191 protein-coding genes and 1 tRNA gene (1 of these 192 running past the window's edge) are annotated in these 230,686 nt (G+C 39.9%); 77 read left to right on the forward strand and 115 right to left on the reverse strand.

Features of this window, described 5'->3' with window-relative positions; all coding sequences use genetic code 11:
- The 6 genes from ACOQO5_RS00740 to ACOQO5_RS00765 all read right to left on the reverse strand — a co-directional run.
- Window positions 1–8,968, reverse strand: partial view of a LamG-like jellyroll fold domain-containing protein gene (locus ACOQO5_RS00740; RefSeq protein WP_420579759.1) — the 5' portion only. 6,638 nt of this gene lie to the left of the window's left edge; 8,968 of the gene's 15,606 nt are visible here — the first part of the coding sequence; the start codon lies at window positions 8,966–8,968; its stop codon lies off the left edge, out of view.
- Between the two features lie 234 nt (window positions 8,969–9,202).
- On the reverse strand, window positions 9,203–10,531 hold the full coding sequence (locus ACOQO5_RS00745) for a hypothetical protein (protein WP_420579760.1): 1,329 nt from the start codon (window positions 10,529–10,531) through the stop codon (window positions 9,203–9,205).
- Window positions 10,524–11,660: an outer membrane beta-barrel protein gene (locus ACOQO5_RS00750; protein ID WP_420579761.1), complete on the reverse strand. Its 1,137-nt coding sequence runs from the start codon at window positions 11,658–11,660 to the stop codon at window positions 10,524–10,526. Before ACOQO5_RS00750 ends, ACOQO5_RS00745 begins: the two co-directional genes overlap by 8 nt.
- Window positions 11,661–11,662: 2 nt before the next feature.
- Window positions 11,663–14,845, reverse strand: coding sequence for a High-affnity carbon uptake protein Hat/HatR (locus ACOQO5_RS00755; protein WP_420579762.1), 3,183 nt, complete (start codon window positions 14,843–14,845; stop codon window positions 11,663–11,665).
- Window positions 14,845–16,341 (reverse strand): hypothetical protein, encoded by a 1,497-nt coding sequence (locus tag ACOQO5_RS00760; protein ID WP_420579763.1) that lies wholly within the window; start codon window positions 16,339–16,341, stop codon window positions 14,845–14,847. Before ACOQO5_RS00760 ends, ACOQO5_RS00755 begins: the two co-directional genes overlap by 1 nt.
- Window positions 16,342–16,366: 25 nt before the next feature.
- Window positions 16,367–19,624: a HEAT repeat domain-containing protein gene (locus ACOQO5_RS00765; protein ID WP_420579764.1), complete on the reverse strand. Its 3,258-nt coding sequence runs from the start codon at window positions 19,622–19,624 to the stop codon at window positions 16,367–16,369.
- A 420-nt stretch (window positions 19,625–20,044) separates the two neighbouring features.
- Between ACOQO5_RS00765 and pckA the strand changes: the two genes are divergently transcribed.
- Complete coding sequence (pckA, locus tag ACOQO5_RS00770) at window positions 20,045–21,664, forward strand: phosphoenolpyruvate carboxykinase (ATP) (RefSeq protein ID WP_420579765.1); 1,620 nt, start codon at window positions 20,045–20,047, stop codon at window positions 21,662–21,664.
- A 65-nt stretch (window positions 21,665–21,729) separates the two neighbouring features.
- Here the strand turns inward: pckA and ACOQO5_RS00775 are convergent, their stop codons facing one another.
- From ACOQO5_RS00775 to ACOQO5_RS00790, 4 genes are all read right to left on the reverse strand, one after another.
- Window positions 21,730–23,229, reverse strand: coding sequence for a NupC/NupG family nucleoside CNT transporter (locus tag ACOQO5_RS00775; RefSeq protein WP_420579766.1), 1,500 nt, complete (start codon window positions 23,227–23,229; stop codon window positions 21,730–21,732).
- Between the two features lie 77 nt (window positions 23,230–23,306).
- Window positions 23,307–24,293 carry a FecR family protein gene (locus ACOQO5_RS00780; RefSeq protein ID WP_420579767.1) on the reverse strand — a complete coding sequence of 329 codons (987 nt, stop codon included), beginning with the start codon at window positions 24,291–24,293 and terminating at the stop codon, window positions 23,307–23,309.
- A 75-nt stretch (window positions 24,294–24,368) separates the two neighbouring features.
- Entirely contained in the window at window positions 24,369–25,802 is a 1,434-nt protein-coding gene (locus ACOQO5_RS00785; protein WP_420579768.1) for a carboxypeptidase-like regulatory domain-containing protein, read from the reverse strand.
- A 15-nt stretch (window positions 25,803–25,817) separates the two neighbouring features.
- Window positions 25,818–26,366: an RNA polymerase sigma-70 factor gene (locus ACOQO5_RS00790; RefSeq protein WP_420579769.1), complete on the reverse strand. Its 549-nt coding sequence runs from the start codon at window positions 26,364–26,366 to the stop codon at window positions 25,818–25,820.
- Window positions 26,367–26,515: 149 nt separating this feature from the next.
- On the opposite strand from ACOQO5_RS00790, the gene ACOQO5_RS00795 reads away from it, so the two are divergent.
- Window positions 26,516–27,574 (forward strand): AMP-binding protein, encoded by a 1,059-nt coding sequence (locus ACOQO5_RS00795; protein ID WP_420579770.1) that lies wholly within the window; start codon window positions 26,516–26,518, stop codon window positions 27,572–27,574.
- Here ACOQO5_RS00795 and ACOQO5_RS00800 read toward each other — a convergent pair.
- Both ACOQO5_RS00800 and ACOQO5_RS00805 read right to left on the reverse strand, forming a co-directional pair.
- Window positions 27,566–28,327, reverse strand: a complete 762-nt coding sequence (locus ACOQO5_RS00800) for a type III pantothenate kinase (protein WP_420579771.1) — start codon at window positions 28,325–28,327, stop codon at window positions 27,566–27,568. The two genes, ACOQO5_RS00795 and ACOQO5_RS00800, sit on opposite strands and share 9 nt — an antisense overlap.
- On the reverse strand, window positions 28,324–29,346 hold the full coding sequence (locus tag ACOQO5_RS00805) for a zinc-binding dehydrogenase (protein ID WP_420579772.1): 1,023 nt from the start codon (window positions 29,344–29,346) through the stop codon (window positions 28,324–28,326). The genes ACOQO5_RS00800 and ACOQO5_RS00805 overlap by 4 nt, the downstream gene beginning before the upstream one ends.
- Before the next feature lie 94 nt (window positions 29,347–29,440).
- On the opposite strand from ACOQO5_RS00805, the gene ACOQO5_RS00810 reads away from it, so the two are divergent.
- Window positions 29,441–29,944: a GNAT family N-acetyltransferase gene (locus tag ACOQO5_RS00810; RefSeq protein ID WP_420579773.1), complete on the forward strand. Its 504-nt coding sequence runs from the start codon at window positions 29,441–29,443 to the stop codon at window positions 29,942–29,944.
- Here ACOQO5_RS00810 and ACOQO5_RS00815 read toward each other — a convergent pair.
- The 5 genes from ACOQO5_RS00815 to ACOQO5_RS00835 form a co-directional block, all read right to left on the reverse strand.
- Window positions 29,934–30,806: a DUF5777 family beta-barrel protein gene (locus tag ACOQO5_RS00815; protein ID WP_420579774.1), complete on the reverse strand. Its 873-nt coding sequence runs from the start codon at window positions 30,804–30,806 to the stop codon at window positions 29,934–29,936. The genes ACOQO5_RS00810 and ACOQO5_RS00815 overlap by 11 nt on opposite strands.
- A 4-nt stretch (window positions 30,807–30,810) precedes the next feature.
- Complete coding sequence (locus tag ACOQO5_RS00820) at window positions 30,811–31,350, reverse strand: YceI family protein (RefSeq protein ID WP_420579775.1); 540 nt, start codon at window positions 31,348–31,350, stop codon at window positions 30,811–30,813.
- Between the two features lie 3 nt (window positions 31,351–31,353).
- Window positions 31,354–32,127: a hypothetical protein gene (locus tag ACOQO5_RS00825; RefSeq protein ID WP_420579776.1), complete on the reverse strand. Its 774-nt coding sequence runs from the start codon at window positions 32,125–32,127 to the stop codon at window positions 31,354–31,356.
- A 73-nt stretch (window positions 32,128–32,200) separates the two neighbouring features.
- Window positions 32,201–33,451, reverse strand: a complete 1,251-nt coding sequence (locus ACOQO5_RS00830; RefSeq protein ID WP_420579777.1) for a DUF819 domain-containing protein — start codon at window positions 33,449–33,451, stop codon at window positions 32,201–32,203.
- Window positions 33,448–34,104, reverse strand: coding sequence for an NUDIX hydrolase (locus tag ACOQO5_RS00835; RefSeq protein ID WP_420579778.1), 657 nt, complete (start codon window positions 34,102–34,104; stop codon window positions 33,448–33,450). Before ACOQO5_RS00835 ends, ACOQO5_RS00830 begins: the two co-directional genes overlap by 4 nt.
- A gap of 92 nt (window positions 34,105–34,196) precedes the next feature.
- Here ACOQO5_RS00835 and ACOQO5_RS00840 point away from each other — a divergent pair, with 92 nt between their 5' ends.
- The 5 genes from ACOQO5_RS00840 (at window position 34,197) to ACOQO5_RS00860 (ending at window position 42,755) form a co-directional block, all read left to right on the forward strand.
- Window positions 34,197–34,910 carry a hypothetical protein gene (locus ACOQO5_RS00840; protein ID WP_420579779.1) on the forward strand — a complete coding sequence of 238 codons (714 nt, stop codon included), beginning with the start codon at window positions 34,197–34,199 and terminating at the stop codon, window positions 34,908–34,910.
- A 74-nt stretch (window positions 34,911–34,984) separates the two neighbouring features.
- Window positions 34,985–36,478 carry a helix-turn-helix domain-containing protein gene (locus ACOQO5_RS00845; RefSeq protein WP_420579780.1) on the forward strand — a complete coding sequence of 498 codons (1,494 nt, stop codon included), beginning with the start codon at window positions 34,985–34,987 and terminating at the stop codon, window positions 36,476–36,478.
- A 158-nt stretch (window positions 36,479–36,636) separates the two neighbouring features.
- The gene (locus ACOQO5_RS00850; RefSeq protein WP_420579781.1) at window positions 36,637–37,863 is read left to right on the forward strand and encodes an MFS transporter; all 1,227 of its coding nucleotides are present in this window, start codon (window positions 36,637–36,639) and stop codon (window positions 37,861–37,863) included.
- A gap of 240 nt (window positions 37,864–38,103) precedes the next feature.
- A complete protein-coding gene (locus ACOQO5_RS00855) occupies window positions 38,104–39,819 on the forward strand; it encodes a hypothetical protein (protein ID WP_420579782.1) in 1,716 nt (571 codons plus the stop codon).
- Between the two features lie 140 nt (window positions 39,820–39,959).
- Window positions 39,960–42,755: a CHAT domain-containing protein gene (locus ACOQO5_RS00860; protein ID WP_420579783.1), complete on the forward strand. Its 2,796-nt coding sequence runs from the start codon at window positions 39,960–39,962 to the stop codon at window positions 42,753–42,755.
- Between the two features lie 25 nt (window positions 42,756–42,780).
- Here the strand turns inward: ACOQO5_RS00860 and ACOQO5_RS00865 are convergent, their stop codons facing one another.
- Together ACOQO5_RS00865 and ACOQO5_RS00870 are read right to left on the reverse strand one after the other, a co-directional pair.
- Entirely contained in the window at window positions 42,781–43,575 is a 795-nt protein-coding gene (locus ACOQO5_RS00865; protein ID WP_420579784.1) for an alpha/beta fold hydrolase, read from the reverse strand.
- Window positions 43,576–43,750: 175 nt separating this feature from the next.
- Window positions 43,751–45,397, reverse strand: coding sequence for a dipeptidyl-peptidase 3 family protein (locus ACOQO5_RS00870; protein WP_420579785.1), 1,647 nt, complete (start codon window positions 45,395–45,397; stop codon window positions 43,751–43,753).
- A 262-nt stretch (window positions 45,398–45,659) separates the two neighbouring features.
- Between ACOQO5_RS00870 and ACOQO5_RS00875 the strand changes: the two genes are divergently transcribed.
- Window positions 45,660–45,902 carry a hypothetical protein gene (locus ACOQO5_RS00875; protein WP_420579786.1) on the forward strand — a complete coding sequence of 81 codons (243 nt, stop codon included), beginning with the start codon at window positions 45,660–45,662 and terminating at the stop codon, window positions 45,900–45,902.
- 9 nt (window positions 45,903–45,911) lie between these two features.
- On the opposite strand, the gene ACOQO5_RS00880 is transcribed toward ACOQO5_RS00875, so the two are convergent.
- Window positions 45,912–46,505, reverse strand: a complete 594-nt coding sequence (locus ACOQO5_RS00880; protein ID WP_420579787.1) for an HAD family hydrolase — start codon at window positions 46,503–46,505, stop codon at window positions 45,912–45,914.
- A 90-nt stretch (window positions 46,506–46,595) separates the two neighbouring features.
- On the opposite strand from ACOQO5_RS00880, the gene ACOQO5_RS00885 reads away from it, so the two are divergent.
- Window positions 46,596–46,832, forward strand: coding sequence for a hypothetical protein (locus ACOQO5_RS00885; protein ID WP_420579788.1), 237 nt, complete (start codon window positions 46,596–46,598; stop codon window positions 46,830–46,832).
- Here ACOQO5_RS00885 and ACOQO5_RS00890 read toward each other — a convergent pair.
- Window positions 46,829–47,755, reverse strand: a complete 927-nt coding sequence (locus ACOQO5_RS00890; protein ID WP_420579789.1) for an MBL fold metallo-hydrolase — start codon at window positions 47,753–47,755, stop codon at window positions 46,829–46,831. The genes ACOQO5_RS00885 and ACOQO5_RS00890 overlap by 4 nt on opposite strands.
- A gap of 45 nt (window positions 47,756–47,800) precedes the next feature.
- Window positions 47,801–48,466 (reverse strand): sulfotransferase domain-containing protein, encoded by a 666-nt coding sequence (locus ACOQO5_RS00895; protein WP_420579790.1) that lies wholly within the window; start codon window positions 48,464–48,466, stop codon window positions 47,801–47,803.
- Window positions 48,467–48,585: 119 nt separating this feature from the next.
- Between ACOQO5_RS00895 and ACOQO5_RS00900 the strand changes: the two genes are divergently transcribed.
- Window positions 48,586–49,926: a serine hydrolase domain-containing protein gene (locus ACOQO5_RS00900; protein ID WP_420579791.1), complete on the forward strand. Its 1,341-nt coding sequence runs from the start codon at window positions 48,586–48,588 to the stop codon at window positions 49,924–49,926.
- On the opposite strand, the gene ACOQO5_RS00905 is transcribed toward ACOQO5_RS00900, so the two are convergent.
- Entirely contained in the window at window positions 49,923–52,544 is a 2,622-nt protein-coding gene (locus ACOQO5_RS00905) for a hypothetical protein (protein ID WP_420579792.1), read from the reverse strand. The genes ACOQO5_RS00900 and ACOQO5_RS00905 overlap by 4 nt on opposite strands.
- Window positions 52,545–52,687: 143 nt before the next feature.
- On the opposite strand from ACOQO5_RS00905, the gene ACOQO5_RS00910 reads away from it, so the two are divergent.
- The 5 genes from ACOQO5_RS00910 (at window position 52,688) to ACOQO5_RS00930 (ending at window position 55,921) form a co-directional block, all read left to right on the forward strand.
- A complete protein-coding gene (locus ACOQO5_RS00910; protein WP_420579793.1) occupies window positions 52,688–53,299 on the forward strand; it encodes a class I SAM-dependent methyltransferase in 612 nt (203 codons plus the stop codon).
- Between the two features lie 89 nt (window positions 53,300–53,388).
- Complete coding sequence (locus ACOQO5_RS00915) at window positions 53,389–54,291, forward strand: DUF6089 family protein (protein WP_420579794.1); 903 nt, start codon at window positions 53,389–53,391, stop codon at window positions 54,289–54,291.
- A 49-nt stretch (window positions 54,292–54,340) separates the two neighbouring features.
- On the forward strand, window positions 54,341–54,769 hold the full coding sequence (locus tag ACOQO5_RS00920) for an antitoxin Xre/MbcA/ParS toxin-binding domain-containing protein (RefSeq protein ID WP_420579795.1): 429 nt from the start codon (window positions 54,341–54,343) through the stop codon (window positions 54,767–54,769).
- A complete protein-coding gene (locus ACOQO5_RS00925; RefSeq protein ID WP_420579796.1) occupies window positions 54,766–55,221 on the forward strand; it encodes an RES family NAD+ phosphorylase in 456 nt (151 codons plus the stop codon). Before ACOQO5_RS00920 ends, ACOQO5_RS00925 begins: the two co-directional genes overlap by 4 nt.
- 40 nt (window positions 55,222–55,261) lie before the next feature.
- On the forward strand, window positions 55,262–55,921 hold the full coding sequence (locus ACOQO5_RS00930) for a DUF4159 domain-containing protein (protein WP_420579797.1): 660 nt from the start codon (window positions 55,262–55,264) through the stop codon (window positions 55,919–55,921).
- Window positions 55,922–55,939: 18 nt separating this feature from the next.
- Here ACOQO5_RS00930 and ACOQO5_RS00935 read toward each other — a convergent pair whose 3' ends face one another.
- The 9 genes from ACOQO5_RS00935 to ACOQO5_RS00975 all read right to left on the reverse strand — a co-directional run bounded on the left by ACOQO5_RS00935 (window position 55,940) and on the right by ACOQO5_RS00975 (window position 60,903).
- The gene (locus ACOQO5_RS00935; RefSeq protein WP_420579798.1) at window positions 55,940–56,230 is read right to left on the reverse strand and encodes a HigA family addiction module antitoxin; all 291 of its coding nucleotides are present in this window, start codon (window positions 56,228–56,230) and stop codon (window positions 55,940–55,942) included.
- Entirely contained in the window at window positions 56,224–56,511 is a 288-nt protein-coding gene (locus ACOQO5_RS00940) for a type II toxin-antitoxin system RelE/ParE family toxin (RefSeq protein WP_420579799.1), read from the reverse strand. The genes ACOQO5_RS00935 and ACOQO5_RS00940 overlap by 7 nt, the downstream gene beginning before the upstream one ends.
- Before the next feature lie 38 nt (window positions 56,512–56,549).
- Entirely contained in the window at window positions 56,550–57,116 is a 567-nt protein-coding gene (locus tag ACOQO5_RS00945) for a pentapeptide repeat-containing protein (RefSeq protein WP_420579800.1), read from the reverse strand.
- A 5-nt stretch (window positions 57,117–57,121) separates the two neighbouring features.
- The gene (locus ACOQO5_RS00950) at window positions 57,122–57,730 is read right to left on the reverse strand and encodes a MarR family winged helix-turn-helix transcriptional regulator (RefSeq protein ID WP_420579801.1); all 609 of its coding nucleotides are present in this window, start codon (window positions 57,728–57,730) and stop codon (window positions 57,122–57,124) included.
- A 65-nt stretch (window positions 57,731–57,795) separates the two neighbouring features.
- Window positions 57,796–58,296 (reverse strand): DUF2024 family protein, encoded by a 501-nt coding sequence (locus ACOQO5_RS00955; RefSeq protein ID WP_420579802.1) that lies wholly within the window; start codon window positions 58,294–58,296, stop codon window positions 57,796–57,798.
- 43 nt (window positions 58,297–58,339) lie between these two features.
- A complete protein-coding gene (locus tag ACOQO5_RS00960; protein WP_420579803.1) occupies window positions 58,340–58,573 on the reverse strand; it encodes a thioredoxin family protein in 234 nt (77 codons plus the stop codon).
- 99 nt (window positions 58,574–58,672) lie between these two features.
- Window positions 58,673–59,518, reverse strand: a complete 846-nt coding sequence (locus tag ACOQO5_RS00965) for a TolB family protein (protein WP_420579804.1) — start codon at window positions 59,516–59,518, stop codon at window positions 58,673–58,675.
- Entirely contained in the window at window positions 59,515–60,171 is a 657-nt protein-coding gene (locus ACOQO5_RS00970) for a hypothetical protein (protein WP_420579805.1), read from the reverse strand. The genes ACOQO5_RS00965 and ACOQO5_RS00970 overlap by 4 nt, the downstream gene beginning before the upstream one ends.
- Window positions 60,172–60,246: 75 nt before the next feature.
- Entirely contained in the window at window positions 60,247–60,903 is a 657-nt protein-coding gene (locus ACOQO5_RS00975; protein ID WP_420579806.1) for a LysE family translocator, read from the reverse strand.
- Between the two features lie 218 nt (window positions 60,904–61,121).
- Between ACOQO5_RS00975 and ACOQO5_RS00980 the strand changes: the two genes are divergently transcribed.
- On the forward strand, window positions 61,122–62,768 hold the full coding sequence (locus tag ACOQO5_RS00980) for an NADH-ubiquinone oxidoreductase-F iron-sulfur binding region domain-containing protein (protein ID WP_420579807.1): 1,647 nt from the start codon (window positions 61,122–61,124) through the stop codon (window positions 62,766–62,768).
- A gap of 12 nt (window positions 62,769–62,780) precedes the next feature.
- Window positions 62,781–65,507 (forward strand): formate dehydrogenase subunit alpha, encoded by a 2,727-nt coding sequence (fdhF, locus tag ACOQO5_RS00985; RefSeq protein WP_420579808.1) that lies wholly within the window; start codon window positions 62,781–62,783, stop codon window positions 65,505–65,507.
- A 51-nt stretch (window positions 65,508–65,558) separates the two neighbouring features.
- Here the strand turns inward: fdhF and ACOQO5_RS00990 are convergent, their stop codons facing one another.
- On the reverse strand, window positions 65,559–66,440 hold the full coding sequence (locus tag ACOQO5_RS00990; protein WP_420579809.1) for an arsenite methyltransferase: 882 nt from the start codon (window positions 66,438–66,440) through the stop codon (window positions 65,559–65,561).
- Between the two features lie 395 nt (window positions 66,441–66,835).
- Here ACOQO5_RS00990 and ACOQO5_RS00995 point away from each other — a divergent pair, with 395 nt between their 5' ends.
- Window positions 66,836–69,001, forward strand: a complete 2,166-nt coding sequence (locus ACOQO5_RS00995; protein ID WP_420579810.1) for a transglycosylase domain-containing protein — start codon at window positions 66,836–66,838, stop codon at window positions 68,999–69,001.
- A gap of 110 nt (window positions 69,002–69,111) precedes the next feature.
- Here the strand turns inward: ACOQO5_RS00995 and ACOQO5_RS01000 are convergent, their stop codons facing one another.
- The gene (locus tag ACOQO5_RS01000) at window positions 69,112–69,702 is read right to left on the reverse strand and encodes a hypothetical protein (RefSeq protein WP_420579811.1); all 591 of its coding nucleotides are present in this window, start codon (window positions 69,700–69,702) and stop codon (window positions 69,112–69,114) included.
- Window positions 69,703–69,774: 72 nt separating this feature from the next.
- The gene (locus ACOQO5_RS01005; RefSeq protein WP_420579812.1) at window positions 69,775–70,305 is read right to left on the reverse strand and encodes a PH domain-containing protein; all 531 of its coding nucleotides are present in this window, start codon (window positions 70,303–70,305) and stop codon (window positions 69,775–69,777) included.
- A gap of 125 nt (window positions 70,306–70,430) precedes the next feature.
- Between ACOQO5_RS01005 and ACOQO5_RS01010 the strand changes: the two genes are divergently transcribed.
- From ACOQO5_RS01010 to ACOQO5_RS01020, 3 genes are all read left to right on the forward strand, one after another.
- Window positions 70,431–72,152, forward strand: a complete 1,722-nt coding sequence (locus tag ACOQO5_RS01010; protein ID WP_420579813.1) for an ATP-binding protein — start codon at window positions 70,431–70,433, stop codon at window positions 72,150–72,152.
- A complete protein-coding gene (locus ACOQO5_RS01015) occupies window positions 72,149–72,778 on the forward strand; it encodes a response regulator (RefSeq protein WP_420579814.1) in 630 nt (209 codons plus the stop codon). The genes ACOQO5_RS01010 and ACOQO5_RS01015 overlap by 4 nt, the downstream gene beginning before the upstream one ends.
- 121 nt (window positions 72,779–72,899) lie before the next feature.
- Window positions 72,900–74,159, forward strand: coding sequence for a cation:proton antiporter (locus ACOQO5_RS01020; protein ID WP_420579815.1), 1,260 nt, complete (start codon window positions 72,900–72,902; stop codon window positions 74,157–74,159).
- A 4-nt stretch (window positions 74,160–74,163) separates the two neighbouring features.
- Here ACOQO5_RS01020 and manA read toward each other — a convergent pair whose 3' ends face one another.
- Together manA and ACOQO5_RS01030 are read right to left on the reverse strand one after the other, a co-directional pair.
- Window positions 74,164–75,357 carry a mannose-6-phosphate isomerase, class I gene (manA, locus tag ACOQO5_RS01025; RefSeq protein ID WP_420579816.1) on the reverse strand — a complete coding sequence of 398 codons (1,194 nt, stop codon included), beginning with the start codon at window positions 75,355–75,357 and terminating at the stop codon, window positions 74,164–74,166.
- 188 nt (window positions 75,358–75,545) lie between these two features.
- A tRNA-Arg gene (locus ACOQO5_RS01030) sits at window positions 75,546–75,617 on the reverse strand.
- Between the two features lie 166 nt (window positions 75,618–75,783).
- On the opposite strand from ACOQO5_RS01030, the gene ACOQO5_RS01035 reads away from it, so the two are divergent.
- A complete protein-coding gene (locus tag ACOQO5_RS01035) occupies window positions 75,784–77,067 on the forward strand; it encodes a hypothetical protein (RefSeq protein ID WP_420579817.1) in 1,284 nt (427 codons plus the stop codon).
- Window positions 77,068–77,079: 12 nt separating this feature from the next.
- Here the strand turns inward: ACOQO5_RS01035 and ACOQO5_RS01040 are convergent, their stop codons facing one another.
- The 3 genes from ACOQO5_RS01040 to ACOQO5_RS01050 all read right to left on the reverse strand — a co-directional run bounded on the left by ACOQO5_RS01040 (window position 77,080) and on the right by ACOQO5_RS01050 (window position 78,613).
- The gene (locus ACOQO5_RS01040; protein ID WP_420579818.1) at window positions 77,080–77,571 is read right to left on the reverse strand and encodes a rhodanese-like domain-containing protein; all 492 of its coding nucleotides are present in this window, start codon (window positions 77,569–77,571) and stop codon (window positions 77,080–77,082) included.
- On the reverse strand, window positions 77,568–77,864 hold the full coding sequence (gene trxA, locus ACOQO5_RS01045) for a thioredoxin (protein WP_420579819.1): 297 nt from the start codon (window positions 77,862–77,864) through the stop codon (window positions 77,568–77,570). Before trxA ends, ACOQO5_RS01040 begins: the two co-directional genes overlap by 4 nt.
- 155 nt (window positions 77,865–78,019) lie before the next feature.
- A complete protein-coding gene (locus ACOQO5_RS01050) occupies window positions 78,020–78,613 on the reverse strand; it encodes a LemA family protein (RefSeq protein ID WP_420579820.1) in 594 nt (197 codons plus the stop codon).
- A 42-nt stretch (window positions 78,614–78,655) separates the two neighbouring features.
- Between ACOQO5_RS01050 and ACOQO5_RS01055 the strand changes: the two genes are divergently transcribed.
- Window positions 78,656–79,537 carry a TPM domain-containing protein gene (locus tag ACOQO5_RS01055; RefSeq protein WP_420579821.1) on the forward strand — a complete coding sequence of 294 codons (882 nt, stop codon included), beginning with the start codon at window positions 78,656–78,658 and terminating at the stop codon, window positions 79,535–79,537.
- A gap of 70 nt (window positions 79,538–79,607) precedes the next feature.
- Window positions 79,608–80,261, forward strand: coding sequence for a TPM domain-containing protein (locus ACOQO5_RS01060; protein ID WP_420579822.1), 654 nt, complete (start codon window positions 79,608–79,610; stop codon window positions 80,259–80,261).
- Window positions 80,262–80,330: 69 nt separating this feature from the next.
- Here the strand turns inward: ACOQO5_RS01060 and ACOQO5_RS01065 are convergent, their stop codons facing one another.
- The 5 genes from ACOQO5_RS01065 to polX all read right to left on the reverse strand — a co-directional run bounded on the left by ACOQO5_RS01065 (window position 80,331) and on the right by polX (window position 85,648).
- Window positions 80,331–81,224: a 3-hydroxyacyl-CoA dehydrogenase gene (locus ACOQO5_RS01065; RefSeq protein WP_420579823.1), complete on the reverse strand. Its 894-nt coding sequence runs from the start codon at window positions 81,222–81,224 to the stop codon at window positions 80,331–80,333.
- A 3-nt stretch (window positions 81,225–81,227) separates the two neighbouring features.
- The gene (locus ACOQO5_RS01070; protein WP_420579824.1) at window positions 81,228–82,058 is read right to left on the reverse strand and encodes an alpha/beta fold hydrolase; all 831 of its coding nucleotides are present in this window, start codon (window positions 82,056–82,058) and stop codon (window positions 81,228–81,230) included.
- 218 nt (window positions 82,059–82,276) lie between these two features.
- Window positions 82,277–83,272: an L-glyceraldehyde 3-phosphate reductase gene (gene mgrA / locus ACOQO5_RS01075; protein WP_420579825.1), complete on the reverse strand. Its 996-nt coding sequence runs from the start codon at window positions 83,270–83,272 to the stop codon at window positions 82,277–82,279.
- Window positions 83,273–83,385: 113 nt separating this feature from the next.
- A complete protein-coding gene (locus ACOQO5_RS01080; protein ID WP_420579826.1) occupies window positions 83,386–83,892 on the reverse strand; it encodes a SixA phosphatase family protein in 507 nt (168 codons plus the stop codon).
- A 49-nt stretch (window positions 83,893–83,941) separates the two neighbouring features.
- Window positions 83,942–85,648, reverse strand: coding sequence for a DNA polymerase/3'-5' exonuclease PolX (gene polX / locus ACOQO5_RS01085; protein WP_420579827.1), 1,707 nt, complete (start codon window positions 85,646–85,648; stop codon window positions 83,942–83,944).
- 100 nt (window positions 85,649–85,748) lie between these two features.
- On the opposite strand from polX, the gene ACOQO5_RS01090 reads away from it, so the two are divergent.
- A complete protein-coding gene (locus tag ACOQO5_RS01090) occupies window positions 85,749–87,233 on the forward strand; it encodes a lipopolysaccharide biosynthesis protein (protein WP_420579828.1) in 1,485 nt (494 codons plus the stop codon).
- 50 nt (window positions 87,234–87,283) lie between these two features.
- Here the strand turns inward: ACOQO5_RS01090 and ACOQO5_RS01095 are convergent, their stop codons facing one another.
- Window positions 87,284–88,168: a DMT family transporter gene (locus ACOQO5_RS01095; RefSeq protein WP_420579829.1), complete on the reverse strand. Its 885-nt coding sequence runs from the start codon at window positions 88,166–88,168 to the stop codon at window positions 87,284–87,286.
- A gap of 167 nt (window positions 88,169–88,335) precedes the next feature.
- Here ACOQO5_RS01095 and ACOQO5_RS01100 point away from each other — a divergent pair, with 167 nt between their 5' ends.
- From ACOQO5_RS01100 to ACOQO5_RS01115, 4 genes are all read left to right on the forward strand, one after another.
- Complete coding sequence (locus ACOQO5_RS01100; RefSeq protein WP_420579830.1) at window positions 88,336–91,095, forward strand: PAS domain S-box protein; 2,760 nt, start codon at window positions 88,336–88,338, stop codon at window positions 91,093–91,095.
- A 49-nt stretch (window positions 91,096–91,144) separates the two neighbouring features.
- On the forward strand, window positions 91,145–91,429 hold the full coding sequence (locus ACOQO5_RS01105; protein WP_420579831.1) for a DUF1801 domain-containing protein: 285 nt from the start codon (window positions 91,145–91,147) through the stop codon (window positions 91,427–91,429).
- Window positions 91,430–91,512: 83 nt separating this feature from the next.
- Window positions 91,513–92,265, forward strand: a complete 753-nt coding sequence (locus tag ACOQO5_RS01110) for a formylglycine-generating enzyme family protein (RefSeq protein ID WP_420579832.1) — start codon at window positions 91,513–91,515, stop codon at window positions 92,263–92,265.
- A 135-nt stretch (window positions 92,266–92,400) separates the two neighbouring features.
- Window positions 92,401–93,651 carry a tetratricopeptide repeat protein gene (locus ACOQO5_RS01115; protein ID WP_420579833.1) on the forward strand — a complete coding sequence of 417 codons (1,251 nt, stop codon included), beginning with the start codon at window positions 92,401–92,403 and terminating at the stop codon, window positions 93,649–93,651.
- A 693-nt stretch (window positions 93,652–94,344) separates the two neighbouring features.
- On the opposite strand, the gene ACOQO5_RS01120 is transcribed toward ACOQO5_RS01115, so the two are convergent.
- Window positions 94,345–94,893: an REP-associated tyrosine transposase gene (locus ACOQO5_RS01120; protein ID WP_420579834.1), complete on the reverse strand. Its 549-nt coding sequence runs from the start codon at window positions 94,891–94,893 to the stop codon at window positions 94,345–94,347.
- Between the two features lie 228 nt (window positions 94,894–95,121).
- Complete coding sequence (locus ACOQO5_RS01125) at window positions 95,122–95,871, reverse strand: SDR family oxidoreductase (RefSeq protein ID WP_420579835.1); 750 nt, start codon at window positions 95,869–95,871, stop codon at window positions 95,122–95,124.
- 115 nt (window positions 95,872–95,986) lie between these two features.
- On the opposite strand from ACOQO5_RS01125, the gene ACOQO5_RS01130 reads away from it, so the two are divergent.
- Window positions 95,987–96,892, forward strand: coding sequence for a LysR family transcriptional regulator (locus ACOQO5_RS01130; RefSeq protein ID WP_420579836.1), 906 nt, complete (start codon window positions 95,987–95,989; stop codon window positions 96,890–96,892).
- 16 nt (window positions 96,893–96,908) lie between these two features.
- On the opposite strand, the gene ACOQO5_RS01135 is transcribed toward ACOQO5_RS01130, so the two are convergent.
- Entirely contained in the window at window positions 96,909–97,385 is a 477-nt protein-coding gene (locus ACOQO5_RS01135) for a hypothetical protein (protein WP_420579837.1), read from the reverse strand.
- A gap of 227 nt (window positions 97,386–97,612) precedes the next feature.
- Here ACOQO5_RS01135 and queD point away from each other — a divergent pair, with 227 nt between their 5' ends.
- From queD to ACOQO5_RS01160, 5 genes are all read left to right on the forward strand, one after another.
- Window positions 97,613–97,969, forward strand: coding sequence for a 6-carboxytetrahydropterin synthase QueD (gene queD, locus ACOQO5_RS01140; RefSeq protein ID WP_420579838.1), 357 nt, complete (start codon window positions 97,613–97,615; stop codon window positions 97,967–97,969).
- 7 nt (window positions 97,970–97,976) lie between these two features.
- Window positions 97,977–99,218 (forward strand): peptidase U32 family protein, encoded by a 1,242-nt coding sequence (locus tag ACOQO5_RS01145; protein WP_420579839.1) that lies wholly within the window; start codon window positions 97,977–97,979, stop codon window positions 99,216–99,218.
- A gap of 1 nt (window position 99,219) precedes the next feature.
- Window positions 99,220–99,447 carry a ferredoxin gene (locus tag ACOQO5_RS01150; protein WP_420579840.1) on the forward strand — a complete coding sequence of 76 codons (228 nt, stop codon included), beginning with the start codon at window positions 99,220–99,222 and terminating at the stop codon, window positions 99,445–99,447.
- A gap of 120 nt (window positions 99,448–99,567) precedes the next feature.
- The gene (locus ACOQO5_RS01155) at window positions 99,568–100,275 is read left to right on the forward strand and encodes a Crp/Fnr family transcriptional regulator (protein ID WP_420579841.1); all 708 of its coding nucleotides are present in this window, start codon (window positions 99,568–99,570) and stop codon (window positions 100,273–100,275) included.
- Window positions 100,276–100,490: 215 nt separating this feature from the next.
- A complete protein-coding gene (locus ACOQO5_RS01160) occupies window positions 100,491–101,768 on the forward strand; it encodes an alginate export family protein (protein WP_420579842.1) in 1,278 nt (425 codons plus the stop codon).
- 58 nt (window positions 101,769–101,826) lie between these two features.
- On the opposite strand, the gene ACOQO5_RS01165 is transcribed toward ACOQO5_RS01160, so the two are convergent.
- From ACOQO5_RS01165 to ACOQO5_RS01215, 11 genes are all read right to left on the reverse strand, one after another.
- Entirely contained in the window at window positions 101,827–102,150 is a 324-nt protein-coding gene (locus ACOQO5_RS01165) for a hypothetical protein (protein ID WP_420579843.1), read from the reverse strand.
- 163 nt (window positions 102,151–102,313) lie between these two features.
- Entirely contained in the window at window positions 102,314–106,528 is a 4,215-nt protein-coding gene (locus ACOQO5_RS01170; protein ID WP_420579844.1) for a CHAT domain-containing protein, read from the reverse strand.
- A 183-nt stretch (window positions 106,529–106,711) separates the two neighbouring features.
- Window positions 106,712–109,072: a replication restart helicase PriA gene (gene priA, locus ACOQO5_RS01175; protein WP_420579845.1), complete on the reverse strand. Its 2,361-nt coding sequence runs from the start codon at window positions 109,070–109,072 to the stop codon at window positions 106,712–106,714.
- A complete protein-coding gene (locus ACOQO5_RS01180; protein WP_420579846.1) occupies window positions 109,038–109,238 on the reverse strand; it encodes a hypothetical protein in 201 nt (66 codons plus the stop codon). Before ACOQO5_RS01180 ends, priA begins: the two co-directional genes overlap by 35 nt.
- Window positions 109,239–110,534 (reverse strand): glutamate-1-semialdehyde 2,1-aminomutase, encoded by a 1,296-nt coding sequence (hemL, locus tag ACOQO5_RS01185; RefSeq protein ID WP_420579847.1) that lies wholly within the window; start codon window positions 110,532–110,534, stop codon window positions 109,239–109,241.
- The gene (locus tag ACOQO5_RS01190) at window positions 110,518–112,347 is read right to left on the reverse strand and encodes a hypothetical protein (protein WP_420579848.1); all 1,830 of its coding nucleotides are present in this window, start codon (window positions 112,345–112,347) and stop codon (window positions 110,518–110,520) included. Before ACOQO5_RS01190 ends, hemL begins: the two co-directional genes overlap by 17 nt.
- 83 nt (window positions 112,348–112,430) lie before the next feature.
- Window positions 112,431–113,852: a pyruvate kinase gene (pyk, locus tag ACOQO5_RS01195; RefSeq protein WP_420579849.1), complete on the reverse strand. Its 1,422-nt coding sequence runs from the start codon at window positions 113,850–113,852 to the stop codon at window positions 112,431–112,433.
- A gap of 16 nt (window positions 113,853–113,868) precedes the next feature.
- Entirely contained in the window at window positions 113,869–114,309 is a 441-nt protein-coding gene (locus ACOQO5_RS01200) for an IPExxxVDY family protein (protein ID WP_420579850.1), read from the reverse strand.
- Between the two features lie 59 nt (window positions 114,310–114,368).
- Complete coding sequence (locus ACOQO5_RS01205) at window positions 114,369–115,433, reverse strand: DUF4421 family protein (protein WP_420579851.1); 1,065 nt, start codon at window positions 115,431–115,433, stop codon at window positions 114,369–114,371.
- A gap of 36 nt (window positions 115,434–115,469) precedes the next feature.
- A complete protein-coding gene (locus ACOQO5_RS01210; RefSeq protein WP_420579852.1) occupies window positions 115,470–116,192 on the reverse strand; it encodes a LytR/AlgR family response regulator transcription factor in 723 nt (240 codons plus the stop codon).
- On the reverse strand, window positions 116,179–117,216 hold the full coding sequence (locus ACOQO5_RS01215) for a sensor histidine kinase (protein ID WP_420579853.1): 1,038 nt from the start codon (window positions 117,214–117,216) through the stop codon (window positions 116,179–116,181). Before ACOQO5_RS01215 ends, ACOQO5_RS01210 begins: the two co-directional genes overlap by 14 nt.
- A gap of 65 nt (window positions 117,217–117,281) precedes the next feature.
- On the opposite strand from ACOQO5_RS01215, the gene ACOQO5_RS01220 reads away from it, so the two are divergent.
- Window positions 117,282–118,517: a DUF2911 domain-containing protein gene (locus ACOQO5_RS01220; RefSeq protein WP_420579854.1), complete on the forward strand. Its 1,236-nt coding sequence runs from the start codon at window positions 117,282–117,284 to the stop codon at window positions 118,515–118,517.
- Window positions 118,518–118,578: 61 nt separating this feature from the next.
- Here the strand turns inward: ACOQO5_RS01220 and ACOQO5_RS01225 are convergent, their stop codons facing one another.
- Together ACOQO5_RS01225 and ACOQO5_RS01230 are read right to left on the reverse strand one after the other, a co-directional pair.
- Window positions 118,579–119,262: a hypothetical protein gene (locus tag ACOQO5_RS01225; RefSeq protein WP_420579855.1), complete on the reverse strand. Its 684-nt coding sequence runs from the start codon at window positions 119,260–119,262 to the stop codon at window positions 118,579–118,581.
- Window positions 119,263–119,337: 75 nt separating this feature from the next.
- The gene (locus ACOQO5_RS01230) at window positions 119,338–119,838 is read right to left on the reverse strand and encodes a paraquat-inducible protein A (RefSeq protein WP_420579856.1); all 501 of its coding nucleotides are present in this window, start codon (window positions 119,836–119,838) and stop codon (window positions 119,338–119,340) included.
- Between the two features lie 213 nt (window positions 119,839–120,051).
- Here ACOQO5_RS01230 and ACOQO5_RS01235 point away from each other — a divergent pair, with 213 nt between their 5' ends.
- Window positions 120,052–121,536, forward strand: a complete 1,485-nt coding sequence (locus ACOQO5_RS01235) for a dihydrolipoyl dehydrogenase family protein (RefSeq protein WP_420579857.1) — start codon at window positions 120,052–120,054, stop codon at window positions 121,534–121,536.
- On the opposite strand, the gene ACOQO5_RS01240 is transcribed toward ACOQO5_RS01235, so the two are convergent.
- The 6 genes from ACOQO5_RS01240 to ACOQO5_RS01265 all read right to left on the reverse strand — a co-directional run bounded on the left by ACOQO5_RS01240 (window position 121,533) and on the right by ACOQO5_RS01265 (window position 126,932).
- Entirely contained in the window at window positions 121,533–122,807 is a 1,275-nt protein-coding gene (locus ACOQO5_RS01240; RefSeq protein WP_420579858.1) for a cryptochrome/photolyase family protein, read from the reverse strand. The genes ACOQO5_RS01235 and ACOQO5_RS01240 overlap by 4 nt on opposite strands.
- Window position 122,808: 1 nt before the next feature.
- A complete protein-coding gene (locus ACOQO5_RS01245; RefSeq protein ID WP_420579859.1) occupies window positions 122,809–124,224 on the reverse strand; it encodes an SDR family oxidoreductase in 1,416 nt (471 codons plus the stop codon).
- 18 nt (window positions 124,225–124,242) lie between these two features.
- The gene (locus tag ACOQO5_RS01250) at window positions 124,243–124,731 is read right to left on the reverse strand and encodes an SRPBCC family protein (RefSeq protein ID WP_420579860.1); all 489 of its coding nucleotides are present in this window, start codon (window positions 124,729–124,731) and stop codon (window positions 124,243–124,245) included.
- 2 nt (window positions 124,732–124,733) lie between these two features.
- Window positions 124,734–124,913, reverse strand: a complete 180-nt coding sequence (locus tag ACOQO5_RS01255; RefSeq protein ID WP_420579861.1) for a hypothetical protein — start codon at window positions 124,911–124,913, stop codon at window positions 124,734–124,736.
- A 10-nt stretch (window positions 124,914–124,923) separates the two neighbouring features.
- Window positions 124,924–125,082: a Lacal_2735 family protein gene (locus ACOQO5_RS01260; RefSeq protein WP_420579862.1), complete on the reverse strand. Its 159-nt coding sequence runs from the start codon at window positions 125,080–125,082 to the stop codon at window positions 124,924–124,926.
- 74 nt (window positions 125,083–125,156) lie between these two features.
- Window positions 125,157–126,932: a fasciclin domain-containing protein gene (locus tag ACOQO5_RS01265; protein ID WP_420579863.1), complete on the reverse strand. Its 1,776-nt coding sequence runs from the start codon at window positions 126,930–126,932 to the stop codon at window positions 125,157–125,159.
- Between the two features lie 168 nt (window positions 126,933–127,100).
- Here ACOQO5_RS01265 and ACOQO5_RS01270 point away from each other — a divergent pair, with 168 nt between their 5' ends.
- Both ACOQO5_RS01270 and ACOQO5_RS01275 read left to right on the forward strand, forming a co-directional pair.
- The gene (locus tag ACOQO5_RS01270; RefSeq protein WP_420579864.1) at window positions 127,101–127,982 is read left to right on the forward strand and encodes a MerR family transcriptional regulator; all 882 of its coding nucleotides are present in this window, start codon (window positions 127,101–127,103) and stop codon (window positions 127,980–127,982) included.
- 54 nt (window positions 127,983–128,036) lie between these two features.
- Window positions 128,037–128,459: an OsmC family protein gene (locus ACOQO5_RS01275; protein ID WP_420579865.1), complete on the forward strand. Its 423-nt coding sequence runs from the start codon at window positions 128,037–128,039 to the stop codon at window positions 128,457–128,459.
- A 53-nt stretch (window positions 128,460–128,512) separates the two neighbouring features.
- Here ACOQO5_RS01275 and ACOQO5_RS01280 read toward each other — a convergent pair whose 3' ends face one another.
- The gene (locus tag ACOQO5_RS01280) at window positions 128,513–129,190 is read right to left on the reverse strand and encodes a SiaB family protein kinase (RefSeq protein WP_420579866.1); all 678 of its coding nucleotides are present in this window, start codon (window positions 129,188–129,190) and stop codon (window positions 128,513–128,515) included.
- A gap of 183 nt (window positions 129,191–129,373) precedes the next feature.
- Between ACOQO5_RS01280 and ACOQO5_RS01285 the strand changes: the two genes are divergently transcribed.
- Window positions 129,374–131,161 carry an ATP-binding protein gene (locus ACOQO5_RS01285; protein WP_420579867.1) on the forward strand — a complete coding sequence of 596 codons (1,788 nt, stop codon included), beginning with the start codon at window positions 129,374–129,376 and terminating at the stop codon, window positions 131,159–131,161.
- Between the two features lie 47 nt (window positions 131,162–131,208).
- Here the strand turns inward: ACOQO5_RS01285 and ACOQO5_RS01290 are convergent, their stop codons facing one another.
- The 5 genes from ACOQO5_RS01290 to ACOQO5_RS01310 all read right to left on the reverse strand — a co-directional run bounded on the left by ACOQO5_RS01290 (window position 131,209) and on the right by ACOQO5_RS01310 (window position 141,944).
- On the reverse strand, window positions 131,209–132,831 hold the full coding sequence (locus ACOQO5_RS01290; protein ID WP_420579868.1) for an alpha-amylase family glycosyl hydrolase: 1,623 nt from the start codon (window positions 132,829–132,831) through the stop codon (window positions 131,209–131,211).
- 10 nt (window positions 132,832–132,841) lie between these two features.
- Window positions 132,842–134,470 (reverse strand): RagB/SusD family nutrient uptake outer membrane protein, encoded by a 1,629-nt coding sequence (locus tag ACOQO5_RS01295; RefSeq protein WP_420579869.1) that lies wholly within the window; start codon window positions 134,468–134,470, stop codon window positions 132,842–132,844.
- 12 nt (window positions 134,471–134,482) lie between these two features.
- Window positions 134,483–137,491 carry a SusC/RagA family TonB-linked outer membrane protein gene (locus tag ACOQO5_RS01300; RefSeq protein WP_420579870.1) on the reverse strand — a complete coding sequence of 1,003 codons (3,009 nt, stop codon included), beginning with the start codon at window positions 137,489–137,491 and terminating at the stop codon, window positions 134,483–134,485.
- 77 nt (window positions 137,492–137,568) lie between these two features.
- Window positions 137,569–140,310, reverse strand: coding sequence for an alpha-amylase family glycosyl hydrolase (locus ACOQO5_RS01305; protein ID WP_420579871.1), 2,742 nt, complete (start codon window positions 140,308–140,310; stop codon window positions 137,569–137,571).
- A gap of 83 nt (window positions 140,311–140,393) precedes the next feature.
- Window positions 140,394–141,944, reverse strand: a complete 1,551-nt coding sequence (locus tag ACOQO5_RS01310; RefSeq protein WP_420579872.1) for a hypothetical protein — start codon at window positions 141,942–141,944, stop codon at window positions 140,394–140,396.
- A 634-nt stretch (window positions 141,945–142,578) separates the two neighbouring features.
- On the opposite strand from ACOQO5_RS01310, the gene ACOQO5_RS01315 reads away from it, so the two are divergent.
- The 7 genes from ACOQO5_RS01315 (at window position 142,579) to ACOQO5_RS01345 (ending at window position 151,447) form a co-directional block, all read left to right on the forward strand.
- Window positions 142,579–143,601: a LacI family DNA-binding transcriptional regulator gene (locus ACOQO5_RS01315; RefSeq protein WP_420579873.1), complete on the forward strand. Its 1,023-nt coding sequence runs from the start codon at window positions 142,579–142,581 to the stop codon at window positions 143,599–143,601.
- A 199-nt stretch (window positions 143,602–143,800) separates the two neighbouring features.
- Window positions 143,801–146,218 (forward strand): TIM-barrel domain-containing protein, encoded by a 2,418-nt coding sequence (locus ACOQO5_RS01320; RefSeq protein WP_420579874.1) that lies wholly within the window; start codon window positions 143,801–143,803, stop codon window positions 146,216–146,218.
- Window positions 146,219–146,234: 16 nt separating this feature from the next.
- Entirely contained in the window at window positions 146,235–148,235 is a 2,001-nt protein-coding gene (locus ACOQO5_RS01325) for a glycoside hydrolase family 97 protein (RefSeq protein WP_420579875.1), read from the forward strand.
- Window positions 148,235–148,993, forward strand: a complete 759-nt coding sequence (locus tag ACOQO5_RS01330) for an alpha-amylase family glycosyl hydrolase (RefSeq protein ID WP_420579876.1) — start codon at window positions 148,235–148,237, stop codon at window positions 148,991–148,993. Before ACOQO5_RS01325 ends, ACOQO5_RS01330 begins: the two co-directional genes overlap by 1 nt.
- A 96-nt stretch (window positions 148,994–149,089) precedes the next feature.
- Window positions 149,090–149,602, forward strand: coding sequence for a hypothetical protein (locus ACOQO5_RS01335; RefSeq protein ID WP_420579877.1), 513 nt, complete (start codon window positions 149,090–149,092; stop codon window positions 149,600–149,602).
- Between the two features lie 285 nt (window positions 149,603–149,887).
- On the forward strand, window positions 149,888–150,922 hold the full coding sequence (locus tag ACOQO5_RS01340) for an MFS transporter (protein WP_420579878.1): 1,035 nt from the start codon (window positions 149,888–149,890) through the stop codon (window positions 150,920–150,922).
- A 321-nt stretch (window positions 150,923–151,243) separates the two neighbouring features.
- Window positions 151,244–151,447, forward strand: coding sequence for a hypothetical protein (locus tag ACOQO5_RS01345; protein ID WP_420579879.1), 204 nt, complete (start codon window positions 151,244–151,246; stop codon window positions 151,445–151,447).
- Window positions 151,448–151,513: 66 nt separating this feature from the next.
- Here ACOQO5_RS01345 and ACOQO5_RS01350 read toward each other — a convergent pair whose 3' ends face one another.
- The 4 genes from ACOQO5_RS01350 to ACOQO5_RS01365 form a co-directional block, all read right to left on the reverse strand.
- Complete coding sequence (locus ACOQO5_RS01350) at window positions 151,514–152,242, reverse strand: DUF6090 family protein (protein WP_420579880.1); 729 nt, start codon at window positions 152,240–152,242, stop codon at window positions 151,514–151,516.
- Window positions 152,243–152,546: 304 nt separating this feature from the next.
- On the reverse strand, window positions 152,547–153,386 hold the full coding sequence (locus tag ACOQO5_RS01355) for an NAD(P)H-binding protein (RefSeq protein ID WP_420579881.1): 840 nt from the start codon (window positions 153,384–153,386) through the stop codon (window positions 152,547–152,549).
- 4 nt (window positions 153,387–153,390) lie between these two features.
- Entirely contained in the window at window positions 153,391–153,786 is a 396-nt protein-coding gene (locus ACOQO5_RS01360) for a DUF5367 family protein (RefSeq protein ID WP_420579882.1), read from the reverse strand.
- A gap of 88 nt (window positions 153,787–153,874) precedes the next feature.
- Entirely contained in the window at window positions 153,875–154,732 is an 858-nt protein-coding gene (locus ACOQO5_RS01365) for a helix-turn-helix domain-containing protein (RefSeq protein WP_420579883.1), read from the reverse strand.
- Window positions 154,733–155,008: 276 nt separating this feature from the next.
- On the opposite strand from ACOQO5_RS01365, the gene ACOQO5_RS01370 reads away from it, so the two are divergent.
- Window positions 155,009–155,581 carry a hypothetical protein gene (locus ACOQO5_RS01370; protein WP_420579884.1) on the forward strand — a complete coding sequence of 191 codons (573 nt, stop codon included), beginning with the start codon at window positions 155,009–155,011 and terminating at the stop codon, window positions 155,579–155,581.
- Between the two features lie 736 nt (window positions 155,582–156,317).
- Here the strand turns inward: ACOQO5_RS01370 and ACOQO5_RS01375 are convergent.
- Window positions 156,318–156,635, reverse strand: a complete 318-nt coding sequence (locus ACOQO5_RS01375) for a hypothetical protein (protein WP_420579885.1) — start codon at window positions 156,633–156,635, stop codon at window positions 156,318–156,320.
- 14 nt (window positions 156,636–156,649) lie between these two features.
- Complete coding sequence (locus tag ACOQO5_RS01380; protein ID WP_420579886.1) at window positions 156,650–156,925, reverse strand: hypothetical protein; 276 nt, start codon at window positions 156,923–156,925, stop codon at window positions 156,650–156,652.
- Window positions 156,926–157,167: 242 nt separating this feature from the next.
- On the opposite strand from ACOQO5_RS01380, the gene ACOQO5_RS01385 reads away from it, so the two are divergent.
- The 5 genes from ACOQO5_RS01385 (at window position 157,168) to ACOQO5_RS01405 (ending at window position 164,235) form a co-directional block, all read left to right on the forward strand.
- Window positions 157,168–157,683, forward strand: coding sequence for a DinB family protein (locus tag ACOQO5_RS01385; protein WP_420579887.1), 516 nt, complete (start codon window positions 157,168–157,170; stop codon window positions 157,681–157,683).
- Between the two features lie 21 nt (window positions 157,684–157,704).
- A complete protein-coding gene (locus ACOQO5_RS01390) occupies window positions 157,705–160,647 on the forward strand; it encodes a protein O-mannosyl-transferase family (protein WP_420579888.1) in 2,943 nt (980 codons plus the stop codon).
- A gap of 237 nt (window positions 160,648–160,884) precedes the next feature.
- Window positions 160,885–161,445, forward strand: a complete 561-nt coding sequence (locus ACOQO5_RS01395; RefSeq protein WP_420579889.1) for a TetR/AcrR family transcriptional regulator — start codon at window positions 160,885–160,887, stop codon at window positions 161,443–161,445.
- 53 nt (window positions 161,446–161,498) lie between these two features.
- Complete coding sequence (locus ACOQO5_RS01400) at window positions 161,499–162,377, forward strand: alpha/beta fold hydrolase (RefSeq protein WP_420579890.1); 879 nt, start codon at window positions 161,499–161,501, stop codon at window positions 162,375–162,377.
- Between the two features lie 154 nt (window positions 162,378–162,531).
- Complete coding sequence (locus tag ACOQO5_RS01405) at window positions 162,532–164,235, forward strand: hypothetical protein (RefSeq protein WP_420579891.1); 1,704 nt, start codon at window positions 162,532–162,534, stop codon at window positions 164,233–164,235.
- Between the two features lie 41 nt (window positions 164,236–164,276).
- On the opposite strand, the gene ACOQO5_RS01410 is transcribed toward ACOQO5_RS01405, so the two are convergent.
- On the reverse strand, window positions 164,277–165,245 hold the full coding sequence (locus ACOQO5_RS01410; RefSeq protein WP_420579892.1) for a zinc dependent phospholipase C family protein: 969 nt from the start codon (window positions 165,243–165,245) through the stop codon (window positions 164,277–164,279).
- A gap of 99 nt (window positions 165,246–165,344) precedes the next feature.
- On the opposite strand from ACOQO5_RS01410, the gene ACOQO5_RS01415 reads away from it, so the two are divergent.
- Window positions 165,345–166,667, forward strand: a complete 1,323-nt coding sequence (locus ACOQO5_RS01415) for a D-alanyl-D-alanine carboxypeptidase/D-alanyl-D-alanine-endopeptidase (protein ID WP_420579893.1) — start codon at window positions 165,345–165,347, stop codon at window positions 166,665–166,667.
- Between the two features lie 3 nt (window positions 166,668–166,670).
- Window positions 166,671–167,099 carry a DUF3995 domain-containing protein gene (locus ACOQO5_RS01420; RefSeq protein WP_420579894.1) on the forward strand — a complete coding sequence of 143 codons (429 nt, stop codon included), beginning with the start codon at window positions 166,671–166,673 and terminating at the stop codon, window positions 167,097–167,099.
- Here ACOQO5_RS01420 and ACOQO5_RS01425 read toward each other — a convergent pair.
- From ACOQO5_RS01425 to ACOQO5_RS01435, 3 genes are all read right to left on the reverse strand, one after another.
- Entirely contained in the window at window positions 167,096–168,445 is a 1,350-nt protein-coding gene (locus ACOQO5_RS01425) for a TolC family protein (protein ID WP_420579895.1), read from the reverse strand. The genes ACOQO5_RS01420 and ACOQO5_RS01425 overlap by 4 nt on opposite strands.
- Before the next feature lie 143 nt (window positions 168,446–168,588).
- The gene (locus tag ACOQO5_RS01430) at window positions 168,589–171,804 is read right to left on the reverse strand and encodes an efflux RND transporter permease subunit (protein ID WP_420579896.1); all 3,216 of its coding nucleotides are present in this window, start codon (window positions 171,802–171,804) and stop codon (window positions 168,589–168,591) included.
- Window positions 171,805–171,807: 3 nt separating this feature from the next.
- A complete protein-coding gene (locus tag ACOQO5_RS01435) occupies window positions 171,808–172,941 on the reverse strand; it encodes an efflux RND transporter periplasmic adaptor subunit (RefSeq protein WP_420579897.1) in 1,134 nt (377 codons plus the stop codon).
- Window positions 172,942–173,165: 224 nt separating this feature from the next.
- On the opposite strand from ACOQO5_RS01435, the gene ACOQO5_RS01440 reads away from it, so the two are divergent.
- A complete protein-coding gene (locus ACOQO5_RS01440; protein ID WP_420579898.1) occupies window positions 173,166–174,392 on the forward strand; it encodes an MFS transporter in 1,227 nt (408 codons plus the stop codon).
- Here ACOQO5_RS01440 and ACOQO5_RS01445 read toward each other — a convergent pair.
- Both ACOQO5_RS01445 and ACOQO5_RS01450 read right to left on the reverse strand, forming a co-directional pair.
- Complete coding sequence (locus tag ACOQO5_RS01445; RefSeq protein WP_420579899.1) at window positions 174,382–175,824, reverse strand: aldehyde dehydrogenase; 1,443 nt, start codon at window positions 175,822–175,824, stop codon at window positions 174,382–174,384. The two genes, ACOQO5_RS01440 and ACOQO5_RS01445, sit on opposite strands and share 11 nt — an antisense overlap.
- Before the next feature lie 28 nt (window positions 175,825–175,852).
- Window positions 175,853–176,641, reverse strand: a complete 789-nt coding sequence (locus ACOQO5_RS01450; protein ID WP_420579900.1) for an SDR family oxidoreductase — start codon at window positions 176,639–176,641, stop codon at window positions 175,853–175,855.
- An 85-nt stretch (window positions 176,642–176,726) separates the two neighbouring features.
- Between ACOQO5_RS01450 and ACOQO5_RS01455 the strand changes: the two genes are divergently transcribed.
- Together ACOQO5_RS01455 and ACOQO5_RS01460 are read left to right on the forward strand one after the other, a co-directional pair.
- Window positions 176,727–177,143, forward strand: a complete 417-nt coding sequence (locus tag ACOQO5_RS01455; protein ID WP_420579901.1) for a hypothetical protein — start codon at window positions 176,727–176,729, stop codon at window positions 177,141–177,143.
- Window positions 177,144–177,217: 74 nt separating this feature from the next.
- Window positions 177,218–177,730: a hypothetical protein gene (locus ACOQO5_RS01460; protein WP_420579902.1), complete on the forward strand. Its 513-nt coding sequence runs from the start codon at window positions 177,218–177,220 to the stop codon at window positions 177,728–177,730.
- Here the strand turns inward: ACOQO5_RS01460 and ACOQO5_RS01465 are convergent, their stop codons facing one another.
- Together ACOQO5_RS01465 and ACOQO5_RS01470 are read right to left on the reverse strand one after the other, a co-directional pair.
- Window positions 177,731–178,504 (reverse strand): helix-turn-helix transcriptional regulator, encoded by a 774-nt coding sequence (locus ACOQO5_RS01465; protein WP_420579903.1) that lies wholly within the window; start codon window positions 178,502–178,504, stop codon window positions 177,731–177,733. It abuts the gene before it with no gap.
- A 2-nt stretch (window positions 178,505–178,506) separates the two neighbouring features.
- Window positions 178,507–179,103, reverse strand: coding sequence for a GNAT family N-acetyltransferase (locus ACOQO5_RS01470; RefSeq protein WP_420579904.1), 597 nt, complete (start codon window positions 179,101–179,103; stop codon window positions 178,507–178,509).
- Between the two features lie 274 nt (window positions 179,104–179,377).
- Between ACOQO5_RS01470 and ACOQO5_RS01475 the strand changes: the two genes are divergently transcribed.
- Window positions 179,378–180,961 (forward strand): Ig-like domain-containing protein, encoded by a 1,584-nt coding sequence (locus tag ACOQO5_RS01475; RefSeq protein WP_420579905.1) that lies wholly within the window; start codon window positions 179,378–179,380, stop codon window positions 180,959–180,961.
- A gap of 137 nt (window positions 180,962–181,098) precedes the next feature.
- Here ACOQO5_RS01475 and ACOQO5_RS01480 read toward each other — a convergent pair whose 3' ends face one another.
- The 12 genes from ACOQO5_RS01480 to ACOQO5_RS01535 all read right to left on the reverse strand — a co-directional run bounded on the left by ACOQO5_RS01480 (window position 181,099) and on the right by ACOQO5_RS01535 (window position 195,801).
- Window positions 181,099–182,061 (reverse strand): helix-turn-helix transcriptional regulator, encoded by a 963-nt coding sequence (locus ACOQO5_RS01480; protein WP_420579906.1) that lies wholly within the window; start codon window positions 182,059–182,061, stop codon window positions 181,099–181,101.
- A 3-nt stretch (window positions 182,062–182,064) separates the two neighbouring features.
- Entirely contained in the window at window positions 182,065–182,403 is a 339-nt protein-coding gene (locus ACOQO5_RS01485) for a hypothetical protein (RefSeq protein ID WP_420579907.1), read from the reverse strand.
- A gap of 309 nt (window positions 182,404–182,712) precedes the next feature.
- Complete coding sequence (locus ACOQO5_RS01490) at window positions 182,713–183,006, reverse strand: GIY-YIG nuclease family protein (protein WP_420579908.1); 294 nt, start codon at window positions 183,004–183,006, stop codon at window positions 182,713–182,715.
- A 160-nt stretch (window positions 183,007–183,166) separates the two neighbouring features.
- Entirely contained in the window at window positions 183,167–186,022 is a 2,856-nt protein-coding gene (locus tag ACOQO5_RS01495) for a M16 family metallopeptidase (protein ID WP_420579909.1), read from the reverse strand.
- 76 nt (window positions 186,023–186,098) lie between these two features.
- Window positions 186,099–186,983 carry an SMP-30/gluconolactonase/LRE family protein gene (locus ACOQO5_RS01500; protein WP_420579910.1) on the reverse strand — a complete coding sequence of 295 codons (885 nt, stop codon included), beginning with the start codon at window positions 186,981–186,983 and terminating at the stop codon, window positions 186,099–186,101.
- A gap of 95 nt (window positions 186,984–187,078) precedes the next feature.
- Window positions 187,079–189,313, reverse strand: a complete 2,235-nt coding sequence (locus ACOQO5_RS01505) for a methyl-accepting chemotaxis protein (protein WP_420579911.1) — start codon at window positions 189,311–189,313, stop codon at window positions 187,079–187,081.
- 72 nt (window positions 189,314–189,385) lie between these two features.
- On the reverse strand, window positions 189,386–189,832 hold the full coding sequence (locus ACOQO5_RS01510) for a hypothetical protein (protein WP_420579912.1): 447 nt from the start codon (window positions 189,830–189,832) through the stop codon (window positions 189,386–189,388).
- Between the two features lie 19 nt (window positions 189,833–189,851).
- On the reverse strand, window positions 189,852–190,928 hold the full coding sequence (locus ACOQO5_RS01515) for a hypothetical protein (RefSeq protein ID WP_420579913.1): 1,077 nt from the start codon (window positions 190,926–190,928) through the stop codon (window positions 189,852–189,854).
- A 28-nt stretch (window positions 190,929–190,956) separates the two neighbouring features.
- Entirely contained in the window at window positions 190,957–192,819 is a 1,863-nt protein-coding gene (locus ACOQO5_RS01520; RefSeq protein WP_420579914.1) for a choice-of-anchor I family protein, read from the reverse strand.
- Between the two features lie 176 nt (window positions 192,820–192,995).
- Window positions 192,996–194,369: an NAD(P)(+) transhydrogenase (Re/Si-specific) subunit beta gene (locus ACOQO5_RS01525; protein WP_420579915.1), complete on the reverse strand. Its 1,374-nt coding sequence runs from the start codon at window positions 194,367–194,369 to the stop codon at window positions 192,996–192,998.
- Between the two features lies 1 nt (window position 194,370).
- Window positions 194,371–194,676, reverse strand: coding sequence for an NAD(P) transhydrogenase subunit alpha (locus ACOQO5_RS01530; protein WP_420579916.1), 306 nt, complete (start codon window positions 194,674–194,676; stop codon window positions 194,371–194,373).
- 24 nt (window positions 194,677–194,700) lie between these two features.
- On the reverse strand, window positions 194,701–195,801 hold the full coding sequence (locus tag ACOQO5_RS01535) for an NAD(P) transhydrogenase subunit alpha (RefSeq protein ID WP_420579917.1): 1,101 nt from the start codon (window positions 195,799–195,801) through the stop codon (window positions 194,701–194,703).
- A 308-nt stretch (window positions 195,802–196,109) separates the two neighbouring features.
- Between ACOQO5_RS01535 and ACOQO5_RS01540 the strand changes: the two genes are divergently transcribed.
- From ACOQO5_RS01540 to ACOQO5_RS01575, 8 genes are all read left to right on the forward strand, one after another.
- Entirely contained in the window at window positions 196,110–196,583 is a 474-nt protein-coding gene (locus tag ACOQO5_RS01540; protein ID WP_420579918.1) for a c-type cytochrome, read from the forward strand.
- 26 nt (window positions 196,584–196,609) lie between these two features.
- Window positions 196,610–197,182 carry a fasciclin domain-containing protein gene (locus tag ACOQO5_RS01545; protein WP_420579919.1) on the forward strand — a complete coding sequence of 191 codons (573 nt, stop codon included), beginning with the start codon at window positions 196,610–196,612 and terminating at the stop codon, window positions 197,180–197,182.
- 23 nt (window positions 197,183–197,205) lie between these two features.
- On the forward strand, window positions 197,206–199,164 hold the full coding sequence (nosZ, locus tag ACOQO5_RS01550; RefSeq protein WP_420579920.1) for a Sec-dependent nitrous-oxide reductase: 1,959 nt from the start codon (window positions 197,206–197,208) through the stop codon (window positions 199,162–199,164).
- Between the two features lie 82 nt (window positions 199,165–199,246).
- Window positions 199,247–199,843 (forward strand): hypothetical protein, encoded by a 597-nt coding sequence (locus tag ACOQO5_RS01555; protein WP_420579921.1) that lies wholly within the window; start codon window positions 199,247–199,249, stop codon window positions 199,841–199,843.
- A 9-nt stretch (window positions 199,844–199,852) separates the two neighbouring features.
- Window positions 199,853–200,287: a nitrous oxide reductase accessory protein NosL gene (locus ACOQO5_RS01560; RefSeq protein ID WP_420579922.1), complete on the forward strand. Its 435-nt coding sequence runs from the start codon at window positions 199,853–199,855 to the stop codon at window positions 200,285–200,287.
- Window positions 200,288–200,299: 12 nt separating this feature from the next.
- A complete protein-coding gene (locus tag ACOQO5_RS01565; protein WP_420579923.1) occupies window positions 200,300–201,529 on the forward strand; it encodes a nitrous oxide reductase family maturation protein NosD in 1,230 nt (409 codons plus the stop codon).
- Window positions 201,526–202,221, forward strand: coding sequence for an ABC transporter ATP-binding protein (locus ACOQO5_RS01570; protein WP_420579924.1), 696 nt, complete (start codon window positions 201,526–201,528; stop codon window positions 202,219–202,221). Before ACOQO5_RS01565 ends, ACOQO5_RS01570 begins: the two co-directional genes overlap by 4 nt.
- Window positions 202,218–203,000 (forward strand): ABC transporter permease, encoded by a 783-nt coding sequence (locus ACOQO5_RS01575; RefSeq protein ID WP_420579925.1) that lies wholly within the window; start codon window positions 202,218–202,220, stop codon window positions 202,998–203,000. The genes ACOQO5_RS01570 and ACOQO5_RS01575 overlap by 4 nt, the downstream gene beginning before the upstream one ends.
- Window positions 203,001–203,089: 89 nt before the next feature.
- Here the strand turns inward: ACOQO5_RS01575 and ACOQO5_RS01580 are convergent, their stop codons facing one another.
- A complete protein-coding gene (locus ACOQO5_RS01580) occupies window positions 203,090–203,650 on the reverse strand; it encodes a hypothetical protein (RefSeq protein WP_420579926.1) in 561 nt (186 codons plus the stop codon).
- A 523-nt stretch (window positions 203,651–204,173) separates the two neighbouring features.
- Between ACOQO5_RS01580 and ACOQO5_RS01585 the strand changes: the two genes are divergently transcribed.
- On the forward strand, window positions 204,174–205,250 hold the full coding sequence (locus ACOQO5_RS01585; protein WP_420579927.1) for a BamA/TamA family outer membrane protein: 1,077 nt from the start codon (window positions 204,174–204,176) through the stop codon (window positions 205,248–205,250).
- Between the two features lie 242 nt (window positions 205,251–205,492).
- Here ACOQO5_RS01585 and ACOQO5_RS01590 read toward each other — a convergent pair whose 3' ends face one another.
- The 3 genes from ACOQO5_RS01590 to ACOQO5_RS01600 all read right to left on the reverse strand — a co-directional run bounded on the left by ACOQO5_RS01590 (window position 205,493) and on the right by ACOQO5_RS01600 (window position 208,107).
- Complete coding sequence (locus ACOQO5_RS01590) at window positions 205,493–206,566, reverse strand: DUF1254 domain-containing protein (RefSeq protein WP_420579928.1); 1,074 nt, start codon at window positions 206,564–206,566, stop codon at window positions 205,493–205,495.
- Between the two features lie 237 nt (window positions 206,567–206,803).
- On the reverse strand, window positions 206,804–207,517 hold the full coding sequence (locus tag ACOQO5_RS01595) for a DNA alkylation repair protein (RefSeq protein ID WP_420579929.1): 714 nt from the start codon (window positions 207,515–207,517) through the stop codon (window positions 206,804–206,806).
- Between the two features lie 83 nt (window positions 207,518–207,600).
- Entirely contained in the window at window positions 207,601–208,107 is a 507-nt protein-coding gene (locus tag ACOQO5_RS01600; protein WP_420579930.1) for a hypothetical protein, read from the reverse strand.
- Window positions 208,108–208,404: 297 nt separating this feature from the next.
- On the opposite strand from ACOQO5_RS01600, the gene ACOQO5_RS01605 reads away from it, so the two are divergent.
- On the forward strand, window positions 208,405–208,818 hold the full coding sequence (locus ACOQO5_RS01605) for a hypothetical protein (protein WP_420579931.1): 414 nt from the start codon (window positions 208,405–208,407) through the stop codon (window positions 208,816–208,818).
- Here the strand turns inward: ACOQO5_RS01605 and ACOQO5_RS01610 are convergent.
- Both ACOQO5_RS01610 and ACOQO5_RS01615 read right to left on the reverse strand, forming a co-directional pair.
- On the reverse strand, window positions 208,815–209,765 hold the full coding sequence (locus ACOQO5_RS01610) for a proline iminopeptidase-family hydrolase (RefSeq protein WP_420579932.1): 951 nt from the start codon (window positions 209,763–209,765) through the stop codon (window positions 208,815–208,817). The genes ACOQO5_RS01605 and ACOQO5_RS01610 overlap by 4 nt on opposite strands.
- A gap of 33 nt (window positions 209,766–209,798) precedes the next feature.
- Entirely contained in the window at window positions 209,799–210,914 is a 1,116-nt protein-coding gene (locus ACOQO5_RS01615; RefSeq protein ID WP_420579933.1) for a DUF2914 domain-containing protein, read from the reverse strand.
- Window positions 210,915–211,069: 155 nt separating this feature from the next.
- Between ACOQO5_RS01615 and ACOQO5_RS01620 the strand changes: the two genes are divergently transcribed.
- Entirely contained in the window at window positions 211,070–212,854 is a 1,785-nt protein-coding gene (locus ACOQO5_RS01620; RefSeq protein WP_420579934.1) for an acyl-CoA dehydrogenase, read from the forward strand.
- Window positions 212,855–213,341: 487 nt separating this feature from the next.
- On the opposite strand, the gene ACOQO5_RS01625 is transcribed toward ACOQO5_RS01620, so the two are convergent.
- Window positions 213,342–213,998: a hypothetical protein gene (locus tag ACOQO5_RS01625; protein WP_420579935.1), complete on the reverse strand. Its 657-nt coding sequence runs from the start codon at window positions 213,996–213,998 to the stop codon at window positions 213,342–213,344.
- A gap of 333 nt (window positions 213,999–214,331) precedes the next feature.
- Here ACOQO5_RS01625 and ACOQO5_RS01630 point away from each other — a divergent pair, with 333 nt between their 5' ends.
- From ACOQO5_RS01630 to ACOQO5_RS01640, 3 genes are read left to right on the forward strand one after another with little or no spacing between them, the layout of a single operon-like run.
- Window positions 214,332–214,901: a hypothetical protein gene (locus tag ACOQO5_RS01630; protein ID WP_420579936.1), complete on the forward strand. Its 570-nt coding sequence runs from the start codon at window positions 214,332–214,334 to the stop codon at window positions 214,899–214,901.
- Window positions 214,898–215,185, forward strand: a complete 288-nt coding sequence (locus ACOQO5_RS01635; protein ID WP_420579937.1) for a winged helix-turn-helix domain-containing protein — start codon at window positions 214,898–214,900, stop codon at window positions 215,183–215,185. Before ACOQO5_RS01630 ends, ACOQO5_RS01635 begins: the two co-directional genes overlap by 4 nt.
- A gap of 17 nt (window positions 215,186–215,202) precedes the next feature.
- Window positions 215,203–215,733, forward strand: a complete 531-nt coding sequence (locus ACOQO5_RS01640; protein WP_420579938.1) for a hypothetical protein — start codon at window positions 215,203–215,205, stop codon at window positions 215,731–215,733.
- Between the two features lie 152 nt (window positions 215,734–215,885).
- Here the strand turns inward: ACOQO5_RS01640 and ACOQO5_RS01645 are convergent, their stop codons facing one another.
- From ACOQO5_RS01645 to ACOQO5_RS01680, 8 genes are all read right to left on the reverse strand, one after another.
- On the reverse strand, window positions 215,886–216,065 hold the full coding sequence (locus tag ACOQO5_RS01645; RefSeq protein WP_420579939.1) for a hypothetical protein: 180 nt from the start codon (window positions 216,063–216,065) through the stop codon (window positions 215,886–215,888).
- Window positions 216,062–217,003, reverse strand: a complete 942-nt coding sequence (locus ACOQO5_RS01650; RefSeq protein ID WP_420579940.1) for a type II CAAX prenyl endopeptidase Rce1 family protein — start codon at window positions 217,001–217,003, stop codon at window positions 216,062–216,064. Before ACOQO5_RS01650 ends, ACOQO5_RS01645 begins: the two co-directional genes overlap by 4 nt.
- 16 nt (window positions 217,004–217,019) lie before the next feature.
- A complete protein-coding gene (locus ACOQO5_RS01655) occupies window positions 217,020–220,157 on the reverse strand; it encodes a WD40/YVTN/BNR-like repeat-containing protein (protein WP_420580191.1) in 3,138 nt (1,045 codons plus the stop codon).
- Between the two features lie 165 nt (window positions 220,158–220,322).
- A complete protein-coding gene (locus ACOQO5_RS01660) occupies window positions 220,323–220,961 on the reverse strand; it encodes a hypothetical protein (RefSeq protein ID WP_420579941.1) in 639 nt (212 codons plus the stop codon).
- 10 nt (window positions 220,962–220,971) lie between these two features.
- Window positions 220,972–221,676, reverse strand: coding sequence for a hypothetical protein (locus ACOQO5_RS01665; RefSeq protein ID WP_420579942.1), 705 nt, complete (start codon window positions 221,674–221,676; stop codon window positions 220,972–220,974).
- A gap of 475 nt (window positions 221,677–222,151) precedes the next feature.
- Window positions 222,152–224,473 (reverse strand): DNA topoisomerase 3, encoded by a 2,322-nt coding sequence (locus tag ACOQO5_RS01670; RefSeq protein WP_420579943.1) that lies wholly within the window; start codon window positions 224,471–224,473, stop codon window positions 222,152–222,154.
- Window positions 224,474–224,551: 78 nt separating this feature from the next.
- Entirely contained in the window at window positions 224,552–225,037 is a 486-nt protein-coding gene (locus ACOQO5_RS01675) for a YchJ family protein (protein WP_420579944.1), read from the reverse strand.
- Window positions 225,038–225,054: 17 nt separating this feature from the next.
- Window positions 225,055–225,969 carry an alpha/beta hydrolase gene (locus ACOQO5_RS01680; protein WP_420579945.1) on the reverse strand — a complete coding sequence of 305 codons (915 nt, stop codon included), beginning with the start codon at window positions 225,967–225,969 and terminating at the stop codon, window positions 225,055–225,057.
- Between the two features lie 94 nt (window positions 225,970–226,063).
- On the opposite strand from ACOQO5_RS01680, the gene ACOQO5_RS01685 reads away from it, so the two are divergent.
- The 3 genes from ACOQO5_RS01685 to ACOQO5_RS01695 all read left to right on the forward strand — a co-directional run bounded on the left by ACOQO5_RS01685 (window position 226,064) and on the right by ACOQO5_RS01695 (window position 230,676).
- The gene (locus tag ACOQO5_RS01685; RefSeq protein WP_420579946.1) at window positions 226,064–226,777 is read left to right on the forward strand and encodes a DNA alkylation repair protein; all 714 of its coding nucleotides are present in this window, start codon (window positions 226,064–226,066) and stop codon (window positions 226,775–226,777) included.
- A 123-nt stretch (window positions 226,778–226,900) separates the two neighbouring features.
- Window positions 226,901–229,303 carry an ABC transporter permease gene (locus tag ACOQO5_RS01690; RefSeq protein ID WP_420579947.1) on the forward strand — a complete coding sequence of 801 codons (2,403 nt, stop codon included), beginning with the start codon at window positions 226,901–226,903 and terminating at the stop codon, window positions 229,301–229,303.
- 134 nt (window positions 229,304–229,437) lie between these two features.
- Window positions 229,438–230,676, forward strand: a complete 1,239-nt coding sequence (locus ACOQO5_RS01695) for a hypothetical protein (RefSeq protein WP_420579948.1) — start codon at window positions 229,438–229,440, stop codon at window positions 230,674–230,676.
- Window positions 230,677–230,686: the final 10 nt, after the last annotated feature.

Genomic DNA, 230,686 nt, shown 5'->3' on the forward strand with positions numbered 1-230,686 from the left:
AAATGGATAAATCTGCCAATCCATCATTTCTAATTGTAAATGTTTTGGTTTCGCCAACCAAACCAACATAGCCATAGTCTGTATCATTAGCGAGTAAAGGAGCTACATTGTCATCAATGTTTATCGCTCCTGCCGATTCTACTGTTATTTCTGGAACTGCAGATGTATTTACGGTTGAGGTGATATAATTTGAGGTAGCTCCATTTTTATCAAAAGTCATTAACGTACCATCAAATGTATTGGTAGTAATATCAGTCAATGTTGGTTCTCCCAATCCTGTGTTATTTCCTCCTGCGATTCCAACATTAAAATCATAAGATGCCAACAGACCAGTCTCACTATCAACTCCAAAATTGGTCATATTCGCAGAAATCTGTGATTGATCACGCTGCGCATTCCAGATACGCAACTCATCCATTGAGCCATTCCAGAATCGTCCTGCTGACGGGCCTGAAACGCCATCCAATGCCGTACCTATCACAAAATCATTAAGATTGGCAGGCCAAGAAGCCACATTTGAAACATTAAAAGATTCAACACCATTCACATAACCCACTAAATTGGATGTTCCAGTATTCCAAGTAATAGCAATATGATACCAAGTACTTGTTGACATAGCACTACTGAACAGTTGTTCAATTTGCGAAGCATCGTCATCCGCAACAATTTGCAAACCAGGCAATCCGGTTTCAACCTCTAGCCTCAGTCCATTGCCATTGATGTCCGTATCAAAAATTCCTTTATTAGTTGTTAAATCGGATGCATTTACCCATAACTCAATAGTACCTTCTGCCGGAAAAGCACCCAAGCTTCCAATACTTACGTAATCATCTGTACCACCAAAATTCAGCGCATTGTTGTCTACCCCTTCACCAGTAACTTCAAATGTATAGGTAGTATTATAGTCATTCGTAATATTGACTGTTTCATTGTAAGTAGCAACTGCTGTCGGCGCAAATACTACTGAAAAAGTAGTTGATTCATTCGGTAAAAATGAAGTGACCGCTGCATTGATCACAGAATAATTTGTTCCTGTGGTAAGCGTAGGCTGGCTAATGTTCAATGTACCTACTCCATCATTTCTAACTTCAAATACTTTGGTTTTGGTATCGCTTGGCTGACCTACGTTTCCAAAGTTTCTTCCATCTGTTGCAGTCCCTGGACTACTGGCACCGGAAGGAATATCTTCATCGATGATAATCTCTGTAATTTTCATCACTGGTTGTGGATTGTCCGTCGCATCTGAAGTTAACCAGCTTGTGGAAGGATTAGCAGGATATCCATTCAATGTAGCATCATTGGCTCCATCTTGTCCACCTCCTGAAGCACGATCGGCCACGGTGCTGGTATTACCTGTTTCAGTCATTGTATAGTAGACTATTAAATTGGTCTCACCAGTAGGTGAAGCAATCAGCTGTGTCGCTCTGGTTCTTATCGATGCATCAGCCTGTTTATCATTCCAAATTCTTACTTCATCAATTTGTCCTTGAAAATATCCTCCAACTCCGGACAAACGATTTGTCGCCCCTATTGTGAATTCTCCAGATGGTGGCGTTCCCGTAAACCCTACCGCGTTGAACGTTTCTGACTCACCATTGACAAAGAAAGTCACATCATCATTTTCCTTGACAACAGCTATATGAGTCCAAGTTCCATCAAAAGGAACTGTTAAAGTAGATGTCACTCCTTCAAGTGATCCATCACTTTCTTCATAAGTCAATGCTCCTCCAACTTCTAAAGACAATTCGGTACCATTGTCTGTGCCTGTGTTCCCTCTCCAATAGATAGTTTGATTTACATCGGTCGTATGAGACACCCACATCTCTATGGTGGAAGTTGACAAATCGGTTCCTCCTTCAGAAGCAACAATATAGTCGTTTCCATCAAACGCCAATTTACTACCTTGATCGTCATAGGTCAAGGTCACAGCGTTGGCACTGTATTCCAAATTCCAATTGGCTGGTATATTGGTTACCGAGAACATTCCGGATATACCTACTGTGGCCGTGATAATATCAACTGAATGTCCATTGACTGGAGTATACCCTCCAAAATAAGCGACATTCAATGTGCCGCTCAAAGTAGCCGTACCTGTAACTTGTAATTGATCAAAGTCTGTACATGGAGTAGTTGCTCCCGCGATTTCTATATCAAGAGTTCCTCCTCCATCATTGTAGCCGGATCCAAAAGTCATACATCCTGGTGAAAATCCAGGACGAAGTGTACCACCCGCCTGATTAGTAAATGGAGTGATTGTATTAAAAGTCCCACTTAATACGCCGTTGTTGATAAAGTTGGTACCTGAAACATCATTTAAAGTAGTATTGGCAGACGTAAATCTTACCGTACCATTGTTAGTAAAAATAGCTCCATTAGTCAATTGTAATTGATCGTTACCTAGGTTCAAATCCAATTGAGTGCCTCCCTGAACAACCACATTATTCCCATTGAAAACCACGTTTTGAACTTCAGTCAGAGACACATTAGTTGTTATGTCTAAATCAAAAGTTATATTTCCAATTGGAGGCACGTCTCCACACCAGTTAGCAGGATCGTTCCAATCTCCATCTACAGCACCTGTAAATTCACCTTCTGGCAAACAGGTAGGAAGATTCGCATTGACCCAATTCGATGCAGTACCATTTAATAAGAATCCTGATGCATTTCCATCCATTTCTGGATCTAGATACCCATCATGATTGTTTCCTGTGACATCTTCTAAGTGATCTTCAGGATTACCTGTATAATTATCGGCACCTGGGTTACCTGAGTTAAAGTCATAAGCAGCAACTAAGCCTGTTCCGCTCTTTACACTGGCCAACATATTGGCTTGAATATCTCCAATAGATCTTTCCAAACTCCAGATTCTGAGTTCATCAAGTTGTCCAACAAATCCAGTAGCACCTCCTCTACTTCCTATATGAATATTGGCTGCACTATATGAAGGGGCGGTCACTCCAATAGTCGGGTCAGTATCATCTACTCCATCAACATATATAGAACCGTCACTAGCTCCGCGATAAACGATCGCTACATGGTGCCAAGCACCATCATTGTAAGTGCCTTGAGTTTGGAGAATTCCTCCAATGTTAATTCCAATTTTGTCACCGCTAAACTGCTGAACAGAGAACTGATCATTACTAGTTCCTTTTTCAAAAATAATCCTATTGCCCGAGGCCGATGTCTTGTACATAAACTCAATGGTAAATGGACCTACCAACTCAAAATCGGTATGATCTTGAATTTCTACATAGTCGTCTCCATCGAAGGCCAATGCATTTTCCACAATTGTACCAGTAAACTGATAAGTATTGGTATCGAAATTATCACCGTCACTGACGTTCGTAAAATCAAAAGTTCCGGATGCTGGGGCAGTACCAGTAATATCAATTTTAAATCTGTCAGAAATTAGGTCTTGGTATGTAATCAAAACTGGGAAAGGGTAAGAAGCAGAACCTATATCTTCAGAACCGTCGACCTCTCTCATTCCGTCATCGTTGGCATCGTAGTACAAATACGCTACGCCAGACAAATTAACCGCTGTAATTTCAAATGAATTAATCACATCAGCTACGTCATCATCCGTAAATACAAAGAACTTAGCATCGAAAGATTGAGTAAGACCTGTCCCTGTATTTCCACCAAAGTTTGCAGATAAAGGAGTGGCATCTGTATTGCCACCATAATCCATAAGATCATTGATGTCATATACTGCATTACCATCTAACCATTTGTTATGATCATTCAAAGAATAGCCCATAGAAGCAAGGGAGCCACTCGACCCTGATCCAGCGAAATCATACACATAGTTGTTCGATATGGTTCCAACTTCTCCCACATTCAATGCGATCGCATTAATACCATCTGTAAGGGCAGAAGGCAGGTCACTTTCATTGTTATTAGGTGTCGAACTATACCATCCGTTAGGGTTTGTATTAATGGCAGCCAGCCATTGGGTTACAGAAATGAGATTGGCCCCTGGAATACTTCCCTGAAAAGCAAAAATTTGATCACCAGGGTCGCCAGTAATGGCCCAGCTCACATCAGATTCCCAGGCAGTTCCTGCGACAGAACCGTCACTTTTGAGTGTTGCCGTAACATTTGTATTGGAGTTGGTCGCATCGGTATTTATAATCACTTGGTCACCAGCATTTATTTGTTTTGAGGCTATGAAAGTAATCGCCCCTTCTGAGGTTACCTTATTGCCAGCGGCATCCATACTATGGTCTGTGAAATGAATTTCTGTGCCTGCATCGATTGTCACTTTTAACAAAAAGGCAAATTCTTCATCTCCATCAGCATTCATCATTGTAAATGCTATATCACCTGGGCTAAGAGATGTCGGGTTGGCAGTTGAACCATTCTGTAGCTGAGGTGATGATAAGTTTCCTGTTAAATCTTCACCAACAAAATACACATCATATGTGGTGCCTAATGCCAATCCACTTACTGTTGCAGAGCTACCTGCTCCAAGGTCATCCAATCTTCCAAAGGCCAATTGACCTGATCCACCACTACCCGTTCCTGCTCTGACTTCGGATGAAGTAGGTGCAGATGCTCCATTGGCTAATACCACATAATAGGTAGCCCCATTTTCTGTTAGATCTGCAGATACATCGAAGCCATCATTAGTCGGATTATCCACTAATGGGCTGCCCATTTCAAATCCAGGAGCTACGCCATCTAAAGGTTGTCCAGTGATCAATGAAGGTCCTGTCCCAAAAGAAGGTGAGCCCTGTACTACCCCATCAAAACTATTGGATGAGTTATCTGTTCCGTCTCCGGCATTAAAAGAGTAATATGCATATAAACCAGGACTGCTCGAATTGATTTCCTGATCGTGAAACGCAAGAATTTGCGCATCGGTAAGTGCTCTATTCCAAAATCGTATTTCATCGATGTCACCTACGAAAAAGTGAGACACAATATCATTATCTGCTATATTGATCAGGTCTTGGTCTGCGCCTTGATCATATTGAAAACTAGCTCCGGCTGGTACCCCGTCTACATAAAACTGTGATCCATTTGGAACTCCATTTTGGTAAACAAAAGCTACGTGGTGCCAGTTGCCATCCGCTACTGAAGTTCCTGAAGAAATATTTCCAGGAGTACCTCCCCATTGATACGTAATTAAATCTCCTCCTACCACAAACATGGCAGCTAATCCTCCAATAGAAACTATGGGATTGTACTGACCGTCTACATCAGTGGTTCTCATCCACCCTTCCAACGTTCCACTTGTTGTCTTGAAATTAGTGGCGTCAAACGCTGCAGTATTGGTCAATCCAGCACCTGAAGTATTACCCGCATCCAATATCACTACTCTTTGTCCATTCGAAGCAGTTGACATCGATGAAGTTGCTACCGGTATCGGTGCTGGTTGCGAAGAAGGTACAAAGTTGGAGGTAGAACCATTCAGGGTAAAACCAGCCAAATCACCAGGATAAATCCCTTTTTCATCGATTAGTTCTGTAATCGTGGTATTATCGGCATCAGCCAATCCTTGATTGAATTTGTAATAAGAGATTAAGTTGCCTTCTGCTCCAGGAGAAGCTATTCCATTTTCTGCATCAGATCTTATTTCAGCAGGTGTTCTTGCTGAATCCCAGATCATTACTTCATCCATTCGTCCGTTGTAATACTCTGATACGCTAACGCCTTGATTAGATGTAACACCACTCAAAACATTATTCCCTTGCATGCTATTTCTTACGTTAAGGTTGCCTGCTAAAGAAGCAGTTCCTTCTAACTCACCATTAACATATAGAAGTACATTGTTTGAAGTCAAGGTCCCATCATATACTGCAGCGATATGATTCCATTCTCCAACAAAAACAGAAGGGTCGGCAATCGTCAAAGTTGCAGTGGCGGTAGTTCCTCCAGAATTTCTAACGTAAAATCGTAAAGCTGTTGCATTGCTTTGAAAAGCAATGAAGTAGTCATAATCTCCAATGGAGGTATTTGTTTGTCTGATCAAATCAGAATGAGTGGTAGTAGTTATATCCGTAGCATTGACCCACATTTCTATGGTCATTTGCTGTGTACCACCAAAATCAGGGATTGAGACGAAATCAGAACTGCCATTGAAATCTAATGCATTCTCCTCAGTGCCATCATCATATCTTAAGGTTACTTCATAGTTGTCCACGTCATATTCCACAAACCAGTTGGCAGGTACACCCGATATATTGTTATACTCTCCAATGAGGCCTGTGCCTCCACTCAGGATAACAAAAGTGTCACCATTTGAAGGCGTATATCCGGCTCCAATCGTGACTTGTAATGTGGAAGAACCAGAGCTAAGGTCAATATCGCCAGTGGCAATGATTTGATCAAATCCATCAGCTGCGTCACAAACGGTATTCAACCCTTCAATTTCTATTAGGTCTATGCCCGCATTGATATAGTCTCCACCTACGTTCATACAAGAAGGTGAAAATCCCGGTGAAACAATTCCAGAGTTGGTGAAGTTACCAGTGAAGTTTATGCCACCTTGGATGGTTCCATTGTTTATGAAATTAGGAGCATTGCTAATATTCGTTGTATTTGAGAAGGTAACCACCCCGTTATTGGTGAATGTACCTCCCGTTAGATCAAGATTATTTCCTCCCAAATCGAAGTTAACATCTGATCCACCATCGACGGTGATGTTGCCACCATTCAATATAATGTCGGCAGTCTCAGAGATGTTAGTATCAGTCGAAAAATTCACATCACTTGTAAGGTTGCCAAAATCTGGATTATCTACAGCAAATAAATTGGAAGCTGCAAGACCTGCATCGCTGCGATTATGCTCACCATCGATTCCAAAATTATTGTCGATTGCAGGAAGTTCAATTGAAAACGTGTTCATATTAGAAGCAGTAGCAGATACGTCTGCAGTAATGTACCAGTACACCGTCTCATCTGTATATGTACTTGTAAACAACACGATTAGATCATTTTCTATGCTATTGTCTCCTTCAAATGCGATACTTTCTGTTGCAGTCACCGGTCCTCGACTTTCAATCAGAGTTGCGTTCTCATAACCTACATCGCCCACGGTAGATTCATAATAGTTGAATTGGTCAAAGTCATCCAGAATATTAGGTGTATTTGGTGACAATAAAATTCCTTCTGTGGTCACTGTTCCATCGGAGACAATGACTTCCATTTTGTAGATAAGGTTATCAGTTGAACCAGCTACTAAACTTGCTCCAGGAACAGCTATAGTTTCAATTGAAACATTTGGAATCGAAGCTGTTGTCACACTAAAATTCTGAATTCCGGATATATTGTCTGAGTAGTCCTTAGCAATAATATATACATCGTACGGTGTTACAGCCATTAAACCACCAACTTCAAGAGTTTGAAATCCATCTACGGTTTCTATTTGAAACTCCTCAGCTTGACCATCAGAACCATCTGTACCTGCTAAAATTTGAGTACTATTAGGTGCATCAGAGCCACTAGCTAGAATTACATAAAACAATTCGCACTCCTCATTAACCGTAATATCGAAGCTAAATCCTCCTGGAGTAGGCACAGGTCCTCCATCCACACTAAGTGTAGGTGACGAAACATCAAGTACAGCAGTTGTGATAGCGAATGTCTCAATATTCGATTCGTTAAGATTACTTGATCGATCTTGCGCAACTACATAAACATCATAAGAAGTTGAGACCATGAGGCCTGTAACTAATTCGTTTGAAGATTCCCCCATGCCATTGTATCCTATACCAACACTGCCTGGAAAAATAGCTCCATTATCGTCACCATCTGTGCCCGCGATTATTTGAGCAGCCGAAGGCGCGTTTGCACCCATTGGAAGTACAACATAATACACATCAACCTCTTCATCTACGGTAATGTCAAAGTCGAATCGAGTAGAGAAAGGAGTAGATACACCATCAATAGATAAAGTCGGATTAATTATATCTTCTATTGCAGATGTAACAGTAAAGGTTTCAACATTAGAATGATTTCCTAAATAATCTTCATTAAATGTATAGATATAATACTGTGTGGCAGGTGTTAGTCCAGTAACACTAACATTATTGTGTCCATTTACAGGAGAGCTAAACTGAGCTGCAGCTAGATTATCTCCTCCATCTGTACCAGCTAATATTTGAGTGCTTGTTGGTGTGATGTCAGCAGTAAGGGCTACTGTATGTAATGTACCTTCTTTATTCACCTCCATAGTGAAATCAAACCTATCATCATATAAATAACCCACGGTACCTATACTCAATGTAGGCAGAGTGAAATCTAGACCACCAGTATACAACACTGATCCTACCTCCAATCCGTTATCAGCGGTGCCAGCAATATCATAGGAATTATCTGCATTAAAATTGTAATAAACATCAAGGTTGGCCTCGTTTCCAACTAATTCAGAACGGAAATTATCAGCAATCTCTGTGGCAGTTCTTGCATCGCTCCAAATCCTAAAATCATCAAAAACAGCGTCAGCATTAGTAGCATTATCCGCTCTATTCCCTATTCGGATAGGGTTAGTCGAATTAGTAGGAGATACAGTACCCAATACATTCAAGGTATTATCAAGTTGTCCATTGATATAAAGTAATGCCTCAGCTCCCGAATTGCTTGGGTCATAAACAAAAGCTATATGATACCATTGATATGTATTAAAAACAATAGAAGAACCTTGACTTGCAAATGTGCCACCATTACCTACTAAATAGTTCAAATGATTGGTAGAATTGTTTACATACAAATCAAAAGGTTGAGGTATGTTTACATTTGTTTCTGCAAAAATTCCTGCCCCATTCGTGAGATCATTAAAGTACACCCAAGTCTCAACAGTAAAACCACTTAGATTCAAATCATAAGTGATATCTACACTATTGCCAGTGCCTGATAAATCAAGCGCTCGGTCCTGAGCTGCCAGTTTACCCGATCCGAAGACAAAAACAATAAGACATAAGAATAGCGTACGCAGTCCACGTGAAGGTAAATTCTTAAACATAGCTTGTGGTGTTAACATTACAAAAATCCAATTTCCAATCAGTAAATTAAGGCTGTAATTAATACTACAACGGTTTGAACTATTCAAATAACACTTTCTTTTTATTGCACTTTCCCAATTTGCAATAGCATTAATGACATAATTTTTAACCATTATACCCTAATTCAATTTTTAATTTATACAAATACCTAGTACCACTCAAATAATAAAACAGATTATTAGAATAGTTATATTTTAATTCTTAAGAAATTCTCCGTTACGATTAGTTTTCAACAGAGATAGCATAGTTGCGCTTCCACCAAAATGGACAGTCGCGGCAATCACCAAAGTGCCATCTGCACGGCGAATAATAGCATTGCCAGCGTCATTCTGAACACTTCCATATTCCTGGACAGCCTCTTCATATACTTCTCCTACTCCATTGGTTGGAATCAAAAGAATTTCGTTTTCTCTTGGGTCTGCTGCGGCATCGCTAAATGACTTGACATTTCCAACAATGAAATAGTCCCCACTTGATGTTTGTGCTACATCAGCACCTTCAGTATTCCAATTCTCTGAAGAAGATCGAGGATATGTTAGTGGTTTGATTTCAGCATCGCCTAGACCTCTAGTGGTATTTACTATAAATGCATATTGAGTACTTCCTGAACCTGTTGTTCCTACAATAACAATTCCTGGATCAGTATATATCATATTGGCCCCTTCATCATTGTCTGGAGTTCCATATTCCCATTTGTGATCTTCGTTTCCACTTACCACGTCAAACTCTTCAACTATTACATCTACCAAACCATGGCCAATACCAAGGTTTGCTGTATTGACGGCCCCCATGTAAAAATATCTACCCCCTGCTTCAAGCAGAGTCCTTCCAAAATCATCACCATCAAAACCTTTTACTCTTTCCCAATCTGTGGTTGTAAAATCTCTGGTTATTTTCATAAGTAGGATGCTATTATCTTCTGAGCTCGGGTCATTAGACCCTGCCTCCACAGAACCTAAAACAATCAGGTCATCTCCAGAAACCAATATGTCTGCTCCGCTTGTTTCTTTGAAAGCTGGTACATAACTAGGATCAGAAGAGCTTCTTGAATCAAAATATCTATAAACCATAGAATTCGCAATCGTGAAGCCTGTCGCAGATAAATCTAAATCAACTAAAAACAAATGGTCAACTGGGATTTGCTCCAAATTATCATCTCCTCTATCGAATGTGGAGGTTCCGATAATGTATAACTTTTGATTCACATCATCAAAGTACATTTTGGAAGGTATATCCACAGTACCAATAGTATCGTTATTAATCACCCCTTCCCACAATCGATTGCCTGCAGTATCAGTTCGGACCAAATAGTAATCTGAATTGTCAACATCAGTCCTGGATCCTAATAAAAGGAAACCATCACTGAGCTCCAATAAATCAACGGCTACCTCTTCAGACTCTGAACCATAATATTTTATAAATATTTCTGATGGATCAAGACTATTAGAATCCTCACTGATGCAACCAAATAGGCACCCAATAGATAAAATACAAAGAAGCGGTAAATGGAATCTTCTATTCATCAGCTTTATTTTTCTTCTTACCAAATTTCTTTTCCAATTTCTTATTTGAGTATTTCTTCGGTTTATATATAGACAGGATGTAACCAAAAGAAACACTTAAGTTGTTCATTATTTTATCATCGTCCACATGCGCCATATCAAATAAGAGTTTCTGATTATTGTAGCGATATTTAGTCCTAACCGTATTACCACCCGCCATATTGTATCTCAGTTCAAATAAGAAAAAATTAGTTTTACTCTTTAATTTGACTCCTAGACCAGCAAAGTATGCCCAATTCCATTCTTTTCGCATCTGGTTATCTAACAAGGACAAACTTGTTAATTGTCTTGTAGCCGTACCAGCTCTACTACCTGAAATTGTACTATTCAATAAATAATCAATGGATAGACCTAATGTAGCATAAGGGATAAGATTACCCACAGGGTAACCATACCTTATCATAATTGGCACTTTAAACTGATTTTGTGTTTCCGTCAGTGAAACGACAAAATTCGTTGAAGTTGGATATACATCTGCTAACGAGGTAATGCTATTGTATCCAATGTCATATTTCGATTGAGCCCAACCTAATCCTCCAAGCACCTCAAGGTTTCCAACAATCGTGTATTCAAATGTTAACTCTGCTTGAAATCCAAGCCCCGACTTAAACTCCTTTGAAACTTCATTTACATTTGAATACGATCCGAATTCTCCAATAGAGCGTATAAACGTTTGATTAGCTCCAACTTTTGCTCCGATTCTAAAAATGGGTTCAGAACGATACTTATCAAATAAGTACTTTAATTCAATTGGATCATCCGGACTCAACGGGTGTTCAGGATCTGCTATCAGTAAATTAATTACAGCATCTTCTGCTTCTGGACCATTATCATTAAAAAGATGTACCAAAGCCAAAAGTCTATAAGCTCTGATTCTTTCTTCTTTTGAGAATCCACCTTTGTTAAAACATTTAACCCTTTTACCATTTAGTAATTCAGGAATTCCACTCAAACTACCAGCATCAAACATGTCCTCTGCCTGGTTAAGCTTTTGAGTACAATTCAATTCCCGCTGTTGAGCCTGAAGACCATCCTTGCTCCAGAAAAATAAAATTCCAAAAATGAAAACTGCCGATGTTAATCTTGTCATTATCATTGATTATCCTCTCGTTTAGGTTTGCCTTCGCAGGTTTCTTCATAATCAATACCCGCACCTACGTAAGCTCTCCATGAATTATCACTCAGATTATGTGCTACTTTTGGATCTTCACAAATCTTTTCTGCCATTTCATCCGGACGTGTAGGCCAGTATCTTATGATACCATCACCTGCACCCGTCATAAGCGTTTTTCCATCAGGAGAGAAGGTGGCCGACCACACCCACTTCTGACTTCCTCTTCCTGTCCCATGATCATCTAAGATGAGTGGCAAATCATTAAGATATTCCATCACCCAAACTCTCGCTGTACCGTCGAAACTCGTAGATGCCAACAATGAATTGTCGTCGCTAAACTCTAAATCTGTGATTTTTGCTGAGTGACCTGTTAACCTTCTGATTTGTTTTCCTTCTTTCATATCCCAAAGGATGACATCCCCTTCTTCGTCTCCAATGGCGATAATATTTCCATCCTGATTGAAAGAAATCGCATGCACAGGAGCTCCGTCCTTGATATAAAGAGATTTTTCTTCATTATCATTCTCCAAATCCCATAGATAGACGCTTCCAGATTCACTGCCTCCGGCCAAGAATCTTCCATCAGGACTTAGAGCCAAAGCTTTGACTCTTGATGCCACTCTTGATATTTCAGTATTGGTTTTAAAATTATTCATTCGAATAACCTTGTCCCCTGAAGAGGAAATGAATCCTTTACCTTCCTTCAAAAAAGCTAAATCAAACACAGTTCCTGAGTGTCCCGTCAATGATTTAGGCTCACTTCCTTTTTTCTTTAAGTCATAGAGCAATATCTGATCGTCATCACTACCTACAGCTAACCATCGTTCTTCTGGATCTAAATCGACCACTCTGTTGACAAAATTATTGTCTATCAAAACCTCGCTTCTTTTCTTGTCATTGGTCATATCCCAAAACAATAGCTTACCATCACTACCCGCTGAGAATAGGTGTTGACCATCGTTTGCAAATGTTACAGAACGAACGGCATTACCAGCGATATGTCCTTTGTAGTGATTGAAGATATCTGTGGAGTCAGTAAACAATAGCTCCTTATATGCATAATAAACACCTGAATAAACATCCGCATTATAGTCTTTCACACCATGTGACTTATCAAATATCCAGGCTTGTCTTGCGATTAGAGCTTTTTGCTCAATATCATCATCGATACCTTTCGACTTAATCGCCATCGAGTTGGCAATGGCTTGATAACGAAGTGCCAGAGCTGCTAATCTTTGCGTCTCAGCTGTTTGTGCATTTTTCTCTGCCAACAATGTGGCCTTTCTTGCTTCTTCAGCACTAGCTTCCGCTAATTTTTGCTGTTCTACAGCACGAGCCTGAGCTTTTACAGCAAGGATTCTTTGCTCCTCAGCCTTTTGTTTTTCTAGCTCGGCTTGTGCTCTCGCTGCATCAGCAGCAGCTTTTTCATCTTCCGCTTTTCGTTGGGCAATTCGAGCTTCAGCAGCTGCTTTTGTTGCTCTTTCGCTTTCAGCTTCAGCTTTTGCTTCATTTTCCTTAGCCAATTCCAGATTAATCTGCGCTTGAATCGTTTGCTTCTCTGCTTCTCCCGCTTTAATATTCGCAAAAACCACAAAGAAAATACATACCAACATCGCAAAACCAAGTACCATGGCTACAATCCTTGAACGCTGTAATGCTCTCTTTTGGAGTAGCTCCTTATTTCTTTGTTCCGTCTCGTAAGCTTTCTTACTGGTTTCTAAGAATACTATGGTTCTCTCAAAAGCTGGGTCATATCTTTGTCCCCAAACCAAAGTCGGTTTGTTTTCTTCTTGCCAGTTGAGCGCCAACTGCAAATCCGGCATCTTCCAAAGCCCCGCTCTTCCCAATTGGAACCTTTCTGCAGACTCTGCCAATTTGAGATACATCTCAGCTGAACGCGATTCCTCATCCAACCAGGACTTCAGTCTTGTCCATATCCTCATCAATGATTCGTGAGAAATATCAATTACTGTATCTGAATCCAATTTGATACCATGTGGTGGCATCAAAAGCGTTCTACCAGGCTCTCGAAACTTATCAACTACTCGAGTTACTTCTTCTTCGTTTACCCCAGAAATTGCTGCAATTGTGGCCAGTTTAGTAGGACGTCTTATCCCAGAAGTTTCAGTACCTCGTTCTGTCAATGCCTTAAACATCGATTCACAAATTTGCTGCTCACGTTTGGACAGTGAATCGAATGCTTCATTCGCGTGTTGCGAAAGTGCTTCTCTCAATGTACCTATCGCATTGTAATGCTTTAGGTCCATGGGTTCGCCTTCTTTCTTATATTCCTTCCAGAATTGCCAAGTACGCATCAATGCATGCTGCAAAATCGGCAACTGATCCGGATTATCCCCTACATCGTTGAGTAACTGCTGTGTCAAACGAGGCGCAATTTTTCCACCTCCAACGGCCACAGGCCCTTCAATTGCCAGTCTCTTTTGATCCCGTGTCATTTGTGGAATCAAATAGTGACTGTCATTAATCATCTGAGTCAGGTCAGGGAAAGCTGCACAATCACCAATAAAATCCGATCGCATGGTCAGTGCTACATAAATGGGCGCATCGTATTGATGAACTGCTTCCAACAAGAGATTCACGAAAGCTGAAGATTCGTCCAAATCTGAGGACAACGTTTCTAATTTTTTATATCTAAATAGCTCTTCAAACTGATCGACCAGAACCAATACATTTTCTTGATCAGAAGATTTGAGCTGCTTTACGGCCTCAATCAAACCTAAAGAACTACTTCGAAGTACAGTAGAAGTAATAGTCTTTCTAATGAGCTGTTCTTCATCATCCAGATCATTATAAACCTGATCCTTTTTTAATAATGCTTCAGCTAAATTGTCAATCGGACCACCGCCTGGGCGAGTGACCACAATCCGCCAATTGGACCCAGCTTGCGTCATGAATCCACCATAAAGTGTAGGAATCAATCCACAATACATCAATGAAGATTTTCCACTACCAGATGCACCAAGAATTCCTACAAATTTGTTCTCAGAAAGTTTCATTAGCACTTCATCACTCTGACCTTCACGGCCAAAGAATAAATGACTCTCTTCAATCCCAAATGGCCTTAACCCGGGAAATGGATCAACAAACTGAGTAATGTCAGCTTGTTGTTCTTGTCCGACTTCTAATTCTTTTTCGCTCATTAGTCTTGTAGTTTAGCTAAAAAGGGTTCAATTTTTTTAGGTTCAAAAGATCCATCACCCAATACCAAGGTACCAGAATTATTGACCAAATTATCAACCTTACTATTATCTTCCGTGAAAATTGCAGTGGCTTTCATTGGCTTCGTTCTTCCGAATCCCGGAGCCTTTAACAAATCCTGCATTTTTGTCCTTATCCATTCTGGAGAAGATTTTCCAAAATAAATCAATGAAGCATCACAACGTCTTAAATTTTCTTGATGCAAATATCTTAAGTCCATTAAATCTCCTTCAAACATTGAAGTAACTACACTGAAACCTTTGTCTTTCAAACAATCCATCACAGGCTTCACTGCTTCTGTATCCATCTGGTCACAAATCAAATAAATCAGATTTCCATCCTCAGGAAGCTGCTCATCAACTTCGATCTCTTTTGCTTTGAATCGTCCTCCTGTAACCAACTCCTCTCTAATAATAGATTTTAATTCTTGCAATGGAATTTGAAGCACCTCCGCTTCATCTAAAGAAGCTGCATCACTCTTTAAATCCTCAATAAATATCTTTTGACGTTCACTTACATTTTTCAAATCTGGAGAAAGCCATATCAACCTACTGAATTTTTCTCCACCTCCATGCTTGACATTGTAATCATGAATATCGTGTGTATGTTTGGATGCAATTTGATTTTGAATATCAACTACTGATAATTCAGAGCCCGCTGGTTTATAACCATAATCTTCTCCAACAAGGTGAATGGAAAGACAACACCTGTCCAGGTCTTGCTTAATAATTGGTTCTAAAGCATGTACATCCTTTGGTAAGGATTGGTCTGGTAAGACACGGTATCCATGCCTAATCAGTTCTCTTTTGACAGTATCTCTTTGAATGATCATGTCAACACCAGAATTTGCCAGATAAATAGTCTTCTCTTTGCCTACTTCTTTTTCTTCTTTCTTCTTCGTGCCTAGCTCTTCAAGCTTGGTTTGAATTTGGTAAATATCATAAGACATATCTACCATTTTCATCCAGTAACTTCTTTCCGCTTCATTACCGAAAAAACGCTTGAACTCTTGCGGCTCACCGGTTAAAGGATCAATATGAAAAAAGTCGTAAGACAAAATATCAGAATATTCCGGAAGGAAGTTATCCACATCGATTGGGAACTTGATCACCTTAAACAATCTGGACAATCCTCCCATTGAAAGCGTACTATTTTCCTTAGATGAGCTTGCAAAAAGATTCACACCATTTATTAACGTAGGGTTGTTTAGGAAATCTTTGGATAGAATAGATACTAAAACACCGCTGGACGAATACAAATCTACATGACTATCATTTTCAGATACCATCTTTATATTCGGTTGCTTTCCAGACACTTGCTCCAAAAGCGTGGTAAGGAACTTGTAAAAGTTCGTCACCCAACCTTTACTAGATCCTCCTCCAATAGGCTGGTCATCCGCAGTATGATAGGCAAGCAATATTTCTTGTTCGATATTCATTGGCTCAATATTTTGTTAGCTGGTTTTAATGGAATATTGATTCTAATTCTTCTTCTTCTTCGATCTCAGCCTCATTAACTATGGTCAAAATTCCATCAACCATTTCTATATTTCTTGATACAGCATCATACAACTCACCTTTCTCTATAGTAAGAAGTAAACATTCTGTATCTGAGACCAGAGAATAAGGACAGGCATCCGATGCAAGTATAAGTTTATGGCCTATAATATCCTTTTTCTCTAATTTTTTAACATCTCCATTTTCATAGGTTGCCGTCAATTTACCTTTAATTACTATAAAGACGGGAGCATCCCCTGAATCCCCTACTTCCATGATAGTAGTATTTGGCTCTACCATGATTTCTTCAAATCGTTTGGCTAAGTCTAACAGAATTACTCCAGGAATATCCATAAAGGAAGGAATTTGCTTCAAAAGAACAGCTCTTTCAATAATTAATAGTTTTTGATGAAATTTCTCTTCTGTTGATTTGAATACAGGTGGGACGATGGCTTTATCAAGTTTCTTTTTAGCTGAACTTTTCAAGCGCTTAGTATGGTATTGGTATTGCTCTGAATCTAGTTTGTATATTACTGCAGCCGCAGTCTGAACCATCGTTTCATCCGGATTAAACAAATTCGCAATCAAATCGTCAGAAACTTTTTGACCTTTCATATGTATCAGCTTATACATAGCCAGACACTTGGTCCATTTATTTATATTGTTATAATCTCGGTTAACAATTTGAAGCAACAAATCTGAGTAATCTTCAAAACTCTCTGGCGGGTAAAAGTCATGTAGCTTCACCAGTTTATCCTTTGGCTCGTCATCGTCTAAAACCGCTGTCAGTTTCGGTCTCAGGATCTCATCTACGAATATTCCAAGCATTTCAATACCAAAAGACACACTATCAGTTGTACCCACTTCTATATTATCACGCACCAATTTTATACTCTGCGCATCATATATCATGGCTAGCAACATGAATAGATGCTCGTAGTTCTTTTTGTTTTCTTCTTCGAAAGCCTGAACAACAAGTTTATCAAAAAAATCATCACGAGGGATTTCCTGTAATGCTTTTATATTCCAGGTTAAATCACTAATCGTACTATCAATGGCTAACTTTATTCTTGCAGCGTGAAAATCTTTCGCCTCGAAGCCAATAAAACTCAGAGAAAGTAATAATTCAGAAATAATATTTTTATCAGGGAAGTCAATTTTCTTCCAAAGCATTTCTATAGCCTGCTTCCCTCCAACTTTCCCAAATATTTGCATAATTCGGATCATGGCATCCAACTCCTGACCTGTTTTGTAAAAAGCAGAATCTATCGCATGAAACATAGTTTCCCCTGAGGAAATAAGTGCAGAATCAGCAACGTTACTATAGGCAGGCAAATGAAGATTTTCGATCAATATGGACCAAAACTCTGGTCTTTTCAGTTTTCCGGAACTCACCATTGCAGCTTTTCGAACAGCTGGGTTTATATCTCTCAATAGCTCCACTAAGAAAGGAACAAACTTATCATCCTCCAATTTGGCTAATGCACGAGCCGCATAAATTCTATCTTGAGTGTCGGTAGAACGAACAAGTTTTTTGATCCCAACTTCGGTAAGCTCGTAATCCACCATTTCTTTTAGAGCTTTGATCGTCTCTATTCCAATTTTCTTTACCTCCTCATCATCTTCTTTCCTAATCTCGCGAGCCAATATTTCTATAGTATTAAAGCTCTTCAACTCACGCAAGCGATCATAGGCATATATTCTAATATGCTTATGCTCTGACCGAATAAAATCTAATAGAGAAAAATCCAACATTATTGGTTCCATTCGCTCTAGCAACTTTAGTGCGTTTAGGATTCGATCAGGATTTCTTTTTCGCAATTCACTTTTAATCACATTGACTGTATTGTGATCGTTTCGAGTACCTGAACCTTTCAGCTTAGACTTCTGATCTTCTAATGTCTTTTTCAATTCTTTCTTATATTCTACATAGAGTTTACCCGCATAGAAAATAATAAGAGCTGCCAACACCATAATAAAATAAGCATAGTGAATCAACTTAAAGAAAGTCAATGTACCCAATGCAATTTGTAAAGCCCCAGCGCCAAGTACTGCAATTTCATTCACTACACCTTCTACTCTGGATTGGATATCAAAACGAATTTTTACATCGAATGGCAGGAAGAACAGCTTGAAGGCTGGATTTTCTAACGCATCTTTCAAAGAGGATGTAAAAACTTTACCCACCACCAAAAAGATAAAGAAGTAGAGAAAATCATCTGTTTTGATGTCATATACAAACAAATGTCCTGAGAAAATTGCCCCTAATGTAAAGAGTGCGAGAATTAAGGGCATTACCATCAATGAAACTCGAAGGCCATACCTACCAATAATGATATCATTAATGAAACTCTGAATAATAAAACTAAGCAACATCACAATACCATTGGTAAATGATAAAAACGTTCTTAGCTCTGTTTCATCTGGGTACATTATTTCTGTAGCAGATAAATAAACGAAATTGGCAAATACTGCAGAAGCCATTGAAAAAATCATAAACACACAGAGCATTCTCAGGTATTTATCTTTGACTAAATCCAGATAAGTAACTTTTCTTACTTTGACATCGCTTCTTCTTACTTTAGTTGCTGAATCCAAATTGAAGTCTTTAACTATCCAAATAGCAAAAACTAAAATCCCAAATGCTGCTATCGTCGACATAAGCAGCAAATCGTGGGTCTCGTTTATCAATCCCAAAGCAGATAAAATAGGAATAGAAAAGAAGGCAATCATTGTAGCTACCAATTGCCCCGTATCAATACCACCAATAATTCTTTTGGCTTGCTTCAAATCCCAAATTCTACCAAACACTCCCCAAAAGGCAAGTACAGTAATTGAAATTAATGGACCCATCATTACAAAAAGGATGAATGGTAGGTAATGAAATCCTAAATGATCTGTTCTATAGTCCGTGTACCAGAATGCAAATCGTATGCCTGCAATGAATAGGAACACTAGAAAGCATATAGAAATAAGAAGTGTTGAAAAATTTATTTTCTTCTGAAACTGCACATATAAACCGGCACTTAATATACCCATAGCACCAGAAAGGAAAAATGCTTCGGCCAAGTAGTGCTCGCCCACAGTAGATACAAAGAGGGCTTCTGCCCCTACCGTTAAGCTGGCTATAAAAACACCCATGAAAAATCCTTTACCAAGCAGGAGAAGCATTGGCTTTTCTTCTCCGGGTTCACCGCCAAGAAACGCTAGAAATGATTGTAGCAAAGTTCCGAGTTTAATTAAGTTTATTTAATTTTTTAATATAATTTGAATTACAGCTTATTCCAAGTAAAATTAGATTTTTCCAAGAATTCACTGGTGTCAAATATAACTTTTTAAAGTTTCAACAAGATGCCCTTCTCGCTTCTGTAAAAACCCAACCTTGATCCTGAGCTACCAAATTAAAAACCAAACATAAATAAAATAAACCGTACTATGCAAGGGGAACTAAGTGTATCAAGTAAAAGAATTCCCCTATTCAATAGGTATTTTTACCTACCCTACGATACGTTCAATTTTTCCCTCTAATTGTCCTATTTTGAATTTGGATTATACTTCGTACAAATATCTTTTCTAAATCATTTTTTGGCTGTCATAAATCTGTTAATTTCGCGCCTAGATAGTTTAACCCAAAACTGATTAAACATGCAGCAATATGGATTGATACCAACAACAAATGGTATCGAAACTTCAGGCATCAATAAAGCCGAAAGCATTCACTGGAATCTCACTCCTGCCGAACTAGTTGAGGAGGCCATCAAAAACAATGAAGGACGAATCACTGATACGGGCGCACTGATGTGCGATACTGGTAAATTTACAGGTCGCTCCCCGAAAGATCGATTTATTGTAGAAGACGCCAAGACCAAGGATACCGTCTGGTGGGGAAACGTAAACATTCCTTTTTCTGAAGATCAATTTGATAAGCTTCATCAAAAAATGATCTCCTTCCTGGAGGATAAGAAGCTCTATGTCAGAGATGCTTATGCAGGTGCTGATAAGACATACAGACTCAATTTGAGAGTCATCAACACATTGGCTTGGCAGAACTTGTTTTGCAACAACATGTTCCTCAGACCTGAGCAATACAAGCTAAAAGAATTCGACCCGAATTTCACAATCATTTGTGCGCCTGAGTTTGAGGCCGACCCTGAGGTCGATGGTACACGGCAAAGCAACTTTGCTGTGATTAATCTTACGAAAAGAATAATTCTAATAGGTGGTACAGCTTATGCTGGAGAGATGAAAAAAGGAATCTTTTCAGTATTGAATTACATTCTACCAGAAGAAAGAGGTGTATTATCCATGCACTGCTCTGCTAATATTGGGAAAAAACATCATGACACATCCATTTTCTTTGGTCTATCAGGTACAGGTAAAACCACTTTGTCTGCTGATCCAAATAGGGGCTTGATTGGTGACGATGAACATGGATGGACTGAAGATAACGTTTTCAACTTCGAAGGAGGTTGTTATGCGAAGGTGATTGATCTTACAAGAGAGAAAGAACCTGAAATCTATGATGCCATTAAATTCGGAGCCATCGTTGAAAATACGAGATTTCACGAAAATACAAGTACTGTAGATTATGCCAATGTTTCAGTAACAGAAAACACTAGAACTGCATACCCGATTAACCACATATCCAATGCTGTTGTACCGTCAATTGGCGGAATTCCGAAGAATATTTTCTTCTTAACCTGTGATGCTTTTGGTGTGATTCCTCCTGTTTCAAAAATGACAAAAGGACAGGCCATGTATCATTTCATATCTGGATATACGGCAAAGGTAGCTGGTACAGAAGCTGGTATTACAGAGCCTCAAACGGCATTTAGCGCCTGTTTTGGAGCACCATTCCTTCCACTCCATCCTACGAAATACGCAGAAATGCTGGGAGAAAAGATGGAAAAATACGATGTGAATGTTTGGTTGATCAATACTGGGTGGACTGGAGGCCCTTATGGGGTAGGTTCAAGAATGAAATTGAAATATACCCGAGCCATGATCACCGCGGCATTAAACGGAACGCTTGACAATGTAGGGTTTAGAACTCATTCTATTTTCGGTGTTCAAATTCCATTGACTTGTCCTGATGTTCCTTCGGAAGTATTGAGTCCTAGAGAGACTTGGAAGAATGACCAAGGTTACTACAAAAAAGCTAACGATCTAGCTAGACAGTTTGTAGAAAACTTCAAAAAGTTCAGCGATTTTGCCAATGACGAAATCATGGGTGGTGAGCCGGTTCCGAATCCAAAATATGACTAATAAGAAGTATCAGATATGATATACCAAAGCCCTTTCAGAAATGAAGGGGCTTTTTTGTTTCACAATCAAAGCAACATCCCTACAATGGTAGCCGAGAGCAAGGAAGCTAATGTACCACCCAATAAGGCACGCAAACCTAATTCAGATAAAAGTACTCTCTTGGATGGAGCAAGTCCCCCTATGCCTCCAATTTGAATCCCTATGGATGCGAAATTGGCAAACCCACAAAGCATGTAGGTTGACATGATAATAGATCTACTGCTGGCAAATGCTCCTTCGCTTTTTAATCGAGCCAAACTCTCATAGCCTACAAATTCGCTCGCTATTAATTTTTCACCCAACAGACGACCCACAAGTGTAATATCTTCCGATGCCACGCCAATTAACCACATAATAGGCGCAAATGTGTAACCAAATAAAAACTCGAAGCTCAACGATGAATAATTTCCATTGGTAGCACTTGCTATCAACTCATTTAAGCCCAATAAACTACCTATTTCTCCTAGACCAAAATTAATCATGGCCAGAAAAGCAAAAAATACTAAGAGCATCGCACCAATATTCAACGCTAGCTTAAGCCCCTCAGTGGTTCCGTTAGACATCGCATCAAGCAGATTACTTCCCACATTCACATTACTAACTTCCACTTTTTCATTGATATCCTCAGTTTGTGGAATCAGTACTTTTGCGATAACCACAGCACCAGGGGCTGCCATAATTGAAGCTGCCAACAAGTGTTTTGCAAATATGAGTCGTTGTGCAGGATCATCTCCACCGAGAAAACCTATGTAGGCCGCTAAAACTCCTCCGGCGACAGTTGCCATACCTCCAGTCATCACCAAAAGCATTTCAGATTTGTTCATACGATCGAGATAGGCTTTGATCATCAGAGGTGCCTCTGTCTGACCTAAAAATATATTTCCAGCTACACTCAAACTCTCGGCCCCACTCAGCTTCATAGCTTTAGTCATTAGCCAAGCCAAGGCATGCACCACGCGTTGAATGATCCCTAGATAAAACAAAACACTGGTTATCGCTGAAAAGAAAATCACTGTAGGTAGAATTTGTAAGGCAAAAACAAATCCATAGGACTCAATATCCATAAAACCTCTAAACAAGAACTCACTTCCTATTTTAGTAAAATCTAAAATCTTAGTGAAAATTCTTCCTACAATTTCAAATAAACCACGGACTAAAGGAATGTGCAATATAGACAGAGCAAGACCAAGCTGAATAATCAAACCTGCCCCGACGACCTTCCAAGATATTGCCTTTCTGTCCGTACTGAAAACCCAGGCAATAAAAATCAGGACTGCCATACCAAAAACGCCTCTTAGTACAGTCCAAACGCTTCTCGACTCTTCATCAGCACCTTCCAAAGTTAGTAAATTAGCTTTATTGCTTTCCGGCTTCTTTTCTTGAATTGTTGGTTGCTGAGCCTCTAGACTAACACTAGAAACAGAGTCACTGAACTGAATAGTAGAATCTGCTGGTTTATCGATTTGAGCATTTGCGTTACCGCAAAGGGCTATTACCAGACTCAATAATGCAAAAATTTTCTTCATTGTAGGCACAAAAAAATTCCAGTCGAAATGACTGGAATTGCAATATAGTAATTTCTTAGGCTTATCGATTGAATTATCTATTGAACCATTATACATCCCTCTCCTGAAAGAGAGAATTCATTTGCACCCGATTTGGTGAATTCTAGATTAAAAGTTCTACTCAAAATCTCCAATACAGATTCGATCGGTTGATTGTCAAATTTTGCAGACACTTTACAGTTATATATTTTCTCATTAGTTACAGCTATTGAGACTCCATATACATCTTCCAAAGTACCCAAAACGCTCTTCAGGCTTTGTCCCTCAAATTCAACAAGTTTAGTTTTCCAAGCCAGGTAATTATAGTCTTCAATAGTTGATTTTTCAAATCCAACAGCATCTCCAACCAGACGGCCAACTTCTCCTGCAACGAGTTGAACGGTATGCTCAACTTTGCTTTTCTTTTTGCTTACAGCCACCTTACCTGTCTTAACTATAACTTCAGTACTAGCATTCGTACCCAATGTATTCACAAGGAATGATGTCCCCAACACCTCAATTTTAGACTGGTCTGTATTTACGATAAAAGGCTTAGTTTCATCTCTTCTGATATCAAAAAATGCTTTACCTTTTAAACTAACGTTTCTTGTATTCCCTTCAAATTCTTCATCATAAGTCAATAGAGAGTTTTGACTCAATGTAACAACAGAGCCGTCAGGTAACGTTATAATCTCAAGATTTTCTGATGCTTCAACAGCAACCAGATTATTTGATTCCAAAATAGAATTCTTGCCAAGGAAAATAAGACCTATACCCAATAATGCCATCGCTGCATATTTGAGGTATACCTTATAGCCAGTAGGCTGAATTCTTTCATTCACACCTTCAATAGCCTCAATTCTGCTCATAACAGCATTCAATGCAGCAGATTTATCTACCTCTTGATTACTACTAATCTTCCATGCAGAATGATACTCTAGAAATTCAGAAGCATTCTTATCATTCTCACTTCTCCACTCTTCTATTTTTCTAGCCTCATCTTTTGAGAGGTTTCCGGAAAAATATTTAACTAACTGCTCTTCCATAATTACGGTTTATATCGCCTAGATAACAAGTGCAAAAATAAGTACCCCTATAACAGACAACGACAAATTTATACATCACGGCGTATATTCAAAAGGCATATATTCGGCTACACGCTCCCAAGACCAATATCCGTACGTAGTAACGGCCAATGGTTCGTTAAAAAAGCCCTTTGAGTTGATTGTAACCACCGGTAAATTTAATTTAATAAATGACATCTGGCCGACATTTCGACCAGCAGTTGATATGCTACCATTCAAAACCGAAGCATTATTATTATTCATTTGCAATTGATCAAAAACATAGGCTGCACTTTCATATTCTTTGGTATAAATTACTAACAAGTATTTTGTGAATTTTAGTGTATTGTCGAATGCAAATTGTTCACGATCAGCGTGCAATTTGGCCGGTAATTCAAAATAAGAATTATTGATACTTGAAGGTAGTTGATCTACCTCATCAATAACAAACCCTTCTTTCTTCAGACGACCACTAGTCAACGCTCTTAAAAAATGAGTCATAGAGCCTCCATAACTTTTCTGTCGATTTCTAATGATTCGTTTGCGTTCAACATTACTATTTACAGGAAGTTCTTCAAAATTAGAAATACCAAGTAGTCTCGTTACGGTTGGCGTATGTTCAAAAAGTTCGAGGATATAATTGATACGATACCCTAAGGCAATATTCTCAATCACTAATGGTTCCTCAGCCGTAGCCTTCAATTCACCAGTAGCCCTGTTATAATCAATATCTAATACATCTGGATTGACAATTGTACATTTAGTGGCGTTTTGAGTATTTCCTAAAAATTCTTCTTTAAAAATCTTAAACCCACGATCCCAGTTCTTTTGAGCATCACTATTTGCCCTTATCTCTATGTTTTTTAGCTGGGTGGTCTTTGGGTCTAATTTGATAGGAATATGAATAAACTGTTGATCTCCTTCAACAGTAACCATAGTATGAGCCAAAGTATAGACAATATGTGAAAAAACAATTTCATATTTCCCCGGGGTAAATCCCTTGATTAAGAAGTTGCCATTCACATCAGTTGAACTTCCTTTCAATGTTCCTGCCACATAGACATTGACACCAGGTATGGGCTCACCCGTTACAGCATCTCTCACATTCCCTCTAATGTTGATTTTCTCAAAGAAGTATTGAGTAGTAGTGGATCCACTTGATTTAAATAAAATGACTTGGCCATTGATGGTAGTATACTCTACGTCAGTTCCCAGCAACAATTGATTCAATACATTCTCTAGACTAGCTTCCTCATAGGAAATAGTGAATCGCTGTCGTGCATCAACAATGTCTGAACTATAGGAAAAAAACACATTGGTTTTATAACTGATATAATTGAGGGCACTATCAATAGTAACCTCTCTTAGGGAAACTTGTAGTTTTTTACCCATCAAAGCTCTTTTTTGAGCCAGGCAGTCATTAGAAGAAAATACCAGACCAACCACCATAGGCAGTACAAAGCTCAACACATATGCCAGGCGTTTGGTCATTTATTTTTGGGGTAATTAACGTCTAAATTCTTTCAGGTTTTCTCTAAGAACACGTAAGGCTTTACCCATCTGAACTTCAATAGTTTTGATGGACAACCCCATGTGATCAGCGATTTCCTGATACTTTAATCCCTCAAATCTACTGAGTTTAAATATTTTTTGACATTGTGGAGGCAGTTCATCTATTGCTTTGTGTATTTCCGCCTGCACATTCAATTCTTCATCAGCCTCATATTTCACCTCCTCAGCATGTTCCATCTGATCAATGATATGCTGACGGTAAGAATCTCTAACCTTCAAATGCTTGAGATGATTGAGGCAAGTGTTGTGAACAGAGCGATATAGATAAGACTTCAATGATGAATCTTCCGCTATCGTATCGCATTTCTCCCAAAATTTCACGAAAACATCCTGAACGATCTCTTCCGCCTCTTCGTATTCGTCCAAGAACCTAAAAGCATAATTACATAGTGCTTTGTAGTATTCATTAAAAACAATTTCGAAGGCCGCCTTTTCTTTATTAATAATCCTCTTTACGAGTAAATTGACCTGATTATCTAACATTATCTAATTTTCCCAAACTGGATAAGCCCTGAGCTTATGTTGCAATTTCAAACATAATACATTCTTGACGCATATAAAATTATCAAGATTGGTAATGGTTTTTTTTTGATATTTGACGATATCAAAATTAATACTAATACTCTCAATTGATGGAAATAGTTTTCGAAGAGACCAACTACTCTCTAAAGACACTCAACGACCTAAGGGATGCTTATCCTGAAGCAAGCAAACTTGTACAATTCATCAAAGGCTGGATCGATGGGGATACAAGTTTTCAACTTCAAACCTCCGGCTCAACAGGAACTCCTAAAATAATTCATGTCTCCAGAGAACAAATAATTGCGAGCGTAGAGGCTACAAGCAAATTCTTAAGATTGAAATCTTCACACCAAGCATTGATCTGCCTTGATCCAAACTTTGTAGCATCCATTATGATGGCTGCTAGATGCCTGCTTAACGACATGGATTGTCTGGTGACAAAACCCAGTTCCAACCCCATAAAATCAATTGACAAAAGAATAGATTTTGCGTCTTTTGTACCCTTTCAGATTTATAAAATGATGGAAGAAAACACCATCCATGAGCTAAGTACAATTAAAAATATTCTTGTTGGTGGTGCACCTTTGACCCATTCCGGGTTCGAAACACTCGCTAATATTAACACTAATATTTTTGTCACTTACGGCATGACTGAAACTGTCAGCCACATAGCACTGATGAGAGTGAAAGGAATTTTTTCAGATGCATATTATGAAGTTTTGCCAGGTATTCAGATTGGGCAGGACACGGATGGTTGCCTACATATCACAGGTGCAGTCACCGAAGGCAAAAAAATACAGACCAATGACTCTGTGGAAATGTTGGACAAAAACAAATTCAGATGGCTGGGCCGAAGAGATCATGTGATCAACTCTGGAGGTATAAAGATTCACCCAGAGCAAATAGAAAAATCTATTGAAAGATATTTTTCATCTGACTTCATGATTAGTTGGAATCCAAGCGCGCAGTTAGGAAACGAGTGTATTCTCCTCACTGAGAATCAAGCCATTCCGCAAGAAAAGATAAATGCAATCGAAAAATTAATCCTTAAAGGTTTCTCAAAATTCCATGTACCCAAAAAGGTAATTGTTGTGAAGCAGTTTGAACGAACTAGTTCAGGAAAAGTCAAAAGAGAAGCAACAAGAATGAAGGCACTGGAATTACTTTAAGCGATCCAGCATTACCCGAAGACCGTCTAAGGTCAAATTGACGTCCATTTCGGCAAATAAATCATGAAGTGGTTTGAAAATAAATGACAATCCGCCTGTTGCAATAACTTTTGGATTTCCTCTCATTTCTATTTTCATCTGATTGACCATGTGTCGCACCATACCCACATACCCTTGCATAATACCAGACTGCATAGCCTCAACGGTATTATTGCCAAGGACTTTAGATGGAATCTCCAATGGAATCTCCGGTAAACGTGCCGTATTTGAGGACAACGATTTCATAGCTGTACGCACCCCAGGAGCTATTGCCACACCTAAAATTTCGCCAGATTGATTTACACTAGTAAAAGTCAAAGCCGTACCAAAATCCACAACAATCACCCCTTCCTTAAACCTCTCAAAAGCCCCAACAGCATTGGCAGCCAAGTCTGAACCCAACTCATAAGGATCAATATTCCCCAGGCTCAGTCGCTCCAGCAACTCACCGTCAACGATCTGTATGTTGCCTTCGTAAAAATTATTAAATACCTCTAAAACGATTGGCGTTAGATCTGGCACCACACTGCTTAGTATCACTCGTTTTATCGTAGGAACAGGCACATTCTCTTCCAACAAAAAAACTCTTAAACGTTTTTCGTATTCTGCAGCTTCCATTTCCAAGTTACTAGGAACACGAAAGATATGCTTCCACTCCTGAGCATAAAAGCCGACAACTACATCGGTATTACCTATATCAATAGCTATAGTCATGCGTTTGTTTTTACTACTACTTTGCCTGTTGACCTCCCACTTTGAAACAGCTTAATCGCCTCATGAAGCTGATCAAACTCAAAGACCTGCCCAACCATAGGTTTGCCCAAATCAAGCTTTGCCATGTCTTTCAATAAATCATCCATGACATCCACCTTTTCATATAGCCAAATCAAATTGAACCCCATCACCGATCGATTCTCCTGAATCATCTGCTGTGGGTCTATCTTTGGTCTTGTGAGGAATTTCCAAAGAAGTTTTAAGTAATTAGGTTTAGAACCAGGAGAGGCAAACTGAGAAGCCCCCACCACCACCATTCTACCTTGAGGGGCGAGTAAATTGTAGCCAGCCTTAAATATCTCTCCTCCGATAGTTTCTACAATAAGATTGAGTTCTCGACCATTCAGTGCTTCTTCCAGATCATTTCCAAACTTTTTGCTACGGACGATTTTGGCGTCAAAACCTTCCGCTTCCAGCACTTTCAATTTTTTATCACTGCCTATGGTACCAATTGTAAATGCATCATAGCATTTCGCAATTCGATTGGCCATGATACCAACTCCTCCAGCCCCACTATGAATCAGTACATTTTGATTCTTTTGCAAACCACCCAAAAACACCAAGGCATAGTACGCTGTCATGCCTTGCACGAGATAGGCTGCCCCTTCTTCATAAGTCCAATCATCTGCCAAGGGTACAATGTGTCTATCATCAATATTCAGATGACTGGCATAGCCGCCGAACCGGGTCACTCCCATGACCCGATCACCTTTTTTGAAGCCAGAGACCTCAGCTCCTGCTTTTGTAATCACCCCGGCAAATTCTAGTCCGGGCACAAAGCTTCCCTTAGGGGTAGCACTGTATAATCCATGGATGGCAAAGACATCGGCAAAATTCAACCCGATGGCATGTACTTCTACCTGCACCTCATTGGCTTGAGGTTCGTCTAATGATTCGGTGACTAATTTCAGATTTGAGGTAGAGCCGACTTTGTCGATTCGATAGGCTTGTCTTTCCATTATTGGCTTTTAATTATGTGAGGTTCAAAGATTAAGAATTTCTACCTAAAGATTTCTTACAGCCTAATATTTCTATTGTTAATAACTTTATATCATGCAATTGACCACCCAGAGACTACAACTATGCCCTATAACCAAAGATGACAGTGAATGGTTTTACATTCTCAATATTGATCCACAGGTTCGTAAATATCTGTGGGACGATGAAGTCATTCCTCTATCCTTGTCAAACGATATCATCAATGAATCCATCGATTGTTTCAAACTCAAAAAATGGGGACTTTGGAAAATCTTAACTCAAGATGAAACGATTGTTGGGTACTGTGGCTTATGGAATTTCTTTGAGGAGCCTCAACCACAACTCCTCTATGTAATTGATCCCAACTACCATGGAAATGGATATGCCAGAGAGGCGAGTCAAGCCATTATCAAATATGCTTTTGAAACTCTACAATACGACTATCTGATAGCATCCATGGACAATCTTAATAGTCCGTCTATCCATGTTTGTGAAAGTCTCGGTTTGAATGAAGTAGAATCTCGAACTATAGAAGGAAATCCGACTGTATTCTATAAAATAGAAAATTCTATTTATTAGACGATAAATCAAACACCCTGGAGATATTAAATCCAATGTGAATATCTCCATCTCCCCAGCTACCTGTGGTTTCGGAAATGAATCCCTGTTCAATCATAGAACGCGAGTTTGTGAGGTGGATTTGGAAGACATGACCGCCAGTCTCAATATCTACACCAAATGACAGCGCATCTGTAACTTCTGGTCCTTTTTTAGTCACCTGAGGAAACCATTCTGCATTGATGGCCACTCTTTTGCTGATCTTATATCGCCCACCTACACCTAAAGCAATTACATCATTTGGATATTCTCCTGAAGGCACCAGATTTCTATGAACATAGGTCGGCATGAATTGTAACGACATGTTGGAATTCATCTTCCGAGAAACCAACAACTGGAAGGTGGAATACAGGCGATCACTAAAAGGGTGATCAACAGTTGGGTCAGTAAATGCCCCATCGCCCGTTTTAATAGCCAAACTTGTGAATGCTACCAATGAAATGGGTACAGATCTCTCCCCCGTCTGTTGAATCAATATTTTATACTTGAATGACCCATCTACAACTTTCTGAAAGGAAGAGCGACCAATCCCTACGTTCAATCGATCGGTAATGCCATAGTCCAAACCCAGGCGGATATACGCATCGTCCAAGCCATAAAATTGTTCGATACCTTGGTTGACCGTACCAAATCGGTGAGAAATCACAAAGTCTAGGATACCCGCGGAACGCATCTCAGTGGTCTGCCCGCTGATCAATCTTGTACTCTTAAAGGTGGCTTCTACTTTTTGATTTTTTTCTTCATCCTCCAACAATGACATGAGGTCATCCTGTGCGAACACGTGAATAGAACAGAATAGAAAAAAAACTGTTAAGCTTCTCATAAGTTTATTTGGTTAAAGGTTTGTACTCGAAGTGAACTGTTACTTCGACAGTATCAGCGATGTTGTAAAACAGCGCCTTGGGAATTTTAATTTTAAATTCAGCCAAAGCCACAGGAAAAACACTATCTACTATCAACTGATCTTGCTTAATATTGAGTTGTGCAGGAATATCTACAATTTTGGTCACTCCATGGATAGTCAAATCACCGGAGGCCACTACTTGTCGCTCTCCTTCAAACAACTCCCAGTCTTTCACCTTACCAGTGAATGTAGCTTTGGGGTACTTCTCTGATTCCATATAATTCTCATTGAAATGCTCTTGCATCAATGATTTTTTGAACTGAAATTGATTACTAGGAATGGAGAAAGCAAACCCTCCGTTGGACAAATCCAAGGCACTCTTAGATTGTTCATTCACAGCTTCAATATCCTCCACAGGTGCACTGGAATAGAAATGTACACGACTTTGATCACTCACATACTTTTGAGCAGATGCTAAAAATCCATAAATGAGGAAAACAAATACCAAAGCTGATTTTTTCATGGCTTAGTTGTTTAATGCCCCATCGTCAATCCAACAAACTATGGCCTCAATTTCAGCATCAGTGAGTTTGTCATCCTTAGGCATACTTCCATTTAGAACCCTCGTTTTAATTGATTCTGCATTTGATTGCACATTTTCAAACACAGTCAGATTTACCCTGCCAGTGCCACTCACATGACAACCTGTAGTAGCACAACTCCCGATGATGATGGGCTCTACACTGTTTTCATAACTGATCCCGGAAAGCACTTTGATGCCTTTCACATTGATACATCCAGTCCCATCTTTAACGCTCACCTGATAGATTCCTGATTCCAATCCTGAAAAGGAAGTATCAGATCCAAATTCACCATTTTCTAAACGGTATTGATAGCTGTCGTCACCACCAGAAGCGGTGACCTCTATCGATCCATCAGCCGAACCACAACCCGCCACAGCTGTAGAAGCACTAAACGAAACTGTATTTTCATCTCCAGAGACTGCTACTTCCAACGTAACCTCGCAACCATTGGCATCTTTCACCTCAGCCAGAAAAGGTCCTCCTAAGGGAATGCCATTAAACTCCGTCAAGTCTTGAAATGGAGAGCCATCAAATCGATACAAATAAGGCCCTTCGCCTCCATTGGCTTCCAGTGTTATCATAGCGCCTTCGTTACAATCTGCATTTTCGTTTCCTGAAACGATCAACTCCAAATCAGACAGGCTGCAATCCACCTCTTGATTGTCTGAACAAGCCAAAAATACCACTAACATTATGGTCAAAATTCCAATTCTCATAAGCATATAACAGTCAATACATGTACATACACGTATCTACGAGATAAAGTTTATATCTGGATTTAGTAAAAAATTAATTTACTGAAGCTGCCTGCATCAGTAGACCACATAAATAGGCCGCGTAAGTACCTAAGGTATAGCCCAATACGGCCAACAAAACACCCACTGGAGCGAGTGATGGATGAAACGCTGCAGCAACCACAGGGGCTGATGCCGCTCCTCCAACGTTGGCCTGACTACCCACCGCCACAAAAAAGAATGGCGCTCTGATCAACTTTGCAACTCCCAATAGTAATATCACATGTACGAGCATCCAGATAATTCCTACTAAGAAAAGTCCCGGAGATTCAAAAATGGCCATGACGTCCATGTGCATACCAATAGTGGCAATTATAACATAGATGAATGCGCTTCCCACACGAGTAGAACCTACACCCTCCAGATTTCTATATTTGGTAAATGAAAGACTCAGTCCAATAGCCGTAGCAATTACAACGATCCAAAAGAATCCGCTAGTCAAACTATATGTAGCCAATTCCGGATAATTCGTAGCTAAGTATGGGGCTATGATATCACTGAGCAAGTGAGCCATTCCAGTAGCTCCAGAGCCAATCGCCAGAATAGTCATGAAATCGGTGAGTGTGGGCATCTTGGCAATACTCGCACTATATTCTTCTATTCTTGTTTTAACTTCATCAATGGCCGAGGCATCCGCCTTAAAAATCTTATCTACCATTTTCGACTTCCCGGCACCAATCAATATAATAGCCATCCAGACATTGGCCACAAGAATATCGACTGTTACCATTTTTGAGAAGATTACATCACCTACTTCAAAAACTTCCTTCATGGCTGCCTGGTTGGCACTACCACCGATCCAGCTTCCAGCCACAGTAGTCATACCGCGCCACACATCTTCTGCACTAGCCCCAATCACATCAGGAGCGATCCAACCCATCACTAACAACGCGATAGGCCCACCAATCACTATACCCAATGTACCCGTCAAGAACATGATAATGGCTTTGGAACCTAGCTTTTTTATTTCTTTAAAATTGGTACTTAAGGTAAGCAGTACTAAGGCCGCTGGCAGCATGTATCTGGACGCCACGAAATATAACTTCGAATTATTTCCGTCTATGATTCCTAGTGAATTGAAAACTGATGGTAGAAAATAGCACACCAGTACAGATGGAAAGATGCCATAGATTTTTTTCCAAAAAGGATGCGACGAAGCGTTTGTTTTAAAAACAATTCCTAGTAAAACCATCAATAGTCCAAAGACCACGGCATCGTTGGTGATCAAAGCGGTAGATTCATTCATTTTTTGCTGTTTATGTTGTTTATAATAGTAGCAAATTCGCTCAGGATCATAGCCGTAGCTCCCCACACTACCTTTTCTTCAATATCAAAATAAGGCACATCTACATGAAGTCCGCTGTAGAAAGTCATTTGCTTTTGTTTTCTTTTTGATTCGTCATTCAAGACATTGATATCCGCAATAACCAATTCCTCTACTTCCTTTTTTTCTAAAATAAACTGAGGAGTATTCGACATTAAACCGATCACAGGTAGGATGTTGAAATTGCTGGGTGGCACATACAGTTCTGATAACTGGCCGATCACTTCCACCTCATTCATAGCTACCCCTACCTCTTCTTGGGTTTCCCGAAGTGCAGTAAAAACCAAGTCATTGTCATCGTCTTCAAATTTACCACCAGGTAGCGCAATCTGACCACTATGCACGCCTGGATATTGTGGCCTTACAATCAGCGGAAATCTAACCTTACCTTTCTCCTGATAGAGCAAAATCATCACGGCGCTCTGACGTGCTTTCTTGGCACTCTCTCGATCGAACCGTTGCGAAACATCCGGCAGTGGAGCCATCGCCTTTTGAGCTTGCATACCCAAAGGCTCTGCTTTCAGAGCAGTTTTTAATGATTCTACAAATGTCTGCCAGTTACTACTATCAATCAACTTTTAGGTATTTATCCAATTCAAAAAATAATTGCGGACTGACAAACATATCAAGATAATTATTAACTTAGTTCTACATCATTAAAAACCTTATGAGTGAACTTCCCTCCTACGTCAGTGGCGTATTTCTTGCCACAGTCGCTGCCACCTTTGGGTTCCTTTATTACGGTATTAAACTAGCCCAAAAGTCCAAGTCCAATAACAATGCAATCGTTGCGTCGACCTTCATTATGGTCTGGCTATTTTTGATTGCTCTTTTGGCACTTTACGACTTTTTCCTCGATTTTGAAGCTATGCCACCAAGGCTATTTTATGTGCTCCCTCCTCCGATCATCACCATAGTGGTTCTTCTGTCTATCAAACGATCTCGTGCCTTTATGATGCGAATACCTATCACCACATTGACTTACTTACATATTGTGCGCGTCCCTGTGGAGATTGTGCTTTGGTGGCTGGCCGGTAGCCAACTGGTGCCTTATCTGCTTACCTTCGAAGGCATCAATTATGACATTCTATCCGGGGTTTCGGCTCCTTTCGTTGCCATTTTTATGGTTGGCCTTAGAAGCAAAAGCCGCATTGGTGCCATTTTATGGAATTTTATCACACTTGGCTTATTGATCAACATCGTGGCGCACGCAATCCTGGCCACTCCCACTCCATTTCAAATATTCGCCATGGACCAACCTAATATTGCGGTATTTCATTTTCCATTCATTTGGTTACCTGGCTTTGTGGTTCCTGCTGTGTTATTTGCGCATCTGGTGAGTTTGATGAAGCTGCTGGCCAAAGACCAAGAACTTAAGTGATTCTCTCTATTTTATTGAAAATCAACAGGAGAGATGGCCAAGACTGAATTTTCTGCTTATTTTGATGATTCATTATGGCATTGAATAAAGAATACGTCAAACTCATTTTTGGAATCAAGCTGAAGCAATTGAGACAAAATCATTCGCTCTCACTTCAGCAATTGTCAGACCTATCAGGTATTTCAGTTTCTTATTTGAATGAGATTGAAAAAGGCAAAAAATACCCCAAGTCAGAAAAGCTCATCGCTCTAGCTGATGCACTAAAAGTAAAGCCCACGGAGCTCAAGTCTGAAGTACTCAACAAAAAATTAGCACCAGTTTCGCGACTTTTGCACTCAGGGATACTCTCGGAGCTGCCGCTGGATTTGTTTGGGTTGGAATTATCCCGACTGTTGGATTTGTTGTCTAATGCCCCATCGAAACTCAATGCATTTATTGGCACATTGCTAGAGGTGAGTCGAAATTATGATGTACGTGTAGAAACCTTTTACTTCTCTGTCTTACGCTCCTATCAGGAAATCCATGAAAATTTCTTCCCGGAAATCGAAGAAGCTGCCGAACAGTTTTCAGAAGAAGTAAGGCTATTGGCTGGCAAATACATTCCTGAGTCGGAGTTTGAAAACTATCTAACCGAAAAATACAACTACAAGCTGGTCAACAGTGATTTTACTGAACACTCGTCACTGAGCGACTTACGAAGTCTGATGATCCAGGAGAAGCGCCGGAAAAAACTTGTACTCAACAGCGAGCTCAGCCAAAGGCAACGTGCATTCTATCTAGCCAAAGAAGTTGGGTTCAATTATCTGAAGTTCAAGCAAAGAAACACGGCCACTCCATGGGTGAAAATCGACAATTTTGATCAGGTATTGAATGACTTCAAAGCTTCCTATTTCGCCTCGTCTGTCTTAATTAATAGAAAAAATTTCCTGCAGGATTTGCAAGATTTTTTCTCTAGTGAACAGTGGAATCAAAACATACTCATTGATACCATGCGCCACTACAATACGACACCAGAGATGGTATTACAGCGCATGACCAATTTGCTCCCGGAATACTTCGGATTCCATGAATTGTTCTTTTTCAAATTCAATCACCGTCCAGGCACGGATCATTATCATCTGGGGAAAGAGATGCATCTCTCGAGAACCAACCAACCCCGAGGCACTACATTACAAGAGCATTTTTGTCGACGCTGGAAGTTTATCACCATGCTGGACGAATTGGAAGAAATACACAAGACTAAACCAGGGGAAATCATCGGTGGCGCACAAATCGCCCGCTATATCGACACAGGAGAAGAATTTTTATTGCTTTCTTTAGCCAAACCCTTCACACCCACCAAGGGTATGAACAACAGCTTGGCACTCGGCATCAAACTAGACGATAAGGTACGAAACACCATTAAGTTTCTAGGCGATACTGCCATTAAGACCCAGCTGGTGAATGACACTTGTGAACGCTGCATGGCACAGAATTGCAAAGTCAGAGCCTCCCCTCCTTACGTCTACGAACGTCTCAAAAAAGAAGAGGAAAGAAAACAAGTCTTAGAAAATTTTAATCCAAAATAGAAGAGCAACTCTACTTGTTAACCGCTGCTATACTAGGCATCGCAAAGGCTGTTGAATACCCCCTTCAAACATCCTATTACATCTCCTGACATAATATCACTACATTTGGTCTATTCATGCAAGACCGTTATTCTCACAAACCAAAACCCACTAAGCGTATGTTTCAACTGCTGTTGTTGATTCTTGCTGGTGAGAGTATCTTTTTTCTACCTTTTGTTTTAGCTCGTGTTTTTCGACCTACTTTTCTGGCTGTTTTTGAAATCACCAACCTGGAGTTGGGCACTTTGTTTTCCGCCTACGGAATTATAGCCATGGTTTCCTATTTTTTTGGTGGCCCTTTGGCTGATCGGTTCTCTCCCAGAGCATTGCTTGCCGTGGCACTTGCTGTTACTGGCTTAGGGGGTATTACCATGAATTTTATTGCTTCATTTGCTGCGCTTTCCTGGCTCTATGCTTTTTGGGGTCTTACCACTATCCTACTATTTTGGGCGGCGCTGCTCAAAGCTACCAGAATCATTGGTGGAGAAGACTTTCAAGCCAGAGCCTTCGGACTACTCGAAGGTGGGCGTGGATTGATGGCTGCTCTAGTAGGCTCTATAGCTGTGGGTATTTTGGCTTTTTATCTCCCAGATCAGGTGTCACCTAGTTTAGCCGAACAACAACATGCTTTTCAGCAAGTAGTTTTTTTCTTTGCTGGATGGGTGATTTTGGTTGGAGTTTTGGTTGGAGTTTTTCTCAAGAACTCCTCCGATACTTCTGACGATACCTCCAAAAGAATCACTTGGAAACAACTCAAAGTGGTGCTGAGCAAAAGAGTGATCTGGTATCAGGCTGTAATCATCGTTTGTGCTTATGTAGGCTACAAAGTAACAGATGACTTCTCTCTATTGGCTAGTGACATTCTGGGGTTTTCCGACGTTCAGTCTGCACAAGTCGGCGCTTTGGCTCTTTGGATGCGAATGATTGCGGCCATTACTGCCGGTTTTTTGGCGGATCGACTAGGTCAGTCTTCCAAGGTAATTTCCTGGGGGTTCGTCATTATGATTTTTAGTGGATTAATTATTGGTTCAGGCTGGCTACCGGATGAAGTACCTTTCTATTACCTCCTATCGATTATCTCTACTTGTCTTGGTGTATATGCAGTGCGGGGACTTTATTTTTCTTTGGTACAAGAAGCTCGGATTCCGCTAAATATCTCGGGAACTTCTATAGGGATAATTTCAGTCATTGGATTCACTCCAGACATTTTCATGGGGCCATTCATGGGGTATTTACTGGATGAAAACCCAGGAGCACTTGGACATCAGCTGGTGTTTTTAACGCTTGCTGGTTTTGCGTTTATTGGCCTTATAGCCACCCATCAATTCAGAAAGGTAAATCAATAATTCAACATTCAGAGAAATCCGTAGCATTAGGTATATCCTAAATACATAATTCGTCTGTTAATCCTCTATTATCCGCAGATCATCCCTATTCCTCCAAAATACTGATGTAATGCTTCTACTTTACGAAACAATGATTGCATCATTTTTAAAACAAACACTACAAAAAACATGAAAACTTTAACAAACCTCTGGTTAATAATATTTTGTCTCTGCGTAGCAGAATCATTAAATGCCCAAAACATGCCATTATCTTCAGGCAGACTAACTACCCCACTTCCTTATTTTGATGACTACGAACAAGGGTATGTTATTTTAAGAGATGGCAACAAGATCGAAGGCTCAGTTTCGATCAAACAATATGAAAAACAGAATAAAATGGATGTGACCGATGCTTCTGGTCAAAAGTATAAATTCAATGTAAAGTCTCTCAAAGAATGGGGACTAAGTATCAATATTCCTGAAAACAAATCTCCACTTTCCTACTATGATTGGAAAAATGATAAGCGAAAAGCTAATGCCGAGCCGGAACGAGGATTTGTACAGCTGCACAGTGGAGAAACGCTTGAAGGCAAAATATTAATTGAAGGGCGTTCTTCAGATAGCCCCTTGGCAGCAAACAATTTTTTCGCCATTGAAACACTCACTTTTGTAGATGAATATGGTATCGAAAAAGAATTTCAACGAAAAGACATCAAAGCATTCGGTAGGATATTACCATGGGATCTGGCTCCAAAACATCTTGTAATGTCTGGCTCAGCCGTAGTTATGGGCAAATCAAAATCCAAAAAATTACCTGGTTTTGTAGTCAAAAATAACGGAGACAGATTGGAAGGCACCATGCAGCTCGTTGTTATTAATTCAATGAAATCAGACTCCAAAATCAAAAGTGATCTGGTGGACGAAATCTATATGGACGTAGATGGATCTACCGTCAAAATGGACATGGACGACATTTTTGCTTATGGCATGACGGACCTTACCATCAACAAACTAACCAACAATCAAGACATCAAATACACAGTAGAGGAAATGAACTTTCATCCAGGTACATTGAAAACAAAAGATGGAAAAAGTAAAAATGGCTATCTGGCTTATTTCCCAACTCCTGGAAACTATTACGGTGTATATTTTGCAGAAAATCTCAATGCTGAAGTTGAAATTGTGCCTATGGCTGACATAGCTGAAGCTAATCAGGAAATCAGTCTGATCGAAGCATTTTCCGGTTATGGGATGGACGCTCCATCTGCAAAAAACAACAATATCAATGGACATATTGTGGACCTATCTGGACGTAAATATGAAGGTACAATCAGCCTAAATGAAGACAATGATTGGTGGGCCCGATCGATTGATTTCACCGATGAGGACAACAATAAAATCAGTTATGGCGGTACGGATGCGCTTCCAATAGCCTATTTTGTTTTAGATGGGCAGATGTACGTTCAAAACAAAGATGTATTTGTGAAATCTGAAGGAATGAAATCACCAATAACATTACTAAATAACCCATACGTAGATAACTCTAGCAAGCTTGGAAACATGGCCATGACCATGGCTGCGAATCAATTAGCTTCTGATATCGGAGGTGCAGTTTCACAGCAGGCAGCAGCCTTTCAAATGGCTACTAACTTTGACTTAAGTAGTCTAGACGCTAAATCGGACAATGGATTACAAGCTGCCTATAACATAGGTAATGCGGCTACAGAAGGTCTGAATTTCTTAGCCAACAATTTGATCAACGGAACCGGCAAAATTCCTAAATTGGCTAAAAAAGGAAGAGATTTCAACATGTTCAATTCTACTACGGGTGAGTTGGCACATGCTGACAAGGAGAACTGGGAATATCTACTGGAGGGTTGCATTACTTACCTGAAGGCGGACAAAAACACTAAAAAGGCAGTCAAAGCGTACGATGATATGAAAATGCAGGAGTACGTGAACGATTGTTATAAATAATACTAAAAAACGCTGTCTCAAAGGCATAATAATTTCACTTCTCTTAATAACTATTAGGAGAAGTGACACTTTAAACCTGGGTGCAAATGTTAAGAATGCTTCATCTCGCAGGTACGGGATGAAGCATTAACAGTAAACTTTTGAGGCAGCTCCTTATTCTTTCTGATATGGCTTTTCGCGCTACCCTTCTCATTGCATTCCTCCTTGTAATTACAAGTACTGTGCATTCCCAAAACCTGGCCTACAACAAAGGCGAGGCTACAAAACAGAAGTATGCCATTTCCTTCGCTGATCAAACACAGATCGTGTACGATGGTATGGATATCAAAAAAATTCACCAGGATTTTTTCCTATCTGGTGATCGCGCCTATTATACCGGACACTACTTAAACGCAAGCGGTCGCTACATGTATTCACTCAAGCGATTTATGCCCAGCGAGTCTGAAATGAAATTGACCGACAGTTTCAAAATGTCACCTTATGGCCTTTCTACAGCTGTGAAATACGATAAATTAAACAACGAACAGATTAAAGAGTTTACGGCCCTGGTCAATGCTTCTGCGCTACTCTACCAGACCAGAGGTAAATTCATTAAAGCTGAAGAGCTGATGCTTCTAGGCCTCAAAGTTCGAGGAGATCGATTGGGTCGAACCAGCCCTGAGTTCATCAATAGCCTGCACAACCTAGCTGTACTCAAAAAGAACCTTGGAGACTACGCGGAGTCAGAAAGAATTTTCAATTACGTGGTTCCCACACTTGAAAAATTATACTCTAAAAACTCTCAACGATATGTCGTGGCACTTAACAACCAAGCCATGCTCTTTGCTGAGTTGGGGCGCACGAAAAAAGCCATTGCTGGATTAGACGCCGCCATGCAATTGTCAGAAGGTTCTCTGTATGACAACTTCATAGATGCAGAGCGAATCATGACCAACAGAGCGCTTCTGGCACAAGAGTTAGGTGATCCAACACTGGCAAGTCAACTGTACCAATCGGCTATGGCTGGAATGGAACGAAAAGGCTTCGACAACCACCCCGACTATAACAATATCCTGATCTACTATGGGGCACTGTTAGTAGTCAACAAAGATCAAAACGTTCTCCCATTTTTAGAGGAAACTATTTCAGGCATCAAAAGAAAGTATGGAGGGAAACATCCATTATTAGCTAGAGCCATACTAAACAAGGCCGATTATTATCTGTATCAAGAAGATTATGAATCAGCAAAAATCACCTTCGGAAAAGCGCTAGAAATTCTTCAATCTGCCTTTGGTGATGAACATAAAGACGTGCTCAATACCCTAAATTATATTGGAATTTGTCAGTGGCAGCTTGGAAATATGGCCTCAGCCAAACAAAATCTGGACCGGTCCATTAATGGTTATATAAAGCAATTGGATGACTTGTTTGTATCGATGAGCGAGGCAGAAAAGACCCAGTTTTGGCAAGCACTCAAGCCAAACATAGATCATTATATGGCCTTTGCAGTAGATATTGCTGGTCAATACCCTAAAGTCCTTCGTTCTGCTTATGAACTCCAGATTAGAACAAAAGGTATTTTGATTAATTCCACTACTCGTACACGTCAAACAATTTTGAATAGTGGAAACACTGAACTCATCGAACTCTTCAACGAGTTCAGACAAACCAAAAGCCTCTTAGCCATCTATTATGCTTCTACCAAAGAAGACATTGCCGAAGACAAAATCAACCTCGCAGAACTTGAGGCAAAAGCCAACCAACTGGAAAAAGAACTAACGCGACTATCCAGTGACTTCGAACGATCCAAGGTAGCAAGCACTTCATTTACTGCTGCCAAAAATATGCTCAAAGCAGATGAATCTGCCTTAGAGATCGTACGCATACCCCGAAAGTTTGGAGAGAGTCGCGGTCAGGTACATTATGCAGCCTTTATACTCAAGCCTCATTATGATGAGCCACAGCTCGTGCTACTAACCAATGGATACGAGCTGGAAACTAAATACATAAAACTTTACAAGAATTTAGTGAGGCTAAAAATGGAGGACCAACAGTCCTATAAGAACTACTGGGCACCAATCGAAGATCATCTCTCAGGGACTTCTAAAGTTTTTGTATCTGTAGACGGAGTGTACAATAGTATCAACATCAACACCTTACTCAATCCAGCAGGCGAGTACTTGATTGATCAGAGGGAGTACAACATGATTCCAAATACAAAATACATGGATGAAGTTCGAAATGAAAATTTGAGTTTTCATGCTAATAAAGAGGCCATTTTGATTGGCTATCCTGAATATGGTAATGATGAAATATTTGCTCCACTCCCAGGTACACGGGACGAACTCATCGCGATCAACGCTACCTTGAACAGTGAAAATGTTCAAACGCAAATGTACCTACAGACAGAAGCCACCAAATCTAAAATGATCAAAATCGAAAACCCAGGCATCTTGCATATTGCAACACACGGCTTTTTCCTTCCTGACTTATCAAACCACAAAGGAATGATCATGGGCGTGCAGGTTTCGAAGGCTCAAAATAATCCTTTATTGCGATCTGGATTGCTCTTCACTGGAGCGGCTAACATTTACAATGAAGAGTTGAGTTTGAATGCAGGAGATAATGGCATACTCAATGCGTACGAAGTCATGAACATGAATTTAAACAACACCGACCTGGTCATTATGTCTGCCTGTGAAACAGGTACTGGAGAAATTATAAACGGCGAAGGGGTTTATGGACTTTCACGCTCTTTTCAGGTGGCAGGGTCTAAGAAAATAATCATGAGTCTCTGGAAGGTGAATGATGCCGCGACCAAAGCATTGATGACTTCCTTTTATGGCTATTGGATGACACTGGGTGATCCGCAAATAGCATTCAGAAAAGCACAACAAAAAGTGAAGGAGGAGTTTGAATCTCCTTACTACTGGGGTGCTTTTGTCATGATGAATTGAGTCGTCTTTTACCAGTTGTTAGCATTCATCTATAATCATTCGCCTTTAATTCTTTAAGAATTTCTTCCAGTTTTTGATTGAACACTTCAGGTTGCTCTACCATAGGAAAGTGACCAGTTTCACTCATTTCAAAAACTTTAAAATCCAATCCCGTATTTTTCAAGCCAACGGTATCGACTGGTGACATATCACTAGAAATCAAAAAGAGTGGCACATTCAAATTAGCCAATCGTTCCTGCTCAGAATAAGGATAATTCAAATAAGCTCGAATGGCTGGTATGGAAGCGTCAGGATTTGCTATTTTATAATCCTCGACAATTCTTTTTCTCACTAAACTATCCATTCCTTCAAAAATCAAGTATTGATCTGCATAAACTGACGAATTATTAGCAAAATCAGCGCTGAGCCATTCTACAAAACCATCGGCTTCAGTCTTTAACTCATCGTTCAATTTTTGTTGAACTTCTTTATAGTTATCTACACCAATCATTGCAATAACCTTATCATTCCCTTGAGCCGCCTCTAAAATAATCCGGCCACCCATCGAATGCCCGATCAAGATTACTTTACTCAATTCAAGGTGATCGATTAAAGCTTTGATGTCATTTGCATAGGCATCGATAGTGTAGACTGACTTCAGATTTTTCGAGTCACCAAAGCCTGGCAAATCCATAGCGACGATTTGATAGTTCTGATGGAATTTTTCCTGTTGTAGATCCCAGTAAGATTTGTTGATATTCCATCCATGAACAAATAGAAAAGTAATTTCTCCGTCACCAGATATGGAATAACTAATTTCTGATTGGTCAGTCTTTAACACGCGAATTGATATTTTATTTGAGGTTGATTTTTTGGGCTGGCATGAGACCAAACAGAACATAGCAAAAAATAAAATTGAATTGAGTTTCATTGTTAAAGGTTTAGGTAATTGAAAAGGCCCGTTGGTCAAACGGGCCTATATATCATCTCAATGCTATTACTTGCTTCAAGGTTGCTTAGCTATTGTCAGATTGCAGACCCAATACCTCGACACCTTGTTTGAAGACAATGTCTCTTGGAATTCCAGCTTCGCCCACTCGATCCAAATCTTTTTGTAATTCTGGTCCAACAATGCCTTTTTCTCGGAATAACGCATCTACTCCGGCGTAGTCTCCATCTCCTTGCAATTTCAAAATCACTCCAGACAGAGAGTTCATAGCTGCTTGAAATTCTTCGAAATTCACTTTGTATGTGCCATTTTCAGGATTGTAACTAAAGGCGTTTTGTTCTTTGAAGTAGTTGAACCGAATCATATTGGCCTTGCCATGTGCACTGCTTGCACCAAACCTCACAGATCTGAAAATACCTGCCAAGAAAGTGGTGTAGTAGTCCATCAACTCTCCTTCGATTTCACCTTTCTCCTGTAATTGTGTCACCATGTATAAACCAAGAATATCTGCTTTCCCTTCTTCCAAAGCAGAACCATGCTCTTTGAGCGCTTGCCGTACAGTTCCGCTTCCATCAATTGTATTTTTGATTCCCAAGCCGTGTGCCACTTCATGAAACATAGTATTGGCAAAAAAAGCATCGAAAGTCACGTGCTTTCTTTGCGACTCATCAATCAATAGATTATTGATCGGTACCATGATCTTGTCGAATTTTGCTCTCATAGCATTCTTCAACTGCAGCCTACGCGTTCCTTTTTCTAACTGAACTCTTTCATCATTTGGTAAGTTAATTGCAATGGTTTTTCCACCAGAATTACAGTCGCCAGCGTAATAAATCACATCATAGGCATTCAGGTCTGAATCCGTTCCTGGGGACTCTCTTTTATAATCTTCATCCACTGGAAGGTTTTCTTGCAATTCTGGCAAGAATGAAACGAACTTAGCGAGACGCTCGCTCCATTCCATGTCTTTAATCAGTACATAGGCCTCATGAGCTGCTTTATAATTGTACAGTTTATCTTCATAGTTTTCTATCGGTCCTACTACAAAGTCGATCATATTCGACTTCATATCCATCCATTGCAAGTCACTAGCCAAATAATCATCTGACAACAGAGCATCAGCCCGAAGATTCAAATAGGTGCTGAATCCTTCATCATCAGCCAATTCAGCTGCCTGTCTGAGCAAACTCGCTGCTTGCTTCACCTGTTCAGCAAAAGCCTCATTGAAGGGAACTGTAAACAATTCTCCAGCTTCATTCCTTCGAATTAGTGTATAAAGACTTGTTTTATTAGGGTCATCGAAAGCCTCGAACTCCTCTTTTGTCATATCGACAGGATAATACTGCGCTCCGGCAGGTTTTTCGCCAACTCCTTCTACAAAAGGTTCATCGCCCCTCAGCCTATCCCATGGGCCATAGTTTATTGTAGCGAACTGCCTGGTATCATCATCTGTCAAGTTATTCAGCAAGGCATTTTTGTCTCCATAAGCCTCCTTCCAAAATAGATCATCCATTATCTTAGACACTTCTATGAGCATAGGAATTATTTGACGCTGATTATCAGACAAACCGTTCAAATCGGCCGTTAAAGTATATTCTGCGTACTCATTTACTCGAGCAGACATATCTATTGACGGGGTTTGCTTGGGTGTTTCTTTTGGAGAGCAAGAGAAAAGGATAACGCCTAAAGTCAGGCTAACACTGAAATTTTTCATCTGGGTATTGTTTTTTGTGGACGGTGAAGATAACAAATGACAGTAGTAATATAAAAAGCAGATCAGAGCTTATTTGAACTAATCCAAGAATTAAATCGTACAGCACTTGACAAAACGACCTTTTAGGTACGTTTTTTGCTACACAAATGGAAATGAATTGTACAAAATCTAGATAATTAGAAAAATCGGGTTATATTCCATAAAGAAACTAATAATCAACAATTCACGTTGATTAGAGAAATAAACTAGAATTATTTAAAGTATGGCGGAGCAAAAGCAAAAAGGAAGACCAGCAACCAAACCAGTCGCGCTAAAAGAAGGATATTACATTGAATTAAGAACAAAAGGATCAAGTTCTGCAATCAAATTGCGTAGAAATAGCATGGCTGAAATAGAATTTGCCACTAAACAATACGAAAAAAGTAAAATTGTGAATTACTTGGGTCAGGTTAAGGATGGCAAGTGGGTAGATGGCAAAAACAAAGGAAAGAAAACAAGTTCATAATTTTATAATTCACAAGTATTTAGTCACATCAACGACCTTCATTCCTGCGGCTTCTGCTGCTTGCATGCCTGGTTTCCCGTCTTCAAATACTACACAATCTTCAGGATCTATACCTATTAACTCTGCACATTTTAGAAATGTTTCCGGATGTGGTTTGTAATGGGACACCTCTGTCGCCGTGACAACATGAGAGATGTATTTTGAAAGATTGAATCTTTCAAATAGTTCATTCACTACTTTTCTATTGCTACCAGTGCCCACTGCCATGGGTAGTTTATGATGAAAGTCTCTGATGATTTCGAATACCGGAGTAATCAGCTGAATCCTGTCTAGATTACTTTCTACAAATAGTCGTTTCGCTTCCAGGGCCTGCTCAATATCAAAATTAGTGATCTCATAATCCTTTTCAATAAGCCTCATGGTGTCTTTGGTAGGAATTCCTCCACGACTTTCAAAAATTGCTTTAGGATAATCAACACCATAAGGCGCCAATGCATGATTGTAACCCTCATGATGAAGAGGCATAGAATCCAAAATGGTTCCGTCAAGATCAAAAATCAAACCCTTAGCTTTTGAAGGTACTGGAATAGTAATTGAATGCATTCTTGTATTTTTGTAGCAAACCTAACAGAAAAGGAAACAACGAAGGTTCTGATTTTGTAAGCTTTTCGTTAATCTACCTTATTCGTAAAAATGATTGAACTCCGAATATCGGCTAAACACTCAGAAGAAATAATCTGGAAATCTCAGTTGGAAGAATGGTGTGCAGCTCACAAAATCACAACCGATAGTTCTCTTGAAGTACCAGAACTTCAGGAAGGCAACAAAATAGTTAGAGGAATTGAATCCATTGATAAATTCTTAAAAGAATACAAGGTTTTTATGGACGATTGGTACGATTGCCGATGTGATAAATGGAATGAAGCTTAATCGGTATGAACCAAATAAAAGAAGGTTTCACCGTTTTCTGAAGAATATATAGTCGCGTCCTTACCAAACACTGCGGTAATAGTCTCCGTATAACAATTTCCATTTACGATACATTCAAGCAAACTCTTTGAATTAAGTAAGTATTGATAAGATACTTTAGGAGAGCCATGCGCTCCATACAGGGTGTAACTCTCATCTATTATTGAGATGAATTTGTCCATACTTCTCAAATAGGTTCGAAGATCGTTTGCATCGAAAGCAAAAAGAGCCCCGCTATATAAAAAATCCCCGGTAAAAGCTCTTTTTTTATCATGGTCCACTATAACTACTGACTCCCGTGAATGCCCCGGAAGGTTTATTATTTGAATATTTTTCCCTCCTAAGTCTATATTCTTTTCTAAAGGCAACCATTCATTTACTGTGATTGACAAAGGTCTTGACCCTACAAATAATTCATGCTTACTAAAAGAATAAACGTTTTCATCATTCACACCATCCTTCAAAAACGACAGACTAGGAAGAGCAATTCGATCAAATTCAGATACGTTTTGATTATGATCAAAATGAAAATGAGAAAGTAAAAGTGTTACTTCCAGATCAGTGAGCTCTTTTACTTTGTATGACATTCGATTACCGTCTTGCCCTTTGTTTTCGCCGGTTCCAGAATCAAACATGATCGCTCTTTTATCTCCCGCTATTAAATAACTTACATTTGCTTGTGAACTTCTAGGCTCCTGCAAGGCCCATGTTTGACTATCAATAGATTGGACAGTGTACCAGTTCTCCTTTTGGGCCTGAGAAATGACAGGTTCATTCTCAGTATTACATCCTTGCCCCAATAGTACAAGGGCAAAGACAGCATAATTAGGCTTAAATATCATTCGGTTGGTCAATTGTATAGACGAGTAATATAATAATTCCACAAAAATATTTCTACAGTAAATCTCTCCTTCAACTATAGATGTCGTCTATTTGGCTTGCTTTTGAAGTAAAGAAAACAATTGAACTGGTGTCGTATTTAGGAATTTTTGAATACTCTCGAGCTTGGCGTTTTGATCTCTAACTAGGTCTTCATAACTCAACGAAAACACTTGATGTTGATGAAGTGCTTGCAGTACGTTATCCCTATTACTATTAGACTTTTCAACATATAGATTGAACTCCTTCTCTTCAATTGTTACGTGTTCTTTATGACTGTTTTTAGTTTGAGTACTGCTCCAAGCATCAGACTCTTGAGCAACCAGAAGTGAAGAAAATGTCGCCTTCCTATCTGTTCTACTTAGATCAATGACCTTAATGTCCTTGTTAGAAACAATTTCTTCGAATACATGAATATATTGGTCCTTGTACAACTGTTCATAGAAAATTTTACATCCCACCGATTGAATAGCTGAGTGATGGCTATTCCAAATAGCATGTTCTAGCCCAATTGAAATTTTTCTCTCATTGAGAATTTCTCCAAAGGAAATGATGTGAGGATTAGAATTTAATAAGGTGTGTAGCCAGGTGGAACCGGTTCGCGGATGGCAAAGAATAACAAATCGTTGAAAATCTGTCGTTTGACCAAACGGAATCTTTTCCAGCAACCATTTCCTTTTTAATATTTTCTGCGTATTCCAATAATTTTTATCCAATAGCAAACTCAGTCATCTTTAGATTAAATATTCTTATCTATGCCCTTTATAATATTAACTAGTCATGCTAAGTTAGTAGTTAATGATAAAGGACTTACAAGCTTCAAAACTAAAATGATATGAAAATAGCCAAGTGGGTATTCATTGCCATAGTGTCTTGTGGATTAATATCTGGGGTACTCACCTACTACCCGAAATTAGTAATCATGTCAGGTTATACGGCTAAGATTGCTTGTTCTTGTACTTTTATAGGGCAATTGAATGAAGAGACAATTCGTACTAAAGAATTGAATTTTGGTCCGCTTCAATTGGCCAACTTCAAAATAGATAAAACGGAAAAATCCGTTACAGCTTCGGTATTTGGACTTTACCCTAAAACTGCTGTATACAGAAAAGGTTTGGGATGCGCTTTGTTGACAGCACTCGAACCAAATGAAGCCTACCGTACTCATATTGAACCATTCAAACAAAAACATGACAGTCTGCTTCACTGGTTCGACAATAGATCACTTCCTACCTCGCCAGCATTAGCTAAAGCTATCAACAGTGCTTTTATCGAAGAGAATCCTGATTCACCAAAAAACACACGGGCCGTGGTGGTTTTGCATAAAGGCCAACTCATAGGTGAGCAATATGCCCCAGAAGTGAATAAAGACACCCCACTTCTAGGCTGGTCGATGACAAAAAGTTTGACTTCGACTCTTTATGGCATTCTTTCGGATAGAAATGTCTTGGATATCAATGACAAGACAAACATTCCGGAATGGCAAAATGATAGTAGGTCAAAGATCACATGGAAGCATCTGTTGCAAATGAATAGTGGACTGAAATGGAAAGAAGACTACACCGATTTGAGTGATGCAGTCACCATGTTATTCAACAGTGATGCCATTGGTGAATATGCCCAAAGTGTTCCTGCCGAATCGGATCCTGAAACAGTATGGATATATTCTTCAGGCACGAGTAATATTCTCTCCAGTCAAATGAAAAAACATTTCAAATCTCGAGAAGATTATCTCCAATTTCCATATACTCAACTATTTGGTAGATTGGGCATGTACAGCATGAGAATCGAAACGGATGCCACAGGAGATTTTGTAGGTTCTTCTTATGCCTGGGCCACTGCGCGAGATTGGGCCAAAATAGGACAACTCTATCTTCAAAATGGCGTCTGGGAAGGAGAATCTATTCTTACTCCTGAGTGGGTTTCATTTGTTCAAGAGCCAGCAGCAGGATCAGACCAACTCTATGGCGGTCATTTCTGGATCAATAGTGGTGGCAGGTTTTCTAATATTCCTTTAGACGCCTACAGCATGAATGGATTTCACAGTCAACGTGTTATGATAATTCCTTCCGAAGATTTAGTTATTGTTCGGCTAGGCGTAACCTACAAACGTGGAGATTTTGATTTCAATGAATGGTATGGTGAAATTCTAACGGCTGTAGAAAAGGAGTACTAATCCTCACAAACCAGTTGTTCATACGTTTCTTCTCTATAGGCTTCCGAGAAAAGTTTATTGCCATTGGTATCATAATAAACAACGACATAAAAACCCGCTTCTGAAACGGCTGTTTCGGTAAAATACAGCTGAGTATCAGTATTTCCTAAGTTCATCACATCGTGAAAAGCCGTGGGTATAATCAATCCTTTTGCACTATGATATACTCCATACCCTTCTTCTTTTCGAATAAGAAGAATCTTCTCTTCGGGTTTATCTTTTATATATTCATAGTATCTAATATCTGATAAACTCATAGTTCCATTAGACATATTCACAATATTCCAACTTCCCTCCTTCAACCCTAAAAAACTGGTGTCTGACCAGTACTCTATCTGCTCAAAACTTGGCTCTACTATGAGTTCGTTTTGATTATCTAATAGCCCGTACAATCCTTCATCATTTACAACGAACAATTTAGAATTATAGGGTTTGATTTTCTCCTGGTAATCCATCCTAAGCAATACCTTATCTCTAAAATTATACCCACCAAATTTCCCATCATACAATACTGCAGCCACTTCATTGTCAGCAGCACTAATGGCATCATAGCGAATGCGCATGATCAAACGCCCATCTAATCCTACGGCACCATACTTCTCACTCTTTTTCACAAAAAATGCGCTATCAGATATATATCCTAACTCATCACAAATCATCCGAAATTGCTCTACACCATTTTTGTACAATATATTCTCTCTTCCTTCCTTCACTACCAAAAAGTGTGTGTCCGTTTTAATTTTAGGCCCAATAGATTTTAGATATTGACCTTCAGTGATTTCTACTATTTGTTTGTTTGGAAATATGGCCATCCCATCCATATCTCTAAATACAATAGCAATATCCTCTCCCAACAGTTTCAATGAATCTACCCCAATAATAGGGTCATCATAAATGTTTTTATTATAGACAAACCACTTGCCATTTTTTGTCATCCCCAGCCACTCATCATTTTGAAGAACATTTTGATATGTATTTGATGAAAGTTGTCCTTGTCCTGGATCAAAAGTCATATAACCCTCTGACAATTCAATAACCCATGTTTCATGCTTTGTATTTATCCTTTTAGTGTTTTCTGGAGTGATTTTTTCCAATCGATCATTTATCAATTCTTCACTATTCTCAAGAAATCCAATAATGTACTTTTCATTGATCAATTCAACCTCTTCGTATGGTAAATGCAATTTGAAAGCACGCTTATCAATACTCTTAATTTCTTGAAGATCGGATACCCCATAACTATTATTCTGTCGGAAGACCCAAAAAGGACCTTTGATGAAAATATCATCATATACTGGTTGAATATATTTCTTTCCAGTCACAGACATTACACCTGCTTTTCCATTGAATTCATAAACTATCAAACTGTTTCCTAATAACTGCAAATTTTCGTACCCTGCATTTAGCAATCTAAATCCAGACTTATGAATCAAGCCAAAGCTTCCACCTTCTTCTACAGCCAACAATCCATTGCCAAGATCTTCCACCCGACCATCAAACCCTTCAAATACTACTTCTCCATTTCTATTTAACAACTGTCTACCCTCTGTAGATTCTACTAACAACAATTCATCGAGTATATTTCCACAACGATATTTGTCATCCACTTTCAAATAGGTATTGTTTAGAAAGTCATCTCCATTCAATTTGCTAAAACCGAATTTTCCTTTTTGGTGATCCAGAAAAAGAGATTGGCTATTGAGTTTTTCTAATTGTTGAATTGAGTCCATAAAATTGGATCTAATCCCAAACTCTTCAGCCAGACCAGAGAAATTAACATTATCTAAATAATAGAGCATGCTCTGCACTCTTAAGGAAAGAACCGGATTGTGGAATTTCCGAAGAAAATCTACCATTCTATCGGAATTCAATTCACCTACATAGTCTTCAAATATTTTGCGCTCTATGGAATGGCGATAGGGTGTCTTAGGTTCTTCAATTAGAAACTTCTCGAGATCTTCAATTTTGCCTGAACTCGTCTTATCTTCATACACTAATTTATCATATTGAATTTGTGCTTTTTCTGTTTGGGCAGCATTAGGGTATTTCTCTAAAAATTCCGCATATGCTTGCCAGGTATTTTTGGATTCAACCTCGGTAAATACTAATTGATTCCGCTTAGCCAAAGCCAGTTCAAAATCTGCAGCTCCTTCATAATTCGCTATAAAATGCTCATATGCATCAATCCCTCCTTTGCTTGAGGCCAAAGCAAATGCCATACTATCAATGGCCATTTTTTTGTTTTTGAGATCATATTCAAATAGATCCGCATCTTCAAGTTCATCAAGGTGGTCTTCATTTTGAAGCTTGATATGCTCGCAGGCGTATTCGATATATAAATGAGCAGTATCTAAATGATATTTAGGATAATTTTCATTTGAGTAAAGTAAAGCCCAAACATATTCTGTCGCAGGATTGAGGCTATCTTCTTTCATCGACTTGGTGAGTATGCCTTCCACCTTTTCATAGTCCCCTTTATCGTAAGCACGAAGCGCCTGCTTCGTCTTCTCAGCAAAAATGGAATGAGAACACAATAAAAAGCAGCTCAAAACAATGAAGAAAATAGATCCTTTTTTCATACGTTCGCTAAAATACAAAGAGTCTTTGACACGATTATACAAATACTCTTTACGGAATATTTGTTGATATCATAAAGCTCAAAATCGAAATTAGACTTTATATCATAAATTCGCCAATACTACCACAACGATCATTTTGCTTTATGACTACACAGCAACTCAACAAATATTTAGGGAATATAGATTTATACCTGTTAGACCAAATACTTAAAGAAAACGTAGATCCAAAATCCAAAATTCTTGATGCTGGATGCGGTGAAGGCAGAAATCTCATCTATTTCCTTAATCACGGGTTTGATGTATATGGCATGGACCAAAATGAAGAAGCCATTCGAATGCTACAATTCATTATTGGATCCAATTATTCTCATTACACCAAAGACCGATTCCAGATTGGAAAATTGTCCAAACTATCTTACAATGATGATGAGTTTGATTATATCATTTGTTCAGCTGTATTGCATTTTGCTCAATCAGAAAATCATTTTTGGCAAATGATTAGAGAATTAAATAGAGTGCTTCAACCTAATGGAACCCTTTTTATCCGAATGGCTTCTGATATTGGTTTGCAGGGCCATGAAAGTCTTTCTGACGGAAGATATAGTCTACCGGATGGCAGTCAAAGATTCTTAATCACTGAAGGTATGATCTCAACTTTCATCAATGATTACAATTACACTAGAATTGAACCTGTGAAAACGGTGAATGTAGAAAACCAAAGATGCATGACCACCCTTGTCCTAAAAAAGAAATAATAGAAATCAGACAATTGTAGCATATTGCTTCGATCCGGCCGTTATCTTTTCGATGATTACATTAAATTTACCTTGTTGCACAGGTATATATGATTAAAAAAATTATTCTACTATCCTCTTTTTGTCTGATCACTCTGACCAGCCAAAGCCAAAGCTTTTTGGGATGGCAATTGCATGATCGATACTTCTCGATTTATGCTGGTACAGGATGGACAGGATATATGGGAGACCTGACCAACGGCAAACCACTTTCTGATGGGTTGTCTCATATGAATTTTGGTGTTGAAGCAAGACTGCTAACTCGGATAGCAGCTAGAATTCAGTTTTCCAGATATAAACTAGAGGGGACAGACAAAAATGCTGCTGACAGTTCGTATAACAGACAACGAAATCTCTCCTTTCATTCCACCAACTACGAATGGCAAGTAGAAGGCGTCTACTATTTCCTAAAGTATCGGGGAAAATACCACAAGAGAAGGACCTACGAACCCTACATAGCGGCTGGATTCGGCAAAACTTATTTTAATCCAAAGGCAGATTTTACTGACATTAATGACGTAACTACCACCTACGATTTAAGAAAAATTGGTACTGAAACAGAGTCCTACGGAAAGTCCGCCTGGATCATACCTGTCAATTTAGGAGTAAAAGCAGCACTCAATGAATTTCTAAATCTTTCGCTTGATTTAGGCTATCGATTTACATTTTCGGGACATTTGGATGATGTCTATGGCTTCTATGGAGGCCCATTCGAAGATGGCACTATAGAAGCTTCATTGAGCAATAGAAAAAATGAAGTACCAGAAATAAACAAAGAAGCCTATGATGCTATGGTTCCTGGTGCCCAGCGTGGGAATCTAAAAAATGATGGTTATTTTCTAATCAACGTAAATATTGAGCTTTATCTCCCACAAGACCTGTTCAGAGGTAAAAATGGAAGGCAAAGAAAAGAGAAAATTTTAGGTAAACCTTCCGCTTACGATAAAAAGTAAAAACTCCTTTTTGAATTGGTATTTTTACCTTTAATCATTACCTTTGGGTATGGGCGCGGAGTCAAAACCATACAAATCAAAAGAGGACTTTCCTTCTACCGTTTCTGAGCCAGAAATCTTGTATGCCATCAGAAAGCACGACATCAACTCTGGTCACATCAGTATGCTCAAAGATTTATCAGGTCTTAAAGACGATTTGCTTTCTGATGCACTAAACATGAATACCAAAACCTTTAGGTCTTATAAGCAAACACCCTCTCCTATCAAACCCCATGTAAGAGAGCATGTACTAGCCCTCCTCTCACTCTACAATCATGGCATTGCCGTTTTTGGCTCTAGCCAAAAATTCAACCAATGGCTGAGTAAGATCAATTTTTATTTTGACAATGATTCGCCAATCAATTTCATCAACACTATCAGTGGCATCATACACATCGACCAGCGCTTATCCGCCATCGAATACGGCGACAACGTATGATAGTATACCGGGTTTGCCATGCTAAATTTTCCGATCAACTAGCAAGCTCTGGAAGAGCCAATCGGTGGAATCAGCGATCACAAGAAGTGATTTATACCTCTAGTACTATATCTCTATGCGCCTTAGAGCTACTTGCACATACCAGCGGCATTCGACCTAGCGGAATCTTTAAGGTATTACACATAAAAATAGCCGACACCACGGAAGTACAAACTATCCACCAAGATCAACTACCGTCAGACTGGTCAAGCTTGAAAGCCTACAGCACTACTCAGCGCCTAGGAAGCAAATGGTACGAAAACATGAATTCCCTTGTACTCAGCGTTCCATCTGCTATCATCCCTCAAGAATCTAATTACATCATCAACACTCGGCATGAGAGCTTTTCAAAAAATGTCCATCTAATCGAAACTACAGACTTCATCTGGGATCATAGATTTCCAGAGCTTTAGACTAAAATCTCAAACAATTGTGCTACGTTTAAAGTGAATTATGATAAAATACATTTTCCTTCTTTGCAGTTTGTTTTTGGTGGTAGTAGACGGCCACGGGCAAGATAAAATCAAACTAGCCAAACTAAAGTATGATGGAGGTGGAGATTGGTACGCCAACAAAACAGCACTCCCAAACCTTGCGTCGTTTTGCAACAGACACCTGAGGATGGACTTAGACAAAGTAGATGAAGTAGTTGAGGTTGGGAGTCCTGATATATTTCTATTTCCATATATCTATTTAACTGGTCATGGCAACGTGGTTTTCAATTCCAGACAAGCAGAGAATCTGCGCAATTACATGATTGCTGGTGGATTTCTTCACATAGACGACAACTATGGCATGGATCAATTCATTCGTCTGGAAATGAAGAAGGTCTTTCCGGAATTGGAATTTGTAGAACTACCCTTCAATCACCCTATCTATGATCAAAAATTCAAGTTCAAAAATGGACTTCCTAAAATTCACGAACACGATGGCAAACCTCCACAAGGTTTAGGCTTAATCTATGAGGGCCGATTGGTGTGCTTTTATTCTTATGAATCAGATCTTGGCAATGGATGGGAAGACCAGTCGATCTACAACGACCTAGAAAGCAAAAGACAAGAGGCACTTAAAATGGGCGCCAATATTTTGTCTTATGCTTTTATGAATTTTTAGAATCTATAAATATTTAATTCAGACGAATTCAAATTTCTCAATTTTCCTGAATTCACTTTCTTTTTCAGCATGAGCATTTCTGAGGTCGTACTCTCGCTGCAAATTCATCCAAAACTCTTCTGTGGTGCCGAAAAATTTAGACAAACGAATAGCTGTATCAGCTGAAATTGATCGCTTACCTTTTACAATCTGACTAATTCTGGTTTGCTGAACTCCAATTTCCTTAGCTAACTTATAAGCTGAGATATTCATTGGCTTCAAAAACTCCTCTTCTAATATTTCCCCCGGGTGTATGTTTGTTTTCAACATAAGTGATAATCAATTATTTGAACATCTTGGGCATTCGAATTAACCCATCTAAAAATAACTCTCCATTGATCATTAATACTAACTGACCAATAATCATTGAAGTTTCCTTTTAACTTATGCAAGCGATTAGATGGTGGAACTTTCATATCCTGAATATCACCTGCTGCACTTATCATGATCAGTTTTCTAAGCGCTCTATTGGCAATTTCATCACTCCATTTGTTCGTCCTTACTCCTCTCCAAACCTTTTCAGTATGCTTAGAGCCGAAACTTTCAATCATATTAACAAATATGAATGGTATCTTGAAAAGATATTAATTTAATCCACTCTAATATCAAACTGATCCAGCAAACCAATCAAGCCTTCTCTTGAGAACCAGGCTTTCGTGACTTTATTGTTGTGCGGGTTAATAGAGAAATGAAGCGCTGTTCGAAAGTCAGCCTTTTCAAGATTGGTATGCTCAAATTGGGCTTTGGTTAAGTTGCATACCGCAAACTTTGATTCGCTCAGATCTGCTTCTACAAAATCCGCTTCTTCCAAGCTACAATCGTTAAAAGATGTCCCTTTCAATTTGATCTGATAAAAAGACGCCAGATTCATCAAGCACTTCTCAAAACTCATTTCTAACAAAAAGTGGTTGCAGGAGGAGAAATCCACACCTTGCAGTTTACATCCCTTAAATCGTACATCTTTGAATGCCGTGTCACCCAACTTTACTCCAGAGAAATCGCAATCTTCAAAGTCGCAATCCATAAATACGCGATGAGATAAGTTGACTTCAGAAAAAAGACAATTTTTGAAAACGCAGCTTTCGTATTCTCCATTTTCAAATCCACTTTCAGAAAAGTCTAAACTTTCAAAGGTTTGGTCGTAAAATGATTCCATATTTTTTAGGAATGTTTTGATTCATATTCGGGGCAATCTATTCGGATGTCCCCTGCACCAAGCGACTGATTGAGGAAATGACAGTAGTCCTGATTGCCCTTTTTTTCATAAAATTGACATGAAAAACACGTGCGTTGTACACTAAGAATCCCCGACTGATTGAGTTGAAAAATCAAGTTCAATAGCGATTGATAGATGTCTGCTAATTGTGTATTTTCCAATTTATTCAGTTCAGATCCCACGGGGGCAGCAAACTGCTCGATTCCTGTTAGTATCTGTTTCCCACTAGTAGTCAATCCAATAATATAACTTCTACTGTCACCACCCGCATCTTTCTTTTCAATAAACCCTTTGAGCAACAAGACTCTAACCGCATCACTTACGGTAGGCTTAGTCACATTAAACTCCTGCGCCAGATAGCTCACCTTACAAAGCTCTGGTTTGTGATAAGCAACAAATACGATGATCTGAATTTGAATTGGGCTTAACCCAGTGGCTTTTGATTGATCCCATAAAAGCGTTTTGAACACTTCTGAAATACGCTCCAGTCCCACCACCACTTTACTAGTGAGGTTCTCCTGCTGCGACTCGGTATCAAATGCACTCTTTTTCATAAAATTGTCTAGCGGGCATGAAGCCCGCCAGACAAAGTTAGTATTCCTAATTAGTAGGCCAAGGTTTAGACACAATTTTCGAACTCTATGATGTCAAAGCCTTTAACTTCAATAGCTCGAACGGTCTCGTCAGTCGCTCTTTCAATGTGACAGAACTCACACTTCCTGATCTCCACATTTTCTACATCCAACTCCTTGCTTGCCAAAAATTGATTGGCGTATGCAAGGATTTGATCTCTCTCCTGCACTTCCGTGGAAACCAAAATGTCAAAGTGCATCAACAGACCATCTGTACGGTTTACATAGGCATCCCAAACAGCTATATCCATTACTCTTTGTTTACCCTGATACGGAAGAGATAAATCCCCACTAGCTACACTGCATACCTCATATACACCGAGCATCGGTTTGTCACTCAAAGAAGTATTCACTTGCATATAAGCCGTGACACCGTCGTAACTAAAGGATGTTTGGTTATTCATTCGATACATCGAAACGATAACTCGGTTAAATGCCCCTATCGTGATAGATAGAATCATAAAGGTGAACATCATTACGTATTTCATTATTTTATAATAAGGATTCCTAACTTAATAAGTTAAAAAAATATTAAGAATTCAAATCTGCGAGTGAAGCACCAAAATTGATGTGCAATACATTACCAGATGGCGTAACCAAGGCTGGTACAGACTTTACACCTGCTTCTTCTGCAATACTCACTTTTCCCTTGTCTTCACCGAGATGTACAACTTCTACTGTATTAGCATCGATTAAACCTAACACCTCTTGCTCAGCACTTACACATACTGGACAACCTGCGTGATAAAAAATTGACTTGTTCATAATTATTCATGTTTTGTGTTTGACAATATTGTCAATACAATTATAGTAAGGATTCCTTACTTTAAAGCTTGCAACATGAAAATATTTCAGAAAATTCAATTAATCTGCCTTTACAGCAAAGGATGGGGTATAATTATAACCTGATCTGGTAAGCGCTCTTAGGTTTGAACCATCTGCATTCATCAGGTAGATTTGCTGATCATTGCGTTTATTGCCTCGTTCGAAAACGATGAGCCCACCATCCGGAGACCATCTGGCTCTAATATCCATGAGAGGGTTTTTGGTCAGTCTAGTGACTTGACCAGACGACATATCCATTTTATATATCTCCATGTTGCCATGAAAATTTCCATAGTAAAGCATCGTGCCCTGATCTGGTGATAACTGCGGCATGAGTTTGTCTCCTTTTCCGCTAGACAACTGCTGTTGATCAGACCCATCAGGCTTCATACTCATGATTTGATAAATCCCGTTTATCTGGCTAGAGTAATATATCCGACCATTTGATGCCCAGGATGGCATCGTGTTGTTCCGCCCTGAGGATATTTGTTTGATTGCCTTACCAACTTTGGTCATCGTAAAAATTTCTGATCCGCCATTTCTGCTAGACACAAATACGATTTGATTACCATCGGGAGACCAGGAAGGGCTATACTCCGCACTACTTGCATCCGTAAGTTGTTTGAATTCTTCTGATTCCAAATCCATCAACCAAATCTTCCACCACCCTTTTCGTTCAGAAGTAAAAACCATGAGCCCTCCGTCTGGAGACATCATCGGGCTACTATCCTTCCTCGGATGATTAGTAACTTGCTTTATACGTCCATCCTGATTGATCGAATAGATATTGTCGTTGTTGTTTACTTGCTTAGTAAATAGGATTTCATATTCCTGAGCACATACGAACTGGGTGGTAACTAATAAAAGAACAAATATTTTTTTCATGGTCTCAAAAGATCTAACCTATCCATGAGTGGCTGGCCTCTCACATTCAACAAAAAATGTCCGACTCCGGGGAAAATTTCCAGATTGGATTTAATACCTAGCTTTTCAAACTTGGATTGTAGTGATTGACTACTTCGCACCCAATAACCGTCGTCTGCTCCTACCAGCAGTTGCACTTTCACGTCCTTTAGTTTTTTGAAATTCTCCTCAGCAGCAGATACGCTGGCAGGCATTCCTGTAACGCTATGAAATAATTCGGGCGCAGCCATGACCAGCTTAAAAACGGGCGAACTATTGGCACTGAAGCATACGGCATGGAACCTATCTCCCTCTATGCTGTAGTTTTTTTGTAGATAATCCCTAATTGTCTTTACAGCCTGCTTCTCCCCTGTCCCCAGGTAAATAGGTGCATCAATCAATATCCAGGAGTCGTTAGATTTAAATTTCTTCCAATAATAAGACCCTTCTAGACTTTCTAATTCAGACGGACCGATGGCCACAGGATATGCTCTAGTAGCATCGTATGATTTAGGCAGGTGCAGAATAAATTGGACTTCTTTTCCTGATTCTGTGCTAGTGGTAATCAGTTCAGGTTGTGCCAAGACATTACCTCCTATCAGAAGCACCATCAACGTATGTATTATTGTTTTCATACCACTAGTTTACTTTCTTTATTGGATAATGTTTATCGTAAAGTGACCACCAGTGATAATTGGGATAAACTGTTTTTACTTGGACCCTCCAAAGCTGGTCGGCTTATTCACCATGAATGTCAATAGCCCTAATAAAATATAAATTGATCCACTCAAGTATTTCTGGATGGTGGTAAACTTGGTACTCGTTCTAAAATACTTCACCAGTTTGCCCGACACCAAGACATAACACATGTCACTCACAAAGGCGATAATCAAAAATATCAGGCCTAAAAACAGAATTTGAGAAGTAGTTCCTCCCTTGTCTGTACTAATAAACTGAGGTAAAAAGGCAAAGAAGAAAATGGCAGATTTCGGACTTAAAGTATTCACAACAATTCCTTCATAAAATATGCTACTAAACGATTTTCTCTCTTTCTTGACTGACTCAATAGGTGTTGTTTTATCAGTAAGCTTCTTGATGCCCAAATAGATGAGATACGCCGCTCCTCCATATTTCAATATAGAAAATGCAGTAGCTGAAGCAACCAATAACGCAGAAATCCCAACGGATGCGGCAATTACATGAACCATCGCCCCGACACCAACCCCAAGCACAGAAGCCAAACCAGCTTTGTACCCTTGCTCTATACTTTTCGTCATAATGTAAAGCAATGCAGGTCCGGGGACGACAATCAGGATAGTGGCTGCAGTGATGAAAAGAAGAATATTTTCTGGGTTGGGCAATATCATGTGAGTAGTTTTTATATTCCTAATACCCCTACGGGAACCGTTATATAATGTTCAATCATCAAAACTAAACGACACCATGTATCAAAATGTATGGTCTGATACTTCGTACTAATGTCAATTATTCATTGAGATTTATTCCTTAACTTTAATCACGCAGTAAATTAATTGTAACCCAAATATCTCGTGATGCACTGCGTATCAGGAGAATGATAACTGACATGTCAGAAAATTTAAGTGAGCTATCCGGCAGAAAAGGACTGAAAGACAACCTATTTGATAAACTGGGGCAGTTGGCCCAACCATCAGGTACCCCCAGCAACGAAGACCTCGAGAAATTGGCCAATGAATTTCTCATAGGGACTGCAAACACCTATGGGACTGCTACATTTTATGATTTTCTCAAACCAGAAAACAAGGGTAAAAAAGTTTATGTCTGCAATGGAACTGCCTGCCTTTGTGCGGGAACTCAAGAGCAGGTAATAAGCGATCTAAAAGGTCATTTCCAAGAGGAAGAAATTGGACATATGACTTGTTTGGGGAGGTGTCATGAGAACCACGCTTTTCATTATGATGGAAAAAACTACTCTGGTGGACAACATACAATTGCGGAAATTATCAACCAGTCCAATACTACCGAAGACCTATATACCGTCAAGGCGTTGACGCAACAGATATTGACGGCACCTTTCACTTCAATAGAGGAATACTATGCGCCGTTTAAGGCAGCACTTCATCGAAAAAAGGACGCTGTGTTAGAACAAATTAAGATATCCAACATCAGAGGACGTGGTGGTGCCGGATTTCCCATGGGATCAAAACTTGAATTTTGTAAAAAAGCGCCGGGTGATGTCAAGTTCATCATTTGCAATGCCGATGAGGGTGATCCGGGCGCGTACTCAGACCGTTATCTACTGGAACATCAGCCACACGCGGTTCTTTTCGGTATGCTTGTCTCAGGATATGTTACCGGTGCTCATCATGGGGTGGTTTACATTCGGGCCGAATACCCGAAGTCTGCTGAAATTGTACAGCAAGCCATTGATGATCTCAGATCCAATGGCCTTATTGGCGAAAATATTGACAATAGTAGTTTTGATTTTGACTTTAAGGTCATCAGGGCTCAGGGCTCTTATATCTGTGGAGAGGAAACAGCCTTAATTAATTCAATCGAAGGACAACGCCCGGAAGTCAGAGTTCGACCTCCATATCCTGCTCAAAGAGGTCTATTCAACAAACCAACTGTAGTCAACAATGTGGAGACACTGGCCGCTTTGCATTTTATTATTAAAAATGGTGGTAAAGTCTGGAAAGACATTGGTACAGAAAAATCTTCAGGCACAAAACTGATCTGTTTAGATAGCTTTTTCTGCAACCCTGGGTTGTATGAAGTAGAAATGGGTACTCCCCTTTCTGTCGTGGTCAATGAGCTTGGAGGAGGGTTCAAAAGGCCAGTGAAGGCCATGCAAATTGGAGGACCTCTTGGCGGTTTGGTTCCGGTTTCCAGAATCGATGACCTCACTATTGATTTTGAATCCTTTGGATCCAATGGATTTCTACTGGGACATGCATCCGTCGTTTGTGTTCCTGAAGACTTCCCTATTATGAAGTTTATTGAGCATTTATTTGATTTTGCTTCTTACGAAAGTTGTGGAAAGTGCTTCCCTTGTCGACTGGGAACAAAACGAGGACAAGAACTAGCTACCAAAGCACTTTCATCAGATTACAAAATTGACCAAGCCTTGTTCGATGATTTGTTAAATACACTAGAGCAAGGTTCTTTATGTGCGCATGGAGGTGGTATTCCTTTGCCTGTGAGAAATGCCTTGGAATATTTTGAGGATGAATTGAAGCAGTACTTCAACTAATATTGAATGGATATGAAATACGCATACATTAACAACCAAAAATTTGAAATTAAAGAGGGAGAAACCATGCTTTCCTTTTTAAAAAGATATAAAGGTGAAGACGCTGTTCCTACCCTATGCGATGCGCCAAATCTCGATCCTTTCGGTTCCTGCAGGGTTTGTAGTGTAGCTGTTGCCGTAGAACAAGATGGTGCTACAAAAACCATGGCTTCCTGCCATACGCCTGTCATGGAAGGGCAATACATCTATCCTGATACTCAGGAAATTAAAAGCCTGAGAAAAAACATATTGGAATTGGTACTGACAGACCATCCTCTGGATTGTCTTACCTGTGAGGTAAATGGAAACTGTGAACTACAAACTGTAGCTGCCCAAGTGGGTATCAGAGAGGTGCGATATCCCGAAGGAGAAAATCACTTAGATCGCCAAAAAGATCTCAGCCACCCCTACTTGACATCGGATTTATCCAAATGTATCAATTGCTATCGATGTGTACGTGCATGCGATGAAGTGCAAGGTCAAATGGTGTTGAGCATGGCTGGAAGAGGTTTTGATTCGAAGATTGTAAAGGGACACGATGAGTCCTTTATGGATTCTGACTGTGTGAGCTGTGGTGCTTGTTCACAGGCCTGTCCAACTTCAGCCATATCTGACGTTTTTCAATCTAAGTCAATTAAAGCGACTGAAAAAACCAGAACTATCTGTACCTACTGTGGCGTAGGTTGTAATCTGGAGGTTTCCACTTCAAATGGAGAAATATTGAGCATCCAAGCGCCCTACGATGCAGCAGCCAATGGAGGACATACCTGCCTAAAAGGTCGTTACGCTTTTAAGTTCTATAATCACCCGGAGAGGCTCACCAGTCCAATGATCAAAAAGAATGGTGAATTCGAAAAAGTCAGCTGGGATGAAGCCTATGATTTTATTGTAAGCGAATTCGACAGAATAAAATCGACTGAAGGCCCAGACGCGATTGCTGGTATATCATCGGCTCGTACTCCGAACGAGGAAAACTACTTGATGCAAAAATTCATTAGAGCTGTGGTTGGCACTAACAACATTGACTGCTGTGCCAGGGTGTGTCACTCTCCTACGGCGCTGGGTATGCAGAGAGCATTTGGTACGGGAGCAGCAACAAACTCAATCGAAGATTTAGATCATGCTGAGTTTATTTTGGTCATTGGGGCTAACCCAACAGACGCCCACCCAGTAACAGGTGCCAAGATCAAACAAAGGATGATGAAGGGCGTGCCTAGTATTGTGATCGATCCAAGAAAAATTGAGCTGGCCAAATTTGCAACCTATCATCTCCAGTTAAAACCTGGAACCAATGTCGCGCTTCTTAATATGATGTTGTATTACATTATTTCAGAAGGTGTGGAGGATAAAAGCTTTATTGACAACCGTACTGAGGGCTATGATGAAATGAAAGCCGAAATCCTAAAATTGGATATGGATGACATGGCCGAAGTTACCGGTGTAGATAAGAATCTGGTAAAAGAAGCTGCTTTAGCCTATGCCAATGCTAAAGCAGCCATGGAATTTCACGGATTAGGTGTAACTGAGCACCTACAGGGAACTTTCACGGTACAGCTGATTGCTGATTTGGCCATGATCACTGGAAATATTGGAAAAAAAGGTGCAGGAGTAAATCCTTTAAGAGGACAAAACAACGTACAAGGAGCAGCTGACATGGGCGCCCAACCTCACCAAGGAGCCGGTTATCTGGATGTTACTGATCCTACGGTTAACAGTCAATACAATACATTTTATGGAGTCGATGTACCGAGTCATATTGGGTTCAAAATACCAGAAATGTTTGATGCAGCCATTACAGGTGATTTGAAAGCGCTTTGGATCATTGGTGAAGATGTAGTTCAAACCGATCCTAATACTAACAAGGTAATCAAAGCCCTAGATAACTTGGATTTGCTGGTAGTGCAGGAGCTGTTTATGACAGAAACTGCACGCCGTGCAACTGTGATTCTACCGGGAGCCTCCTTTCTCGAAAAAGAAGGAACCTTCACCAATGGGGAACGAAGAATACAGCGTGTGAACAAAGTAGTGGAGCCACTCGAAGGTTGTAAATCAGATGGCCAAATTATTGTGGACGTGATGAACCGAATGGGCTACAATCAACCAGACTATACTGCTAAAGGCATGTTGGAAGAAATCTCCCAAATCGTTCCTTTCTTTAAAGGAGTGAAATGGGAAGAACTTGGAGATAATGGCAAGCAATGGCCAGTGCTTGAAGATGGATCTGACACTCAAATGTTACACATTGAACAATTCAAAAAAGGCAAGGGTAGTTTTCAATTCTTCGATTACAAAAAGTCTAGAGAAGTGGAACGAAACGAAAAAGACTTCCCCTATATCATTACTACCAATAGAGAACTGGAACACTACAACTGCGGGGCTATGACTCGTAGGACTGGAAATGTGGATATCCTTACTGAAGATGTGCTAATGATTCATCCCGACGACGCCAATAAAGAAGGAATATCTAATGGAGACTTTGTTTGCGTAGAGAGTGCTCGGGGTAAAGTAGACATCAAAGCAGCTGTAACCAATGAAATGAAACCGGGCATTTTAAGTTCAACTTTTCATTTTCCAGAAATCATGCTGAATATAATTACTTCTGACGAACACTGTACTGAAGCGATGTGCCCCGAGTACAAAGTAGTAGCCGTCAGAATTAGAAAAAGTAAGGGCAAGCATAAGCAACTTGCCGAGGCATAAGTCATTATTTATTTCCTCCTATAATTATTATAGGAGGAAATATTGAAGTCACTAGCAACAGCCACTTCCAGGTGCACAGCTATTCTGCAACTCTGAAAGTTTTACTTTTGGTTTGTCTGACTTTGCGCCTGGTTTCTCCGCGTAAACTGTTACACTAAAGATTCCTGTATTACCCGATCTGAATTGAGTTAACTCTTCTTCATTCAAATATTTAGACAGGATGTCGTTAGGAATATCAATTGCTTTCTCCTTTTGGATGGTCATATTAGAAAAGCCTTGGTCTTGAATATAGCCCAGGTACTGGTCTTTCTGAATGGCACCCGACACACAACCGGCATACATTTCAGCATCGTGCTGAAGAGCCTCTGGCAACTCACCTACCAACACAATATCAGATATACTGAAATGGCCTCCTGGCTTGAGCACGCGGAAAATCTCAGCAATCACCTTCTTTTTGTTAGGTACCAGATTCAAGACACAGTTGCTTACAATTACATCGGCTGTGTTTTCTGCTACTGGCATCTGTTCGATGTCGCCGTAACGAAATTCCACGTTGTTGTAACCTAGCTTATCGGCATTCATTCTGGCCTTTTCGATCATGGGTTCCGTGAAATCAATACCGATAACCTTTCCGGTCTCTCCAGTTTCATGCCTGGCAACAAAGCAATCATTGCCAGCGCCAGAACCAAGATCAATCACGGTATCTCCTTTTTGTATATTCGCGAATGCAGTAGGCAATCCGCAGCCCAAAGCCAAATCCGCATCGGCCTCATATCCATCTACCTCACTATAGTCGTCAGTCATGATATTGTAAACCTCTCCAGAGGATGGAGTTGCGCCACAGCAGGACGAAGCATTGATAGCCGTTTCTTGGGTAGCTATTTTAGCGTATTTGTCCTTTACGATTTGTTTTAATTCTTCAGATGTGCTCATGTCATTTATATTTATTGTAAAAATACGATAAATAAAGTAATGGGGTTATAAACCTACTTGAAAAATGGTATAAGGTGATAAGGATCAGCTTAATTCGAGTGTATTTTGCCATGCGTTCAAGTCTAGGAATGAGATGAGCATTTCCAATGCAAACACATTTGTACCAAAATAATCGGATTACAAATCCTCAAGAAAATCGGCACACTTTTAGAAAAGTGCGCCAGTTCTTTATTGAATTAAACTACTCAAATCACGTAGTAGGGCTTAGAGAGCCTCAGCCTGACAATTTTATAATGTACCTTTACTATTGCCTCTTCATTAGTTATTCAAGATCTTTTAGATAAGCTACGATTTGATCAAATATTTGAAGAATATTGCGTTCCATTTACCAGCGTATGTCTACTAAAAAAAGAAAGAAATCTTCCAAGAAAAATCAGGAAAAAGCTAGCGCATTCAGCCTGTTGATCAACTGGTCGCTACGGCTGATTGTCCTTGGACTGGTCGTTTTTCTACTCTTCTTTAGTGCAGTTCACATGGGGGCATTTGGGCCAATGCCCAGCGATGAGGATCTGAAAAACCTGATCAATTCTCAGGCCTCTGAAATCTACAGTCAGGACGGCCAACTTATTGGTCGATATTTTCTAGAAAATCGATCAGAGGTTAAGCTGGCAGATATTTCCCCAGATCTAGTACACGCACTTGTAGCTACCGAAGATTCCCGGTTTTATGAACATCGAGGCGTCGATCATCAGGGGATGCTTCGTGTATTGGTGAAGTCGATTATCCTTGGACAGAATGCCGGTGGTGGCAGTACGATCAGTCAGCAATTGGTGAAGAATGTATTTGGTCGGAAGAACCATGGCTGGCTGACTATGCCGGCAGTGAAAGCACGCGAAGCGGCCATTGCCAACAAACTCAATGAAATTTATACCAAAGACGAGATTCTAGAATTGTATCTTAATACGGTTTCGTTTGGAGAGGATACTTATGGAATCAAAACCGCCTGTGAACGCTTTTTCTCTACCTCTCCTGCCGAGATTAAAACCGAACAAGCCGCTGTGCTCATTGGTATGTTGAAGGCACCTCACTCCTACAACCCCAGGCTCAACCCTGAACGTTCAAAGACACGCAGAAATGTAGTGCTAGGACAAATGGAAAAAGCTGGCTACCTGACCGCTGATCAGGCCAGTGAGCTCAAAGAACTACCACTCGAGATTGATTACAATCGTAATATAAGCGAAGCCCATTCGGCCCAGCATCTAACTCAACACCTCAAACAGCGCATTCAAAAATGGCTGGAAGACAATCCAAACGAAGCCGGTGAAACCTACCAACTTGAAACACACGGACTGAAAGTGTATACCACCATTGACTCCCGTATGCAGCAATATGCACAGGAAGCCGTGGTAGCCCATTTGGATCGATTGCAAAAAGCATTCGATACGGACCTAAAACAGCAAGACAAATGGTCTAAAGAAATAGACGCCACGCTTCAAGCTGGTTTTCTAGTGACTGACCCACATACCGGTCATGTGCGAGCCTGGGTAGGTGGAAGAGATTTTAAAACTTCTCAGTACGACCACATTCTCTCTGAGAGACAAGTAGGTTCTGTCTTCAAACCAGTAGTCTATGCCAAAGCTTTGGAAGATGGTTATACGCCCTGCGATTTTATCCCAAATCGACAGATTGAGTACACACAATATGATGGCTGGACACCTCAAAACTCTGATGGGGACTACACAGGGAGTTACTCACTACTCGGTGGATTGACGCATTCTATCAACACCATCAGCGTGCAACTTCTGATGGAATCTGGCATTGAAGATGTGATTGCGTTTGCTGAAAAACTGGGCACCTCGAGCGATTTACCTGAAGTGCCTTCCATCGCTCTGGGTGTAGCCAATATGTCCGTACAAGAGATCAGCAGGCTTTATACGCCCTTTGCTAATGCAGGCTGGCAGCATGAGCAAGTCATCATTACTCGAATTGAAGATGCTGAAGGCGAAGTACTCTTCACCCATGAGCTGAAACCCTCTGAGCAGGTGGTTTCTGAAAAAGTAGCTGGTCAGATCACTAACATGATGCAATCCGTAGCCAACCAAGGGACGGCACGAAGACTGCGTAGCTGGTACGGTTTGCAAGGCCCAATTGCTGGCAAAACAGGCACCACACAAAACCATGCTGATGGCTGGTTTGTAGGCTATACCCCTGATTGGCTGGGCGTGGTATGGGTAGGAGCCGATAATCCGGGATTACATTTCTCCAGCATCAAAGACGGTCAGGGGGCTAACATGGCTTTACCCATCTGGTCGAAGTTTTATCAGAAAGTACAGGCAGATCCTGAGCTAAAACAGAAGATGCACAGCTCCTTCCCTTTTCCCAATGACGTAAGCTGTGAACTGTATCAGGAAGACAACTTCCTACAAAAGACTTTCAGAAAGAAGCTCAAGAAAAACCGAGATTCTGGTTTGGAGGATGAAGGCTCAGAAGAAGCCGAAGAAGAACAACCACAAAAGAAGAAAAAGCGCTTCTGGGATATTTTTAAGAAAAAGAAAAAGTGAGTTTCTCAAATTTGTTGGTGATGCCATAGGCATCCCTTTGGGACAACACGAACAAGGGTTGAATCGCACTCTCGACACTAGCCGTAAATTTCATGGAGAGATAGATAATGTTAGCGATCTATTTTGACTAGTTCTTTTTTAGTTATATGCTCACCACTATCAAGAAGTTGGTAAGATATATACAGATGGTACTTACTAGAATCAGAAAAGGACAATGTGTCACGAATTGAAATACTATTGATCAGTGTGTTCGATAGAGTTTTTTTCTTTTTCCAGCAATCTACAATGTTCATTAGATAGATCCAGTCCATTGCAGCTTCATCTTCAGTTATAACATAATCTTTTTTAGTTGCCTTTTTCTTAAGGTATTCTGGGTATCTAGGAATCCCATCAGACAAAGACCATTGTTTGCTGTTATTTAGGTTCAATCTGTAATCTCCATAATTAGATAAACTTTGTAGCGATGAGTTAGTACTATCCTCCACATTATGAATTAAAATTTTTTCAAGACTCGCAAGTATACTTGTGATTGTCATCAGTTCTTTTCGGAAATCGTTATAATGTTCACTATTATAAACACCTATTAGATACCTGATTTTGAAATCCAAGTCAATGCTATCTTTTGTATGTTGAGAGTACGCTGATGTTTGAGTAAGTAGCTGAAGAAAAGTAAATATTATTAATCCTTTCAGAAAGTTCATAGTGGCAAGTGTATAACACACATTATGTATGTAATTTCTCAAAAATAGGAATAACCAATCTCAAAGCACGCATTACTTGTTTCTAATATCCATAAGGATCTCCCTAATATCCCTAAGCAAAGCCACCACCTCATCTGAGCCGTGGATATTAGTACTATCACTTAAGGCTTTGCTAGATAATTTTTCCCGCTGTACGAGTACAGCGTCTTTGAAGTCGCTGGCGTCGATGATGCCTACCAACTGCATGTCGCTTTTCATGGGGTGGCCCTGGCTGGCGGTTTCGATCTTCAGAATTTTGAGTTGCAGCATCTTGAGGATTGGATTTTCTATAAAAGTCAAATCCTGAATGTTCTCCAGCGGGATGGTTTTCTCCACTTTGAACATAACGCCTTTTTTGAATTGCAGATGATGGGCGGTAAGTGAACAGCTCAGGCTTTCATAATATCGCCTGCTGATGTATTGGCCCAGGCCCAAAAACCAAATGGGAAGCAAGACAATTCCAATGACCGACAGGGTGATAAAGAAGGACCCAGTAAGCAGCGTGTACAATTTAATTTTCGGACTGAAGGCTGCGGTGAGTATAGCTTCTGTGGGTTTTGCCATGTTGGATTTGGTAATGAGTTTTAGGAAAGATATAAAATATTCGACGGCTCGTTGCAGTAAATACGTATTGGATATTACTGAAAGCCTCCTTTTCTTTGATCCAAAAGAACCCCTATCATTGTACTATGCTGTTTCATCGACTCAATATTGGTAATAAGCTCGCCCTTACTATGATCGGGTTGCTGCTGGTGGTATCAGCATTTATCTCCTATTTGTTTTATGTGCAGTTCGATTCTGCACTAAAAGAAAGGGTTCTCTTACAACTCTCGTCTGTCAAGCAATTGAAAATTGTAAAAATCAGAAAAGAGCTCAACGAGCGATACGAATCCTTCCGTCTCCGCTCCAAAAATCCCGATAGTACCGAACCTTCACCTCTTTTTTTCCATGAAGGCATTTATGCCAACGTGCCGGACTCACTATTGGGTTACCCTATCAAAACTATGCTAGGTGAGGTTAATGATAGGATTACTTTGTTCGACCTTACACAACACAATCCGTCTCATGAAATCACCATTGGGTTTATCACACAAATTGAAAGCGGTTTTTTGATTGCTTTGGCTGAAGAACAGGAGATTCAAGGCATTCTACTCGAACGTACAGGTCTGGGTCAGACTGGTGAATCGTATATTGTGGGAAGTGACTATAAGCTTAGGACTAAATCCCGTTTTTTAAGAGACAGCCCTAAAAACGTAACCGTAAAATCTGACGGTGTGCTGCGAGCACTTAACAATGAACCCGGTGAAGATTTGATCTACGACTATCGAGGTACGCAGGTATTTAGTAGTTATGAAAAGATCGAACTCAGTGGGTTGAAATGGGTCATTCTCACTGAAATCAATCATCAGGAGGCGCTGTTTCCGCTAGAGGAATTGAAAAACAATCTGATGATTATGATCCTGGTGATCATCTTTGCGGTTCTGATTGGTTCTTACTATTTGTCAAAGAAAATGGTAAGTCCTATCGTAGAAATGGAGCAAAAACTGACGGACATGTCCAAGGGTATCCTTGACCCTATCAAATCGCCTCAGAGCCGCGATGATGAAATCGGGCACATGTTCGACGCCCTAAACAAACTGATCAATGCCCTGAATGAAACTATAGTATTTGCCGGTAAGATTGGGGCAGGAAATTTTGATGCTTCCTACCAATTGCTCAGCGAAGATGACAAGCTGGGACAGGCACTGATGCAAATGAAAGAAAAGCTCCAGGAATACCAGAAAAACGAACAGCGCTTGTTGCTGGAAAATCAGCGATCTATACTAAACGGAGAAGAAGGCGAACGCTCCAGACTTTCGAAAGAAATGCATGATGGTTTGGGTCCTATGCTCACTACTATGAAAATGAGTATCCAATCGGCGGAACTCTCTGCGCCTACCAAAAAGAGCATTCTCAATCATATCGATGAAACCATCAAAGAGGTACGTCGGATGTCCAACAACCTGATGCCTAGTGTACTGGCTGATTTTGGTGCAGGAGAAGCGATTGGAAATCTGGTGGATCAGATCAACAAAAGCTCGGACATCAAAATTCGATACAAAAACGATATGCCCAGTGGGGCCAAAATAGACGATTCGATCCAGATCACTTTATATCGTGTAGCCCAAGAATCCATCAACAATGCCATCAAACACTCCAAGGCCAAAGAAATCAAACTATCTATCACGGCTTTTGACAATAGAGTGAGTTTCTTTGTCTCCGACAATGGCATTGGGTTTGACCCTAAAAAAAGCACCAACGGCAACGGACTCAGAAATATGAAAGAAAGAGTTAAGTTAGCCAACGGAACCTTAGATATTGACAGCCAACCTACCGGAACCACTTTAGAAATTGAAATACCAATCGAATGAGTAAGATCAAAATCATTGTAGCCGACGACCATCAATTGTTTCGGGAAGGCATCATAGCCTTACTTTCAAAAAATGCTTCACTAGATATTATTGGAGAAGCTGCTTCTGCCAGTGAACTGTTTGAGTTGATGGATAAATCCGCACCCCATGTCGTACTTATGGACATTTCTATGCCAGAGACCAATGGTTTGGATGCTATAAAAACCGCGAGGGACAAATATCCGGAATCTAGATTTATTGTACTCACCATGCATGCCGAGGGGCAATATGTGGTAAAAGCCGTTCGAAACGGCGCTTTTGGCTATTTGATCAAAAACGCTGATGAGAACGAACTCATAGCAGCTATTGAGGCTGTTGCCCTGGGCAAGAAATACTTCAATAGCGAGATTTCGGAACTCATGATTGGTAATATGGCGCTCGAAGGCGAGTCACACAAGAAGCTATCAGATCGAGAAATGGAGGTACTCGAATTGGTATCCGAAGGACGTACCACTAAAGAAATTGCCGATCAGCTATTTGTGAGTGCCAGAACGGTAGATACACATCGTGTAAACATGATGAAGAAGCTCAGTGTACAAAACACAGCGGAATTAATCAAAAAAGCGGCCCATTTAAAACTCATTTGAGTCTCCGTATTTATACTGAGGGTATAATACAAAAAATTGCAGAGTCTGCCCTAAGCCTGAAAAGACTAACTTAGTGGCTGAAATTACCCTAATTGTAGCTAATTTCTTTAAAAATTGACCTATGCACATATTCGACATTATTGCCGTACTCATATTTTTTTCAGGTTTATTCATTTTCGTTAATACCTTTTACCTAAAACTCCCTTCTTCAATTGGTTTGAGTATTTTGGCTTTGTTACTTTCTTTCATTGTTTTGATTTTCGGGATAGTTTTTCCGGAATATCATCTGGCAGAAGAAGTAAAATCTTTTGACATGGAAGACGTGTTGGTTCGGTTTGTACTGAGTGTCATGTTGTTTGCAGGTGCTCTCAATATTGATTTCAGCAAATTGGGTGATCAATTAGTCCCCGTAATTGTATTGGCGTTTTTCGGAGTGCTTATCTCTACATTTGTAATAGGCACTTTAATTTACTACTTACTCGATTTTATGAATATCGAGTTAAGCTTCCTTGGCAGTCTGATATTCGGTGCTCTTATTTCTTCTACAGACCCCGTGGCTATTACTAAGATTATCAATAGACACAAATTATCAACTGAACTAGAAAATAAAATTTCCGGTGAGGCTTTGCTTAATGGTGGTATTGCGATAGTTCTGGCACTCTTTTTTGTGAGTTTGTATAGAGAACAAGAAGTAGCTGGAAGTTTGAGTATTGGAACATCTATCTGGGTCGGACTAAGAGAGTTGGGCGGAGGACTAATCGTTGGTTTATTTTTCGGTTGGTTGGGTTATCAAGCCCTCAAATACATCGACAACGACGAAGCTCAAGTTGAAGTACTCATTACCATGGCCCTTGTAATGGTTGGATCATATGTAGCCAATTATTTCAGCGTATCCTCTATGCTTGTAGCAGTTATGTCAGGATTGGTGATCAGAAATTCAGAAAAAAGTACAGACGGAGAAAGTGCCGTAGGCTACTATGTATTCAAGTTTTGGCAACTGATGGAAGAATCTTTGGCGGCCATGCTATTCGTTCTAATAGGATTTGAAATGCTCGTTATACCGCTAAGACTAGATTATTTCGCTGCAGGATTCTTTGCATTGAATATAGTCCTATTTGCTCGATGGGTAAGTGTATTCCTTCCTATCAAATTATTATCTTCTAACCATGCCTTTGACAAAGGAACGGTTTCTGTCCTATCCTGGGGTGCGCTGCGAGGAGGTTTGCCTGTAGCTGTTTCCTTGTCGCTATCCGGGTTCCCAGGTCAAGAAATTATCGTGACTATGACATATGTAGTCGTCGTTTGTTCTGTCATCTACCAAGGGTTTACACTTGGCCATGTGGTACGATCTTATCAAGCACAGCAACTACAGGGCAAGTAAGGGATTATGGAGCTGTGGCTTTATACAATACAGCTTCATTTTTTGTCTGAATACTGTATTCTGCCTCAGCGGCAACAAAAACCGCTTCACCTTTTGAGCGATCTACTTCTGTATTTGATTGTGTAATTGATACTTCTCCTTGCAGAACAATGAGAATTTCAGCTGTCCGAGACGTGTTTATATACTCGTCTCCATTTTTTAAGTCAATTTTACTCAGCTCAAAGTCTGGTGCCGGACTCTTATAAATTCGTTCTAAGCCATCGGCTTGCAACTCACCTTGCATAATATTAGGATGAGTCTCTTCAAAAGCCACATGCTTGAGCAACTCTGGTACATCTACATGTTTAGGAGTCAGGCCGCCTCTCAAAACATTGTCCGAATTGGCCATCAATTCCATATTTTGCCCTTCCATATAGGCATGTGGAATGCCAGCATCTTGAAAGACGGCTTCCCCAGCGTTTACTTTTACAATGTTGAAAAAGTAGATAGAGTAGATACCTTTATCTAGCTTTCCATCCAGACAGAAAGTTTTGAAGGCTTTTGCTGCCCAATAGTCAGCTGAAGACTTATCTAAAGCCCCTGCCTCATACTTAGGCAACACTCTTTCAACAAGCGGCCTGAGTACCTTTTCAGTTTGTTCATCGGACTCTTCCATCACGGCTTGGTACAATCCTTTATATCCACCATCTTCGAAAGTAGGAATAAGCCTCTTGAGCTCTGTAGTATTTGTAATAGTTTCCTTGAGTTTAGTCTTCGGCAAAAAACCGTGCAATAACCAGAATTCACTTAGTGCCACCATAATCTCTGGCTTATGGTTGTCGTCTTTGTAGTTTCGATGTGCCGCTGTGATTGGGATCCCTAACTCATTCTCTTTGGCAAAGCCTTTCTCTGCTTCTGCTTTGGTAGGATGAACTTGAATAGACAACATGTCATTCACATCCAAGACTTTGAAAAGGAATGGTAGCCTCCCAAATTTTTCATCAATCGACGATCCTAATATAGCTTGACTATTGGTATTTATGTATTCATTTAATGTCTCACCTGAGTCCAACATAGATGGAGCATTGTTATGTGCGCCCAACCAATATTCAGCATAAGGTTTGTCTTCAGCTGATATGTTTAGCAAACTTGGAATATAAGAAGCTCCACCCCAAGCATAGTTTTGAACTTTCCCTTTCAATGAATGTAGTTTTGGCATTTTAATAGTATGATAAATGTGGTGGGTGTTTGTCGTTTTGGGATGACAAAGTAATACTGAAATTGGCAAGTATTCTAGGAATCCGTAGCTAAAAAGTAGCCCCTCCAGGAATCGATCGCGCGGCGCACCGTGGCACCGGCCACCCAGCTGGATCTAAAGTTTAGGAAACTCCTTTTAAACTTATTATGTAGCCTCGCTAGGAATCGAACCTAGATCAAGCGTTTAGGAAACGCCTATTCTATCCATTGAACTACGAGGCCAGATAAACAAATGTATTGATTTTTTGCAACCTGATGTTTAATGGGCATTATATAAGGGAGTTGCAAATGATCCCTCCTTCTGAAGGAATTGACGTAATCAACGAATAAAATCGACTCTGCAATAGATTTTTGGTAATTCTTACCAAATCGACTAATTTCATTACAAATGAAAAGCACTTATTTTTCTCTTGTATTCTTATTTTGCTCCAAATTTCTTTTGGCCCAATCTTTTGGTAGTAAAACCTACGATGTCGAACCCGTGCCTTTTGCCAAACTCCCTATTTTACATTGGCAGTCAGACGAGCTAATAGAAGAAGAACCCGCCTGGGAAGGTTTTTTGCTAGTGAAAGCCAAACTCAATGGTATCTATGATATCAATGGTGGCTTACAAAAACAATCCACATTTAATGTAGGCCAAATCGACGTTTGGGGCAACGACGACCGCAATAGATTTTCGATGGATATGGTCCAGTCTCAGGTAAGATTATGGAGCAAACGTAAAACCAAGCATGGTGATTTTGTAGGCTATATGGAAGGTGACTTTTGGACCGACGGTGGGCACTTTAGACTTCGGCACTTATGGTTCGACTTCAAATTTTTACACGTAGGGCAAGATTGGAGCTTTTTTGGTGACAAGGATATATGGCCTAACGTGTTGGATTGGGATGGGCCACCCTCAGGCTTATGGCATCGAGCTACGCAGATTAAATTTTATTTTGAGAATGACAATCAATGGAAGTTTGAAATCGGCATCCAAAACCCATCGCATGAAATCAGATTCGATGAATCGATCGATCCATCTTTGAATTCGACCTACCCGCTTGCTCCAGACTTTATTGGCGCAATAAAAAAATCAGGTAACTTCGGTCATCTCAGAATTTCTGCCATTTATCGAAATTTGAACTATGACTACAATGGCGTCATCCAATCCAAACCAGGATACGGCACCGCACTTTCAGGATATTTGCAAACCAATGAAGCCACTAAAAACCCTGCTCAATTCCAGATGGTAGTCGGCAAAGGTATTTCCAGCTATTTATCTTCATTTTGGGGACACAACTACGATGGGGTACCCACAGGGAATGGAGACATCTCAACCGTACCGGTGCTGGGCAGTTGGATATCCTACGAACATTGGTTCGGCCAACGTTGGCATGCCAATATAGTTCTTGGTTTTTCTGATTTCAAAACAGCCGAGATTGCCATGCTCACCATCGACCCACCAGGATACAACGCTACCAATACGACATTAAATTTAGATCATGAATACATGCTAATTAATGTGATGTATGATCCGATTCCAGGATTGTCTGTGGGTATTGAATACAATTTGGGCAATAGAGATATACAATACACAGGGACGATTGACACTGGCAATGGCATGATTCAGTCGGTGCAAAAGGCTCGCGCCGCACAACGAATTAGCTTTGGAGCTTTTTTCGATTTTTAGGATTTAAATTATTCAGTAAACCGTCTCGGCATCATTCAACCAGACTCCCCAAGTGCGGCCGTAGCCATGTACTTTTTGGGTAACGTTTCCTTCCTCGTCCACCACATCTTTTCCCGAGTTGACCCAATCGAAGATGCCGCCATATAGATTCTTCACATTAGTGAATCCAGCCTTCTCTAGCTTTTCGGCTACTTTCTCGCTTCTATAACCAATAGAGCAGTACACAACGATCTCAGCATCTTTGTCAATATCTTTCACTGATTTGATTTTGAAATTGTCGTATCCTACAAATTGAGCATTTTCGATATGACTGACTTCAAACTCCTTTTGCTCTCTGGCATCCAGCCAAATCACTTCTTCACTTTCTACTTCATTGGCTTTAACCTCCTCCACCGAATGGCTGATCAATGAATTGATTAACGTATAAAAGGCTTTCTTTTTCATATCGTCCTGAGCTTGACAAAGTGTAGGAATGAGCACTATGATGAAGACCCAGCGCTTCATAAATTGGCTTCTATTACTGATTTGAGTTGATGCTTAGATGCAGTACCCGAGTGTCTCCACAATACCTGTCCTTTTTTAAACAAAATAATCGTAGGAATGGATCGTATCTGATAGACCTGAGAGGCTTTTTGATTCTTGTCCACATCCACTTTGATCACCTGTGCTTTACCTTTCACCTCACTTTTAAGTTCTGAAAGCACGGGAGCCATTTGCTGACAAGGCCCACACCAATCGGCGTAGAAATCCACTAGTACGGGCTGGTCTGAGTTGATGATATCTGAGAATGTTGGCATCGAATATTATAGTTTAGCAAAAATCATTTGAGAAATAGTACGTAATTGCGAACGGAGTGAAGCAATCTTAATGTTAAGTTTCCTACGCATTAATAAGATCACTTCGTTTCCTCGTGATGACGTTTGTGTTTTTTCTCAAATGATAATAATAGGTCCTAAAACTCCACCTTCGGCGCATTCTCACTGCCCTCTTGAGCAGCAAAGGCTACTTTCTTTTCGAAGCCAAACATGCCTGCGAAGATCGTATTAGGAAATTTTCTGATGTAAGTATTATAACCTTGTACTGATTCATTGAATCTTCTGCGCTCCACGGCGATTCTGTTCTCAGTGCCTTCCAACTGCGCCTGTAGCTCCAAGAAGTTCTGATTGGCTTTTAGATCAGGGTATTTCTCCACCGTTACCAACAATCTTGATAATGCAGAAGACAACCCACTCTGCGCTTCTTGAAACTGCTGCATTGAAGCAGCATTCAAGTTGCCAGCATCGATGGTGGTGCTGGTGGCTTTAGCCCTGGCCTGCACTACAGCTTCCAAAGTTTCTTTTTCGTGAGCGGCATAACCTTTTACTGTACTCACCAAATTGGGAATCAAATCCGCACGTCTTTGGTACTGCGTTTCTACATTGGCCCATTGAGCGGTCACCCCTTCGTCCATAGTCACCATGTTGTTGTATTTTCCAGTTACTGAACTATACATCCAAATTACCACGACGGCTAGTACGCCTAATATTATCCATGTCTTTTTACTCATCTTCTTACTTGGTTAAAAATCAAATTTACTACTTTAGCTGGAATGAAAATCAAGAATACTCCAACTCTTTTTGTCTTTATATGTTTCATTTTTCTCAGCAATATTACAATTGCTCAGGACTATGTGGCCATCCCCGAAAATAAGCAACGGATAACAGACTTGACTCAAACTATTTCTGGTAATGATCTGGAATACCTTGAGGACAAACTCAGGCGCTTCGAAGAAACTAAAGGCAGTCAAATAGCCGTTCTGATTCTTACTTCAACCAAACCAGAAGAAATCGAACAATTCAGCATTCGCGTAGCAGAAAAATGGGAAATAGGTCGCGGCGGCATTGATGACGGGGTGTTGATGATCGTCGCCATGGGTGATCGTAAGATCAGAATTGATGTGGGTTATGGATTGGAAGGCGCCATTCCAGACATTTACGCCAAGCGTATCATTGAAAATATAATCACGCCAGAATTTAGACATAGTCAGTTTGCTTCAGGAATCAACAAAGGCGTGGATGCCATCATGGATCTGATCAATGGTGAGGATTTACCTGCCGTAACAAAAAAGAATTACAGACCTCAAGGCTCTGCTAAAAATTTCTCTATAGGCTTGATTGTATTTGGGTTGATTATTCTCAGTGTTATTAAGGCAATGATTAAAAAATCATCGATGAAGTTCATCGTGGCTTTAGTCATTGCAGTGCTGTTGGCTTGGATTATGGCTAATGTGATTATGGGCATCTTTTCATTCATTGTTTCGCTATTCGTACTATTCAGTAATTCTACTGGTGGTCGAGGCGGCGGCGGATATTATGGAGGTGGCTACTACGGCGGCTCTGGAGGCGGCTTTTCTTCTGGTGGCGGCGGATTTGGCGGTTTCTCTGGCGGAGGTGGTGGCTTCGGAGGCGGTGGTGCTTCTGGAGGTTGGTAGATTGAGAGAATAGTGATGAGTGATTAATGAATAGTGATTAATGAATAATTGGCTTTGAGCCATTAGAAATATGAGAAAGAAATTTGAATTTTCGGAAGCGGATAAAAAACTGGTCAAAGAGGCCGTGCAGGAGCTAGAGCAGAAAACTGCCGGGGAACTCGTGGTATATTTTGCCCGAGAAAGCGATAGCTATTTGATGGCTTGCTGGAAACTAGCTGGGCTATTTGGTGTGCTGTTTCTTGCACTGGTCGCTACACTCTCCTATTTGTGGTTGTTGCCTGCCTCACTGGGGGTAATGTCTATTTGTATTATTGGTATTGGAACAACTGTTTTAGGATTTGCCATCCCCTATTTCATTCCTTCACTAAGAGTGTCATTCACTCCGGACTCCGTTGTCTCTCATCGAGTCTTGACCAAAGCCAGAGACATTTTCTTACAAGAAGAAATTTTCAACACCACCGACAGAATAGGTATTCTGATCTACATCAGTGAATTGGAGCATCAAGTGCAAGTCTTAGGCGACTCAGGCATCAATGACAAGATCCAACAAGAAGACTGGAACGAGGTCTTAGGTTTGGTCATTCAGGGGATCAAAGCCAATCATCCAGCAAAGGGCATTGCCGATGCGATCAAAAAATGTGAAGACTTGCTACTTTCCAATGGCTTTGTGAATGTGGTGAAGCCAGACAATGAGTTGTCTGATGATATGAGGATTGAGGAGTAGGCATCCATTAATGTTAAGATTTCTCACTCCCCCATCCTATCGTCTGGCTCGTTCAAAATGAGAAAAAATCTACTTCAAAAACCCAGGTTCCTTAAAAGCTGGATTAGGATAATCATAAAACCCGCCTTTGGTTTTAATGCCTAACCTTCCTTTGTCCAGATAATTGGTTTTGAGATAAGAGGCGTTTGCTAACTTCTGTTTATCCTTGTTCACCTCTCCCCAGTGTATCATCACGTTGTACATCGTTTCCAAGCCAATCATATCCATGATCATGAAAGGGCCTCTCGGATTACCTGAAATCATCCAGGTGCGGTCTACTTCCTGAAAGTCAACCACCCCCTGCTCCACCAAATCCAATGCGGCGGTAAGCATGGGACCTAAAATGGAATTGAGGACGTAGCCATTCTGCTCTTTTTTGAGCACGATGGGCACCATACCAATGGCTTTGGCGAATGTAATTGTTTGTTCTTTCGCCTCCGAACTTGTGGCAGGGTGTGCCATCACTTCAGCCACATTGAAAGTCCAGATCATATTGGCAAAATGCAGCGCCAAGAACCTTTCGGGTTTTTTAACCGAGTCGACAAAGTCGCTGGGCAAGAGTGTAGATGAATTGGATGTAATGATAACCTCATCCGACACCACTTTCGATAACTTCTTATAAAACTCACTTTTGATTTCAAGATTTTCAGGAACTGATTCACTAATAAAATCGGTTCCTCGAACAGCATCTTCCAAATTTGTAGTGTAGTTCAACCTATCTTTGGCTAATTGAATTTCATCAGAAGTTGCGCCTAGCGACTTTTCGAAAATTCCGGCAAATTGGTGATGAAATTTCTGACTAGCAGCTATACCATTTTCAAAAGCATCGTAGACTACAACATCAAATCCTTTAAAAGCGGTTTGCCAGGCAATTTGAGAACCTAAAGTTCCTCCTCCAGCGATCATTACTTTTTTAATCTCCATCACTTAGTACTTCATGTTTTTGATAATGTCGAAAGTCGACTTCGTAGATATAGGTTTTGTAAAGAAGTCGTCGAGCACTTGAAAGAACAATTCTGGTTTTTCATATGAACCAAAATGTGTTGCTCCGGGCATCACAAATAAATTGGACTGTTTGATATTGGAAAACATTTCTATCGAGTGTTCCAAACGAATCACATCTCGGTCGCCTGTCATCACTAAAACTGGAGCACTTATTTTATCTAAATCCGAAGTGGGAATTTGAGGCTGATATTTCATCAACCGAAGCAACTTCAATTTATACTCATCTGTGGTCTCTGTCAGCGCATTATTTAGCCAATCTTCAATCCTTTCATCGACGACATCAGGCTCAGGTCTCAGATTAGCACCAAACACTGCTAGCCTCTTCACCTTATCCGGGTAGTCTATCGCCAGTTTCAACCCAATAATTCCTCCATCGCTCTGTCCCCAAATAAGACAAGAATCGATATCCAGTTGATCCAACACTGCATTAATATCAGCAGTCATTTGCTTATATGTAAGACTATCTCCTACATCTTTCGTCTTACCATGTCCTCGACTATCCATAATAATTACCTGATACTTGTCTTTGTAGTAGTCTATTTTTGGAGTGCTAGATTTGACAGAACCTCCATTGCCATGGATGAGCAGTAAGGGCTCACCTTCTCCATAAATTTCATAATAGACCTTGATTCCATTCACCTCAGCGTATTTCCCTGCGTCGGGGTTATTGCCGTAGGGAATGGTAGGATTCTGAGCAAATACAGCTAATGAGATGCTGGTAGAAAGCAAAAATGCAAACAGTGACTTTTTCATTTTGGTGGGTTCGAAGTATAAATGGCTAAGCATTAATATTAACCCATTCCCTATTGAAAACAAAAAAGAAGGCTGACTCAAAAGTAGTAATAATCTAAAAGTGTCACATTGAGCTTCGTCGAAATGTCTGTCTGCTACTAGCAGCAAGGCTTCGAATACCCGGGCGGCGAACCGCTCAGCCTGACAGTTTATTTGACTTTTGAGACAGCCTCATTCATTTAACCTTTTAAAATATTCTCTATTTCATCCAGCTCTTGTTGACTAAACTCAATATTTTCAATGCTCACCAGATTCTGCTTGAGCTGCTCTACGCTGCTAGCTCCTATAAGAACAGAAGTCACTACATCATTTCTCAACAACCATGCAATGGCCAATTGAGAAATCATCTGCCCACGAGCATCAGCTATATCCTTCAGCTTTTTGATTTGATTTACTTTTTCTTCAGTGATGTGGTCTTTTTGAAGAAAAGGTGAAGACGACCTTGCTGCTCGTGAATTTTCCGGAATTCCATTTAGGTATCTATCTGTGAGTAATCCCTGTGCCAACGGAGAAAAAACGATGGCTCCAATTCCCTCGTCTTCCAAAACGGCATTTAAGCTTTCCTCCATGTGCCTATCAAACATAGAATACCTATCCTGATGAATAATAAATGGAGTTTTCAGTTCTTCCAAGATACCCTTCATCACTTTGGTTTGTTCTGGGTTGTACTTGGATATCCCTACATATAGTGCTTTCCCTTGCTTCACGGCTTGATCCAGCGCCAAGGCAGTTTCTTCTAGCGGAGTATTAGGGTCTGGCCGGTGAGAGTAAAAAATATCTACATAGTCTACACTCAACCTTTTCAGAGATTGGTCAAGACTGGAGAGTATATGCTTTCTGCCACCCCACTCCCCATAAGGACCAGCCCACATCTCATGTCCAGCCTTTGTGGAGATCAAAATTTCGTCTCTGTAGGGTTGCAATTCTTCTCGCATCATCTTGCCAAAATTCTCTTCGGCCGAGCCTGCAGGTGGTCCATAGTTGTTGGCCAAATCAAAGTGAGTGATACCGTGATCAAATGCATATCTGATCATTTCTCGGCTATTTTCATACTTGTCTACATGTCCGAAGTTGTGCCATAACCCCAAGGAAATAGCCGGTAATAAAAGTCCCGATTTCCCACATCTTCGGTATTTCATAGTATCATATCGGTCTGTTGCTGGTTGATAAGCCATAAATTCTTCTGTGTATTAAAAATAATGTTCGTTCAAAGTCAGATCGATCCTTTTCATCAAGGAACAATATCTGCTACATTCATACGTAGTTTTGGGAATGGTAACGCTGCACGTTATTGGGTATGTAAATCTACGCCTTTCGGATAGTAATAAAAAAGCTTTTTTGCCTGCGCTTGCCGAATTTGATTCCAATCTTGAGTATCCAATTGAATACCGACCACTCCGCAAGTTGGGATATTAAAAATTTCCTCCCCTGTCAGCTCGTTTACATAGTCCGTAATACCTGGGTTATGAATAAAAATCATGGCGGAATCATGACGCTCATCGATGGACTGAATAGTGCTTTCAATATCTTGTTCATCTCCATGATATAATTCTTCTTCCAGTTCTAAAGCTTCAATCAAACGATCAAATGCACGCAAAAAATATGCTGCAGTATCCCGAGTCCTTCTCGATGGACTGCTAATAAAAACATCCGGACAGTTTATTTTTTCTTTTAGAAACGCGGCCATTCTTGGTCCATCTCGCTTACCCCGTTTGTTCAATGGACGATCACGGTCTCTCAGGCTGGGATCCTTCCAGCTAGACTTGGCGTGACGAACGAGGTAAAGGGTTTTCATGGTGGTTTCGCCTATTCATAGCTCAGGGTTTAAACCCTGAGCTATGGAATCAATTCGATTTTCGTTTTAAAAAATACCCAGAAATCTCCTCTAAACTCATAGCATTTAAGCACTTCTCTTTGGTCAGTCCACCTTTTCGACCAGCCAATAGACCATAGTACATATCTTTATAGCCTTCCATTTTGTGTGCGTCTGGGTTAATGCTTAGTTTGACACCTTTTTCGATCGCATAATGCACCCAGCGCCAATCTATATCTAAACGATAGGGACTAGCATTGATTTCTATAACCACACCTCTTTCAGCACAGGCATCTATCACTGCTTTATGATCTACGGGGTAGCCTTCTCTTTCAAGAATCAGACGCCCCGTCATATGCCCAAGAATAGTTGTATATGGATTATGAATAGCTGTCAAAAGCCTATTGGTAGCTTTGTTTATATCCATATTCAAACCTGAATGAACTGAAGCTACAATAAAATCAAAACTGGCCAATACATCGTCAGAATAGTCTAGAGAACCATCTGCGAGAATGTCTGACTCAATACCAGAAAACACCTTGAATGGAGCCAGTTCTTCATTTAGCTTCTTAATTTCCTCTTGCTGTTCTTTGACTCTAAAGTCTTGAAGGCCATTCGCATATACTGCGGTTTGACTGTGATCAGAAATGCCCAAATATTCGTAACCTAACTCCTTACAATACTCCGCCATTTGACGCAAGGTATGTTTACCGTCACTATAAGTAGAGTGATTATGTAAAATCCCTCTGAGGTCATTCATTTCTATCAGATGAGGTAGCTTGTTTTGTTTGGCCAAATCTATTTCAAACTCTCCTTCTCTCATTTCAGGTACCACAAAAGATAAACCGGCAGCCTTATAAATGGCTTCTTCAGACTCATATGCCTTTTCTCTTACTACAGACCGAATACTTTTATCACTTTCCACAGGTAAATTGAAGTGTTTTGGGTGAGCGGTAGTTTCTACCAAGGCATTGTAAAAATGATCTGTACTACTGAATCTAATCTTAACAGGTACAGTGCAATTGTCATAATGTCCACTCCAAGTATAAGGCCCGGATGATTTTTCATTCTCTGTAAAAGCAGCCAATCCATTGATTACTTGACGTGTTGATTCAAAATTGTCAGAAGCAACCAAAAACTCTAAGCATCCAATCACTTCCATCCGACGCCGCAATTCTCCCGTTTCAGAAAACAAAGTTATAGATGGTTGTTTTTCAAAATCAGACAGTATCAATGTCATAATTGGCTCGACATTGGCGTAACGTTCCAATCCCCTACAACGGATCGCAAACTGCACTGCACTCATTAGTGCATCCTGAGATTTTTCTGCAAAGCCCTTGAGTTGAGCAACTTTTCCGTGTTGGCACATATAAAGCAAATCGTCCATGGTCTCAGCTCCTCCGTCTTTCCAAAGCACTGCAATTTTCTTAGGACCAAAACCAGAGATTTTGAACATTTCTACTACTCCAGAAGGTGTATCCTCCATCAGCTGATCCATTCCATCGAATGATCCTCTCTCCAACAGTTGAGTAACGTTTGCAGCCATGCCCTTTCCTATACCATCAATCTTTGGGATATCATCTATAGACATGGTGCTCATCTCTACCTGTAAATCACTAATCGTATCTGCGGCGGTTTGATAACCTCGTATTTTGAAGGGATTATCTCCATGAAGCTCCATGAGTTTGGAGGCAAGTTTGAGTTTGGATTTTATTTCTGCGTTCGTCACGATAGTCATCTTTTAGAATTGAAATATAAACTTACAAATTGCATTAGAATTAAATACCAAATTACAGTTTATAAGTTATCATTGCGGCGGACCATAGCTCAAAAAACGATTGGGAGTAGTTATCAAACAAAGTAGTATTTCTGCCTTTTTCACCTATCTCGGTGCTGCCATAGGGTTTGTAAATACCATTATTCTATTTCCCTTATTCCTTTCCACCGAGCAGATTGGTTTACTTAGAGTTATACCCTCTACTGCCTTTTTGATTACTTCATTCGCTCAGCTCGGTATCGCTAGTACACTTCAAAAATTTGCACCAGAATTAAAGAAAAAGCCTGAAGGCCTTACTCAGCTCGTTACTTTCTGTGTCATTGTAATATTGATCGGATTTATTATTTCATGTGCAATCATATATCTATTTGAAGAACCTATCAAGGCATATTTTAGCACTAATTCTGCGCTCTTATCAGAGTATTTTTTAGTCGTGATAGTGCTAGTTCTCATCTTATCACTTCAATCTTTGTTTGAAGTTTACAGTAGGCTATTCTTAAAAACTATTGTACAGAACATCATAAAGGAAGTCATGCTGAGACTCATGTTTTCCATTGGAGTTTCTCTTTACTTTCTACAATTCATTTCATTTCATCAGTTGGTTTATGGACTAATAGTGATGTATAGTTTGATGCTTATGATGCTATTGGGTTACACTAATTATTTAGGGGAGCTCAAATTCAGCCTGAAATTCCATTGGATAGACAAATCACTTTTACAAAGGATGGCCATGTATTCATTATTCGTGATGATCGGATCCGGAAGTGCAAATATTGTATTGAACATTGATCAAATCATGATTTCATCGGCCTTAGGGCTAGAAGCTAATGGTGTATACTCCACAGTATTCTATTTTGCGGTTATGATTGAACTTTCCAGACGTGTGATTATTCAAATCACCACGCCTTTAGTTTCTGATTCTTTAGAGAATCAAGATATGGCTGCCGTAGAAAAAATCTACAAGCAAACCTCCATCAATCAAATGGTAGTGGGTGGACTGTGCTTTATCGGTTTGGTCTGCAATTTGGATAACATTTTTGATCTTATGTCGAATGGAGAAGTATTCGCTACTGGAAAATATGTGGTTTACTTTATTGGTTTATCCAAAGTAATGGAAATGGCTTTTGCCAATAGCAGCCCAATTATCGCTATGTCAAAATACTACAAATTCAATGTAATCACTATTGCGATTTTGGCCGTACTCATGGTCTGCCTTAACCTGTTCTTGATTCCTAAGTATGGTATCTCTGGTGCCGCATTTGCCTCGATGTTAGCCCTTTTTATATTTGGAGTGATTAAAATGGCTTTCATCAAATCAAAATTTGGATTCATACCCTTTACTTGGAATAATGGAAAGCTACTGGTGATTGGAATTGTGGTGCTATTTATCGGCTCGATAATACCAAAAAATGATAATAGTCTGTATGACCTGGCCATTCGGTCTGCTTGCATCGGAGTATTATACTGTGTGGCAGTATATGGTTTTAATATATCTAAAGAGATTAATAATGGAATTCTTCATCTGAAGAATAAGATATTGGGTTGATCTCTTTACTGTTGAAAGAAATCACAATCAATTTTAATAAGAATGCTTTGCTAAGCATCCCCTTTCCTTTTTTGTACAGCTAGTACATTTCCTATCAAAATCAGAATGATACCTACGGCTGCATAGATGGTCATTTGATAATCTTCAAAAACATAAGAGATTCCTATGGCAATGACAGGAATAATTACAAGCGCATAAGCGGCCTTATCCGCTCCTACTCTACTAATCAAAGTCAGGTAGGTTCCAAAGGCTACGATGGAACCAAAAACAGTAAGGTAAGCCAAGGAAATGATATAGCTCCAAGAGGGGTCAAAACTAAACGGTCTGTCAAGTAATAGTGCTAACAATCCCATCCATACCCCTCCATACAACATACCATATGCATTAGCTTGAATAACAGGAATATTATTCGCTGAATTACGAGCCGAGGTGATATTACCCAAAGAGGCGATGATCACAGAAATTGCTGTAATGATCGTACCTACAATGGTTTCTTTTGAAAAAGTAAGGCCCAAAAACTCATTGCCAAAAATCAAAACTGTTCCCATAAGGCCAAGCAAAGCGGCCATTAATATTTGGCGATTAATCGGTCGATGGAGAAACAAAGCACCAAACATAGAATTCAAAAAAACCAATGTAGAATAAGCAACTGCAATCAAGCCGCTAGCCAGATAGACTTCAGCTTCATAGACTAACCAATAATTTACACCAAAGAGTAAGAATCCTTGAAGTGCCATGAAGCCGTGTTCCTGGATAGAAAAGCTCATTTTCCTTCGAGTGGCCAAACAAAAAGTAATCATGATTCCACCAGCCAATAGGTAACGGTAAACTACAGAAATCAATGGATCTACCACTCCTAGTTGAAACTTGATTGTAAACCAGGTAGAGCCCCAGATCAATGCTGGAATAATAAATAACCAAAGATTTTTATTCATAGTCAATGTTCTCTAATAAGTGTAAGCTAAACAAATGTCTGAGATGAATTATCTTAATCAAGGTGATGAGTAATGATAATAGTTTGGAGAGTCATCCAATTCTGACTTGTACCAATACCTACGATCACGTATATTTAAACAGCCTAACCAATTATTACCAGCTATAAATGAATCTTCAAGAGCAAATACTTGATAGTTATGAGACTTTAGTCGTCTTTTCTCTCGATACTTCATATCGGATTCTGACTATAAACAAGAGTGGATCCAAGCTCATGCAGCTCGTCTATGGGAAAGAGGCTAAAAAGGGTGATTGTATCCTGGATTTTTTCGAAGGCCATCAATCAAAATCTCTTGCGAAAGAACATTTTGACAGAGCGCTTAGTGGTGAGCGATTTACTGTCACCCGACCTATCGGACCAGAGGAGCAGAAAAGATATTACGACATCATGTATGCTCCTCTCAAAGACCACAAGAAAATTTATGGCTTCTCTGCACTAGTAGTAGATATTACAGAGAAAAAGAAGCACGAGGAAGAGCGTGTACGGGCAAATGAAATGTACAAGAGATTGTTTGTAACTTCAAAAGATGCAATAATGACTTCTGAACCTCCTTCTTGGAAGTTCACCACTGGAAATGATACTATACTCAATATGTTCAAGGTCAAAGACATGAAAGAATGGACCTCATTAGGCCCGTGGCAAGTATCCCCGGAGTATCAGCCGGATGGCGAGCAGTCTTCTGTCAAAGCCAAACGCATGATTGAGACCGCCATGAAAAATGGTTCACATTATTTCGAATGGACTCACAAAAGAATGAATGGTGAATGCTTTCCTGCTACCGTATTATTAACTCGGGTTGATTTCAGTGAAAGGCAATTTTTACAGGCCACTGTAAGAGATATTACCCAATCCAAAAAAATAGAAGAAGAAAGGATACATACTGAGACTAAGTTTCAAAATATTTTTGAAGGAGTGAGTGAGGGCATTCTAGTTGCCTCTTATTACCAAGGTAATTTTTTATATGCCAATCCAGCCGTTCAAAAAATGACGGGCTATTCACAAGAGGAAATGGTGAACCTCCCTCCAACCCAAGTGCACAATTCAAAGGATCATTATAAAGTGTTAAAAACTCTAAAAGAATGCAAATATGAAAAAGAGAGTAAAACCATAGAATTAGAATTCATTAGAAAAGACGAGTCCACTTTCTACGGTCAGGCCATATACTCTTTTATGAAATGGGGAGATCAGGATTGTATTGTAGCCTTCATCAGGGATATCAGTGAACTCAAAAAAGCGGAAAAAAAGATTCGAGATAATCAAAAGCGATATCAAGCTTTATTTGAAGATTCGAATGATGCCATAATCATATTAAATGCTCATGGAGAGTTTGTCACAGGCAATGATGCGGTAGTTAAGCTTTTCAATGCAGAGAACATAGAAATGTGCAAAAAAACACCGCCACATACTATTTGGCCTGAGTACCAACCAGATGGAATTCCTTCTAACCAAAAAGTAGAGGAAGTCATACAAGTAGCTTTAGAAAAAGGATCAAATTCATTTGAATGGGAATACAAAAAATATTCTGGAGAACTTTTTTATGCTTCCGTCACGCTGTCTAGGATAGATACGGATGATGAAGTTTTTGTTCAGGCCAGTATTAGAGATATTTCAGAGCAAATCGAGACTAAAAAGAGATTGGAGACTCAAAATGAAATGCAGAATCTCTTGATGCTGATCTCTTCCAAGTACATCAACACTCCCCTTGCGGATGTTGATGGCGTTATTCAAAATTCACTCAGGGAAATTGGCGAGTATGTTCAGGCCGATCGTTCGTACTTGTTTGAATTTGACTACATCAATCGCACCATAAGCAATACATTCGAATGGTGTGCTCCCGAAATTCAGAGTGTCAAAGAACAATCACAAAATCTACCCATGAATGAAGTGTCCGAAATGGTAGATCCTCATTTTCAGGGGGACTTTATTTATATTCCAGACACAGGAATTATGGCTGAGAGCGGCTCTAAGCGTATACTTTTAGAACAAGAAATCAAAAGTCTGCTCACCGTCCCATTGATGCACAGGCAAAACTGTGTAGGATTCGTAGGATTCGATTCAGTAATGAGCAAAAAAATGTATTCCGAAAAGGAAATTGCTATTCTTAAGCTTTATTCAGACATGCTGGTGAACATTCAAATGAGATCTGAAAAGGAAAAAGAATTGCAGAAATTACTTCAGACTACCAAAGACCAAAATCAACGGCTCAAAGAATTTTCTTATATCACCTCACACAATATCAGGGCTTCTGTAGCCAATTTAATGGGACTTTCCGAAATGATTAGAGTTATTCCAGAAAGTGAAGGATATCTGGATATGCTCAAAGTAACCACCAATAAACTGGATAATTCAATCTCCAACATCAATGAGTTGATCAACTTTGAAAATGAAAATAGCGAATTAAGAAAAACGAATTGCAACTTATCTGAAGCAGTGCAAAGAGTACTGAAATTAACCAACCAAATCATACAACATAAAAATGTTGACATCAAAATTAATATTGAAGAGACACATATGATTAAAGCATTTCCTGCATACCTGGATAGTATTTTTCATAATTTGATCACCAATGCACTAAAGTATGGGATCACTGATCAATCCAAATTATTGGAGATTTATGCAAACCAGGAAGAAACCGGCACCTCTGTCTTTATCAAAGATCGAGGCTTGGGAATTGATCTTGATAAGTACAGTGAAAAGATGTTCAAATTAGGAACACGTCTACATGACACTTCCGATGGACAAGGCCTTGGTTTATTTATGACCAAAAGACAATTGGAGGCCATGGGTGGACAAATCGAAGTGGAGAGTCAGCTGAATAATGGAACTACTTTCAAACTCTTTTTTCCTGAATTAGAGCATGCATCCTGATCTTTCTTCATTCTATTTGAACAAACAAGAACCCACTAAAAGTTGCTTGATGACTTTGAGAGATTTGGTGCTGCGGTTTGATCCTTTGATCAGTGAAACCAAAAAATATGGAATGCCCTGCTATATGTATAACAATAAGCCATTCTGTTACATCTGGACTGATAAAAAAACGGGGGATCCTTACTTATTGATTGTAGAAGGGCATCAGATCGAGCATCCTGCCTTAATCCAAGGTAATCGTAAACGAATGAAAGTTTTACCTGTTCACCCCGAATTCGACATCAACCTTTCTGACATCAATGAGGTGCTATTATTAGCCAAACGACTGTACTGATTCATTCCATCACAATTCTCACGGATTGTCACTCACATTTTGATTTTTTGTTTCCTACATTTCTTTTTTACAACAAAAAACTCATGAAATATTTAATTTCAATCGCCACCCTAATCCTTGCTTGCACTTTTTCACTTCGATCACAATCACACGGAGAAAGCAAAATTTTCCAACTAAATGAAGGTCAATCAATCGAAATGGTTTGGCTAGCACCTGGTGAATTCATGATGGGAAGTCCTGAAACCGAACCCGAACGAAATGCGGCCCTGGAAAAGCAACACTCTGTTGAACTTACCAAGGGCTTTTGGGTAGCCAAAACGGAAACTACGCAGATAATTTGGGAATCTGTGAAGGGTTATAATCCGAGCAAAATCAAAGGACCTAATCATCCCGTTGAATCTGTTAGTTGGGAAGATGCTCAGAAGTTTATTAAGAAACTAAATAAACAAGGAGCCAAATTTCGCCTTCCTTATGAGGCCGAGTGGGAATATGCCTGCAGGGCAGGTAGCACAGAAGCCTATGCCGGGGATAGGGATACTATGACCTGGCATTCAGGCAATTCTCGTAGAACGACCCATCCAGTAGCCAGCAAGGAGCCAAATGCCTGGGGATTATACGATATGCACGGCCACATACTGGAAATGTGCCAAGACTGGTTTGTAGAAGATATTAGTAAATACTCCATAGACCCAAAAGGACCGAAAAAAGGAACAAAACGGGTAGAGCGCGGAGGGCAATATACCGGAAGAATTAGGCATAGCCGATCTGCAGACAGACAATGTGGGTTTCCTAATCAAAATGCATTTTTCGTTGGCTTTAGACTAGTTCATGATTGAACGCTGGAAGACTCTTGATTGTAATATAATCGGACACCTCATTTGATAAAAATAGCTTAACGGCATCCTAACAAGCTATTTATACCTTTAGCACAGTTATTGCAACTCTGTATTCAAAACCAAAATAAAACTCAAATGATAAAGTGGATTTCAACCCTCGCCGTAGCCTTTTTTTTCTCGTTTAGCATCTTTGGACAAACACACCAACCTTCTTTGGAAGATTGTAAACTGATGTTTCAAGATTATTACTATCTCAAAGACTGGAAGAAAGCGCAAACTAATCTGGAGTATATCATCGAAAACAGCCCAAATGAAGGTGAAAAGTATTTCATCAAGGGCGTGAAAGTGTATGAATTTCTCATGAAAGACACGGATGATGCAACATCAAAAATAGCTTTTCAGCAAAAAGCTCTAGACCTCTACCAATTGCGTCTATCGATTTATGGGAATAGTGACAAAGTTCAAAATCAATACCTATCTTCAATTTATAGGTATTGGATCAGTCAACCCGCTAAGTACGACAGTCTCGCTTCTCTTTTTCAAGTCAGGTTTGATGACAATATAGAAACAGTATCTCAGTCCAATTTGTTGGCTTATTTTGATGTCATGCGTCGAGCAAAAAAACACAAACAGTCTTTTGATGAAGAATTGGTGCTTACCAATTACGATCGCATTGCAGAGCAAATCAGATTGCAAGGTGATCAAAAGGGCTACATGGAAAAAATAGATCAAATGCTGCTGCAGTCCGTAGATCTGAATTGTGACAAAGTAGAAGAAATATATGGTCAATCAGTAGCGGAACCCAATCAAGCCAAGCGCTATCTCAATATGATTTTTAGAATGGACTGCGAAGTAAATGACAAAGCACAAGAGGCCTTGAGTATAGTCCTTGAAGCTGACCCTGATTACAAACTAGCCATGTACGCTGCCAAAAAAGCAACTATAGACCGTAGATTAGGAGATGCTCAGAAGTTCTTAGGCATAGCCTTGCAACAAGCGACCTCTTCAGATCAAGAGGGTGATGTATATATGGAATTGGCCAAAACCATGACACTAAAAGAAAAGAAACAAGACGCTTACAAATATGCGAAGCAGGCGATTGCCAAAAACAACAACAAAGAAGCGTATAAGCTGATAGGTAACTTGTACATGTCCAGCTTCAGCGAATGTGTGGGAGAAAAAGATATCGTGGCTCGTAGAGCGATATTTATAGCCGCTTACGACAAATTCAAGATGATCAATGATGAAAAGAATATGGCCATTGCAGAAGCGCAATTTCCTACCATGGAAGAGATCCATTTCAATAGATATGAGTTAGGGCAATCTTTGATTGTGGACTGTTGGTTTAAAGAAGAAGTAGTGGTTGCCAGAAGGCCTGTGGAATAACTGCTGGAATAACTTTTCCAAAGTTTTAAACTTTGGAAAGGTTTCAAAAGACTATATCTGATAAGAGATTTGTCACTCACTGCAAGTGAGTGCCAGGGCGGCGGTCGTTTTGCTAATACTTAAAAGAGCTTGGTAGGTGCACTTATTAGGCATCCTGTATTAAGCGTTTTACATTATCAACCAACTCTTCAGCTTCTTCTTGATTCAAATGCGTTGACCAACCCTTTACTCTTCTGTCATTAAACTCAACCCTAATTATATGTCCGATTCTAATTTGCGATACAAGTGTAATCTTCCTTATTAATTTGATCTCTACTTCCTCTCGAAACCAAGGACGAAATAAATTCTTTACAATCAACTCATTATCAGACACCAAGAACATATGGACTCCAGGGCTATAAACAATGTATATTATAACATTTAGTACTAGATAGAATGACAACACTTGAGTTAATGTCAAAGAATCTTTATTTATCAATTGCCAAAAAACCACGTTTCCCCCTATGCATAACAAAATTCTTACCCAAGGAATTGACCCATAATATTTATTATATGAACTCATTTTTCTTTTCTCATAATAGTCTATTGTTTTTTTGAAACGTTAATTATATCAACGTCCCTCCAGCTGTTTTAAGTGTTCCGAAGGATCACTTAAAACTTAATAATAAAAACCAAGTCTTCAGACTTGAAAGCCTATAAAAAACAAATTCTTACAAGTCCTTTTCCTCCACAATAGTCGACAGCACTCGAATATCTATAGTGTTCTGGTTCATTAACTAGGCCTGTTTCAACGGGATTCATGTGAATGTAATTTAACTTCTCGTCTTTAAATTTATTAGTCTCTAACTCTTTGGGATGATTGTTTTGTCTCCAAAATTGGTAGATTTTATTATTAGTATTTTTCTTACCTGCTGATTTAAATATCCATAACATCCAACCTTTTCTACTTTCCTTGTAGTTATTTTCTATGGATGATAGAATCTTTGAAGCTGTGAACTTTTTGAAATCACGAAGTGTATCTGACAGTCTGCCTTCTTTGGATGAAATGATCAAGTGAAGATGGTTTGACATCAGACACCAGGCATAAATCTCCAAACCTTTCTCCTTTTGGCAATAATTGAGACTGTCAATGACCACTTCAGTATACTGCCGTCTGGTAAATACATCAACCCATTCGACTACTGCAAATGTGATGAAATAAATTCCTGTCTGATTTCTGATTTTATATCCAGATGAATTCATGGGGTAAGTTGGTACTATGAATCCATCAATTTAATAGAATCCCTAATTCATAACAAGTCTGAAGACTTGGTTCTCTTCTATCTTTCAAGTCACGCTTCGCTAAGACTTAAAAGAGCTGTATCCGCTAAGACCAAAAATATAGAAGGTCCATAAAACAAAAAAAACCTGACGGATTCCGTCAGGGTTTCAAAACCTCCCGATAGCCATCGGGATCAAACTACTCGTCTTTTAGCCAATGTACTTGGCAAATTCTTTTTCGATAGTCTTGGGACTCGTACCGTATCCGGCACCTAGCTGCTCAGACATCACATCTGGATATATATCCTCTTGCCCTGCAATCAGGCCGTCTACTACAGCCTTAGCTACATTTTCCGGTGTATCTTTGCCCATTTCCATATCCTTTGTCATGTCCGTGTCGATCGCCCCAGGGTATACACCAGATACCAATATATTACTCTCCGCTAATTCTGCTCTGTAGCCTTGCGTTACACTATGCACAGCAGCTTTAGTCACAGAATAAGTGCCGATCACTGGCATATTCGCTAAACCAGCCAAAGAAGACACATTAGCTATCGCTGCTACTTCTCTATTCTTCAGATCCTCTACGAAGGCATTAGTTAAACTGATCACACCTTCCACATTTACTGCCAATTGTGCCGCTAGATTTTGAGTAGCGTCCTTTGAGAGTATACTATCAAACTTGAGCACACCTGCGTTGTTGATCAAGATTTCTACATCATTGGCTGTCTTAGCTGCATCTACCACGGTAGATGAATCGGTTACGTCCAATTTCAATGGCACCAATCGTTCTCCATATTTTTCCTTCAATACAACAAGAGTCTCAGGGTTTCTCGCGCCGGCATAAACTTTCTTCGCTCCTCTTTCAAGCAACTCTACCACAATGGCTTTTCCTATTCCTCTATTCCCACCACTTACTAATACTACTTTACCTTCAGGATTAATTTTTACTTCTGACATCTGATTATTGTTTTAGTTTTTTTTAAAAGTTGTAGGCTAGAAAACGGCATTCAACAGAAACCGGATATAAATATTTATCGTAAAATTGGATTAGTGATATTAAAATATTTATACCATGATCAATCTTGAATGGCTCCGAACTTTTCGTGCCGTCTACAAAACCAAATCGCTCAGTAAAGCTGCAGAAATACTTATGGTCAGTCAGCCCACTGTGAGCCAACAGATATCCGCCCTGGAATCTCGTATGGGCAAAAAGCTTTTCGAGCGAAAATCTAAGGGAGTAAAAGAAACAGATGTAGGTCAGATGCTGAACACCATGATTTCAGGTTCCATTGAAGCACTGGAAGGAGTAGAACACAAGATCATCAAAACTGATTCTAACCTCAAAAACATATTAACAATTGGCGTCTCACCCCATCTTTACAAAACCACTTTTTGCCGAAACATACTGGAAATGGGCGAATATGTTCATTTGACCTTTGGTACCAAACAGCAACTCATTAGAGAAGTGGAAGAAGGAAATTTGCTATATGCCATAGTCCCAGAAAAGCAAAATACTTATGATACTTTCTGTCATCACTTAACTCCTCAAAATGTAGTACTAGTTGGCACTCCAGACATTGATTTTAGTGAATTAGAAAAACTATATAAGAAAAGTCATCGAATGGCCGAGGAATGGCTAGGTCAGCATAAATGGTATGCTCATGATCACAACTCTAGCTTCATAAAAATCTATTGGCTCAATGTATTTGACAAGAAAAGACCAGCCATTGTACCCAACTATGTTATACCCAATGAGTTCGAAACATTATATCAGCAAACCAGAGGATCAGGGCTCTCTATAGCATTCGACAATGTGGCTCAACATTTTGTGAATGAAGGCACTTTACAAACCTGTGAGTTGAAAAAAGTAAACTATCGCGATTTGTATTTGATCTCGAATAAGAAAAAATCAAAAAAAGATGAGACGGACAGACTCTTGAAGATTTTAAAGCAGATTAATCCACCCGTTCATTTTTAGCAATAACCGAACTTCCTTAAAGCACAAATTTCACTTCAGCCAACATCGCTCTTTTGATCATTAGAAGAAATGATTTATCTGTTACTTCCAACCAGTTGACCTTCATCCCCAATAACAACTCACGCCCCATTTTATAGCTAGCGAACCCATAGTAGTTAGCCACTTTCTCCAGCGCTTCTTTGTCCTTAGCTCTTTTGGCTCTAGCGAGCTGTTGAATATCCGCAAGAACTTTTTTAGAAGAGCTTAAAATAAGGGGTTCTCCCGTAGCAGAAGATATGACATAAATTCCAGACAAATCATTCAATCTTCCTGTTTTGTCCATGATAGTCTTGAGACCATTTCCCCTTTTCTGAAAAATACTTAAGTCGTATCCTCGCAAGAGTTTCTGCTTAAACAACTTGATTTTAGCATTCAATTTAAAAGAATGATTTAGCTGTTTTGCTGGAAATTTGGGAGCAATTATGATTGGTCTATCGAGAAAAGAATGTTTCATAACTTTATTTTTTAATTCAATAAGTACCAATTTTATTCCAAACAGTAGATACCCGTTTCACTACACTCAGGTAGTTATTCATCATTTTACGAGATCTTCTTTGAGAAATATATTCCCCAAAAAAGTACTATAAAGCCACAGAAGACGGCCCCTCTCTATGATTTTATTGAATCATTTTCAGGGTTGTTTGAAAATCACCTAACTTCGCGGATTAAACAGCAGGTAAGATGGTTATTTACAAGAAGTTCGCATTTGATTCAGCACATTTTCTTCCGAATGTACCGGAAGGACATAAGTGCAAAAACATGCATGGTCACACCTATCATTTGACCGTTTATCTAGAGGGTGATTTGGATACTGAATTGCAGTGGGTGATGGATTTTAAGGAATTGAAAGACGTGGTTAAGCCAGTCATAGAGCGAATTGACCATCAGTTGCTAAATGATATCAAAGGACTTGAAAACCCTACCGCCGAACGAATTGTAGTTTGGATCTGGGAACAGATACAACCTAAACTGCCACTTTTGAGTAAGTTAGAATTGAACGAGACACCGACCTCTGGAGCTATCTACGAAGGAAAATAAAGACGACATGGAAGCAAAGAATCACGATATTGAAATTATGGCACCCGCGGGCTCCTACGAGAGCTTACATGCTGCTATCAAAGGCGGAGCCAACTCTATCTATTTCGGTGTAGAGCAACTGAACATGAGAGCTCGATCGTCTAATAATTTCACTTTGGAAGACCTTAGAAAAATCGCCGAAATCTGCACTGAGAACAACATGAAGTCTTACATAACTCTCAATACGGTGATGTATGATCATGACATGAACTTGATGCGGTCAATCGTAGATGCAGCCAAAGACAGCGGTATTTCCGCCATCATAGCATCTGACCACTCTGTGATGAACTATGCTAAGAAAATTGGCTTCCCAGTTCATATTTCCACTCAAGCCAACATCAGTAATATTGAAACGGTGGAATTTTATGCCATGTATGCTGACGTCATGGTAATGGCCCGAGAACTTAGCTTAATGCAAGTAGCTGATATCACTCGAGAAATAAAGAAAAGAAATATTACTGGCCCAGCTGGTGAGTTGGTCAGAATTGAGGTGTTTGCTCACGGAGCGCTTTGTATGGCCGTTTCCGGTAAATGTTACTTGAGTTTGCACTCAGATATGGCATCAGCCAACAGAGGAGCCTGTGTACAAAACTGCAGAAGAGAATATACCGTCAAAGATGAGCAAGGCAACGAACTCAAAATTGACAACGAATACATTATGAGTGCAGCAGATTTGTGTACCATTGACTTTATGGACAAGGTAGTAGAAGCTGGCGTATCCGTATTCAAAATCGAAGGACGTGGAAGAGCTGCCGATTACGTATATACCACAACTAAGTGCTATCGAGATGCAGGAGACGCCATCAACGAAGGCACATATACCTCCGATAAGTTTGAACATTGGAAAACCGAATTAGAGAGAGTTTACAATCGAGGATTTTGGGATGGATATTACCTGGGACGTAAAATAGGTGAATGGAGTGAGGTTCACGGGTCAAAAGCTACTACCAAGAAAATCTTCCTTGGCAAAGGAGTCAAATATTTCAACAAACTAGGTGTTGGAGAATTCTTGATGGAAACACATGCTTTAGAAAAAGGTGATGAAATCATGATCACTGGTCCGACTACAGGTATAGTGAAAGCCACTGTTGAAGAAATGCGTGTAGCAGACGCTACTGTAGATAAAGTGAAAAAAGGTGATAGCTTTTCAATAAAAATTGAAGAGACTATCCGACCTTCCGACAAATTATACAAGGTAGTTCCTGCGTAAGATGCACAAGATCACTCATTATCGTGATCGATGCATTGGCTGCAATGCCTGCGTTGAAATAGCACCCGATCGTTGGCGCATCTCTAAGAAAGATGGAAAATGTACTTTAGTTGGCGGCAAAGTAACTAAAGGCATCTATCATGCAGACATTCATGAAATAGAATTAGAAGAAAACAAGCGAGCGGCCATCAGCTGCCCTGTCAACATCATCAAGATAGACGGTAAGTAGTCTTTCATAAAATTCTTCTTAAAGATTTCCTGTTACTATTCCACTGATAATCTACTGCTCTTAACTTTCTTTTTTACGTAGTTTACGTATATTTGTACGTAGTTATACGTAATTAAAGTTATGAAAGAAGCCAATTGCATCGCTTGTGCAAATCACGAATGTATCATCAAGAAAAATAGTCATGACAAGGATGTTGAGCAGTATTTGAATAAAAAGCACACCATTCAGTGCAAAAAAGGTCAACAATTTATACTAGAGGGCGCCCCAGTCCATGGTCTCTATTTCATATATAAAGGCAAAGCCAAAGTAGCCAAAACAGGATTTCAAGGCAAAGAACAGATTGTTCGATTTGCCAAGGACGGTGAAATTATCGGACATCGTGGATTTGGAATTGGTGAGTCCTACCAAATCAACGCTGTAGCTATAGAAGATACGGTACTCTGCAACTTTCCCAATGAGCTGATGCAAGATATGTTGCAGCATGCCCCAAATTTAACTTATGACTTCATGCTGTTTTATGCTGATGAACTCAACCGAAGCGAAACCAAAGTCAAGAAATTTGCGCAAATGACTGTGAGGGAGAAAGTTATTGATGCAATTCTCTACATTCATCGCAAATTCGATCAAAGCGATGGATACTTAAATATCCAGCTTTCCAGGAAAGAAATTGCAAACTTTGCTGGCACTACTGATGAACAAGTGATTAGAGTCATTTCAGCCTTGAAAAAGGAAAACATCTTGAGAGCATCTGGAAAGAAACTTGGAATTATTGATATAGACTTACTGAAAAATGAAATATCCGAGCATAACTTCTTTCTGGACAGTTGATATTTGACCTAAAAAGGCACCTATCACTGCTTGTATTGAACCTTACGCTCAATTCTTACCAATGACAATTTTTGTCTTATTAGCGAAAAAGTGATTATTGCAGATTAAAAAGCTATCATAGGTCATACCTTTCTAGTGATTCTACGATTAGGTTTGCCAGTAAATAATATCAATTAAACAGTATATTTAATTGTTAACTATCTAATAAATAGACCATGAAAAACTCACTATTAACCATTATTTTAATTTGTGTCTCATTCTATTCCCAAGCACAATTTTCATTGTCAGCGGAAGTAAATGCTCGTTCTGAATTTCGGAATGGATTTAAAAAACCAATTAGTAACGGTCAAGATCCCGCCTTTTTCACAGAACAGCGGACACGACTCAATGCCGGATACAAAACTGATGAATATGAGGTTTTGATATCTCTGCAAGACATTCGTATTTGGGGTGCCGATGGCATTGTAGACAAAGTATACAGTGGTTCTTTCGGTATATCAGAAGCTTGGGCCAGGTACTATATGAGCAAAAAAGTCTCTGTAAAATTTGGACGTCAAATAATCTCCTACGATAATCAAAGAATGTTTGGAGGACTAGAATGGGCTATGCAAGGTCTTAGACATGATGCTGCCCTTTTCATGTATGAAGATTCATCCAATTTAAAAATCCATGTAGGAGTAGCTTTTAATCAAAACCCTGTCACCGGCGCCGAACCAGTTAGACTCACAGGCACCTACTACCCTCCTTTTACAAGCAATGGAGCCTACCACGCCACTGGAAATTATAAACACATGCAATATGCCTATCTCCAAAAAAAATATGACGCAGGAAGCTTATCCGTCTATCTAGTCAACGACGGACGCCAATATGGACTCGAAGATTCAGTAGCCAACAGGCAAACTTATGGGCTTATGGGCATGAAAAAAATTGGTCAAACAAAACTTAATGGAGAATTCTTTTACCAAGGGGGGAAATTCGCACTAAATGATCTGGGTGCTTATATGTTTTCACTGTCTGCCACCTTCAAGACGCCAGCCACACCACTCATTATTGGCTATGATCACCTCTCAGGTCAAGATCCTAATAGTAGTAAAGTCACGGAATTCACACCATTATTCGGCACAAACCACGCTTTTTATGGATACATGGACTATTTCTATGTTGGAAATGGGCATAGTGGAGCTGGTCTGCAGGACATCTATCTCAAAACAAAATTCAAACTGGGCAAAGCCTCACTGTCTGGCCACCTACACCACTTCTTGGGTGCTAGTACCATATATGAAGCAGATGGGGTAACCGAAGCTAATGCTTCTTTAGGAACTGAAATCGATATAGTTTATGTAAGAAAACTTGGTAAGTCAGGAGTATTCAAAATCGGATATTCCCAAATGTTTAACACCAACACAATGGATTTAATTAAAAACACACCTGATTCCAAATCACTTAACAACTGGGCTTGGGTACAATTGATTTTCAAACCAACATTCATATAGCCTACAGAAACTGTCCACTCATTAAAGAATTACCTTTTTTGAGTGGATTTTTATTTCTCTATTTTGGAGGTAAGGAAAGTACAAATTCATAGCTTTTCTGAAGAAACTTTGCAGCTAAATTCATATCCTCCAGCATCGATTCAGGCATTACCACATATCCTTTCATCTTAGCCCCATAGGACTTGAATTGAGAAGAATTATGCTGCCTAATGAATTCTTCACCCTCTTCTTTCGATAATCGAATACCAATTTCACCCGCCTTATTTAATTGAGAAAACATATGACCGTTTGCGGAAGTGAATAGCATATTTTTTCCTTTCAATTCAAAATTTGAATTAGTTGCTACCAGTTGCTCATACAATACTTTTTTATCCTTAGCCATAGGGTTCACTAATATCATCCTTCTAGATACTTTCTGGTTAGACCAACAACGGCCTGCTTAGTTGAGTATTGACCTGGCACACTTTCTTGAATGGAAGATTTGAAAAAATAATAGGTTAAAAAGGTTAGCCATCAGGGGATACATCCTGATGGCTAAATATATCTTAATCTAACCCAATCATAATGAATGGCCCCCAGAAGATTGGGTCCTTATATTCGTCACGAATTTCTTGTTTCGCTTGAATAAAAGAAGCTCTCTTATCACCTGTTGCGAGCCATTTGGAATAGAATTTCACCATCAGCTTTTGAGTAGCTTCATCAGACACTTTAAATAAACTCATGATAATAGTTCTAGCTCCTGCCACTAAAAATGCCCTCTGCAATCCATATACACCTTCTCCAGCTTGAATCTCACCTAAACCAGTTTCACAAGCAGAGAGAACAACTAAATCCGTTTTATCAAGATTAAGGTTCATAGCTTCATATGCTGTAAGAATTCCATCGTTAAGATTGAAGTTGGAAGTTGTCTCATTGAGGATATCCCCTGCCCCACTCATGAGCAGTCCTGTTTTTAATAATGGATTTTGAGCTGCCAAGTTTTCATTCATAGCAATATCTTCAGAACTCAAATCTGCGTCAGGCTGAAAAAACCCATGTGTAGCAATATGGAATATCTTTGGATTATCCATATCTTTTATTGCTTGTTCAGTGGCTTGCTTTTCTTTATGATCAGTAGTTACCCATCCATCCCTTCTGAGTAAATCCTTGAGTTCGGTTACCTCTTTTTCTGTACCGGGCAATTGTCCGATCACATCAGGATTACCTCCTCTGGTAGTAGCCCGACCAGTCCAACTTCCTGGTTTAGAAGAAACATAATACGTGGGGTTACCAAACATTTCAGCTGTATTAGCCTCTTGCACTACATTAGTCGTGATTTTATCATAAAACAAATCTTTTGTATTACTCACGAGGATAATATTTGATCGATCCAGTACGTAACTCCCATCTTCCAACTTAATAGCTTCCAAATTGAGCTGATTATAAACACCATCGGCAGACACGTAGATACGATTCGGGTTTCCAATTACATCTTGGATAGGTCTCCAGAAATTATCATACGACTTTTGATCCTCAATTCTAAACTTGATACTGTTTCTATATAGCTTCAAGTATTTGGATTCCATGTCTTTTCCATTTTTCAATAGAATCAAACCTGGCGTACTTTTCTTTTCGTTTTTCACATACATCACTGCATACATGATGGAGTCTTTGGAGAACCCATGATCATATACTCTGAACCTAACCATTTCCAAAGCCACTTCATTTGGATTAAGTGACTTTTGAACATCTTGCCACGTCACTACTTTGGATTCGAATCCTGAGCTAAAGTCTTCAGACTGTTGACTGAGTTGTTTTTCTAGATCCTCTACTTCGACTTGAAGCACATTGCCATCAATACCCGCCTGAGCCAATTGATCTGTACTCATGGACAACACTTGAGTCAGCGTTTCTTTCTTAGCTTCCCATTCACGATAGGTAGAAATCAGGGCCTCGTCTCCGGAAGATAAAATTCGCTGTCTAATTTTAATAGATGAACTCAATAATAGTGCTTTAGTCAGTAGGGCATTGTTATACAGCGTACCTACCAACTCACTGTTCTTGCTGTTGTAGTTGATTACAATAGTATTGTAGAACTCATAGTCCTGCTTAATTGTATTCCAAAATTTAGCTTTTTCTCTTTCCGACAAAGACGGGAAATAATCTTTAATAAATACTGAGTAGTTGGATAGCACCTCCTCGATGGATTCTTGGGACTTCTTTATATCACCTTGCATAAAGTAAGTTTTACTCATCTTAGAAAGCACTTTTACATATTCAGGATGCGACTTACTGAAAAAGCTTTCATACAAATCTCTTGCTTTTCCATAATAATCTTCCGCTTCTCCGTATTGCTTTTGGCTGTAATAAATGTCTCCTCTAAGGATATTGATAGTAGCTGCGTTAATATTGTTTCTACGACCAATACGTCTATCCCAAATGTTTGCAGCATCCTCCAGATACACAAAAGCTTCGTCAAATCTTCTTTCCGCTACATATACAATAGCCAGATTTTTCAACACTTCAGCATAATGAGGATTTGAGCCACCGAGCTTTTTACCAATGATTTTTTCTGCTCTCAGGAATAAATCTTCGACTTCAACTGTATGTGCATTGTTATAGAACCGTACCAAAGCCAAGTCAGATAAAGCCCGAGCTACATCAATATGATTCCTTCCAAATTGCTTTTCGCGAATTTCAATTACTTGCTCTAGCAGTGTTTCAGCTGCATCGTAATCCCCAATAGTGGTATTAATTTTAGCCAATGTCACTAAACTAGGCGTGATCTTAGATGACTCTTCTCCAAAAATACCATTGGTGATATTAAACGCTCTGGTCGCTATTTGCTCTGCAAGCGTATAATCCCCGAGAATCATTTTTAACCTGGCTCTTAATATGAGTGGGTCATTGAGGTGTCTACTATCAGCACCGTATCTGCGTTCTTTTTTCTTTAAGTCTTTTTCAATCAACTTCTCTGCATCTCGGTATCTTCCAATATCCACATACACTTCAGCTAATTCATCTTCAATCTCGATACCAGAAGTTTCTACTGTCCTAATACCAGACTTTTGCATTCTCTCAGATTTGTTGATATTGTCCTCAGCTTCATCATATTCTCCTTTGATAGCTAATAGAGTAGCCTGAGTGATAAGCGATTGCGCATAATACCCACCAGCCAAATCTTTATCCGCCTTTTCTAATATCCTTATAGCTTCGCCAATATTCTCCTCTGCTTCGCTGTAGAGTCCTATTTTAAATTGAAGGTTGGCTATTTTATCCAATTCAATTGCGTATTCTACATCTTCATTGTCATATTTTCTTCTAGATGCTTCTAATGCTACATCAAGTATTTCTGAAGCCTTATCATATTGATCATTTTCTTCATAAAAAACTGCCTGATGGTCTAATATATCAACGTAGTCGAGATGCCCTTCATGGATTTCTTTTTTAACAATTTGATCCCAGCTCGTACGGTATATTTCTAGAGCCTCATCAAATTTCTCTGTGAAATCCACATAATAATTGGCCAACCGCACTTTTGACAAATTGTACTCAGGCGACTCTTCACCATAGAGTTTCTCTTTAATTTTTAAAATTTCAGTCAAATACTGATATGAATTGTCATGTCTTCCATTAATCACAGCCACACTATTGGCAAATTCAAGCATGTCAATACGCTTGCGATGAAACTTTGGAATTACAGATTCTGCACCTAAAATTTCGGCCACTTCATTTTCTAGCCCAACATCTTTACCTCCTAATAAAACATCATAATCGATGGTTTCTAGCATGACACTATTCAGACTGTTCTTATCATAATTCTGTTTTATGACTTTCTTAAACTCGGTAATGTGATTGTTTAATTTGGCCTTATTGCCATTTTTGATATAACTTTTTATCAGTCGCTCTCTAATTTCTACTGTAACATAATGGGAAGGCAAATATTTCCTTATGGTGTTGATGTATGCTTTTTCATACAAGTCCACAACAGCACCGATTTCCAACCCATTCTCTTCTAATAGGAGTGTATTTAGATATTGATTTTCACTGTATAGTATATCCGCTTTGCCTAAATTTTTCTGAATCCACCGGTCTGCATAAACAAAAGAAGAATCTGCGCTCAGGTAATTACCCATTTTTCGATAGGCATCTCCTTTGAACATCATCATTCTTGCAAATTCTCTCTTGCGTTCTCTTTTTACATATTTCTTTACATCATCGTCTAAAAGCGCACGCCCTTGATAAAAGTCCATTTTACTATTTATCAATTCGATGGCATCGCTGTAGTATCCTCTACCTACTTTGATTTGTGCATCTAGCACTGCAATTGAAGCTGCTAAATTCTCATCCATTCCAGCTTCTTCTAAGATGGGTCTGGCTGTTTCTAAATATTCACTGGCTTGCAAAAAATCTCCGTAAAGAATCATTACTTCCGTAGATTCTTTGAGCAACAGGGCGTGAACTTCAGAATCTGCTCCATTCACTACTACACTCATTTCGAGTCCTTCACTGACAGACTGATGAACACCACCTAATATCCCAAGGGCAACATCATATTTTGCTTCTTTGATTCGAGCTATTGGCAAAAATTCATTGACGCCTCCAATTTTCTTGGTCGTTTGTTTTTTGATTTTTTCAATCTCATTTCTTGCACTGGAGTAATTACCAACCTCATATAAGTCCGCTGCCTTCTCAAGCTTCTTGTCATACTTGGTCTGCCCAAATACAGAAGAAAAAGAGAGAAGAAAAAGAAATAGAAATCCTTGCTTCATTTGTTTCATGTTCGAATAGTTTTTTTGCAGGCATAATTAGAAACCCGCACATCTTTCTTTCAGGTCTATGTATAAAATTAAATAATTTTTAACCAACCTCTCCTTCTCAAAATGGTGAATTCATACTCAAAATGCTCATATTCGATGAAATACCATTATGTGTAGCCTAATTACTTCTATTATGTGATTAGACTACACGGGATCTACATCAAAATAAAGTCTCAACATTTTGAAATCCTTTTGCTGTTTTACTTCTAAGCCTAATTTATACACCAGCTCTTTCACTTTATTGATGCTTATTTTCTTTTTTTCGATTTTGATATAAATCTCTTCAATATATAAATTTCGAATTCTGGAAATGACAGGCTGCTGAGGCCCCAACACTCGCTGCCTACCCAACTCGCCGATCAATCGACTGGCATATTGTTTGGAAGCACCTTGTAACACATTCTTTTCTTTGTGTTTGAGAATGACTTTGATCAATCTGTAGAATGGTGGGTATTGGAAATTTTGTCTTTCAAGAATTTCTGTTTGGAAAAATGATTTGTAATCTCCCGTTCTGATTTTGCACAACAAAGGTTCGTCTGGCTCTCCAGTCTGGAGAATTACTTTACCCTTATCATCCTTCCTCCCAGCTCTTCCACTCACTTGTGTGATGAGTTGAAAGGCACGCTCATGTGATCTGAAGTCAGGAAAATGAACTATTCGATCATAATCAAAAACACCTACCAAGGAAACTTTGTCAAAATCCAGCCCTTTACTCAACATTTGAGTACCTACAAGAATGTCTGTTTCCCCACGCTCGAAGCGATCAATAATGTGCTGATAGCTGTACTTGCTTCGAGTAGTATCCTGATCCATCCGTTGAATATGAGCTTCTGGAAACAGTAGCTTCAAATCTTCTTCTAGCTTTTCTGTACCAAACCCCACGGTTCTGATAGCAGTCGAACCGCAGGCCTCACAGATAGCAGGTAGCGACTCTTTATGTCCGCAATAGTGACAGATCAGTACGTTGTTGTGCATATGGTAGGTCAGACTTACATCACAACTTTGACATTTCGGTACATGGTTACAATCATTGCATATCAAATAGGGAGAATAGCCTCGTCGATTCTGAAATATGATCACCTGTTCTTTCTTCTCCAAAGCCATTTTAATACCTTCCAATAACTCAGGAGTAAAGTCACCTTTCATTCTTTTGCTTTTGCGTGAAGTAAGAATATTGGCCAATTCAAATTCAGGCAACTTGCCTTCTCCAAATCGCTGAGCTAGCTCGACTAATTCATACTTTCCATCCAACGCATTCTGATAACTATCTATGGAAGGCGTAGCTGTCCCCATGAGCACATTTGCCTGATGCAAATGAGCCAACCAAATAGCGGCATCTCGCGCATGATAACGAGGTGCTGGTTCATATTGCTTGTAAGAAGACTCATGCTCTTCGTCCACAATAATCAGACTTAAGTTATCAAAAGGAAGAAAAACAGAAGATCGAACACCTGCAACCAAATTGATTTTGCCCTGATTTACTCCATTCCAAATCTCCACTCTTTCGTTATCGGAATATTTCGAATGATAAACCCCTAATGCACTTCCAAACACTTTGTGCAATCTGGAAACAATCTGAGTGGTTAAAGCTATTTCTGGAAGTAGGTAAAGTACTTGCCCTCCACTTTCCAAAGCGTCCATTATCAGATTAATATAAATCTCAGTCTTCCCACTGCCCGTCACTCCATGCAAAAGCACCGGTTTATTTTTTTCAAAAGCTTGTATTGTAGTTAATCTTGCCTCTTCCTGTTCAGGAGAAAGTGAATGATTCTCTTGTAAGACCCCATCTATTTCATCTAGTCTAGAGATGACTTTTTCATTTTCAACAAAAATCTCATTTTTGACTAAGGTCTTTAAAGATGAAGCCGAGAGGTCTCCGGTCAGCAAACTGGATTTCAATATCTCCGTATTTTCTACTCCTCCTTCATCAATTCGCGTCAGGCTCAAGTATTTAAGTAGAATAGCCTGTTGCTTTTGTTTCTTTTCTAACTGCTCAAACAGCAATTGCATGGCTGACTCGTCCTCCTGAAACTGATCATTCAATCGAATCGTTTTGACTGTTTTGGGCTTGAATTTGTCCTTGACTTGTTCAAATAAAAGAATGCTTTCTTTTTGCAACAGTGACTTGAGTACCGGATGAATCATTTTTATACCAAGTACCTCAGACACTTGGTCAAAACTCAATCGATCACTACCCTTGAGTGCGTTCAAAATCGTTAATTCCTTTTCTGAATACTCAACATCCGATCGAAAAACATCAGTTTCCGGGTTCAGTTGAATTAAAGACTCGCTTGTAAGTTTGAGCCCGCTTGGCATGCCGGCATTGAGTACTTCCCCAATCGTGCACATGTAGTATTGTGCCAACCATGCAAAAAAGTCAAGTTGATAAGCATTCACTACAGGAGCTTGATCTAAACTGTCTAAGACATATTTAGCTTCATAGACCTTTGGAACTGTTTGATGTACTTCTTTAACGACTCCGGTTAAAATCTTTTTTTTTACCAAACTGAACAACTACACGACTTCCTTGCTCGACATGCTCTTCAAGATTTTTGGGAATACGGTAAGTGTAGGTTCCTGGAAGAGGAATAGGCAGAATCACATCTGCGAAGTAGGTGATTCGTTCTTCGAAATTTTCGTCTAGCTCACTATTTAGTTCTAACTGAGACAATTACCGCTTGTGAATCTCTTTCAAAGTATCATAGTTAGCCTGAATAATCAAATCTGCCTCTATCTCATCTATTGCCGATGACACAAACAAAGTTTCGAATTGAGAAGGCGCCAAATAAATGCCTTTTTCCAACATCGAATTAAAGTACTTACCGAACATATTGAGATCAGACTTTTTTGCACCTTCGAAATCGATCACCTTTTCGTCTGTAAAAAAGAGACTGAACATTGACCCCACCGAATTTACAGTATATTTCAATCCCAGCTTCAATACATTCAATTTGATTCCTTGTACGATGTATTCGGTCATGGTTTCTAAACGTGTATAGATTTCAGAATTTTCATTCAAATACTTCAACATCGCCAATCCTGCAGCCATGGCTACTGGATTACCAGATAGTGTGCCCGCCTGATACACTGGTCCACTTGGAGACACCATATTCATGATATCTGCTCTTCCGCCGTACGCTCCAACCGGCATACCGCCTCCAATGATTTTACCGAGAGTAGTTAGGTCCGGTTTAACACCATAATGCTGTTGAGCTCCAGCTTTTGAAATTCTAAAACCAGTCATTACTTCATCAAAAATCAGTACTATGCCGTTTTCATCACATAGTGCCCTTAGTCCTTCTAAATATCCTGAAACTGGTGGTACACACCCCATGTTACCGCCAATTGGTTCAAGAATGATAGCAGCAATTTGATTCGGATTATCCATTACCACTTCCTGTACTTTTTCCAAATCATTGAAAGGTACCGTGATGGTGTCTTGAGCCGTTCCTTTGGTCACGCCAGGACTATCAGGTTCTCCCATAGTTGCTGCTCCACTGCCTGCGGCAATCAAGAAGGAATCGCCATGCCCATGATAGCAACCCTCAAATTTTATAATCTTGTCTCTTTTGGTAAAACCCCGAGCCACTCTAATAGCCGACATAGTCGCTTCCGTACCAGAATTAACCATCCTTACTTTTTCAATGCTAGGCATCATGCTGGCTATTAAATCAGCCATTTCGATTTCCGCAGTAGTTGGCGTACCAAAAGAAAGTGACTTTTTCACTGCTTCAATGACAGCCCTCTCAATCTGCTGCTTTCCATGACCTAGGATCATTGGTCCCCAGGAATTAATCAGATCAATATATTTGTTCCCATCCACATCATGCATATAGGCTCCTTTAGCGGATTTCATAAAAATAGGCTCTCCTCCCACTGCCTTGAATGCCCGTACTGGAGAATTAACCCCACCCGGAATGTGGCTCTGCGCTAGCTTAAAACTTCTGAGACTATTGGTTTTGTCCATTACTCTTTGGATTAACTATTTTTTGCTTTGAATCTGATAAAATCGTGATTGGCACGTATTGGTTACTGTTTCTGAAATTGAATTCCGTTCCCTGAAGCAACTGTCCTTTCACAAATCCCACTTCGGGGTTTCCTTTTTGGAAATAATGACCAAATTCTTTCAACATATTACCTACATAATACATCATTTCATAACCTATCATGGCATTGAATGAGGGTTCGGCTTTATAACTCTCCAAATATGTTTTACGGAAGCTTTTGAATCGAGGGTTATTCAAGTCAACAAATTCTGGATCTATAAAGTAAATACCCAATCTCTGCATTTCCTCCAGGGTTAAAGTTGGAAACTCCTTCCAATCACCTCTCCCTATGAGCTTTGTACTGTCATCTCGAATAGACAATGCACTGATAAAATTGGAGGCAAACAAAGCTTTAGATGATGCCACATATATATGACCTATACTATCCGGAGCCAGAGTAAAAAACTCTTCGTAATACTCTATACTATCTTTCGTGATGCTAGATTTCCTTTCTTTTATGAACCGATCGTCTCCTGGTAATATTGTGGACATTACAGAATCTACTTGATCCTCCGAATAGCCAACCTCATACTTTTCAGTAAGTAGATCGTATGCCTGTCGTACTGTAGTGTCTACTACTGCTGCATTGATCAATACTTCAAACCCAGCTTCTTGAATGCGCTGACTATATATATATGCACTCAAAGAATCCCTTTCATTGTTCTCATAAAATATCATAGCATACTTGTTTGTCACACTATCTATGGCCAATTGGGCTGCTGCCAACGCCTGCGTTTCCGTATCCGCTTTGAAGAGAAAGGCAAAAGGATTGTTTTGAATCGATTCGGAATTAGAGATGAGTGGGTTGATCATGTTGATCTGGTTCTCAAAACTAAAATTATTGGCCACTTTGGATGGACCTGGAAATAATGGACCTACAATCAAATCCATAGATTTCATTTCTGGCTTCTCAAATATGGCCTCAGTAATATCCGTATTTCGCTTGGTGTCGTATGGGAAAATATTCAAATACTTACCGTCCAAATTGAGGGAATCAGTAGCCATCAACATGCCGGCATATAGTTCCATTACAAATTTATTTCGCTCAACCCGTGCAGTATAGCTCAAATCTTCAAACATAAAAGGAAGCAAAACTGCAATGTTGTATGACTCTTTCATTTCGCTCTCTCCAATTTCTGGCAAACCATAAACCGATTTATCCAAATTAAATTGATTTACGAGCCTATTGAGTAGTTGAAAGTCGCGATCCGACATCTGCTGATCATTGATCTTGTCAGCGGTGATTTTCGCTATGATCTCGTCGCTTGGAAATTGGTCATTGAGTTCTTGAAGTAGCGGTAAGCTATCCACTTTGACTAGCGATTGTTTCATCAAAGCTTTGGAGTCATCCAGTCCAGCTTTCTTTGCAAAATAGACTCCTTGCTCGTAATTCTCTTCTGCAAAATATATTTCTGCTAAATAGTGACGAACTTCTTTGATCTGCTTCCAGTCATCATTCCGCTCATCCATCTGCAACCACATGGCTTTTGCATTGGTAGTATCTCCATTGCGATAAGCTGACAATCCATAGTAGTAAGCAGCATAATCTTTGAAGGCATGTGTTTGATTATTTCCAGCCAACCGGCGGAAATAATCCATAGCAAATGCGTAATTTCCTTCTGAGAAATATTGCTTAGCCTTCAAGAAATCTGACTGATCATCCTGAGCATTTACTTGCCAGGCAAGTAGTACAATGAATGCAAAAAATAGAGCAAATTTTAATAGTCGTAACAAGCCGGTTTTATTTGATAATAGAAATCAATAAATGAGGGTTTAAAACTATAAAATTTGGGTATCTGAATCTATGAATGTGGTAATTATTTTACCACATCCAATTTCATCATATTGGTTCTTTCTTGCCAGTGCAATGGCATTGAAGCCGTATTGATGTATACATCTCCAGATTCAACGAAACCTTTACCTTTCAATATCTCTAATACTTCATCAAAAGTTTCGTCGATTGGTTTTTGTTTGTCATAATAGAAGCCTTTTACTCCCCATATCAAATTGACCGTTCTGAGTAAATGTTTGTCGCTGGTAAAAATATAAATATCCGCCTCTGGCCGGTTCTTTGCTAAACTGAATGCAGTATATCCAGATTTAGTCATTCCAATAATTGCTTTGGCACCCACAGACTTGCTAAGCTGGCAAGCGGATTTGACCAACATGTCATTTTTAGCTGTTTCGCTCTGATTGTCCTCCCAAAATTTATTGAATACTACGCTGGCACGATCCTCGATAGACAAAATACATCTGGACATCGCCTCTACAGACTCTACCGGAAAGCTACCTGAAGCAGATTCCGCGGAAAGCATCACTGTATCTGCACCATCTAAAATTGAATTGGCAACATCATTAGCCTCTGCTCGTGTAGGACGTGGATTGTCTATCATGCTTTCCAACATCTGAGTAGCAATTATCACAGGCTTACCCAGTTTGTTACATTTCGCTACAATACGTTTCTGAATCATTGGTACGTCTTCCATCAAAACTTCCACACCTAGATCTCCTCGTGCAACCATGATGGCATCTGTTGCTTCTATAATTTCATCTATATCCGCCACAGCTTCTGGCTTTTCTATTTTAGCAATGATTTTCGTCTGCTTACCTTTGCTGTTGATTATATCTCTCAATTCATGGATGTCCTTTGCATTTCTTACAAAAGAAAGTGCCACCCATTGCACATCGTGCTTTAAACCGAATTCTAAATCCTCTCTATCTTTCTCTGTCAATGAAGGAGCTGAAATTGCCGTATTTGGTAGGTTGATACCTTTTCTAGATTTCAGCATACCACCATGTACTACTTTGGTAGTAACAGATTTTTTATCCGTTGAAGTCACCTGAAGTTGGAGCTTCCCATCATCTACAAGTATTAGATCACCTGGCACTACATCGGTAGCCATAGATTTGTAAGTAGTACTCACTTTTTCGCTGGTACCCATCACGTCTTCTGTACTAATAATTAATTGCTGACCTGGTACAATTTCAGCCTCACCATTTTCCATTTGTCCGATTCTAATTTTCGGACCTTGAAGATCTTGCAGTGTGCAAATATTGGTTCCTAGCTCTTCGTTGATATCATTGATCATGTTGATCCTTTGCAAATGATCATCATGTGTGCCATGGGAAAAATTGAGTCGAAAGACATCTGCCCCAGCCTCAATCAATTGTACGATAATTTCCTTTTTCTCACTTGCCGGACCCAGTGTGGCAATAATTTTCGCCCGTTTCGATTGCATCAATATGTGTGTTTGTTTAGAATAAAAAACTCTCTTTTTCTTTGATTTTATTTACATCCAATTTCACAATAGAATCAATCTTTTCAGATCGCCTCAATGCTGAGAAGAGCATATCCAAATCGGAGGTTTCTTCAAACTCTTCTATTTTCAATAAATAATCAAAAGTTCCCAGAGACGGAACAAATAGTTTTTGGGTCATTGCAGTCTCAGTCAACACCTTGTTCGCTAGAAGGGTAAAACGCCGAAAGTCATTTTCAAAAACAAAGTTTGAAACGATTAGCTTTTCTGCATTTTTCAAATCCACTTCAAGATCTGACTCTTTCCTCAATCCAATGTCTAGCGCTTTATTGATAGCCCATGAAACCGTATAGTCTTTGGATTGAGAAATGACGCCTATCAGATGAAAATCATAGCTATAATCTGCTTTTAGTTTTAGCTTCTTCACTGATCGGCTCATTGAAGGTCAAAATTGACAACATTTTCAATGAATTCAAACTTTCATTGCAACTATTAGTATTAATCTAGTAGTTTATTAAGAATAGGCAGCCTAATTGGCTTTTTCAGTACAAATCGTTTGATTAAGTTTATGCGTACATTACCTGGGTTTTCAGTAATTTTTGAATGGGCCAATGACGTATGGTTGGTCATAAAAGTTTGGACCGTGGCTAATCCAATTTGGAAAGTCTCACTGTTATACCCCAACCCAACCTTGGTAGAATAATTCACATTAAATGTCAAGCCATGTACATCTTCTTGTGAATCATCATGTGATTTTAATGAAGTATATGACCCACCAAATGCAGCAGTAGCTACTATTGAAAGATAAAAATGCTTCGCTAATACAAAGGTATGACCATATCCTCCACTCACTCCCAAATTGAGGATGGTATTCTTTCGAATCTTATAACCATCGAAAAAATCTGACTCCCTTACATTTGAAGGGACAAAGGAACTATCTCCTTTCGAAAACATCATATTACATTCGGCCCCAACCAAGAAGGATCCTGCACTTTTTTTCTGCCACTCATCCTGTGCAAACGCTGCTCTAAAAGAAAATTTTTCACTATTCAATACTCTTACCAGATTAAAACTAAAATTAGTGTTGATCATATCAGGTCTTATTGGAAATGAGTGATCAGCCATGTCCTGATTCGTGGTCTCGTGTGGATTGGTCAAAAAATACCCTTTGTAAGTACTTAACCAAGCGTCAAAAACATAGTTATCTAGATAGTAATGAATCTGAGCATCCAAATATTTGGTCTTACCTTTGTCCTCAACGTCCCTACTGTTTACAAAAGGAAAATTAAGACCCAAGTTGAATGTTAATCTTTTATAACTCACCCCTACTCCAATAATTAGATTTTCGTTTGAAGCGTATCTTAAGCGTTCTTTGTATCTGGAATCCCGAAGTACATATCGAGAAAACTTAATAGAATTAAAAAACCTGGTAGTTAGATCTAACTCAGAAGTATATGAAGCTATATAGTTCGAATCCTGCTTATGTTTAAGTGTTTTAGAATTGTCTTGGGCGTAAAGCACTCTTCCAAAAACCATCATGCTTACCAGCAGAAAATATTTCATATTCTAAAATATTCAAAATAAGTCAAGCATTAAAAGTCAAAGAATTAAATCATCTAAAACATGATGCACTTTTTGTTTATAATGTCGACCAATAGGAATAACTACATCTCCCACTTCGGCTTCAGTAGCCGAATAACCTTGAATTGCATCTATGCGCACGATGAAAGATTTATGTACTCGTACAAATTGATTATCGGGTAGATTTTTTTCCAAATAATTCATTTTGAGATAGGTCAAAACTGTTCCCCCTTGTGTAATGATTTTCACATAATCCTTAATGCTTTCCACAAATAAGATATCCGCTAACATAACTTTCTTCATTCGTTTATCCTCACGAACAAAAATGTACTCGTTAGAAATAGATGGCTTGTTTGCTCCACTAGTGGCGGCTATTTCATTATTATGGTGATTACTCATTTTCCCTACAGCCTTCATAAATCTTTCGAATGAAATGGGCTTAAGCAAATAATCGATCGCAGACATTTCAAACCCTTCCAATGCAAAATCACGATAAGCTGTCGTGAAAATGACTGCCGGTGGTTTGTTTAGTGACTTAATGAATTCTATTCCAGTGATTTGAGGCATCTTGATGTCCAAAAACATTAAATCCACTCGTTCTGTATTTATCAAATTAAAAGCCTCGATGGCGTTGCCAGCTTTACCCACCAGATTCAAATGATCCAGCCGGTTTACATATTTTTCGAGCACATTTGCAGCTAAAGGCTCATCATCTACAATTAAACAATTAATTTTTTTCATCAAGTTCAAGGGTTAAACTCACCTCGTAAATTTCACTAGTTTGCTTAATATTCAATTGGTATGCCTCGGGATACTCTCCATCCAGTCTTTTTTTAACATTTGATAATCCGATTCCTGATTTCCCATCTAAACTCGTATTCTCTTTTGCCACACTATTGCGCAATTTCAAAACCATTTTTGTGTTTTGAACAGTCAAATGGAAATGTACATAACATTCAGCCATACTATCACTGGCGCCGTGTTTGAAGCAGTTATCGACAAATGGAAGTAGAATCAGTGGAGCAATTCTTACTTTTTCCAGATTGCCTAGAACATTGAACTGAAGGTCCAATCGATCACTATACCGTAGTCGTTCTAAGTTGATGTAGTTTTCAATTAATTCTATTTCTTTTTTCAATGAGATTCGATCCACATTGCATTCATACAGCATGTAACTCAATAGGTCTGATAATTCTAATAATGCGCGTGAAGTTTTTGGCGATTGATCCAACGACAAAGAATAGATATTATTAATGGTGTTAAACAAAAAGTGAGGATGAACCTGTGCTTTCAAATACTTTAACTCTGCCTTCAGTTTTTCTTGTTGTAGTTGGGTGCGCATTTGATAATCCTTAATCCAATGTGACATTAGATAAATAGCAGTTCCCAATCCAACCACTGGATAAACAAAAACCAAGTTTCGAAATGCAGTGCCAATATCCCAAAAATCAGCTCTATCGAAATACAGCATACTTATTGGGTACGTGACATATATATCTGTAATTCTTCTAGCCAAAGCAGCAAATACAATTAACAACACCAACCACGTTGCAAACTCCAAATAGTGTTTATTGAGTAGATACTTCGGAATAAGGAAGAAAATCAATGCGTACACCAAAAACATTTTGAGAGGCAAACTGATCAGTTCTACTAGGAGCACCACACCAAAGTCCTCTCTAAAAAACTCTACAATGAAAATTTTTATCAGCAAATAACCTAGCCAAAACAAAACATGCCAGACCCATTCTTTCTTAAACTCTTGCATAAATAAGGATACAAAGATGAAGAATTTATGGCATTACCTGTACGCCCAGCTGATTCATACGCCAAATGCATTATCCATTCCATCCAACAGAAGATTTACACCGACAAACTCCATTTCCAGTCATTAAAATGCAATTGATCCGATCCAATGGGGCAACTGCATCAAGTGACTTCTTTCAAGACAGAAAAGAGCCTACATTGGTTGAAAAAACTCAAATTATGAAAAATCTCATTTTATCTAGCTGCCTTTGCTTTGCATCTACTTTTTTATTTGGACAGTACCATTCATTGGACATGCCACAAGTGAGTCCTAAGGTAATAGAAACTCAACGTCTGGGAATCACGGATATCATGGTCAGTTACTCCTCCCCTGCTGTGAATGGTCGAGATGTCTGGAAAGGTGTAGTTCCAATGAATGGAGACCCAATTCCTTGGCGAATAGGTGCTAACATGAACACCACCATTTCTTTTTCAACTGATGTCCTTATCATGGGACAACCATTGAAAGCAGGTAGTTATGGCTTACATGCAATTCCAACTTCAGAAGATTGGACGATCTTATTTGCTGATAATGACAACCTTTGGGGAAGCTACTATCTTGACCAAGAAAAGGATGTAGTCTTAAGCATTCAAATTACTCCCGACGAAAATGAGCATTCAGAGCAACTGGATTTCGAATTCACAGACCGAACGGATAGCACCTTAAATGTCTCCATTGAATGGGAAAAACTCCGCCTCCCCATTCAAGTTGAAGTGGACTTAAATCAAACGGTTTTAGCCAGCTTCAGATATCAGCTTCGAGGAGAAACTACTTACGCATGGGAAGCATGGAATGCAGCAGCAAACTGGTGCCTACAAAGGAATACAAATTTAGACGAAGCACTTTCATGGATCAATAGATCCATAAACGGTGGCTATGGAGGTTATGCCGCTACTAAGAACTTTACCAATTTGAGTACCAAATCTTCTATTCTATGGGCATTGGGGCAAAAAGAGGAATCAGATCAAATGATGGTTGAGGCCATTCCTCTAATGAATAATGTTCAAAGCGACTATTGGGTTGGGAAGCGTTTATCAGACCAAGGAAGGAATAGAATGTCCCTTCAGTTTTTCAATCAAATGATAATTAGATTTCCAGACACCTGGTATGTTTACTTGGGCGCTACGAGAGCTGAATATATAAATGGCAATTCAAAAAAGGCTCTCAAACATCTAGCTAAAACAAAGCTTATGGCTCCAACCAATTACATTGAATATCTGAATGGGATTGAAGAGAAAATAAATAAAGGAGAGTCCATATAAGAATAGTAATTGGCAGGCGCTCTATTTGGTTATGGTTTATTCGGAGCGCTTGTTCAATTATTTAAAATGATATCAAAAGTTCAGAGGTCACTAATGGCTGAAAAATATCCTCTTCAAACATCATAGATAAATCTGTTTTTCCGACCGGACTATGTAAGGGTATCGTTTTTAAAGTATTGAAGTGATGTGTTGATATCAACACCCCAGTTTCTAATTTTACCCATTTATCCCAGCTAAATCGCATGCCTCCAATAGGAATAATTGAAACCCAAAGTTTCCAACTAGTTGGTAGGCCATTATCATCTAAAATCCACAAATAGGAATCTCCAGGTGTTGATCCACCTGAAGTATATGTGACCATCAGCGATTTCTTTCCGTGCCAATCAACAATGCGTCGTTCGGTTCCTGGATCAAATATTTTACTAATGGGATTAAGCCAAAATGAATCATTGCACCAATATCGCCAAGCCCAGTGACAAGTTTCCACTTTTTCTTCTACAGACAAGTCTTTAGCACTTTCAATGATATATCCTTTTCGATTATTTATATCAAGTAACACTTGATTGCCATCAAAATTGACTTGCGTAAAATGCCTTTTGCGATCCCAAATAAAAGTACGGTCATCATAACCCCAACTGACCGCACCAGTATTTTGCCATGCCGAATCATTAATTGAATAGAGCATTTTTTGAGCCAAAGCGTCAGCTTCTTCACCCAACTGGCCGTCGGGCAAACTTTCATCCATGTATTCAAACAGTAAAAAACAAGTCAGAAAAATTGCTAACAGCGTTACCCAGAGTATTTTAAGCTTTTGAAACATTTAGTTGGTCTCTGGTTTGTCAATCGTAGTCATCTGAATGCCAAGCAAAGATAAAATGCAGTAAAAGGCGAAATAATTGAATCCTTCAAGCAAATTAGCTTCAATTGAGCTATTAGATTGAGTGGATAAAAATGCCATAAAAACGCCTACTACAAATACATCCGCCATAGACCATTTCCCAATAATGAAAACGAATCGATAAAGCTTAGACTTATAAGCAAAATTTTTAACCAGAAGTACGGCAAGTATAATAGCCCCTTTAGTGAAAGGGATAATCACACTGAAAAGAAAAATCAATATAGCTACGAACTTATTGTTTGTGTTATACAAAGTATCTACTGTTTCTAAGATACTTTGGGTCTGTTCGTAAAATGTAGTTTTTCCGATGATTGGTAATTCTGCAGAGATGACCACCTGAAGAATAGGTTTTGTAAGTCCAGGATACAACAAGCTCAAGGACACAATAGTAAGTATTAATGCTGCAATATTTCTCTTTAGCATTGGGAGTTTATTTTGTAATTTTTGACATGAAGATTAGGATACCAATAGTTCAGGATATACAATTATAATCATATTATGACAATTGCTATCCTGAAATAAAATAGAAGCAGATTTATCAGATATAAGTGTCATTTTATTACTAATATTAATTTTTATTCTTAAATTTTATATAGGACTCAATCAGCTACCCTAATTTAAAACTTGATATTCAACATGGATAAGTACGATGTATGCGTAATAGGCGGCGGACCAGCAGGGTATGCTGCAGCGATGAGAGCGGTAGATTTCAAAAAGAAAGTATTACTCATAGAGAAGAATAAGATTGGTGGAGCCGGTATCCACAATGGTGCGCTTTCAAGTAAGACCTGGTGGGAGCTTTCAAGAGAAGCATTTGCTCTTCGGTCGCACTGTAAAGCCACTAACGTCCCAACGCCAAAGCATAATTTTCAAATCCTCAAGGAAGAGGTTAATAAAGCAGTGAGTAAAAGACGCGAATTGTTGGAGCATCACATGCACAACATCAACTTGAATGCAGGGGCTGATTTATTCCATTTCCGTCAGGGTATAGCTAAAGTTGTTGGAGAGAATGTTGTAGTAGTTCGTACCGAAGATGGTGAATTCGAAATTGAAGCTGATAACATCATATTAGCTACTGGTAGCCGCCCAAGAAAATTGGACAACATTCCGATCGATGAAAACATTATCCTGACCAGTGACGGGATTGAAAACCTCAAAGAGTTTCCAAAAAGCATGGTAATTGTCGGTGCAGGAGTGATTGGTTGTGAGTTTGCCACTATTTTTTCCAACTTCGGACAGACTAAAGTACATATGATCGATAAAGGAGATCGTATTCTACCTTTCGAAGATGAAGATATTGTAAAAATCATCGAACAAAATCTCGAAAGCAAAGAGGTACTGATTCATAGAAGCTCCAAACTAGTCGAAATGAAAGTAGAAAACGGCATGGTCGTTTATACTCTAGAGTACGAAAACGGTTCGAAAGAAATATTCCATGTAGAAAAAGCACTTGTTTCTGTTGGTCGTATCCCTAACTATGAAAACCTCCTCTCTGCTTCTGTAAAAATCAATATGGATAGCAGAGGAATTATCGATGACCTTACTCAGACTTCAGTTCCGAATATATATGCGGTAGGTGATATCACGGCTGATATTGCTTTGGTGAATGTCGGAGAACTTGAAGGTCGCTATTCTATCGAAAAAATATTTGGAGAACCTGAAAAGGACCTAATTTATGAAAATATTTCTACCATTATGTTCCTCGCTCCTGAGGTAGCCGGTGTTGGTTTAAACGAAATAAGGGCCCGTGAACAAAATATTCCTCATAAGGTAGTGAGTCTGGACTACAGTTGTATTTCCAGAGCGATCGCCATGAGAAATACCGAAGGATTTATCAAAGTCATTGTCTCTAATGATGAAGAAATGAGAGTGCTAGGTATGCGGGTAGTGGGTGAACACGCTTCGAGTTCGATTGAGGCTGTGGCACTACTGATCTCTATGAATAAGGGAATAGAGGAGTTAGCTGAACTTATTCACCCTCACCCTTCTATTATAGAAGGTATTCAGGAATGTGTACGTATGTTGCTCAACAAATCTATGTTGAAACCAGGTGTACTCAGAGATGCGATGCGTTGCACCAGTTTTGCGGATGGAAAATTAGAAAATGTGGCTTTTGCCTAATTAGAATTGATTCCTGCTTTGTAAGCTTCCAAAGCTCTTTGTCTAGCGAACTTATGATCTACAATGGGTGGTAAAAAATCTGTCACCCATTTTTTTGTGTACTCCATATCAGGGTCAAATTTCTTGAGTTGCTCAGTTGGGTTAAAAATTCTAAAATAGGGTGCTGCATCGCAGCCAGTTCCGGCCGACCACTGCCAGTTTCCATTATTGGATGAAAGTTCATAATCCAACAATTTCTCAGCAAAATAAGCCTCCCCCCATCGCCAATCGATCAGCAAATGCTTACAAAGAAAACTCGCGACCACCATACGCACTCGATTATGCATATAACCAGTTTGATTGAGTTGTCTCATCCCGGCGTCCACTAAAGGATAGCCTGTATCTCCTTTCTTCCACTTTTCAAATTCGTCTTCATCATTTCTCCAGACAATACCGTCATATTTAGCCTTGAAATTCTCGTTGATCACTTCAGGGAAATGAAATAGAATCTGCATAAAAAACTCCCTCCAAATCAATTCACTCAAAAAGACTTGATCACTCTCACCTAGCTGATCGATTACTTGTCTCACGCTTATGGTTCCAAATCTCAAGTGAACACTCAAATAACTGGTCCCATCCTGTGCAGGAAAGTCTCTGGATTGTTGATACTGACCAACATTTGATAAATCATAGGCCCTAACTTTTATCGCACTTTTTTGGAACCCAATTTTCTCGATGGCGGGAAACTCTTCATTGACTTTTAGAAAGTGATTTCTTTTAATGGCAGGCAAAGGATTTGTTGGCGATTGTCTGAATTTCTCAAGCCATTTGTTTTTGTAAGGCGTATAAATCGTATATGGTTTGTGATCAGAAGGCTTTAGTATCTCATTTGGCCCAAAAATTACTTGATCTTTGAATTGAAGAAAATCAATTCCTTGGGAGTCTGCTAATTGCTTAATTTTTTCATCCCTTTGAATCGCATAAGGCTCATAGTCTTCATTCACATAAATTGACTGAATCTCATATTCATCTATCAATTCCTTCCATACTTCTTCTGGGTTGCCATGTCGCACAATCAACGAACTACCCAGTTGCCTTAATTCCTCGTGTATTTTACCCAGCTCATCGTAAATGAATGAAACGCGGGCATCGTTCCATGGTAATTCATTCAATATTTGCTGATCGAAAATAAATAAAGGCAACACCTGTTTACCAGACTCTAGAGCTTCTATCAAAGCAGTATTATCCTCAAGCCTTAAGTCTCTCCTGAACCAAAATATTACTATATCCATACTATTTCGCCAATTCCTTTACCATGCCATTGAAGACGATTCCATGAAACGGATATACCATATACCAATATAACCGACCCAAAATGCCTGTAGGCCTAAAAGTGGCCGTTTGCACCAATTCTTCGCCTATGATTTTGAATTCTAACCAAGCCTCTCCTGGTAGCTTCATCTCCGCAAACAACAACAACCTACCATTACTTTTATCAGCTAGTAACACCCTCCAAAAATCAACAGCATCTCCAGTGGCTAGTTGGCTCGGGTGCCGCCTACCTCTCCGCAAGCCTACACCACCAAACAATTTATCCATAAAGCCTCTCATTCTCCACAACCAGGTGGCATGATACCAGCCTGTTTCTCCTCCTATCTGCCAAATTCGATCGATCGTTCGTTTTTTATTAAACATCAATGAGCTCCGTTGGTCCTTAAAACAACCATAGGTAGGCACATTCAAAAATTCTGACAAATGATTGTTCATCACACCACTACCTAGCGCATCCGTCCAGCTAGAGACCATTTCATGATCTTCAATTTTCATAAAGGTCTTCCTGAGGCATTCTTTATAAGGTTTAGGCTTAACATCCAGGGTTTGATTAATTCTGCTGTCCCGACAGACCACCTCAACCTTCATACTACTAACCAAAGCAGTAGCCAATTTATAAGACGTGGAAGTCACGAAATACAACCAGTAGGAAGATAACCGTGGTGTCATGACAGGTACAGTGAAAATGAACCGCTTGAGCTTTCGAACCTGTGCGTATTGCAAGAGCATTTGTTTGTAACTCAGTACGTCTGGCCCTCCAATGTCTAAATTTTTGTTATAAAGTTTTTCTTTTCCTAAGCTGCTAGACAAAATATCGATTACATCCTTGATGCCGATGGGCTGACATTTGGTATTCAACCATTTTGGAGTGATCATGACCGGCAATTTTTCTACCAAATCCCGAATAATTTCAAATGAGGCACTGCCAGAACCAATAATAATTCCTGCTCTCAAAGTGGTCAGGTGATACTTTCCTTCTGAGAGCTTATTTTCTACAGCTTTTCGAGAAGACAGGTGTTTGGACAAAGCAGATTCATTCACAATGCCGCTTAAGTATATGACCTGCTGGATTTCAGTATTCTCTGTCAGTTTGGTAAAATTTTCGGCTACTTGCAACTCCAACTTTTCATAGTCAGCATCTGTGCTCATGGAGTGCATGAGGTAATACGCTGCATCTATGTCAGTAGGAAGCGTAATTGTAGGTGAAGGGTTCAGAAAGTCAATTTCTAATACCTCCAAATTTTCTCGAATAGATTCAGGAGGATTGAATCGGTTTTCATCCCTAACACAGCAGATTACGTGATGCTCATTACGAACTAATTCTAAAAGTAATCTTTTACCAATATATCCAGTAGCTCCGGTGAGTAAGACCTTCATTCTTCAATTTATCAAATTTCACACAAGTGTCATCTGTGTGGAATTCACCGCATTGAAATAGTCGTCTATAGCTTTCTCCCTATAATCGAAAATTTCATTGAGCTTCTTTGTGATCAATAAATGATTGGCAATAGCTCCTAGAAAACCAAATGGTGGTTGATAGGAGATAATATCTTTCATCACCATCACCTTATCAATTTCTTCTAAAATGTGCTGATGATGCCACATCGTATATGGTCCTATGCGTTGCTCATCTACAAAAAATTCCTTGTCTCTAATATGAGTAATTTCAGTAACCCACTCCGTTTTAAATCCTGGCAACGGACTTACGCTGTATGAGATGATCATGCCTTCGTACATTTTGTCTATCCCATGAGAAGAAGTAATATCAAAACCCATGTGATCAGGAGTTATCAATTTGAGATTAGCTGGAGAGGAAATGAAATTCCATAATTCTTCCCTTGTCGCGTCGACTACTTGTGCCTTATAGAATTGATAAAATGCCATTACTATAATTTTGAAAGCTGATGAAATATTTTCTGAGCCTCAGCCAGTTTTTGCTCTAGTCTTCGGTCAATAAATATTCCCTTTTGAGTGGTAAATTCATGTACTTCAGATAATATCCTATTGTACCGTTCTTCCAGCTTCTCCTTAGTCGACTGAGAATTTCTTTTTAAAAATGATACCATGATTTTTAGTTTAAGAATTGATTTGTTGAAGGACGTGATTTGCTTCTGCTATCTTTTGATCACTTAGCGTTCTATTGATTGTAGATAAACGGTAAGCCTCCTTAAGCAACTTTGCGTATTTCTTTTCTAACTTTTTCTTAGCGGAATTCTGAAAATATTTTTTAAACATATCTTTGAAATTTTAAAGGATCGAGGACGCGTCTCGCCCTCGATCTTCACTCTACAATAACCAATTACGTTTCTTTATGGGACCAACAATACTTCGTCGATCACATGTATAACTCCGTTCGTAGCATGAACATTCGTACCTGTGATGTTCGCACTTGTGTTGATTGTCAACTCTTCCAAATCAAATGTAAGATCTGTACCTTCTACCGATGCTACCTTGTTGGCAGTGAGTGCGCCAGATAAGTCTACATCATACACTCTTCCTGAAACAACATGATATTTTAATACATCCACTAAGGTGGCAATCGGAATATCATTAATTGAGCTCCATGACTCATTGCTGTTCAATAATTCGGTAAATGCCGCATCCGTTGGTGCAAATACCGTATATGGGCCTACTCCATTCAACACAGCTACCAAATCTTGTGGTGAACCTTCTCCAGCAGTTCTTGTGAGAGCAGCCAAAAGAGTAGTGAACGATCCGTCATCCGCAAGTGCTGAAGTAACATCTACAATTGTCCCTGCTGCTGGCTCCAAGACGTCATTAATCACATGCACTACACCCGTACCTGATTCAACATCCACAGTTGTAATCTCTGCAGATCCGTTGATATAGTTGCCATCCACCAATAAGGAGAAAAAGATATCATCTTCCTGCAGTGTAGTAGCACTTGCTGGTATTTGAGTACTAAGCACTTTCTCTCCTAGCACATGATACTTTAGAATATCTGCTACTGTTGCTGAACTTGCTGCATCCAGGTCAATTCCAGAGGCTGAGAAAGCATCATTAGTTGGAGCAAAAATTGTCAGTTCGTCTGCGTCCAAAAGCGTAGAAACTAGATCCGCTTTTACAGCAGCAGATATCAATGTTGTAAAGTTTTTATTGAAGTAAGCTGGTTCTAATACAGTTCCTACGAAAGCCAATATATCCTCAGGAACAAGTACAGCATCTATAGTATGAATTATACCATTGGTCGTTTCTACATCAAATGGGCTAATCACTTTGGCGCCATTGACTGTAATACCTCCTTCTGTTGCCAATGTCACCTCATCACCTTGCAAGGTGGCGACATTGCCAGCAGTCACAGCTGAAGATGGCACTGATCCACTTACAACATGATATTTTAAGATTTCAGCAAGTACGTCCACTGGGACGTCGTCAATACTCTCTTGACCTATAGTATTTAATAATGCAGCAAATGCCTCATCTGTAGGAGCAAAAACTGTGAATGGCCCATCTGCTTCGAGTGCACTAATCAAATCTGCTCTTGTTAATGCTGCAGCCAGTGAACCATAGCCACTTGCCACTGCTGTTTCAACAATATCTTTAGTTGGAGACAATTCGAAGCCTTCTGGAATTAATACTTTTTCAATGGCATGAACAACACCATTAGAAGCATCCAAATCAAACGGAGAAACCACTGAGACTCCATTGACAGTAATACCTCCAGAGGTAGCCAGAGTTATTTCAGCACCATTTACTGTAGCCACGTTTCCGTCAGTCACATCAGCGGAAAACACCTCTGCTGCCACCACATGATAGGTCAAAATTTCAACCAGATCTGAGTTTGATATATCACCTAAGCCTTCAAGACCCAAATCGGTCAACAATTGAACGAAAGCGGCATCCGTTGGTGCAAATACCGTAAATGGGCCGTCACCCTGTAACGTTTCAATCAGGCCAGCCTGCGTTGCAGCTGCTGCCAATACGTTGAAATCGTTGGCCTGTAATACGGCCACAATATCATTTGATGATCCATCATTCATACCGTCGTCATCATCATCACAGCTTACCATGATGATTGAAACACTGAATAATAACAAAAGGGATAATAAGATTTTAGTTTTCATGTCTAACATATTTTTGTTTTTCTTAGACAATATTACGCAACATTATTTTTTTTGTTCATGTTTTTATTATTTTTCTTAGACATTTTTAATAAAATGTGCTCAATTGACTTGTATTAAAGGGTGATGAAAAGATTTTTTTGTTCATATTTACCCACTAAATAATTAGACATGATTACTTATTCCGTCGCACAAGTGGAATCTCTTACTGGTATTTCCGCTCATTCGCTAAGAGTTTGGGAGCGCAGATATGGTTTTATCAAACCCCATAGGACAAATACTAATATTCGATTCTATTCCGCAGAACAGTTGAAAAAACTCATCAATGTTGGGATTCTTTTAAGGCACAATTTTAAGATTTCGAAGATAGCGGCCATGGGAGATATGGAGATTCATGAGCTAGTATCGAATCTGCTACTTGAAACTACAGATAATAACCAAGAAGATATTCGGACACTGACCATATCCATGATTGATCTGGATGAAGTAAGATTTAACAAGCTATTCGACACTCATGCCAATAAAAGTGGATTGGTAAATACCTTCATTAATCTTATATATCCCTTTTTACAGCATGTGGGGGTTCTTTGGGGGATCAACAAAGCGATGCCCGCACAAGAACATTTCATCTCTAACCTCATTAGGCAAAAGATCATATCTGCTCTAGACAATTTACCTTCAGCCCCACCAAAAGCCCCAAGTTTGCTACTCTATTTATTTGAAGGGGAAGATCATGAAATTGGGTTGCTGCTTGCAAACTACATCGCGAAAGAACTGGGTTGGAAAACATACTATTTGGGTGCCAATGTGCCACATGAGAATGTAGAAACCCTTTGCCAACAGACTTCTCCTGACCTCACTTTTACCATGTTCATCACTCCTCGCAAAGAAAGGTTCATTAGTACGATTGACAATCTGCTGATCAAGACTAACACAAAAATGCTATACTCAGGCAACGGTGATATAGTCAATCAAAGCAAACACAAGAATAAGACTCATTTTCTGAGTTCACCAAGTGAATTAAGACAATACCTCAAGAATTACAAAGAATAAAAATGAACTATCGACAATGAGTATTGTTTTATCATTGAACCAAACAAATTAACCATGGGTACATTTGCCGTTGCGATTACCAAAGATGAACTAACCACTCAAGTCAACACCGAGGGTCATATGGGATTAGTTGACGAACCTGTTGAAATTGGGGGGTTGAATAAAGGCCCTACTCCCTATGACCTACTATGTGGTGCCCTTGCCAGTTGCACATCTATAACCCTTCGACTTTATGCTAATCGCAAAGAATGGAAAGTAACAAGAATTAGAGTTGAGGTTAGGCACGAAAAGGACTACAAAGAAGCTTGTGAAAGCTGTGAAGAAAAACCTCAAAAAGTAGACACCTTTGAGCGCATCATTACATTAGAAGGTGACTTAGATGACAAGCAAAAAGAAAGAATGCTTCAAATCGCCAATGCCTGCCCGGTGCACAAAACACTCGAAGCACAAGCCATTGTTGAATCCAAATTGGGTTAACAAAAAAAATCCTGCTAAAAGCAGGATTTCTCTTATCAAATATCTTAGTAAGACTAAACTCTGTTGATTTTAATCTGGAATGTAAAGTAGGAATACTCACTATTGACTTTGTCAAATTTGTAATTCAAACGCTCTCCAGTTTTTCTAGCCAATTGGATTAATCCCAAACCAGCAGTTCCTTTTTCTGAAAACTCCCCATTGCTGAGGGTTTCTTTATAGAGTGTTCTCAACCCATTTTTATCTGTATTGTTTACTTCCTCTATTTTATCCTTCAAATCATACGTATGCTTGGTAGGAATAAAATTGCCAGTAATGATATTGTAATATTTTTCTTTAGCAATTACCGTAATCAAACCTGACTTTGCATCATGCTCAGAAATTTCTTTGAAGTGACCTTTGACTTCGTCCATATGATGGTAAAGATTATGAACACATTCAACAGCAGCACTATAAAAAAGCTTTTGAACTTTTTTATCAGACTCCGTCATATTCACCTTTCGATCTAGTGTTTCAATCACTGAAGTCACCAAGTCGAATGTGATCGCCCCTTTGTACATGAGCAGCACATTCTCATTATATATCTTGTTGTATAAATCGAAGCTGCTTGCACTTGGATGCTCAGTCACAGATTCGCTTTTTTTCTTAATGTCTTCAGTCATATTCTCTTGAGTAGATTTTTCATCCTTCCATTCATCGAAGGCGCCTAGCATTTCATTTGATTCTTTATCCATATAGCTGAAAACTAATACTACGGCTTTATATACACTCGGCTTTAAATCTACAAAAATAATATGTTAAACTCCAATTATTTGGATTTTGCGAAGAATTGAACCCATATTTTGACATTCTTAATACCATTCCAATAAAATCCATTCAAAGATTTTTGCTCTGAGCAGATTAGCTATCTTTGGCGCGTGAGGGTAATTAGAAGCATTTTCTTTACAGTATTGTACTTTTTTTGTCTTGCGGATGCGACTGGGTCTGGATTGGACTGGACTGAGATTCAAGAGAAAAAAGAAGGATCAATAACTATATACTATCGTAGTACAGAGCCATTCCTTATCAAAGAATCTGACGGATCATTGCGAGGTCTAGAGTACGAAATGATGGTCGGGTTTAAGTATTTTTTATGGAATAAATACGGTATTCAAATCGATTTAGATTGGCAATCACAAGAAAGCTTCAAATATGTATTCGGATTGATCAAAGATGATCCTAAAGAAGGAGAGTTTGGTTTAGACATTATTTCCAGAACTTCTCTAAGAGAGGAATCGGTAGGTTTTTCAAATCCTTACTTCCCCGATATTCAAGTACTGGTATCTGACAAATCAATTCCCACAGTAAATTCACTGGACGAATTCAAAGATCAATTCCAGCAGTATACTGCTGTTTCAGTCGCTGAAACTACCTATGATCAGTATCTCAAAAACATTAGGAATGACCACAATATCGATTTTAACATTATCTATAAAGAGTCCAGTAATGAGATTTTAACTGGCATATTAGAAAAACCTGGTCGGTTTGGTTATATGGATCTACCCAATTATTTGATTGCCCTCAATCATAACCTTGCCATCAAACGACAACCTATTTTACCTATTAAGGGTGTGGGGTTTAGCATAATTTTCAAGAAAGGCAGTGATTGGGAAATTCCAATAAACGAATACTTGGGAAGTCCTGAATATGAAGTATTGAGAAACAAAGGCATACAGAAGTATTTAGGAAAAGATGTCCATGATTTAATTGAGAGTATTTCTCAAGGAGAAGATGAAGACATGGTTCTACTCCTCAAAGAAAAAGAATTGGTGGACAGGGAGCTTTTAGAAAGGTCTAAGCAAGTTCAACAGCAAGAATACATTACTAATATGCTCATTGCTTGTGTGGTCATAGTTTTTCTTATTGCTTTTGCTTTATTCAATAGGAGCAAAATAAAATCTAAAGCAAATAAAATACTGACTGCCCATCGGGCAATGATTGAGAATCAAAATGAATTGCTAAGTAAGCGCAACAATGAGCTCCTAGAATTGGATGAAGAAAAAAATAACTTCATTAATATCCTTTCCCATGACCTGCGAGCTCCCATCAATAATATTACAGCACTTGCCGGTTTGCTTGCTGCGGATGATAACCTCACTGAAAGTCAAGTAGGCTCTATCAAACACATCGCAGATGAATCTCGAAGACTAAACAAAATGGTCACGCGAATTTTGGATGTGGAAAGGATAGAATCGAAGACTACAGAAGATTTTAGAGAATTGGATTTATCACCAGTGCTCGAAAAAGTTTTAACTAATTACAAGCAACAAGCACTCGATAAAAAAATTACATTGCAACTCGACACTGAAGGTGAACACAGAGTCTTGGGCCTTGAACAGTACTTGTTTCATGTATTTGAAAACCTGCTTTCAAATGCAATTAAGTTTTCACCACTAGGTGAAGCCATATGGATTAGAGTTGAACAAAATGAGGGATACCATCTAATCAACTTCACAGATGGAGGCCCCGGAATGACCGAAGAAGACCAACAATTGATGTTCAAAAAATTTCAGAGGCTGAGTGCAAAACCTACAGCGGGAGAACGTTCAACTGGACTTGGTCTTTCGATAGTAGCAAAGTACACAGAATTGCTAGGAGGTAAATTGACTTGGGAATCAGCACCCAATGAAGGAACCACATTTACAGTAACCTTAAAAGCCGTATAAAAAAGGGAATGCCCCCCGGCATTCCCTGTAACCCAAAACTGTCTTTATTATTTTTTATACACGACACTCCCCCTTGCAGAAAGTTTGAGCGTCGAAGCTGATCGATCAACCTCACCTTCTTGCCACACCAAGTTCTGGAAACGGTCAAGAACCTCAATATCCAACTCAACGGATTGGCTAGAAAGATTGTGCACCACCGCCACCGATTTGTTGCCATAGGATCGGGTAAAAGCAACAATTGATGAGCTGCCAAAATCTAAATGCTGAATATCTCCAAGAGCAAAAACTTCTTGCTTTTTTAATGCAATCAATGTCTTGTAGTGATTTAAAATTGAGTTATTGTCTTTTTGTTGAACTGTCACTGAGCTAACAGATTTATCTGTAGTAAAAGTTGCTTCCATCCAGGAAGTTCTCATTTGATCTTTGGACCGCTCATCCCAAAGCATAGGCTCTCTAATGTTCTCGTCCGGCTTCATACCCAACATGCCAATTTCTTCACCATAGTATACATAAGGCGTACCCGGCAAAGTAAATAGCAACGAAGCCGAAAGCTTAATTTTAGACACATCTCCTGTCAGTACAGAAGCCACTCGATTCTGGTCATGATTACTTAAAAAACTTGCTTCAACAAAATCAGAGTTGTACTTTTTAAACCAAGGCAAAGATGTGTTGATTACCTCCGGAAAATTCGCATTAGAATCTATTTCATAGCCGTGGCCTGCGATATTTGCCGCCACTACTCTTTCCTTATTAATTGATTCCAGAATACTAAAAGCTCGATCAAAATTGAATAAAGAAGTAAAACCTGCCGCATAAGGTGAAGCTGTGCCTGCATCTGCCCAAACCTCCCCTATCAAATAAACATCAGGATTTACCTTTTCCATTTCGGTTTTAAATTCTTTCCAGAATGCATGACTATCAGAAGCCCGGTCGTCCGGATATATGTGTTTGGCTGCATCCAACCTAAACCCATCCACACCTACTTCTTCCAGCCAAAATTTTCCTGCAGCATACATTTCATTCCTCACAGCTGGATTGTCGTAATTTAAATCTGGCATTCCTCCATAGAAAAATCCATAATAGTGTTCTCCCACTGGGTTTTTCTCATCTACTGGATGCCACTGGCGGATATTGTCTGAATCGAATGAGATTTCTTTTTTAGCAATTTGTGCTGCAATTGAATCTTTGTCCGCCCATACATAATAGTCTCTGTATTTGGCATCTTTGCCTTTCATTGCATCTTGAAACCATGGATGGTCATATCCACTATGGTTGATCACAAAATCCATCACAATTTTGATGTTGCGCTTATGGGCTTCCTTGATGAAAGTCTTGAAATCATCCATGGTACCATAATCTGGATGAATTGCTCTATAGTCGATCACATCATACTTGTGATAACTTGGCGATGGTGACATCGGCATCAACCAAATGGCATCAATTCCAAGGTCGCTCAGGTAGTCCAACTTTGAGGTCATTCCAGGAATATCTCCAATCCCATCGCCGTTGGAGTCTGCATAAGACTGAACGAAAATTTCGTAAAAAACAGACCGTTCACCCCATCGATTTAAATTGAACTCATCATTACGCAATAGTTCGATCCTTTGGTACTGATAAGCAAATAATGGAAGAACAAACAGTGGCCAAAGCATTGACCACGGTTTGTTCATGAATTTTTGTTTAATAATTTGGATCATTCTGAACCATGTTTGGATTGGATTCCAGCTCTGAACTTGGAATTGGGAAGATGATTCTGAAATCCTCAGTTTCTATCCCATCTTTCTCATTGCCTTTCCAAGGCCATACATAATTCTTTGTGAATTTATTATCTCGAATCAGGTCTCTTCTTCTTGTTGCTTCCCAATACAATTCTCTGACTCTTTCATCCATTACAAACGCTGTAGTCAAATCCGCATCGGAGATATTGGCCGATGCATCTCCATACGCTCTTTCTCTTAGCTCATTAATGAGTTGTACAGCGGTGGCTCTATTTCCGTTTCCACTTCTCACCACAGCTTCAGCATACATCAGATAAGCATCTGCTACTCTAAAGTAAGGAAAATCAGTGTCCACTTGATCTACATTAGATCCGGCTGTTCCGTCGGAGGTATTGTTTACAAATTTGGGTACAGCAATACCTTCCTGAAATTCTGCAATGTCCTCTATTTCTAGAGATTGCCCATTCGAATAAAATATACCTCTTGGATCTTGAGACGGAGTTCCGAACTGAAATTTATCCAACATAGCACTTGTAGTCCGCATGCCTGCCCAGCCACCACCTACGCCGTAGTTTGTTAGCCCCTCATCAGGCAGTGAAACCTCGGTACCATCTCCACCATCAATCACTTTTTCTGTACCGTCAACAATATTATCGTTCATAAAACCACCTATTGCTGCGTTAACCATAAAAGTAGTCCCTCCCCAATTCAAGCTAGAAACTCCATCTGAAGAGAAAGCGAAAATTACCTCTGTAGAAGTATGATTATCTGCTTTAAACAAATCATCGTAATTCGGTGTCAATGTATAACCAGCTGCAATTACTTTTTCTGTTACGGTTAATACTTGATCATACATGGACTCACCGATAAACACTTCTGCATTCAAATACAATTGTGCTTGCAACATCCAAACCGCTGCTTTATCCGCTCGGCCGTACTGATTGGCCTTAGGATCTGGCAAATTGGCTTCAACATCCTCCAATTCCTGCACAATAAAATCAAACAATGCCTTAGGCTCAGCCTGGAAAGGCAATTCGGAAGTAATGCTTGTTAGTAACGGTACGCTCCTATAAAAATCTAATGCATGGAAATAGGACAATGCTCTTATGAATCGTGCTTCATTTCTAAATGCACGGATTTCCACTCTATCAGCTTCGGTAATACCATACGCGTCCAAATTGCTCTCTGAAGATTGATTTAAAAAATCATTACTCAATGCTATCGTATAAAATATGCGGTAGTACAATACACGTACAAACTGGTTGCCAGCTGTCCAAGAATGCTCATGCATTTCTCTGATTCCTGCATCAGTCCAAGAAATTACAGCCTCATCGGTCGTCAATTCCTGCGCTTTCCAGTAGGCTCTGATATAACTCGAAAATCCCTCATCATTGATGATTGATAAATCTGCATCGCCATCTGGGCCATCTTGCCCAGTGAGCATGAAGCTACCATAAAGTTTAGATAAGTATAGTCTGTAAGATTCTGAATCCGAGAAAGCCACCGCTTCTGTTAATCCATTTTTGGGCTGAACATCTAAATCCATACATCCAGATGCTATTATTGTTAATATGATTATTAATTTTTTCATGGCTGTATTCAATTAAAATGAAACGTTTACTCCAAAAATCGCGGTTAAAGATCGAGGGTATAGATTGTTATCTATCCCGTTGCTACTTCTACCATCTGCTCCAATACTTATCTCCGGGTCTAAGCCTGAGTAATTAGTAATAGTCAAGATGTTTTGAGCTGTAGCGTATAGTCTGATTCTAGCAAATTTCAATTGGTCGAAAGTATAACCAAGCGAAATATTATCCAGTTTCACAAAAGAAGCATCCTCCAAATAGTAATCAGACTTCAGTTGTTTTGCTCTAAAGTTGGTATTGAAAGCCGATTTATGAATATTGTTCAATACTTGAGCATCAGTGATTCGATCAAAAGCTCCATTGGCTGAGGAAACATTATTGTAAGCATAATTGCCAAAATTGCCTCTGAATGTAAAGCTCAAATCAAATTTTTTATACCTCAAGTTTGAAGTTAGACCCAACATCCATTTAGGATCCGGGCTTTTATCAATTACCAAATCTTGATCATTGATCACACCATTATCGTCCTGATCCACATACATATCCAAAGAATTGGCAGTACCGTCGCCATTGGCATCCTGAACATCATTGACTGGGCTACCATCAGCATTGTATTTTTGCTCAAATGTTCTAAATGAAAATGCAGGTTCACCCACTTTCAGCACTTGAATCGTCTGGCCCACATCGCCCGAGATTCCTCCTTCTTCATAAATGATATTATCCCCTCCTCCACTACTAAGTGAAAGTACCTTGTTTTTATTTTTAGATATATTGAAAGACACATCCCAACCAAAGTTTTCTTTGTTGTAAATCGTACTGTTTAAGCTCAATTCAATTCCACTGTTTTCGATCGATCCGATATTTTTCAATAAACGGTCTCTTACATTGGTGCCAGCTGGAATTGTCACTACAAAAAGTAGGTCTTCGGTTGTTCTGTTATAGTACTCGAATGATCCGTGCAATCTACCTTCTAAGAACCCGAAGTCCATTCCGACATTCCAACTTCTAGTTTCCTCCCACTTTATAGAAGGGTCAGCCCCTGTTGGTCTTAGTGTTTGTATAAATTGATTACCTAACTGATAAGAAGCATCTGGAAAGCCTATTTCATATAGAGAAACGTATCGATAATCTGGAATCTCTTGATTACCAGTTACTCCATAACCTCCCCTAATTTTTAGCTCACTAAGAACATTTTTGGTAGGATCCATAAAATCTTCATCTATAATTCGCCAAGCTGCTGCCATTGATGGAAATAAACCCCATCGATTAGCTTTTGCAAACCTTGTGGATCCATCTCTTCTCAGCGTGAATGTCAACAAGTATTTATCTTTCAAAGTGTAGTTTACTCTTCCAAAAAATGAAATCAATCTATTCTCTAGTGTAATACTGTCTTGCTGATCGATAAAAGACGGGTTGAGCTCCCCCGCAGATGAATAAGCATACTGCAAGGAATCTAATCGATAGTTTTCAAACTCATTGTTCCATTGCTGATACGAATATCCGCCTACAACATCTACCTCAGAATCTATCCCTGGCAGTACTTTTTTGTAGTTGACAAATGCTTCGAGCATTTTACTTTTAATTTCGAAATCTTCGTTGAACAGAAACCCTCTTTGATTACTGTTTATTCCTGTATAGGTCAATGAATCTTCTACTTTTCTTCTGTTGCCTTCTTGGTAGTCGTACGATCCATTTAGGTTTACACTCATTCCTTCAATAAAAGGGAGGGAATAGATGGCCTGAATATTTCCCAGATAGCGATTGACATATCCTGTCTCATTCGTATTATTTATTTGTGCTACTGGGTTTCTGGTGGCTAATTTAGGCGCCCACTCGAAATACCCGTTATACGGACTCCCTTCCTGCATGACAGGTTGAGTAGGATCAAAAACCATTGCTTGATTAGTCACCTCAGGAGCATATCTGTCGTCAGACCAACCCCCTTTAGCATTCACTTTAATAGTCAAATCACTATTGAGTAACTTTCTTTCATATCTTGCCGAGACATTGTTGTTGTTCGTTTCTGAAGTTTTCAATACACCTTCATTTCTCATCAGATTGCCTGATAAGTAAAAGTTATTTAGTTCATCAGCTTTGCTCAATGTAACCATATGCCTTTGGCCAATAGCGTTTTGAGTAATCTCTTTCATCCAATCAGTATTGGCATCGCCAAGTTTATTGAGTTCACCTGGTTCTTTCAGATCTACCACTTGTCTGAATTGATTGGAAGAGAAAAAATCAGGTTTTTGAGTAAACTGCGACATAGTAACTGTACCGTCATAGGTTACTTTTAATTTTCCTTGATCACCTTTTTTTGTTGTAATAATAATTACGCCGTTTGCTGCTCTGGATCCATATATAGCCGCCGCTGAAGCATCCTTCAAAACAGTCATACTTTCAACATCTGCAGGATTGATGAAATTCAATGCACTTCGTCCACGACTAAATCCTCCTGGGTTGTGTCCCTGGGTATCGATGGGCACACCGTCTACTACAATGAGTGGTTCATTGCTATAATTCAAAGAACTAGCACCACGAATTCTAATTTTACCCGCTGCACCAGGCTGACCTCCCGGTGTAGCTATCTGAACTCCAGCCACCTTACCTGCCAACAATCTATCTGGTGATACTAGTACTCCTTTGTTAAAGTCTTCAGCATTTACTTCAGCTACGACACCCGTCGCATCCTTTTTCTCTACTTGTCCATATCCGATAACAACAATCTCAGAAAGTTGCTGTATATCTTCAATTAAAACCACATCGATTCTGGATCTGCTACCCACCAATACATTCTGTGATTTGTATCCGATATAACTAAAACTAATGGTTGCATCTTCACCAATTTCTACTTTAAAGTTTCCATCAATATCGGTAACGGCTCCTTGCCCAGTATTAACATCCAACACATTGACTCCGGGCAAACCTTCGCCTGCTTCATCGGTCACTGTCCCTTGAACTGTCACTTCTTGTGCATACGCACTCAACGATAACAGCATCATCATTACGATCCATAAATTCTTCATCATATTTCCAATATTTTGGTTGTGAAAAATTGAAATATTTTTTTTGTATAGTTTAATCATATACTTCCTTTTTCTATTGATCAACGTTTGACAAATCTGCCGGTTTTTTTCCCTTCAGCTGTCTTTAATTCTAGGAGGTATGCACCTCTGTCTAAAAAATCTAAATTCAATTCTCTTCTATACTCAACGGATTGCATTTGATCATCCCAAATGACTCGCCCTTCTAAGTCGAGAATTCTAATTTGTTTCCATCCGTACGATGACTCTACTCTCACGCTGCCTTCAGTTGGGTTCGGGTAAATATTCATACCTGTGGATTTTTTATTTTCTACCGAGAGAATCCGTACGTCTTCTTCAATGTAGTTATCAATGACTACAGAAGTCAATATATAAAATTGACCTGCAGATACATTCATTTCATAATTTGCCCAATCAGAAATTTCTATTGCTTCACAGGTGAAATAATCATACCATATACCATCTCCACCCGTGTTTGGATTGAGGCTTTTATCTTCTTTACTGAAATTACCAACGATTCGAAATTTTACTTCTGGATGATCAATGGCTATATGCTTAACATTTCCAGCGCTTGCTTGCCAGGAAAAATATTGCTCATCTATATAATCCGTTTTTGTTCTCAAAGAGATTAAAGATTTATAGACTGCAAAGAGTTTTCTTCTATCATCGTCTTCTAGATATTCCCAATGTGTTGGCTTTATTCCTAAGCGGTCATTGTTCAACTCTTCGTCATATCCAAATTCGCCAAATTGCCATAACATTTTTGGTCCTGGGACTGTAAAAAAGAATGCAGCATTAAGTTGTGCACGACTAAGAGTATATGCCAATGATTTAGTTCCAGACTTCATGACCTCATAAATTTGTCTCTCTTCATCATGACTCTCCATATAACCAACGACATGTGGATCATTCCAATTTCTCTCCTCATGATACAACCAGTTGATCGATGATGAATTTCCTTTGGCCAAAGAGACATAAGCATCTTTCATATTGCCCCAAAGCATCATGCCATAATCTGCTAACTCTTTTTCTTCGGAATTTTCTGCTAAATGCTCTAAGATGATATATGCATCATCATCCAAATTCCAAATATTATCAGCCATACGTTTCAACAAAGCCACTCTAGAAGCATCATACTTCCCCCAGTTGTCTACACTACCTAAGGTATTGTTCTGTGTGAAACCCTTTGACAAATCGAATCGATACCCATCTATATGGTATTCTTCAATCCAAAACTCATTGACTCTGTCGACGTAATCCTTGGTATATTGACTTTCATGGTTAAAATCATATCCAACGTTATATTCATGTTTCGCTACCCGATTCAGCCAAGGGTTCTTGGATGTTGGAGGACCAAATACGTCATCATTGTCGAGTCTTACTAGAGGACTTCGACCAAATGCATGATTCAAAACTATATCCAAAATCACGGCCATTCCTTTTTCATGTGCCTTATCTATCAATTTTTTCAGTTGCACTTCAGTGCCGTAATACTTATCTGCAGATAGCTTAAAAGAAGGATTGTAACCCCAACTCAAATTCCCTTCGAACTCCATCACTGGCAATAGCTGTATAGCATTAACTCCCAAGTCTGCCAAATAATCTAACTTATCTATAACTCCTTGATAGCTCCTCTGATCTGTAAAATCTCGAATAAGCAGTTCATAAATTATTAAGTCCTCATTGGCTGGCCTTGTAAATTCGTCGGATTGCCAATCAAACTCACTTTGATTGGTTTGTAGAAAACTAATTGCTTCTGTCGTTTTACCAGTTGGATAAGCCTGCAACCCAGGATATCTGTTTTCCTCAACAATTTGAGGATCGTCATAGGGTGAACTAATTTTATGTGCATACGGATCTGCAATCCTCAAATCACCATCCACTAAATACTGAAAACGGTACTCCTTACCTGATTCAAGGTTGTCCAATTCAATCCAAAATTGATCACCATCTTTGTTCATCAAATAATCATTATTGATAGTCCAATCATTGAAGTCACCAATTAGAAACACATTGTTTTTGTTTGGTGCTTCCAGAACCAAAACTGCGGTTGTACCATTGACATAGTTGATTCCATTTTCCACATTTAAAGGAAGTGAAACCTCCGGAGTATTGGGTTCCATGGAATAAGAGTATGTAATCTCTTCGCTGTCAGAATCAGTTTGAGCGGATGCCTTCAATTGATGCACTTCGCCATCCTCTTCAATAGCATGTTCAAAATTCAGTTCTGTTTGGTTATTAACTGATGTCAATAGATTATCATCCAGATACAATTGAATATCAGCCAGCTCAGAGGTTTTTACTTTAATATTGATAATGGAACCAGATTCATAAAAATCAAATGTCCCTGTAGGTTCAGCGAATTTTAATGTAAACCCGTTGGTTACGGAAGTAATATAATCTTCAGTTTGACCCTCAGACCAATCGTTTCCTTTAATCAAAAAGCCTACAGATTCAATATTTCCAGCACTAGTCCCAAAAAAATCCGTCAACTTAATCTTGATACTTAAGTATTTCTTGCCATCAACAGTAGAACTTGTCATTTTAGCAAGATCAGTGGAAGCTTCATCACTCGAAGCAGGATTGATATTTGATGGAGGTATAATGCCTGTTTGTGAAGGAAGCCATGCCCAGAGCCATGCCTCACTCCAATTGTTCATTGCAGTTCCTGACACGTTATAGGTAATTGTAATTTCCTCTTCTGCAGAGAAAAATTCTGGTGAAATTGATGGTTCAATGTCGACCTTTTGTCCCAGGGCCATGTGTACAAAGACCATAAAAATGGCTATGAAATAATATTTCATTTGATATCGGATAAGCATTTGAATATTAAACCATGAGAGTGTATTCAATAACACTCCCATGGTGTTAATTCTTTATTGAAATATTACTCGATAGTAGCAGAGTAACTCTCTCCACCATTCGCTGTAGTAATGGTCACTACTTTCGATCCAGCACCAGTGTATGCATAGTTATCCGGAACATCAAATTTCAAAGCAGTAAGATCTGTTCCACCAAGACCATAGTCCCAAGCATCATTCACTCTGAATTTCAATTCGCCATCAACCATATTCATGGTAGCTGAAGCAGAAGCTAGATCATCACTGTAAGCTAAATCAGTATCTGCATCCCATCCTCCAGGAGTGGCTGCACCGATAATACCGAAAGACGCTTCATCCATGAGCAAAGTCCAGTTTTCACCATCGTCCTCTGTGGCAATTTCGAAATAATAGAAGCCAGGATTGGCATCTACAAACCAAGAACCGTCAGCCTCTTCAGCACCATTATCTGAGATTGATCCATCTTCAGTGTTATCGGTAATTGTCATAGTAAGACCTTCCGTTCCAGGAGTCAACTTATTGCTCCAGGCATCATCAGTTCTAAATTTGAATTCTACAGCTTCAGCATCCTCAGCTTCTAGTGGGAATACACCTCTCCAGATATGCTTAGCTCCATCCTTTTTGTAGTAGAATTTTTTATCATTACCCCATCCATCAGTTGGGTTTTCACCATCAGTTGTTCCTTGCGTAGCACTTCCGATAATACCCCACGCATAATCTTCAGGATCAAAAGCAACCTCTGGAGCATCTCCAGTTCTAGTCAATGACATTGCAAAACCATTTTCTGCGCTCCATGCCACATCAATGGTATAAGCTCCTTCATCAGGGAAAGTGCCACCTTTTGCCGAAACTTTGATATTTCCACCATCGTTTCCTGTAGTCAAGTTTACATTAGCACCACTCACAGGAGCATCAGCATCTGCGCCAAAATTGGTAAACACAATGTATTCGGTTCTATCAATCTTCCAGTTACAATCAAATCTTAACTTGAATTCTCCTTCTCTAAGAATGATTTCCGTTCCCTGCCAAGCACCTGAAGCTGCAGAAACAGTTCCATCTAAATCAACAGTACTACCGCCTGCCCAGCCAATTTCTGTAGCTGCACCGATCAAACTAGCCTTTGAAAGTCCTGCCACTAAGATCTCACTTGTGGTCACATCATAAGTTACTTTATATAACCCATCTGCTGCTACGGCAAATGCTGCTCCATCTTTTTCTGCTGCAATCAAACTGTAATCAAAATCTTCACAATTTTCTGCATCAAATATTTCTGCAGATGCAGTACCACCCAGTGTTTCTGTAATTTCCCTTTCTACTACATTCACCAAATTGTAGTTTCCTGCTGTTAGGTAAACGTAGCCAGCATAGTAATTTTCTCTTTCGATAGAACCAAATCCATCCTCTACATTTTCTGCGACTAATTTGCTAGTTGATACGGGATCTGCATCAGCCTCTGTAATGTAATACCCATCACCTACAGAGATACCATCTGAACCATCTCCCAAATCGATATCGTCTTCACTGTCATCACATGCGGTAAACGCTACGATCAAAAGTGCCGACATCAAGTACGTCAGCCAAGAGTTAAATTTTTTCATAATCTAAAATTTTAATTAATTACAAGTTTTGTTAATTGTACTTTTCTAAGATTTGCTTTTTGAACACTTCGTCCACTTCGAAAAAAACACCTTACAACAGCACTAATAATTAATTAATGTCAACTTATTGCAGAATCGATTCTGGAGATGATTAAAGATGTATATTTCAATAATTCGATCCATTTTTACTCGACCTTGCATATTCAATAATAAACCTAAAAACATAGATTACAACTCATATTCACAGTTTTTTTCAAGCTATTTCGCATGCAAACGATTCCGCAAACGATTTCGGAAGCCATTTTTTTTTAGACTTTTTTTTACCGCCTCAAGAATTATTTGATTTAGCTTGAATTATAGATTATTCCACAATCACTCTTTGCAATATTGTATTATTACAATAATTAACTCAATTCTAATTCTTGTAGGTTGATGGTAAATGTTTTACTTTTCCACTCTATAAAGTCTAAATGTCCAGACAGGATATTGGGAATTGTTGTTTTATACTTTAGGTTTAACTCCAAAGTACAAAATTTCATATCATACTTTATAAGTATCGAGTATGGTCTAGGTGTGGCTGATTAAAGAAACCAGCAGTTTAGAAAGGTCAGCTACAAAAATAAAGCATTAGAGAATGAAAAGTAGTCAAGTTACCATTAAGGATTTAGCCAAAGCATTAGGCGTATCCCCTTCTACAGTATCTCGTGCTTTAAATGATCACCCAGATATCAGCCCGGAAACGAAAAAAGAAGTCAATGATCTGGCCAAACAATTAAACTACGAACCTAATGTAGTGGCCCAAAATCTTCGAAGTCAAAAAACCAATACGATCGGGGTCATTATTCCAGAAATCGTTCATTTCTTCTTTTCAACGGTCATTTCAGGCATTGAAGAAGTAGCTTACAAGGCCGGTTACACGGTCATGTTTTGCCAAACGAGCGAATCCTTCGAACGTGAAGTCAAAGATACCAAGGCATTGCTCAATCAGCGGATAGATGGCCTAATCGTATCTTTTTCCAAGGAAACTCAAAATTTTGAGCACTTTCAGGAAGTGGCAAAAAAGATACCTGTTGTGCTTTTTGATCGAGAAACAGATGAGTTGCACGTCAGTAAAATTGTGGTAGATGACTATGATGGAGCAGCCATGGCTACTCAGCATTTGATCAACCAAAAGAGTCAACGCATTGCCCATCTAGCAGGACCAGACAATCTCACTATTGGTGCAGAGCGAAAAAAAGGCTATCAGGATACCCTAAAGAAGAATAACATGAAAGTAAACCCCAACTACATTCTACCTTGTTTTCGAGGGACACTGGAAGAGGGATTTCATGCCATGCAAAGACTTTTAGACCTTCCTGAACCTCCTGATGCTGTATTCTGTACTAACGACACCGCAGCTTACGGAGCAATGAAAGCAATAAAAGAAGCTGGGCTAGAAATTCCTAAAGACATCGCTATTGTTGGATTTAGCAACTGGCAGTTTTCTTCACTCATAGAGCCACAACTCACCACAGTATCTCAACCTGGGGTAGACATGGGCAGGGCAGCAGCCAAACGACTCATCGCTGAACTTCAAGACAAGGAGCTGCGAGAACAACCGATCCGTCAGGTACTAAAAACCGACCTCATCATCAGAAAATCTTCCAAACGTCCTTAATTTTTTTCATTTTCTCTGCAAACGATTGAAACAGAGCAAAAACCCTCAAAACAAGCCCAAATCAAGCCTTTCTCTGCTTTAGACTCAAGAAATAATTTGTAAATAACTAACGATCAGAACTAGCTTTAAGAGCTTTTTAAACATTTCGAACTCTTTGAAAAAACATCTTGCAAGCACTTATTGAAGATATAATTGCTTTATGATTGTTGAAGAGAGAAAAAACATAACCTCTAGCGAGTCTCATATTCGAGGGTCGTTATTATCTTATCAACTGGACACCTTCGGTTTCTATGGTCGAACCGAATTCAAAAACATATGCCTGGAAGTATATGAAGAAGGAATGATTCGGGTTAGGATTTCTAGAAAGGAGAAGTTTGATAATTTTCATTACGCCTTAGATAATAATCTCAACCAAAAGTCCATTGACTATCTTGAGAAGGAAGACAGTATTGTCATATCTACAGGCAAGGTCGAGGTTTCTATCATGAAAGCACCATTTCGTCTTGTTTTCAGAAATGAGAAAGGTGAGATCATAAATGAAGACGACTCCTCTTTTGGCACTTCCTGGATTGGGGAACAAGTCACTACCTACAAAAAACTACAACCTGATGAAAAATTTATTGGACTAGGTGAAAAAACTGGTCCACTCAACAAAAAAGGCCACGGATTTCAAAACTGGAACACCGATCATTTCGGATATGGTACAAATACAGACCCGTTATACTGTTCCATCCCATTTTATATGGGAATCCACAACAACATGGCCTACGGCATCTATCTTAACAACTCATACAAGACGCACTTCAACTTCGGTGCGTCCAACAATCGATTCTCCAGCTTCTCGGCAGATGCCGGCGACATGGACTACTTCTTCATGCATTACGATTCTGTGAATGAAATCATAGGTGCGTACAGTCGACTTACGGGAAAAATGAGTTTACCCCCAAAATGGTCGTTGGGTTACCAGCAATGCAGATACAGCTATTATCCAGAAGCCGAAGTACTCAACACGGCCCAGAACTTTAGAGACAAAGAAATTCCTGCGGATGTAATTGTTCTAGACATCCATTACATGGAGAAATACAAAATATTCACCTGGGATAAAGAAAGGTTTCCTTGTCCCGAAACCATGATCAATAAATTAAAAGATCTAGGTTTTAAAGTAGTGGTGATGTGTGATCCGGGGATCAAAGTAGAAGAAGGATATGCTACTTATGAAGACGGTTTGGACAAAGACGTATTCATCAAGTATCCTGATGGCACCAATTATGAAGGAGAAGTATGGCCGGGATGGTGTCACTTCCCTGATTTCACCAAGCCGGAGACCAGAAACTGGTGGACCGAGCAATTGCAGTCGTACAGCGATTTGGGTATTGAAGGGTTCTGGAATGACATGAATGAGATAGCCACTTGGGGACAATCCCTACCTGAATTGATTGAATTTGACTTCGACGGCGCGAAAGGAACAACCAGAAACGCCAGAAACATCTATGGTCTAATGATGGCCAAAAGCACCTGGGAGGGAGCCAAAGAAAATTTAAACGGAAAAAGACCTTTTAACCTGACCCGTGCAGGTTTTGCAGGCATACAAAAATATGCCGCCGTTTGGACTGGTGACAACGTTGCCTCAGACGAGCACATGCTGCTCGGTATGAGGATGCTGAATAGCATGGGACTGTCGGGCGTTCCGTTCGCTGGTTTCGATGCCGGTGGTTTTATTGGCAATGCTTCCGAAAACCTATTTGCCCGATGGATCTCTATGGCAGCCTTTACACCTTTCTTTAGAGGCCACTCCAATGTAAATACAAAGTCCAGTGAACCTTGGACACATGGGGAGCACACTGAAGAAATCTCAAGAAATTATATCAGTCTTCGTTACAGATTGATGCCGTATATTTATTCAGCTTTTCAAGAAGCTAGTGAGACCGGCACACCGGTAAATCGCTCGTTGGCCATAGACTATACTTTCGATGACAACATATACAAAACGGCGTATGAAAATGAATTCCTTTTTGGAGGGTCCATTCTTGTAGCTCCTGTATCAAGTGAAAAAGAAATAGAAAAAATATACTTCCCACAAGGGGAATGGTACGATCTGTTTACTGATGAAAAATATGAAGGAAACAATGAGACGCTGGTAGAATGTCCGATGGAAAAACTACCGGTGTTCACTAAAGCTTCTGCTATCATTCCGGTGCAATCGCAAGTCTATAGCAATCAGGAAACACCAAACGAGCAATTGGAGATTCACTTGTACAAAGGCGAAGAATCGAATAGCTACGTCTATTACGAAGATGATGGCGATTCGTATGCTTTTGAATCTGGCGAGTATTACAAACGTAGCATTTCTTATCAGCCGGATAAAAACAAGCTCACTTTTGGGTCTACTCAAGGAACTTTCCAGAGTGCATTCAAAGAAGTGAAACTCTATTTTCATGGTTTTGTAACTGATGAGCTAAACTCCTTAGCTATCGATCATGAGGATTATCATTTTATTTCTCCCTTGTCAAATTTTGATCCGATTGCTACGGATCTTCACAAAGATTATAAAATCAAAGACCTGGCCTACACTACTTTCAAACTTATAAACAACGAATTTTCAATCAATTGGAAATAAGGATTTCTCCATACTTATGAAAAGAATATTACTACTTGCTCTCACACTCCATTTAATAGGATGTGCCTCGGATAAAAAACAGAACAAAACATCGTTTTCGTCTCCAAAGGGAAAGCTTTCGATGCAATTTTATCTGACTGAAGATGGAGTTCCTGGCTACCTGACCAATTATGGAGATAAGGTAATTGTAGACAGCTCAAGGCTGGGTTTTGAACTAGGTAATGATATTAGCTTGAGCAATGGGTTTGAGTTGGTCAACGCACAGACTGCCACCTTCGACGAAACCTGGGAACAGCCCTGGGGAGAGCAAAGATTGATCAGCAACAACTATAACGAATTAAAAATTGAATTGGTCAATGCCGATCAAATCAAACTGAATGTCATCTTTCGTTTGTTCGACAACGGCATAGGATTCAGATATGAATTCCCTGAGCAAGAAAAACTTGGAGAGTTTGAAATCATGGATGAGTTGACTGAATTCAACATGAGTGCTGATCACGACGCTTGGTCTATCCCGGCCTATGCTGGCAATAGATACGAATACCTGTATCATAAGGCGCCAGTATCCAAATTCGACATGGTTCACACACCATTGACGATCGAAGCCAAAAACGGCCTGTATTTCCATTTGCATGAAGCGGCATTGTACGACTATCCAAGTATGGTGGTGAAAAACTCAGGCGGCACCAAGCTCAAATGTGATCTGATCCCTTACAGCAAAACCAATCCGGTTAAAGCTTATTTAAAGGCTCCATTCTCTACACCATGGAGAACGATTCAAGTGGGTGAAACACCTGGCGATCTGATCACCAATTACATGATTTTGAATCTGAACGAACCAAGCAAAATAGAAGACACCTCTTGGATCAAACCAGGCAAATACATCGGTGTATGGTGGGAAATGTTCATTGGTGTGGGTACCTGGCATCAGGGGCCTAAACATGCCGCCAATACCGAAAACGTGAAGAAATACATCGACTTCGCTGCAGCTAATGGTTTTTCAGGTGTGCTGGTAGAAGGCTGGAACTACGGCTGGGATGGCAACTGGATGGGCGGTGGCACCAAGTTCGAATTTTCAAAGCCATACCCAGACTACGATATTGAATTCCTAAGCAAGTACGCGGCCGACAAAGGCGTTTACATCATCGGCCATCATGAGACCGGCGCGGACACCGAAAACTACGACGAGCAGCTAGAAGAGGCTTATCAGTTTCTAGAAGACCACGGCATGAAAGCCGTAAAAACGGGCTATGTAGAAAATGGAGATACACTTCCCAATGGATTCTATCACCACGGACAATACTTCGTCCAGCACTTTCAGCGGGTGATAGAAATGGGCGCTAAGCACAAAACGATGATCGTAGCGCATGAGCCGATCAAAGACACGGGTAAGCGTAGAACCTGGCCTAACATGGTCTCTCGCGAAGGCGCCAAAGGTCAGGAGTACAATGCTATGGGTGGAAGCCCTACAGATCACGTAGTGACGATTCCTTTTACACGATCTTTATCTGGGCCTTTCGATTACACACCGGGAGTGTTCGACATCTTACTCAAAACCACACCGGATCAGGTGAAAACCACGATCGGAAAAGAACTGGCACTTTATACCATCATATATGCACCCATGATGATGGCGAACGACTTACCTGAAAACTACGAAGGACATCCTGCCTTTGAGTACATCAAAGCGGTGCCTACAGATTGGGAAACCACGAAAGTCATTGATGGGAGAATAGGAGATTTTGTGACCATTGCTCGTCAGGAACGCAACACGGACAACTGGTTTGTTGGTAGTATTACTGATGAGAACCCAAGAGCGTTTAAATTGCCGTTAGATTTCTTAAAAGATGATGTGACTTACCAAGCGACGATATATGCGGACGGAGAAGATTGTCACTATATAGACAACCCTACTTCCTATCAAATCAGCGAAATGGAAGTGACCAAAGCTACCATTTTAGATATGAAATTGGCTGCCGGCGGTGGAGTAGCAATTAGCCTATACCCTAAGAACTAATGACAAGAATTCAATTATTAGCAATCATATTTCTGGCCTCGTTATGTTTTCTATTTGCCTGCGAGCCTTCAGAACAAAAAACGAAGGAGTCAAGCATTACATTTCCTGAACGAGCAGCGGACATGACCATTTATGAAGTCAACATCCGTCAGTACACGCCAGAGGGTACCATCAAAGCCTTTATGAAGCACCTGCCCCGCTTGAAAGAACTTGGGGTAGAGATGCTCTGGATCATGCCGGTACAGCCGATTGGCCAGGAGAATAGAAAAGGGTCACTGGGTAGTTATTACTCCATTTCTAATTACTCTACGGTTAATCCTGAATTTGGTACACTGGATGACTTCAAGGCTTTAGTGAATGAAGTCCACGACCTGGACATGACGATCATTTTGGATTGGGTGCCAAACCATACGGCCTGGGATCATCCATGGATTAAGTCCAATCCGGAATATTATGCCAAGGACAGTTTGGGCAACATCACCTACGAAGCCGATTGGAATGACATCGCCCTCCTCGATCACACCAATGAAGGCACCAGAAAAAGTATGATCGAAGAAATGAAATTTTGGGTCACCGAAACGGATATTGACGGCTTCAGGTGTGATCATGCCGCGCATGAGATTCCGCTATACTTCTGGGAAGAAGCTACTGCCGCCCTTGACCCGCTAAAAGATCTCTTTTGGCTGGCAGAATGGGATGAACCACAGACTTCATACCAGCTTTCCATGCCTCTTATTCCTGGGAGCTTTTGCACTTGACGGAGGACGTGGCGGAAAAGAAGAAAAAACTGCGCATGATATCGATAAGTTCATCCAATAAAGACCTGGCCAAATAACGGGAAAAACCCATTCCGAATGACGATCACTACCAATCATGACGAAAACTCATGGGCGGGTACGGTCTTCGAAAGATATGGCGAGGGACATCAGGCCTTTGCTACCTTTATCTTTACGGCCTATGGCTTCCCGATGATCTATAGTGGCCAGGAAGTAGGTTTGGATAAACGACTGCTATTCTTCGAAAAAGATACCATCCAGTGGGACGACCCAAATAAGCTCACTCCTTTTTACAAGGAATTGGTGCAAATGAAAAAGGACAACGAAGCCCTTTGGAATGGAGGCTACGGCGGCACACCCAAACGCATCAACAACGACGAGTGGATTTATGCCTTCAGTAGAAAAAAGGGTGGGAATCAGGTCATCGGATTGATCAATATGTCTGACGCGGAACAAACGTTTAACCTGACAGATGCGTCAGTGGCAGGCACCTATACGGATCGGTTTTCTCAGGCATCTTTTACCCTGGCAGCAGACCAACCGATCGTCATGAAGCCGTGGCAATATTTAATCTTTGAGAATAACAATTGATGGAAAAGAGACGACTGAGCTTTTGGGAAGTATGGAATCTAAGTTTTGGATTCCTGGGCATCCAGATGGGGTTCGCCCTGCAAAGTGCTAACGCGAGTAGAATCCTACAAATCTTTGGTGCTGACGTAGAAGAGCTATCCTGGTTTTGGATTGTAGCTCCTCTGATGGGACTGATCGTACAGCCGATTGTTGGACACTATAGCGATAAAACCTGGACCCGAATGGGTAGAAGAAAGCCCTTCTTCCTGACCGGCGCCTTTGATTTCAGCTGTAGGACTGATCGCCATGCCCAACGCCGGAGCGCTCACCGCCATCTTCCCTGCCCTGTGGATCGGAGCCGGCATGCTCATGGTCATGGACGCAGCCTTCAACATTGCCATGGAACCCTTTCGTGCCTTGGTGGCGGATATGATGCCAGCCGATCAACGAACGCTTGGGTTCAGCATTCAAACGGTGCTTATTGGAATCGGTGCGGTAGTAGGATCATGGATGCCATACACCCTTACCAACTGGTTTGGCGTATCCAACGAAACGGTAGTCGGCCAGGTACCGCTCAACCTTATTCTGTCCTTTGTCATCGGTGCAGGAATATTGGTGGGTAGTATCATTGTCACCATCCTTACCACCAAAGAATATACGCCTGAGGAATTGGCGTCTTTCAACGATGCTCCGCATGACGCTCCTAAAGAAGAAAGCCTACTCCATATCTTCACCGATTTCAAAAACATGCCTTTCACCATGCGACAATTGAGCTGGGTGCAGTTCTTTTCCTGGTTTGGGCTGTTTGGGATGTGGGTGTACGCCACCCCTGCCATTGCCCATCATGTGTATGGCTTACCGCTGAGTGACACTTCCTCCAAGTTGTATCAAGATGCCGGCGACTGGGTCGGTATTCTGTTTGGGGTGTACAATGGTGTTTCTGCCATATATGCTTTTTTCCTCCCAGCTATAGCTGAAAAGATCGGAAGAAAATCAACACACACGCTCTCGCTTGTTTTAGGTGGATTGGGATTAATCAGTATATTTTTCATTGCCAACCCCATGCATTTGATTGGTTCCATGGTGCTCATAGGCTTTGCCTGGGCCAGCATTCTGGCCATGCCCTATGCCATGCTAGTAGGATCAATTCCGGCGTATAAGATGGGGGTATACATGGGTATCTTCAATTTCTTTATTGTGATTCCACAAATCGTGAATGCACTGATTGGCGGTCCACTAGTCAAGTATCTTTATGGCGGCAATCCCGTATTTGCATTAGTCACCAGTGGTGTGGCCTTTGTCATTGCCGGGCTGCTCAACCTCAAAGTCAAAGACAGTTAACTGTTTATGGGTTGTGTCTTTGCGAAAAACTATCGATTAAAAGGTTCGTGGGGACACGAACCAAGGGCAGATGAAAGATAATTTTTCATGAGGACACGAACTAAGGGCGATGAAGGATAATATTTCGTGAGGACACGAACCAAAGGAAATGAAGGATAATTAAAGGTATTATCAGGAAACTGATAGATTTTAGTGAATAGTAAGGAAGTCTTCTCGATGATTATCGGGAGGACTTTTTGTTTTCATAACTGACAGACTGACTCTTTTTTAGCTCTGGCAAAACATTTGATAGATACTGATTCATACTAAACCTAAAAAAACATGAAAACATTCGCCATCATTTTATCCATTCTGGGACTTTCGATTCTGGGCTATATGATCATCCTGGGCGGCAAAGCAGACACTACCCAGTCCAGCAGCTGCATGCATCCCAGCAACTTCGACAAAGCTCCTACTGAACAAGTCGTTCAATTGAAAGAAAAAGAAGATCAAGATATTCCTAAATGGGAGGAGTTGGGTGGGTGACGATCTGGTATATGAAGCGTAGTGACTGAACCTGAGTCAAGTTTCATTTCTATGGTTGTGATTGCGTTATTTTTTAATCTTGATTTCTTGTTCAATCATCCCAATCAATTCATACTGCAATTGTTGTAAATTCTGATATAGGCCAATAAACCCTTTTTGAGTTAGAATGTACAAATTAATTGTTTCTTTGAATGAATTATCATTCATGAGTGCATTTAAATCCAATGGTTTTGATTTCCGCTCATCAATGCGCTTTACTTTCGATATCAGTTGAGGTAATAATATAGAATATTTCATTTCTTCTATATGTTCTGACTCCATTCGAACTACGAAGGGATATTGTTGTGCATACAATTCATGTATTTTACCACGAAGACTGTCATTTTCAATTAGATCAAAGCCAATTGATTTAAGATTTTCATAACTCGATCTCACAATTGCTATTTTACTTAGGTATGTATTTAAATGACTATAGTGTACGGCCATAGAGTCATTCCAAGTTATTCTGTTTTCAAGTTGGTTTTGAATTGCTTCAGCAGATATAAGTACACTTGTGTTACGTGCAATATTACCTGCCATATCAATGGAATCCGTTTTGAGGTTTCCATGCATTTCAGTTAATAACTTGTATTCTTTATTTCGGTTTTTGCGTTCGTCATTCCAATTGTTAATTTGGAGAGCAATCAAAATTCCAATAACAACAAGGAAGATTTCTCCAAATACATAAAAAAGATACTTACTTAAGTTATTTTCAGAGAGCAGTTTTTGTCTAATTTTTCTAAAGAATTTTATCATTGCCTAATGGTTGGTCATGATGAAGCACAACATTCGGGTATAGTGCATATGCACTATACCCGCACTGCATCAATACCACAATTTTTAAATTTTTGATTTTTCTAAAAAAGAGCTGTTACCCAAGAATAAGACTTTTTAGCTTGGGATCAAAGACCAGTGGTGGCAAAGGTCCTTGAGGGATTGCCACGTCGCTCCTTTCTTTTATCAATACATGGTTCTCCTCGCAATATCGGAATGAAATCAAAACAAAAAGTGCCACAGCAGAGATCCTCTACTGCGGCACTATATCAGCACATAGGCAAGTTTATGCCGTTTCCTTCCTTTCAGGATTCCAAACGCCCGTTTGCTGAGTTTCTCTGGCGTATTCAGAAAAGTCTTGGGGTGGCCTGCCCAGTACCTTTTCTACATCACCAGTCACCACATCATTGCCTTTGGCATCAAGCACATTGGCAAACAGGTAATTGATGAGCCAAACATAATCCTCAGGCACACCGGCCTGCTCCAGAAATTTGATATAATCTTCTAATTCAACCGCAGCAAACGAAATCTCTCTCCCACTCACTTGGGCTATCTCTTGAATTACCTGCTCAAATGTCATCAATCGAGGGCCTGTCAGTTCATAGATCTGGCCATTGTGATTATGGTCTAGCAGAGCCTCCACAACCACATCCGCGATATCGTCTGTGTTCACATAAGGCACCATCGCTTCCGGCTTAGGCAAGGCCACATGCCCTTCCAATATAGGGTCCAGAAAGAAACTCTCACTAAAATTTTGCATAAACCAACTGGCTCGCACGATGGTATAATCCAGTCCGGAGTGAATCACCACCTGTTCACACAGTTCTGCTTCACGCTCCCCTTTGCCCGAAAGAAGGACCAGTTTTTTCACTCTGGCTTGTGCCGCCATTTTGGTCAAGCCTTCAATGGCATCCAATGCCCCAGGAACTGCCAGATCTGGCTGAAAGGTGATATACACTTTATCCATACCCCTCAGGGCTGTCGCCCAGGTTTCAGCGTTTTCCCAATCGAATGCAGGCTCTGCATTTCGAGAGCCAATTCGCACCTTGTGTCCGATTTTTTTGAGTCGTTCTACGACTTTGCGTCCGGTCTTACCGGTTCCTCCGATAACTAATATGTTGTCCATAGTTTTATTGATTAATTGTTTTTGAATTGATGTTCGTGTTCCAGTAGAGTAGAATGACCAGCAGACATTCCATAGCGATCAGCCAGAAGGTGATCGCTCCAAAAAACTCTTGGTAGCTACCGCCATAAGGAATGATGAAATAGGGCACCGTGAACAGGGCATCCATCAAAATCAAAGTACTTACTATGATAATGCCTACTTTTAGCCCATGTCTAGATCCACTCCATTGGTAGTACAGATGCGTTCCCAACCAAACGGTTGGAATTAAAATGGTCGCAAGCGTTAGATTGGCTTGAAGTTCCAAGTCCTCAAGCACTGGTAGGTAATAAGAGAGTGTAAAGAAGCTCACCCCTACCACCCAGATTAACACTGCGATAATGATTGCTTTGATTGTTTTCATTGCTTTGTCTTTTTGTTGATGAGACAAAGCTGTAGCCAATCCTATCGATTGATTTGTTTGAAAAGGAGTACGATTTGTTCGAAAAGGATTATCCCTTTATTTCGCTCGGACGAAATCCGAATTTCTTGGAAAAGGCATTGGAAAAAGAGCTGAGACTGTCATAGCCCACATGCCAAGCGGCTTCCTGAATAGTCATTTGATTCGAGCGAATCAATTCATTGGCTGTAGTGAGTCTTTCATTTTGAAGGTACTTAAATACCGGAACTCCAAAGACGGCTTTGAAATTCTTTTTGAGCTTGAAGGTATTGAGTCCAATTTCTTTAGACAGCTCGGATAAACTGGGCGGGTGCTCCAGGTTGTTGATAAGTATATCCCTGGCCTGTTCTAGCTTTTCTCTTTCACCAGTAGGTATGGTTTCATCTGTGAGCAAAGACAGCTCTCCAAAAAAATGTGCCAAAAGGGTATTGATCTGACTTCTAAAAAACATCATTTTAGCCTTGCCCTCAAACCTGGAATGAAACACCTGATCCACAAGAGACTGCATCTCCGGTGTCATAAAAAAGCTGGGCCCTTCCACATAATGATCCTTGGGATGTACCAGCTGATTGAGCATTTCACCAAAAAGCTCCCCTTCCAACTCAGGGAGATTATCTATGCTGTTCATAGAAGTGGCAACTACCAAGCATTCGAGTGGTTTGTTGGCTGATACGGTATGAACAAATTCCACCACATCGTCTGCATAAAATGAAAGTACTAGTCCTTTGGTATGACTGAAATGCTTTTCAGCTTTCCCATACTTCACCTTAAGATCTACATCGCCAGATCCGTAAAAAGCTACCGCGATGACCGACTCATCAAACAGGCAGGCGTCCACCGTAGGCTTTTCTGCTTCACCTGTTTCTACCAAAATGGTGAAGTCGTTGATGTCGATGATATCCCGAGTCATAAATAATTAAAAGGATTAAGTATTCGAAGATAAATAGAAAATCAAAAAAGTAACTTGCTTGTCTATGAGTGCACCAGCAAGGGCTGAAATTTTGCCTTTAAAATTGGAAGGGTGTTTCTTAACGACCAGATATGACGCTGTGCCTCTGGACTCAATTAATTCCTTCTAAAGTAGCAGATTTGCAGATCACTTTCAAACTGGAATCTAGAGGAATGCATCCATATCGTTTGTTAGCAAGTGTTTTGATTTGGCTTAATATTAATCCATCTTAGATTGATGAAGCCTTTTGAATACCTCTCTGCATTCCTTGTCTTGTTTCAAGTAGTAACAATGAGTGAATTGACTCTAGGTCTAGCTTACGCGTTGAATGGTTGGTCAAATACACAGTTTTATCCCTTGCATTCTCTGGTTGTTTTTATTGGATACATTGGGACAATGGATATCGTTATTAGAATGTTTTATTTCAAGAAAATTAAAGTTTGGAATTTTTGGAAATTTGCATTGGGCATTGTACCAGGTGTTTGTTTGTTAATGATCGCAAAGCTTTTATTTCCAGAAATAGATCCGCCAGAATCATATGATTTTGAACAAGTTTTTCTTCGAAACAGATCGTTTATTTTTCACCTGACCAGCCTTTATCTCATATTGATTAGTATGCCCTATGTTATTCTTTTTAAGACGAAAACTTGGATCCAAAATTACGTCCTATGGATTATGGCAATACTGTATATTGTAACAAATTATGCAGAGGCTCAATGGTTGGATTATTCGTCTCTTGTTTGTGGGATAATTATAATAATTAGTATGAATCTGATTCGTCCTCCGAAATTAAAGGAAGAGTCACGTTAGAGTGATACTTGCTAATGTTGAGGTAAATATATATGATCTGGTGTTTTGAAAAACGAAGAGGGTTTTCATAATATGCCTTGGCTTGAAAATTCCTCTTAAGATCATTGAATTTACCGATTGTTGTGTTGAGATTTTTTCTGCGTTTCTATAGCGCTTTAAATTTACGTTACGGCAGTATAAGTAATGACAGAAAAAAACGTAGTGACTTGCATTTCTCCTTCCAGCAAGGCCTCTAATATTTTTACTAAACTCAATGGATCGATTACGGCACGGTATCATCTGTTGAGGGTAGGCAGCAGAGCAAATAATAAAACGATGGATTGAAGTTCTTTTCCAGTTATCCGATTACAAACGTTTAATAACGGATATTGTCCTTGGAATAGGCTAACTTCATCAAGTCTTTGAGACGTTTCGACACGTCTACAAGTAGTCCCTACTTGCACGGTCTCACCGCTAAGACTTGAAAACCAGGCTACCCCTGGTTTCTAAATTCAATCCATCTCCGATTCTGCTGAAAAATATTTAGGCCAATACTACGAAATGAAAGTTATTCAATACAACGCCGATACATCATTCGTGCGTTTGTTATTTGGTTAAGTTTCGGATGCAATATAGCTGAATCTGGGATTCAGTACATACCTTTTCAATTCTCATGGGCTGAATCGCAGATTCAGCGGGGCTGGAGTAAACTCAAATCTTTCCTCTAGCACCTAGTAGCATGAATTGATGTATGATGTTAGCTATTGTATTTCTTCCATTTAGTAACTCTACCTATTATTCTATTCACCTTTGATCTCCCTTCTTCACCGATCAGTTGGGGTAATTTCTTGTTGATACAGAATAGTTCATATATTCCTAATAAGTCCTTTCTATTCCCATATTCAATTTCATCGATTACACCAATCAAATCCGCATGAGCATCTCCTTGTTCCGAATGGTTAAAACTTTCCTTCCCGTACTTTTTATCAATAATTTTTTCAACCAATTTGAGGTCATCAATTAGTTCGGAAATTTCCCATTTCAGCCAGTAATCTTTTTTTGTGATACCAATCATTCTGTTGATAAATACTAATCCATATTAAGAGACTTTATAACCCATTCGGATTCAAAGTCAGCAGCATCCATTTCAACTCCGTTTAATTCTTCAATTTTTACTGGTTGGTCACCAAGGCTTCCGTATGAATCACTCCAATGGCTTTCATCAAATTTGATTCTATTAGAATTTTCAAAGACTTCTACTTGACGTTTTACATAGTTGTCTTCTCCTATTTCCAAATACCAAATTGACTTCCCCCAATCTTCATCAAAAGTAAATTCGTTCCAATGGATCTTTAAATATTTCATTATAGCTAACATTTATGTAAGTGTAACGAGTTACACTTATTTCTTATATATATGTACATGCATTTAAACAAATAAAAGCACCGGCACCTATAATAAGAGCTACTTCTCAATAATAGAACTTTTTGCCTGAAGTACAAAGACTGAGTACAATAGAAGGCCACTAACTCTTGCGATAAAACCACCAAATTCTGAAACCAAAGTCCTGATTCTTACGATTAGGAAGGGAGTACAACCAAGAACTTATGATCACAAGAACAAAATGGTTTGATAGAACATTTGAAACCATCGCAGACAGCTCGCTCTTATTAGACATTATCGAAAGGCTGGAAGGCACCGGTCTACGAATCGAGCACAAGCTCCACAATAGTGGTAGCGCCTATCTGCAATCCACCGCCAACAACAAATGGTCTATTAAAAAACAGATCGGACACCTTGGTGATTTGGAACCGCTATGGCTGGAGCGCATCAAGCAGATCAAAGTGGGAGAGCCTCATCTCAAAGCAGCAGACTTATCTAACCGTAAAACCGAGGAAGCCGCTCACGACGACAAAAAAGTGAAGGAGCTCATTGCGGATTTCACTGCACAACGTGAAAAAATGATTGCAGAACTCCGTGCTTGCACCTCAGATCAACTACAAAATGAATCCAAACACCCCAGACTTGATCAACCGATGAAATTGGTGGACCTGGCCTACTTCGTAGCCGAGCACGACGATCATCATCTAGCAACCATACAAGAAATGCTTAATAACAAATAAAATTCCCCAAACCACTCGACTATGAACTTCAACAAAACCAACAATCTCATTGGCTGGCTGCTGTTTTTAGGTAGTACAGTCCTCTACCTGGTCACTTTAGAATCTACCGCCTCGTATTGGGACAGCGGGGAGTTTATCGCCGCCAGTTATAAGTTGGAAATCCCACATCCACCAGGGGCTCCGTTGTTTCTACTAATAGGCCGACTATGGAGTATGATGGCGCTGGGAGAAGTGCAGTCCGTGGCCTTTGCTTTGAATAGCTTGAGTGCGGTGACCAGTGGTTTGGCTGTGATGCTTTTGTATTGGAGCATCGTGATGATCGCGGAAAAATTGATAAAAAAAGTATCGAAAGAAACTTCGCCTGGTCTCTTGATAGCCAGTGGTGTAGTAGGTGCTTTATCATTTGCATTTTCAGATTCGTTTTGGACATCAGCCACAGAAACTGAGGTTTATGCATTTTCCATCTTTTTGACTGCGTTGGTCTTTTGGGCCATTTTGAAATGGGAAAAAAAAGAAGAAACAGCAGATCAAAACCGTTGGCTGATCTTGATAGCCTATCTGATGGGGCTGTCAGTAGGTGTGCACCTACTCAACCTATTGGCTATACCAGCTTTGGGTTTGGTATATTATTTCAAAAAATATAAAAAACACTCCATCTGGGAAGGTACAGCTGCACTCGCACTATCCTGCTTAATTCTGGTAGGCATTTTATACGGTCTAGTATCGGGTGCCAACCTGGCCAAGAGTTTGGAAGTGCTCTTCGTGAATAATTTTGGTCTACCCTTTGGTTCCGGAGCATTTACGCTTTTGGCCCTATTCATAGGTGGATGGATTTATGCTATTGGTTATACGCAAAAGAGAGTTTGGGTGAATGCCAACACACTGGTTCTCGCACTTGGCTTTATTATGATTGGATATTCTTCTTATACTTTGGTAATGGTGAGAGCAGACAACAACCCTCCGATCAATCAGAACAACCCTAACAATCTACTCGGACTGATTTATTATCTCAATATGGAGCAGTATGGCACCCGTCCTTTGCTGTACGGAAAGCACTTTGATGCTAGTCCGATAGATCAAAAACAAGGCAAAGCGTACTACGAGATGGGAGAAGGTCGCTATGAGGTAAAAGATCATAAAATGGAGTACATCTACCGAAATGAGGATCAAATGTTTTTGCCTCGCATGCATAGCAGTATGATGCCACAGCATGCACCTGCTTATCGCAGGATGACTGGCTTGAAGAAAGGCGAAAAACCGTCCTTTGCAGACAATATTGGTTTTATGCTCTCACACCAAATCGGTCACATGTATGTGCGCTATTTGCTTTGGAACTTTGCAGGAAAAGCTAATGGCATTGAAGGAGCCAGTTGGCTGGGACTGGCAGATTCATTTGAGCAGTGGCCAGATTACCTGGCCAAAGATCAAGCACGGAATAATTACTACATGCTTCCTCTATTTTTAGGGATTGCTGGCTTGATTCTGCTATTCAGGTCTGACCGAAAACAATTGTACGTCACCGGCATGCTGTTTATTATGACGGGCCTGGCCATTGTCGTTTATATCAATGCGCCACCTGTTGAACCAAGGGAAAGAGACTACATCTATGTAGGTTCATATTACGCCTTTTGTATTTGGATCGGACTTGGAGTGATCAGTCTATTTCAGGTGTTCAAATCCATACCTAAACTATCAGTCAATCATTCCTTAAGATTAGCATCATTGACTGCCCTAGTCATTCCTGGTATTTTGTTGTTTGAAAACTTCGATGATCATGACAGAAGTGACCGTTACCTCAGTATAGATCAGGCCAAGACCATGTTGGCTTCGTGCGACGAAAATGCCATTCTATTTACGGGTGGTGACAACGACACTTACCCGCTCTGGTATGTTCAAGAAGTGGAAGGATTCAGAACTGATGTGCGTGTGATTGTGATGAGCTATGCCAATGCTGATTGGTACGTCAATCAGATGTATAGAAAGGTGAATGAATCGGAAGCCTTGCCCTTGGCACTATCAAAAGAAAATTACAAGTCGGGCGGGCTAAATGACTATTTACCTTTAGTAAAAAATTCAAAGATCAATGGTGCGATCAGCGCTAAACAGTATCTAGGCCTGATAGAAAAAGAAAGCAAAGCACTACGAGCCAGCACAGGTTTTGGAGAATTGAACACAACGCCCTCTGATAGTTTTTATATTCACTCGGATTTGGCGGCGGTAAAAAGCAAGGTACCCGAACGATTTCATGACCTAATGACCAATAAACTGGAAATTAAACTCAAAGGCAAAGCACTGGAAAAAAAGGATCTCCTGATCCTCGACCTGATTGATTCGAATGCCTGGAAACGACCGATCTATTTCAACTTCACCTCTTTGAATAGTGTAAATTTCGACTTTAAAAAAAATGTAGTTCAGGAAGGCAGCGCCTATCAGTTGCTGCCTTTGATCAATCCAGACGACGACAGCTTGCTAGTAGATGAAAAGAAAATGTATGATCGATTGGTCACTAACGGGCTATGGCGCGACTACAAAGAAGACGCTCCTTATTACTCGGATTATTACCGAAGCATGTTGATGAATCAGCGTCACCAATATAATGAACTGGCTCGAGTGCTGCTAGATACGGGTCATGTGGAAAAAGCGAAAGAAACGATAGCCTATGCACTGGAAGTTTTTCCTCAGCGACTGGCTCCTTACGATCTTTCCCATTTGGAAACTACGAACATCCTTTTGACTTTGGGTGATCTATCTACAGCCAATCACATTGCAGATACTTTGGCAGGTCAGTCTCAAAACAAATTAGACTTTGCCGTGAAGACTAAGGATTTGGGTTCATTGCATACCAGGAGAAGTTTATATACACTGAGAAAACTGGCCGTCATGTATCACCGACAAGGATATTCAGAGCGGAGTAGTGAATTTGCAAAGTTGTTTGAACAATATGCAGAGAAGCTGAATAGCTAAAGCTTATAAAATTGCCTCAAAAGCCCCATGAATTGTCAGGCTGAGGTACTCGAAGCCTTGCTGCTAGACATAGGCAGGCATTTCGAGAGCCTCAATGTGACATTTCTTAGACGGTGCGGGCTTTTGAGAGAAAGTCATGAATTAAAAATATTTTATACCAATCGGTATATTTTAAGAAATTTTGATTATCATTGCATTGTTATGCTGACAAAAGCCGAAAAAACAACACAATTTATATTGGAAAAGGTAGGACCCTACTTTAACAAGCACGGCTATACCGGCACCAGTATGTCAGCGATCACAGCAGCCACTGGCCTCACGAAAGGTGCTATTTATGGCAATTTCAAAGACAAAGAAGACTTGGCGCTCCAAGCCTTCAACTATAATATCAGACGAGCCATGGCAATTTTGACAGACAAGATGACCATGGATGCTGACGGCTTAACCAGACTCAAAGAGATCACCCGTTTTTTTCGAAAATACTATGCTGCCGAAAAGTTACATGGCGGATGCCCTATGATGAATGTGGGTATCGATTCACTTAACCACAATAATACATTGTACAAAAGAGTGGTAGAGGTCATGAATAAACTTATAAACAACATTGCCAACATCATTGAAGATGGGAAAAAGGAAGGGACTATAAAACCAACTCTTGATTCAGCGAAATACGCCAATAAAATCTATGCGCAAATCCAGGGTGGTATATTCATCACCAGCATGCTGAAAGATGAAAATCATCTTTCAGAAATGATGGCGCATGTGGATCAAATGATCGATAATGAAATGATAGTATAAAAAAAATTTGAACTTAAATATACCGATTGGTATATTAATTAAACAGAAAAACCATGATTAAACTTATCCAAACCTATTTCAAAATTGCTTCAGCAATCGCTCCGCGAATGGCCGGCAATCAGGCTTTCGAATTATTTCAAAGACCATTAAATAAAAAAATACGTCAGAAAGAAATGGCGTTCTTTAGAGTAGCTAAAATGTTTAAAATCAAGCATTACCTGGAGGATATTCAATGTTATGAATTAGGCAATCCAGATGGACAACTAGTGCTACTGGTCCATGGCTGGGAATCTAATGCAGCAAGTATGTCTGCTATTGGCCTGAAATTAGCCGAAGCTGGACATCATGTTATTCTATTCAACCTTCCTGCTCACGGTTTTTCCAAACTCAAAAAAGCCAATATTAAAATATGCAAAGAAGTGCTACTGGAAGTAATTAATCATTTGAATCCAAAACAGCCATTCTCTATCGTGTCTCATTCCTTTGGTTCTGCCGTAACAGCATATGCGCTATCGAAAACTACACATAAGGTAGACCAATTAATATTCTTAACTAGCCCAAACAAGATCACACAAATTTTTGAGGACTATGCCAGTTTCATCAAGCTGAGCAAAAAGGCACTTAATCAGCTTTGCCATAAAGCAGAAAATCTCTTACACGAGCCATTAGAAGGCATTAGTGCTGATTCATTTCACAAGAAAATCAGGTATAATCGATTGCTCTTGATTCATGACACTAATGACAAGATCATACCAAAAGCCAATTCTATAGCTATCTACAACCAATGGCCTAAATCAGAACTTCATTTTATCGAAAATACAGGACATTACAAGATGCTCTGGGATAAAAAAACGCTCGATCGAATCTCAAAACAATTTTCTGATAACAAAGATGAAAACCAAGATAAAAGTTTGTATGCACTAGCCTTTTAATCCCATTATAGTATTCCCTATGCGTAGTCAACAAAACTACTCTAGGGAATACTCATTTCTAAGTATTTTCCATTTTCTTCATTTCAAAATTTGAATTCAATTTTGCATCCCAATGCCTAGTTAATATCTTGTGGTTAAATTAATCTCACGAACTATGTTTTTAGCCAAAAAACCCGTAACAAGCCTACTTTTCTCATTACTTCTCTTTGCGAGTACCTCTTTCGCGCAACAACAAGAATTCGTCGAGTTGTTTAGCCAACTCGAAGAAGCTGTAGGAACTGTAGAAACTAGCAAGTACAAATACGAGCCTGAATTACTATTCGAACACACAAGTGTGATAAAGTATGGTTTTACCAAAACAAGTACTAAGGGGACAGCCAATTCTTATGCTTATGAACTAAACCTTGCGGATATTGATCCATACACCGTTCGTGAGAGCACAGAACGAGATCTTATAGTTGTGAATGTCAAGATTAAGAACAGTCAGGACTTGATCAAAGCTTTTGAAGATCAGGAAGTGAAAAATTATACTGAAGAATTGCAGATAGTAGCTTCGGACATCAACAATGCGAGAAAAATCAGAGAAATAATCGAAAAAGCCATTCCCATTGCTGAAAAAATCATGCTCAATAAATTGAGTTTAGATAATTACGATGAAATGCTTGACTGGCTGGCTAGCAATGTAAAAGATGCCACATATTCTGATGAAGTATATGCACAATCACTACAACCGGATCCTCAGTATGCAGGAAAGGTAAACCTAAGTATCGTAGAAAGCGGACGTTCATCCAAACAAGCAGACTACTCATTCAATCTTGCCGATATTAATATCAACACGGTTCGCTTCGATATCAGCGGATCTGAATTTGGATTAGAATTTGAAACTAAAAGAAAACATAAACTGATTAAATATGCAGAAGATGGTGAGTCGAAACCATTCATTGATGACATTGTGATTAAGACCAACAATGTGGAAGAAGCGAGAGATTTACAAACCGTATTGACACTCATCATTCCAGAAGCAGAAAAACAAGTAGAAAGCAGTTTCCCAACATTTGCCACTAAAGATGATGCGTTGGCTGCAGTCAGTTCAGGCACGAAAGTACTCACCTATGGTGGAGATACATATGAACAGACTTTTAATTCAGATTGTTTGGCTGAATATGTAATTACTGAAATATCTGAAAGCAAATCAGAAAAAAAACAACATAATTTCAATTGGATTGATATCAACGATAAAGTGATCGACTATGACATTAGTGGTTCTAAAATGTACATTGAACTCATCACCAACAAAAAACAAAAGTTGATGAAGGTAATTGAAAATGGCGAAGTGGACCCGTACGATGAATCATTCAAACTTTACTGTGAGGATGCAGAAAATGCGCGACGTCTTCAATACGCCATTAAAAAATCCATTGAGCTATGTAGAAAAGACTATCGACCAGACGTTCCTAGTGATGGGCTTAAGGCTAAGATTGATTGGTTGACAGGCGCTGTGAAGGAAGTTCGGGAAGGTGGTGATACTTACAGCCAGAATTTGACTTTGGTCGAAGATGGAGATCTTAAAAAATTCAAGTTCACGAAAATTGAGATTGACGAAAAAGGCAGCACAGAACTTATCTATGAACTCAATTTCGCAGATCTGAATGAAAGAAATATTGACTTTGATATATCCGGAAGATCCATTTCGGTGGTGGTTGAAACCAATTTCAAAGAAAAAATCATCAAATACTACAAGGACGGCGAAATTCAAAATTATGAAGATGAATTTACCATTCACGCCAACAATGTAGAAGAGTCAAGAAATTTAATCAAAGCATTGGTTGATATTGTAACTCTATCTAAAGGAAAATAATGTATTACACAGAAGGCTCATGTTGTAATGAGCCTTCTGTGTTAATTATGTTCACGGCTTTTAATCATTCGCTTTTCCCACTTCTTCTTCTCCTCTTCCATTTTTTTCTTTTCCTTTTCTCCGATTTCCATGGACAACAGCATCTCCACATCTGGCTGACCGGCATCTACCCAACAGGTAAACCAAATATCCCCTACCATCTTGACGCTGGCTCTCATTCGACGTTCTACCATGCCATCTAACATTTGATTGTAAGCGTGCGAATACTTTTTTGAATAGACTTTCACTGTAGAATTGCCTCGTTCTTCGTAAGAGTATTTTTTACTTTCTGGGAATCTTTTAGACAATTCTTTTTCAAAATGAAGGACAGAATCCATAGCCAGGTGTGCGGCAGTTACCGCTGCCCAAGCTCTCTCTTGGACATTCTCTACATATTCTGCTTTGCCTACAAAAAAATCGTAGTCCTCGGCATAAAGCTCTGGAAGTCTCGATTCCCAAAATCCATGAATACCATATTGACCTGTCAGTTGGCCGTTATAATTTTCCGTAGTATGCAATGGCACATTAGAATCTCCTATATAATGACCGATATCTGCTGAGTATCTAAGAATCTTGTCCAGATCGCGTGCTTCAAACGCTTTGGTCAACTGATGTTTCATTAATGTGATGTGCCAAGGCACTATACCATAGGCCTGCAAAGTATCCTCGGTATATTTCTCTACAGCATCCAACCAATTGTGAGGTACAATGTGCAAGGCACTGTCGCCGTAGACATCCAAATCGATATAGTGTCTGGGCGCCTCATAGTCTACAGCATACCTTCGTTGATCCGGGTTTATTGCATTTTCAGTCAAGTAGACAATATGTTTCTTGTAAAAACCAATAAGCTCCGGTGGAATAGTAAAAACAGCCAGACGGTTGATTCTACGATGCGCATAAAACCCCCAGCGATAAGACGACATGGCGATGCTGGATATTAAAATCAAGAAGAGAATGAAGTTCTTTTTCAAAAATCAAGAAGTCACGTTTAGATTCAACTAAAATAAAAAGACTTTCATAGTATAATTATTCCCCGAGCCATTAATTTTCAGTTCTATTGCAAGTAATCTATGACCCGTAAACAAGTACTGTTCTTTCTGGCCCTATCCATTGTTCTTTCTTCTTGTGGCGCAATCAAAGGAGTGACCAACAAAAAGATGATGAACAAAAGTTTATCAAAAGCTACAATGTTTGACAGTCACCTCACCGGCTTTGCACTTTACGACCCGGCAGACAGTACATTCCTATACACCTGGAATGAGAACAAATACTTCACTCCCGCTTCCAATACCAAATTATTGACCTTCTATGCCGGTCTTACACTTTTGAGGGATTCTATCCCAGGTTTAAAATACACTTACAAAGGAGATTCTTTGTTTTTTACCGGCACTGGGGATCCTACCTTTCTACACCCTGACTTTGAAGATCAGGTCATATTTGATCTGTTGATGGATACAACGTACAGTTTGCATTATGTAAAACCACAATTCAAAGACGAACCATTTGCACCTGGTTGGTCATGGGAAGACTACGAGTATTACTTCCAACCAGAACGAACGGCATTCCCAGTGTATGGCAATACTATTCGCTACGTCTATGACTCAGTTGGAGACAAATTCTTTGTGGAGCCCAGTTTCTTCAAGGATTTTGCAGAAATACGTGAAATAGACTCTGAAAAACTCAGTCCTTATCGACTACAAAACACCAATATCTTCAGCTTTGCACCAGATACTGCTAGAAGCGCTTACAAAAACAGTGTTCCATTTAAAACTTCAGATGCACTGACAGTTGCGCTGTTGGAAGATACGCTCAAAAGGAGAGTAAATTGGGTGGAGGATTTTGAATTTGAGCACTCGAGACTGGCCTACAGTCGCTCGTCCATGGAGCTCTTTGCTTTTATGCTGAAACGCAGTGATAATCTAGCCGCAGAACAAATCCTTTACCTCTGTGCCACAGAAATGCGCATGCCGTTGCAGGCAGACCCTATCCGGTTTTTCACTCAAGAGCAAAACCTGAAAATTTACCCAAATCCACCCATTTGGAAAGATGGAAGTGGTCTCTCTCGATACAATCTGGTTACCCCCAGGAGCATGATTGCTGTATTGAATTATATCTCCTCAGAAATAAGTATAGAACAAATGAAACAAGTGCTCGCTGTGGGAGGAAAAGACGGAACACTCAAGAATTGGTATAAACCAAAAGCAGGCGAATCACCATATGTTTTCGCCAAAACAGGCACACTCAGCAATAATCACAACCTTACAGGAATCATTCATACCAAATCCGGTAAAGACCTATTTTTTAGTTTCATGAATAACAACTACGCTTCAAGCTCAAGACCAGTGAAATTAGAAATGGAAAAGGTGATGAGACTCATCTATGAAAAATACTAAAACATGAAATCCACAAACCCTTTTATTCTCATTCTGATATTTTCCTTTCTAGCCGGAATTCATTTTTCCTGGGCCATGGGAAGCTCTTGGGGATTTATGGCTGCGCTACCGACTACTACTGATGGCGATTTATTGTTTAGACCTACACCTGCAGAATCGGCCACTGTGGGGGCTGGATTTATGGCTTTCGCCATCTACTATTTAATCCAGACCAATTGGATAGCTATAGAGCTTCCAGCTAAAATGAATCGAATCATTGGGTGGATTATCCCTTGTATTTTTCTTTTAAGAGCCATCGGTGACTTTAAATATGTGGGCATTTTTAAGCCACCAATGCAAACTGAATTTGCTCAAGCAGATTTTTTCTTCTACTCCCCATTATGTCTTCTAATAGCTCTCTTAGGTTTCGTGATTGTGAAACCTAACAACTAGTTATCACTTAATATACCCCCACTTAAACGAAGCAATTCCGTCTTAGATTCTATCAAGTCGTAAATAGATTGATAGTATATCAAGGCTGTTTGCAAGTAGGTGATTTGGAGATCTCTGTAGTTGAAAGAATTGATACTTCCGTTGCGATAACGTTCCTCGCCCATATCCAAATTCAAATCAGCAGTTTCTAAGTTGACTGCCGCAATGCTATTCAAATTCTGACGAAGGTTATATCTATCATACGTACTGAGCAATGAATTATCCAAAGTCAACTCTAAGTCTTTGATTTGCAACTGTCCAATTTGCTCTTGAATTCTAGCATTTTTGATCTGATTCTTTATTTTTCCTCCATTATAAAGCGTAAAAGCAAGTGTGAGGTTTGCAGACAAGGACAGTGTAGTCGTGTTAATAGCTGAAGTCTCATTTGGTGGTGCGCCAATCGGGGTTCCCAATTCCAGGTGATTCCATCCATTGCTGCCAGCCAAATTCAAAGTCAGCCTTGGATACATCGCAGACCTTGCTATACCAATATCTTTTTGTATGATTTCCAAATTCACGTATTGATTCCTCAAATTGCTATTGCTTGATTTCATAGCTGCAGCCAATTCATCCAAACTAAATTCTGTATCCTGAATTGCCAGTGAGTCAAGGAAGACGTACTCCTTGTTTACTTCCTCAGCTAATAAAAGATTCAAGTTTCTAATCGCATTTTTGTGATTCAATACTTGAGTTATATAATTAGAAGAATCGGTCAGGTAGGAGTTCTTATCACGAAGAATATCAAAGGTCACAGCACTTCCTAAATCTCCTTTCAACTTCACATAATCATACCTATCTCTTGAGAGGTTAAGTGTATTGGCAAACACTTCAGTTCTTCTTTCCTCTAGCAAAACAGTGTAATATGCCAATATGATGGCCTGTACAGTATTTTCAATGATAATCAACGCATTTCCTCCGGATTGCTCTTCGAGCAACGCGAGTTTGCCTTTAGTCATGCGGACATTCAACCCATCGAATAAAACCCAGTTGGCCTGAATAGAAGGTGTAACGTCAGTGGAAACATTGGACCCACCGAATCTAAATGGGTTGTCTGTTTCTGTATCTTGATAATTGATCGATGGGCTCGCATTAAATGAGATATTCGGAAACATACCTGCCTGTCCCCAAGTATTCAAATTAGCTGCTTGCTCTTGCTTACTTTTTTCTATCTGGATGGAAAAGTTGTTCGCCAGTCCCATTTCGATCGCCTGAGACAGCGACAGTTGATCCTGAGCCTTCAATACATTTCCTAACAATACACCTACCAGAGCTAGTACCCAGGTAGTTTTCCTGATTTGATTATTCATTTTTTTATTCTATCGAACAATTAAAAATTCGAATTAATATTTCGTCTTGATCAATCCCCCATTCCAACTACTTAGGATTCAAAAGCAGCTTCTCTTCCCCCTTTTCAAAGGGGGCAGGGGGATTTGCGGTCCGACATCGACCGCTAATACTCCGCCAATTTTTTCCCTTCAATGATGGCTGGTTCTACCTCTTCCTTGGTCGGTTTTAGAATTTCTCTATGATCTCCAAAAAAGACACCTTTGACGCTCAACCAAATTCCTCTAAAGAACCAAGTGACATACACTTTGATATCATTGAAACACAAGATCATTACAGGAAAAAAGAAAAGAATAAAAAGTGTACCAAACAATACTCCATAGGCTAATGAAATAGCCATAGGAATGATAAACTGTGCTTGAAAACTTTTCTCTAATATCAATGGAAAAAGACCAGCTACCGTGGTGAGCGAAGTCAATAGTATCGCTCTAAATCTCGCCGTACCTGCCTTATTTATAGCGTCCATGACATTCATGCCATCTTTGAGATTTCGATTGTATTGATCAAGCATGACCACAGCATCATTGACAATGACACCTGACAAGGCCAGCATACCGTAGAAACTCACAAATGACACTACTGCATCATGAAAAAAGTGTCCGAATGCCGCACAAGCCCAACCCAGTGGCAAAAGCACCAATATCAAAGATGTCTGATAAAATGACCTAAAGTTCAAAGTGATGAACAGTAGCATAAACAAAATTACTGGTACCAAAATCGCCATAAAAGAATCAGTTTGTCGCTGCGATCCTCTCGATTGCCCTTCGAAACTATATTCCAACCCTGCATATTTATTGACAATAGGTGGCATGATCTCATTAGTAATCTTATCCAAGATTGGCGGAAGTGTTGTCTTAGAGTCAGCCAATTCTGCATACACCTGAACAGCCCTTTTACCGTTAAAGTGATTGATACTCGTGATCCCACGGCCGATGTCATAGTCGGCCAATTCTGAAAGCGGATACTCCGCACCATTTTTTTTCACCTTCATCGATTCCAATTGAGTAATACTCAGTCGATCTTCTTTTGGATATCGCACCCATACACGTATTTCATCTGTATTCACCTGAAGGCGTTGTACTTCTTCACCAAAGAAGCCCTGACGAATCTGTTGGGTAATATCATTTTGAGTCAAGCCCAAATGATAGGCCAATGGTTTTAGTTTTAATTCTAATTCTCGCTGCCCAGCAGAGGCATCATCTCCAACATCAATCAAATCTGACATTTTGAGCAAGGCATCTTTCACTTCCTCTTTGGCCTTTTCCAAATCAGGAATGTTCTTACTCTTCAATGAGATTGCTACTGGTTTACCCCAATAGTTGGCCGCACCTACGCTAAACTTCTCTGCCTCAGGAACCAATCCTATTTCTTCACGCACCTTTGACGCTATCTCATATCCAGATATTTTATTTTCATCAAGATTATCAAAATCTATTCTTACGGCTCCTGTATGAGATCCTGTGTTTTGCCTATCTGAAGTAGAACCCAACTGCACATCCACATCCGTCATGATGGTATCTTTGATTCGTCCTTCATCTAACATCTGCTGATGCACCTTCCAGATCGATTTTTCAAATCTCCATAGGTATTCTTCCGTAACCGTTTCTCTCGTTCCGGGCTTCAACACCAAATCCACATTAATATCATCAATAGGCGGTCGACTGAATGGAGTGAATTTGATAATACCACCGGCAAACATGCCAATGACCAATATGATAAAAACGAAAGGACCCATGAATGAAATCCATCGATACTTTAATAATCTATTGATAAATGAGGAGTACATATCAAATCGCACATGATCAATCATTTTCTCCATCCCTTGTCTGAAACTATGATACCACCCATCTGTTTTTCGTCCTTCCAGCACCCATTTGTGAGACAAGTGAGCCGGTAAGACAAAAAATGCTTCCACCAATGAGAAGGCCAAACAAGCAATCACTACGATAGCCATTTCCTTGGTAAAGCCATTGTTGTCCAAAAAGATCAATGGCATAAAAGCAACAATAGTGGTCATCACAGAAGTGAATACCGAAGGAAGCATTTCCATTGTACCATCTATAGCCGCCTCATGTGGCTTCTTTCCTTTCTCGAAATGGGTATAAATATTCTCTGCGATTACGATACCATCATCTACCAATATCCCTACTACAAGCAGCATGCCTGTAAGGGTAAGCATATTGATAGTAATCCCAGCCATATCACCAATGATGAACATGGCACAGAACGATATGGGAATACCCATAGCCACCCAAAAAGACAATCTTAGCGACAAGAATATACCAAGCGTGAGAAGTACAAGTACGAGACCTGTACCAAAGTTTCTTATCAATAAATCCAATCTATCTTCAAGCATTGAATTGAAATCAAAACCCATCGATAGCTCTATATTCTCTTGTCGAGAATTAAATTCTTTGACATAATCATCCAGAAAGACCGAGATCTTTTCGATATCTTCTTCTGGCAACTTTTGTACTGCTATATTAATTGCTCTTTGGCCGTTGGAATAATACTTATTTGGTACATCAGCGAATTGCAATTTCACATCAGCTACTTTTCCTAAATGGAGTTTAGTACCATCTGGGTTGGCCCTTACGATAATTTCGTCTAGTATGCTAGGGTCAAATTCTTTCGAATTGGCTCGAATACGAATCTCTTCATCTACGGTCTTGATTGATCCACCAGATACATCCCGATTGTTCATTCGAATCGCACTGGCTACATCTGCAAAAGTCAGATTATACCTTCTAAGGTCTTGTTCTCTCACTTCAATAGAAATTTCCAAGTCGGAAAATCCCGAAACTCTTACTTGCGATATAAATCCCGATTTCAAAAAGTCATCTTCTACCTGCTCTGCAGCTTTTTTTAATTCCAGTAATGAAACTGTTCCCCTGATCCCCATATAGGCCGCCATACTAGTAGATTTTTGTTTGGCTACTACAGGTTTTTCTGCTGACACAGGGAAAGCATTAATTCGATCTACGGCATTTTTTACCTCGGTAGTCAACTCATCCAGGTTATAACCATCCTTAGAGCGTATACTTATGTTTACAAAATTTTCAGACGAAGTAGAAGTCACCTCTTCTATTCCCTCTAAACCTTTTAGCGACTCCTCAATCTTAATAGTCACGCCCTCCTCCATCTCTACCGGTGAGGCGCCTGGATATGAGACATTGACACTTACATAGCGTGCCTCACGCTCAGGAAAGAAGGATTTCTTCAGATTGAAATAATATGTTCCCATTCCTCCAAGCACGCCCACCAGAATAATGGCGTTGGCCCAGATTGGGTATTTGACAAAAAATTCTACAACCTTTCTCATGACTTACGATTTAGGTTTTACGATTTCGACTTTCATATTTTCGGAAGCATTCGACGGACGATCAGTCACCATCATTTCTCCCGGCTGCAATCCACTGATTATGGCATTATTCTTAGAGACCTTATGGACTCGAACTTTCTTAGTTACCAAAACACTATCCTGAACTACAAAAATTTCATTTTTGTTTTTAAGAATTTTTCTAGGCACTTCTGCAGCGTTTTTCACTGACTTACCTGGAATTCGAGCTTTCAAAAACAAGCCATCCAGCGCTTCGTATTTTGATCTCTTTTGAATGTTAATGAAGACGCTTACACTTTGTGAGTTAGGATCGATAAAGTCCGCCACTCGAGTGATTTTACCAATCCAATTTTGTTCAAATTCCGTCTCATCGACAATCGTTACCGTTTTACCCTTTTGAACAAATTCAATATCCCTCTGCTCCACTGGCACTTCCAATTCCAATTCATCTGTACTGATAATGGTTCCAATATTCGCTCCTGGACTCACCACAGAGCCAACTAAATAATTGATTGATACTACACTGCCATTGAATGGCGCATAGATGTAAAACTTTTTCAAATTCTCCTCTTCACTCTTTATGGCATAGTATTCACTTAGAATATTCTTGGCAGCTAAGAATGTCTTTTCTTTTGAAGATTTAGGTGCTGGAAGTGCAGGAATCTTTTCATCTAGTTTGATACCGTCAAAATAAGCCTGCCAGTCATTGAAACTATTAGGAAAGTCTATTCGAATATCAGGAAGGATAGAAGCCAAAGTATGCAAGAAGCTACTTTTTCTAGCCTGCAATGTTAGATTCTCCTCCACATCATCAATTCTGCAAAGCAACTGGCCTTTTTTGAATCTCGATCCCTTTTTCAAGGTAGAGCTACCACGAAGCAGCTTTCCTCCAACCTCAGCTATAACGTTAAGTTGTTCTGCAGATCCCACTCGCCCAAAGGCTTCAATGACTGTCTCAACTGTTTGAGGTTGAAAGGGTTGAGCAGACACATAATTTTTAGCCACAGGCTTTGGTCTTTGAGGGGGTTCTTCTTTTTGACCTGATAGCGCTTGATAGGCAAAATATGTGAATGTAAGGATAAGGAGTACAATAGCGTACGATACAAGTTTTCTTCTCATTGGTGATAGATAGTAATAGTCAATCTTCTATCGCAAAAATGAGTTAATTGTTTCAGAATGGCACTAGTATTTTATGAATGGCGAATATCCTTTTTAAAATAACTACAAAATATTTTCAATTCATGTCGCACGATCTAACCGTCTAACCCTAGATAATTGCAATTCGTCACAAAAAACTAACCTAAAAGCTTGACTACCGTTAGCCATTCTCAATTACGCAACTTATGAATAAAGGTCAACTCAACGCTCGAATCATCCTGTTCTCATTATGGCTATTGATGTTTGCGGCTAGTAGTCAGTTTTTCATCATGTCTCCCATTCTTTCTCAAATCGGGGAGCAATTAAATATAACGGAATCACTCAGAGGCACACTGATCACAGCCTATGCCATTACGTTGGGGATTGTAGCGCTCATCACAGGACCTATTTCAGATCGAATAGGCCGACGTAAAATATTATTGATAGGTGCGGGGGCTATGGCCATCTCACTTTTGACACATCAGTTTGCTTTTGACTACTGGTCGATGCTAGGATTTAGAATTTTGGCAGGTTTTGCCGGCGGCATCCTCACCGGATCGTGCGTGGCATATATTGGCGATTATTTCCCTTGTGAGAAAAGAGGTTGGGCCAATGGTGTAGTTGCCACAGGAAGCGCGGCTGGACAAATTCTTGGCATCCCCGCAGGTACCATTTTAGCAGGAGAAATTGGCTTCTTTGCTCCTTTTCAATTTTTCGGATTTGTCATGGTCTTTGCCTTTTTCCTGATATTAATAAAAGTACCACAACCGCAAGTGGAGAGCTCTACTTGTCCATTGAATTTAAATCACTCAATTAAAAAATATTGGGAGATTCTCCACATTCCATCAGTCAAAACCATTGCCATGGGCTATTTATTGATGTTTTTGAGTATTTCTTCGTTTATCGTGTACTTCCCTACCTGGCTGGAAAATTCTTTTCGAGCAAACAGTTATGACATTGCCACTTTGTTCTTAATCGGAGGGTTGGCCACGGTTTTCACCGGACCCATTTCAGGATTGATTTCTGATAAAACCGGCAGAAAGCAGATCATAATATTTTCCAATCTATTGCTTGTTATTATCATGCCGTTGTGCGTGTTTTTTCTCAATATGAACTACGAAATGTACTTTGTGGTTTTCTTTGTCATTATGCTATTAATAGTGGCTCGAATGGTGCCTTTTCAAGCCTTGGCTTCGGAGGTCATTCAAGACAATCAAAGAGGACGTATGATGAGCATGACCATTTCTATAGGTCAATTGGGCATGGCTCTGGGTTCTGCCGTTGCTGGTTTTATATATACAGATATAGGTTTTATCGGCAATGCCACACTAGCTGCATTGGCGTCATTCTTAATGGCGTTTTTAATTCAGAAATATATTCCAGAAGATCAGCTGGCAATGCAAGAAAATAAAAGCAAAACAGCTACAACTTAATACAAACGTTCTGAGGTTCGGTAAAAAACCGTAGCGCCTCAAATCCACCCTCTCTTCCGACACCAGATTGTTTCATACCTCCAAAAGGAGTTCGCAAATCCCTTAGCAACCAACAGTTGACCCACACGATCCCACTTTTGATTTGATGAGAAACCCGATGTGCTCGCTTTAGATTCTCAGTCCAAACCGTTGCCGCCAAGCCATAAGCAGTAGAATTCGCCATCATTAAAACTTCTTCTTCAGAATCGAATGGCATAATTGTTACTACTGGCCCAAAAATCTCTTCCTGATTTGTTCTGCAATCATGGCTTAACCCTTCTATAACAGTAGGAGCAATGAAATAACCTTCAGCGCAGTCCCCATCCACGATTACTCTTTCTCCTCCTGCCAAGACAGTTCCACCTTCCTCTTGAGCCAATTTGATATAACCCAAAACCTTGTTCATATGAGCTTCTGAAACCACTGCACCCATTCGCGTTTGATCATTCAAAGGATCTCCTACTTTCATCTTTTGAACTTTTTCTACAAATGCATTTTTGAATTTCTCGTAAATGGGCCTTTCAACAAAAATTCGTGAGCCACACAAACAAATCTGCCCTTGGTTGGCAAAAGATGATCGAATGGTAGTTTTCAACATCTCGTCAAAATTGCAATCGGCAAAAATGATGTTAGGATTCTTACCTCCCAATTCAAGAGATAATTTTTTGAACATTGGTGCAGCTGTAGCTGCCAGTTTTTTCCCTGTTTCAGTACCTCCGGTAAATGAAATCAAAGGCACATCCTTGTGTTCAACAATGGCCTGACCCGCTTTATGTCCATAACCATGTACTATATTCAAAACACCTTTCGGCAAACCTGCCTCGATGCAAAGTTTAGACAACATATATGCTGTCATAGGTGTTACTTCAGTAGGCTTCGCTACCACGGTATTTCCAGCAGCCAGAGCAGGAGCAATTTTCCAACTAAACAAATACAAGGGCAAATTCCACGGTGAAATACAGCCAGCCACGCCCACAGCAGATCGCTTAGTATAGTTGATGGCAGTACCTTCCATAAAATGAGATTCTGCTGCAAAATGCTGAATACCACTAGCATAGAATCTGAAATTGGATGAGGCTCGTGGAATATCTACACTTTTAGCCAAACTCAGCGGTTTCCCATTATCAATGGATTCTGCCATGGCCAACTCCTCAAGATTCTCATCAATCAGGTCAGCAATCTTATTTAAAATATTTGCCCTAGTTTCTATACCACAAGTCGACCATTTGGGAAAAGCCTCTTTGGCTGCTTGAACAGCTAGATCTACATCTGCTGTATCACTATCTGGAATCTGGGAATAAACCTGACCATTGGACGGGTTGAAATTGTCAATATAAACTTTTGAAACAGGAGCCATGAGCTCCCCATTGATGTAGTTTTTAATTTTCTGCATGGGTTGTATTTTGGGTTAATACTTGACACTAGATACAGCCAGTTCGACCACCATCAACCGGGATGCTCACACCATTGATGTATCCTGCTGAAGGAGAAGCTAAAAAGGCAGCGGCAGCGGCCGTTTCTTCAGCCTGACCAAATCTCCGCGCCGGAGTTTCCATCTTCATGGCAGCTATTATTTCATCTTCTGTTTTTCCAGTTTTTTTGGTCTTGGCCTTCACAATTCCTTCAAGTCGAACCGTATCGGTAAATCCAGGCAACACATTATTGACGGTAATTCCAAATGGTCCAAGTTCTAACGAAAGGGTTTTAGCCCAGCTCGCTACAGCACCACGCACCGTATTGGATACACCCAATCCTGGGATCGGAACATATACAGAAGTAGAAATTATATTGATAATTCGACCAAACCCCTTCTCTTTCATGCCCGGCACCAAAGCTTGTGCTAACAAATGATTGCACTCCAAATGAGCCGTCATTGTATCCATAAATTTAGTATACGGTTCATCAATGATTTGTCCTCCGGCAGGCCCTCCAGTATTATTTATTAAAATTTCAGGGGCAGGGTTCTCCTTTAGATATTCCGTGATCTTGCTATTAAGTCCTATCGGATCACTAAAATCGGCCTGAACAAATTGATGAGTTTGTTTATGATTCACCGACAAACCATCTTTCACTTCTCTCAATTTGGATATGTTTCGGGCGATTAGCGTCACACTGGCTCCCATTTGAGCCAATTCTTCTGCAATAGCTCTGCCTATGCCCTGTGTACTACCACACACGATGGCAGACTTTCCTTCTAAATTTAAGTTCATTTTATGGTGTCATTTAAAAAGAGTAAATATAGCTATTATGGTTTTTGGCTTGAGAATAAAATATACTTTTGTCCCCAAGATAAAAATGAAAGCACCTCTAAAAATATCTATCGTTCACGCTATCGTAGGTCTTCTCACCTTTGTGATTTTCCTACAAACCGGCTGGTACATGAAAACCAATGATATTGGTAATCTATCTGATGCCCATCGTATGATTTATAGAGCGGGTCATATTTACTTTTTGTTTAGTGGACTACTCAACCTTTCTATTGGTCTTCAGCTTCAATTTTCCAAAGTGCCATGGAAAAAGAAAGTGCAATATGCTGGCTCTATTCTCTTATTGATTTCGCCAATTATTTTCCTATATGGCTTTTATCAGGAAGCTAACATTGGCCAAATTGATAGAGCAATGACAAGAATTGGCATTTTCCTTTCGCTGGCAGGCACTGGACTTCACACCTTAATATTCTTCATTGGGTTGATCAAGAAAACAGAGAATTAAGACCGGTTATACCTTCTAACAACCAATCATTACAACTTTTGAATTTTTAAACCTTAGTGTTTTACTTTTGCAAAATGAGTAAGCAGCACTTTCTTTTAATTTTTCTCCTCTTTTCGAGTTCAATATCCTTAGCTCAAAGCAAATATGAGCAAGATGTAACAAGCCAAGATGCAATTATCAATGCTTTGTACGAAACCATATCCGGACCAAAAGGAGAAAGAAGAGACTGGGATCGATTGAGATATCTTATGACCTCAGATGCCAGACTCATCCCTACACGTCCATCCACGGATAACAAGCGTGTTCCATGCTACTTAACTTTAGAGCAATTCATTGAACAAGGAGATCAATGGCTCATGGATAATGGTTTTTTTGAAAATGAAATATCGCGGACTTCAGAAACCTATGGTCTCATTACACATGCATGGAGTACTTACGAATCGAAATGGACACCAGAGGGCGAACCTTTCGCCAGAGGCATCAACAGCATTCAACTGATGAATGACGGAGAACGATGGTGGATCGTGAATATGTATTGGGCGGCTGAAACAGAGGGCAACCCACTTCCGAAGAAATATCTAAAGTAATTAATCGATCAGCAGATGACTGCTGGCCAACACCTCTGAAGGTGAAAAACCAAACGATTCCTTAAAAGTTTTACTGTAATGTGAACTATCAGAAAACCCTGACTGATGAGCTACCTCTGTCAGTGTTTTGGAAGATTGGACATAATCGAATGAGGCTAATAGTCTTTTCCACAATTGCATCCTTCGATAAGATATTCCAGTTTCTTCTTTGAATAAATGTTGAAATCTACTTTCAGACAAACACATCTCTTCTGCCATTTCTTTAAGTGAAATCACTTCTCTAGTATGTCTATCCAAATATTGCAAGGAAGCCAGTACCCTTTTATCTATATCATGTTTGGCAGCTAGACATCGACTATTGAATTCGGCCATGGAATTGATGCAGGCGCTAAGAAAAGTTTTTTCATTGATCTCATTTTTAGACAGGTCCTGAACAAACATTCTTAAATAATCCACCCACTCTTCTGTAAATTCTTCTATAGGTGCTGAAGTCATATGCTTAGCTAGGAAATGGCCCAGTGTGCTTGCTGGGTTGAGCAAAATGACTAAAACCTTCTGTCTTTTACTGTCTAAGCGATGAGAAACCTGGGGATGAATCAGAAGTGACTTTGAAAGCACAACTCCATCTTCGGATTCCATTTCAAACGCTTCGTCAATACCAATGGTCAGCTGAAGGGCATAGTGTTGATGAAATGCATTTTCTTCAACTTTCCCTAAAAAAATACCTGTATCACCCGCTTTGTACAGGAGATTTTCTTCCTCAATCAATTCCAAAATCAATCCAGTTTAAATTCGACAGCCTCGAATTTATCTACTTTTTTGAATTCCTCAACAAACATTACCCAAACTTGAAATTTTAATCTCTCTCCGTTTTCACCTTTGGGTAACTCGCGATAGGTATATTCATGCGTGAAATCCAATTTTTCAGGTATTCGCTGGCTTGCTTTGTTTCGCGTATCTATATAGAGCAAAACCTTCTCAATTTTCATATGCTCAAAAGACAACTTGGTCAGGGCATAGCTCACCTCAGTAGCATATCCTTTGCCCGCTTTGAGATGATCTATCCAATAGCCTATTTCAGTGGTTCCTTTACCTCTTCTGCCGAAGAGGTTGCTACTGCCTACAAAGTCACCAGTGGATTTTTCAAACACTCCATAGCTGTACTCACGATTAGAATAAAAGTCTCCCTTCCAACTTCTAATTCGCTCCCTTTTGTCTTCTAAAGGCTCTGGTTCATTCTTAGCCCACGGGATCCATGGCATCATGATTTCGAGATTATCATCCAACCTTGATTTTAACAGTTCTGCATCTTGTGGTTGAAAGATGCGAAGGATCAAATTTGGAGTTTCAATTCGGATTACGTTGTTTTTCATGATTCAGTATTTAAGTAGACAAATCAATGAAAAATAAATGATATACAGTGATGATCCTTAAAGTTCCTTTTTGGCCTATTATTCTCGCCTTCCACGTTTTTTTGTTAACATCAGCTAGATTTTTTGGCTATTCATTATGGTATCATTTGACATAAAACATTCGTTTATCGAGATACAAATAACATTCATCCTGTGTGAAGGAAAAATTGTCTAAAACAACTGAACGGAAAGAAAACAATACATAAATTACCGCGCAAAACATAAACAAATTCTCATGAGCAAATTAAAATTATTCATCAGCTCGCTGATGATAGCCAGCCTCTTCGTCGGCTGTACAGAAGACGAAAAAATAGACATTACAGATATTAGCTTTGATGGTGATACGCTGACTGTCACAGAAGGCCTTACTTACGATGCTTCTGACGCAATTACTGTCACTGGTGGCGACGCAGATCAAGCAAATATTACATTTACTTCTGGTGATGCTAATATCGTAAGCGTGGACGGTTCTACGCTAACTGCCGAAGCAGTAGGGTCTACTACATTGACTGCTACTGAAACCAACTCAGATTTGACCGCCACAGTAAATGTGAATGTCATTGCTAAATTGGTCGCTGTCACCGGAATTACCCTGGATACGGAAACTGAAGATCTCAAAGTGGGAGAAACGTTACAACTTGCAGCTACCATAGCTCCTGCAGACGCTACAGAGCAAGGAGTAATCTGGTCAGTGGCATTTCCATCAGGTTCTAAAACAAAAGAAGATGCACCTACTGACATTGCCACAGTAAGCGATGCCGGCATGGTAACTGCTGTTGCTGCAGGCGAAGTAGTCGTAACCGCTAAATCAAAAGATGGTGATTTCACTGCAAGTGCAACCATTTCCATTACCAATGTAGCTGTAACTGGTATCAAATTCGAACTAGAAGGAGGTGCTACATCAGTGACTGTAATAGGGAATGAAGTGGTAAGCGTCACGCCTACCATCGAACCTGCAAACGCTACCATCCAAGCAGTGACTTGGTCTTTGGAGTACGTTCCAGTTCTAGCAAGATCTCAAGCCATTCCAACTGCGGATTTCTACGCATCCATAGATGCTGAAACAGGAGCGATTACGGGTAAAGCAGAATGTGACGATTGCGGATTGAAGTTGGTCGTTACTACTGTGGATGGTGGCAAAGAAGCCAAAATTCCACTTAATATTGATTATGTTGAAATTACAGGTATTGAATTTGAACAAACAGACGGTTTCAAAATCACTGCAGGTGACACTGAGCAAATGATTTACTCAGTAATCCCTGAGAATGCTAACAATCAGGAACCCGATATCACCTGGTCGATCGACACTAGAGATAACGGTTCTTGTGAATTTCGAAGAGTTTTGGTTGCTGCTCTTCCTGATTATTCAGATTATGCCTTTGTTGACGCCTTTGGACTGATTGAAGCCATCAAGGACTACGACGAAAGTTCTTGTTATGATTTGGCTGTCACAGCTCAGGTAGATGGTATTGATGGAGCCTCTGCTTCAGCCATGTTTCATGTAGAAAACATAAAAGCTACCAGTGTGACTATCGATCAGGGTGAAACCCACTCTATAGAACAAGGACAGACAACGACGCTTACAGCCTCTGTTCTTCCTGAAAACACCACTTTGCCAGGCATCACCTGGAGTATGTATGATCCTACAGCCGAACCAGCCAGAGTGGCAGTAGCGTGTTATACACTGAATAGTGAAACTGGAGAATTCTCTGCGGACTGCATCGATACTTATACCGTTTACGCTTATAATGAAGATTCAGAATTGGTTGACAGCATAGAAATATCTGTAACTGCATGTACGACGGGTTGCCCTGAATAAATGGCAAGAAAAATCTATATTAAAAAAGACCAGATTACATCTGGTCTTTTTTGTTTAACGATGCCTCTCAGAGTCACCTGAATAGGGACTCTGAGTTCTCTTTAGAATAACTCTGAGATTTATTGATATTTGAATTTTTACATCAATTGAGCCTGATAATGTTTTTCGAGTTGGTCAATCAATTCACGCATTGAATTCTCCATTTTTTCTGAATTGAGAATTCTGGCTGAATCCGTAAACATCAGTAACCAACGAGCAAAGTATTCGCACTCTCCGACCATGAAAGTCATCTCAACACCTTCCTCTGTTTTCTTTTCGTCTATGAACCCATAGAAATAGCGCTGATCTCCAATGATCCTGGCCACTTTTTTGTCAAACATAACTTTCACTTCGCTCACATCTTGCGGCATTTGCCTAACAAAAATGTGATCCTTAAAGTCGTCTCTGAGCGATGGGTCGAAATGCTGATCCAGCACATGGAGTTTACTGATTCGATCGGTTCTAAAGTCACGAACTCCATTGCGCATTCTACAATAAGCAATCAAGTGCCAGTGATTAGCATAATGACAAATACCTAGTGGCTCAACCTCCCTGGAAGAATATGAATCGCTGTAATTAGCATAGTACTCAAAAGACAAAACCTGATGATTGATCAACGCATTCTTTATATCATTTAAAAAAAGATCAGGGAAAGCCTGCTCGACTGGAATGGTAGGAGAAACTATCTCAATATACTTTTCCAACTCCTGTACATAATCCTTCTGGGTATTCTTCAGTACGGCTCTCACTTTGGTAAGAGCCTGTTCGAACTGATCCACCAGAGATTTGTCTCCTTGCCTCTCCAGTAGCTTGCCAGCTAACAATATAGCTCCAGCCTCTTCCTTGGTGAACATTACCGGAGGAATGTAATATCCTTCTACAATAAAATAACCTCTATCCTTTTCAAATCCTATAGGCACTCCTGCTTCTCCGAGTGCTTTAATATCCCGAAAGACGGTTCTTTCACTGATGTCAAAATGATCAGAAATATCATCTATGGTTACATGTCTTTTGCTCTGCAATTTGAGCATGATAGCAGTGAGTCGATCAATTCTATTCATAACTTAACTAGTTATCCTCCCTTGTTTTTTGATCAGCAATCTTGCTTCTTTCCATTTGGGCGGATCATTGGTTTCAAAACCGTAAGCCTTTACTTCAGAGGCAAAATCACCCCACCGCTGCATGGCCACTTTATGCTCTCCATGGAACATAAACTGTTGCATGGCTTCTTTGGTATTCCAATGGGTAATAGTATAAAAATACCTAAACCACTGATTGGAAAGCCTTACTTTTAAATTTCCAGGAGAAGCTTTGGCCTGGCGAGCCACCTTGTTGGACAGACTGGCAAATTTCGGCAGCTGCCAGATGGATTTTAGTTTTAGGCGGGTAATAGATACATACATGATATAAATGTACCCATTTCGTCTTTTTTAGTTTCAAAAAAACAAAAAAAGAGGCTGTATGCCCCTTACTAACTCCTCATTCTCCTTCGCCACACTGGTGTTGTCCCGAAGGGATGCCTTTGGCATCACCTGCGATAATAATAAAAACCACGTCACTTCGAAGGAGACAATTCACCAAGTGAATTGACGACTGAGAAGTCCCTGAAGGCAGCAACAGCTGTTTTTGTAAAACTCAGCACACTGCATTCCTTTGGGGACTTCTCCTTTCAGTCGAAGTGACGAGATATGGTAAGTTATAATTTTTCGTAGCTATTCTAGCGACTCATACAAATCGTTCCATTCGGAGTTAATAGACTCAATTAACCAGATCTTTTTCTCTCGCCTATATTTTTTGATTTGTTTTTCTCGATCAATAGCTTCCTCTATAGAGTGAAACCCTTCAAAGTAAACCAGTTTATCAATATTATATTTAGCAGTAAAGCTCTTAGGATAAAGCTTTGTTTTATGCTCGTAAATACGCGCGTTTAGATCCGAAGTTACTCCCACATAGAATACAGTGTGATGGATGTTTGTCACGATATAAACTGCTCCGCCTCTTTCCATGTAGATCAAAAAAATCCACGTCACTTCGAAGGAGACAATTCACCAAGTGAATTGACGACTGAGAAGTCCCTGACGGCAGCAACAGCTGTTTTTGTATAACTCAGCACACTGCATTCCGATGGGGACTTCTCCTTTCAGTCGAAGTGACGAGGTTTTATTTCTATTTCACAATAGTAATTGGTTCTTCCACTTCATTACCTTCTTTATCCAAAAGAATCACTTTCTCAAACCCAGTATTCTGGAATTGCTCCAGTTGCGTTTTAGCATCTCCTGATACCAAATAAACCATTTGATCAGGTGTGATGTACTTTTGAGCCAATGCCTTATGCTCCTCCAAGGTCATATTTCTAACTACATTTTCTTCATCCTTGATGTAGTTAGGTCCAAAGCCATATTTGCTTCTCGTTTCGATCATTCCCCTCATAGCACCTAAAGTTTCAAATCTTCTAGCGTTCGATTTGATCAAAGCATTTTTGGTAAACTCAAGATCTTCTTCACTAATACCCTCTCTATATTTTTCCATTTCTTCTTTGAAGATCTTCACAGACTCAAAGGTGGTATTCGTTCTCACGCTTGACCTTGCAGTAAATTCTCCCGAATCAGCGTCGCCAGAAAAACCAGTTCTAGCTCCATAGGTATAACCTTTTTCTTCTCGTAGAATCAAATTCACATTTCCACTAAAAGACCCTCCCAATTTGTAATTCATTACAGTTGCTGGGTAATAGTCCGGATCTGTTCTTGGCATGGATAGATAACCGATATTGATCACTGACTGCTTTGCATCAGGGAAGTCAACAAAATATAAAGATGGTTTTTCAGGATTAGATGGGGCCTCATACGATGGAATACTCACTTCCTTCGCACTCCATTTTGATTCAAAACCACCAAGTGTATTGGCAACCTCTTCTTGAGAAATATCTCCTACTACATGAAAACTAGATACGGATGGTGAAAAATTATTATCATAAAAGGCCTTTAGATCTTCGATGCTAATATTTTCCACATCTTCTGCGGTTCCCATAGTGGAGTAGCCTCGAATATTGTCAGAACCATATAACAATCTCTTGTACACCTTGCCAGCTACAGCACCGGGATCGCCATTTCTTCTTTTTACGATGTTAACCGTTCTCGTTTTGATCAGATCAAACTCTTCTTCATCCCAGCGAGGTTCTAGTAGAATCTCCTCTAGAAGCGACATCGCTGCAGGAAAGTTTCTAGCTAAAGAACTTACAGTGAATGTAATCGCATCTTCTGAAGTCCACATATTAATTTCTGCTCCCAATAACGCTATTGCTTCTTCTAATTCTTGAGGTGTCTTGTTGACTGTTCCCTCATTCATGATGTCAGTCATCAGATTAGCCACTCCGATTTTGTTTAAATCGTCCATAAGATGCCCTCCCCTGATCACCAAGCTGGCTTGAACCAATGGAAGTTCTCTTTGTTCGATACCATAAACAGCTAAGCCATTTTGCAACGTGGTATTCCACTGAGAAGGTATAGTAAGTTCAGGCATGGGTCCAATCTCAGGCGCCACCGTCCGATCAAATGTAGTTTCTGATTTTACTATTTCATCCGCAGCCTCTTCCGTATTCGAATTGTCTGCTACCATCTCCTTGATAACCTCTTCAACAACAGTTGCTTTTTCGCAATTGGAAGCACTCAAATCCATCATTCCTTTAGGCACGAAACTGGTAAGGATAAATGGTTGATCCTTAATGTATGTATTGTATACTCTAAGTACATCCTCTTTGGTTACAGCCTGAATATTAGCTATGTCTTTTTCAATAAATTCAGGACTTCCCGCAAATGTATTGTAGTATGCTATTTGGAAGGTTTTGTTGAATACGCTAGCGATTCCGTTATAAAAGTCCGTTTCGATCTTTGCCTTCACTTGCGCAATATCATTGTCAGTCACTCCATCAGCTTCAAAACGCGCGAATGCCTCATAAATACTGGACTCAATAGAATCCAATGGAATTCCTTGATTTGCATTAATAGAGATTCTAAGGGAACCTGCCAACTCCTGAGATCTATTCCAGGCAGCTACATTTGAAGTAAGATTTTTTTCTTTCACAAGCACCTTGTAAAGTGGCGCTTTCTTACCGTCTGATAATATTTCGGCAAGGAAATCCAAGGCATAGGCGTCCTTATTAAACTCCTCTATTGTAGGCCAAACCATGTTCAATTGAGGTGCCGTGGCAAAGTTATCCTCATGATAAAACCTTTTGGACTTATCCAATTTTACAGGTTGAGGTTTCATTTCTGTTACTTCACCTCTTTTTCCAATAGGGCCAAAGTATTTTTCTACCAATGGCTTGATTTCAGCATTTTCGAAATCTCCAGCGATGACCAAAGTGGCATTGTTCGGTCCATAAAACTGGTTGTAAAACTCCTTGACATCAGCTACAGTAGCATTTTGCAAATCCACCAATTCTCCGATCACTTGCCAGTTGTATGGGTGACCTTCTGGATACATGTTTTTATCAATCACGTAGTTTGTATGACCATAAGGTCTATTGTCCACGCGCTGTCTCTTTTCATTTTGAACTACTTCTTGCTGGTTAGCGAATGCGCTTTCTGTAACGGTATTCAACAAAAATCCGAGTCTGTCCGACTCTAACCATAACATGGTTTCCAATGCATTTTTAGGTACAATTTCATAGTACATAGTACCATCCTTCCATGTAAACCCGTTGAGTGTACCGCCAACATTTTGTACAATTTTGAAAAACTGATCTTGAGGTACGTTTTCAGATTCCTGAAAAAGCATATGCTCGAAAAGGTGAGCGAAACCAGTACGTCCAGGCTTTTCACGGTTAGAGCCCACATGATACAATATCCCTACTGAAACCACCGGATCTGATTTATCCTGATGCAGGATTACATCTAAACCATTGGCTAATTGATATTTTTCTGATTCAATCGAAAATCCTGCTTCTGCTTCTTTTTTAGAAGGCATACAGGAGGTGAGTAATACAACAGCTGAAAGAAACAAGCTGAATGTTTTGGTTAGCATATATTTCATTGTTTAGGATTAAAATGATTCAATCTCTAAACTAAGAAAAATATCTAACTCAGAATATTGATTTTCTTTATTTACGAAGAGAAAAGGATCTTCCGACGAACGAAGCCTCAAATGCTTCTATAAATCCTCTGTCTTGACATGTGACATAACAAGTCTTTCCTTCGGTCCCTCCAAAAGCTATATTTGTCGGTTTTTGGGCAGTTAGTACTATTTCACGAATTAACTCACCTTTTGGAGAAACTATTGCAATAGTTCCTTTTCCATACCGCGCAATGTAAAGATTGCCCGTTTCATCACATCGCATTCCATCCAATCCATAATCTGGAAATTCAATAAGGAGGCGCTTATTGGAAATTTCGCCTTCTGGTGACAAGTCATAAACCCAAACCTTCCGCTGTACACTTTCATTTACATACAGTAGACTATCTCCTGGTGCTACTTCTACGCCGTTGGTAGTGCCCATATTAGATTCTAGTAAAACCAAGTCATTGCCTTGATCAACTCGCCATAGCTTACCTGTGCTTTCTGTCCAGTTGGGATCGCTGGCATACAGTGTCCCGTTTCTGGAAATGGCAATATCGTTGGGCTGATTCATAGTGCTATCATGTGCATAGACCTTGACGGACTTATTTTTCGAGTCAATGGAGAGAATGTTATGATTGACATAATCAGCTAAAAACATCATTCCATTCTGATCAAATCGAATGCCATTGGCTACACTTCCATCAGGTAAACTATCGATGTAGATTTCAAAATTTCCGTTTGGATCTACCTTGCCGATGGTCCCATTCTTTTCCGGATTTACAAAAAAGAGATTGCCACGAGCATCAACCGCCGGTCCTTCAAGGCCTTGAGTGAATGTGCCTACATAAGCAAAGTCAAATGTTTCTTTGGGTTTGTTGCAACTAAAGAATAATACAGATAACAAAAGGCCGTATGAGAATATTTTCATTTTATAGATTGTTTACACAATCCTAATAAAACTATTCTATACGCTTGAAATTATTAGCCAAATGGATCATTTACAACCTTAGATAGTAGTCAGAGCTAATTCTGGCTAAATTGAATTTGTGGACTTGAAGAGTTCGAATGAATAACTTCGTCTTGATCATGATCCAATCCTTCAGGATCAGATTCATCATTCTGTGAATCGGCTAGAGCGAACTTCCCTAGTCCTTCGTTCAATCTCTCTACTATGTTTGACAGCTCTATGGTCCTATTATTATAGTTTTCCATTCCGGCAGATAGTTCAGACGCGCTTGCCGCTACTTCTTCAGTTCCAGAAGCAGTCTGTTCGGCTATGACTACAATTCCTTCAGTTATGCTTACGACGTTGTTAATATCTGAAATTTGAATTTTCGCAGCATTTAATATTTCTTCAGAAAACTCTAATGTATTGTGAGACGCCTCAGTGATTTTTCGAAATGATTCCAATACTTGATTTGATGTCGTATTTCCCTCTACAACACTTTTATGCATAGTTTCAATCACTTTTGCTGCTTCTTTAGTATCACTCTGAACTCCGGTGACAAGCAGTTCAATTTCTTTAGCAGATGATCGGGAGCTTTCGGCCAATTTTCGAATTTCTTCAGCAACTACAGCAAATCCTCTTCCTGCATCACCTGCCTGGGCAGCTTCTATGGCAGCATTCAGTGCCAGGAGATTTGTTTGAGATGCTATATCACTAATAACCGCCAACATCGTAGTAATTTGATTAGATCTATCAGTAAGTACACTAATTGATGTGTTCGTTTTATCTGAATATGTGGCTATTTCGTTCATATTCACAACCACTTTTTCAACCATTTTCATGCCTTGTTCACTGTTATCAACTCCAGTTTTAGCAGCATTATTTATCCTATCCGCTCTTTGACCCATTTCATTTGATGAAGTCAAAATTCCCTCAATTAATTGAGATGACTCATCAACTTTTCCTACTTGGTTTTGCGCCCCGCTACTCATTTGTCCGATGGCTGTGGCTATTTCGCTTGTGTTGGACGCCATTTCGTCACTTGACACTTGCATAAGCTTAGAAGATGAATTCATAGAATTCGCATCTTTTGCAATTTGATTTAAAAATCCATTCAAATTACCCAATGCTTTATTCAAATTATCTGACAACAGTTTAAAATCGCCTTTTAGATCCTTTTGCATTGTTTTTGTCAAATCCCCGTCGGCCATAGCATTGACAATCTCATTCACAGATAATACGGGTTCAGATATTGAGCTCAAAAGATTGTTGATCGCTTCAGATAATTCACTCCAAGCGCCAGACTTTTCTTTCATTTCAATACGGCTACTTAACTTACCTTCTGTCCCGGCTTTCTGAACTACATCCTGAGTTTCACTGATCACTTTGTTCAAATTATCTCGCATAGTAACCAGAGATTTTCCAAGCACGTCTTTTTCGCTGAGCACCTGATATTCTTGTTCAAGTTGCCCTTTACCGATGTTTAGCGCAAAAGTCGAAGTGATTTCTAAGTTGTTTCTCAATTGACTTAAAGACTTTACCATATCACCTATTTCATCGGATGTGGTTTTGAAGTCAAATTTTGGCAACTCTCCAAAACCCATTTTTTGAATATTCTCATTAAGAAGTCTGATAGGTTTTGCAATCGAGGATGTAACTACATAAGAAGCAATAACTCCAAGAAAGATTGAAAGGAGTGTCAATAGAATAGTGATTTTTTCAACCCAGTCCAAAGAAGCATTCTTTTCAACAATTAGTTCATCAGAAAATTGTTTTAGTTCTGATGTAAACCTTTCCAATTGCCCAGAAAGTAGATTCAACTGCGGCTCAAGTTTTTCATCAAATAATGGGATCGCTAAGTAGAAAATAATCGAGTCGTTCGTATAGCTATCTATAGTACTCAAATGATTCATTAATTCCTTTTGATATCCTATGTTCTCCTTGAATATACCTAACATTTGATCCAGACTATCTAAGCGATTATCTCTGCTCCAATTCTCTTGAAGCAATTTGATCTCTGCTGCTAAGCCTGGAAATTTTTTGGTTTGTAGTTCTACTAAAGCAGCCTTGTCTTCTTCATTAGGATTATATATCCAGTTGTTCGAGTATTTTTTAGCGTTTTCGACTAGATCTTTCATTTGATCCATTTTGATAAGAAGTGCACTAAATACCTCTGATATTTTCTCTTCTGTACTCCTACTTTCTCTCAACTTGAGCACACTATAAAAGCTACAGGCAGTAGTAATGCATATAATTACGACATACCCAACAGTAACTTTCTTTCCAATATTGAATCGTTTAATTAAAGTCATTAAGCAAGATCTTAGTTCATTAGATTCATAGAACTGAGAATGACTTTGCTAATCAAAGTCATTCTCAGTTTTTTAATTTTGAACAGGTAGAATTTTACTATTAGCCCCAATAAGGTTCTTATCCTCTGCATTCAATATTCCTATTGCACCAGGAATTTCGTTTACATATTTGATCAAATCAGCACTACTCTTGTGTTCTACTGGAGAAACCCCATTGCCTGAAAAAACTCTTTTGGTCCAGAATTTCTGAAAATTGGTATTTGAAGTTCCAATGTATTTCCAGAAGGCTTCATTTTTAATTTGGACATAGCATGGTTTAATCTTAGTGGAGTTTTTCCATTGGGTGGTAAAGCCATTGTATACTCTCTTAAGCATATTTTTATCAATCGTCTCTATGGGCACCTTTGCATTTGCTATTACTACGAAATCTGATTGTGCTTCCGCTTCATAATTGCTCAACATGATTAGGGTAAATAATCCAATGAGAATTAGCTTATAATTAGATACTTTTTTATTCATCTCTTTCATCATTTTCATATTAAAAACCTAGAACAATAGCAGCCTGAAACTCACTATAACCTACACCGGCAAACTCAGCGTTTTGATTTCCGGAAGAGATGGAGTTGTATTGAGCCTTGAGAAAGAAATTTTTATCAATACGAGTATTCAGACCAACACTGAACATATTCGCTTGATCATCATCTATATCCTTGTTTGGGTCTAGAAATTCATATCTAATATAGGGAGTGAGCCTTTCTATAAAAGTATAATACACCATCGCCTCAATGGCATTTTTTTTCAAACTACCACCTGCCGAAGGTTTAGTATTTCCCGAAACATACTCCAATTCCAACCCTGCATTTCCAATGGTATATTCCGCATGTGTACTAAAACTAAAAACCTTGGTTCGATTACCCGTGTCATCGCCGGCTCCGTCTAGCTCTGTTACTCTATCTGAATAAGTGGATAGGCCTAACTTTAAATTACTAACCGGACTAATGAGTAGTCTTGAAGCTATGGCTTTTTCTTTATTGTCATCTTCTTCAAAAGGGTTGGTATTCTCTTGCGAACCATTACTCAGTTGTACGTGATATTCAAATTCAACTGAACTAACCATGAAATTTCCTAATACAGAAATACCTGTTGCCCATCTCGGATAGAACCTTTCATCGGCACCAAACTTATTAGGCTTATTCGTACTTAATGGTTCTTTCACTGCAAGAAATGCAGGTTTGGCAGTATGGATTTCGTTGTATATCCCAAATGGTGTAAACATCTTTCCTACCCTAAATTTCAACCAATCTTTGACGGTGTACTCAGGAAATGCATATTCCACTGCAACATTGCCCCGTCCATCTTCAGTGGCAGCGCCATGCTCCCAGGTCAAGTCAGTAGAAAATCTTAATTTGTCTGATAGGTCTATATTGATTACTAAATCAATAAGGTCGGCATCGAAGGATCCATTAGGATCTCCTTCTCCTTCATCAGAGATCATGTTTTCATATTCAAAACTTGAATAACCATTGATTCTGACTCGTTCTGAGAGTTGTTGAGACATGATTTTCAAACTTAATGAACACATCACGACCGTCAACAAAATTACTTTTGACTTCATCTATTATTGGTTAAGAAAAAAACAGTATTTATTTAATTATGAATCTGACACCTGTAGATTCAGCGGATTGAAGGATATAAAGTCCTTTCTCCAAGGAGGAAACATCAATCTCTTTATTCCCTTTGCTTGTCAGTACTTTTCGCCCATGAATATTGAAAACAGTGACATCTAAAGACTTATTCAAATATAGGACTCCATGTTCGACAGGATTTGGGTAAACGAGTAATTGATCCGTCATTTGTTCTAGCTCTTCTGCAATCACTTCATCTTCATTGTCCAAAGTTCTGGCTTCAGCATTCATATGGTTCGGCTGTCCCGAATTGACTTTGAAAATCGTAATGGTGCCACTTACTTCATTAGCTGAAATCAGAATAGGAGCATTGATCGGACTTTTGCTCTTTTTGACAAAGACTACATCTTCCGGCCCAAGATCCTCCGCATCTCTGGAATCTACTGGCGCATCAAAATTTCGATTGTTTGTATAGCTTACAAACTCAGGGTGAAAAGGATTAGAAATGTCATAAATCATTATTCCTCCAACTCTCTCTAATCCAATAAAAGCATAAGTTCTACCTTTGAATTTAGCTATTTCTATGGCTTCTGGCTCTGGTCCTTTATCATCACTTCTGTCTTTGAAAGACCCATTCTCATCATTTGTCGAATTAAAATTATCCGGAAGTTCAAGTGCCGTGATTTGTTCAAATTCGTCCCCACTATCGTAAATGAGTCTACCATTGGCTCTTCTTATAGAGAATGACCTGGCACCATAAGTGTATATTTCCTCAAATAGTCCATCACCATCTGCATCTCCAGTGGCTGTCGTCGTTTTCATCCGTCCAATTGCAGTATTGGATTGTAGATCGGCAGCATTTGGAAATACCGTTGGATCCAGCATCAGGTCTTTAACTCTAACCTCCTCGCTGTACCCTGCATAATCTCTACTGTCTCCTTCATTGGCTAATACAATGTATTCCCTCCCACACTTTCTATAATTTGCAATTGCATCAGGCATATACATGCCTTTGATTGGCCAGTTGGCTATATCAATTTCGGCAGTTTCGTTACTAGCGTCCAATCCATTACCATACGTTGAATGGTCCTTAAATCCTAACCCTACGAGTCGTTTTACCCTACCTCTTCGAATATCAATGATGGCTAAAGCATTATTTTCTTGGAGTGCCACCCATGCATACCTCGAATATTTTGATACTGTAATGTATTCGGGCTCCAGGTCTTGTGCTACAGTTGATGATCCGGGGTTAGAAGATACTCTAATACTAGCATCTAAATTTGCGTTATTGAAACTTGTAAACCCTACTTGTTGAACATCACTTTGATTAATATTCTGAACACCTCTGCGAAGATCGACAATAGTTACACTGCCCTCGGGATCAATGGTATAATCATCGTTTGGTTCTCCTTCGTTTGCACTGATTACATACCTCCCATTTGGAGAAAACACCACATTATCTGGTAATGCACCGGCTTCGACCTCATTGAGAAATTGACCATCAGTATTGAAAAACACAATTTTCCCATTGGCTTGTTTGTCTACATTTTCCACCGCTGCGGCCACAATCCCACGATATACTGCAACGCTATTGGCACTTTTCCCATACAAAACCAAACTGATGGATGAATGGAGTGTTATAGACTCAGGCTGGGAGATATCCAAAATATCAATTGTACTTGCAAAACTATTTGTTACAAATAGTCTCTGCGTGAACGGATCATGCGCAACAATCTCAGTGGCACTTTCAGCAAAAACATCCGTATAATACGTTGATATCTTTTCTAATGAAATATCACTTTGGGAAATGGATTGAAAAGGGCAAATTAGTACTACTAAGCACACTATGGTGCCCATGGAAAAGGTTAAGTTAGTTTTCATATTAAATAATTAAATAAGACCAAAATTCATGAAACCATTTCATGACCAAATTCAATAAATCTCATTTAAATGCTGCTAAATCAAATGTACTCTGAGTACTTCCGAGAAGCAATAGGCATATATACCTAATTAATAGATAGGCATAATGCCTAGTTAATTATTTAATATTTTCACAACTAATCCATCACTTTTACCTCATTATTGAGTGTCTCAATGGTGTCTTTGGCATCTCCAAATAACATTTTAGTTTTCTCACTAAAAAACAATGGGTTTTCAATTCCTGAATAACCTTTACTCATTCCTCTCTTTAGCACCACCACATTTTTGGAATTCAGGATTTCCAACACAGGCATCCCGTAAATTGGACTTCCCGGATCATCTAGTGCAGAAGGGTTGACTACGTCATTAGCACCCACTACCAAACATACATCAGTATCGGTCAACATACTATTGGCATCATCCAAATCGATGAGTTTATTGTACGGCACATCCGCTTCTGCGAGAAGTACATTCATATGACCTGGCATACGACCCGCTACCGGGTGTATAGCGTAATTAACGTTCACTCCCCTCGAGGTTAGACTCTTATCCAATTCCTTACATGCCTTTTGCGCCTGAGCTACTGCCATACCATAGCCCGGAATGACCATTACGTTTTGCGCATAACGCATCATGATGGCTGTGTCATTAGCGGTGGTTTCTTTGATATCGCCCTGATCAGTAGCGGTGGCGCCTACAGAACTGCCAAAACCACCGACTACTACGTTGATTAAGGATCGATTCATGGCCTGACACATCAAGATGGTAAGTATGGCTCCAGAAGAACCTACCAATACACCACCTAGCAACATGACCATATTACCATAGACCAAACCTGCCAGAGCCGCAGCAATACCCGTCAAAGCATTGAGCAAAGAAATAACAACTGGCATATCAGCCCCACCGATTGGCCAGACAAAAGTCAAACCGTAAATGAGTGAAACAGCAAGAATAACTAGAGGCAAATACGCGTAGGTAGTAGGGTTAGCCACTTGAAATACAATGAGGCCTAAACATAACACCAACCAGATCAGATTGAAATAAGAAGAGATTGCACTTCTCCAATCTTTGACCTTACCAGCCAATTTGCCATAAGCAATCAAACTACCTGTAAAAGCCACACCACCGATAAATAATGCCATGTAAGTCGTTGCCATCAATCCATAAGAAGAAGAGGCATCAAACTTATAAGCCTCAAGAATGGAAATACTTACCGCACAAGCGCCCCCAAAGCCATTAAATACAGAGACCAATTCCGGGATACCAGTCATTTCTACTTTTTTGGAATACACTAAGCCGATAACAGACCCTACAGTTATGGCTCCAAAAATATACAGCAGGTTACCCTGATCATTTGCCATTGGGCTGAATATGGCCACTAGAATAGCTGAGCCCATACCCAACGCAGCAATCACATTTCCATTTCTAGCCGTAGATGGGCTGCTCAATTTTCTTAACCCTACGATCAACAATACAGTTGAGACGATATATAAAAGTTCTATGTACTGCATCTTATTTCTTCTTAAACATTTCCAACATTCGGTTGGTCACCGCATGACCACCTACCACATTGATAGTACCCAATACTATTCCTAAAGCTCCTAACCCTAAGGTTAGGTAGTCAGTTACATCTGCCTGCCGGACCAAAATAATAGCACCAATAATTACAATACCACTGATTGCATTGGACCCAGACATCAATGGAGTATGAAGTACTGTTGGCACTTTCGAAATCACTTCAAAGCCCAGGTAAATAGTGATAATTAATAAGTTGATCATAAGCACATGATCCTTCAGATAATCTAATATCTCTAACATGTTTTCTGAATTTAATGGTAATAATTAGGCGGTAACGGCAGACTTCTTTTCTGCCTTCAACAATGACTGGCTGACAATCTCACTGTCATACGGTAAATCATCCTTACCTTCTTTGAGAACGTATTTCAAGAAATTGTAAATATTGTTGCTGTAGAGCAAGCTCGCTTGCTTGCCCATCTGATTGTAAAGTTTAGCATCCCCAATGATGGTTACGCCATCGACATCAATGACTTGATCATCTTTGGACAACTCACAGTTGCCACCACTAGCAGAGGCCATGTCCACAATAACACTACCCTGTTTCATGGCATTCACCGTTCTGTTTTCTATCAAAACCGGTGCTTTCCTTCCTGGAATATTCGCTGTAGTGATAACTACATCGGCCTTCACTGCAGTTTGGTGAATGAGTTCTTTTTGTTTGGCAATGTATTCATTGGATTGCTCTACAGCATATCCTCCTGCAGCACTATCTTCTTGAGCGCCCTCCACTTCGATGAATTTTGCCCCTAGACTTTGTACTTCTTCCCTCACCGCTGTTCGCACATCGAAAGCCTCTACAATAGCTCCCAGTCTCTTTGCTGTAGCAATGGCTTGCAATCCTGCTACTCCTGCTCCTAATACCAAAACACGTGCTGGAGGTATAGTACCTGCTGAAGTGGTCATCATAGGGAAATAACCTGCGAACTCGTCAGCCGCAGAAATCACAGCTTTGTAACCTGAAAGTGACGCCAACGACGAAAGTACATCCATCGATTGCGCAATAGTAGATCTAGGCAACAAATCAAGGCTGAATACTTGAGCCTCAGATGTTTTTAGATTTGTAATTAACTCAGACTCCACACGACCATTGAATTTACCAACTAGTATTGCGCCTGCTTTGATTTGATCAATATCTGATTTTGAAATGCTGGTGCCGGCAAGGATTATATCTGCTTTAGAAAGCACCTCCGTCCGTGAGGAAATCACTGAGCCCGCAGACTCATACAGTTCATCATTATATCCTGAGGCCTTACCTGCTCCCGATTCTACAACGATTTGATATTCGTCTTTGATCAGTTTTGCAGCCACCTGTGGAACGAGGGCGACCAGATTCTCTTCTGGACATTTTACAACACCAATTACCATGTCATGCTTGATTTTAATTCTCCTACTATTAAACTCAATTTTGGGTTAGTTGCATTCTTGGCACTAGCTGTTGCAAACCTACTAAGTAATCACGATAATCTCTGGTATTTTATTTAATAATACTGGTGTTTTATTAGCAATGTGATAAAATCATGATCATACATCTAAATACAGTCTGTCTCTTTTTTTAAAATAACATTGCGAAAAATGCCTGTTTCAGATGACATCTCTCTTATACAAAACTGACTTGCGTCATAGTTTCAGCTGCGCTCGAACAATACTTTTACTGCAAAACAATTCGAGAATTTATGAAAAAGTTAACATACCCACTCCTTGGTCTTCTCTTGATTTTAGGCGCTTGTGGTGGCGAAAAAAGTAGCAGCGAAAGTGTAAAAGAGAAATATGCCAAAAAAGCTCCAAAATCAGTTGCTGAGATGGAAAAGGAATATCAAAAATATAATGGCATAGGCCCCATTTCATCTTTTGAATTTCCAGCAGATATTGATCAAACTAAAGCTGAAGAAGGCAAGGTCATTTTTGAAGCCAAGTGTACGGCTTGTCATAAAGTGAACAAAAAATTCATTGGACCTTCTCCTAAAGACATTTTTAGTAGAAGAAATCCTGCTTGGGTAATGAATATGATTTTGAACCCTGATGAAATGGTACTGAAAGATCCATTAGCGAAACAATTACTTATTGAGTTCAATGGTTCACCGATGGCCAATCAAAACCTAACCGAAGATGAAGCAAGAGCGGTTCTGGAATATTTCAGAACACTATAAACGATTTTTCAACTAACAGAAATACTATGAAATCTCACCCTTTCACCAAACTATTCCTTGCGCTGATGGTCTTTGCTGTCATCGGATGCAATAAGAATGTGGAGCGATATACGGCGCCAGTTTCGGAATCTGAAACAGCCACTTCGCACCCTAAAGGACAGGCCTCTGTAGAAGATAATGTCTCGGAAGCCAATATTTTGCAAGTAGCTATAGGCTCAGAAGCACATAGCACTCTAGTAGCAGCTGTACAAGCAGCTGAGATCGAACATGTGCTTGTTAACGCTGGCCCTTTAACTGTATTTGCCCCTACTAATGACGCATTTGCAGCTTTGCCGGAAGGCACCGTAGACGACCTACTCAAGCCAGAGAACAAAGCCAAACTGGCTAACATTCTTACTGGTCATGCAGCACCAGGTTCCTACGACCTTGATGCACTAAAGAAAGAAGCTAGAAAAGGTCGCAAGATCTATACAGCTACTGGACAATATCTGGAAGTAACGGTGGAAGGCGATGACGTATTCGTTGCCGGGGCAAAAGTTTTAGCCACGATCCAAACTACCAATGGAGTCATCAATGTGGTAGACAAAATCATATTATAAATCATCAATTAAACGATCATAAAATGAGTATCAAAAAAATAACAAGCATTTTGGCCAGCGTAGCCCTACTTTTTGCAGTAGGTTGCCAGCCGGGAGGCAACGAAAATAGCGGTGCACTGAGCGGCGACCTAGCTTCACGCTCATTCGTAGCGCCAGGAGAGCACGACGAATTCTACGGTTTCATTTCTGGCGGATTCAATGGCCAATTGTCCGTAATAGGTATGCCGTCAGGCAGAGTATTTAAAAACATCCCAGTATTTTCAGTGGATGCAGAAAAGGCTTACGGATTCAATGAAGAAACCAAGGCATTATTGAACACTTCTTATGGTTTCATTCCTTGGGGTGATGCCCACCATCCGGACATTTCTCAAACTAACGGTAAGCTAGATGGACGCTGGGTTTTCATCAATGAAAACAACACGCCAAGAATTGCACGTATTGACTTGACTACATTCGAAACTGTTGAGACTATTGAAATTCCAAACTCTGCGGGTAACCACAGTTCATCTTACGTAACTGACAATACCGAATATGTAGTGGCAGGCACCAGGTTCGCTGTACCAGTTCCACAAAGAGACATGCCTATTGCCGACTACAAAGGCAACTTCAAAGGTGCTATGTCATTCTTGAAAGTAGATCAGGAATCTGGTGAAATGAATATCGAATTTCAGATCATGATGCCTGGGTTTGATTACGACAAAGCACACCCTGGAAGAGGTAAATCTCACGGTTGGTTCTTCTTTACTACATACAACACAGAAGAAGCAAATACTTTAATGGAAGTAAATGCTTCTCAAAATGACAAGGATTTCGTAGCGGCTATCAACTGGAAAAAAGCTGAAGAGTACATTGCTCAAGGCAACTTCACTACCATGGCGACCAACTATGCGCATAATGTGTATGATGAAAAGACGCATATGGCTACTACTACTTGGGAAAAAGAGGTGAAAATACTTGACCCTGCCAAATGCCCTGGATTAGTATATTTCATGCCAATGCCTAAGTCTCCTCATGGATGTGATGTAGATCCTACAGGTGAGTACATTGTAGGTAGCGGTAAGCTATCAGCTAACGTAACTGTGCACTCTTTCACAAAAATGATGGATGCTATAGAAAACGAAAAATTCGATGGAGAAGCTTACGGTATTCCGATCTTAAACTTCGAGGATGTACTAGCTGGAGTAGTTGTTCAGCCTGGCTTGGGTCCTTTGCATACAGAATTTGACGCTAAAGGTAATGCATACACTACTTTCTTTATCTCTTCTGAAGTGGTAAAATGGAAACTAGGCACCTGGGAAGTCATAGACAGAAAGCCTACCTACTACTCTGTGGGTCACTTGATGATCCCTGGCGGTAATTCTCAGGCACCTTTCGGTAAATACTTGATCGCGATGAACAAAATCACCAAAGACAGATACTTACCTACTGGCCCAGAAGTGACTCAGTCTGCGCAATTGTATGACATCTCTGGCGAGAAAATGGAATTGCTACTTGACTTCCCAACGCTTGGAGAGCCTCACTATGCTGCAGGTATACCAGCGGATCTGATCAAGCCCAATTCCAAGAAGATCTATCCTTTGGAAGAAAACGAGCACCCATATGTGACGAAGTCTGAGAAGGATGCCAAGGTAGTCAGAGATGGTAAAGACGTACACATTTACATGACAATGATTCGAAGCCACTTTGCTCCTGACAACATCGAAGGAATCAAAGAAGGTGACCGAGTTTATTTCCACGTGACTAACTTGGAGCAAGACTATGATGTACCTCATGGTATCAGTATGATCGGTGCGAATACTTCTGAACTATTGATCATGCCTGGGCAAACAGAAACATTCGTATGGGAACCTAAGGGTGAAGGTGTATGGCCATTCTACTGTACAGACTTCTGTTCTGCACTTCACCAGGAAATGCAAGGATATGTGAGAGTGTCTCCTGAAAATTCTGACATAGAATTGAGCTGGACGCTCGACGGAGAATAAAAAGTGTTGGTTTGAGGGGGGCGTTTTGCTAAGGTTCGTCCCCCTACTTTACCACAACCATCCAATCACAAACAACAAAAAAATGAAATTGTCTAAAATAATGATGATCGTAGGCTCTTTGATGATCCTCCTTCTCTTTGTCCTACCACTCTGGAATATCACGTTGGAAGCTCCTCAATATCCTGAAGCCATTGGCATGGATATTTGGATCAACAAGATCGTAGACCACAACCCCAATGACATCAAAAATATCAACTTGATGAATCACTATGTAGGGATGAAAGATATCCCTACTGAAATGGCTGAATTTGATATTTTCCCTCCAGTCATCATCAGCATGGCCGTTCTTGGTGTTTTGTTTGGATTTGTAGGAAACAAAAAACTGTATATTACCTGGTTCATTGTGATGAGTTTATTAGGCACTGCAGGAATGTATGATTTCTACCGATGGGAATATGACTATGGCCATAATCTTAAAGAAAATGCCGCCATCAAATTTGTAGATGAGAAAGGAGAACCGATGGCTTACCAACCCCCATTGATTGGCTCCAAAATGATCCTGAATTTCAATGCAATTTCTCTACCAATGAGTGGAGCCTATTGCCTATTTGGAGGAATGTTTATCACCTTAGCCGCTTTCTTTGTAGCAAAAAAAGAAGAACAGTCAGTAGAAACTTAACAGTTATCAATGATGATCAGACCAACACTTTATACACTTTTATTTCTTTTCTTTCTGAGCAGTTGCAACCCGCAACCAGCCGCCATTGAATATGGCACAACCAGCTGCCATTCTTGCAAAATGACAATAGTCGATCAGCAGCATGCTGCCCAAGTCATGACTAAAAAAGGGCGAACGTATTCTTTCGATGCAATCGAATGTATGGTAAGGAGCCTGGAGCAATGGAAAGCAGAGGAGTTACAAACCCTACTGGTCACAGACTACACGACACCCAAGCAATTGATAGAAGCTGAAAGTGCTCACTACTTGATCAGTACAGCCATTCCCAGCCCAATGGGTGCGCATCTTTCCGCATTCTCGAATAAAGAAAACAGAGACGAATTAGCCAGCAAGCCTACTGATCAAAAACTAACTTGGGGTGAATTAAAATTTTCAGTTAATTAATCTGAAAAAAACATGTTCAGATATTTATTCATTTGGCTTCTCTTTGCAGCCACGCTAGTAGAAGCTGGCCAACTTACTGTATGTAAAACTTGTCCAGTTAGCTCATTAAGTCTGGCAGTCACGCAAACTGCCCCTCATGACACGATCATGATTCAAACAGGCACCTATGAATCCGTCGAAGTGATCATCAATAAGCCTCTCACAATTCTAGGAGAAAAGGATGCTATTTTGGATGGGCAATCACAACGTCACATCTTACATTTAAAATCAGATAGTGTCAATATTATCGGTCTGACCTTTATCAACGCAGGCCGAAGTTTTACTAAAGACTATGCAGCCATTTATATTCACAAAGTCAATCATTTTGTATTAAAAGACAATAGAGTAATCGAACCGTATTTCGGCTTTTTGATTGAAAAATCTCATTTCGGCATCATCAGTAACAATACGATCTCAGGTGAAACAAAAACAGAAACTGACTCCGGAAATGGCATCCATCTCTGGCACTGTTCAGAAATTGTAATCCAGGACAATGAGACCTACGGGTTGCGCGATGGCATATACTTCGAATTTGTGACTAACAGCAAAGTAACAAACAACAATAGCCACCACAATGTCCGCTACGGTCTGCATTTCATGTTTTCAAACCATGATGAATATACCAACAACAACTTTCACCACAATGGTGCAGGCGTAGCTGTAATGTTTTCCAAGTTTATCATCATGAAGGAAAATACGTTTGCCAAAAACTGGGGAACGGCTTCTTATGGTTTGCTTCTTAAAGAGATTTATGATGCTGAAGTCGAAGGCAATATATTCGACGAAAACACTATCGCCATTTTTCTGGAAGGCACCGGAAGAATCAACTATCAAAAGAATCAATTCCTAAACAATGGCTGGGGCATCAAAGTCTCTGGAGGCTGTTATACGAATCGGTTTTTCGACAACAACTTCATCAACAATGCCCTAGATATTGCTTACAACAGCAAGATGAATGACAATGAATTTACGCACAACTATTGGAGCAGCTATACCGGCTATGATCTAGACCGTGATGATATTGGCGATGTACCTTATCGTCCCGTAAAATTATTTTCTTATATCATCGGTCAGTGCCCGGAATCCATTGTGCTACTTCGAAGTTTGTTTGTGGATATTATTAACTTTTCAGAAAAGGTATCTCCGGTTTTTACTCCTGATAATTTATTGGACCCCACTCCAGCCATGCAGCAATTGCTATGATACAGATAGAAAACATAAAAAAAAGATTTGACCAACTCCAAGTATTGGATGGGGTCAGCTTACAGATAGATCAGCCCGGTATCTTTGCTGTGCTTGGGCCAAACGGTTCCGGAAAAACCACGCTACTCAAGAGCATTTTAGGCATGGTACTTCCGCAGGATGGAGACATCCAGTTGAACGGCCAGTCTACGTTGGCTGCATGGGATTATAGAAATCAGATAGGGTATCTACCTCAGATTGCCCGATTTCCTGACAACCTTACCGTCATCGAAGTAATCGAAATGATCAAATCCATTCGAGACCAAAAAGCAGATGATCAACCTTTGATTGATCGATTTGGTCTAATGCCCTTTATGAACAAAAAGCTGGGCAAACTATCCGGTGGTACCAGACAGAAAGTCAACATTGTACTTACTTTCATGTTTGACTGTCAACTCTACATATTGGATGAGCCCACTGCTGGATTGGATCCTGTGGCCTTGATTCAGCTCAAAGAATTGATCATGGAAGAAAAGGCAAAGGGAAAAACTTTTCTCATCACCACCCACATCATGAATTTGGTGGAAGAATTGTCTGACGAAATCGTTTTTCTCTTGGATGGAAAAATCTACTTCAAAGGCACGCTGGAACAGCTGAAAACCGAAACGAAACAAACAGATTTAGAACACGCTATAGCGCAAATACTACAATGATTAAGATACTTAAATATAGCTTTTATGATCTGGCCAGGAGTCGCTGGAGCTATGTCTATTTCGCTTTTTATTTACTCTTGGGTTTTGTACTCCTGTTTCTCAACAGCAGCATTTCCAAAGCAGTAATCACTTTGATGAATATCATTGTAGTGCTCTCTCCAATGATCGGTACCATATTCGGTATCATGTATCACTACAGTGCGCGTGAGTTTACTGAACTATTACTGGCACAACCGATTAGACGTCGTACCATATTCTTAGGTCAATACTTGGGTATTGCCACTTCCTTATCCCTGAGTTTGATTTTAGGTCTAGGGATCCCATTTTTCATATATGGCGTGAGTCAGTCTTCCGAATTTTGGAATTTTGCACTATTGATCATCACAGGTACTTTCCTCACATTCATTTTCGTAGGACTGGCTATCAATATTGCTTTGGCGAATGAAAACCGTATCAAAGGATTTAGTTATGCGATTCTCCTGTGGCTGTTTCTGGCAGTGATGTACGATGGGATCTTCATGATTCTCCTGATGGTGTTCAAGGATTATCCTCTAGATCAGTTTGCACTTATCGCCAGTATCGCCAACCCCATAGACTTATCCAGAATCTTGATTTTGCTCAAGCTGGACATCGCGGCCTTACTCGGCTATACTGGTGCCATCTTTCAAAAGTTCTTTGGCTCTGGCCTGGGCGCTGTCCTTTCCTTTTTGGCTCTGTTTATTTGGACATTGGTGCCAGCACTGAATTTGTTGAGATTGGCGGATAAGAAGGATTTTTGAGGGAAGACGAAAGACAAGCGGCTGTTGAAGGCTGAAAGAAACCACCCCGCTAATCTCTAGCAGCAATCACCATGGAGATACAAGTAATCTTACGATCTTTCTTTGTCTTCTGTATTCAAGTGAGACAAGAACCCATTTAAAACTTCTGTTATAGTTTTCTCATCAATTTGAAAGTTTGTATGCTTCTCTTCTTGAATCCCGTTGTTACGATTCCAATCACCTCTGACCTCCTTCCATGTAGACTCTATTGAAAGTAGTTCCTCGGCAGTAAATTCAAATTCTTGTTCATCTAGTATTGACAGAACACCGTTCTGCACTTCCCAATTGTTAGTTGCTGAAAAGAGAATGTTATATAATTCGTTGAGTTTGTGGCTGCAATTCAATGATTGAAGGGCAAAAATCAAAGTTCCTCTGGAGTTTCTAAATGCCTCTGTTTGGACTGCCTTAAATATGGGATCAAGTGCTTCCTGATATTTGTGTTCTTTGAATGTAAGTGCCACCGAATTTCTTATTGAACTGTCTTCATGTTGAAAGAGTTCCAGAAGATAACTGTACTCGCCATCTTCAAAAAGTAGATTGGTAATGGACTTCTGATCTTTCCAATCAGCTGAAAGCAATTGAGACTTCAAATAATCAGTGTTTCTTTTCATTTATAAATTAGTCGATCATAATATTTACATAAAGCAATACAAAATATCCGCACTGCATCATAATCTATAAAATTGAATAATTAGTAATTCTCAGAAGGGTTTCTACTCAAGATTAAAGGTTTTTGGAATAAGATCAAAGGCAAGTGGCAGTAGAAGGCCGAAGAGGATTGCCGCGCTCCGCTCGCAATGACGGGTTTTAACTGGCTTCTGCTGTAGAATTCCCGACCCGAACTTAAAAACGTCATGGCGAGGAGAATGATTTGGTGGTAGGCAAATCAGACGACGTGGCCATCTCATCCCTCATTTGAGCTTGATTTAAAAAAACTGAATCTTCATTTAAACACCAAAACTCTCATCGTAAAAAGCAATTCGACGAATGTGAAATTCAGTAGACGGCTGAAAGGGATGGCCATTACACAAGTTTAGAAATCTAATCCCTACTTCAAATAAACCTCCACCCACTCTCCTTGAGTTTCACATATCAGTCTATATTTGACTCATTGTTTGTAATTAACTAATTACTTTGAAAAAAAACGTAGTCCTCATTGCACTCATACTCTTGATTGCAGAATTCAGTCATGGACAAATATTAGGAGGTGGCGGTGCCCAATCAAGGTCAGACAGTAGCAAAAATTTTAGTTTTGTTCCGATACCGTATGTAAGCTACAGTAGAAGTATTGGATTTGGCTACGGGCTGATTCCTATGGCCATGTACACGATCAACAAAAAAGACACCATCTCCCCCCAGTCCATGACCGGAGCCATGATCATGGGTACAACCAATGACACCTGGATGGGTGGCGTTTTTGGGCGCTTCTTTTTAGATGAGGATAACTACAGAATCACAATGGCTGCTATTACTGGCAATGTAAACTTTCAATTTTATCCTGACCTGCCTGGCCTCCCAGAAGTGGTCGATTATAGTACCGGACTGGATTATATCAATTTCAACATTCAACGAAAAATAGCCCCATCCATGTACGCAGGCTTGGGTTATATCTACACCCATTTTGCTACGAATTACGACATCGGAGATATCCCTACTGATTACAGTGATTTGCACGGCGGATTATTGATTTGGTCTTATGACAAAAGAGACGATGTCTACTATCCATGGGAAGGCTACCTCACCAATTTCAATTACAATTTTTTTCCTGAATTTTTCGGCAATGCAGTCTCTTCCAATAAGATCACAATTGATCACAATCAATACTTCAGTACAAGACAAAAGAAGGATGTCATAGCCGCCCGATTGTATATTGGCGTCGGGATAGGCGATCTCAGTTTCAACCAGCAGTTCGTCCTTGGGGGAAAGGATTTAAGAGGCTATTCACAAGGAGAGTTTCGTGGAGAGCAAATTTATACGCTGCAAGGAGAATATCGCTGGAATCTTACTGAGCGTTTTGGATTAGTAGGTTTCGCAGGGATGGCGATGGTTCACAACGAAGAAATGACCAACAATAACGGCACTTTACTTCCCGCAGCAGGTGGTGGTTTCCGAATCAATGTGTTTCCTAAAAATCACCTAAATGTGGGACTGGATGCTGCCGCTGGAAAAAGAGACTGGAGCGTCAGCTTCCAAATTGGAGAGACTTTCTAGCTAAAGAGAGTTTAATAAAAGAAATTTTGGTGAGATAAACTTAGTTTTCTCCAACGAATACAAGGAGCGACAGTCGATCATCAAAATGAAAATCAAAGCCTACGTCTTAGACATCCGCGACGAATTCAAAAGCGAAATGACTGAGATCGAGATTAAGAAGTTGCTGGAGGAAGGGGTGTTGGTAAGGTATAAGTAAGTATAAAGGGCACTTTAATGCCCTTTATACAGTATTGGCAAATGTTTTATTTCCTTTCTATAGGAATAGTCATAAAGTCATTAGTTGATTGAACTGTTTTTTTCCAATCCTTTGGCAAGTATTGTCTGAGTGTTGCGTTCCATCCTTTGGATACAGTAACTGAGTACGGTGTATCCGAATTAAAATCTACAGTAACTGTTCCGTCTCCATTATCTCTCATTCTATCCATACTTATGTAAAAGTTTTCTTGATCTATCCATGACTCTGAGTTGTAAGTGGTTATCGAAAAGAATCCACCTTTATCATAATCCAAATCAGGCTTAGGAAATGTCAAAGTTTGATTGGCATCATCAGATCCTTGTCCTAATATCATGGCTGTGTATTGGGCATATCTTGGAGGTAAACCTCCCCATCCCATAGCAGCACAATGAAGGTAGTTACCTGTATCTACTTCGGTTTCATCTTTTCCAAAACCTTTAGAAGCGTCAATAGAAAACTCACCACTAGTAACTTCCTTAATTAGTTTATTTCTTAATGTGGTTACCTCTTCGTCATTAAACCCTTTTGCCGTATACGGCTTGGCTGATTTCGCATCAATGACCATACTGGCCTGTGCCGTTTTTGTTTCTTCTAAATCATCAGAGATTCGAGTCCGAGCCAAGATGTAGATGTAATTACCTGTAGAAAGATCTTTTGGTGTAAGTGTAATTGATTCTCCAGCAAAAATCACTGCTCTGGTATAGTGATTTTCATCAATCAACTGCATCAATTGCATGGCACCATTTTGGCGTTCTGGTATGGAAAAAGTGGCACCTTCAGAGACATCCACAGCGGCTAGTGAATACACAACATCAGCATTTGAGCGAATGATAGTTTGGTTTTCCATAGTCACAGGTGGTTTATGCAACCACTGATTGATTGGTGTAGTTTTCATTTGCTCAAGAAAGTTCCAATCCGTCTCTGCCAGGACATAGTTTTCCAACGTAACCTTTTTTGTTGTGCTTTCTCCTTTTTCAATTTTTTCTGATTCAGCAGTTTTGCTTTTTTGCTGTTGATTACACGAACATAATATCACATACAATAGAAGAGCTGCGAATAATCTAAGGTTTTGGTTTCTCATAATTTTTTTTTAATGGTTTGTACTTCAGAACAACTTTGTTTTAAAATGGTTGCCAGCGAATAGAGTGTAACAAGTAAGGCACCAGAAATCGATAAACTATCAAGTTTGCGCTGAGCTCAACTGTTGTATTTTGTTGTAATATATTCATTCTTGAATGCTAAATCAACGATTTGGCAGTGTTGGTGACAGCATTGAACTTTCGTATACTACTGATCACACTATGTGCTATACAGCGAATTACTTGTTCGCTTTATTATTTCTCAGATTCATATAATAGTCTTTTGTCCGTTGGTCAAATTTCTCCACGGCATAACGAAGGGTTACTCTAGGCATTGTTTCAGCGTATTTGTCTAAAAAAAGCTTGAGTGTATCGGTATTTTTCTTTCCGGCCTCTCTAATCCAACTTCCAACCGCTTTGTTGATAAGTTCTTCCTTATCGTCAATCAAAATTTCTGCGATATGGAATGTATCATTTAATTGTCCTTTTTTGATAAATGCGTAAGTGCTAACAATAGCTGTCCTACGTTCCCAAATATTATCTGATTTAGCTAATTCGTAAAGAATATCACGAGGTTTGTCCAATAAGAATTCGCCAATTATATTATACGATCCTCTGTCCACAAAATCCCAATTATTCAGTCGGTCGTGTCTTGAAAGGTACAGTTCAAATAGAGCCTTTTTTTGCGTTTCAGTTGATTTCTTTGATTTTGCCTGAAAGTCCATAATACTTACTGCACCCATTCGGATCTCATAATATTCACTATCTAAAAGTATGTTTATTTCAGATAAAGGCATTTCGATAAAATCCTTGGCAGTCTTGAATACATCACCAAATTTTACCCCAAACGGTTTGGTCACACCATCATTTCCCTTAAAGAACTTTTCGACTTTCTTGAGTTCTTTTTCAGATTTGAATTCTGATAATTTATCTATGTATTCCTTGGCAGTCATTTTTGATCAGCTTACGGATATCGGATTAGCTACTGGCAGTATCCCGTAGGCTATTCCGTATAGGTTTAGTTAGTAATAATTTATTACTCTTTAAAAAAATCAGTTACGGCTTCTGTAAAATTAGTTTCTGAATTCCCTTTGTTTGAAGCTGAGTAAACGCCTTCCCAAGAGTTAAATGGTCCACATACAGGACATACAATTTCAAACCGAACAGTATTGATGTTACTGATTTTCATTTTACTCAATTCCGAAGCAGTTAAATAATATGCTGAAATGGCAACATTATCAACATTATCATTTATTCCGCGGTCAGTACATAATATTACAGTACCGTCATCAAGATAGATAATAAGCTTTTTGGCAATCTTTACTCCATCTGTCAGCTTAGAACTTACTATTATTAACGAAGTCCTTCCGTCTTTCGCAAATACCAGGTTTAAGTTTCCAATGTCTTCTCTGTCAGAATTCGATTGTAACATAAATTTTTCAGTACTAGGGTAACTATTTTCACCAATGAATACGAAATTTTGCCCATTCACATTCACAGCATAAGATAAAATAAAGGTGATTATTAAAATTGTTTGTCTCATGGTTTCTAATTAATGTCAACAATTAACTATCACGCTCCTTGTGCATGCTACATTCCAAATGTCCAAATAAACAATCATAATGTGAGGATTATTTACCATTCAATAGTCCTGACTATCAAGGCAAAAATTAATTTAATTTTCGAAAAAAGAGCTGCAGCTCAAGGGTAAGATATTTAAAAATCAGATCAAAGAACATATGAAGTGGAAGGCCGAATCATAAAAATCTAGGTACATAGACTCAAGGCTAACTAAACAAGAGATTTACTATTTTTAAGAAAGCGAACCAATAGGCGTAAAATGAAATTCTTAAAGCGTAACTTTCTTTGGATCATCTATTTTGTATTTGTTCTTTTAGTCATTCTCAATCATGAAGGTGAACCCGTATTCATGAGTGAAGGCCCCTATCCCTTGGGCAAGTATTTGATTTGGGCCATCTACTTAAGTTTTCTTAGTTACTCCCTATACTGTAGCTCACAAGAAAACTTTTTCTCTACGCTCAGAAAATTGTATCCATTACACTGGGCTAGACAAATTGGGTTGGATCTGTACCTTGGGCTGATGCTCAGTCTTGGGGTGATCTACCTGAATGAAGGCTCTGTTTTGGTTGTATTGATTTGGTTGATACCTGTGCTGATCTATGCCAACCTGGCCATTCTGCTCTACGTTGCTCTAAACTATGACAGTATCATTGCTCATTTTCTGAAAATCTAATTAGAATTATCTACTTGATTTAAAAAGTCACCGATGGCTTTAGTAACTCGCTCGGGCTGATCGATCATGGTCATGTGCGCAGCGCCTTCTATGATTTCAACTGTAGCATCATTGGCCATCTTCTGAAATTTATAAATGGTTTCAGGACGTGCTTCGTCATATTCTCCAGTTACAAAAAGTATAGGCACTTGAATCTCTTTTAAAAATGGCGTGCGGTCAAAATCCATCAAACTCCCAGCAACCGTGAATTCAGTAGGACCCCACATATGATTATATACCTGATCATTGAATTCGGCAGCACCATCACAAACAGGATTAGGCAAGTAAGGCCAGGCCTTGCGACTCAGGTGCCTCGCATAAAAAGAATCCGTAGCAGCTAAATACTCCTTAGCCTCATAGTCTTCCAGGGCTTCATACTTCGCAATGGTATCTCGTATATGTACTGGCAACTGAGACACTAGAATTTTAGCATCAGCCATCCAGTGAGGCGTACTAATATGAGGGCTGGAAAATACGACAGACTTAACCCCCTTGGGCTTCTTGGTAGCTAAGTATTCAATGGTAAAAGTGCTTCCACACGAATGCCCCAACATGTGCAATTCTTCCAAGGCTAAATGCTCTCGAAGTAAGTCAATTTCATCTATGAATCGATCTATACGCCAAAGGGTGGTGTCAATAGGTCTGTCTGAAAAGCCGGAACCCAACTGATCATAAAATATCACAGGTCTGTCTTTTCCTAAGAGTGAAAAACCGGGAATCATGGTACAACTTCTGGAACCAGGCCCGCCATGTAAAATCAACAGCGGAGTTCCTTCTCCCTCTCCCACCATCTTATACCAAATTTTTCCTCCTTCAACCTGAACATACCCTTCCTTTTCAATAGGTTTCTCGCATGCAATGGTCAATGAGAGCAACCACAATAAACAGATACTTTTTAGATTTTTCATAATCTTCATTTTTCGCAAAATACTGGAATTATATCAAAACACTTTTACAGCTGTATTTCTTAGAGCACCTTCCCTGGATTTTACTATTTCAAAATCTACCATACCCAGCACCAACCCTTCTTCTGTGATTACCTCCACTTCCCATTGACCAGGTCTCACCCAGTGTTTGTAGGTATAGCCACGATAGCCATCAGTCCTGCCTCCTCTTACCTTAATTCCAATGTCTTCAATAATCTCCCATGCCTCTGATTTTGGGTTGAACCACTTCCAGCGATGATAAACAGACTTTTCTAAATCTGTTGGAGCAAAGATGGAGGTAAACACATACACCTTCTCACTAGGTCTCCAGAGTAGTTTCAAACGGTGCGCACGCCAAAACACATACCATTCGTCTTTTTCATAGAGTACGGAATACTTTCCTTCTTCAAATTTCACCTGATGTCCTACCAAGCCACTTTTGAGCGCCATGGGAACCGGAGGGATAAGCCTAAAAAAGTAAAAAACATAAATCAAGGCATAGATACCAATGACCAAACTAAGCAACTTTCCTAAGTGCACTTCCAATCTGGTCCGAGCGCTCCTACGATAAATTTTTATAATCAAGGCCAACGTACATCCTAGACTAAGCAGCCCAGAACATACAAATACAAAAGTGTTCATCTGTTTGATAAACACTGGAATCATAAAAGTGAAAAAGGTAAAGCTGATGAAACTGTAGACGCTAAACTGCAGGTACTTATTGGACAGCTTTCTTTTTAGAAATTCATTGGCCACAAATAGCACCACTAGGATGCTAAAAAAAGAGACAGTTTTGGTGAGTGACACACTTCTGGAAAAGTATATCACATAGGCACTAGACAAAGCACCAAAAAAGAATTGAATGGCTAGTGGAAAGTACGGTTCTATTCGTTCAAGAATAGTGTTTTTCCAACGATTGTCACCAGCCAGATTAAAAGCATAAATCATGAAACTGAGCGATGCCATGTGCATACACAACATAGTCAGGTCGTATGCTCTATCTATCCGACCCAGAGTTAAAGAATCGAAAATAAAACCGCCAATAAAAAAGACAATTGGTGCATACTTCTTATGCCTTAGAAGGTATTGACCGGAGGTACTGTTTTTAAGTCTGGTTACTACTTTGTTCATTCAGTATTTGAAAGCAGTAAATATAATTCAACTCTCCCCTCGTATGCTCAATTTGTTCAATAGTGATAGATGAGAATCCTCAAATAATAAAAATCTTATTATTCAAAGGGATTTGTAAGCAATCGGCATTAATTTAAGAACTTAACCTGTATAAGATGAAATACTACGATCCTCAAACACTTGACTTCTTGTTGTCAGAAGTTCATCATTTGGAAGAATTGTTACAAGCTGACCGATACAAAGCTTATGACAAGGCCTCGATTGACCTCCTGTTGGATGCTGTAAAAGGCTTTAGCGACACGGCCCTCTTCCCATACATTCAGGAGATGGATGAAAAGCCCTCTGTATTTAAGGATGGCAAAGTGACGGTACATGAACAGTTCGGCCCCATTCTAAAGAAAGCGGGCGAAATGGGATTGGTAGCTGCAGCTATGAACGAAGAAGACAACGGCTTACAAATGCCCATGCTGGTAGTCAATGCCTTATATTTCATTATGGAAGCCGCCAATAATCATGTGACCGGCTATCTGGGACTTACCGCTGGCGCAGCCAATGTCATTCTTACTTTTGGATCAGAAGAATTGAAACAAAGGTACGTTCCAAAGATGCTAACTATGGAATGGGGTGGTACGATGTGTCTGACTGAACCACAAGCTGGCAGTTCGCTATCAGACATTACTTCTTCCGCCAAGTCTTTAGACAACGGCACCTATTCCATCAAGGGGCAAAAAATATTTATCTCGGCCAGTGACCATCAGTTTTCTGACAATTTCATTCATCTGGTCTTGGCCAGAATCGAAGGTGCTCCGGCTGGCACCAAGGGTATTTCGTTGTTTGTGGTTCCGCAGAATCATGTAAATAATGATGGTACCAAAGGTGATTACAACCATGTAGATGTCGTTGGTGAATTTGTGAAGCTCGGCCAGCGAGGGTACTGCACCAATCACCTGGCTTTTGGCGATAGCGGACAAAGTATAGGTTATCTCATCGGGCAGGCCAATCAGGGGCTCAGCTACATGTTTCAAATGATGAATGAGGCCAGAGTAGCTACCGGTCGGATGGGTACGGGGATTGCTTCAGCGGCATACTATGCTTCGCTGCAATATGCAAAGGAACGCCCGCAAGGCCGAAAGCTCCAAAGTTCTGGGAAAAAAGACCCGTCTATAGAGCAAACACTTATCATTAACCACCCGGATGTAAAGCGAATGCTCCTTCATCAGAAAGCGATTGTAGAAGGTTGCCTCAGCTTGATTTTGCAGTGTTCTTATTACCTAGACAAGCACGCCACAACTGAAGGAGAAGAAAAAAACAAATACCATCAACTGACCGAAATCCTCAATCCAATAGCGAAAACTTATCCATCTGAAGCAGGTAAGGACTCGGTAGATACAGGCCTCCAAGTTTTGGGCGGCTATGGCTACATGATGGATTTTATCTCACAGCAATACCTAAGGGATATTAGAATCATCTCCATCTACGAGGGCACCACAGGTATTCAATCGCTCGATCTCTTAGGTCGAAAAGTAACTATGAATAATGGAGAGGCTTTGCAGCTTTTGGCCAAAGAGATGGAAACCACTATTACCTCAGCGCTAAGTAATGAAAAATTGAAAAACTATGCTATCACGCTTGGTGAAAGTTCAAAACTAATCCAGACATGCTTAGGTCATTTGGTACCATTTGCCATGAAAGGCAATCACGAAAAGTTTCTGGCCGATGCCACGGTTTTCATGGACTTGTTCAGCACAGTGGTTATTGGTTGGCAGTGGTTGAAAATGGGGCTGGCAGCTGTAGATCAGTCAAATAAAACCTTCAAAGCTGGCAAATTGCATACGCTGGCTTTTTTCTACAAGTATGAGATGTCAAGATGCAAGGGGCTCCAAAAAACCATTTGTGATGATTCTGAGATAACGATCCAAATGAGTGAGGAGATGTTTTAGACCTCTATAGACTTCGGATCCAGCAGGCTAAACATGAATCGTCAGACAAATGGGTGTTTCCATGGTCGAAGTAAGACTGACTTAGGGCGTCCTTGAAATGTTAGTTTTATTTAAACCCTCAAAAATAGCTTAAATCAGAAGTTGTAAGGGTTTAGTTCGGCCTTGAATCAATTCCGTTAAGAAATTCAGCTGCTAGAAAACTGAATTTAAATCCACTGCTTGAGCGAAGCGACGGCCCGCCGAAGTGGTTTGGATTTAAGTGTAGTACCGAGCTGAATTTTAGGAATTTAGCGGTTCGCCGCTGCGATCACAGCCTATGTTTTTTTGGGGTGAGACCCTTCGATTCGTTTTTGGACTATGCCAAAAAATAAGAGCCCGTCCGGCTTAAGGACATAGACAAAAATAAAATAGGAAGCCCTGGCCTTGATGAAGGCCAGAAAAAAATTTCGATAAAAACCAATTCGTAAGACGATTACACTGACCAATATTACCCTACCCGTCTCAAGTGATATTGAATACCCATTTCTTTGTTCTGGAGTCGAAGTTCCTTTTCCCAAAACCAAACGTCCCACAACGTTTCATCTCTTTCAAAAATCACCTTATGATGGCGCGTGTTAATGGCAGTCTTTCCTTGATCCATGATTCCCGAAGCATCTGAAATGGTATAATTGCCCTGTTCATCTATAGTCATAATGGTTTCCGTCATTTTTTCAGGAATACCATTTTTCATCACCAGAAACATCTCCCACTTTCCTATCACTCGTTCTTCAAATTCACCAAAAGATGGTATTTGGTCCACTTGAATAAACTTCAACTCTATTCTTCTATTGATCTCGTCCCGACCTGCAAGTAACAAGTGATCTTCCACTCGCATTGCCTTCCAGTCCGAATTGAACCAACCTTTCGAATCTGTACCTTGAAAATGGATTTTGGTTTCACCCAATTGATATACTCCACTCATATCCCCAGTGGTTCTGGATACTGCGTAGCTTCCATTGGCGTCAATCCTCAGATAAGTGGATTCATCAGCTACAGGATTTTTGTCCATCAAAGCCTTTTCTAATTGCCAAAGACCGACCAGCTCTCTTTTTTGTAATGGTTGGCAGGCAATAAATAAAAGAAAAGCATAAGTCAAGTATTTCATATTCCTAAACTAATCAACCTTGATGAAAAATCAACCCACCCATCATTACCCCTTCCAAATGAGTCCCATTTAAGAAATGTGCCCGGCTACTCAAATAATGACGAGGTCTTCATGATCGACCAACTAGTCGTCAGACGAGTCGACACGGAACCACCAAATCTGAAATTTAATGCATAATGAAAAATGACAGTCTTTGGTTCTTTTAATACTCGTCAGACGACTAACCATGCCACATCTTCATAGACAGTAACGTGATTTTTTGTATCGAACCAAAACCTTTTTATCTCAATCATCGTATTTGGTTTATAATATAAACTACTTTATAATTACATTATGAAAGAAGAACTATCACATACCGAAAGTCTAAAAATCATCAATGAGATGATTGCAGAGGCGAAAAACAATTATGAACAAAGCGGGAGCTTTTATTTCTTGCTCTGGGGCTGGGTAGTTATGATTGCGAACCTGGGCCACTTTATTTTGGATAAGTACACTTCCTTCGAATATCCTTTTATTTTCTGGCTCCTTACCATCCCAGCAGGTATAGCGGCTGCCTGGTATGGTTCTAAACAGGATAAAGAGGCGCAAACCAAAACACATCTATCCAGGTTATATGGTGAAGTTTGGGCAGCGCTTGGCGTATGTCTGCTTTTATCATTGATTTTCATGTCCAAAATCAACTACAATCATTCCGCTGTGATTCTGATGCTGGCTGGAGTGGGAACTTATCTATCCGGTCGAATGCTCAAATTCAAACCTTTGATTTTTGGGGCCATTGCTCTTTGGGTAGCTGCTGTCGTTTGTTTCAATCTACCTATGACCGATCAATATCTTGTAGGTGCCTTGGGCATTCTAGCAGGGTATCTCATTCCGGGTTATTTATTGAAATCAGCCGGAAAATGAGAGGATTCAGTCCATTAGACCCTTTGCTGCATTCCCAGCTCCGGCTGGCCGTTATGAGTCTGCTCTTCAGCCTGGAATCTGCTAATTTCACTTTTATCAAAGAAAAAACCGGAGCCACTGCCGGCAATCTCAGCGTTCAGATAGACAAACTATCAACTGCAGGCTATATCGAGGTTGCCAAAAGCTTTAAAGGCAAGAAGCCATTGACGACTTGTAAGATTACAAAGGCCGGAATCACCGCTTTTGAAAACTATGTTCAAGCACTAAAAAATTATATAGAATAACCATAAACCCCATAATCATGAAAACTAAAATCATAATAACCGTACTTGGCTTAATGCCAATATTGACTATGGCTCAGCCCGATTTTTCGCAGCAAGCCAAACAAAAAATAGCAGAACTAGACCTGATGGTAGGTGATTGGGAAGGCAAAGGCTACCTTTTTACACCTCAGGGAAAAGAATCGTCTCAGGTAACTGAGAAAATACGATACAAACTAGATGGGACGGTAATCATGGCGGAAGGCAAAGGTGTCATTACCTTAGAAGACGGCACCCAACAAACCGTACATGATGCGCTAGGCATATTGTCTTACAACTCCTTCACTCAACAATATCAGATGAATTCTTTTATTTCGAAAGGCATGAGTACTCAGGCCAAATTTGAAATCGTAGACGCCAACAACATGGTCTGGTGGATCGAAGCTGGTCCATCCACTATTCGCTATTCATTGACCATCAAAGATGGTATCTGGAAAGAAATCGGCGAACGATCCATGGATGGAGAAAACTGGCAACAATTTTTCGAGATGGAATTGAAGAAAGTAATTTAATCCGTCATAGCCCGGTGACAATCCGGGCTATCTCATTTTCTATTTTAACAATGAGATGAATTCAGTATATGACCGAAGGAGACTGCCGCGTTGACCATTTGCATATAAGTAAAATACACTCCCAATAACTATCGGGATCGCAATGACAGAGGTTACCTGAATACCAAATAAACGGTAGCCAGCAATCCTACAAAGAACAACACCACGCCTCCTATATAGAGCACTGTATTCCATGGTGCGGCTATGGTTTCTCCATAGCCTAGGCCGATCAGAAACCAGCCTAAGAAAAGGATGAGCAGGGCGATGATGCTGGGTTTGGTGGGTGTCCTCATTGCTCCTGGCTGGTCTTGTCAAAATCTAGAACCTCTGGATGTACCCAATGATTTATGTTATTTTTCGAACGCCATAGTAAAATGAGCAATACAGCGATGATATCCATAACAATGAGTAATACACTGCCTTCTGGGCCGAAGTCCCCTCCAGTCCAGATATTGTCAGGCATACTCGAACTAATGATCGAAGCCTTCGGGATATGACCACTATTGGCGAATCCAAAAATGGCTGCTTGGGTAATATTCCAAGAAAAATGCATCCCGATGCTCATGCCCAATCGACATGTGAGTAAAAAAGGTAAACAGATAGTCAGCGCATCAAAACCAAGATTAATGGATGAGTAAAGTGTGGCACCATCATTACCATAATGTGCAAAACCAAAAAGCTGAGAAGCAAATACGCAAGTAACAACAGCGCTGGTCATTCGGTTTTTCACAACCAAAGAAAGAGATTCGAAAAGGACATAAAAAATAAATGCCCTAAACATAATTTCTTCACCAATACTAGCTGATATGTTGGTAATCAATTCAGTAATAAACCCAGCAGCGAAACTGTGCTCAGCCGAGCTTGTCACCAAATAGTCCACAATATCCAGATATCCCAATGCATACATGGTGATGAAAAATAAGGTCAATTGCAGCGAAGCAATTCCACACCCAATGAAAAATTCCTTCATCCAAGGGCTTTCCAGTTTTAGCCCATATTTATGAAAAGAGGATCGATCAATGTATCTCACCTGCACATAAATACTTCCAACAGTTCCTAAAAGCGAAAACACCCGATTGAGACTGCTACGTAATAAACCAGGTTCAACAAACTCTCTGACACCAATTTGAAATGGCGCACTTAGAAGTATGTACACTAGAATAAAGCTCAAGAATCTCCAGATGATTCGAACCTTGTCATTGGCATTAAAAAATATCTTCTTTATAAACATTTGATTGACTCTATCGCTAGTCCTCCTTAATAATCACCGCATCCACAGCATTTTCCCTGACCAATCGATTGAACATCGCAATGTCATCTTTCAGAATGATATCCAATTGCTCCAGTTGCTTGTCTATGAGGCCGCTTACCTCCTGCATGAAGGCCACTGCCTGATCCGTGGGCCGATAGTCACCGTAGCTCGCCAGCGAGTTGAGGTGACCCAATTTGTTATTCAGCCTTATTGGAAAATTGAGTGGGTCCTGACCACTTTTATTTTTGGTTTGATACAGCTCTTCTTCTATGGTTTTTAGTTTTTCGAGAATGTAGATCGAAGTGTCCACCACTGCCTTCATTTCTTCCATGTCTTTCACTTTTTCTACGAACGTGTTGATCTGAGATCTGCTTTCCCTGATCTTCTTTACCGCCAAGTTGGTTTCGCTGAGCTTGTTTCTCACAGACATCAGAAAATCAAACTGCGCTTTGAGATCTTCGGCTGAAGAGGACGAACGAGGATCGCTCAAAATGTCAAAGTTTGCCGATTTGGACTGTCCCGTGGCTGAGAGTCGCACCTCATAGTTGCCCGGCAAGGCCTTGGGTCCGTCGAGCGATGCCCACCACAATATCATTCCATCAAAAGATTCTGCTTTTTGATATTTCATGTCCCACGAGAACATATTCAAACCTGCTTTCAGGTTTTCTAATTTCCCTTCTGTTCCGTCCTTTTCGGGATGGGTCGTAAAGGTCTTGATCAAGTCACCACCAGATTCATAGTAGCTCAGCGTAATCGTATCCTCTTTAGCAGGTGCTTTATCCAGATAAAAGTAAGTTAGCACACCACCTTGGTGATTATCCCCTTTGCGCTTGCTTTGATTCCAGTTGCCACCAGAAATGCGATAAGAAGGCATCGGCTGATACAAATGGGATCCTTGTACACTTTCATTCAGCTGATGAAAAACCGTCAGGTCATCCAACAGCCAAAAGCTTCTCCCCTGCGTGGCCGCAATCAAATTATCATTTTTAATGGCCAAATCAGTAATCGGCACGATTGGCAGATTCATTTGCATGGATTGCCAACTCGCCCCATCATCGAAGGATAAGTACATCCCATTTTCAGTACCGGCATAAAGCAGCCCTTTTCGCTTTGGGTCTGCCCTTACTACACGCGTAAAATGATCAGCAGGAATTCCGCCAGTGATTTTAGTCCACGTTTTTCCATAGTCCTTGGTCTTGTAGAGGTAGGGCTGATTGTCTCCCAGCTTGTAACGAGTGCCAGCGATATAGGCTCCGCCCTCCACAAAAGGGTCAATTTCTATGGAGTTGATCATCATCCATTCAGGCATGCCAGAGGGGGTGACGTTCTCCCAATTTTTACCACCATCTTTGGTCAAATGCACCAATCCGTCATCAGACCCTGTCCAGATCACACCTTCCTTTTTGGTTGATTCCGCTATAGCGAAAATTGTACAGTAATACTCTACACTGGTATTGTCTTGTGTAATCGGACCTCCAGAGGAAACCAACTTGGCCGAATCATTTCTAGTCAGATCAGGACTGATGATTTTCCAGGATTGGCCTTCATTTTCACTGACGTGTAAATAGTTTGAAGCAGCATATAAGCGCTTAGGGTTATGTGGAGAAAATAAAATTGGAAAATTCCATTGGAATCGGTACTTCATGCCTTCTGCGCCATGACCCATCGGATTGTCGGGCCAGACATTGATGCCTCTGAATTCTTCTGTTTTATGGTTGTATCTGGTAAAAAAACCATCATAACTTCCACCATACACAATGTCATTATTGATTGGGTCGATAGCCAGATGTGCGCTCTCACCTCCGGCTGTATCCTCCCAATCGCTTTCATCTATGGCTCCTCCACTGGTCCTGTGGGGTATGCGAACGGTGGAATTGTCCTGCTGTGCGCCGTAGATTCGGTAAGGGAAACTATCGTCCGTAGTCACCCTATAAAACTGCGCCGTGGGCTGATTGTGATAGGTGGACCAGTTTTCTCCTGCATCAAAAGATATCTGCGCTCCGCCGTCATCCGCGATGATCATACGGTTGGCATCTTCGGGGGCAATCCACAAATCGTGATGATCGCCATGGGGCGCATACGCCGCTGCGAATGTTTTCCCTCCATCTTTGGATTTATGGTAGGCCACATTCATTACATACACTTTGTCTTCATCTTGTGTATCGGCATAGATGCGAGTGTAGTACCACGCGCGCTGTCTTAGGCTCCTACTATCATTCACTCTTTGCCAGTTTTTCCCAGCATCATCTGAACGATACACACCTCCTTTTTCATTTTCGATAATGGCCCATACTCGATCGGAATTGACAGGCGAAACCGTGACACCCGAGATGCCCCATACGCCTTCCGGCAATCCTTTGTTGGCTGAAATATCCGTCCAGGTGTCGCCACCATCTGTGCTTTTCCATAGCGTCGAGCCTTCTCCACCACTAGATAAACTGTACGGGGTTCTTCGCACATTCCACGTCGAGGCATACAATATTCTTGGATTGTTGGGATCGAAAGTCAGGTCGACCGCACCTGCATCTTTGTTGGCAAACAATACGCGTTCCCAGGTCTTCCCTCCGTCTTTGGATCGGTAGACCCCTCGTGTGTCGCTAGATTTGAAGAGATCGCCCAGCACAGCCGCATAGACCAAATCAGGATTTTTGGGGTGGATTCTAATTCTGGGCACATGTCTGGAATCCTTCAATCCGATACTCTTCCATGTTTTGCCGGCATCTTCCGACTTCCACATCCCACTACCCGAAGAGACATTGCCTCGGACGGTCACTTCACCGCCTCCTACATAGATCACATTGTTGTCCCACTCACTGACAGCCACCGCGCCTATAGAACCTCCAAAATACTTGTCGGAGATGTTTTCCCAGCTATTGCCGGCGTCCGTAGTACGCCAGACGCCGCCTCCTGTGGCGCCCATGTAGTACAGATTGGGCTTGCCCGACACTCCTGTGACAGCAGCCGAACGGCCGCCACGATAAGGCCCGATACTACGCCACTCCATGCCTTCGTAGAGCCTGGTGTCGTAGGTGACTTTTTCGGTGGTTTTACTTTTTCTTTTTCGCTGAGCTTCTAGTACGGTAGAGCTCGAAAACATAAGTAGGGCTGCGATCAGCAGTGCATAGTTGCGCATCATAGAATGGTCATTTTTGAATCAGACCAATCTATTCAAATTTTAGTTGACAACAAAAGAGTATTTGGGGAGTGGTGGTAGAGTAGTTTAGGCTGGGGGGTGACGGTTTGGCTATGCGCAGTGTCCCGAAGGGCATTGCGTATAGGTGTTGTTGTGTGTAGTTTTTTATTCTTCCAAAAATTCTGTTATCGCTTCTAAGAAAGGCTTGATTCGCCAATATCCTTTTTTAGAATCTTCTAATTCAATTTCTTCCAAAGTTTTTGCTTCAGTTTCTATGTGAGCGAGATTTCTGAGCCTATATAGGTTTTTAATATCTTCAGAATATGCCTCATCAATGAATCCAATCCTAACAGCGCAGTCAACTCTGTCCTTAAATGGTATGCTATTCCGTGGTGTTTTTGTGTCTTTATACAGACAGGTAAATAATTCCTTTCCGTCATATGATAAATTAGTCAAGCTTCCTAATGCACTTACTGGTTTGTAGGCTTTATGAATTTGAAGAGCCTTTACTTCTTCGTGTTCAGAAAATTTATTCCATAGTAGATAGCTTGTAACCGCTTCATATATAGAGGCATATTGAATTATTTGAAACTTTACAAACGGGTGTATTTCATCTCCGCTAGCATAAGTAGCTTCCATTAATTTTGACATATAACGAGCAGAGTAATAAGCTCGGCCAAGTTTGTTTTTTAAATCTATGTCATCAATAAAATCAAACTGGTCAATATGCCAATTAATATCACCTGGTAGGTCTCTTTTACAATAATCGTTTATTGTATCTCGAATTTCTTGTTCTAAGGGCATAGGAATTTAGTTATATAATATGGGTTAATATCTCGACCGATTTATTCAATATTTCATTCATTATTTTCAAGCTTTTCTTCTCAGGTTCTTTTTGCCCGTGTATTAAATCGTTACGAAACTTGTTTAATTCTGCAAACTCTTTATATGTCTTGTCATTAATTTTTCCGGTATCATAGAGTTCACGAATCTTCTTGAATGGTGGAACAAATTTTCCGTCTTCTGAATTTAATAGCTTTTCGAACTTTATCCAATTCGTTATATATTCTCCAACAAGGCTCTCTTCAGGTACTTCACCGTCTTCCATTATTGGGATTTCGAACAAGTTGAAGAATAAATTTTTAGCAATCTCAGCGTATATTAAAACTTTTGTTTTTTCAACCGTTATCCCATTTCCATTATGGTAGAGTTCGTTTCTCAGTCGGTGGAACCATTCAATATCACCTAAATCGATTCCTGTTAATTTTTCAGAACAATATTCTTCAAGCGCGTCAATCAGTTTTGGGAAACTTTGTATTATTTCATTGTACTTATTCCGACTTAAATTTTCAATGTTAGTTACCCTCTTCGGAAGTCCGAGATAAGTTTTTATCATTAATTCTACGGAATTATCAATGCAAATCATCCCCATCCGAATATCGAAATCTGTTGATTGGTTTAAATGATAAATACCGTGAACCAATAACTCCTTTGGTCCTGTCATCCAAGGTTTCTCCATCGTTTTTTTCTAATTACACACAACTATTCAATTACAACACCTTTCTGAGCGTTATTTCTTGAATATCGAAATAAACGATCACCAGGTGACTGTTATTTATCTTTTATCTATCCTGATTCTCAGCATAGACTACTGATAATTATAAAATTGATTTTTTCTAAAATAGAGCTGCTACTCAAGGATAGCCCATATTTTGTTCAGATCAAAACAGGCAGTAGATAAGGCTATAGGAGATTGCCGCGCTCCGCTCGCAAGGACGGGGTGTGATCGGCTACAGTAGAAGACTACAAAAAGGATCGAATATTAATTAACGTCATTGCGAGGCGGGCGATTCGATGACAATCAAATGCACAACGTGGCAATCTCGTGATTTTATTGTATTTGTGAGGTTGGATGCAGTAGAAGGCCGAAGGGGATTGCCGCGTCGATTATTTTGCCTATCGGCAAAATACTCTCCTCGCAATGACGAGGTATATCAAACTTTCCCACTTATAATCTCCAATACCAACTCCTTTGACAACGGCCTGCCGTCGGCTTTGGCTTTGATGTCGTCGAAGGAGAAGCGGAAGTCGCAGCCTGCTTTCCACTGATCACAACCATAGGCAGTTTGGCCTCGGATGATGGTGCCTTTGCCGCACTTGGGGCAAGGTGGCATTTCGGACTCCTTCCTTTTTGGCTTAGGAGATTTGTTTTCAAACTCGACTTGAAAAGTATCTGTTAGTTTCAATACCCCTTCGACTTTCTCCCCCTCCAATACAAAGCCTTTGATCTTTGTGGTGGCTTTTTTCTCTACCAATCTTTTGACCTGATTTTCGGTGAGTTTCTTGTCCATAAATACCAACGGCAAGCGCAAGTCGCAGCCCTCCTTCCAGCCACTACATCCGTAGGCGGATTGGCCTTTTAGGATATGTCCTTTTTTGCACTTTGGGCAAGTCATGCCTACGAGCGAGGTTTTTTTCTTGGCGGCAGGCTTCTTGGCTTTGGTAAGTGAGACAGGCTCCAGTCGGGGCTTGCCCGTTTCCATTCTGACCTCGTACACCAGATCATCTACCATCTTTTTCATGTTGATGATAAAGTCTCTGGCGCTAAAGGCGCCGTCTTCGATTTCCTTGAGTTGCTTTTCCCACTGGCCGGTGAGCTCTGCAGATTTGAGCAGTTCGTTTTGGATGGTCCCGATGAGTTGGATGCCCATTTCAGTGGGAATCACTTGCTTCTTTCGGCGCTGGGTGTATTTTCTTTTGAAGAGGGTCTCAATGATATTGGCTCGGGTAGACGGTCGGCCTATACCATTGGCTTTCATCAAGTCGCGGAGTTCTTCGTCTTCTACTTGTTTACCCGCAGTCTCCATGGCGCGCAAGAGCGAGGCCTCGGTGTAAAACTTAGGCGGCTTGGTTGTTTTCTCTATAAATGACGGTTCATGTGGTCCTCGTTCTCCTTGTTTGAAAGTAGGCAGGATATTGTCATCCTCTTCCTTGTTTTCATCGTCAGATTCTTCCTCTTCCTTCTTTTTCTTTTCTTTTGGAAACAATATGCGCCAACCTTCTTCTAAGATCTCCTTGCCTTTAGCTACAAACTTCACTTCCTCTACCTCAGCACTCACTTGAGTTTTTGCCACCTGGCAATCCGGATAAAACACAGCCAAAAACCTACGAACGATGATATCGTACACTTTGCGCTGATCGGCGTTCAGTGGTTTCTCCTCTCCTGTCGGGATAATGGCATGGTGATCGGTTACTTTCTTGTCGTTGAATACCTTGGCAGATTTTCTAATCTTGCTGCTCAGTATTAATTCAGTAAACGAGGCGTATTGTGTTAACCCCTTCAAAATATCTGGCACCTTGGGATACATGTCGTTGGGCAGAAAAGTGGTATCTACTCTGGGATAGGTCACTACTTTCATTTCATAGAGCCCTTGCACCAACTTCAAAGTAGCCTCTGCTGTAAACCCGAACTTATTGTTACAATATACCTGTAGGGCTGTAAGGTCGAAAAGCTTAGGCGCATACTCTTTGCCTTCTTTTTTTTCGATATTCGTAATCTCCAGGTCCTTTCCGGAAATTTGATTCAGCAGTTTTTCTCCCTCTTCCTGATTTTGAAACTTCCCTTCCGTGGAATTGAATTTGGTATCGCGATAGAGGGTTTGCAGCTCCCAATACGGAGTTGGCTTGAAGTTCTCAATCTCATGGTGGCGATTGACCAACATGGCCAGGGTGGGCGTCTGTACCCGGCCGATGGACAGCACCTGTTTGAAACCACCATACTTCAAGGTGTACAAGCGAGTAGCATTCATACCCAACAGCCAATCGCCAATGGCTCTCGAACTGCCCGCATAATATAAGTTGTCAAATTCATCCGCAGATTTGAGTTGATCGAAGCCCGTCTTGATGGCCTCTGTAGTCAGCGAGGAGATCCATAGTCTTTGCACCTCTCCGCCATATTTGGCCTGCTTGATCACCCAGCGCTGAATGAGTTCGCCTTCTTGCCCTGCATCCCCACAGTTGATTACTACCTCAGCTTTGTCCAACAATCCTTTGATGACATTGAATTGCTTCTTCACACCGCCATCGTCCATGATTTTGGTTTCAAACCTATCCGGCAGCATCGGCAGTGTATTCAAGTCCCAGCGTTTCCAGTGGGGCTTGTAGTCTTCGGGTGGATAGAGCGTACAAAAGTGTCCGAATGTCCAAGTGACTTGATATCCATTACCCTCGAAGTAGCCATCCTTTCGGTCTTTGGCACCGATCACCTGAGCGATTTCTTTGGCGACACTGGGTTTTTCGGCGATGCAGACTTTCATGGATGGATTCAAGCTTTTAGGCTAATGAAATTTTCTAATTGAATTTCAAATTAAGTCAGATTGAGATTAAGAACTAGCCTATCCACAACACTTTTTATATTTCTTCCCACTACCACAAGGACAGGGGTCGTTGCGATGCACTTTCTGCATGATGTCCACTTCTTTTGGGTTGATTTTTCCGTCAAGGTAATACCATTTACCCTCGTCTTTATGAAAATTGGAACGTTCGTGATGCACTTGTTTTTTTCCCTTAGCGTCAGTAAAATAAGCCTTAAACTCAACCACCCCTATCGTATCAGATACACTGCCGTGCTCCACGCTGACAATCTCCAGATTCGTCCAGGTGTTTTCTTTCGACCATTGTTTGATGCTATCAATGTTGTATTCTGAGCGATGCTTTTGATGGGTAGTATCATGGAGGTATTGCGCATGACCCATGCTATATGCGGTATATCTTGATTTCATGAGAGCCAGAGCCGTTTTCGCCGACTGCGATTTGATCGCCGCACCGCAGCATTGATCCAAATGATTACTTGACCCACAGGGGCAATTTGTTTTTGACATGTATTTTGAGGTTTATTCTAATTCGCAAGTTTAACCACAAACTCTCTGATAAACTTCCAAGCCAATTTGCTTTCATCCAACCAGGGTAATGTGAGTGGCCAATCATGCTGCATACCTTTACCTATATGCAATTCAGCAGATACGCCAGCGGCTTTGGCACCTTCATATACTCGTGTGGCATCATCCAATAATAGCTCGTTTTCACCAGCCAACAAAAGCATAGGCGGGAGCTCTTGAAATTCGCCAAACACTGGAGAGACATATGGCAATTTACGTTCATCTTCTCTTGAATAATAAGTTGCCCATTGCTGTAGGTGGTTTTTAGTAAACCATAAATCTTTTCCCAGGTTGGTTTCTACTGACTTTCCTGCACAGGAATGATCCGTCCATGGAGATATCATGATCACTCCTTGAGGCAATGTTTCTCCTGAGTCTTTCAATCTCAACAACAAACTGAGCGTAAGTCCTCCGCCTGCAGAATCACCTGATATGAGCAACGGGTAATTGCCGTACTGCTGCAAAACCCACTGCCACGCAGCGAAGGCATCATCTTGCGCTGCCGGAAAACGATGCTCCGGCGATCTCCTATATTCAACAAAAACAATTTTCGCTTTGGTGTGATAGCTCAAACGCATCATGCGGTTTCTGTACGAATCAGCACTGCCAATGACAAAACCTCCCCCATGAAGATAAAGAATAACGGAGGTGAAGTCCTCTTGCGCACAGACCGTCTCAATCTTCAATTGGCTTTTTTCCAAAAAAACATCTTCGAACTTTACATTTGTATACTTGCGTTGAATAGACGTACGGGACTGCGAGCTCCACTTTTCAAACCTGCGCCGCATCAACTGTGGATTGGTATGCGCCCCATACAACGTGCTTGTAAATAGTCCATATCCTAATAGCGACAACCAGCGAATGAATGACTTCATTTTATCAAAGACGTTTGTTTATGAAGTAAGAAATTACACAATAAAACATTCACCATCAAACCATTTAGGTCACGATTTCTTATAGGTTTACCCTATGAATAAACTTCGAACCAAGACTGAAGTGTTGAGCGCTCTACAACAGCTCGCAGACCCGGCAAAAACCCTTTTTAAGGAAAACAAGTATGGGATCAAAACCAGCGACAGTTTGGGCATTTATCAAAAAGACCTAAAGGCGCTAGCCAAACAGATTGGAAAAAACGACCAACTAGCCCTCGACTTGTTTCATACTGGTCTCTATGAAGCTCGTTTGTTGGTTCCATTACTTTTCAAGCCCAGGTCCATAACCTCTGATCTAATTGATCAATGGATCGCCTGCTTTGATACCTGGGAGATATGCGACTCCTTTTGCATGAGCTTCATCGGTCAAAGCCAGTACTGCTATGACAAGATATTCGAATATGTGACTAAGGAAAGTGAATTTCAAAAAAGAGCTGGGTTTGTAATGATGGTAGGCCATCACTTCGGACACAAAAATGCTCGCAATGAGGATTTTCAAAAGTTTTTTCCGCTTATCAAAATAGGATCAGAAGATGAACGCAACTTCGTGAAAAAAGCTGTGAATTGGGCTCTACGAACTATTGGCAAAAGAAATAGAGATTTGAATCAACTGGCGTTAAAAACGGCTCATGAAATCTTACAAATGGATTCAAAGACTGCTCAATGGATTGCGAAGGATGCAATTAAGGAATTGGAATCACCGAAAGTAAATATCCAAGATTACCCACGATCTATCTACCGACCTAAATAACCGTTTGTGTATTTATAGGTTTGATTTCACTTTTTGACCTTCGTAATCGACCATTCGTGTAAAACAGACAAAAGATTTGATCTTGATTCGTTCACTTTATAACCAAACTCAAGAATACAACTCATGTTAAAAAATTACTTTCTGGTTGCCTTTCGCAGCCTGCTCAAAGACAAATTTTACAGTTCTATCAACGTACTCGGGCTTGCCCTAGGGATCACTTGTTGCTTACTCATCATGATCTACGTAAGTGACGAGCTGAGTTACGATCGCATACACAGCAAAGCAGAGCGTATTTACAGGATCAACGAATTTATGGAAGACGAAAGTGGCGGTGAAAGATCATCCAGTCTGCCCTTCCCCGTCGGCCCAACGCTGGCAGCTGAGTATCCCTCCATCGTAGAGACTCAGGTACGTCTTTTCGACTATCAGTCGCCTACGCTGATGGTTGAAAATAAACTGACCAACAAAGCTTTCAATGAAAGGCGAATGTTCTTTGCTGATTCCACTTTTTTTGATGTATTTGATTTCGAATTGATCAAGGGAGATAAGAGCACAGCACTTGACGAACCAAACGATCTACTCATTACCGAAACCATGGCCAAAAAGTACTTTGGCAATCAAGATCCAATAGGAAAAATTCTTCGATTCCAAAATGAACGAGACTTGATCGTAAAAGGCATCTTAGCCGATACTCCTCACAACACTCATTTTCAATTTGATTTTATTGGTTCGATGGGTTCGGTTCGCCAGGGATTTGGCGGCAGGCTGCCTCGAACCTGGTACTGGAATCCGTGTTGGACGTATCTGGTGCTGAAAGAAGGGGCAACAAAGAGTGATCTCGAATCTTTATTTCCAGACTTTATAGTCAAATTTTTCCCAGACTTTATGCAGGGTGATGTCGTCATGAAGCTTCAGGCACTAACGGATATTCACCTGACTTCAGACCTGGAATTCGAAATTCAGCCTAACAGCAGCGAAAACAACGTCTATGTATTTTCTATAATAGGAATACTGATTCTATTCATTGCCTGCTTCAACTATATGAATCTATCAACAGCCAAGTCAGCCAAACGCTCTAAAGAAGTCGGTATTCGCAAAACACTAGGCAGTAAAAAGAGATATCTCATTTCCCAATTTTTACTTGAGTCTATCATTATCACAGGGATCGCCGTCGTAGTATCTTTACTATTTTTCTGGTTGATTTTACCATCATTCAATGCATTTACTGAAAAGTCCATTGGTCTAGTCATGCTATTTCAGCCCAAAATTTTACTTGGATTGTTGGGAGTGGTGCTATTTATCGGCGTCGGTGCAGGCATCTATCCCGCTTTTGTGCTAAGCTCTTTTTCTATTATCAAGGGGCTGAAAGGCACGCAAAAAGGCAGTAGTAGTCGTTTACGTCAGACCTTAGTTATTATACAGTTTTGCCTTTCAATCATCATGATCATAGGTACTTCAGTAGCGGTCAATCAATTAGACTTCTTGAGGCAAAGCGATATCGGATTCGACAAAGAGCAAATCTTGTATATATCAGCACAGAGAACACCCATGGTGCAACGGTATGAAGCATTCAAAAAAGAAATCACCAGGCATTCTGACATTGAATACGTTACTGGTGTAGTCGACGCGTTGGGAGCCAGACATCAAGGGGATAACTTTAGGTTAGAAGGCATGGAGCGATCCACTCTGTTTTCGGTTTTCTGGCCTATGCACGACTTCTTTGAGACCTTCGGATTGAACATAGTTCAGGGCCGAGGCTTCAAGAAAAACATTCTCTCGGATGATACAGCGGCCGTGGTGATTAACCAAGCGATGTGTCGTCGGATGAATTGGCGAGACGATGAGGCCATTGGAAAAAGCTGTGAATACAACAATCGGCAAGGACGAATTATAGGAGTTGTAGAAGATTTCAATTTCGCTTCCAAGCATCGCAATATTGAACCATTGGTGATCCAACCAAGAAATGACCCAAGAAATTTCAACTTCCTGGTAAAATACGTGGCTGTCAAAATGAACACTAAAAATCTGAAAGAAACACTGGCCTTCGTGGAAGGCAAGTGGAATGAATTCGCCCCGGGCTGGCCATTCGACTACTTTTTCTTAGAAGACGAATTAAATACCCTTTACAAAGATGAAGATAAATTGAGCAAGGTAGCCAGTCTCTTCTCCGGATTAGCTATTGTGGTGGCTTGTTTGGGTTTATTTGCCTTGGCCTCATTTACCGCCGAACAACGTAAGAAAGAAATTGCTGTACGTAAAGTTCTAGGCAGCACAGTGCCTCAAGTGGTTTTATTGCTGTCAAAGGATTTCACCAAACTAATTACGATAGCCTTTGCGATTGCTTGTCCTCTGGCTTATTTCTCCATTGATAGTTGGTTGGACAATTTTGCCTTTCGTGTCTCTATGAATCCATTGGTTTTTGTCTTGGCTGGCATTTGCACTTTAGGTATTGCGCTAATCACTATCAGTCTGCAGTCTTATAAAGCAGCCTCGGCCAATCCATCAACTGTATTGAAATACGAATAAAGAAAATAGCATAGTTTGGTATAATGAGTGAAGCGTCCCGAGGAGTCGGGGCGCTTTTTTGCCATTCACGTAATAAAGAAAACCATAAAACTATTTTTCAAGTTTAAGATTAGGAAGTCACCAAATCAAAAACCTTGGACCAAAGATCAACACTCGAAAATTGTAAATCTCAAATAGAAGACAAACTCAATTGGGGTTCTTCAGACCATTGGCAAAATCAGGAGTTTGAAGAATTGAGTCAAATCATTTTTTATAAAACTGGAGTTAACCTGAGCCATACTACGCTGAAGCGGGTTTGGGGAAGAGTGAAATATGAAAGTCAGCCAAGTATCAGCACTCTTGATGCTTTAGCCAAATACCTGGGTCACTCCAGCTGGTCGGCGTATAAAAGAGCGCAAGCAACCAGCCACCCGTCCATAAAATTCAAATTATCCATTCTCAAATCAAAGCAAGCAGTTTTGGCACTTGCGCTAGTGATTTTAATAAGTTTTAGCAGTTGGTATATCGTCACTAACAACCTGAAAGACACCTCAGCGTTGTCTGCCCAATTGAATTTTGAATCTTCGTATACTTCTAAAGGACTGCCCAATACCGTGATTTTCACATTCAATGCCAGTCACATCGAAGCCGACCAGTTAATCATCCAACAATCATGGGACAAGCGGAAACGCATAAGCGTTAGCAAGGACCAAACCACAGCCACTTCTGTGTATTATTATCCTGGCTATTTTAGATCCAAATTTGTGGCGGACGAAGTAGTACTGAAAGAGTCTGACGTGTACATTCAAACTGAAGGCTGGATGGCCACAATCAATTCAGATCCCTATCCCATCTATCTAAATGATGGTGATTTAGTAAAATCCGAAAAACTTACTTTGGCATCCAGTGGTTTGAGCCGACTTCAAAAGGCTGAAAAACCTGTAGGATTTCACTATTACAGCCCGGAAAAACGCATTTCCGGAGATGAGTTCAACTTTGAAACCAGGATCCGCTATCGGCAGGAAAACCAAAACTCTCCATGCAAATTCACGAAGGTAGTCCTTCATTTTTCAGAAGGAGCATTTCTGATTCCTATCGTAATCCCAGGGTGTGTTGGAGAAATCGGCCTGATGGCCATGGACACTTACCTTTCCGGAAAAGAGAACGATCTCTCGGCTTTAGGCCTTTCACTTCAGGATTGGCAAATCATCAATATTTCAAGCCATAACAAAACATTGAAAGTATCTATGGGAGGCCAGATGATTTCTGCTCAATATGAAATGAACCCTGGGTATTTGGTAGGTGTGAGTTATCAGTTTGATGGGGTAGGTGAAGTGGACTACCTAACCCTAGCCAACACTAAAACCAGTTGGGATTTTGACGAAAAGTTTTAAGAAAGAAAGC

Source organism: Reichenbachiella sp., from assembly GCF_965223055.1.
Lineage (GTDB): Bacteria > Bacteroidota > Bacteroidia > Cytophagales > Cyclobacteriaceae > Reichenbachiella.

Bases quoted from the DNA above. Each gene is read 5' to 3' on its own strand.
- ACOQO5_RS00745 (WP_420579760.1), bottom strand. From the start codon at position 10,531: ATGAATAGAAGATTCCATTTACCGCTTCTTTGTATTTTATCTATTGGG.
- ACOQO5_RS00750 (WP_420579761.1), bottom strand. From the start codon at position 11,660: ATGACAAGATTAACATCGGCAGTTTTCATTTTTGGAATTTTATTTTTC.
- ACOQO5_RS00755 (WP_420579762.1), bottom strand. From the start codon at position 14,845: ATGAGCGAAAAAGAATTAGAAGTCGGACAAGAACAACAAGCTGACATT.
- ACOQO5_RS00760 (WP_420579763.1), bottom strand. From the start codon at position 16,341: ATGAATATCGAACAAGAAATATTGCTTGCCTATCATACTGCGGATGAC.
- pckA (WP_420579765.1), top strand. From the start codon at position 20,045: ATGCAGCAATATGGATTGATACCAACAACAAATGGTATCGAAACTTCA.
- ACOQO5_RS00775 (WP_420579766.1), bottom strand. From the start codon at position 23,229: ATGAAGAAAATTTTTGCATTATTGAGTCTGGTAATAGCCCTTTGCGGT.
- ACOQO5_RS00780 (WP_420579767.1), bottom strand. From the start codon at position 24,293: ATGGAAGAGCAGTTAGTTAAATATTTTTCCGGAAACCTCTCAAAAGAT.
- ACOQO5_RS00785 (WP_420579768.1), bottom strand. From the start codon at position 25,802: ATGACCAAACGCCTGGCATATGTGTTGAGCTTTGTACTGCCTATGGTG.
- ACOQO5_RS00790 (WP_420579769.1), bottom strand. From the start codon at position 26,366: ATGTTAGATAATCAGGTCAATTTACTCGTAAAGAGGATTATTAATAAA.
- ACOQO5_RS00795 (WP_420579770.1), top strand. From the start codon at position 26,516: ATGGAAATAGTTTTCGAAGAGACCAACTACTCTCTAAAGACACTCAAC.
- ACOQO5_RS00800 (WP_420579771.1), bottom strand. From the start codon at position 28,327: ATGACTATAGCTATTGATATAGGTAATACCGATGTAGTTGTCGGCTTT.
- ACOQO5_RS00805 (WP_420579772.1), bottom strand. From the start codon at position 29,346: ATGGAAAGACAAGCCTATCGAATCGACAAAGTCGGCTCTACCTCAAAT.
- ACOQO5_RS00810 (WP_420579773.1), top strand. From the start codon at position 29,441: ATGCAATTGACCACCCAGAGACTACAACTATGCCCTATAACCAAAGAT.
- ACOQO5_RS00815 (WP_420579774.1), bottom strand. From the start codon at position 30,806: ATGAGAAGCTTAACAGTTTTTTTTCTATTCTGTTCTATTCACGTGTTC.
- ACOQO5_RS00820 (WP_420579775.1), bottom strand. From the start codon at position 31,350: ATGAAAAAATCAGCTTTGGTATTTGTTTTCCTCATTTATGGATTTTTA.
- ACOQO5_RS00825 (WP_420579776.1), bottom strand. From the start codon at position 32,127: ATGAGAATTGGAATTTTGACCATAATGTTAGTGGTATTTTTGGCTTGT.
- ACOQO5_RS00830 (WP_420579777.1), bottom strand. From the start codon at position 33,451: ATGAATGAATCTACCGCTTTGATCACCAACGATGCCGTGGTCTTTGGA.
- ACOQO5_RS00840 (WP_420579779.1), top strand. From the start codon at position 34,197: ATGAGTGAACTTCCCTCCTACGTCAGTGGCGTATTTCTTGCCACAGTC.
- ACOQO5_RS00845 (WP_420579780.1), top strand. From the start codon at position 34,985: ATGGCATTGAATAAAGAATACGTCAAACTCATTTTTGGAATCAAGCTG.
- ACOQO5_RS00850 (WP_420579781.1), top strand. From the start codon at position 36,637: ATGTTTCAACTGCTGTTGTTGATTCTTGCTGGTGAGAGTATCTTTTTT.
- ACOQO5_RS00855 (WP_420579782.1), top strand. From the start codon at position 38,104: ATGCCATTATCTTCAGGCAGACTAACTACCCCACTTCCTTATTTTGAT.
- ACOQO5_RS00870 (WP_420579785.1), bottom strand. From the start codon at position 45,397: ATGAAAAATTTCAGTGTTAGCCTGACTTTAGGCGTTATCCTTTTCTCT.
- ACOQO5_RS00875 (WP_420579786.1), top strand. From the start codon at position 45,660: ATGGCGGAGCAAAAGCAAAAAGGAAGACCAGCAACCAAACCAGTCGCG.
- ACOQO5_RS00880 (WP_420579787.1), bottom strand. From the start codon at position 46,505: ATGCATTCAATTACTATTCCAGTACCTTCAAAAGCTAAGGGTTTGATT.
- ACOQO5_RS00885 (WP_420579788.1), top strand. From the start codon at position 46,596: ATGATTGAACTCCGAATATCGGCTAAACACTCAGAAGAAATAATCTGG.
- ACOQO5_RS00900 (WP_420579791.1), top strand. From the start codon at position 48,586: ATGAAAATAGCCAAGTGGGTATTCATTGCCATAGTGTCTTGTGGATTA.
- ACOQO5_RS00905 (WP_420579792.1), bottom strand. From the start codon at position 52,544: ATGAAAAAAGGATCTATTTTCTTCATTGTTTTGAGCTGCTTTTTATTG.
- ACOQO5_RS00910 (WP_420579793.1), top strand. From the start codon at position 52,688: ATGACTACACAGCAACTCAACAAATATTTAGGGAATATAGATTTATAC.
- ACOQO5_RS00915 (WP_420579794.1), top strand. From the start codon at position 53,389: ATGATTAAAAAAATTATTCTACTATCCTCTTTTTGTCTGATCACTCTG.
- ACOQO5_RS00920 (WP_420579795.1), top strand. From the start codon at position 54,341: ATGGGCGCGGAGTCAAAACCATACAAATCAAAAGAGGACTTTCCTTCT.
- ACOQO5_RS00925 (WP_420579796.1), top strand. From the start codon at position 54,766: ATGATAGTATACCGGGTTTGCCATGCTAAATTTTCCGATCAACTAGCA.
- ACOQO5_RS00930 (WP_420579797.1), top strand. From the start codon at position 55,262: ATGATAAAATACATTTTCCTTCTTTGCAGTTTGTTTTTGGTGGTAGTA.
- ACOQO5_RS00935 (WP_420579798.1), bottom strand. From the start codon at position 56,230: ATGTTGAAAACAAACATACACCCGGGGGAAATATTAGAAGAGGAGTTT.
- ACOQO5_RS00940 (WP_420579799.1), bottom strand. From the start codon at position 56,511: ATGATTGAAAGTTTCGGCTCTAAGCATACTGAAAAGGTTTGGAGAGGA.
- ACOQO5_RS00945 (WP_420579800.1), bottom strand. From the start codon at position 57,116: ATGGAATCATTTTACGACCAAACCTTTGAAAGTTTAGACTTTTCTGAA.
- ACOQO5_RS00950 (WP_420579801.1), bottom strand. From the start codon at position 57,730: ATGAAAAAGAGTGCATTTGATACCGAGTCGCAGCAGGAGAACCTCACT.
- ACOQO5_RS00955 (WP_420579802.1), bottom strand. From the start codon at position 58,296: ATGAAATACGTAATGATGTTCACCTTTATGATTCTATCTATCACGATA.
- ACOQO5_RS00960 (WP_420579803.1), bottom strand. From the start codon at position 58,573: ATGAACAAGTCAATTTTTTATCACGCAGGTTGTCCAGTATGTGTAAGT.
- ACOQO5_RS00965 (WP_420579804.1), bottom strand. From the start codon at position 59,518: ATGAAAAAAATATTTGTTCTTTTATTAGTTACCACCCAGTTCGTATGT.
- ACOQO5_RS00970 (WP_420579805.1), bottom strand. From the start codon at position 60,171: ATGAAAACAATAATACATACGTTGATGGTGCTTCTGATAGGAGGTAAT.
- ACOQO5_RS00975 (WP_420579806.1), bottom strand. From the start codon at position 60,903: ATGATATTGCCCAACCCAGAAAATATTCTTCTTTTCATCACTGCAGCC.
- ACOQO5_RS00980 (WP_420579807.1), top strand. From the start codon at position 61,122: ATGTCAGAAAATTTAAGTGAGCTATCCGGCAGAAAAGGACTGAAAGAC.
- fdhF (WP_420579808.1), top strand. From the start codon at position 62,781: ATGAAATACGCATACATTAACAACCAAAAATTTGAAATTAAAGAGGGA.
- ACOQO5_RS00990 (WP_420579809.1), bottom strand. From the start codon at position 66,440: ATGAGCACATCTGAAGAATTAAAACAAATCGTAAAGGACAAATACGCT.
- ACOQO5_RS00995 (WP_420579810.1), top strand. From the start codon at position 66,836: ATGTCTACTAAAAAAAGAAAGAAATCTTCCAAGAAAAATCAGGAAAAA.
- ACOQO5_RS01000 (WP_420579811.1), bottom strand. From the start codon at position 69,702: ATGAACTTTCTGAAAGGATTAATAATATTTACTTTTCTTCAGCTACTT.
- ACOQO5_RS01005 (WP_420579812.1), bottom strand. From the start codon at position 70,305: ATGGCAAAACCCACAGAAGCTATACTCACCGCAGCCTTCAGTCCGAAA.
- ACOQO5_RS01010 (WP_420579813.1), top strand. From the start codon at position 70,431: ATGCTGTTTCATCGACTCAATATTGGTAATAAGCTCGCCCTTACTATG.
- ACOQO5_RS01015 (WP_420579814.1), top strand. From the start codon at position 72,149: ATGAGTAAGATCAAAATCATTGTAGCCGACGACCATCAATTGTTTCGG.
- ACOQO5_RS01020 (WP_420579815.1), top strand. From the start codon at position 72,900: ATGCACATATTCGACATTATTGCCGTACTCATATTTTTTTCAGGTTTA.
- manA (WP_420579816.1), bottom strand. From the start codon at position 75,357: ATGCCAAAACTACATTCATTGAAAGGGAAAGTTCAAAACTATGCTTGG.
- ACOQO5_RS01035 (WP_420579817.1), top strand. From the start codon at position 75,784: ATGAAAAGCACTTATTTTTCTCTTGTATTCTTATTTTGCTCCAAATTT.
- ACOQO5_RS01040 (WP_420579818.1), bottom strand. From the start codon at position 77,571: ATGAAGCGCTGGGTCTTCATCATAGTGCTCATTCCTACACTTTGTCAA.
- trxA (WP_420579819.1), bottom strand. From the start codon at position 77,864: ATGCCAACATTCTCAGATATCATCAACTCAGACCAGCCCGTACTAGTG.
- ACOQO5_RS01050 (WP_420579820.1), bottom strand. From the start codon at position 78,613: ATGAGTAAAAAGACATGGATAATATTAGGCGTACTAGCCGTCGTGGTA.
- ACOQO5_RS01055 (WP_420579821.1), top strand. From the start codon at position 78,656: ATGAAAATCAAGAATACTCCAACTCTTTTTGTCTTTATATGTTTCATT.
- ACOQO5_RS01060 (WP_420579822.1), top strand. From the start codon at position 79,608: ATGAGAAAGAAATTTGAATTTTCGGAAGCGGATAAAAAACTGGTCAAA.
- ACOQO5_RS01065 (WP_420579823.1), bottom strand. From the start codon at position 81,224: ATGGAGATTAAAAAAGTAATGATCGCTGGAGGAGGAACTTTAGGTTCT.
- ACOQO5_RS01070 (WP_420579824.1), bottom strand. From the start codon at position 82,058: ATGAAAAAGTCACTGTTTGCATTTTTGCTTTCTACCAGCATCTCATTA.
- mgrA (WP_420579825.1), bottom strand. From the start codon at position 83,272: ATGGCTTATCAACCAGCAACAGACCGATATGATACTATGAAATACCGA.
- ACOQO5_RS01080 (WP_420579826.1), bottom strand. From the start codon at position 83,892: ATGAAAACCCTTTACCTCGTTCGTCACGCCAAGTCTAGCTGGAAGGAT.
- polX (WP_420579827.1), bottom strand. From the start codon at position 85,648: ATGACTATCGTGACGAACGCAGAAATAAAATCCAAACTCAAACTTGCC.
- ACOQO5_RS01095 (WP_420579829.1), bottom strand. From the start codon at position 88,168: ATGAATAAAAATCTTTGGTTATTTATTATTCCAGCATTGATCTGGGGC.
- ACOQO5_RS01100 (WP_420579830.1), top strand. From the start codon at position 88,336: ATGAATCTTCAAGAGCAAATACTTGATAGTTATGAGACTTTAGTCGTC.
- ACOQO5_RS01105 (WP_420579831.1), top strand. From the start codon at position 91,145: ATGACTTTGAGAGATTTGGTGCTGCGGTTTGATCCTTTGATCAGTGAA.
- ACOQO5_RS01110 (WP_420579832.1), top strand. From the start codon at position 91,513: ATGAAATATTTAATTTCAATCGCCACCCTAATCCTTGCTTGCACTTTT.
- ACOQO5_RS01115 (WP_420579833.1), top strand. From the start codon at position 92,401: ATGATAAAGTGGATTTCAACCCTCGCCGTAGCCTTTTTTTTCTCGTTT.
- ACOQO5_RS01120 (WP_420579834.1), bottom strand. From the start codon at position 94,893: ATGAATTCATCTGGATATAAAATCAGAAATCAGACAGGAATTTATTTC.
- ACOQO5_RS01125 (WP_420579835.1), bottom strand. From the start codon at position 95,871: ATGTCAGAAGTAAAAATTAATCCTGAAGGTAAAGTAGTATTAGTAAGT.
- ACOQO5_RS01130 (WP_420579836.1), top strand. From the start codon at position 95,987: ATGATCAATCTTGAATGGCTCCGAACTTTTCGTGCCGTCTACAAAACC.
- ACOQO5_RS01135 (WP_420579837.1), bottom strand. From the start codon at position 97,385: ATGAAACATTCTTTTCTCGATAGACCAATCATAATTGCTCCCAAATTT.
- queD (WP_420579838.1), top strand. From the start codon at position 97,613: ATGGTTATTTACAAGAAGTTCGCATTTGATTCAGCACATTTTCTTCCG.
- ACOQO5_RS01145 (WP_420579839.1), top strand. From the start codon at position 97,977: ATGGAAGCAAAGAATCACGATATTGAAATTATGGCACCCGCGGGCTCC.
- ACOQO5_RS01150 (WP_420579840.1), top strand. From the start codon at position 99,220: ATGCACAAGATCACTCATTATCGTGATCGATGCATTGGCTGCAATGCC.
- ACOQO5_RS01155 (WP_420579841.1), top strand. From the start codon at position 99,568: ATGAAAGAAGCCAATTGCATCGCTTGTGCAAATCACGAATGTATCATC.
- ACOQO5_RS01160 (WP_420579842.1), top strand. From the start codon at position 100,491: ATGAAAAACTCACTATTAACCATTATTTTAATTTGTGTCTCATTCTAT.
- ACOQO5_RS01165 (WP_420579843.1), bottom strand. From the start codon at position 102,150: ATGGCTAAGGATAAAAAAGTATTGTATGAGCAACTGGTAGCAACTAAT.
- ACOQO5_RS01170 (WP_420579844.1), bottom strand. From the start codon at position 106,528: ATGAAACAAATGAAGCAAGGATTTCTATTTCTTTTTCTTCTCTCTTTT.
- hemL (WP_420579847.1), bottom strand. From the start codon at position 110,534: ATGGACAAAACCAATAGTCTCAGAAGTTTTAAGCTAGCGCAGAGCCAC.
- pyk (WP_420579849.1), bottom strand. From the start codon at position 113,852: ATGCAATCGAAACGGGCGAAAATTATTGCCACACTGGGTCCGGCAAGT.
- ACOQO5_RS01200 (WP_420579850.1), bottom strand. From the start codon at position 114,309: ATGAGCCGATCAGTGAAGAAGCTAAAACTAAAAGCAGATTATAGCTAT.
- ACOQO5_RS01205 (WP_420579851.1), bottom strand. From the start codon at position 115,433: ATGAAATATTTTCTGCTGGTAAGCATGATGGTTTTTGGAAGAGTGCTT.
- ACOQO5_RS01210 (WP_420579852.1), bottom strand. From the start codon at position 116,192: ATGAAAAAAATTAATTGTTTAATTGTAGATGATGAGCCTTTAGCTGCA.
- ACOQO5_RS01215 (WP_420579853.1), bottom strand. From the start codon at position 117,216: ATGCAAGAGTTTAAGAAAGAATGGGTCTGGCATGTTTTGTTTTGGCTA.
- ACOQO5_RS01220 (WP_420579854.1), top strand. From the start codon at position 117,282: ATGCATTATCCATTCCATCCAACAGAAGATTTACACCGACAAACTCCA.
- ACOQO5_RS01225 (WP_420579855.1), bottom strand. From the start codon at position 119,262: ATGGATGAAAGTTTGCCCGACGGCCAGTTGGGTGAAGAAGCTGACGCT.
- ACOQO5_RS01230 (WP_420579856.1), bottom strand. From the start codon at position 119,838: ATGCTAAAGAGAAATATTGCAGCATTAATACTTACTATTGTGTCCTTG.
- ACOQO5_RS01235 (WP_420579857.1), top strand. From the start codon at position 120,052: ATGGATAAGTACGATGTATGCGTAATAGGCGGCGGACCAGCAGGGTAT.
- ACOQO5_RS01240 (WP_420579858.1), bottom strand. From the start codon at position 122,807: ATGGATATAGTAATATTTTGGTTCAGGAGAGACTTAAGGCTTGAGGAT.
- ACOQO5_RS01245 (WP_420579859.1), bottom strand. From the start codon at position 124,224: ATGAAGGTCTTACTCACCGGAGCTACTGGATATATTGGTAAAAGATTA.
- ACOQO5_RS01250 (WP_420579860.1), bottom strand. From the start codon at position 124,731: ATGGCATTTTATCAATTCTATAAGGCACAAGTAGTCGACGCGACAAGG.
- ACOQO5_RS01255 (WP_420579861.1), bottom strand. From the start codon at position 124,913: ATGGTATCATTTTTAAAAAGAAATTCTCAGTCGACTAAGGAGAAGCTG.
- ACOQO5_RS01260 (WP_420579862.1), bottom strand. From the start codon at position 125,082: ATGTTTAAAAAATATTTTCAGAATTCCGCTAAGAAAAAGTTAGAAAAG.
- ACOQO5_RS01265 (WP_420579863.1), bottom strand. From the start codon at position 126,932: ATGAAAACTAAAATCTTATTATCCCTTTTGTTATTATTCAGTGTTTCA.
- ACOQO5_RS01270 (WP_420579864.1), top strand. From the start codon at position 127,101: ATGATTACTTATTCCGTCGCACAAGTGGAATCTCTTACTGGTATTTCC.
- ACOQO5_RS01275 (WP_420579865.1), top strand. From the start codon at position 128,037: ATGGGTACATTTGCCGTTGCGATTACCAAAGATGAACTAACCACTCAA.
- ACOQO5_RS01280 (WP_420579866.1), bottom strand. From the start codon at position 129,190: ATGGATAAAGAATCAAATGAAATGCTAGGCGCCTTCGATGAATGGAAG.
- ACOQO5_RS01290 (WP_420579868.1), bottom strand. From the start codon at position 132,831: ATGAACAAACCGTGGTCAATGCTTTGGCCACTGTTTGTTCTTCCATTA.
- ACOQO5_RS01295 (WP_420579869.1), bottom strand. From the start codon at position 134,470: ATGAAAAAATTAATAATCATATTAACAATAATAGCATCTGGATGTATG.
- ACOQO5_RS01300 (WP_420579870.1), bottom strand. From the start codon at position 137,491: ATGATGAAGAATTTATGGATCGTAATGATGATGCTGTTATCGTTGAGT.
- ACOQO5_RS01305 (WP_420579871.1), bottom strand. From the start codon at position 140,310: ATGAAATATTATTTCATAGCCATTTTTATGGTCTTTGTACACATGGCC.
- ACOQO5_RS01310 (WP_420579872.1), bottom strand. From the start codon at position 141,944: ATGAAAAAATTTAACTCTTGGCTGACGTACTTGATGTCGGCACTTTTG.
- ACOQO5_RS01315 (WP_420579873.1), top strand. From the start codon at position 142,579: ATGAAAAGTAGTCAAGTTACCATTAAGGATTTAGCCAAAGCATTAGGC.
- ACOQO5_RS01320 (WP_420579874.1), top strand. From the start codon at position 143,801: ATGATTGTTGAAGAGAGAAAAAACATAACCTCTAGCGAGTCTCATATT.
- ACOQO5_RS01325 (WP_420579875.1), top strand. From the start codon at position 146,235: ATGAAAAGAATATTACTACTTGCTCTCACACTCCATTTAATAGGATGT.
- ACOQO5_RS01330 (WP_420579876.1), top strand. From the start codon at position 148,235: ATGACAAGAATTCAATTATTAGCAATCATATTTCTGGCCTCGTTATGT.
- ACOQO5_RS01335 (WP_420579877.1), top strand. From the start codon at position 149,090: ATGACGATCACTACCAATCATGACGAAAACTCATGGGCGGGTACGGTC.
- ACOQO5_RS01340 (WP_420579878.1), top strand. From the start codon at position 149,888: ATGCCCAACGCCGGAGCGCTCACCGCCATCTTCCCTGCCCTGTGGATC.
- ACOQO5_RS01345 (WP_420579879.1), top strand. From the start codon at position 151,244: ATGAAAACATTCGCCATCATTTTATCCATTCTGGGACTTTCGATTCTG.
- ACOQO5_RS01350 (WP_420579880.1), bottom strand. From the start codon at position 152,242: ATGATAAAATTCTTTAGAAAAATTAGACAAAAACTGCTCTCTGAAAAT.
- ACOQO5_RS01355 (WP_420579881.1), bottom strand. From the start codon at position 153,386: ATGGACAACATATTAGTTATCGGAGGAACCGGTAAGACCGGACGCAAA.
- ACOQO5_RS01360 (WP_420579882.1), bottom strand. From the start codon at position 153,786: ATGAAAACAATCAAAGCAATCATTATCGCAGTGTTAATCTGGGTGGTA.
- ACOQO5_RS01365 (WP_420579883.1), bottom strand. From the start codon at position 154,732: ATGACTCGGGATATCATCGACATCAACGACTTCACCATTTTGGTAGAA.
- ACOQO5_RS01370 (WP_420579884.1), top strand. From the start codon at position 155,009: ATGAAGCCTTTTGAATACCTCTCTGCATTCCTTGTCTTGTTTCAAGTA.
- ACOQO5_RS01375 (WP_420579885.1), bottom strand. From the start codon at position 156,635: ATGATTGGTATCACAAAAAAAGATTACTGGCTGAAATGGGAAATTTCC.
- ACOQO5_RS01380 (WP_420579886.1), bottom strand. From the start codon at position 156,925: ATGAAATATTTAAAGATCCATTGGAACGAATTTACTTTTGATGAAGAT.
- ACOQO5_RS01385 (WP_420579887.1), top strand. From the start codon at position 157,168: ATGATCACAAGAACAAAATGGTTTGATAGAACATTTGAAACCATCGCA.
- ACOQO5_RS01390 (WP_420579888.1), top strand. From the start codon at position 157,705: ATGAACTTCAACAAAACCAACAATCTCATTGGCTGGCTGCTGTTTTTA.
- ACOQO5_RS01400 (WP_420579890.1), top strand. From the start codon at position 161,499: ATGATTAAACTTATCCAAACCTATTTCAAAATTGCTTCAGCAATCGCT.
- ACOQO5_RS01405 (WP_420579891.1), top strand. From the start codon at position 162,532: ATGTTTTTAGCCAAAAAACCCGTAACAAGCCTACTTTTCTCATTACTT.
- ACOQO5_RS01415 (WP_420579893.1), top strand. From the start codon at position 165,345: ATGACCCGTAAACAAGTACTGTTCTTTCTGGCCCTATCCATTGTTCTT.
- ACOQO5_RS01420 (WP_420579894.1), top strand. From the start codon at position 166,671: ATGAAATCCACAAACCCTTTTATTCTCATTCTGATATTTTCCTTTCTA.
- ACOQO5_RS01425 (WP_420579895.1), bottom strand. From the start codon at position 168,445: ATGAATAATCAAATCAGGAAAACTACCTGGGTACTAGCTCTGGTAGGT.
- ACOQO5_RS01430 (WP_420579896.1), bottom strand. From the start codon at position 171,804: ATGAGAAAGGTTGTAGAATTTTTTGTCAAATACCCAATCTGGGCCAAC.
- ACOQO5_RS01435 (WP_420579897.1), bottom strand. From the start codon at position 172,941: ATGAGAAGAAAACTTGTATCGTACGCTATTGTACTCCTTATCCTTACA.
- ACOQO5_RS01440 (WP_420579898.1), top strand. From the start codon at position 173,166: ATGAATAAAGGTCAACTCAACGCTCGAATCATCCTGTTCTCATTATGG.
- ACOQO5_RS01445 (WP_420579899.1), bottom strand. From the start codon at position 175,824: ATGCAGAAAATTAAAAACTACATCAATGGGGAGCTCATGGCTCCTGTT.
- ACOQO5_RS01450 (WP_420579900.1), bottom strand. From the start codon at position 176,641: ATGAACTTAAATTTAGAAGGAAAGTCTGCCATCGTGTGTGGTAGTACA.
- ACOQO5_RS01455 (WP_420579901.1), top strand. From the start codon at position 176,727: ATGAAAGCACCTCTAAAAATATCTATCGTTCACGCTATCGTAGGTCTT.
- ACOQO5_RS01460 (WP_420579902.1), top strand. From the start codon at position 177,218: ATGAGTAAGCAGCACTTTCTTTTAATTTTTCTCCTCTTTTCGAGTTCA.
- ACOQO5_RS01470 (WP_420579904.1), bottom strand. From the start codon at position 179,103: ATGAAAAACAACGTAATCCGAATTGAAACTCCAAATTTGATCCTTCGC.
- ACOQO5_RS01475 (WP_420579905.1), top strand. From the start codon at position 179,378: ATGAGCAAATTAAAATTATTCATCAGCTCGCTGATGATAGCCAGCCTC.
- ACOQO5_RS01480 (WP_420579906.1), bottom strand. From the start codon at position 182,061: ATGAATAGAATTGATCGACTCACTGCTATCATGCTCAAATTGCAGAGC.
- ACOQO5_RS01485 (WP_420579907.1), bottom strand. From the start codon at position 182,403: ATGTATGTATCTATTACCCGCCTAAAACTAAAATCCATCTGGCAGCTG.
- ACOQO5_RS01490 (WP_420579908.1), bottom strand. From the start codon at position 183,006: ATGGAAAGAGGCGGAGCAGTTTATATCGTGACAAACATCCATCACACT.
- ACOQO5_RS01495 (WP_420579909.1), bottom strand. From the start codon at position 186,022: ATGCTAACCAAAACATTCAGCTTGTTTCTTTCAGCTGTTGTATTACTC.
- ACOQO5_RS01500 (WP_420579910.1), bottom strand. From the start codon at position 186,983: ATGAAAATATTCTCATACGGCCTTTTGTTATCTGTATTATTCTTTAGT.
- ACOQO5_RS01505 (WP_420579911.1), bottom strand. From the start codon at position 189,313: ATGACTTTAATTAAACGATTCAATATTGGAAAGAAAGTTACTGTTGGG.
- ACOQO5_RS01510 (WP_420579912.1), bottom strand. From the start codon at position 189,832: ATGAATAAAAAAGTATCTAATTATAAGCTAATTCTCATTGGATTATTT.
- ACOQO5_RS01515 (WP_420579913.1), bottom strand. From the start codon at position 190,928: ATGAAGTCAAAAGTAATTTTGTTGACGGTCGTGATGTGTTCATTAAGT.
- ACOQO5_RS01520 (WP_420579914.1), bottom strand. From the start codon at position 192,819: ATGAAAACTAACTTAACCTTTTCCATGGGCACCATAGTGTGCTTAGTA.
- ACOQO5_RS01525 (WP_420579915.1), bottom strand. From the start codon at position 194,369: ATGCAGTACATAGAACTTTTATATATCGTCTCAACTGTATTGTTGATC.
- ACOQO5_RS01530 (WP_420579916.1), bottom strand. From the start codon at position 194,676: ATGTTAGAGATATTAGATTATCTGAAGGATCATGTGCTTATGATCAAC.
- ACOQO5_RS01535 (WP_420579917.1), bottom strand. From the start codon at position 195,801: ATGGTAATTGGTGTTGTAAAATGTCCAGAAGAGAATCTGGTCGCCCTC.
- ACOQO5_RS01540 (WP_420579918.1), top strand. From the start codon at position 196,110: ATGAAAAAGTTAACATACCCACTCCTTGGTCTTCTCTTGATTTTAGGC.
- ACOQO5_RS01545 (WP_420579919.1), top strand. From the start codon at position 196,610: ATGAAATCTCACCCTTTCACCAAACTATTCCTTGCGCTGATGGTCTTT.
- nosZ (WP_420579920.1), top strand. From the start codon at position 197,206: ATGAGTATCAAAAAAATAACAAGCATTTTGGCCAGCGTAGCCCTACTT.
- ACOQO5_RS01555 (WP_420579921.1), top strand. From the start codon at position 199,247: ATGAAATTGTCTAAAATAATGATGATCGTAGGCTCTTTGATGATCCTC.
- ACOQO5_RS01560 (WP_420579922.1), top strand. From the start codon at position 199,853: ATGATGATCAGACCAACACTTTATACACTTTTATTTCTTTTCTTTCTG.
- ACOQO5_RS01565 (WP_420579923.1), top strand. From the start codon at position 200,300: ATGTTCAGATATTTATTCATTTGGCTTCTCTTTGCAGCCACGCTAGTA.
- ACOQO5_RS01570 (WP_420579924.1), top strand. From the start codon at position 201,526: ATGATACAGATAGAAAACATAAAAAAAAGATTTGACCAACTCCAAGTA.
- ACOQO5_RS01575 (WP_420579925.1), top strand. From the start codon at position 202,218: ATGATTAAGATACTTAAATATAGCTTTTATGATCTGGCCAGGAGTCGC.
- ACOQO5_RS01580 (WP_420579926.1), bottom strand. From the start codon at position 203,650: ATGAAAAGAAACACTGATTATTTGAAGTCTCAATTGCTTTCAGCTGAT.
- ACOQO5_RS01590 (WP_420579928.1), bottom strand. From the start codon at position 206,566: ATGAGAAACCAAAACCTTAGATTATTCGCAGCTCTTCTATTGTATGTG.
- ACOQO5_RS01595 (WP_420579929.1), bottom strand. From the start codon at position 207,517: ATGACTGCCAAGGAATACATAGATAAATTATCAGAATTCAAATCTGAA.
- ACOQO5_RS01600 (WP_420579930.1), bottom strand. From the start codon at position 208,107: ATGAGACAAACAATTTTAATAATCACCTTTATTTTATCTTATGCTGTG.
- ACOQO5_RS01605 (WP_420579931.1), top strand. From the start codon at position 208,405: ATGAAATTCTTAAAGCGTAACTTTCTTTGGATCATCTATTTTGTATTT.
- ACOQO5_RS01610 (WP_420579932.1), bottom strand. From the start codon at position 209,765: ATGAAAAATCTAAAAAGTATCTGTTTATTGTGGTTGCTCTCATTGACC.
- ACOQO5_RS01615 (WP_420579933.1), bottom strand. From the start codon at position 210,914: ATGAACAAAGTAGTAACCAGACTTAAAAACAGTACCTCCGGTCAATAC.
- ACOQO5_RS01620 (WP_420579934.1), top strand. From the start codon at position 211,070: ATGAAATACTACGATCCTCAAACACTTGACTTCTTGTTGTCAGAAGTT.
- ACOQO5_RS01625 (WP_420579935.1), bottom strand. From the start codon at position 213,998: ATGAAATACTTGACTTATGCTTTTCTTTTATTTATTGCCTGCCAACCA.
- ACOQO5_RS01630 (WP_420579936.1), top strand. From the start codon at position 214,332: ATGAAAGAAGAACTATCACATACCGAAAGTCTAAAAATCATCAATGAG.
- ACOQO5_RS01635 (WP_420579937.1), top strand. From the start codon at position 214,898: ATGAGAGGATTCAGTCCATTAGACCCTTTGCTGCATTCCCAGCTCCGG.
- ACOQO5_RS01640 (WP_420579938.1), top strand. From the start codon at position 215,203: ATGAAAACTAAAATCATAATAACCGTACTTGGCTTAATGCCAATATTG.
- ACOQO5_RS01645 (WP_420579939.1), bottom strand. From the start codon at position 216,065: ATGAGGACACCCACCAAACCCAGCATCATCGCCCTGCTCATCCTTTTC.
- ACOQO5_RS01650 (WP_420579940.1), bottom strand. From the start codon at position 217,003: ATGTTTATAAAGAAGATATTTTTTAATGCCAATGACAAGGTTCGAATC.
- ACOQO5_RS01655 (WP_420580191.1), bottom strand. From the start codon at position 220,157: ATGCGCAACTATGCACTGCTGATCGCAGCCCTACTTATGTTTTCGAGC.
- ACOQO5_RS01660 (WP_420579941.1), bottom strand. From the start codon at position 220,961: ATGCCCTTAGAACAAGAAATTCGAGATACAATAAACGATTATTGTAAA.
- ACOQO5_RS01665 (WP_420579942.1), bottom strand. From the start codon at position 221,676: ATGGAGAAACCTTGGATGACAGGACCAAAGGAGTTATTGGTTCACGGT.
- ACOQO5_RS01670 (WP_420579943.1), bottom strand. From the start codon at position 224,473: ATGAAAGTCTGCATCGCCGAAAAACCCAGTGTCGCCAAAGAAATCGCT.
- ACOQO5_RS01675 (WP_420579944.1), bottom strand. From the start codon at position 225,037: ATGTCAAAAACAAATTGCCCCTGTGGGTCAAGTAATCATTTGGATCAA.
- ACOQO5_RS01680 (WP_420579945.1), bottom strand. From the start codon at position 225,969: ATGAAGTCATTCATTCGCTGGTTGTCGCTATTAGGATATGGACTATTT.
- ACOQO5_RS01685 (WP_420579946.1), top strand. From the start codon at position 226,064: ATGAATAAACTTCGAACCAAGACTGAAGTGTTGAGCGCTCTACAACAG.
- ACOQO5_RS01690 (WP_420579947.1), top strand. From the start codon at position 226,901: ATGTTAAAAAATTACTTTCTGGTTGCCTTTCGCAGCCTGCTCAAAGAC.